Raw genomic sequence first — 175931 nt, forward strand, 5'->3', positions numbered from 1 at the left:
GAGGCGCGAATTATAGGTTTCAATCCAAAACGCGTCAATTGGCTTGAGAAAAAAATATGGATACGAATCTGATCTACGAAAAGACCGCTGCCGGCGAGGAGGCCATGCGACAGCGGACCCGTTTGGTGCAGCGCCACATTCGTATGGTGCTGATCCTGGTGGATGGGCGGACCAGTGTCAGCGAGTTGGCCACCAAGGTGGGCAATCCCGGCCTGGTGGAGTCCGCCCTGGCTGATCTGGAGCGGGATGGCTTCATCGCCCCGCTGCTCGAACAGCCCTCGGTCTGGGACAAGGGCACGGCCGTGGTGCAGAAGGTGAAGGACGTGGCCATCAGCCAGTTTTCCACCTTCGGCAATACCCCGGCCGATGCTGCCGGCGACGACTTCGCCCAGCCCCAGGACCGGGAGCCCGAGCCCATTCCCCTGCCCGGCGAAACCTCGCCGGAACCGCCCAGGGTCGAGAAAAAGGCCCCGCCCACCGTGGCCTGGCTGGCTGGCTGGAAGAACGGCGATGGCGGCGGCAAGGAAACCACCACCAATGCTACCGCTGCCCGCAAGGTGCCGGCCGGCGAAGACACCGGCATCCGCCCCATCCGCCGGCCCGGCAGCCGGCCGATGGGCAAGGGCAGCAAGCTGGCCCTGGGGGTGGCGCTCCTTCTCGGCCTGGGAGTGGCGGTGGTCGGCCTCTATCCCTACGACAGCCATCGCCCCGAGGCCGAGGCCGTGCTGACCCGCTTGCTGGGCCAGCCGGTCACCGCCAGCCACCTGGGCGTGACCTTCCTGCCCAAGCCCGGCCTGGTGCTGGAAGGGGTGCGCATCGGCAATGGCGACCCGGGTACGGTGGCCCGGCTGCAATTTGTTCCTGAGTTGGGCAATCCCGGCCACCTCAAGGAAGTGGAAATCGTCGGCGCCCGCCTGCCCCTTTCCTCCCTGGCCGCGTTGCCGGACTGGCTGCGGGGTGCCGGCGGTGCCCGTCTGCAGGTTTCCCATGTGGTCTTCCAGGATCTGGCCCTGCAGGCCGGCCCCCTGGCGGTGGAAGGACTCTCCGGCACGCTGGGGTTGGGGGAGGGCGGCACCTTGCAGCAGTTGGCCCTGCAGAACGGTGACCACAGCCTTTCCCTCGAAGTGCGGCCGACCCAGGGCGGCGTCCAGCTTGCCCTGGATGGCCAGGGCTGGGAGCCGGTGAAGGGCAGCGGCCTGCGTTTCGATGCCTTGAATGCCCAGGGGCTGGTAACCAGCGAACGGCTGGATTTCTCCAAAATCGAAGGCCGCCTGCTGGAAGGCCAGTTCAGCGCCTCCCTGGCCCTGTCCTGGGGCAACGGCATCAAGCTGGATGGCGACAGCCTGTTCAAGCATCTTTCCGCCCGCCGTCTGAGCCAGGCAGTGGGCCAACTCACCGGCCAGGGCTGGAAGCTGGAGGGCGAGGTGGACGGCCGTCTGCGCCTGACCGCCCGGGCGCCGGACTGGTCCCGCCTGGGCAGCCAGTTGCAGGGTGAAGGCAGCTTCGGCGTTGGCCGCGGCATCCTCTTCGCCGATCTGGCCGAAGCCGTGCGGCGGGCCAGCAGCGAGCCCCTGCATGGCGGCGAAACCCGCTTCGAGCAGTTGAGCGTCAACCTGCGCTTCGACGGCCAGGGCACCCGCCTCTCGGACCTGCGCATTGCCGCCGGCCTGCTCAAGGCCGCCGGCAACCTGGCGGTGACGCCCAAGGGTGAGCTTTCCGGCGGGCTGGACGTACAGATCGGCGGCCGCGGCAATCTCCTGCAAATGCCAGTGACGGTGAGCGGCAGCGTCGCCGACCCGGTCGTGCGGGGCGCGCGGCGCTGATGCCCACGGAAGTCGGTGGTTTCTCTGTCGCCTGGCTGCTCAGCAACAGCGCGGCGGCCCTGCTGCTGCCGCCGGGCAACGGTCTGGGCCTGCTCTTGCTGGCTTTTCTCGGCCGCCACCGATTTCCCCGTCTGGCCCTCAGCCTGGGCCTGGCCGGTGGTTTGTTGCTGGCAGTGCTTTCCCTGCCGGCAGTGGGCAATGCCCTGATCCGCCATCTCGAAGCGCCGCCCCTGGCCGCCGGGCCGGTCCAGGCCGGCGCCATCGTGGTGCTGGGGGGCGGCCGTTACCGGGAGGCGCCGGAATACGGCAGCGATACCGTAGCGGCGGAAACCCTGATGCGCCTGCGCTACGCCGCCCTGTTGCAGCGTCGCACCGGCCTGCCCCTGCTGGTGGCCGGCGGCGCTCCCGATGGGGGCGTAGTGAGCGAGGCCGAGGCCATGGCCCGCACCTTGAAAGAGGATTTCCGGGTGCCGGTGCGCTGGATCGAGGGGGAGTCAGTGGATACCCGGGAAAACGCCGTCAATGCCGCCCGCCTGCTGGGGGAGGCCGGCATCGGCCGGGTGCTCCTGGTGAGCCACGCCTGGCATCTGCCCCGGGCCGCAGAATCCTTTCGCCGTGCCGGCCTGCAGGTGGTGCCAGCCCCCACCGCCTTCCAGCGCGAGGCGGCTACGCCCCTCGATTACCTGCCCCAGGCCGAAGGGCTGCGCCGCTCCCGCATTGCCCTGCGGGAATGGCTGGGGCGTTTCACCTACTGGCTGCGGGGCGGCTAGGCGCACCGCAGGCGGCTTGATCTTTCCGTTTCAGGCCGGGGTTTGCCCCTGTCAGGCGCTCTGCAAAAGCCGCGGCTAATCCCGCTACAACCCGGCGATTACTCGGCGATTACTCGGCAAAACCGCCGCAGTCTTTCCGCTGTAACTTCGCAGCAAGCCCACAACAACGCCGCGATGACTTCTGCCGTCGTTTCGGCCCGCCGCCTCAGGCAGCCACCGGTAGCGTGGCCGTCTGGGGGTTGGCCAAGGCCTGGTTCAGGAATTTCAGGGTTTCATCGGCCACCCGGCGTCGTTCGTTGTCCAGGGTGATGATGTGGTAACTGTCGTCCAGCACTACCCGGCGGCGCAGTTCGGCGCTGACGTGGTGATAGACGAAATTGGCGCTGCGCAGGCTGGCCACGTCGTCTTCCCGGGAATGGATGACCAGGGTCGGGCTGCCCACTTCCGGCAACTCCCGCTTCAGGGTGCCGATCAGGCGCCGGGCCTGGTAGATGCCGTTCATGGGCAGGTGGGCGGCGCCGGCGTCAGAAATCTGCCGCGCTTCCATGTCCCGGGAAACCCGGGCCCGCATCCGCGGATTCTTCAGGCCGAAGGGGTAGCGTTCCCGGTAGGTGTAAAGGTGGCGCAGAGGCGTGTAATAGCCCAGGGGCAGGAGAAAGCGGTACCAGGGAATGCTCCAGCCGTCGTAGAACAACGTCGTGGCCAGGGCAATCACCGCCGCCACCCGGGCACCCTGGCGGGCTGCCAGGTGCAGGGCCAGGTCGGCGCCGATGCACAGGCCGCCCACCACCACCTGGCGGTAGCTGGCCTGCAGGCGGGTGAATTCCCGCTCCACCTCGGCGTACCAGGCTTCCCAGGTATGGGCGGCGTAGGGCACGCTGCCGCAGCCGCCTTCCCCCACCGAATAGCCGGAGAATTCGGGAATGCGCACGTGGTAGCCGGCCTTCTCCAAAATCTTGCCCAGGGGCGACATCTCGGCGGGGTTGCTGTACAGGCCATGGATGAGTAGCACCGCTACCTCACCCGGGGGGCTTTGCTGGAAGGTCAATTGCAGCGCTCCTTGCCGGTGGACCGGCGTTTGGGTGGCGCTATCCTAGTGGCGCGGACTGACCCACCACTGACCCTGCGCTGACCCCAAACTGACCCGCAAAACGCTGTAATTGCCTGGGTTTTGCCCCTGTCATGCCGCGGTTATGCCCCTGTCTTTTTCCCCTCGTTTCCCGCCCGTCTCCCACCCGTCTCCCGCCCGCCTCCACCATTGCGGCAGAAGCTTTTCCACCTTGGGTGCCTTCGCTCTCAGGTGGCTCCGGGCGTCTGGAAGGCGGACCAGTAATGGCGATGCCGGGCCACGCTGGCAGCCCGGTCTACCACCGCTTCGATGAGCCAGGGGCCGCCCGCTGCCAGGGCCTCGGCCAGGGCTGCCTGCAACTGGGGGCGGCTGCTTACGCGGCGGTGGGGCACGCCATAGGCGGCGGCGCCGTGGGCGAGATCGAGGCTTACTGGCGTCAGCCAGCCCTGTTCAAATTCGGGCAACTGGCGTTGCGGCAGATATTCGAAGATGCCGCCGCCGCCGTTGTTGATCACCACCAGTAGGCAATCCAGGCCCCAGGCGGCGCTCAGGGCGTTGAGGTCGTGGTGGGCGGCCAGGTCCCCGAGCAGGGCGGCGGTCCAGCGGCCTTCCCGGCGGCCGGCGGCGGCCAGGCCCAGGGCGGTGGAAAACTGCCCGTCGATGCCGCTGGCACCCCGGTTGCCGTGGCTTTCCAGGGGCCGGGGGCACAGGCCGGAGAAAGCATCGCCGTCCCGCACTGCCATGGAATTGCCCCACAGCAGGCGGCTGTCGGGGGGCAGGGCGGCCAGGGTGTCGCTGACCACGGCGGCTTCCCACAGGGTGTCGCCCGCTTCCGCCAGACAGCTGCCGGCCCGGGCGGCGGCGGCCTGTTCCGCCGCCTGCCAGGGGGGCAGCCAGTCGGCGGGGGCCGGCGCGCTGACGGCGTCGGCCAGGGCGGTGGCCGTGGCGGCGGCGCTGCCCCGCAGCAACTGGCTGGTGCGGCGTTCCGGGTCGGGCCAGCGGCCCTGGCCCTCCACCAGCAACAGCTCCGTGCCGGCGGCCAGGCAGCGGCCCAGCCAGGTTTGTACGACCCGGCTCAGGGGGGCGCTGCCGAAGCGCAGCACCCAGGCCGGGGCCATGGCGGCAAAGTCCGGGCGGCGCAGCAGGGCTTCGCCGTGGGCCAGCAGATGCTCCGGGGCGGGGGCCGTGGCAGCGCCGTAGCGCAGGTCCGAGAGGGGCTCCACCAGCACCGGGCAGGCCAGGCCCTTGGCCAGGGAGGCCAGGGTCTGGGCGAAGATTTGGGACTGGCCCCGCTGTCGCTCCAGGGGGGGCAGGGCGCCGGCAATGATGACCCCGGGTCGCCCGGAGAGGTGCGCCGCTGCTTGTTCTATGGCATGGGGGTCGGGGAGAACCAAGGGGGGCGCCACTTCCAGGCCGGTGGGCAGGGAGAATGGCGTCCCTTCTGCCTCTCCAGCCAGGGTTTCTGAAGGGAGCGAAGGCAGCAACGGCTCGCGGAAGGGCACATTGACGTGCACCGGCCCCGGGCAGGGCCAGCCGCAATCGGCCACCAGGCGGGCAGCCAGGGTGTGCACCTGGGGGGGCTGAAAATCCGCTTCCGGCGTGCCCAGGGCGTGGGCGGCGCGGACGAAGCCGCCGAACAGCCGCAGCTGGTCCACCGTCTGGTTGGCGCCCCAGCCGTGCAGTTCCGGGGGCCGGTCGGCAGAAAGGAGCAGCAGGGGCACCTGGCCGGCGTCGGCCTCGATCACCGCCGGCAGCCAGTGGGCCGGGGCGGAGCCGGAGGTGCACAGCAGGGCCACCGGCCTGCCGCTGGCCTTGGCCAGGCCCAGGGCGAAAAAGGCCGCGGAGCGTTCATCCACCAGCACATGGCAGCGCACCTCAGGCTGGCGCAGCAGGGCCAGGGTCAGGGGGCTGGAACGGGCGCCGGGGGAAATCACGGCATCGCTGAGGCCAGCCGCCGCCAGCCCGGCGACGAAGTGGCGGGACCACTGCAGATTGAGCAGGCCGGTGTCGGTCATGGGGTGTTTCCACGGGAGGATCGGGGCGCGGGGCGGCAGGCGGCAGCGGCAGGGTGGGGCGTTGCCGTGCCGGGGCTGGCGGCGAAACCTGCCGTGTGCAGCGCATCGAGCATGGCGGCCAGCTTGGCTTCGGTTTCGGCCAGTTCCTGGGCTGGGTCGGAACCGGCGACGATGCCGGCGCCGGCCTGCAATTCCGCCTCCCGGCCCTGCAGGTTGGCACAGCGCAGGGGCACCGCCAGGGTGCCGTTGCCGGCCGGGTCGATCCAGCCCAGGCCGCCGCTGTACCAGCAGGGGCGGGCCTCCCGGTGGGCTTGCAGCCATTCCCGGGCGGTCTGGGCCGGCCAGCCGCCGACGGCAGGGGTGGGATGCAGGCGGGCGGCCAGGTCGAGCAGGCCCACGCCCTCGGCTGCCCGGCCGCGAAAGGCGGTGCGCAGGTGGGAGAGCCCCCGGCTGCCCGGCAGTTGCAGCACATCCGCCGGGGCCATGGATAGCTCGGCGCAGAGGGGCGCCAGGGTGCGGTGGATGGCCTCGGCCACCCAGCCGTGTTCCCGCTGGTTCTTTTCGGTGCCGAGGGGGGCGTCGGCGCCCCAGCTGGTGCCGGCCAGGGCTTCCGTTTCCAGTTGGCCGCCGCGCAGGGTGAGCAGGCGTTCCGGCGTGGCGCCGAGGAAAGTGCCACGGCCATGGCCCACGGCAAACACCGTGCAGCCGGGCTGCTGCCGGGCCAGGGTGGCGAAAAGGGACGCAAAAAGGGAGGCAAAAAGGCTGGCAGGACAAGGCAGGGCGGGGCCGGCAGTGCGGTGGATGGCGCCGCGGATCGCCGCTTCTGGATTTGCCTGCCCAGCGTCGGGGGATGCCGGCGATGCCTGGGCCAGCAGGCGCACGCGGCGGGAGAGCACCACTTTATCCACCGTGCCGGCTGCGATGGCGGCCAGGGCGGCCCGGGTGCGGGCGAGAAAGGCCCGGTCGGTGACCGGCGCCGGTGGCCGATGCCAGCGGGGGGCGTCAGAGGCAACGTCGCCGTGGGCCGCGCTATGGGCTGCGTTATGGATGCCAGCAGAGGCACCGGCAGGGGCCGATTCTTGGGCAAGCATTTGCCCTAGGCTTGCCCAGAGGCTCTGCCACTCCGCCAGGGCCTGGGGGGCGGCGCTGGCGCTGGTGGAAAGGATCAGCCGCTGGGCGTCTCCCTGCCGCCGCAGCAGCAGGGCCGGCACCCGCAGGCGGGCATTGGGCAGGGGGTCGGCGCTGTCGGGCCGGTCGTAAAAAGCGAAGCCCAGGTGGGCCAGGGGGCCGGGCGGGGTACTGCGTGTCGCCGGGGGCGCGCTGTCGTGGGCGCGGCCCGGGACCGGCGCTGAATTCGGCGAGCGGCTGGCCTGCTTTTCAGGGGCGATGCTTGATTCCCCGTCAGCAGGGCACAGGTCGCGCTGCTGCCAGCGGGCGGCCAGCCCCTGCCAGCCGGCGTTGAGGGCGGCAAAGCGGCCAGGGCCGGCGCTTTCCACGGTGAAGGCGCTGCCCAGGGCCAGCCAGGCGTCGCCCGGCCGCTGCCAGGCCAGGCTTTCCGGCCCTGCCAGATAGGCAGGGGGTGGCAGGTCGTCGGCGGGCAGGCTGAAACTGAGCAGGTCCGTGGGCCGGGCGGTGGCGGCCAGGGCCTCCAACTCTTGGGCCAGGTTCGGGTAGCGGCACAGCAGGGGCGGCAGGAAACTCATGGGGTGTTTCCTGCGGCTGGGGTGGGACGGACAGCCGTGGATGTGTTGGAGGCAGTGCTGGCCACGGTGACCACGGTGGCGCTGGAATTGGCCGGCGTGGCGGCCTCGAGCCGCTGGGCCAGTTCCCGCAGGGCCGGGCGTTGCAGTTTGCCCATGGGGTTGCGGGGCAGGGATTCCACCCGGTGCAGACGGCGGGGGCGGCGGGAGGAGGGCAGGTGTTCCCGGCACCATTGCAGCAGGGCATCCGGCGCGATGGTGCCCGCCACCAGGGCCACCAGTCGGTCGCCCCAGACTGGGTCGGGCAGGGCGGTGACCCCCGCATCGGCTATGCCGGGGCAGGCCAGCAGCAGGCTTTCCACCTCGGCCGGGTGTACGTTGATGCCGCCGCTGATAAGCATGTCGTCGGCCCGCCCCAGGATCGTCAGGCGGCCCGCTTCATCCTGTGCGGCCAGATCGCCTGTGACGAAGGCGGGGGTGCCGTTGGAATCCTCCGGCATTTCCAGCCCCTGGCCTGGCTGGCCCTGGGGGTTGAGGTAGCCCCACATGACTTGCGGGCCTTGCAGCACCAGGCGGCCATCTTCCCGCACGGTGGCGCGACAGCCGGGGAGGGGGCTGCCCACCTGGCCTTCCTGCCAGTCGGGGCCGGGATTCACCCAGGTCGCCACCTGGGCGGCGCATTCGGAAAGGCCGTAGCTGACGGCGAGGGGCCAGCCGGCTTCCCTCGCCCGGTTAAAGAGGGTGCGGGAGAGGGCGGCGCCGCCGATCAGCACGTGGCGCAGGGGGCCGGGGGCCACGCCGGCCGCCAGCAGGCGGTCGAGCATGGCCGGCACCAGGGAAAGGTGGGTGATGGGGGCGGTGGGGGAGTGGCTTCCCCCCGCCAGGGCATCGGCCACCGCTTCCACCGAGAAGGCATCCAGCACCCGGGCGGTGGCGCCGGCCTGGGCGCAGCGGGTCAGAATGGATTGGCCGCCCACATGGTGCAGCGGCAGGCAGGCCAGCCAGGTGTCGCCGGGGCCCAGGGGCAGGCGCTGGGACGAGGCAGCCGCGGCGGCGGCCAGGTTGCCATGGCTCAGCACCACGCCCTTGGGGTCGCCCTCGCTGCCGCTGGTGGCGATGACCAGGGCGGGTTGATCCGGCAGGGGCAGAAGCGGCAAGGATGCGGAAATTACCTTCTGCCCGTCGCCCATCTGGACCTGCATCTCGGACGCAACCCCGGACGAAAATTCGGGCAAAGCCTCCAGCAGGCGGCCCCGGGGGCCGGCCAGGGCCAGCAGGTGCTGACGGCGCTGGGGAGGCGCGGCCGGGTCCAGGGGGAAGAGGGTCAGGCCGGTGGCGGCGCAGGCGAAGAAGAGCCGGGCCAGGGCCCAGGCAGGGAGCGGTGCGAGGACAATGTCCCCCGGCCGGGCGCCACCCGCCAGGAGCGCCGCGCCCAGTGCCCGGGCATCCGCCGCCAGGGCTGCTCGGGACCAGGTGCCGGCGGAGGTCACCAGCTGGCGCGGGGTGTCGGCCTGGGGCAGGGGCGCGAGCCAATCCATGGGGGCGTGGGGCATAGGGGCAATAATCGGCGGGGCGGAAGGCTGTAGGGGAGGCTGTATCAGCGGTCGATTATACGCAGAGCAGGGGCCGCCCATCTTGGATGCAAGTCAAGATTCGCGCGCCTCGGCAGGCTATTATGGGCTGCCGGGTGCGCCCGGCGGGGCGATGCCTTGGGGCGCTGTCGCTGGCTGCCCCGGCCCGGCTTGTTGGCGATGGTGAGCCACGTTGTTGCCCGGGGTGCCGCCAGAGTTGTGGCCTTGGTTGTGGCGCTGCTGCCCGGCCATCGCCCGATGTTTCCGGTGTGCTTTCCGCCCCTTGGATGTTGCCGTTGGTTGTCGTTGATTCGCCCTTTTTCTTCTTTGCCGGTGTTGCCCATGCTGTCACTCGCCTTTCGACTCCTGCGCCGCGACTTTCGCGCTGGCGAACTGAAACTCCTGGCGCTGGCCCTGGTGGTGGCCGTAGCCAGCATCAGCTCCGTCGGCTTCTTCACCGACCGGGTAAAGCGGGCCCTGGAGCGGGAATCCCGCCAACTGCTGGGGGCCGACCTGCTGCTCACCAGCGACCATCCCCTGGCCGCCGACACCCTGGCCGAAGCCCGGCGCCTGGGCTTGCAGACCGCCGAAACCCGGGTCTTCCCCAGCATGGTGACGGCGGGGGAAGGCGAGGCCATGGTGGCCCAGCTGGCCGATATCAAGGCCGTTTCCGCTGCCTATCCCCTGCGCGGCAAGCTGCGCCTGGCTCCCCAGCCGGGGCAGGCCGACACTGAATTCCAGGGCGGCCCCCCAGCCGGCAGCGTGTGGCTGGATGAACGGCTGGCCACCCAGTTCGAGGCCCGCCCGGGCCAGCCAGTCCAACATATTCAGCTGGGCCAGGCCCGCTTGAACGTGGCCGGGGTGCTGACCCTGGAGCCTGACCGGGGCGTCAATTTCTTCAGCGTCGCCCCCCGGCTGATGATGAACCTGGCGGACCTGCCCGCCACCCAGTTGATCCAGCCCGGCAGCCGGGTGGCCTACCGCCTGCTGCTGGCCGGCCCGGACGAGGCCGTGGCCGCCTACCGCCGCTGGGTGGAGCCCCGCCTGGGGCGGGGCGAGCGGCTCGAAGACGCGAGCAACGCCCGGCCCGAAATCCGTACCGCGGTGGAGCGGGCCCAGCAGTTCCTCGGCCTCTCTTCCCTGCTGGCGGTGGTGCTGGCGGCAGCCGGGGTGGCCCTGGCCATTCGCCGCTACCTGCAGCGCCATCTCGATCCCTGTGCCGTGATGCGCTGCCTGGGCGCCCCCCAGGGCCAGGTGCTGGGGCTCTACCTGGGCCAGTTCCTGATCCTCGGCGTGGCGGCTTCCGCCGCCGGCCTGTTGATCGGCTTTGGCGCCCACTTCGTGCTGCACGCCTGGCTGGCCAACCTGCTCGCCTCGCCCCTGCCGTCGCCCGGGCCATGGCCGGCCCTGCAAGGGCTGGCGGCCGGTCTGGTGCTGCTCTTCGGCTTTGCCCTGCCGCCCCTCCTGCAACTGCGCCAGGTGCCCACCCTGCGGGTGCTGCGGCGGGAGTTGGGGGACCCGGATGCCTCCATCCTCGCCACCTACGGCATTGGCCTGGCGGCCCTGGCCGGCCTGCTTTTCTGGGCCGCGGGCGACCCCAAGCTGGGGGCCTACGCGGCGGGCGGCTTCACCGCTGCCCTGGGCCTCACTGCCCTCATCGCCCGCCTGGCCCTGGCGGCCCTCAAGCCCCTGCGCCACGGCGCCGCCGCCGTGGGCTTTGGCTGGCGCTACGGTTTGGCCGGCCTGGAGCGGCGGCCTCTGTCGGCGGTGGCCCAGATCGTCGCCCTTTCCCTGGGCCTGATGGCCCTCTTGTTGCTCACCGTCACCCGGGGCGACCTGATGCAATCCTGGCGCCAGGCCTCGCCGCCCGATGCCCCCAACCGCTTCGCCATCAACATCCAGCCCGAGCAGCGCCAGGACGTGGGGGAGGCCCTGGGCCGGCTGGGCATTCGTGCCGAGCTATCGCCCATGGTGCGGGGCCGCCTCACCGGCATCGGTGGCCGCCCCGTGACCCCGGCGGACTATGAAGATGACCGGGCCAAGCGCCTGGTGGAACGGGAATTCAACCTTTCCTGGGCCGCCGACCTGCCCCCCGGCAACAGCATCACCCAGGGCCGCTGGTTCGCCCCCGGCGAACAGGGGAAGGATGGCAAAGGCAGCGCCTCGGTGGAAAAGGGCCTGGCCGAAACCCTGGGCGTGAAAGTGGGGGACGAACTGACCTTCACCGTGGCCGGCGAGCCGGTGCAACTCACCGTCACCAGCCTGCGCAAGCTCAACTGGGATTCCATGCGGGTCAATTTCTTCGTCCTCACCCCGCCCGGCGTGCTGGAACCGTACCCGGCCAGCTACATCACCAGCTTCCACCTGCCCGACGACGCCGCCAACCGGGTGGGGGAACTGGTCAAACGCTTCCCCAACCTGACGGTGGTGGATGTGGCCGCCATCGTGCGCCAGCTGCAATCAGTGCTAGATCAGGTCTCCCGGGCGGTGCAGTTCGTCTTCCTGTTCACCCTGGCCGCCGGCGTCATCGTTCTCTACGGCGCCCTGGCCGCCTCCCACGACGAGCGGCGCTACGAACTCTCGGTGCTGCGCGCCCTGGGCGCCGGCCGCCAGCAACTGCGGGGCGCCCTCCTGGCCGAATTCGCCGCCGTCGGCGCACTCTCCGGCCTCATCGCCGCCGCCGGCAGCCAGGGCGTCGGCTGGCTCCTGGCCGCCAAGGTCTTCAATCTGGAGTACCAGTTCGCACCGTGGATTTTCCCGGTGGCCATCGTCGGCGCGGCCCTGGCGGTGACGTTGGCCGGCTGGCTGGCTGCTTCCCGCCTGCTGCGGGTGCCGCCGATGGAGGCGTTAAGAGCGGGGGGATGAGGTGGCTTGGGCAGTGTGCCGAGTATGACGTATGATTGTTCGTCAGGAATGTCCGGTTTGTAGGCGGGGAGAATTATGCAAATAAGTAATAAGGAAGTGGAATGCCGCATGGTTGCTGGCTTGTGGCCTGTCCGGTATTCCAGCTTATTGGACACGTCCCCGTTTTATTGGACGTTTTTGTCGTCTACTACTAGTTAGATGCCAGATTTGGCGTTGCGTATGCTCACAGAAAATCGATAGCCGCAAGACTGTTTTTGGCAACTCATAGCCACTACAATTTCTCCTTCATACCGTAGAGGAGATTGCGCGTGAAGAACTGGATATTTCTGGCTGTTGCAATCTTTGGCGAGGTCATCGCAACTTCCGCACTGAAGTCTAGCCATGGATTCACTAGGTTAGTTCCTTCCGTTGTAGTTGTGGCTGGCTACGGGCTTGCGTTCTATTTCTTGTCTCTCTCGCTCAAGTCCATTCCGGTCGGTATTGCTTACGCTGTATGGGCTGGGCTTGGCATCGTGCTTGTGGCAGCTATTGCTTGGATTTTCCATGGCCAAAAACTAGACTTCTGGGCGTTCATTGGCATGGGACTTATCGTCAGTGGCGTCGCCGTTCTAAACCTGCTATCCAAGGTCAGCGCACATTGACCGGGTTGGCATCTAACAATTCATTCAAGCCGACGCCGCTTCGCGGCGCGGCTTAATTCAGGCGTTAGAGTGCTTATGGTTCTTCGCTACGCCTTCGCGGGTGCAATCGTCGGCTACCAGCGGGTTCTCTCTCCCCGTAAAGGCTTTCGTTGCGCACACCGCGTATTACACGGTGGTTGGTCTTGCTCTGAGTTTGGGCGTCGAGCCGTCCTCCGACTCGGCGTCCTCCGATTTTTCGTCCTACAGAGTCGCCGATTTGCGCGTTGCGCAAAGTCAGCAGCAATATTGCAGGCCCGACCTGATCCCGAGTACAAAGAGTTTCCGTGGAAGCAGTGCCTTACCAACAAGAAGGTTGATGCAGCCGCCAGTGGATGCTGTTGTTGCGTTCCCTTTCCCTTGCCATGACCCCGCGCTCTAACACTCCGCTCGAGGCGCGGCTTCGCCGCTGGGACGCCGTGCCGGCGGGGCCGGCCCTGCGCCCCTCATCTTCACGTTAGCCATCAGTGACGACCACACCAAACTGCGACTATTGCGGCTCTGCTCTCCAGCAAGTCGAGCGGTCGCGCCCCAACCCCCTGGACGTCGTCGGTGTCGTGATTGTCGGTGTCTGCGTATTCGGCTTCCTGAGTCTTTTTCTCTTCACGGGCCGAGGTCTTCGATTCGTTGCCATCGTCGGTGGGCTGGTTGCATTCGGGCTCTTCCATATGATTGGTTTGTCAAAGAAAACCGTCCTTCGGTGCGCTCAGTGTGGCCGTACCAAGGACGGGGTGGCCCAGCCCTAGCCTGGCACCCTGGTCTCGCTCCTGCCTGTCTCCCCCTCAGTGGTACAATCCTGCCCCTTGACCAGCCGGTCGGGGGCGTTTTCGTTTGCCGCCGGCCTCGCGCAGTTACCTTCGCAGTTACGTTGATTCCCCTGAAAGTTTTTCCATGAGCGCAGAACTCCAGGCCATTGCCGCGGAAGCCCAGCGGCGGCGGACCTTTGCCATCATTTCGCACCCGGATGCGGGTAAGACCACCCTGACCGAAAAGCTGCTGCTGTTCGGCGGCGCCATTCAGGCCGCCGGTACGGTGAAGGCCCGCAAGAGCGGCCGCCATGCCACCTCGGACTGGATGGAGATCGAAAAGCAGCGGGGCATTTCCGTGGCCAGCTCGGTGATGCAGTTCGACTATCGGGACTGCGTCATCAACCTGCTCGATACCCCGGGCCACCAGGATTTCTCGGAAGATACCTACCGAGTGCTTTCCGCCGTGGACTCGGCCCTCATGGTGATCGACGGGGCCAAGGGCGTGGAGCCCCAGACCATCAAGCTGCTGGACGTGTGCCGTATGCGCGACACGCCCATTCTCACCTTCATCAACAAGCTGGACCGGGAAGTGCGCGACCCCTTCGAGCTGCTGGACGAGGTGGAATCGGTGCTGAAAATCCAGTGCGCGCCGGTGACCTGGCCCATCGGCATGGGCAAGACTTTCCGCGGCGTGTATCACCTGGCCAGCGATTCCGTGGCCCTGTTCACTCCCGGTGAAGGCAAGGACGCGGAAGTGGTGAAGGGCCTGGATCACCCCTCCCTGGCCGGCTTCTCCATGGAAATCGCCAAGCTCAAGGAAGACCTGGAGCTGCTGGCGGCCGCCCATCAGTTCGAGGCCGAGCCTTTCCTCTCCGGCAAGCTGACGCCGGTGTTCTTCGGCTCCGCCATCAACAACTTCGGCGTGCGGGAAATCCTCGATGCCCTGGTGGCCAATGCGCCGCCGCCCAAGACCCGGGAATCGGCCGAGCGGGCCGTAGCGCCGGAAGAGGGCAAGTTCTCCGGCTTCATCTTCAAGATCCAGGCCAATATGGACCCGGCCCACCGGGACCGGGTGGCCTTCCTGCGGGTCTGTTCCGGCCGTTTCGAGCGGGGCATGAAGCTGTGGCAAGTGCGCACCGGCAAGGAAATCCGGGCGACCCAGGTGGTGGCCTTCCTTTCCCAGCGCCGCGCCACCATTGACGATGCCTACCCGGGCGACATCATCGGCATGTTCAACCACGGCAGCATCGAAATCGGTGATTCCTTCACCGAGGGCGAGAACCTGCACTTCACCGGCATTCCTTACTTTGCGCCGGAAATGTTCCGCGCCGCCCGGCCCAAGAACCCATCCAAGATCAAGCAGTTCCAGAAGGGCCTGGAGCAGCTGGGGGAGGAGGGCGCCATCCAGGTGTTCAAGCCCCTTTCCGGCTACGAAGTGGTACTGGGGGCCGTGGGCGTGCTGCAGTTCGAAGTGGTGGCCCACCGACTGGCGGCCGAATACGGGGTGGAAATCCTGCTGGAGAACAAGTCCCTCTTCGGCGCCCGCTGGGTGACCTGCGACAAGGCCGAGGACTTCAACCGCTTCGAGCGGGAGAACATGGGCAACCTGGCCACGGATGCCTCCGGCAGCCTGGCCTATCTGGCGCCGACCCGGGTCAATCTGGACCTGACCCAGGAGCGCTACCCCAGCGTGCAGTTCCACGCCACCCGGGAGCACACGGTGACCCTGGGCAACCGGGGCTAACCCAAGGTTGGCCGGGCTGGTCTTAATGGCGCCCGCCTGTCAGGCCCCGGCAATGCCGGGGCCTTTGTCTTTTCTGGCTCGAACGGGGCCCGAGGCATACAATTTCGCCTTTCACCCGTTTTCCCTTCCACCCCTTACCTGATTTGAAGGACGTGCGGATGCCCTTGCGGCGGTCCACCTATCTGCTGGGAACGCTTGTCGGACTGCTCTGGCTGGGTCTGGCCGTCTGGATTTCCCTGGACGTGCTGCAGTCCCGGGAGCGGGACCTGCAAGCCGCACAACGCCAGGGTGAGGCCTTGGCCCGGGTGCTGGAAAGCAGCCTGCAAGGCTCCATCCAGAAGATCGACCTGCGTCTGCAGGAATTCATCAGCCGCTACCAGGAAGCGGTGATCGCCGGGCGCCCCCGCAGCGAACTGGAGCCCGAGCTGGGCCGTTCCCTGCACATGTTCCCCGAAACCAGCAGCTTCCGCGTGGCGGATGCGGAGGGCAATTACGCCTACGACGGCTCGGGCACCCTGGGCAACGGCGTCAATATCGCTGACCGCTCCTACTTCAAGCTGCTCAGGGATCAGCCCCAGGCCGGGCTGGTGGTGTCCGAGCCCATGGTCTCCCGCATCACCGGGGACTGGGTGGTGGTGGCCGCCCGCCGCCTGTCGGACAAGCAGGGCCGCTTCGGCGGCATCGTTACCGCTGCCATCAAGGTGCGCCACTTCGAATATCTGTTCAGTACCCTCAATCTGGGCCCTCGGGATGTGATCGCCGTATGGACCCGGGACATGCATCTGGTGGCCCGCTGGCCCCGGCTGGACGCCCAGATGGGTCAGCGCCTGGACGACAGCGCCATCCTTCCCCGGCTCGCCGCCGGGGAAGAAAGCGGCAGCTTCTCCCGGGGCGGCGCCCTGGATGGGGTGGCGCGACAATTCGTCTTCCGCGCCTTGCCGGGCACGCCCTTCATCATCACCGTGGGCTACGCCGAGGATGACATTCTCGCCCCCTGGCGGCATCGTGCCCTGATCTACGCCCTGCTGGGGGCCGTGCTGACGGCAGCCCTGCTGTTCGGCACCGTGGTCTGGTCCCGCCGCTTCCGCGCCGCCAGCACCCTCGCCGAGCGCATGAGCCAGGCCTTCCAGGATAAGGACCGGGAAAGCTGCGCCCTGCTCGATGCCATTCCCGACCCAGCCTGGCTGCTGACGCCGGAGGGCAATTACCTGTCGGTGAATTCGGCCTTCTGCCGCTATGCGGGCCGCCCGCTGGAAGAGATCATCGGCCGCAACGTGGCCGACCTTTTTTCCCCCGAAGAAACTGAGCGCATGGAGGCCGGCCGCCGGCAGGTGGTGGAAAGCCGCCAGCCCCTGCGCGAAGAGGTGTGGCTGAGCCTGCCTGGAGGCCGCAAGCCCTTTGAATTCCTGCGGGTGCCGGTGTTCGACGACAACGGCGCCGTTCGTGCCCTGGCCGGCGTGGCCTGGGATATTTCCGCCCGCTACAAGGCGGAGGAGCGGCAGCGCCTCATCACCCACGTTTTCGACCACAGCACCGAGGCCATCCTCATCCTCGATGACCAGGGCCTCATCGTCACCTTCAACAATGCCTTCGCTGCCCTGACCGGCTATGCCGTGGCCGAGGTGAAGGGCCAGAACCCGGCCTTTCTCGCTTCGCCCCATAACGATCCGGGTTTCCGGGAGCGCATCCGCGCCACCCTGGAGCGGGGCGAGAACTGGCTCGGCGAGGCCGTCACCCTGCGCAAGGACGGCAGCGACTGCCCGGTGTGGTGCAACTTCGGCATCATCCACGACGACCGCGGCGCGGTCATCAACAAGGTGGCCTTCGTCACCGACCTGTCGGAAAAGAAGGCCGCCCAGGCCCAGATCGAATCCCTCTCCAATGTGGATCAGCTGACGGCCCTGCCCAACCGCCAGTGGTTCTCTCGCATTCTCGGTGACTGGCTGGCGGAAGGCCGCCCCGGCGCCCTGGTGATGCTGGACCTGGACCACCTCAGCCGCATCAACGATGCCTTCGGCCATGCCGCCGGGGATGAACTGCTGCGCCGCATCGGCGAGCGTCTGCGCAAGGGCCTGCGGCCCTGCGACATCCTGGGCCGCCTGGGGGGCGACCAGTTCGGCATGTTGGTGGATCTGAGCGATGAAAGCCGCTCCGTGGCCACGGTGGCCCGCCATCTGCTGGATATCCTCTCCCACCCGGTGAAGATGCAGGGTAGCGACGTGGTGACCACGGCCTGCGCCGGCATCACCCTGTTCCCCCAGGATGCCAGCGATACCGCCATTCTCCTGCGCAATGTGGATACGGCCATGCACCACGCCAAGCGGGGCGGGCAGAATGCCTACCACTTCTTCTCCCCCGAGCTGAACGAGCGCATGGTGGCGCGCCTGCGCCTGGAGAGCGAGTTGCGGCTGGCCCTACAACTGCGCCAGCTGGAACTGCACTACCAGCCCCAGGTGGAGATCGGTGGCGGCATCATCGGTTTCGAGGCCCTGCTGCGCTGGAATCACCCCCGCCTGGGCATGGTGTCGCCAGCCGAGTTCATTCCCCTGGCGGAAGAGAGCCGCCTGATTCTGCCCATCGGCGCCTGGGTGCTCACCGAAGCCTGCCGCCAAGCCCGCCAGTGGCAGGATGCGGGCCTGCCGCCGACGGTGGTGGCGGTGAATCTTTCCGCCGTGCAGTTCCAGGAGCGGGATCTGGTGGCCCAGGTGTCCGCCGCCCTGATGTCCTCCGGCCTAGCGCCGCGCTGGCTGGAGCTGGAAATCACCGAGAGCGTCATCATGCAGGAGCCCGAGCGCACCGCCGGCATCCTCGAAGAGTTGAAGTGCCTCGGGGTGCGTCTTTCCATCGACGACTTTGGCACCGGCTATTCCAGCCTGGCCTACCTCAAGCGTTTCCCCATCGACAAGATCAAGATCGACCGTTCCTTCATCCGCGACGTGGTGCAGAGCCCGGGCGATGCGGCCATCGTGCGCATGGTCATTGCCATGGCCGGGGAACTCGAGCGCAAGGTCATTGCCGAAGGCGTGGAAACCACGGAGCAGCTGGATTTCCTGCGGCTCCACCAGTGCCACGAATTCCAGGGCTTCCTGTGCAGCCGGCCGGTGCCGGCGGGCCGGGTGCCCGAGCTGCTGGCGGCCGGTGCCGCGATCCACTGAGGGGCCGGATGTTCTGCCGAATGCCCGGTTGGCGCTGCCTTTGGCGCCACCTCTCCACCCTGATGCCTGCCTTGGCCTGTAGTTTTTCCGTTTTCCCGTCGTGACCGGTTGTTGCCCGTCCCCCCTCCGTCTTTGAAGCGTTGCTGCCATGGAATCCCCCAAGCTCCTCACCTCCTACCGTAAATTCTGGGCCCACCGCTTTGGCAATGCCCCTTTCCTGCCCATGTCCCGGGAGGAAATGGACAAGCTGGGCTGGGATTCCTGCGACATCATCCTGGTGACCGGCGACGCCTACATCGACCACCCCAGCTTTGGCATGGCCCTTATCGGCCGCCTGCTGGAGGCCCAGGGCTTCCGGGTCGGCATCATCAGCCAGCCGGATTGGCACTCGGCGGAAGACTTCAAGCGCCTGGGCAAGCCCAACCTGTTCTACGGCATCACCGCGGGGAACATGGATTCCATGGTGAACCGCTACACCTCGGACCGGAAAATCCGCTCCGACGATGCCTACACCCCCGACGCGGCCCCCAACAAGCGGCCGGACCGGGCCGTCACCGTCTACGCTCAGCGGGCCCGGGAGGCCTATCCGGGCACCCCGGTGATCATCGGCTCCATCGAAGCCTCCCTGCGCCGTATCGCCCATTACGATTACTGGAGCGACAAGGTGCGCCGCTCCGTGCTGCCCGATTCCAAGGCCGACATGCTGATTTTCGGCAATGCCGAGCGGGCCCTGGTGGACCTGGCACACCGTCTGGCCAAGGGCGAACCCATTTCGGAAATCCGCGACCTGCGCGGCACCGCCTTCATGGTGCCGAAGGGCTGGCTGCCGGACGAGGAGTGGTCGGCGGTGGATTCCTCCAGCGTGGACCTGCCGGGCAAGATCGACGCCCATCCGGACCCCTACGCCATGGGTGAAGCTGCCGGCAGCCCCCGCGGCGGCGCTCCGGTTGCCCAGGCCGCCGGGGAGGGGAGCGACGTCGCGGTACTGCCGATGAAGTTCGTGCCCGCCGCCGAGCGGGTGGCAGCGCGCAAGCTGCAGCGGGCCAAGACCGTGGTGCGGCTGCCGGCTTACGAACAGGTGGTGGAAGACCCGGTGCTCTACGCCCACGCCTCCCGCACCTTCCACCTGGAATCCAACCCCGGCAATGCCCGGGCCATGGTCCAGGCCCATGGTGAGCGGGATGTGTGGCTCAATCCGCCGCCTTTCCCTCTGACTACGCCGGAGATGGACCACGTCTACGGCCGCCCCTATGCCCGGGCGCCGCACCCGTCTTACGGCGACGCCAAAATCCCGGCCTGGGAGATGATCCGCTTCTCCATCAACATCATGCGGGGCTGTTTCGGCGGCTGCACCTTCTGCTCCATCACCGAGCACGAGGGGCGCATCATCCAGAGCCGTTCGGAAGAATCCATCCTGCACGAGATCGAGGAAATCCGGGATAAAACCCCCGGCTTCACCGGCACCATCTCGGACCTGGGCGGCCCTACCGCCAACATGTACCGGCTGGCCTGCAAGGACAAGAAAATCGAGTCCTCCTGTCGCCGCCTTTCCTGCGTCTATCCGGGCATCTGCGAGAACCTGGGCACCGACCATTCTCATCTGGTCAGCCTCTACCGCAAGGCCCGGGCCATTCCCGGGGTCAAAAGGGTGCTCATCGGCTCCGGCCTGCGCTACGACCTGGCAGTACAGTCTCCCGAATATGTGAAGGAGCTGGTGACCCACCACGTCGGCGGCTATCTGAAGATCGCCCCGGAGCACACCGAGGAAGGGGTGCTCAGCAAGATGATGAAACCGGGCATCGGTACCTACGACCGCTTCAAGCAGATGTTCGAGAAGTTTTCGCGGGAGGCGGGCAAGGAGCAGTATCTGATTCCCTACTTCATCGCTGCCCACCCGGGCACCACCGATGAAGACATGCTCAACCTGGCCCTGTGGCTCAAGCACAACAACTTCCGCCTGGATCAGGTGCAGACTTTCCTGCCGACACCCATGGCCCTGGCCACCACCATGTGGCACAGCCGTAGGAATCCGCTGAAGAAGGTGGGGCGCGGCTCGGAAGTGGTGGAGACGGCCCGGGCCGGGCGCCAGCGCAAGCTGCACAAGGCTTTCCTGCGCTACCACGATCCGGAGAACTGGCCTCTGCTGCGGGAGGCTTTGAAGGAAATGGGCCGGGCCGATCTCATCGGCAACGGCAAGAAGCATCTGATCCCCATTTTCCAGCCCGCCGGCACCGGCATGAAGATGGAGGCCATGCTGCGGCGCGATGCCAAGGAAGCCCGGGAAGGGGGCGGCGAGCGGCCCCAGGGCGGCCCCCGCAAGCCGGGTGGCAACGGGGGGCGGAATGGTGCCGGGAGTGGTGCCGGGAATGGCGGTGGCAAGGCTGGCGCCCAGGCAGGGCGCGGTTCTCCGTGCCAGGCCCGCCGTCAGGCAAGCGGGGCGGGGCCTCGCAGCACCCCGAGCCCGGCAGGCAAGCCTAGCGTTGGTCCCAGCGGACGTCGCCGCAAATAACCTGCAGCTCGCCGTTCACCTTGAAGCTGCAGGAGAGGGTGACGCACAGGCTGGCGCTGGAGATGGAGAGGTAAGGCCGGGTGACCTGGACCTTGCCGAAGTTTTCCACGGCGCGGCGGAAATAGGGCCGGCGAGCCCAGCGGGCGCCCTGGGTGTTGGTCAGGGGCGAAAAACGCTGGTCTTCGCTGGGGGCGGAATCGGCGCTCCAGATGTTCTTGCCGATCTGCTGCCCCTGGGCGTCCAGCAGGTAGCTGAAGGCGGAGTTGGGCAGCTGCAGGAAGGAGGCGCAGGCCTCCTCCAGGGAGCGGCCGGCGGAGAGCAGCACCGAGGCATAGCCCAGGGCGTTGAAGTAGGGCGCAATGTTCTCGTGGTAGTTGCGCTTGTCCCGCAGCCAGCGGGCGTCGAAGTCGTGCCACAGGTCATTGACCGCCTGGCCGGCGGTGGCATCGGTGGCGACCCGGGGGCCGGGACGGCCGAAGTAGTAGCCCTGAACGAAGTCCACGTCCGATTCCAGGGCGATGTAGGCTTCCTCCGCCGTTTCCACGCCTTCCATCAGCACCAAAGCGCCGGCCTCGTGCAGCAGGGAGGCGATCTGGGGCAGGGTGCGGCGGATCTTCGGGTCGGCGGCGGCCTGGACGATGAGGGAACGGTCCAGCTTGACGATCTCTGGGCGGATGCTCCAGACCCGGTCGAAGTTGGAATGGCCGGCGCCGAAGTCGTCCAGGGCAATGAGGAAACCCAGGCTGCGGAAGAATTCCACGGCAGCGATGAAGCGGGAGTTGTCCTGCACCGCTTCTTCCAGCACCTCGATGACCAGGCGGCGGGGCGAGAGGCCGGTGGCCTGCATCAGGGCGCTGACCAGCTGGCCCGCCTGCAGGGAGGGGCCCTGGAGAAAGACTTCTGGCGACATGTTGATGAACAGCCAGCCATCCGCTTCGGGTTGGGCCGCGAAATTGTGCAGGTGGGTGGCCCGGGCCAGGCGGTCCAGGTGCAGCAACGTGGGATAATCGCCATTCACCCGGTTGAGCAGCTCCAGGGGTGAAATCGGTGTGCCGTCCGGGCCGCGGCCGCGCATCAGGGCTTCATGGCCGACGATGCGCCGGTGGGAGAGGCTGAAGATGGGCTGGAAGTGGCTGGAGATGACGGCATCGCCGAAGCGGCCAATCCTGCTGCCAGCCGGTTCGCTGGGCGGAGCCGGATCAAGGGCTGCTGCAATCTGGTCGTACCCCGACTCGCCGGAAATGGCCGGGATGCTGAAACTGTTCAAAATGAGCTTCCTGGGCAAAGTGCCCGATATTCTAGACCAAATAGACCAAAAGACTATGCAAGAACAAACCGCCTACGAGATGCTGGGTGGCCCCCAGTCCCTGCGGGAACTGGTGGACCGCTTCTACGACCTGATGGATCTGGAGCCGGAATTCGCCGAATTGCGGGCCATGCATCCGCCCACCCTGGAGGGTTCCCGGGACAAGCTGTTCATGTTCCTTTCCGGCTGGCTGGGCGGACCGGACCTCTTTGTCGAACAGTTTGGCCACCCGCGTCTGCGGGCCCGGCACATGCCCTTTTCCATCGGCACCGAATCCCGGGACCAGTGGGTGAAGTGCATGGTGCGGGCCATGGATGAAGTCGGGGTGGATGAAGCCCTGCGCCTGCGGCTGGGGGTGAATTTCTTCAATACCGCCGACTTCATGCGCAACCGGGAGGGCGCCTGAACAGGCCCCGGCTGCCGGTAGTCAAGGGACGGGTGGCGCCGCGGGGCATGGCCGTGGCTGCCCTCCCTGGAATTGGCTGCAGCCGGTTCTCGGCTGACTTTGGCAGGGTGATGCTACTTGGTGATGGGGGCGTTGCGGCCGGAGAACTGGTCGGCCAGGCGCAGCACGGCCTCGCCGAAATCCCCCTTGGGTTTTTCGCTGCAATAGCGATTGACGAAATTTTCCAGGGTACCGCTGGAGATGGCCGAAACCTGCTGGGCGGGCCGGGCGTAATTGTGGCCGGTGAGCACGCCCCGCATCCAGGCCAGGTAGAGGGTGCGCTGTTCGCTGTCGTCCCGGGAGGCGATCCAGGCCTGGCAACTCATGTCGTCGAATCCCAGCACCTTGAAGGTGGGGGCGCCGTGAGCACCGGGCGTGGCAAGTCCCGCCACCAGGCAGAAGGTGACGGGGAGCAGCGAGCGGGAAGCGTGCAAGCGAAAAGAAGGCAGGTGAAAAGAGGGCAAGGACATGCCGGACTCCAGAATGGGTGATGGGCATGCCCCTGGGCGGGGCTGCCGGTTATGGCCCGAACATAAACCGAAGCCGGCCCCCTGTGCAATTCCCGGACAGGATGAGGCGGCTGCCACAGCCTTGGAATCCCCGCCCTTGAGTGCAACGCTCCGCCGTGCTGCTGCCGTAATGGCGTGGCGCTTAAGCGTGCTGAAAAGCAGGCTCCGGAGGCCGGCAGCCGCTTTCCTGGCGTTGCTGGCGCTGAGCGGTGGGGTACGTGCCGGTGAGCGGAATGAAGCCCTGCCGGAGCATCTCTGCCTGGCGGAAGAAAAGGTGCTGTTTGCCTGCCAGGAGGGCAAGCGCCGCATTTCAGTCTGTGGCTCCCCTGACTTGTCCCGTCAGGCCGGCTATGTACAGTTCCGCTACGGCCTGCCCGGCAGCGAGGAGATGATCGCCTGGCCGGAAGCCAGCTTTCCGCGCCGGCATGTGATCAAGGGCAATGTCTTGATGGCCGGCAGAATGGGCGTCTATTTCCGCTTCCGCATGGAAGACACCAGCTTTGTGGTGTACCACGTGCGGGATGTCCAGGCCGGCCTGGTGATTTCCTCTGGCGGGCTGCCGGTCAGCAAGCGCCGCTGCGACCGGGTGAGCACGGTGGCCTGGTCCGATGTCCCGGTCCCCGTGGGGGACGGTATCGCGGTCAGCGGGGTCCCAGCCCGGAAAGTACCTTGAAGTCGCCCTGAAGGCACCCAAATCGTGGCGCTGACACCGCCCACCGTACCTTGTGTCGTCCTTACAGGCGCTCGGCAATCAGGCTGGTGTAGCCGATGTGGCCGAAGAACTCGTGGGCGGCAGCCCGGCGGCGGGCTTCGGCCTTCAGGGCCTCGGCCAGGGGGCGGCCGATCTGGCCGGTTTCCGCCAGGGCGTCGGCACCCCGGTCCACCACCGTGTAGAGGTAGCTGGGGTCGCTGCTTTCCGTGTAGCCGTGGCTGTGGAAGGCATGCACGCGAAAGCCCGTTTCCTTGGCCAGCAGGGGCGTGCGGCGGGCGATCCAGCTGTCGTCGATGAAATGCTCGCGGAAGGCGTCGGCGCAGATATCCAGCGGGTCCAGGTCGCCGGTGCCGAAGGTGGTGGAGGCGTAGTCGCCGTCGAAAATGGCCAGGCGGCCGCCGGGTTGCAGAACCCGGTGGGCTTCCCGCAGGGCGTTGCGGGGCTTGGAGAGATGGCAGAGGGTGGTGTGGAAGATCACCACGTCGAAACTGGCATCCTTGAAGGGCAGGCCGTGGGCGCCGCCTTCCTGGAAGGTAAGGTTAGGTAGGTGGGCCGCCAGCTCCCGGGCTTTGGCGAGGAAAATGGGGGAGGGGTCCAGCCCCACCACTTCCGCCACGCCGGGCCAGCCAGCCAGGCGACGGGCCACTGCCCCGGTACCGCAACCCACTTCCAGCACCCGCGCATCGGCGGGAAAGGGAATTTCGCTCAGATAGGTTTCCAGCATGCGCTTCTGTTGGGGCTCGGCGGCACGGATTTCGAGCACTTCGGCAATACGGGCGGTGACGGCGGCATCCGCTTCGGTGATGGTGTTGTAGATGTCGGGCATGGCGGACAGTGGGCAGGTAGAGGGAATAGGGCCGGTGGCGGCATGGAGGCCCACTTTAGACGGCCGCGCTCCGGGCCGCGAAATAGCCGTTTTTTCTTTTCATATGCAGCCTGCCACCTTGCCAGGGGGAGCTGGGCCGGGCCGGTGGACAGGTCTTGCGCCCTGGCGTAGCATCCCCGCCCCTTTCCGCCTTTCCCCGCCCCCATTCCCATGTCCGCCCCTCGCCCCGCTTCTGCCCTGACGACGCCTGCCCAGGCTTGCGGCATCGACTTCGGCACCTCCAATTCCACCGTCGGGTGGCTGCGGCCGGGCCGGGAAACGCTGCTCCCCCTGGAAGAGGGCAAGGTGACCCTGCCTTCCGTGGTCTTCTTCAATGCCGAAGAGGATTGCACCCGTTTCGGCCGGGCCGGCCTGGCGGATTACCTGGCGGGCTACGAGGGGCGCTTGATGCGTTCCATGAAGAGCCTGCTGGGCAGCAACCTGATGGATGGCCGCACCGAGGTTCAGGGCCGCTCCCTGGCCTTCCGTGACCTGCTGGCCCGCTTCATCGGCGAACTCAAGGCCCGGGCCGATGCCCATGGCGAGCAGCCTTTCGCCCAGGCCGTGCTGGGTCGGCCGGTCTTCTTCGTCGATGACGATGCGGCAGCGGACCAGCGGGCCGAGGACACCCTGGCGGAGATCGCCCGGGCCGTGGGGTTCCGCGAGGTCAGCTTCCAGTACGAGCCCATCGCTGCCGCCTTTCATTACGAAACCAGCCTGAGCCGGGAGGAGCTGGTGCTGGTGGCCGACATCGGCGGCGGTACGTCGGATTTTTCCCTCGTCCGCCTTTCTCCCGAACGGGCCCGGACGGCCGATCGGCAGGACGATCTGCTGGCCAACGGCGGCGTGCATATCGGCGGTACCGATTTCGACCGCCTCCTCAGCCTGGCCGGCGTCATGCCCCTGCTGGGCTACCAGAGCCAGTTGAAGAACGGGCGGGAGATGCCCTCCGGCATCTATTTCAACCTGGCTACCTGGCACACCATCAATTTTGCCTACACCCGGCAGGTGGCCAGCGAACAGCAGCGCCTGGCCCTGGATGCCCGCACGCCGGAGCCCCTGGCCCGTCTGCGTGCCCTGCTGGAGCAGCGGGCCGGCCACTGGCTGGCCAATGGAGTGGAGCAGGCCAAGATTGCCCTCTCGGACCAGGAATCCACCACTCTCTCCCTGGACCGCCTGGAGCCGGGTCTGGAGCTTTGCCTGGATCGCCTCTCCTTCGAGGCGGCCACCGCCGCTCTGGTGGCACGGGTGGAGGCCACGGTGGCCGAACTGCTGGCCCGGGCCGGCATCGCGGCGGAGAAGGTGGATACGGTGTTCTTTACCGGCGGCTCCAGCGGCATTCCGTTGCTGCGCCGGCACATTGCCGCCCTGCTGCCCCAGGCCCGGGCGGTGGAAGGCGATCTGTTCGGCAGCATCGGCGCCGGCCTGGCGGTGGAGGCCGCCCGGCGTTACGGCTGAGCGGCGGGGTAGCTGAGGGCCGGCCTTAGGTTTCAGGGGCAGCCGGAGAGGGTGGGGTAGCCGAGTTGCCCGGGGACTGCAGGCGGGGGTCGGTGGTCATCACGGCCTCGATATCCGCCAGGGCTGCAGGTAGCTGCTCGACGATGGCTGCCGCCTGGGGCGTCTGCGGGTTGCAGTGTTCCAGCGCCTCGAAAAGACTGCCGAGCGCCAGGGCCCCCAGGCTGCGGGAAGTGGATTTATGGCGATGCCCGATCTTTTGCAAGGGCAGGGGGTCGCCCTCGGCAATGGCCGCCTGTAACAGCCCCAGATCTTCCCGAACACCCCGGACCAGCTTGCCGAGCAGTTCCAGGGTCTTGGCGCTGTCCAGGCGCAAGGTGCGCAGGGGAATATCCAGGTCGATGCAGGGGGGCTGGCCCGCTGCCGGTGTCGCTGCGTCTGCGGTTACTGGGCTGCCCGCCGGGCTGGTGCGACTGCGGGCGAGCCACTGGAACAGGGTGGCGAACAGCTGATCCGGGTCCACCGGTTTGGCGATGAAGCCATTCATGCCGGCGGCCAGGCAGCGCCGGCGGTCCTCGTCGAACGCATTGGCGGTCATGGCGAGAATGGGAATGGTGGCGCAGGCCGGGTGCTGGCGGATGGTGGCGGCGGCTTCCAGGCCGTCTATTTTCGGCATCTGCATGTCCATGAGGATCAGGTCGTAGCTGCCGCGGGGGGCCAGATCCACCGCCTGCTCGCCGTCATCGGCCACATCCACGATCAGCCCGGTATCGGCCAGCAGGGTCAGGGCCACGTCCTGGTTGATGGGGTCGTCTTCTGCCAGCAGCAGGCGGGCACCGGAGAAGCGGGCCCGCAGGTCGGCCTCGGTATTCTTGAACACCTTCGATTCGGCAGCGGAGACCGGCTGGCCTCTTTCCAGCCAGGCGGTGAACCAGAAGGTGCTGCCCTGGCCCGGTGTGCTTTCCACGCCTACCTCGCCGTCCATGAGATGGGCCAGGCGCTGGGTAATGGTGAGGCCCAGGCCGGTGCCACCGTGCTTGCGGGTGGTGGAGGCATCCACCTGCTGGAAGGCCTGGTAGAGGTGGTCCAGCTTGTCGGCGGGAATGCCGACGCCGGTATCTTTCACCGCAAAACGGATGAGCAGCCGGTTGCCGTCTTCCTGCAATGTCTGGGCGGAGAGGGTGACGCTGCCGCTGTCGGTGAATTTGACGGCATTGCCGGCGAAGTTGAGCAGGGCCTGGCGCACCCGGGTGGGGTCGCCGCGCAGCCAGGTGGGGACGCCGCTCAGTTCCAGCCCCAGCTTGAGGCCCTTGGCCTGGGCCTGTTCGCCGACCAGGGAGCGCACCCCGTCGAGGATGGAAATGAGGGGGAAGTCGATGTGCTCCAGGACCATTTTGCCGGCTTCGATCTTGGAGAAATCGAGAATGTCGTTGATGATCATCAGCAGGTGCTCTCCAGCGGTGCCCAGCTTGTCCAGCCATTCCCGCTGCTCCCCATTGACCGGGGAGCGCTTGAGCAGATGGGCGAAGCCAAGGATGGCGTTCATGGGGGTGCGGATTTCGTGGCTCATGTTGGCGAGGAAGCTGCTCTTGGCCAGGCTGTTGGCCTCGGCCTGGGTCTTCTCATGGGCCAACAGGTCGGCGGCCTGGCGCTCCAGGGAGGCATCTTCGATGATGGTCAGCAGGCGCCCGGCCAGAGGGTCGTCATCCAGGGCCTGGGCCGAGATCTTGGCCCAGAAGGGCTCGCCGTTCTTGCGCACGAAGGTCTGTTCTCGCCGGTGCAGCCGGTTTTCTTTCAGGCTGGAATAGAGCTTTTGTCCCTGGGCTTCAAAGTCTTCATCGCTGGGATACATGAGGCGGGTGGAACGGCCGATCATTTCGCCGGGGCCATAACCGAAGACCGCTTCCAGCTTGGGGTTGCAGTCGATGATGGTGCGCTGGCAGAGAATGGCGATGCCCACCGGGGCATCCATGAAAATGGCTTGCAGCTCGATGCTTCGGGCTTCCAGTTCGGCGGTGCGCTTGACCACCAGGTTTTCCAGGTCGTCCCGTTCCCTGCGGATGATGTCGTTCTGCTCGGCGATGCGGGCCTGCAGGCGATTGAAGTTGTCCAGCATCAGCCGGATTTCCCCGCTGCCCTTGACTGCCAGGGGCCGGGGCGGGTGCTCTTCGACGTTGCTCTGGCCGATCTGCCGGGCGGCATCCTCCAGGGGGGCCAGGGCGCGGCGCAGGAACAGCCAGGTGAGCAGGGCTACCACCAGAATCGCCAGCAGGGTGCCGCGGTAGATGCGCTGGTTGGCTTTGGCCAACGGTGCCAGGGCCTCTTCGGCCGGTAGGTAGGCGGTGACCATCCAGTTGGCCGTTTCCACCATGGCCGCGGCGGAGAAGATGTCCAGGCCCCGGGAATCGACGACCCGTCCGGGACCCATGTAGCCCTTGAGGCGCCGGTCAAACAGCGGGTTCACCCCGGGGGCCGGCAGCTTTTGCAGTACCCGCACGGCATCGGTGCTGGCCGCAAAGACGCCCTGGTCCAGGGCGTAGACGTGGAAGCCGCCGGTCTTGCCGTTGCGCACATCGTTGGTGAGGTGGAAATGGCTGCCCGGCTCAATCAATTCCGTGCCGCAAAGCAGGCCCAGGAGCGTACCCTGTTCATCCCGGATGGGCACGGCCACCAGGAGTACCGGCTTCTTGGCAAAGCGGCCGAACCAGACCCGGATCAGGGGCTGCCCCGATGCCATGCCATCCTTGAAGTAGGAGGAGTCGTTGTAGCGCGTGCCAACGGTGCCCCGCATGGGGCTTTCGGCAATGCGCACGCCGTCTTTCCAGAGCACATAAATGTCGCGGGTGAACAGCTTGTTGGCCAGGGGTTTGTCCTGGAGGTAAGCCTGGATCACCTTGGGAGACTTGTCCGGCATGGTGGAAATGGCGCTGGCCAGGATGATCAGGGCTTCCTGGCGCAGCTTCAGTTCCCGTTCCAGGGTACGGGCAACGAAGGAGGCTGAGGTTTCCTGCTCATGGCCGATGAGGGTCTCGAAGTCCTGCCGCAGGGCGTCCGTGACGTAGAGGGACAAGGCACTGATCCCCACGGCGAAAACCATGGCGGAAACCAGGGCTACCTTGAATTTCAGGGGGAGCGCCAGTAGGCGTTCCTGGAGTTGCAAAGCCATTTGCCCCATGGCGCGCGGCCTCATTCGATGCGTCATGGCCTGGAGTGGCCGACGGCAGAGAAGGGAAAGTGCGGGGAAACGCGGGCCAAACTCAACGGCAAAAATACCGGAAAAACCACAGCCCCCCGCTACCTGCCATCCTATGACACCAGGGAAGAGTAACTCCGTTCCCGATGTCATGTCATCTTGCTAAAAAAATATGGAAATCCGCGTTTTTATTATGTTTTTTTGAACCCTGGGTACGTGACCGGGGGCGGGGTTGATGCCGCAGGGCAGCATTTTTTGCCATGGCCCGTCCGGGAGGCGTGGAGCGGAGCCGGGAGGAGTGTTATGGTCCTGCTCTTTCCCTGAATCGGCCTGTGGAGGGCCGCCCACCATGGTTGTCCAGCTTGACGAAGCCGAAGTCGTATTTTTGCCCATCCGGGCCCAGGGGGCAGGCGGACAGAACGTCAACAAGGTTTCCAGCGCCGTCCATCTGCGCTTTGACATTCTCGCCTCGAGCCTGCCGGAGGAGGTCAAACAGCGCCTGCTGGCCCTGGGGGACCAGCGTATCAATGCCGACGGTGTCATCGTCATCAAGGCCCAGACCCAGCGCAGCATGGCCCGTAACCGGGAGGAGGGCCTGGCCCGCTTGCGGGAGCTGATTGACGCCGCCTCCCGGGTGCCCAAAGTGCGACGTCCCACGCGTCCGACTCGCAGTTCCCAGATGCGGCGGGTGGAGGGCAAGGTCAAACGGGGAGCGTTGAAAGCCGGGCGTAGGCGAGTTGATGGCGGCGATTAGGCCGGGGGGAAGAACAGAATGAGGGATAGTGGGACGGAGGGGCGTGGAGAGGCAAAAAGGCGGGGAGCGTTGGTGGGAGGAGAAAGATGCTCCGCTGTGGAGAAGCCCCGCCGGTGAGGCGCCGATGGCGCCCGGGGCGCCATCGGCCAGAGATCAGCGCATGATCTTGAGCAGCTCGACTTCAAAGGTCAGGGTGGCGTTGGGGGGCACGGCGGCACCGGCACCCCGGGCACCGTAGGCGATTTCCGGTGGGCAGGTGAGCTTGGCCTTGCCGCCTTCGCGCATCTTGGCGACGCCTTCGGTCCAGCAGGGAATGACCCGGTTGAGGGGGAAGGTGGCCGGCTGGCCGCGCTTGTAGGAGCTGTCGAATTCGTTGCCGTTGGCCAGGGTGCCGCGGTAATGGACCTGCACGCTGGATTCCCGGGTGGGCTTTTCGCCGCTGCCTTCCTTCAGTGATTCATAGATCAGGCCGGAGGCGGTCTTTTCCGGGGCCTCGGCGTGGGCGGCGGTGGCGGTGCCGAGGGCGAAGGCCAGGGTGGACAGGCCGGTCAGGGCAAGCTTGTGCCAGGACTGCATTGGATTCTCCATGGGGGACAGTGAAAGAGGCCGTCAAACTACCGGGAAGCCACCCGCCAGGCAAGCGCCATGACCCTTGTGGCCTCTTTCTGCATCGCCTGGTGGTGGGTGGGATAGAAGTGGGGCGAGAAGCGGTGCCAGAAGCAGCGTTAGAGGCGGTGTTAGAAGCGAGCCCAGCCGTGCGCTTGGCCGCATGGCCAGACCTTCCCGAAGCATGGCGCGGTCATCGACGATGAGTACTTTGGCCCGAGCTTTGGGGGTGGTGTCGGACGAGTTGTCCGCAGCGGGGCGGTTCGCATGGAGGGTCTGGTTATGGAGGATTGTCCATCGTAAAAACAAAAGGTTATGTCACGCCCTAGTCCTTTTGTAACATATCCGCCGGGTTAGTTATCCTGCATAATCCGCCGGATCTGAATGTCCAGGCTGCCATGTCCAGCCTGGAACGACACCACACCATCGGAGACCCGGGGAAACCATGAAAATTTACGCTGCCCAGACTGCTGGGACGATTTCGAGCCTGTCCACCACGCCTGGCGCCGCTTCCCGGCCTGGCCAGACGGCGGAGGCTGCGGGGGCCGAGGCGCTGGCCCAGTCCCCCGGCCAGGCCGGTCAGCCCGAGCAGGCCGCCCCTGAGCCTTCCATCGAAGACCTGAAAAGCGCCGTGGGCGACATCAACAACACCATCCAGTCCCTGGTCAGCCATCTCGAATTCAGTGTGGATACCGATACCGGGCGGAATGTGGTGAAGGTGGTGGATATGCGGACCGACGAGATCATCCGCCAGTTTCCTTCCCACGAAGCCCTGGCCATTGCCAAGGCCCTGGACAGCTTCCAGGGGCTGTTGCTGCGGGATAAGGCCTGACCAGCAATGCAGGCCGACCGGGCATGGCTGGGCCTGCCCGGGCCGGCTCGGGCAGGCTCCGGGTTTCTCCGGAGGCCTGGGGTCGTCTCAGGCCCGAGCAATCACAATCGTTTTTTGCGCCACACCAACCGATCTTGGCCGGTCAATCCACCTGACCTGACCTGACCTGGCCGGTGCCGGTCTGACGCCCGATTTGGGCGGCACCAGGGTACTGGGGCGGCGGGGCTAGGGCAGGGCCGACAGCAGGTCCCCGATCCCCGAGCGGGGCAGGGTCAGGATGAAGGTGGCCCCGGGCGCGTCGCCGCTCTCGGCCAGTTCCACATCTCCGCCGTGGCGGCGGGCCAGCAGGCGGGCCAGATGCAGGCCCAGGCCAGTGCCCGGTTTTCCTGCGGGACTACTGCCGCGGACGAAGCGCTCGAAGATGCGTTCCCGGTCTTCCGGCGGAATGCCGGGCCCCTGATCCCGGATTTCGATACAGACTTTTTCCGTGCCGCCATTTTCTGGCAGGCCGATTCCCGTTCCGCTTCCCATCTTGTTTCCCGAGCCGCTGCCCCCCGAGGGCAGCAGGCGGATGTCCACGGTACTGCCGGCGGGGGAATACTTGAGGGCATTACTGACCAGATTGCCCAGGGCAATGCCGAAAAGGTGGTGGTCGCAGTGCAGCGTCACCTGCTCTGACGGCAGGGTCAGCCGGATGCGGCGCAGCTCCTCGACCGCCGTGTCGCCGTAGTTCTGCTGCAGGTGGGCGTTGACGTTCAGTGCTTCCAGACGCAGTTCCGTTCCCGTGCCATTGAGGCGCTCGTCGGCCAGGCAGTTTTCCAGAAGATCGAGCAGGCGGGCTACGGCGTGGCGGATCTTGCCGATGCGCTTGGGTAGCTCCCGGGGTGGCGGAAGGGTGCCCATTTCCAGGCGTTGGGCCACCGTGTCGATGATGGAGAGGGGCGTCCGGAATTCGTGGGAGAGCATGGCGACCAGCTGGCGTTGGTTGTCCAGGGTTGCCTGTTCCATGGCCAGGGCTTCCTGGAGTTGCTGCTGCAGCCGTCCCCGGGTCTTGATTTCCTCCTGCAGGGCGGCGGTGCGCTCACTCACCCGGCCTTCCAGCTCCCGTTCGACGCGGTGGGCTTCCTGCAGCTCCCGGGCCAGGGCCCGGTCCTTTTCCCGCTCGGCCTTGCGGGTGCGGTTGATGATGAGGATGGGCAGCAGGATGAGATGGAAGAGCCCGGTGATCTCGCTGCTGTAGTTGATGAGAAAGTGCTCGCTGATGCTCCCCATGCGGAGGATGGCATTGGCCAGCAGGCCAAGAACCCAGGGGGTGAAGGCGAAGATGTAGGCCCGCCGTTCCTTGTCCTTGAAGCCGATGAAAACCAGTAGGCTGACCCAGGTCATGGCGGTGGGGATAGCCATGAACTGAATCAGGACCCCTACGTTGCGCCAGTCGGTGAACAGGCTCAGGGGGGCCAGGGCAGCGTAGCCGAAGGCCAGTATCCACATGAACGGATAGAGCCGGGGCAGATGCTGGCGGATGGCGAACAGGTGGGTGAAGAAGAGCACGTGGATGCTCAGGATGGGGCCGGTCAGCCAGGCGATACCGTAGTCGTTGGCGCCTGCCGTTTCGGGGTAGATGAACTGGCTGCCGAAGCCTGCGTTGAGCAGCAGCAGGATGCCACCGGTCAGCACGTTGATGCCGTAGTAGAGGTATTGGGGTTCCTTCAGCCAGCGCCAGGAAATGAGACTGAAGATGACCAGGAGCACCAGGGTTCCGGCGAGGCCGCCGTAGAAGGCGGATTCGAGCACGATCAGGCGCTGGAATTCCCTGTTGCCCCACAAATCCAGTCGCAGGTTGAGGGAACTGGTGCTGTGGATACGGACGTAGATGGGCTGGCTGATGTCCAGATCAGCCGGAATGGCGGCGGTGAACAGGCGGTAATTCCATTCCCGTGTGGCGAAGGGGTAGTGGTCGCCGGTGATTTCCTCCTGCCAGCCCCCTTCCCGGGGAATGTAGATCCGGATGTCGTCCAGCATGGGGGGGAAGAAGCGCAGCCAGCGGGTTTCCCCGGCAATGGTAGCTGGCGGCAGGCAGAGGCGCAGCCACACCGCATCCCGGGTATAGCCGTCGGCCAGTTGCCCTGCAATCGGCTGGAAGGACTTTTCGTGGAAGGCGGCGGCGACGTCGGTAACCGTCAGCCGGGTGCTTGGGTCGTGGAAGTAGGCCTGTTCCGGTAGGCTGGTCGCAACCGTGGCACCCGGCGCGCAGGTATAGGCCTGGGCCGGGAATGCCGACAACAGGAGCAAAAGGAAGCACAGAAACGTCAGGAATGTCTGGAACTGCTGGAATGAGGGCAAGAGCCATTGGTGACCCGGTGCCCACGGGAACTGCCGTACCTGGTTCATCAAATGGCAGCAGGGTGCGGCGTGGGGCGGTGTGGGTAATGACAATTCCATGGGCTGGATTCTGCCAGAAGCTTCCATTCCTTTCCTCACGGCCATGACGCCAAATGTCGGCAAAAAAAAACCGCGGACTGGCCGCGGCTTTTCGGGTGAGGCAAGGCGGGCCGCCTGGTGGCGTCCGCCAGCAGCATCAACCACCCAGGTAAGCTTCTTCCACCTTGGGGTTGGCCAGCAGATTGGCGCCGGAATCGGCCAGGACGATCTTGCCGGTTTCGATGACATAGCCGTGGCGGGCGATCTTCAACGCCTGGCGCACGTTCTGCTCCACCAGCAGGATGGTCAGGCCGCGGCGGTTGATCTCCACCAGGATGCGGAAGATTTCCTGCACCACGATGGGGGCCAGGCCCATGGAGGGCTCGTCCAGCAGCAGCAGCTTGGGCTTGGCCATGAGGGCCCGGCCGATGGCCAGCATCTGCTGTTCGCCGCCGGAAAGGTTGCCGGCGAACTGCTGGGACCGTTCCTTGAGGCGGGGGAAGAGCTGGTACACCTCTTCCATGGAGGCAGGGATGCCCTCCTTGTCCTGCCGGGTGTAGGCGCCCAGCAGCAGGTTCTCTTCCACTGTCAGGGTAGTGAGGATGGCCCGGCCTTCGGCTACCTGCACCAGGCCCTGCTCGACGATCTGGTGGGCGGGCAGGCGGGTGATGTCCTCGCCCTGGAACTCGATCTTGCCCCGGGAGGCCTTGATCAGGCCGGAGAGGGCCAGCAGGGTGGTGCTCTTGCCGGCACCGTTGGCCCCCACCAAGGCGGTGATCTCGCCCTCGTTGAGGTGGAAATCCAGACCCTTGACGGCCTCGATGTGGCCGTAGGCCACGGCCAGGTCGTGTACGCGAAGGAGCACACTCATTATTCGTCCTCCTTGCCTAGGTAAGCCTCAATCACATCCGGGTTGTTGCGCACTTCGTCCGGCGTGCCTTCGGCGATGATGCGGCCGAAGTTGAGCACGGCGATGCGGTCGCACAGGCCCATGACGAAGCGCATGTCGTGCTCGATCATGAAGACGCCGTAGCCCCGGTTGCGGATGTTGTTGATCTCTTCCATGAGGATGGTCTTTTCCGACGGGTTCATGCCGGCCACCGGCTCGTCCAGCAGCAGCAGCTTGGGCTCCGTGGCCAGGGCCCGGGCGAATTCCAGCTTGCGCTGGTCGCCGTAGGAAAGGTTGTCAGCCAGCATGTCGGCCTTGTGGTCCAGCCCCACCCAGGAGAGCAGCTCCAGGGCCCGTTCCCGGGCCTTCTTCTCGGCAGCGCGGCAGGCCGGGCTGTTGAGGAAGATGCCGAAACCGCCGTAGTTGAGGTGGTCATGCATGCCCACCATGACGTTTTCCAGCAGGTCCATTTCCTTGAAGATGCGGATGTTCTGGAAGGTGCGGGCGATGCCCTGGTGGGTGATGCGGTGGGGCTCCAGGCCGATCAGGGATTGGCCCTGGAAGTCGATGTGGCCGGCGCTGGGGGTGAGCAGGCCAGTGATGAGGTTGAACACCGTGGTCTTGCCGGCGCCGTTGGGGCCGATGAGGCCGTAGATGCTGCCGGCGGGCACTTCGAAGCTGACGTCCTGCAGCACGTGCAGGCCGCCGAAATGCTTGCCGACGTTACGGATGGAAAGCAGATTGGGTTGCTGGGGGGCGTTCATGCCTGACCTCCCTTGAGACGCTTGAAGAAGGCCTTGATGCGGCGGGATTCCCACAGGCCCTTGGGCAGGAACAGCACCACCAGCACCAGCACGGCGCCGTTCACCAGGGAACGGAAGTCCTGCAGGGAGCGCAGCAGTTCCGGCAGCAGGGTGAGGATGGAGGAGCCGAGCATGGGGCCGATGAGGCTGGAGGTACCACCCAGCACCGCCATGGTGAGGATGTCCACGGCGTTTTCGAAGCCGTATTCCCGGGGGCTGATGAAGAAGGTGAAGTGGGCGTTCAGCGCCCCGGCCACGCCGGCGATGAAGGCGCCGAGGGAGAAGGCCAGCAGCTTGTAGCGGTCCACATTGATGCCCATCAGGCGGGCGGCCACCTCATCTTCCTTGATGGCCTCAAAGGCGCGACCCACCTTGGAGCGGCGCAGCCGGGCCAGGCCATAGACGGTGATGGCCAGGATCAGGGCGATGTGCCAGCCTTCGGTGGCCAGGGGAATGCCGTTGAGGCCTTCGGGGCCGCCGGTGATCTCCAGGTTGAGCACGGTGATGCGCACCACTTCGCCGAAGGCCAGGGTGGCCATGGCCAGATAGACGCCGGAGAGCCGCAGCACTGGCGCACCGATAATCAGGGCCACCAGGGCGGGAGCGATGCCGCCAGCCAGCAGCACGGTACCGAAGGACCAGTCCAGATTCACCGTCAGCAGGGCCGCCACATAGGCACCGATGCCCATGAAGGCGGCGTTGGCCAGGGACAACAGGCCGCAGGAAAGGGTCAGCCAGATGGACAGGGCCAACAGGGCATGAACGCCCACCGAAAACACCAGGGTGCTGTAGGTGGACCAGAAGTCATTGAACCATTCCATGATCAGGCCTTCCTTTCCAGCTTACGCCCGAACAGCCCGGAAGGCCGCACCAGCAGGATCAGGAAGAGCAGGCCGAAGGCCACGGCATCGCCCATCTGGCTCGACAGGTAGGCCTTGCTGATGACTTCGGCGAAGCCCAGGAAGAGGCCGCCGATGAGGGCACCGCGGATATCGCCCATGCCGCCGAGAATGATCACGGCAATACCCTTGTGCAGCATGGGCTGGCCCATGAAGGGGGTGATGGCATTGAAGTTGAGGCCGATCAGCACCCCGGCGATACCACCCAGGGCGGCAGCGGCGAAGGAGGTGATGTGGAACAGGCCTTCCACGTTGATGCCCAGCAGATAGGCAGCCTTGGGGGATTCGGCAATGGCCCGCAGGGCGCGGCCCAGCTGGGTGCGCTTGAGCAGGGTGAACAGCACGGCCATGAGCACGAAGGCGATGGCGACGATGGCGATTTCCAGGGCCCGCACGTGCACTTCGCCCACCATGAAATCGCCCATGGGCATAATTTCTTCCGGGAAGCGCAGCACCTCGGCACCGAAGATGCCCTGGGCCGCGCTGGTCAGCATGATGCCGACACCGATGGTGGCGATCATGGGAATCAGGTGGGGGGCGTTGCGGGCGCGCAGGGGTTTGAGGACGAGGACGTCCACCAGCAGGCCGATGGTGCCGCTGACCACCATGGCGCCGATCATGGCCACCCACAGGGGAGCGTTGAGGTGGCTGACCATGGCCAGGGCGGCATAGCTGCCCACCATGAACACCGCTCCGTGGGAGAGGTTGATGACCGCCAGCACGCCGAACACCAGGGTGAAGCCCAGGGCGAACAGCGCGTAGACGCTGCCAAGCGTCAGGGCGTTGAGGAGTTGTTGTTCAAGCATCGGGAAATTCCAGTACCAAATGCAATGCGGGGCTGACTTTCATCGGCCCCGCATTGAAGGGTAAGACGGGCTTACTCGGATTGCGTGTGCTTACTTGCCTTCAAAGGCGGTGAACTTGCCACCCTTGACTACGTAGATAAAGGGCTTCTGGTCCGCATCCCAGCCACCGGGCTTGCCGGTCTTGGTGACGGCGGCGCGGAACTTGAAGGGGCCGGTGGCGCCGTTGATGGTGGCCTTGGGCAGGGCATTCTTCAGGGCTTCGCGGTCAGCGGCGAGGTCGCCGGAGAGCTTCACTTCGTGCAGGGCAGCGGCGGCCACGTGCAGGGCGTCGAAGGCCTGGGCGGCGAACTGGTTCGGTTCGGCGTTGTACTTCTTCACGTAGGCAGCGACGAAGGCCTTGTTGGCGGGCGCCGGGTTGGTGTTGGACCAGGGGCTGCCGACGAAGGTGCCTTCACCGGCCAGCTTGGAAATCTCGAACAGCTTCGGCGAATTGAAGCCGTTGCCGCCGATGAAGGGCGCCTTGATGCCCAGACCACGGGCCTGCAGCATGATGTTGGCAGCTTCTTCGGCCAGGCAGGAACAGATCACCGCATCCGGATTGGTGGCCTTGATCTTGGTCAGCTGGGCCTTGAAGTCCACATCGCCCTTGACGTAGGTCTCGGTGGTGGTGACCGGCAGCTTCTGGTCTTCCAGCACCTTCTTGAAGACGTCGTAGCCGCTCTTGGTGAAGGCGTCGTCGTTACCGTAGATCACGGCGACCTGCTTCAGCTTGTAGTGCTTGGTGGCGGTGGCCACGGTCACCGGCAGCACGTCGGATTCCATGACGGAGTTACGGAAGACGTAGGGGCCGATGTCGGTGATGCCGGAGGCAGTGACGGAGGTGCCGAAAACCACGGTCTTGGCACCGTTGGCCACGGGGCCGGCAGCGAACATGGAGTTGGACAGGGTGGGGCCGAAGACCATCAGCACCTTGTCCTGGAAAATCAGCTTCTTGAAGACGTTGATGCCTTCTTCCTTCTTGCCCTGTTCGTCTTCGACGACGAGCTGGATTTTGTTGCCATTCACGCCGCCCTGGGCGTTGATTTCGTCGGCTGCCAGCTGGAAGCCGTTACGGATGGCAACGCCGTACTGGGCGGCACCGCCGGTCAGGGCAGCGGCGACGCCGATCTTGATGTCGGCGGCCTGGGCCAGGCCGGCGGCAGCGAGGGCGCTGACCAGGACGAGGGATTTGGGCAGGGAAGGCAGGAAGCGCATAGTTTCTCCAGTGAATTCTGTTTTGATTCGTACCAATGCGTCGGGCCGGGTGCGCACACCACGGCGGAACGCCAGTCGATATCGGCGCCGGTTCGGCATCGCCTGCCTTTTGGGCGTGGCGGTGTGCCTGGCCGGCACAGGTCTCTCGCAACCTGCGCCCAGGTGCCGGCTGGGAAGCTTGTGGTTCCAGCCCGTCCTGGCATGACCGGGTTCCCGTTGCGGAAAAGGGGCCAGGGCGGGATGCCGATACTGCGGCCCCGGGCAGCGATTCCGGAAGGGGAAAAACGAAGATTATACCGGCTCCCGGGCGTCTGGCGTCAGTACGTGGAAACCCTCGGGGCCGGGTGCGGCCAGTAGTGACCGGGGGCGAGCAGTAGCGACCAGCCTTACCGGCAAACAAAAATCCGTAAAAAAAAACGGGCCGCCCGAAGGCGACCCGTCCATGGGCGGCGGAGGCCGCTAGGGATTTACTGCAGGTAGGCGGGGCGGGCGTAGCCCTGGAAGTGCTTGTCCAGCACGGCCTTGTACTCGGGGGACTTGAAGGCGGCGACCAGGTCCTGGGTCCAGGCCTTGTTCTGATCGTCGGTCTTCACCGCCACCACGTTGAGGTAATGGTCGGGGGTCTTTTCCAGAACGATGGCTTCGGTCAGCTTCAAGCCGGAAGCGATGGCGAAGTTGCCGGGCACCACCACCAGGCCGGCGTCATCCAGGGTACGGGGCAGCTGGGCGGCCTCGATGGGGGTCAGCTGCAGCTTGTGGGGGTTTTCCGCCACATCCTTCTCGGTGGCCTTGAGGGCGTCAATGCCCGGCTTCACCTTGATCAGGCCGTTCTGCTCGAGGAAGTGCAGGGCACGGGCCAGGTTGGAGGGATCGTTGGGCAGGGTGACACGATCACCGTCCTTCACGTCCTTCAGGCTCTTGGCCTTCTTGGAGTAGAGGCCCATGGGGGCCACCGGCACCTTGACCACGTCAGTCAGGTTGAGGCCCTTGTCGGCGGAAAACTTCTTCAGGTAGATCACGTGCTGGAAGACGTTGGCGTCCAGGGAGCCCTGGGCCAGGGCCAGGTTGGGCTGCACGTAGTCGTTGAATTCCACCAGCTTCACGGTATAGCCCTTCTTTTCCAGGATGGGCTTGATGCCCAGCTTGACCTGGTCGAAGTTGGGGCCGGCGGTGGCGCCGATGGTCAGGTTCTTCTTCTCTTGCGCGAAGGCGGGCGCCGCCGCCAGGCCCAGGGCCAGACCAGCGATGACGAGGGAACGGATCAGTTTCATGTGTTTGGACTCCGTAGTTGGGGGGTAAATCAAAAAGCGTTTGCCACAGAGGGCACAGAGATCACAGAGGGTATTCATTCTCCGTGGGGTAGGGCGAGGGGCCTGGAAGGGTTCCTGCCCTGGCAGCCAATAGGGACGGGCCTCTCGACCATGCCATGATGAAGAATGGCGTCCCTATTGCCTCCCAGGCCTATCGCCTTTTCGCTTTATCTCTGAGCGCTCTGTGTCCTCTGTGGCTAAAAAGAGGTTTTCATACCGTCAGCGCTTATCCACTCGCCGCGCCAGCCATTGGCCGAAGAACTGGATGCTCTGCACCAGGATCACCAGCAGCACGATGGTGATCAGCATCACATCGGTCTGAAAACGATAGTAGCCGTAGCGGATGGCCAGGTCGCCGATGCCGCCGCCACCCACCACGCCGGCCACGGCGGAGTAGGAGAGGAAGCTGACGGCGGTGATGGTCACCGCCAGGATCAGGCCGGAACGGGCCTCCACCAGCAGCACCTGGCTGACCACCTGCAGGGGCGAAGCGCCCATGGCCTCGGCGGCCTCGATGACGCCCCGGGGCACGTCGCGCAGGGTCTGCTCGATGAGGCGGGCGAAATAGAAGATGGCAGCGAGGGACAAGGGCACGCTGGCGGCCAGGGGGCCGATGGAGGTGCCGACGATGTGCCGGGTGAAGGGCGACACCGCCACCAGCAGGATGATGAAGGGGAAGGAGCGGAAGACGTTGATGAAGCCGTTGGCCACCAGGTTGAAGCGGCGGTAACGGCCCAGCACCTGGCCTTGGGAGGTGAGGAAGACCAGGATGCCCAGGGCGCCGCCGACGATGATGGCGGCGGTGAGGCAGATCACCATCATCAGGCCGGTCTCGCCGGCCGCCTTGCCGATTTCCGGCAGCAGTTCGATGAAGGTATCGAGGATGGTGGGTTCGGCAACCGCAATTTCATCAGCCATGGGCGGCCTCGCTCAGCAGGTGTTGGGGGGCGGCCTCGGTGTCGTCCGTGCCCGCTTCGTCGCCTTCGGCATCGCCAAAGTCGCGCAGCCACTGGGCCAGCTGGGAATCAGGCGGGATGCGGCCGTTGGCGATGGTCAGGCGTTCCACGATCTGTCCCGCCTCCATGACGGAAACCCGGTGGCAGAGGCGGCGAATGACGCCCATCTCGTGGCTCACCAGCAGGATGGTGACGCCCAGGCGGCGGTTCACGTCCGCCAGCACTTCCAGCAGGGATTGGGTGGTGCGGGGGTCCAGGGCCGAGGTGGGCTCGTCCGCCAGCAGCACGTGGGGTTCCGGGGCCAGCGCCCGGGCGATGGCGACGCGCTGCTTCTGGCCGCCGGAAAGCTGGGCCGGATAGACCCCGGCCTTCTCGGAAAGGCCGACGAATTCCAGGCAGGTCTTCACCCGCTCGGCAATGCGGGCCTCGTCGGCCCCGGCGATGCGCAGGGGGAAGGCCACGTTGTCGGCCACGGTGCGGTTATGCAGCAGGTTGAAGTGCTGGAAGATCATGCCGATGCGCTGGCGGGCAGTGCGCAGGGCGGCGGGGGAGAGAGTCATCAGGTCCTGGCCGTGTACGATCACCTGGCCGGCGTCAGGCCGCTCCAACAGGTTGGCGATGCGCAGCAGGGTGGATTTGCCGGCACCGGAGAAGCCGATGATGCCGTGGATCTCGCCCGGGGCCACGTCCAGATGGGTGGGCTGCACGCCCACCTGCTGGCCGTCCGGGGTGCGGAAACTTTTGCTGACGCCGCGCAGCGCAATGGCCGGGGCGTCGCTGGTTTGAGTTGTCATTCTGGGAAAAGCGCTGTTCTGGGTGTTATGGGCGGTTTGGACCGGCCGAATCATCGAAAGTGCCGAAAGTGCCAAATGCGTCGAGCGCAAAACAATCGTCGGGTCGGGGCCGCCAGGGAGGGGAAAACGGCAAAGGCGGAACTTTAGCCCTCGAACCCAGGGCTGACAAGCTGATGAATGCTATGGATTTCCCGTAGCCGGACCGGGGGAGGAGGCATTTTTCTGCCGTCGTCATTTTCCGGACGCCGGACCAGGCGAGCCCCGCCAATGTAGCGCCTGTTCCGGTCCGGGGGAAAGACCGCTTCTTTCTTTCCTTATAACGCCAGGCGCGGCTATTGGCGTACTTCGGCGGCGGGGAAGGCGTCCACCAGGGTGCGAATGTGCTGCTGGATGACCGGCACCAGGTCTCGGCAATGCGCTGAGTCGCCATGGCGCGCCGCATGCTCCAGCTGCCGGGCTTCCTCGACAAAGCCATGGGCGGCCAGCGTGCCGAACAGCCCTTTCACGGTGTGGGCGCTGCGATTGAGAGTGGGCCAGTCCTCCGCATCCAGGGCTGCGTCGAGGGCCTGGATGAGGGCCGGGGCATCCGCGGCGAAAATGCCTTCCAGTTCGGCGAACAGGTCTTCATCCCCCACCATGTCGATGCCCTGAGCCCGGTTGTAAGCCGGCAGAGGGGCGGCCGATGCCTCTGGCAAGGTGGTCGGGAAAGGGGCTTTCTCCTCCAGCGGCGCAGTGCTCCGGGCCGGCTGGTGGTTGGCCATGGTGCTGAGTACGCGGCGGAACTCGTCCACCATGGCGGCAAAGTGGATGGGCTTGGAAATGTAGCCATCCATGCCCGCCTCCAGGCAGCGGGCCCTGTCTTCGGCCAGGGCGTTCGCGGTCATGGCGATGATGGGCAGGGCGCTTCGCGCTTGCGCGCTCTCCCGCCGGCGAATTTCCCGGGTGGTGGTGACGCCGTCCATCTCCGGCATTTCCATGTCCATCAGGACCAGGCGGTAGTCCCGCTGTTCCAGCTGTACCAGACAGTGGCGGCCGTTGTCCGCCACGTCGTAGTCCAGGCCGAGACGGGCCAGCATGGCGGCTCCCAATTGCTGGTTGATGCTGTTGTCGTCCACCAGCAGCACGGGCCCGCCCACCAGGGCGGCCATGTCCTCCACGCCGCTTGCCACACGGCTCTGCTGGCTCGAAGGTTCCGGTGCCGCCGCCACCTGCAGGGGGAGATGAACCCAGAAACAGGTGCCCACCCCTACGGCGCTGTCCACCTGGATATGCCCCCCCATGGCTTCCACCAGTTCCCGGGAAATGAGCAGCCCCAGCCCGGTACCGCCGTATTTGCGGGTAATCGATTCGTCGGCCTGGGCAAAGGGGTGGAAGAGGCGCTGCAAGGTGTTGTCGTCCATGCCGATGCCGGTATCCCGGATGCTGATGACCAGGCTGCCTTCATCTACCCCGGCCCGCAGTTCCACCGAGCCGGCTTCGGTGAATTTCACCGCATTGTTGAGCAGGTTGATGAGGACCTGGCGCAGGCGGGTGGGGTCGCCCTCGATGTAGCGGGGTAGGTCTGGAGTAATGTCGGCCATGAAGGCCAGCCCCTTGCTGCGGGCCTTGTCGTGGACGATGCTGGCCACCGCCCCGATGGCTTCGGGCAGATCGAAGGCGATCCTTTCCAGCACCAGGCTGCCGGACTCGATCTTGGCATGGTCCAGCACGGCGTTGATGAGCTCCATCAGATGATTGCCGGAGCCGTTGATCAGGGCCACGTAGTGCTTCTGTTCCGGCGGTAGGGCCGCATCTTCCAGCAGTTGGGCAAAGCCGAGAATGGCATTGAGCGGAGTGCGCAGCTCGTGGCTCATGCGGGAGACAAACTCGGACTTGCTGCGGCTGGCCCGCTCCGCCTCGTCCCGCGCTTCCCGGGCTGTGGCCAGGGCGTGTTCCCGGGCCAGGTTCATGCGCTGGATGCGGCGGATGAACAGGATGCCCACCAGCCCGGCCAGCGCCACCACCAGCACCAGCAGGCCCAGTTCGGCCAGGGCCAGGCGTTCCTTCTGCACGGCAATCTGGGCTTCGAGCAGGCGCAGGTGCTCGTTGCTGTCGAAGAACAGGCGATTGGCGTTCTCGTCCAGGCGGTGAAAGAGGGGCGGAACATGCTTGAGGAAAGTGGCGATCTGCTCCTCCTGACGCAGGATGCCATCCCGGTTGCCCTGGTCCTGGGCATCCCAGCGCCGGACCAGCAATTGCTGCAGTTCCTGGCTTTTTTCACGGATCAGGTCGAGGAGCGGCGCCAGTTCGATCAACTCCATGACATAGCCCCGGGTGCCCGGGTCCGGGTGGTAGGTGCTTTCCCGGACCATCTCGTCCCGTCCCTCCAGGTTCAGCAATACCTCCTGACGGACGGTTCCCCCCTCCTGCAGCACCTGGAGATCGTGCTGCAGCTTGCGCAACTGGTTGTCGATATTGCGCCTGACCAGATTGCCGCCGGCCGGATTGACCGTCACCGCCATCTTGTAGAGGTCCCGCTCGATGCCGTGGATGCTGCGGATGATTTCCTCGCCGACGAAAATCCGGGCCCGTTCGTTGCTGCTGCGTTGGCTCAGTTCATCCTGAAGACTGCTGAAGAACATGCGCAGGCCAATGACGACCAAGAGGCCGCTGAGGAAGATGATCACCAGCCAGCGCAGGGAGGTGTCGATGGCGACCCGGCTGCTGGCAGTCTTGCGCGGGAAGATGGAAAACGGGGACAGGAAGGAAAAGCGCATACCGAAAGCTGAAGTACCTTTATTTGCGATCCACAGGGGTCTTGTTATCCAGGAAACCATACTTGCGGAAGATGGCTTGTCCTTCCTCGCTGGCGGTAAAAGCCATGAAGCGCTTGCCCAACTCCTTCTGCCGGGAGAAGGTCAGCTGGTTGAGCAGCAGAGCCTGGGGCTTGGCCAGCTTGGGGGCCAGGTCGATTACCTCCACCTTGCCCAGGTTGTCGGGGAAAAATGCGGTGGCCCGCCAGTTCAGGGTCAGGTCGGCCTCCCCTTTTTTCATGGCGTTGGTAAGGCTGCGGGAATCCGGCACCAGATAGGCCGCCTGGCGGATGACCTTGGGGTAGATGCCCAGATCGTCCAGGATGTCCTTGGCCTCCTTGCCGACGCTGCCGGATTCGGCGTTGCCGATGATGGCAATGAGGTCCTTGCGCAGCATTTCCCGCGGGTCGGCCGTTACCTTCTTGGGGTTGCCCTTTTGCACCATCAGGGCCATCTGGTTGTAGCCCACCGTGAGGTAATCCCCCAGCAGTCCTTCAGCCAGGTGCTTGCTCCGGTAGGTGGGTTCCCCAGGCAGATAGACGTCGCCCTGGCCGCTTTTCTTGGCGGACTGGTACAAATCCTCCGAACCACCCTGGGCGATGGTGATTTTGACGTTCTCCCGCTTTTCAAAGAGGGTGGCGATTTCGGTCATCGGCCGGACCATGGTGATGCCGCAGTAAAGCAGCAACTCCGGCTTGCCGGTTTGCGCCAGACCGAGCACGGGAAGCAGCAGGAACAGGGCGAAGCAGCCGCCAAGACGGCGAAGCAAGGTGAGACAGGACATAAGTTCTCTCTGAGAAATGCGAGCATTGGTAAAACAGCTTTCACTGATTTTCATCCTATGCCCACTCCTGGTGCATCTCAACTGGGGTAATGCCGGGGGCAAGCCCAGGGCAGCGCTGGGGAGGTTCAGCCCAGGGTTCTTTTGAGCATGTCGATGAAGGCCTGGGTGCGGGTGGGCAGCAGGCGTCGGCCTGGGGTGATGCACCACACCGTGACGCAGGGCAGCTCCCATTCGGGCAGCACCCGTTGCAGCCGGCCGCTATCGAGATAGGTTTGAACAAAGCGATCGGTCAGGGCGACGATGCCCATGCCGTGGGCCGCCAGGGTGCGCTGCATGCCGACGGAGTTGGCGGCCAGGGGGCCGCTGGGCATGCCTTCCCAGCGTTCATTGCCCCGGTTGAGGCGCCAGGGCTGGGCCTCGCCGCTGCTGGTGATGAGCCGCAGGCAGGTGTGGTCGAGCAGCTCCGCCGGGGTCTGGGGGGCGCCGTGGCGGGCAATATAGGCGGGGCTGGCATAGAGGTTGGTCTGGAACTGGGTGAGGCGGCGGGCCACCAGGGTGGCATCGTCCGGCAACTGGCTGGCGACCCGCACGGCCAGGTCGAAACGTTCGGCCACCAGGTCCACCCGGCGCGGCGAGAGGTCCAGCTCCAGCCGCACGGCGGGGTAATGGGCGGCAAAGTCGATGAGGGCCGGGGCCAGGTCCAGTTCACCGAAATCCGGCGGCATGGAGACCCGCAGTACGCCCTGGGGCGTAGCCTGGCGATGCAGGGCCAGGGCGGCGGTGGCTTCGGTTTCTTCCAGCAGGCGGCGGGCATGATCGAGAATGCCTTCGCCGAATTCGGTGATGGTGAGGCGACGGGTGCTGCGGGTCAGCAGCCGTTCTCCCAGGGTGGTCTCCAGGGCAGTGATGCGGCGGGAGAGGGTGGATTTGGGCAAGCCCACCCGCTCGGCGGCCTTGGAGAAGCTGCCGGCCTCCATGATGCGGGCGAACAGCACCAGATCGTTGGCATCCAGGTTCAGGTCGGGGGTCATGGGGGCTCCGGCAGGGGAAGGTCTATCGTTGCATTAATGGAACAATGATATCCATATCGATGGCTTCCGGAGCGTTATTGAGGGTAATAAAGTGCACTCAATGGTTCGCTAGCCTCCGCCCCGCGGGAGCGGAACCCCAACTTCAACGGAGAAACGATCATGAAAATCCTGCAAATCAACGCCAGCGCCCGTTCCGCCGGTGCCAATTCCACCCGTCTGGCCGATGCCATTACCGCCCGCCTGGTGGCTGCCCATCCTGGCGCCGAGGTGCAACTGCGCGACCTGGCAGCGAATCCCCACCCGGTTCTCGACGAACCGGCGCTTGCCGCCCTGTTCACTCCTGCCGACCAGCGTACGCCTGAGCAGGCCGCCCGCGTGGCCCTGGATGATGCCCTGATTGCCCAGGTGCAATCCGTCGATGCCATCGTCCTCGGCGTGCCCATGTACAACTTCGGTGTGCCGGTGCAGTTGAAGGCCTGGATCGATGCCATTGCCCGGGCCGGCGTGACCTTCCGCTACACCGAGAAAGGACCGGAGGGCCTGATCAAGGGCAAGAAGGTGTACGTGGCGCTGGCTCGCGGTGGTCTCTACCGGGGCACTCCGGACGATTCCCAGGTGCCCTTCCTGCAGAGCGTGCTGGCCTTCCTCGGTATGACCGAGGTGGAATTCATCTACGCCGAAGGCTTGGCCATGGGCGCCGAGTCTGCCTCCAAGGCTTTTGCAGAGGCCCAGGCCCAGATCGACGCCATCCATACCGTCGCCGCCTGATGGCTTGGCCTGCCGCTCCCGGCCCCATGGCACGGAGCGGCATGGCCGGCTGTCGAAGCTTTACCAGCCCTTGATTGGTCGCCGGGCCGCGGCCGGCGCTCAGCCGCCGGCATTGTGCGCACCATCCAGTCACAGCCAGCCGCCGTGCGGCAGGAGAACCCTCATGAGTACGATCATCACAGATGCCCCCCGAGCCGCCAGTACGGTGACAACGTCCGCCGCCGGACGCGCCGTGGAGCGTCTGGTGCGCGGCATGGCCACCGCCGACGGGGCCGGCGTGCGCCTCACCCGGGTGCTGACCCAGGACCTGCAACGCCGCCTCGACCCGTTTCTCATGCTCGATGCCTTCCGTAACGAAAATCCGGAGGACTACATCGGCGGCTTTCCCGATCATCCCCACCGGGGCTTCGAGACGGTGACCTACATGATTGCCGGCCGCATGCGCCACCACGACAGCGCCGGCAACAGCGGCCTGCTCGGGCCGGGAGGCGCTCAATGGATGAGTGCCGGCAGTGGCCTCGTGCATTCGGAATTGCCGGAGCAGGAGCAGGGCCTGATGGAAGGCTTTCAGCTTTGGCTGAATCTGCCGGCCGCCCGCAAGATGGGGCCGCCGGCCTATCGCGACATTCCGCCCCAGTCCATCCCGGAGTACACCGATGCCTCGGGCCTGCGGGTGCGGGTCATCGCCGGCAGTAGTGCCGGTATCCCCGGAGCGGTGCAGCGCCCGGATACCGATCCCCTCTACCTGGATGTACACCTGCCGGCAGGGCTGCGTTTCTTCCAGCCCCTGCCCCTGGGCCACAATGCCTTTGCCTACGTCTATCGCGGCGAGGTGGACATCGCCGGAACCTTGGTGCCGGCCCAGCATATGGCCATTCTCGCCAACGATGGCGCGCCGGGGGCGAGCATTTATGCCGCCAGCGAGGCCCGTCTGCTGCTCATTGCCGGGCAGCCCCTGGGGGAGCCCATCGCCCAGTACGGGCCCTTTGTCATGAACCGCCACGAAGAAATTCGCCAGGCCATTCGCGACTATGAGGCCGGGCTGTTTCATCATCCGGCGGTTCAGTCCCTGGCCTGACTTCGCCGTTGCTGCGGACGCTTCCCCTGCGGCGCGTGGGGCGGCGGCGCGTGGCGTTTTGGATTGGCCGGCAGGGTGCCGGGCGGGCCTGGTGATGCTAGGCTGGTCGTCTGGAGGTCGGATGGTGCTGACAGGAGGCCGTCTTCCTTGGGGAAGGCGGCCTTTTTTTGTTCCTTGCCCCGGGGTAAGCGCTCCGCCGTAAAATGGACTCAGGCGATAGCGGCCCCTCCACGCCGGTGACAACGCCATCTCAACCGCAATGACAAGGCAGGGAGATAACAATGAAACGTCATGGTCTTTGGCTGCTTCCCTTTATCGTGGCCGCTTGTGGCGGCCCGGGCAGTTATGCGGAGCGGGAGGATTTTCAGTCCGACCCGCGCTTTCGCCGGGATTTCAGCGTGGCGGCGGCCCCCCTGTGTGAAGCGGCGCGGCGGGTGCTGCTGGGGGATGGTTACGTGGTGGCGGTGGACGGGCGCAATGTCAGCGGCGGCAAGGAGTTTCGCGGTGAAGACAAAGCCCATGCTGTGCTGCGAGTGTATGCCAGCTGCGCTGAGCGCGCCGGAGGCGCCACCCTGTTCCTGACCGCTACTGAAGAGCATTTCGACGTCAAGACCACTCGCCAGAGCACCTCGGTCGGCGTGCCGGTGATTGCCCCCATTTCCTTCAGCAGCCGCAGCGAAAGCGACGGACAGGTCAAGACCCGGGGCGAAACCGTGAGTCAGCGGGATTTCTACGAGCGCTTCTACCGGGCCGTGACCCGGGAGCTGGGGAGTGTGGGGCGCTGATTGGCCGGGGGCTGGTGACCAAAGGCTAATGGGGGAGCGCTAGCGGGGAAGGGGGGAGTCAGCCTGGAAAAGGAGGCTGGGGCGCCCCGGGCTGCCCGGAGGCCTAGAAGGGGCGCGGACATCCTCGGAGATCCCTGTCCAGATTGGCTTGCGCTGGTGGGGGCTGGAAGAATGGCGTCCCTATTAGGCTTCCAGGCATTCTCATGGGGTTGCCGTGAAATTTCCTGGCATGGCTGAAGGTTCGGCCAGTCTCCCCGGGGAATGGTTCAGGAAAGCTTGCCGAAGTGCGACCCATGCTGGCGGGGATGGCCGTCGTGGCCGGCGAGGCTGTTGAATGGGCGCGCATCGACAGCGAATCAGCAGCGAATCAGCAGCAAATCACCCCCCCCGAAAAGCACAAACCCCGTCACAGGGACGGGGTTTGCGAGGCTGTCCGGCGCAGGGCACGAATGCCCTGACACTCCGGCTGTCGGGTCAGCTTACTTGCCGGTTTCCACCTGAACCAGGGGCTCGTTGCTCACGGCCACCGGGGCGGGGCGAGGGCGGCGGGGGCGGGGCGCAGCCTGCTCTGCCACCACTGCCTGGGCCTGGCGGGCTTGCTGGGCCTGTTCCTGACTGGTTTCCACCATGACCAGACCGCTGGCTTCGAGGGCCTGGTCGATATCCACCGCCGCAGCTTGAACCGGGGCGACAGGAGATACCGGAGCGATAGGCTCGGCAGCGACAGGAGGCTGGGGCGCAGCAACCGGTGCCACCGGCGCTTCCACCACAGGTGCTGCCACCGTTTCAACTGCGGTAACCGCAGCAACGACCACCGGAGCGGCCGCTTCGGGCTGGGCCACTGCTGCAGCTTCCACGACTACCGGAGCCGCGACGCTTTCCACGGCAACGATCGGTGCCGGCGCAGCTTCCACCACCGCAACAGCGGCCTCGGGGGCGGCGACGACTGCGTCGGCAGGAGCCGCAACCACCGGCTCGATGACTGCCTGAACCGGAGCTGCGACGGGTGCGGGAGCCGCTGCCTGTTGCTGCACGGCTTCGGTGCCGGCCTGCTGGCCTTCCCCATTGCCGGTGGCAACTTCGATGGCGGCATCAGGAGCAGTGTCGACACCTGCTTCCACGGCGGCGTCCGGACGGCGTTCGCCTCGTTCGCGGCGGCCATTGCGACGGCCACGGCCGCGGCGGCCGCCTTCTTCTTCACCCTGGGGCGCCACGTTCTGCTCGGCAGCACCTTCACCGGCTGCCAGCGTCACGGCCTCAACGGTTGCGGCAGCCTGCAGGGCCTTTTCCTCAGTATTTCGTTCGCCGCGGGGCTGACGCTCGCGACGTTCCTTGCGCTGCTCGTTGCGTTGTTCGCCGTTCTCGGCAGTCGCATTGGCGTTGGCATTGCGTTCGCCCCGCTCGCCGCGTTCACCCCGCTGGCGACGGCCTTCCCGCGGTTGCTGCTCGCGGCCGGCATTGTCGTTCTGGGCTTCGGCATTACGCGGCTGGCGTTCGCTGCGCTCGCCACGGCCTTCATTGCGGCCTTCGCTGCGACCTTCAGATTCGGCGCGTTCACCGCGGCCACGGCCACGTTGCTCGCCACGGCCACGACCACGCTGTTCGCCACGACCCTGACCTTCGCTACGCTGGCCACGGCCCTTGCGGGGGGCGGCTGCGGGCTCGGGGGCTGCTTCGGGCGTCTTTTCGCTGCGGAACCAGGAAAGAATCTTGCCGAGCAGACCGCTTTCCGCCTTGGCGGGGGCTGCTGCGGGCTTTTCAGCCACCACGGGAGCGGGCTGCTCCGGGGCGATGTGCTTGATGGCCGCTTCCTGGCGGGGCTGGCGGGCCTCGCTCTGGGCATTGGCCAACTGCTTCACTTCTTCAGCCGGCATTTCCATCATGCGGTAGGAGGGCTGCTGGGTGTCCTCGCTGTTCAGATCATCGTGGCGCAGGCGCTGGATGGTGTGGGCCGGGGTTTCCAGGTGCACATTGGGAATGAGCAGGATGGTGACCTTGTGGCGCAGCTCAATGGCCTGGATGTCCGGACGCTTCTCGTTGAGCAGGAAGGTGGCCACGTCCACCGGCACCTGGGTGTGCACGGCGGCGGTGTTGTCCTTCATGGCCTCTTCTTCGAGGATGCGCAGGATGTGCAGGGCAGCCGATTCGGTGGAACGAATGTGGCCGGTGCCGGTACAGCGCGGACAGGGGATATAGCTGGTTTCTGCCAGGGCAGGACGCAGGCGCTGGCGGGACAGTTCCATCAGGCCGAAGCGGCTGATCTTGCCCATCTGTACCCGGGCGCGGTCATGGCGAAGCGCGTCGCGCAGGCGGTTTTCCACCTCACGCTGGTTCTTCTGGTTCTCCATGTCGATGAAGTCGATGACGATCAGGCCACCGAGGTCGCGCAAGCGCAGCTGGCGGGCGATTTCATCGGCCGCTTCCTGGTTGGTCTTGAGGGCGGTTTCCTCGATATCCTGGCCACGGGTGGCGCGGCCAGAGTTCACGTCCACGGAGACCAGGGCCTCGGTGTGGTCGATGACGATGGCGCCGCCGGAAGGCAGGTTTACCTGGCGGGAATAAGCCGACTCGATCTGGTGTTCGATCTGGAAGCGGGAGAAGAGGGGAACGTCATCCCGGTAGAGCTTGACCCGGTTCTCGTTGGCCGGCATGACCGTGCCCATGAAGGACCGGGCCTGCTCGAAAATCTCGTCGGTATCGATGAGGATTTCACCGATATCGGGCTGGAAGTAGTCGCGGATGGCGCGAATGACCAGGCTGCCTTCCAGATAGATGAGGAAGGGGCCGGACTGGCTGCTGGCAGCGCCTTCAATGGCTTCCCACAGCTTTAGCAGGTAGTTGAGGTCCCACTGCAGTTCTTCGGCGTTGCGGCCGATGGCAGCAGTACGGGCGATCAGGCTCATGCCGCCAGGCACCTGCAGCTGGTCCATGACTTCGCGCAGCTCAGCCCGTTCGTCACCCTCGACGCGACGGGAAACGCCACCGCCGCGGGGGTTGTTGGGCATCAGCACCAGATAGCGGCCGGCCAGGGAAACGAAGGTGGTGAGGGCAGCGCCCTTGTTGCCGCGCTCGTCCTTTTCGACCTGGACGATGACTTCCTGGCCTTCCTTCAGGGCTTCCTTGATGCTGGCGCGATTGTCCACGCCGGGCTGGAAGTAGGCGCGGGAAACTTCCTTGAACGGGAGAAAGCCGTGACGCTCTTCGCCGTAGTTGACGAAACAGGCCTCGAGGCTGGGTTCGATGCGGGTGATGACACCCTTGTAGATGTTGCTCTTGCGTTGTTCCTTGGCGGCTGACTCAATGTCGAGGTCAATCAGTTTCTGGCCATCGACAATGGCGACACGGAGTTCTTCAGCCTGTGTCGCATTGAAAAGCATGCGTTTCATTTATTGGGCTCCCGCACTTTTCGCACGAACGGAGTCCCGGCGCAGGCAGCGACACGATTAGTTGGATTTTGCTTGGTAAGTCCGCATGAATGGCGTGCAACTAATGGTGAAAAGAGGAAGTGTTCCTGAATTCGCTGGAAAACTTTCGGCGGGCCCGGAAATGACCGGGGCCGGGAAATCTGCTCGGGGATCCGACGCGTGCTTAGGGCGCGCAAATCAAGTAGTATCGCTACTTTTGGTGAGCGAACTTAACCAGTTCCGATTTGCGTTGGCTTGATCCCGCACAAGTTGGCACGGGTTGAGGCCGCTCAAGGCCTGCCGGATTTCATGGTTTCCCGCTTCAGTGTCATGCCGCGCACACACAGTGATGCACATGATGCGGCAGGGGAAAAACCTTCTGGTCTCACGGCGCAGCGCCTCTTTCAGGCCGCACGTAAATCCGTTTCAGTATATTCAAAATGCCCGACGTTAGCAAAAATTCCGTAACACGGGCCACCATCAGCGACGACGAACAGGGCCAGCGCCTGGATAACTACCTCCTGCGAGTGTGCAAGGGGGTTCCCAAGAGCCATATTTACCGCATCCTGCGTAGCGGCGAAGTGCGGGTCAATAGCAAGCGGGTCGATGCCGCCTATCGCCTCCTGGCGGGGGATGTGTTGCGTATTCCACCCATCCGGGTAGCCAGTCGTCCCGATGAAGTGGCTGCCGCTGAAGTGGCTGGGCAGGCCGTCAAGGCCGAGCTTCCCTTGCTCTATGAGGATGAGGCTCTCCTGGCGGTAAATAAGCCGGCTGGTATTGCCGTTCATGGTGGCAGCGGGGTGTCCTTTGGCGTCATCGAAGCCCTGCGCCATCAGCGTCCCCAGGCCAAGCTGCTGGAATTGGCCCACCGGCTGGACCGGGAGACCTCCGGCATCCTGCTGGTGGCCAAGAAGCGCTCCGCCCTGACGGCGTTGCACGACATGTTCCGTGAAGGTGGTGCGGGCCGAGGGGCTGACAAGCGTTATCTGGTGGCTGTGCAGGGGCGCTGGATGGATCCGCTGCGCCACTGCCGCCAACCGTTGTTCAAGTACCTGCAAGAGAATGGTGAACGCCGGGTGCGAGTGGCTCCGGAAGGCAAGCCTTCTCATACCATTTTCCGTCTGGTGGCTCGTTGGGAGCGTTTCAGCTTGCTTGAGGCGGAACTTCGTACCGGCCGGACTCATCAGATTCGCGTGCATCTGGCCCATCTGGGCTACCCCATCCTGGGGGATGACAAGTATGGGGATTTCGCCCTCAACAAGGAATTGCAGCGGGAGGGCTTGAAGCGCATGTTCCTCCATGCTTGGCGGATGCGGCTTCCCCATCCCTTGAGCAAGGAACCGCTCAGTTTGGAGGCGCCCCTGCCCGAGGCTCTGGCGGGTTTTCTGCATCACCTGAGTGAAAGTGAACGACAGGACTATGGCGAAGCGTTTTGACCTTATCGTTTTTGACTGGGATGGCACCTTGCTCGACTCGGCGGCCGCCATCGTTGCGGCCATTCAGGCTGCCAGTCGGGATTTGGGTGTTGCCGAGCCCACAGATGCCCAGGCTCGCCACGTCATCGGCCTGGGCTTGTCGGATGCCTTGCGCTCCGCCGTGCCGGGGTTGGCTGCAGACGCTTATCCGCAAATGGTGGAGCGTTATCGTTACCACTACCTTGCCCGGGATCACGAACTGGCATTGTTTGCCGGTGCAACCGAGTTGGTGCAGGAACTGGCGGAGGCAGGGCATCTGCTTGCAGTCGCCACCGGTAAGAGCCGCATGGGGCTGGATCGGGCTTTCAAGGTAAGCGGGCTGGGTGCGAGCTTCCATGCCAGTCGTTGTGCCGACGAGTGTTTTTCCAAGCCCCATCCCCAAATGCTTGAGGAACTGATGGACGAGTTGGGGGCATCGCCGGAGCGTACGGTGATGATCGGTGATACCACTCACGATCTGCTCATGGCCCGTAATGCAGGAGTCCCTGCCTTGGCTGTCAGCTATGGCGCCCATCCGGCGGCAACCCTCGAGGCCCACGAGCCGCTGGCCAGTTTCTCCCAGCTGGCAGACCTGGCGGCATGGCTGCGTCAGCACGCCTGATCTGCGCCAGCGCTGACCTGGAAGAAGGTGGGCGTGGGGTGCGTTTTACCGTCACCCGTCGGGGACGGGAAGAATCGGCGTTTGCCGTGCGCTTTTCCGGGCAGGTTCGCGCCTATCTCAATCGCTGTGCCCATGTGCCCATAGAACTCGATTGGCAGCATGGAGAGTTTTTTGATCACTCCAAGCTATACTTGGTTTGTGCCACCCATGGCGCCCTCTATGCTCCCGAATCCGGCCAATGCCTGGGGGGACGCTGCCACGGCAAGGGCTTGACCCCCCTTGACGTGGAAGAGCGGGACGGCGCTGTTTACTACTTAGATTCGGACTGACCCAACGTGGATATACCGACCCTGCCCCCTCCCGATTATTCTGGCAAGCCCGGCAGCGACCCTTCCTGGGAACGCAAGACGCTGGAAAAGCTGGCCTTCGCCTCCCTCGCGGAGCAGAAGGCCCGGCGGCGCTGGGGAATTTTCTTCAAGCTGCTGGCCTTTGTTTATGTTTCCGTGGTGCTGGTGCTAGCAGTGGACTGGGGCGATACGGAAAAGCTGGCCGATGGACGACATACGGCCCTGGTGCAATTGAAGGGGGTAATTGATTCCGGTGGTGAGGCAAGTGCCGACAAGATCAATTCTGCCCTGCGCTCCGCCTTTGCCGACAAGGGTACCGCTGGTGTGGTCCTGCGGATCAACAGCCCTGGCGGCAGCCCGGTGCAGTCCGGCATTATCAACGATGAAATCCGACGGTTGCGGGCCAAGCATCCGGAGACGCCCCTCTATGTGGTGGTGGAGGATGTCTGCGCTTCTGGCGGTTATTACGTGGCCGCCGCTGCGGACAAGATCTTTGTAGACAAGGCCAGCCTGGTGGGCTCCATCGGCGTACTCATGGATGGTTTTGGCTTTACCGGCACCATGGACAAGCTGGGCGTGGAGCGCCGCCTGCTGACCGCTGGCGAGAACAAGGGCTTTCTGGATCCCTTTTCGCCTCAGGATCCGAAGCAGAAACTGATGGCCCAGACCATGCTGGGAGAAATCCACAAGCAGTTCATCGACGTGGTCAAGCAGGGGCGCGGCCAGCGCCTCAAGGAAACACCGGAAATGTTCACTGGTCTGGTATGGACGGGGGCCCGCAGCATCGAACTGGGTCTGGCTGATGGCTACGGCACCGTCAGCAGCGTGGCGCGGGATGTGATCAAAGCCGAAAAGGTGATCGATTACACCCAGAAGGAAAATATTGCCGAGCGTTTTGCCAAGCGTTTCGGAGCCGACATGATGCAGGGAGCCGTTAAGGCCCTGGGGCAGGCAGCCGAGCCCCAGGCCCGGTAATGCCCTAGGGGGCCAGGAAGAGGAAGACCGTCGGTTCCTTGGCGGTTGCCTCTTCCTCTTTGCGCCATTGGGCGATGGTTCGAGTGCGTAGTCGTTGTTGCGGCAGGGTCAGGCTGCTGGCCAGGCAGAGCAGGGTGTCCGGAGTCAGGTGACGGGTCAGGCTCTCCATCATCTGGGTATTGCGGTACGGGGTTTCGATAAACATCTGGGTTTGATTCAGGCGCCGGGATTCCTGCTCCAGAGCCTTTAACCGCTTGCTTCGTTCATCCTCCTTGGCCGGCAGGTAGCCGTGAAAGGCAAAGCGCTGGCCGCACAGGCCGGAGCCCATGAGGGCCAATAGCAGGGAAGAGGGGCCTACCAGAGGAGAGACTGGAATCGACTCCCGCTGGGCTAGTCGTACCAGATCGGCGCCGGGGTCGGCCACACCAGGGCAGCCGGCTTCGGACACCAGTCCCACATCGTTGCCCTGGCGCAAGTCTTCCAACAGGGCGGGCAATTCGTTGCTGCGGGTGTGCTCGTTGAGTTCCCGGATTTGAATTTCCTGCAGCGCCACCGGCATGCCGATGGTTTTGAGAAACGCTCGAGCGCTCTTCGCATTTTCGGCGATGAAATGGCGCAGTTGCCGCGTCTGCTCACAGACTGCTGCCGGGAGAACAGAATCCGGCGGTGTTGGCCCCAGGGGGACGGGGATTAAAAAAAGCGTACCGGCAGCGGGTGAGGGGGAGGGGGTGGTGTTCATGGGGGATTTACAGAATTTGGACAGACTCCGCCCGCAGCATGTCGCATAGGGCGATGAGGGGGAGACCGATAAGAGCGTTGGGATCCGGGCCTTCCATGCGGGCGATGAGTGCAATGCCCAGGCCTTCACATTTGGCGCTGCCGGCGCAGTTATAGGGTGTTTCAGCCTTAAGGTAGCGTTCGATTTCGTCGTCGCTGACATGGCGGAAAGTGACCAGGGTGGGGATGCCCTGCAAATGGCTGGCCCCGGTGCGGCTGTTGTAGAGGCACAGCCCAGTATAAAAATTGACCGTCTTTCCCCGCATGCGCTGCAATTGGGCTGCGGCCCGGGGGTGATCTCCGGGTTTGCCGAAAATTTCTCCCTCCAGACTGGCGACCTGGTCGCTGCCAATGATCAGCGCATTGGGGTGCAGGGCCGCCACGGCCCTGGCCTTTTTTTCGGAGAGGCGTAGCGCTGTTTGCTCGGGCAGTTCCCCGGGAAGAGGGGATTCATCCACGTCCGGGGCTACTGCCGTAAACGGAAGGTTCAGCCGGGCCAGGAGTTCCCGACGAAAAGGGGAGGTAGACGCAAGAACGAGAGGAGGGTGGGGCATGGGGATATGTAGAATGCGATTCCCGCCACCAGATGGTCGCAGGGGCCGTAACTTGGGTTGGGGGAAGGTGGTCAATGAAGTCTGTGCGAAGTGTGTATAAGTCTTTGCCTTTGCGGCCTAAAGCCTGATTTCCCAGGTGTGTTTTTCTTTGACATGGCAAGCCGAAAATAATATCATCCGCGCCTTATGTCGCAACAGGTTGTGATCGATAGTCAGGCTTTTGCACGGGATGCCGGTATTTTAGAGGGCGATCTCGCAATGGCCGACATGCCCCGGGTGCATGACTTGCTGACGGAAGTTAGCGGTGGTGTGCATTATCGGCTCAAGGGCCGGGTCGGCGCGCTGGGCAAAGCCCAGTTGCAGCTGCAGCTGGATGGTTTCATCCCGTTGCGGTGCCAGCGGTGCATGGAACGTCTGGATTTTCCGTTGCATGTCGAGAGCACTCTCGAATTGCTGGAAAGCGAGGCCGATCTCACCCAGGAGGACCTGGAAGACGATTCCAGGGACTTTCTCCCGGCGGAAAAGAAACTCGATGTGCTGGCGCTGATCGAGGACGAGGTGATCCTCGGCCTGCCGGTGGTGCCGCGTCACGATGGTTGCAGCCTCCCTGCAGGCGGTGAGCAGTCGGTGAAGGAATCTCCCTTTGCCGTGCTGGCCGGCCTCAAGGGTAAGGCTTAACGTTTTTTTAGGAGCTAGTTATGGCCGTTCAACAGAACAAAAAGTCCCCGTCCAAGCGTGGCATGCATCGTTCCCACGATTTCCTGACCACCCCTGCTCTGGCCGTGGAATCCACCACCGGTGAAGTGCACCTGCGTCACCACATCAGCCCGAACGGTTTCTACCGCGGCAAGAAGGTCACCAAGGCCAAGGGCGAGTAAGCCTTTCAGACGAGGCAGGCAGTTCCCCGAACGGGGTGAACTGCCTGCCTTTTCTTTTACCCAATTCGAGTCCTCGGATGGGAATCACCATTGCTATCGACTGCATGGGCGGGGATCACGGTCCTAACGTCACCGTGCCGGCTGCGCTCGAGTTTTTGAGTCGCAACGCGGACGCTCGTGTCATTCTGGTCGGCCTGGAGGAAAAACTCCGGGCGATCCTGCCTATTCCCCTGTCTGATCGGATTGTCCTGCGCCACGCCACCGAGGTGGTCGCCATGGATGAGCCGCCTGCCCAGGCCTTGCGCAGCAAGAAAGACTCTTCCATGCGGGTTGCCATCAACCTGGTCAAGGAAGGGGAGGCCGACGCCTGTATTTCTGCCGGCAACACGGGCGCGCTCATGGCCATATCCCGGTTCGTACTGAAAATGTTGCCGGGCATTGATCGCCCTGCCATCTGTGCGGTGCTGCCGACGGTCAAGGGGCATGTCCATGTCCTGGATATGGGGGCCAACGTGGATTGCACCCCCGAGCATCTGCTGCATTTCGGCATCATGGGTGCAATGCTGGTGGCGGCTGTGGATCACCGTGAGCAACCGACGGTGGGCATCCTCAATATCGGCGAGGAAGACATCAAGGGTAATGAGGTGGTCAAGCGGGCAGCCGAGCTGTTGCGCACCTCCGGTCTCAACTTCATCGGCAATGTTGAGGGTGACGGGGTTTATAAGGGTGAGGCCGAAGTCGTCGTATGTGACGGCTTTGTCGGCAACGTCGCCCTGAAGACCTCCGAAGGCCTGGCCCAGATGCTGTCCACGTTCCTCAAGGAAGCCTTTAGCCGCAATCTGCTGACCAAACTGATCGCCCTGCTTGCCATGCCCGTGCTGAAAGGCTTCAAGGACAGGGTCGATCATCGTCGCTACAACGGCGCCAGCCTCCTCGGCCTCAAGGGCATCGTAGTGAAGAGCCACGGTTCTGCCGATGCCTTTGCTTTCCGGCATGCCATTGAACGGGCTGCCGAAGAGGCTCGCGGCCGTGTGCTGGATCGCATCGCCGACCAGGTTGCCCGTTATGTTTCCGCTTCTCCCCAAGACACCGCGATTGCGGTTCAGGAGCCAGCCTAATATGTACGCTAAGATTACCGGGGTGGGTAGCTACTTGCCGCCCCAGGCCGTGAGCAACGATGATCTGGTCGCTCGCGGCGTGGATACCAGTGACGAGTGGATAGCCACCCGTACCGGCATCCGCAACCGTCACTTGGCCGAGCCTGGCCAGACTTCCAGTGAGCTCGGCTTCGAAGCTGCCCGCCGCGCTTTGGAGATGGCTGGTGTCGATGCTGCCGAGCTGGATCTGATCATCGTTGCCACTTCCACGCCCGACTTCATTTTCCCCAGTACCGCCTGCCTGCTGCAGAGCAAGCTGGGCAACAAGGGGGCTACCTGCTTTGATGTTCAGGCGGTCTGTGCCGGTTTCGTCTATGCCTTGACGGTAGCGGAGAAATTTGTCCGCTCCGGCAGTCATAAAAAGGCGTTGGTGGTCGGGGCTGAAGTCTTCTCCCGCATTCTGGATTGGAACGACCGGGGCACCTGTGTTCTGTTCGGCGACGGGGCTGGCGCTGTCGTGCTGGAGGCTTCCGAGGAACCGGGTATTCTGGCTACTGCCCTGCACGCCGACGGTAGCCACCACGGCATTCTCTCTGTGCCTGGCAATGTTGCTGGTGGTGCCATTGTCGGCGACCCCTTCCTGCGCATGGACGGCCAGGCTGTTTTCAAGTTTGCTGTCCGGGTACTCTCCGATGTGGCAACCGAGACCTGTAACGCGGCTGGAATTTCCAGCAGCGATGTTGACTGGCTCATTCCCCACCAGGCCAACCTGCGCATCATTGAATCCACTGGAAAGAAACTGGGCATCAGTCCGGACAAAGTGGTGGTGACCGTGGATCGCCATGGCAATACCTCCGCCGCTTCCGTCCCCCTGGCCCTGGATGCCGCGGTGCGGGACGGCCGTGTTCAGCGGGGCCAGAAAGTCCTGCTGGAGGGCGTCGGTGGTGGCTTCACCTGGGGCGCCGTGCTGCTCCAGTTCTAAGAACATTCGCGGAAGATCGACATCATGGCATTTGCATTTGTATTCCCCGGTCAGGGTTCCCAGTCCGTCGGCATGATGGGCGCTTACGGCGATTCCGCTGTGGTGCGTGCCACCTTCGGCGAGGCTTCTGCAGCCCTGGGGCAGGACCTGTGGCAGATGGTGGCCGAAGGCCCGGCCGAAGTGCTGGCTCAGACGGTAAACACCCAGCCGGTCATGCTTACTGCAGGCATTGCTGCCTGGCGCCTGTGGCAGGAAAAGGGCGGCAAGCTTCCCGCCGTGCTCGCCGGGCATAGCCTTGGTGAATATTCCGCCCTGGTGGCCGCCGGTGTGCTGCAGTTCAAGGATGCCGTACCTCTGGTGCGCCTGCGCGCCGCCGCCATGCAGGAGGCCGTGCCCCTGGGTACCGGCGCCATGGCCGCCATTCTCGGCCTGGACGACGATGGCATTCGTGCTGCCTGTGCCGAAGCGGCCCAGGGCGAAGTGGTAGAACCGGTCAATTTCAATGCTGCTGGCCAGACCGTCATTGCCGGCCACAAGGCTGCTGTGGAGCGGGCCATGGAAGTGTGCAAGGCCAAAGGCGCAAAGCGTGCCGTCGCCTTACCGGTTTCCGCGCCGTTCCATTCTTCCCTGATCCGCCCAGCCGCCGACAAGCTCGCTGCCCGTCTGGCTGAACTGGAACTGAAGGCTCCGGCCATTCCCGTGGTCAATAACGTCGATGTGGCCGTGGAGTCCGATCCGGACCGCATTCGCGATGCGCTGGTCCGCCAGGCCTATAATCCGGTGCGCTGGGTCGAGACTATTCAAAAGATGGCGGCCCTGGGTGTGACCCATGTCGCCGAATGTGGTCCCGGCAAGGTCTTGGCCGGCCTCACCAAGCGTTGCGCCGATGGCGTCAATGGCTTGGCTCTGGCCGACCTGGCAGCAATCGAAGCCAATCTCAACCTGGAGTGAAACCCATGCTGCAAGGACAAATCGCCCTCGTGACCGGGGCTTCCCGGGGTATCGGCAAGGCTGTTGCCCTCGAACTGGCCCGTTTGGGTGCCACGGTGGTGGGGACTGCCACCAGCGCTGATGGCGCTGCCAAGATTTCGGCCTACCTGGCTGAGGCCGGCGCCAAGGGCAAGGGAGCGGTGCTGGAAGTGCGCGACCAGGCCCAGGTGGACGCCCTGATGGGCGACATTGAGAAGGAGGCCGGTCCAGTTTCCATCCTGGTGAACAACGCCGGCATCACCCGTGACAACCTGGCCATGCGCATGAAGGACGACGAATGGGATGCGGTGATCGACACCAATCTCAAGGCCGTTTTCCGCCTTTCCAAGGCTGTCATGCGGGGCATGATGAAGGCTCGCACCGGCCGTATCATCAACATCACCTCTGTGGTGGGGCATGCCGGCAACCCTGGCCAGGCCAACTACTGTGCTGCCAAGGCCGGTGTTTCCGGCATGACCCGCTCCCTGGCGCGGGAACTGGGCAGCCGCAACATCACCGTCAATTGTGTCGCTCCCGGGTTCATTGATACCGACATGACCAAAGCCCTGGACGACAAGCAGAAGGACGGTCTACTGAGCAATATTCCCCTGGGTCGCCTCGGCAGCCCGGAGGACATCGCCGCCGCCGTAGCTTTCCTGGCCTCCCCGGCTGCACGCTACGTGACCGGTAGCACCATCCATGTCAACGGCGGTATGTATATGGATTAATGGCGGTTTTCCGCTTTCGTGCCTCGCGTTTTGTAAGCGCGGGGCGTTTTGGTAAAATAAGCAAGTTTGTCTGATACCCGATAACAGGGAAGGAGTCCTTAATGGAAAACCTGGAACAGCGCGTCAAGAAGATCGTTGCCGAGCAACTCGGCGTTAACGAAGCCGACATCAAGAACGAGTCCTCCTTCGTGGATGACCTCGGTGCCGATTCTCTGGACACCGTCGAACTGGTGATGGCCCTCGAAGAAGAATTCGAGACCGAGATTCCCGACGAAGATGCCGAGAAGATCACCACCGTGCAGCAAGCCATCGACTACGTCCTGGCTCACAAGAAGTAATTTCCCGGGCACGGGACTTCCCCTGCAGCCGGCGCCCTAGTGGCGCCGGTCCAGCATTGGCATAGGGGGTACGAAAGGCCGGTCCTGTTCGTCTCCCGTCGTTTTCGTACTCCGCAGCACCCCTCCCTTCTTTTTTTCCGGAGCATAAGTTGGCACGTCGTCGCGTCGTCATCACTGGCCTGGGTCTCGTCTCCCCGGTCGGCAATAGCGTTGAAGAAGCTTGGCAAAACCTTCTGGCCGGTCGCTCCGGTATTGCAGCCGTCACCAAATTCGATGCTTCCACCTTCCCCACCCGCATCGCCGGTGAGGTGAAGAATTTCGACATTGGTACCTACATTTCCGCCAAGGACGCCCGCCGCATGGATACTTTCATCCATTACGGCATGGCAGCCGGCATCCAGGCCATCAAGGACGCCGGGCTCGAAGCCAATCCGGTGGATGCCGAGCGTATCGGCGTAGCCATCGGCTCCGGCATCGGTGGCCTGCCGCTGATTGAAAACACCAAGGACGATTACATCGCCGGCGGTGTGCGGAAGGTTTCTCCCTTCTTCGTTCCCGGCTCCATCATCAACATGATTTCCGGCAACCTGTCGATCATGTATGGCTACAAGGGCCCCAATATTGCCGTTGTGACTGCCTGTACTACCGGCACCCACAACATCGGCGAAGCTGCCCGCATCATCGAATACGGCGATGCCGACGTGATGGTGGCCGGCGGTGCCGAATCCACTGTGACGCCCCTGGGCATGGGCGGCTTCTGCGCAGCTCGCGCCCTGTCCACCCGCAATGATGATCCCGAGACCGCTAGCCGGCCCTGGGACAAGGATCGGGATGGTTTCGTGCTGGGCGAAGGCGGTGGTGTGCTGGTGCTCGAGGAATACGAGCACGCCAAGGCCCGTGGCGCCCGCATTTATGCGGAGCTGGCTGGCTATGGCATGAGTGGTGACGCCTATCACATGACCGCCCCGAGCACGGATGGTCCCAAGCGTTCCATGCTCAACGCCCTGCGCAATGCCGGCATCAATCCGGACCAGGTGCAGTATCTGAACGCCCACGGCACTTCCACCCCGCTGGGTGACAAGAACGAAACCGATGCGATCAAGCTGGCCTTCGGCGATGCCGCCAAGGGGCTGGTGGTGAACTCCACCAAGTCCATGACCGGCCACCTTCTCGGTGGTGCTGGCGGTATCGAATCCATCTTCTCCGTGTTGGCCGTACATCACCAGGTGTCGCCCCCCACCATCAACATCTTCAACCAGGATCCCGAATGCGACCTGGATTACTGTGCCAACACGGCCCGGGATATGAAGATCGATGTGGCACTGAAGAACAACTTCGGTTTCGGCGGGACCAACGGTTCCCTGGTATTCAAGCGCATCTGACGGAAAAAAGGGATGGGGCTGCCGCTGCGTTTGCAATTGCGCCCCTCCCGCCGACTGGCAAGGTTGTCTTTTGCCATGCACGCCGCCGCTTTAGGCGGCGTTTTTATTGCCGCCATGCCGCTGCTGGCAAAGGGCGTGCTAGGTGCCGGAATACTGCTGTCCCTGTTGGTTCAGCAACGGAGTTTGCACAGTAGCAGGGGCTTGCAGTGGCTGCGTCTGGGGAAGAAAGGGGAGGTGGCTTGTGGCCTCGTCGATGGCGCGTCGCCCGGCATTCTGCTGCTGCCGGGAGCCGTCTGGCCGGGTGCAGTAGTGTTGCGCTATCGCCTGGACGACGAGCCCGATGCCTGGCGCTTGCCCAGGGGGCGGGTCATTCTGGGGGATTCGCTGGACTCCCCGGAGTCTTTTCGACGACTCCGGGTGTGGTTGAAATGGCGAGCCCGCTTCAGCGGCGACGCGCCTTCCTGAGCAGCGTATTGCGGGGCTTGGGCAGAAGATCCGGATAGTCGCGGCTGAAGTGCAGGCCGCGGCTTTCCTTGCGCTGTAGGGCGCAGCGGACGATGAGATCGGCGGTGGCCACCAGATTGCGCAGTTCAATCAGATCATTGCTGACCCGGAAGTTGACATAGAACTCGTCAATCTCCCGCATCAGCAGGCGAATCCGGTGTTGAGCCCGCTGTAGGCGTTTGTTGGTGCGCACGATGCCCACGTAGTCCCACATGAAGCGGCGCAGTTCGTCCCAATTGTGGGAAATGACGATTTCCTCGTCCGGGTCGGAAACGCGGCTGGCATCCCACTGGGGCAGGCTGGGAATCGTCACCCCCGGCTGGGCCTTGATATCGGCCACGGCCGCTTCGGAAAACACCACGCACTCCAGCAGGGAGTTGGAGGCCAGGCGGTTGGCGCCGTGCAGGCCGGAGCATGAGGCTTCCCCGGCGGCATAGAGCCCTGGAATATCGGTCCGGGCCTTGAGATCGGTAACGATGCCGCCACAGGTGTAGTGAGCGGCTGGCACCACGGGGATAGGGTCCTTGGTGATGTCGATGCCGAGTTCCAGGCAACGGGCATGGATGTTGGGGAAGTGCTCCAGCAGGAATTCCTTGGGCTTGTGGGAAATATCCAGGAAGACGCAATCCAGGCCTCGCTTTTTCATCTCGAAGTCGATGGCCCGGGCCACCACGTCCCGCGGCGCCAGTTCCGCCCGCGGGTCATGGTCGGGCATGAAGCGGGTGCCGTCTGGCAGGCGCAGGATGCCGCCCTCACCGCGTACGGCTTCGGAAATGAGGAAGGACTTGGCCTGGGGGTGGTAGAGGCAGGTGGGGTGGAACTGGATGAATTCCATATTGGCCACCCGGCAGCCTGCCCGCCAGGCCATGGCGATGCCGTCGCCGGTGGAAGTATCCGGATTGGTGGTGTAGAGATAGACCTTGCCGGCACCGCCGGTGGCAATCATGGTGGCCTGGGCGCCGATGGTGCCGATTTCGCCGCTGCGGGTATCCAGGGCATAAGCGCCATAGCAGCGCTGCTCGGCCAGTCCCAGCTTGGCACCGGTAATCAGGTCGATGGCGATGTGCTGCTCCAGCACCGTGATGTTGGGGTGTCGGCGCACCTTGCGGGTCAGTGTGTCCTGCACGGCCAGACCGGTGGCATCGGCCACGTGGATAACCCGGCGGGTACTATGGCCGCCTTCCCGGGTCAGGTGATAGCCCTTTTCATCCTTGGTGAAAGGAACGCCCTGTTCGATCAGCCAGTCGATGGCTCGCCGGCCGTTTTCCACCACATAGCGGGTGGCCTTGGCGTCGTTGAGGTGGGCCCCTGCTTCAAAAGTGTCCCGGATGTGGGCTTCGATGGAATCCTGGCTATCCAGGACTGCGGCAATGCCGCCCTGGGCCCAGGAACTGGCGCTGTCCTCCAGGGACCGCTTGCTGATCAGGGCGACCCGGTGGGTGTCTGCCAGGCGAAGGGCGGCGGACTGTCCTGCCAGACCGCTGCCAATGATGAGTACGTCGAATTGCTGGGCCACGATGCGCCTTCTTGTTGTGCCGCTGTTGCATCCACGACCAGACGGGATCGTGGGAACCGTAGGGCTTGAAACTATAGCACGAGCGGACGAGGGCGTTTTTTGAGGTGCGCTGGCGAACGGGAAACTTTGTCTGGCGGCGCCGGTCTGAATTGCCAGTTCGTGCTGTCGGGGTTTGTCGTTGGGCAGACGGCTTGCGTTATACTGCGCCTGATCAAGGAGGCGCCGCCGCGCGCCATCGACCACCCCAAAAAAGGTATCCATACAGCATGAGCGAACGCGAGATTGACCAAAAACTGGTCGAGCGGGCGCAATCCGGTGAGAAGCGGGCTTTCGAGTTGCTGGTTGCCAAGTACCAGCGCAAGCTGGGCCGTCTTCTATCCCGATTCATCCGTGATCCGGCGGAAGTGGAGGATGTGGCCCAGGAGGCCTTCATCAAGGCCTATCGTGCCTTGCCATCTTTCCGCGGCGACAGCGCGTTCTACACTTGGCTATACCGTATCGGCATCAACACGGCCAAGAATTACCTGGTGGCCCAGGGTCGGCGGGCGCCTACTTCTACCGAGTTCGATTCGGAGGAGGCCGAAACTTTTGATGATGGCGAGCAATTACGGGATATCAACACCCCGGAAAACCTGCTGTTGTCGAAGCAGATCGGTGAAACGGTGAATGCGGCGATGGATGCGCTGCCCGAGGAACTCCGCACCGCCATCATGTTGCGGGAGCTGGAGGGCTTGAGCTACGAGGAAATTGCCAAGATCATGGATTGTCCCATCGGCACGGTCCGCTCCCGTATTTTCCGGGCGCGGGAAGCGGTGGCAACCAAACTGAGGCCACTGCTGGATACCGCCCCTGATCGAAGGTGGTGAGATCATGAGATTGCTGCTTTCCGCCCTGGTGGACGGGGAGTTGGAACAGCCCCTGGCCGAACGGGCCATCTCCCGGCTGCTTCGTTCTGCCCCGTGGCGCCGCCAGTGGGGTGTGTATCACCTGATTGGCGATTGCCTGCGGCAAGGTGGTGGCGTCGTTGTTCCCCGGGTTTTTTTGCCGGTTCCCCGCGTATCCGGCCAGCCGTTTCGCATTGGCAGGCAGGGCGCCGGGATGCGTCACTATTGCCACCATTGATTGCCTTTTCGTCTGATCTTCTTCCTGTTCCATGATTGAAACCCAAGCGACCGTTACCGGGCTGGATGGTGCCTACGCCCTGGTGGAGGCTAGTCAGGGGGGGTGTGGCCGCTGCCACGAAAAAGGCGGCTGTGGCGGCAACAATGCGGCCCAGTTGTTCTGCCACGGGCCCCGTCATTTCCGGGTCCTCAACCCGCTGAATGCCCAGGTGGGCGACAGGGTGGCCATTGGTGTGCCCGATGGGGCTGTCTCGCGCAGCGTCTTGTTGCTCTATGTCCTGCCGCTTCTGTTGCTGATTTTCGGTGCCATGCTTGGCGGATGGATATCCGCTTTTTCCGGTAGCCGGGATGCAGGGGCGTTGCTAGGGGCGCTATGCGGCGGCGGGACCGCCTGGTTTCTGGTTCGTTACCTGCAGCACCGAAGCGCTGCATCTCCCCGTTTTCAGCCGGTAATCCGGCAACGTCTCTGATATCTCAAACTCAACGCTTCAACGAAAGGATGCGCTTCGTCATGAAACGTCTTGCCACGTTGTTTGCCCTGGTTGCCTTGTCTTTCTCCCTGCATGGGGCTGATGCCCGCAGCCTGCCGGACTTTGCCGATCTGGTGGAGAAGTACGGCAATACGGTCGTCAATATCAGCACCACCCAGGTGGTACGCCAGAAGCGTGGCGGGGCGCCATTCCCCTTTGACGAGGATGATCCGCTATTCGATTTTTTCCGCCGTTTCGGGCCGAATACCCCGTTTGGCCAGGGGGCGCCCGGTAATGGCTGGGGGCGGGAATCCGAAAGCAAGTCCCTGGGCTCTGGCTTCATCACTAGTCCTGAAGGCTACATTCTGACCAACGCCCATGTGGTGGATCAGGCCGATGAAATCACCGTTCGCTTGACGGACAAGCGGGAGTTCCGCGCCAAGGTCATCGGTGCCGACAAGCGTACCGATGTGGCCCTGATCAAGATCGACGCCAGCGGTTTGCCCGTGGCTCGCTTGGGCGATCCTGCCGCCCTGCGGGTGGGGGAGTGGGTGGTGGCCATTGGCTCGCCCTTCGGCTTTGACAATTCGGTGACGGCAGGCATTGTCAGTGCCAAGGGGCGTTCCTTGCCCCAGGAAAACTACGTGCCCTTCATTCAGACCGATGTGGCAATTAACCCCGGCAACTCGGGTGGCCCCCTGTTCAACATGAAGGGCGAGGTGGTGGGTATCAACTCCCAGATCTATAGCCGTTCCGGTGGCTATCAGGGCATTGCCTTCGCCATTCCCATCGATGTGGCCATGGATATCCAGGGGCAACTGCGCAGCAACGGCAAGGTCAGCCGGGGCCGTATAGGCGTGGTGATCCAGGAGGTGACCAAGGAGCTGGCGGAGTCCTTCGGACTGGCCCGGGTCGGCGGCGCCATCGTCAATTCCGTGGAGCCTGGTGGCCCGGCAGACAAGGCCGGCGTGGAGGCCGGGGACGTCATTCTCAAATTCGATGGCAAACCTGTCGGTGCTTCCAGTGACCTACCGCGCATGGTGGGGGGCGTGCGGCCGGGGACCCGGGCTTCCCTGCAGGTCTGGCGCAAGGGGGTATCCCGAGAGCTGACCCTGACCGTTGGCGAAATGCCTTCTGACGACAAGGCGGAAGGGCGTGCTGCCCGCAAGGGCAAGTCTGCGGAGCCTCAGGCCAACCGGCTGGGGCTCGTTGTTTCCGAACTGACGGCGGAACAGAAGCGGGAGCTAAAGATTAGTGGCGGCCTGTTGGTGGAGGATGTGCGCGGTACGGCGGCCCGTTCTGACCTGCGGCCAGGGGATGTGGTGCTGGCCATCATCAACAAGGGGGCCAACATCGAGGTGCGCACGGTGGAGCAGTTCAACCGGCAGCTGGCAGCCTTTGAGAAGGGGAGCAACGTCACCCTGCTCATCCGCCGGGGCGAGATGCAAACCTTTGTTACGGTGAAGGGGATCAATGGTGGCAACTGAAATGAATCCCGTGGCGCCTGTCGTCCTGCAATTGCTGGGACGGGTTTATTGCCATCTCTGTCATGACATGGAAGCGGCCCTGGCGCCGATTGCAGCCGAATTTTCGGCTCAGGTCGAAGTGGTGGACGTGGACGAGGACCCGGCTCTGGAGGAACGCTGGGGCGAGTTGGTGCCCGTTCTCCTGTATCAGGGCGAGGAGATTTGCCATTACTTTCTGGATGCGCCTGCCGTCCGTGAAGTTTTGGCCAAAATCCGCTAGAATCCGCGCTTTCCGGCCAAATTCAAAAGGGTGCTGCACAGCACCCTTTTTCTCATATGCAACACATCCGCAACTTCTCCATCATCGCCCACATCGACCACGGTAAATCCACCCTGGCGGACCGTATCATCCATCTCTGCGGCGGCCTTTCCGACCGGGAAATGGAAGCTCAGGTGCTCGACTCCATGGATTTGGAGCGGGAGCGGGGCATCACCATCAAGGCCCAGACGGCCGCTCTCAGCTACAAGGCGCGGGACGGCAAGGTCTACAACCTGAATCTCATCGACACCCCGGGGCACGTGGACTTCTCCTATGAAGTCTCCCGTTCCCTCTCGGCCTGCGAAGGCGCACTGCTGGTGGTGGATGCCTCCCAAGGGGTGGAAGCCCAGACCGTGGCCAACTGCTATACCGCCCTTGAACTGGGGGTGGAAGTGGTGCCGGTGCTGAACAAGATTGACTTGCCGTCTGCCAACCCGGATGGCGCACGGCAGGAAATCGAAGACGTCATCGGCATCGACGCCACCGATGCGGTGCTGGCTTCCGCCAAGACCGGCCTGGGGGTGGAAGACATTCTCGAATCCGTCATTGCCAACATCCCCCCGCCCAAGGGTGATCCCGAAGCGCCGCTGAAGGCCCTGCTGGTGGATTCCTGGTTCGACAACTACGTCGGCGTGGTGATGCTGGTGCGGGTGGTGGATGGGGTGCTGAAGCCCAAGGACAAGATCCGCCTGATGTCCACCGGTGCGGTGCACCTGTGCGAGCAGGTCGGGGTGTTCACGCCCAAGTCCGTTTCCCGCAGCGAACTGCGGGCCGGCGAGGTGGGCTTCATCATTTCCGGCATCAAGGAACTGAATGCCGCCAAGGTGGGCGATACCGTCACCCTGGTGGATCGGCCGGCCCAGGAAGCCCTGCCCGGCTTCAAGGAAATCAAGCCCCAGGTGTTCGCCGGGCTCTATCCGGTGGAATCCAACCAGTACGACCAGCTGCGGGACTCCCTGGAGAAACTGCGCCTCAACGACGCCTCCCTGCAGTTCGAGCCGGAAGTCTCCCAGGCCCTGGGTTTCGGCTTCCGCTGCGGCTTCCTCGGCCTGCTGCACATGGAAATCGTGCAGGAGCGCCTGGAGCGGGAATTCGATCAGGACCTGATCACCACCGCCCCCACCGTGGTTTATGAAGTGGTGATGCGCGACGGCTCCGTTATCCAGGTGGAGAACCCCTCCAAGCTGCCCGATGGCGGCAAGGTGGAGGAAATCCGCGAGCCCATGATCACGGCCACCATTTTTGTGCCCCAGGACTACCTGGGCAGCGTTATCACCTTGTGCAACGCTAAGCGCGGCAACCAGGTGGACATGCACTACCACGGTCGTCAGGTGAAGCTGGTCTATGAGATGCCCATGGCCGAAGTGGTGATGGACTTCTTCGACAAACTGAAGTCCGTTTCCCGGGGTTATGCCTCCCTGGACTATGAGTTCAAGGAATACCGGGCGGCCGATGTGGTGAAGGTGGACATTCTCATCAACAGCGAGAAGGTGGATGCCCTGTCCATCATCGTGCACCGGGCCAACGCGCCTTATCGCGGCCGCGAACTTGCGGCCAAGATGCGCGAACTGATTCCGCGCCAGATGTACGAAGTGGCCATCCAGGCAGCCATCGGCTCCAACATCATCGCCCGGGAAAACGTGCGGGCTATGCGCAAGGACGTGCTGGCCAAATGCTACGGCGGCGACATTTCCCGGAAGAAGAAGCTGCTGGAAAAGCAGAAGGCCGGCAAGAAGCGCATGAAGCAGGTGGGCAGCGTGGAAATTCCCCAGGAAGCCTTCCTCGCCGTACTGCGCGTCGATAGCAAGTAAAGGACATTGTCTTGAATTTCGCTCTGATCCTCCTGCTGCTGCTAGTCGCCAGCGGCGCCATCTGGGCCCTGGATTCCCTGTGGTTGGCCAAGCAGCGGCTTGCCGGGGCCAAAGACCCTTGGTGGGTGGAATACGGTGCCGGTTTCTTTCCGGTGATCCTGGTGGTATTCGGCCTGCGTTCCTTCGTTGTCGAGCCTTTCAAGATTCCTTCCGGCTCCATGATTCCCACCCTGCTGATCGGTGATTTCATCCTGGTAAACAAGTTCACCTACGGCATCCGCCTGCCGGTGATCAACAAGAAAATCATTGATATCAACCAGCCTCAGCGCGGCGAGGTGATGGTCTTCCGTTATCCGGAGGATCCCTCCCTCGATTACATCAAGCGGGTGGTGGGCCTGCCGGGCGACAAGGTTGCCTATCAGAACAAGCGGCTGACCATCAACGGCCAGCCTCTGGAGGCCCAGCCACAGGACGATTATTTGCACTCCGAGCGGCTTTACTATTCGAAGCAGTACACCGAAACCCTGGGGGAGGTAAGCCACCGCTTCCTCAATGATGTGGATGCGCCGGCCTTCATCATGGATGCGGCGCACTTTCCGGGCCGCGAGAATTGTCTCTACAATAACGCAGGCGTCATCTGCACTGTTCCTCCCGGCCATTACTTCGTCATGGGGGATAACCGGGACAACAGCCGGGACAGCCGCGCCTGGGGCTTTGTGCCCGACGAGAACATTGTCGGCAAGGCCTTCTTTGTCTGGTTCAATTTCAACGACCTGAGCCGTATTGGCCGGTTCAAGTAAGCCACGGGGGAACGACATGTCGCGTAAGCCGCAAGCAGGGGTGGCCCTTTCCAGTTTTTTGATGTGGGTGTTCATCGTCGTCTTTGGCGGCATTCTGGGCATGAAGGTGGTGCCAGCCGTCATTGAGTACTTCACCATCGTGAAGACGGTCAAGGCCGTTGCTGCAGAAAGTCCCGCTGGTGGAATAACGGTGGGGGATGTTCGCAAGTCTTTTGATCGCCGGGCAACCATCGACGCTATTTCATCTATTAGCGGAGCCGATCTGGATGTGACCAAGGATGGTGGTAACGTCGTGATTAGTTTCTCCTATGCCAAGAAAATCCATCTGGTTGGTCCGGTGAGCCTGTTCATCGACTTCCAGGGCAGCGCTTCAGGTAACAAGGGTGACTGACACCGTTCGCCTGACCGCTTTCGAGGCGGCCTTTGCCCGCCGCCTCGGCCACGAATTTGCCGACCCCAGCCTGCTGCGCACGGCCTTGACCCACCGCAGCCACAGCACGCCGCACAACGAGCGCCTGGAGTTTCTGGGCGATAGCATTCTCAACTGCGTTGTCGCCCACCTGCTGTTTTCCCGCTTCCCCGCGCTGCCGGAGGGTGACTTGTCCCGTCTGCGCGCCAATCTGGTAAAGAAAGACACCCTTTATGAGCTGGCCCAGGGCCTTGCCGTGGGCGACCATTTGCGCCTGGGGGAAGGGGAGCTGAAAAGCGGCGGCCATACCCGTCCCTCCATCCTGGCGGACACCCTGGAAGCCCTCTTCGGTGCCGTCTATCTGGATGCCGGTTTTGAGCAGGCCAAAGCCGTGGTGGGCAATCTGTTCACAGCCAAGCTGGCAGCCATTTCCCCGGATCAGCCCATCAAGGATCCGAAGACCCGGCTGCAGGAATACCTGCAGGCTCGACGTCAGCCCCTGCCCACCTATACCCTGGCGGGTACCGACGGTCAGGCTCATCTACAGCAATTCCGGGTCCTGTGCGATGTGGTCTCTGCCAATCTGCAGACCGAAGGCCAGGGTGCCAGCCGCCGTGCGGCCGAACAGGAGGCCGCCCAGCGGGCTCTGGAGAAACTCAAAGCATGACTACCGAAAACACCGAAAAGCAAATCCGTTCCGGCTACGTGGCCATCGTCGGCCGCCCCAATGTGGGCAAGTCCACCCTGCTCAACCGCCTGGTGGGAGAGAAGATTTCCATCGTTTCCCGCAAGGCCCAGACGACCCGCCACCGCATCACCGGCATCCTCACCAACGACGATGCCCAGTATGTCTTCGTCGATACCCCCGGCTTCCAGACTGAACACACCAACGCCCTCAACCGAGCCATGAACCGGGGTGTCACCCAGACCCTGGCCGATGTGGACGTGGTGCTCTTCGTCATCGAGGCCGGCCGCTTCGACGCCAAGGATAAGGCCGTGCTCAAGCTGTTGCCGGAAGACCGGCCGGTGATCCTGGTGGTGAACAAGGTGGACAAGATCGCCGAGAAGGAAAAGCTGCTGCCTTTCCTGGCCGAAGTCACCGCCGAGCGCAGCTTCACCGCCGTGGTGCCGGTTTCCGCCACCAAGGGCAAGCAGCTGGAGCAACTGCTGGCCGAAGCCCGCCAGTACCTGCCCCATGAGGAACTGCTCTACGCCGAGGACGAACTGACCGACCGCAGCGAGCGCTTCCTGGCTTCCGAATACATCCGGGAAAAGCTCTTCCGCCTGCTGGGGGATGAACTGCCCTACGCCACCACCGTGGAAATCGAGAAATTCGAGGTGGAAGGCAATTTGCGTCGCATCTACGCCGCCATCGTCGTGGACCGGGATGGCCACAAGGCCATCGTCATCGGCAAGGGTGGCGAGACCATCAAACGCATCGCCACCGAGGCCCGCCAGGACATGGAAAAGCTCTTCGACGGCAAGGTCTATCTGGAAGTCTGGGTCAAGGTGAAGTCCGGCTGGAACGACGACGAGCGTCTGCTGCGCAGCCTGGGCTACGAGTAAGCACCCAGGCCGTTCTTGCAGTTCTTTCCCGTCCGTTAATTTCCCATGCAACGGCAAAAGGTCGACGGCCAGCCCGCCTACGTCCTCCATACCTATCCCTTCCGGGAAACCAGCCTCATCGTCGAAGCCTTCACCCGGGATTTCGGCCGGGTGGCCTTGCTGGCCCGGGGCGCACGGCGCCCCCGTTCTGCCATCCGCGGCTTGTTGCTGGGTTTTCAGCCCCTGGAGTTGGGTTGGGCCGGCAAGGGTGAGGTGCTGACCCTGATGAAGGCCGAGTGGCAGGGCGGCCAGCCCCTGCTTTCCGGCCATGCGCTCTTTTGCGGCTACTATCTGAATGAGCTGCTGCTGCACCTGCTGCCCCGGGAAGATGCCCACGAAGCCCTGTTTGCTGCCTATGCCGCGACCCTGCAACGCTTTGCTGACGGGGTACGGGAGCCGGACCTGCGCCGTTTCGAAAAATCCCTGCTGCAGGAACTGGGCTACGGCTTGACCCTGGCGACGGATGCAGAGGGCAGGGCGGTGGAGGCCGCCGGCCACTACGCTTACGAAGTGGAGCGGGGCCCCGTGCGGCTAGCCCGACCCGGCAACTCGGCCTTGTCTGTCTCCGGCAAGGCCTTGCTGGACCTGGCCCACGAGGATTTTTCCGATACCCGCTCCCTGGCCGAGGCCAAGCAGCTGATGCGAGCCCTGATGGCCCATTATCTGGACGGCAAGCAACTGGAGACCCGCAAGATTTTCCGGGAATTGCAGGAGCTCTGAGGCAAGCGCTTTTAGGCAAACTCCCTGAAGTCGACACTTTGCAGCAGGAATTTTTGAGGTTAACACCATGAGTATCGAACTCGGCGTCAATATCGACCACGTGGCCACCATCCGCCAGGCCCGTCGCACCTACGAGCCGGACCCGGTATGGGCCGCCGTGGAAGCCCAGTTGGGCGGGGCCGACGGTATCACCGTGCACCTGCGGGAAGACCGTCGCCACATCTGCGACCAGGACGTGGAGCGCCTCAAGCTCACCACCCAGATCAAGCTCAACCTGGAAATGGCGGCCACCGACGAAATGGTGGGCATCGCCTGCCGCCTCAAGCCCGAAATGGCCATGCTGGTGCCCGAAGGCCGCCACGAGGTGACCACCGAAGGCGGGCTCGATGTGGCCGGCCAGGAAGCCCGCCTGAAGGACGTGGTGGCCCGCCTGGCCGATGCCGGCATCGTCACCAGTGTCTTCATTGACGCCGAACTGCCTCAGGTCGAAGCTGCCGCCCGCATCGGCGCCAAGGTCTGCGAAATCCACACCGGCCCCTACGCCCACGCCTTCTATAACCAGGGGCGGGACGAAGAAAGCCCGGCCGTGCTGGCCGAACTGGCCAAAGTGCGAGCTGCCGGCGAGGCCATCCGGGGGCTCGGCATGCGCTTCAACGCCGGCCACGCCCTCAACTACTACAACGTCCAGCCTGTCGCCGCCCTGGCGGGTATCAAGGAACTGCACATCGGCCACGCCATCGTCAGCCGCGCCGTCTTCGTCGGCCTGCGGGAAGCGGTGCGGGAAATGAAGCAACTGCTGCTCGGTGCGGCGGGTCGGTAAAGGCTCAGCCACAGAGGGCACAGAGAACACAGAGGGTGAACCGTTCTCAGCGGAAATGAGGCGGACATGCCCATAGGTCGGATCGCTAGTTCAGGTTTAAGGGTCTGTGGGCTTCTCTCTGTGGTCTCTGTGTCCTCTGTGGCTAAAAATGGACTCCTCAGTGGCTAAGAAAACATGATCCACGGCATCGGCACCGACATCGTCGCTGTCTCCCGTCTCGGCGAGTTCTACGCCCGCCACGGAGAGCGCAGCCTGGACAAGCTGCTGACCCCGGCGGAGCGGGAGGAATTCGCCCGCCTGCCCGAGACCGGCCAGACCCGCTTCCTGGCCAAGCGCTTTGCTGCCAAGGAAGCCTTCGGCAAGGCCCTGGGGACCGGCATCCGGGCCCCGGTGCTGCTGCCGGCCATCGGCGTTGGCCACGATGCCCTGGGCAAGCCGGTCCTTGAACTGGCCCCGCCCGTTGCTGCCCTGCTGGCCGAGCGTCAGCTGGTCGCCCATCTTTCCCTGAGCGATGAGCAGGACTACGCCGTCGCCTTCGTCATCCTGGAACAGACCCAGCCATGAACGCTCCTCGACAACTGCCCCTGGGCCCGGTAATGATCGACATTCAGGGTTTTGCCCTGACCGAACTGGACCGGGAGCGCCTCTCCCATCCCCTGGTGGGCGGCCTCATCCTGTTCACCCGCAACTACGAAAGCCCGGAACAGCTCAGTGCCCTCTGCGCCGAGGTCAAGGCCCTGCGTCAGCCGCAACTGCTGATCGCCATCGACCATGAAGGCGGCCGGGTGCAGCGCTGTCGGCCAGGATTCACGGCCATCCCCGCCATGGGCAAGCTGGGCGCCTTGTGGGATGCGGCCCCTGGCGATGCCATCGCTGCGGCCCAGGATCTGGGCTATGTCCTGGCCACCGAGTTGCGGGCCCGGGGCGTGGATTTTTCCTTCACTCCGGTGCTTGACCTGGACTATGGCCGCAGCACGGTCATCGGCAGCCGCTCCTTCCACCGCCAGCCGGAAGCCGTCGTGCAGCTGGCCGGCGCATTGATTCAGGGTCTCCAACTGGCCGGCATGGGTTGCTGCGGCAAGCACTTCCCCGGCCACGGCTGGGTGGAGGCCGATTCCCACGTGGCAATCCCCGTGGATGAGCGGGAGTGGCCGGCCCTGGAGGCCGATATGGCGCCGTTCCGCCAGCTCCCCCTGGATGCGGTGATGCCGGCCCATGTCATCTATCCCCGGGCAGATGACCGACCGGCAGGTTTTTCACCGTTTTGGCACCAGACCTTGCGGCAAGGCCTGAACTTCCAGGGCGTGGTCTTCAGCGACGACCTCTCCATGGAAGGTGCCGCCGTGGCCGGAGACGTGGTGGCGCGGGCCGAGGCCGCCTGGCAGGCGGGTTGCGACATGCTGCTGGTGTGTAACGCGCCGGATGCCGTGGGCGATCTCCTGCAACGCTGGCATCCGCCGACGGATGCCACGCGCAGTGCCCGGGTGGCGCGCCTGCTGCCCGCCACGCCGGCCATTGGCTGGGAGGCGCTGCAGGCCGATCCCCGTTACCGTCGGGGCGTGGCCCTGGCGGCGCAACTCCTGGCCTGACGCGGTCGCGTCCAGCTATCGGCCCCTTGCCAATGTTACCGAGTCGTCTGGAAACCCTGACCCTGCGTGGCCGACAGCAGGCCGTCCGCCGCTGGGGGCCGGAGTCCGGGGTGCCTCTGGTGCTGCTGCATGGCTGGATGGATGTCTCGGCTTCCTTCCAGTTTTTGGTGGATGCCCTGGCCGGCGACTGGCAGATTCTGGCACCGGACTGGCGGGGCTTTGGTGCCAGCCAATGGAACGCCGGGCCCTACTGGTTTGCCGATTACCTGGCGGATCTGGATGGCCTGCTTGACCATTATTTTGGCGAGCGGCCGGTGCCCCTGGTGGGCCACAGCATGGGCGGCAACATCGCCTGCCTCTATGCCGGCTTGCGGCCCCGGCGCATCAGCCATCTGGTGTCCCTGGAAGGCTTCGGCATCAATAACATGCCACCCGAACAAGCGCCTGAGCGCCTGGTGCAATGGCTCGATCAGTGGTCGCACCCGCCATCCTGTCATGTTTATGCGGATCGCCAGGCCCTGGCTGCACGCCTGCGGCGGGATAACCCCCGCCTGAGCGCCGCCCGGGCTGATTTCCTCGCCCAGCATCTGGGGCAGCCGGCACCACAGGATGCGGCGGGGGAGGGCAGGGAGGCCGTGGTGTGGGCGGGCGACCCCTGGCACAAGGTGGCCAGCCCCCTGTTGTACCGTCTGGAAGAAGCGAAGGCCTGCTGGCGGCAGGTGGAGGCGCCGACCCTGTGGCTGCGGGGAGCTGAAACTACTTTCCTGCGGCGCTTTCAAATCGATGAGGCGGATTACCAGGCACGGCTCAACTGTTTTGCCCAGGGCCGGGAGGGAGTGATTCCCGCCGCCGGCCACATGCTCCACCACGATGCTCCCGAAGTAGTTGCAGCTTGGCTGAAGGCTTTCCTGCCAGGGCCGGAGGCCGGGGAGGGCTAGGCCCTGTGCTATGATGCCCCGCTTTGTTTCTGCCCCTCCACGCCCCTTGCGCCGCCGCCAATGTCTGATCTGAACTGGGATTTTCACTGCCACTCCACCGCTTCCGACGGCTTGCTGCCGGCGGCAGAAGTGGCGCGGCGGGCGGCCGGCAATGGCGTTCAGCTGCTGGCCCTGACGGATCACGACGATCTGGCCGGCCTGGCGCCGGCCCGCGCCGTGGCGGATGAGCTGGGCATGGGCTTCGTCAACGGAGTGGAAGTCTCCATCGAGTGGGAGGGCACCTCCTTTCACGTGGTGGGGCTGGGCTTCGATGCCGAGCATCCGGTCCTCAACGAGGGGCTGGCCTCCATCCGTGCCGGTCGCATGGACCGGGCCCGGCGCATGGCTGAAGCCCTCGACGCCATCGCCATCCGCGGCGCCCTGGAGGGTGCCATGGCCTTCGCTGAGAATCCCCACCTGATTTCCCGGGCCCATTTCGCCCGTTACCTTGTGCAGATCGGCCTTTGCAAGGATGTCCATAGCGTCTTTGAAAATTACCTGACGCCGGGCAAGCCTGGTTATGTGGATCACCGCTGGGCCACGCTGGAAGATGCCGTGGCCTGGATTCGTGCCGCAGGCGGCGTGGCCGTGGTGGCCCACCCTGGCCGCTACAAGATTTCCAATGGCGCCCTGCGGCGCTTTCTCGGCGAGTTCAAGGACGTAGGCGGTGAGGGCATCGAAGTGGTGACCGGCAGCCATAGTCCCGACCAGGTGCATCATTTTGCCCGCCTGGCCCGCCATTACGGCTTTCTGGCTTCCCGTGGCTCTGACTTCCACGGTCCCCAGGAGAGCTATACCGACCTCGGGCGCCTGGCCGCCCTGCCGGACGATCTGACGCCCCTCTGCGCGCGCTTCGTCTGACGTCTTTTTCGAAAACATCATGGCCCAGTATTTTTCCCTGCATCCCGACAATCCCCAGCCCCGCATGTTGGCCAAGGCCGCCGAAGTGGTGCGGGAGGGCGGGCTCATCGCCTTTCCCACGGATTCCTGCTACTCCCTGGGTTGCCACCTGGGGGACAAGGAGGCTCTGGACCGCCTTCGGGCCATCCGCGGCGTCGATGACCGCCACCACATGACCCTGATGTGCCGCGACCTGTCGGACATCGCCCACTTTGCCCGGGTAGACAACGCCCAGTATCGCCTGCTCAAGGCAGCCACCCCCGGCAGCTATGTCTTCATTCTGGAAGGCACCAAGGAATTGCCCCGCCGGGTGATGCACCCCAAGCGCAAGACCATCGGACTGCGCATTCCCGACCATGCCGGCGCCCTGGCCCTGCTGGAGGAGCTGGGGGAGCCCATGCTGACGGCCACCCTGCAGTTGCCCGGCGACGAGGCTCCCCTCACCGAAGGCTGGGAAATCCAGGAACGTCTGGACGACCATCTGGCCCTGATCCTCGATGGCGGCCATTGCGGTACCGAACCCACCACGGTGATCGACCTGAGCGGTGGCCAGCCCGAACTGGTGCGCGCCGGGCGCGGTTCCTTGGCGCCTTTCGGCCTTTGATCCCATTGCTTCGCGGGGCCGGCCGGCCCGTTTGCTAGAATCCACCCTTTTGACGCGCGCCGCCCCATGGATAACCTGATCCAGACTCTTGCCATTGCTGCCCTGCCGGTGATCTTTGCCATCACCCTGCACGAGGCCGCCCACGGCTATGTGGCGCGCCACTTTGGCGATTTCACCGCCCATGCGGCGGGGCGCATCAGCCTCAACCCGCTGCGCCATATCGATCCTGTCGGCACCATCCTGATTCCGGTGCTGATCCTGTTGTTCTCCGGCGGCAGCCTGCTGTTCGGCTATGCCAAGCCGGTGCCCGTGGATTTTGGCCGCCTGCGTCGGCCCAAGCAGGACATGCTGTGGGTTGCCGCTGCTGGCCCCCTCTCCAATCTGGCCATGGCCCTGGGCTGGGGCCTGCTGTTCAAGTTCGGGGAAATCCTGCCGGAAAATGCCTACACCCTGCCGCTGCTGCGCATGGCCGATCTGGGCATGGACGTGAATATCGGCCTGATGCTGCTCAACCTGCTACCCATTCCGCCCCTGGATGGTGGCCGTATCGCCGTCAGCCTCTTGCCCTACCGCCAGGCGGTGGCCTTTTCCCGGGTCGAGCCCTGGGGCTTCCCCATCCTCATCGCCTTGCTCTTTACCGGCGTGCTGGCCAGTATCCTTTATCCGCTGATGGGTATCATGCGTTACCTGTTGGCCCTGATTTTCAATTTCCAAGCCTGAGAACAACATCACCATGTACGCGGAACGAGTCCTTTCCGGCATGCGCCCCACGGGCAGCCTGCACCTTGGCCACTATCACGGCGTCCTGAAGAACTGGGTCAAGCTACAGCACGAACATCCCTGCCTCTTTTTTGTGGCCGACTGGCATGCCCTGACTACCAGCTACGACCAGCCCGAGATCATCGAAAAGGCTGCCTGGGACATGGTGATCGACTGGTTGGCCGCTGGTGTGGACCCTAACCAGGCCACCATCTTCATCCAGTCCCGGGTGCCTGAGCACGCCGAACTGCACCTGCTGATGTCCATGATGACGCCCCTGGGCTGGCTGGAGCGGGTGCCGACCTACAAGGACCAGATCGAAAAGCTCTCCCACAAGGACCTGACCACCTACGGTTTTCTCGGCTACCCCCTGCTGATGTCTGCCGACATTCTGGTGTATCGCGCCAACCGGGTGCCGGTGGGCGAAGACCAGATTCCCCACCTGGAGTTTTCCCGGGAAATCGCCCGCCGCTTCAACCACCTCTACGGCCGGGAGCCCGGCTTCGAGGAGAAGGCCCTGGCCGCGGTGAAGAAGCTGGGTGGCAAGGCCGGCAAGCGTTTCAACGAGCTGCGTACCCGCTTCCAGCAGGACGGCGATGGCGCTGCAGTGGAAGAGGGCAAGCGGCTGGTGAACGAGGCCCAGAGCCTCTCCCTGGCCGATCGGGAGCGCCTGCTGGGTCACCTGGAAGGCACCGGCAAGATGATTCTGGTGGAGCCCGATGCCCTGCTCACCGAGGCCTCCCGCATGCCGGGCCTGGACGGTCAGAAGATGTCCAAGTCCTACGGCAATACCATCACCCTGCGGGAAGATGAGGCCTCCGTCACCCAGAAGGTCAAGCGCATGCCCACCGATCCCTCCCGGGTGCGTCGCACCGATGCTGGCAACCCGGACAAGTGCCCGGTATGGCAACTGCACCAGGTGTATTCCGGTGCCGAAACCAAGGAATGGGTACGCCAGGGCTGCACCTCCGCCGGCATTGGCTGTCTCGAGTGCAAGCAGCCGGTGATTGACGGCATCCTCCAGGAACAAGCCCCCATGCGGGAGCGGGCCCAGATCTATCTGGATAACCCGGCCCTGGTGCGGGACATCGTCAACGACGGTTGCGCCAAGGCGCGCAAGCTGGCCCAGGAAACCATGACCGACGTGCGTGCGGCCATGGGCCTGAATTACGCCTGAGGCCGCGGCTGCGTCCGGCTGACGACATGAGCGATACCCCGGTCCTCGACACGGCTCCCCTTCAGGAGACAGCTGCTCCGGATGCCCTGGCCCGCATCTACGGCCAGCCCCTGGAGCAGTTGCCCCTGGATCTCTACATCCCGCCCGATGCCATGGCGGTGATGCTGGATGCCTTCGAGGGCCCGCTGGACCTGCTGCTCTACCTGATCCGCAAGGCCAACATCAATGTGCTCGACATTCCCATGGCGCCCCTCACGGTTCAGTACCTGGAATACGTGGAGGCCATGCGTTCCCAGAACCTGGAGCTGGCCGCTGACTACCTGGTGATGGCCGCCATGCTGATCGAGATCAAGTCCCGTATGCTGCTGCCCCGGGCCAAGCAGGCCGATGAGGAGGAGGTGGACGATCCCCGGGCCGAGCTGGTGCGCCGCCTCATCGAGTACGAGCAGATGAAGCTGGCAGCGGTGGCGCTGAACGAGCATCCCCAGGCTGAGCGGGATTTCCACTGGGTCGAGACCTGGGTCGAGAAATCCGGTGGGCAACGCTATCCCGACGTTTCCCTGGATGACCTGCAGCAGGCCTGGAAAGCCATCCTGCGCCAGGCCCAGTTGCATACTTCCCACAAGGTGCAGCGGGAAGAGCTGTCGGTGCGCGAGCACATGGGGCTGATCCTGCGGCAGTTGAAGGAGGCCGAGGGCTTCGTCGAATTCGGCGCCATGTTCGACCCGGAACTGGGGGCCCCCAGCGTGGTGGTGCACTTCCTCGCCATGCTGGAGTTGGCCCGGGAACGGCTGATCCGCATTACCCAGGCTGACGCTTTCATGCCCATCTACGTACGCCTGGCCATCGCCGACGATGCGGAAACGCCTCTCAGCGACGAAGAGGCCGGACAGATCATCGAAGTCCCTGCCGAAGAAGGAGAAGGTGATGCCCCGGTTACCGTCTAACCCGGCCGAGATCAAGCGTATCCTGGAGGCCGCCTTGCTGGCGACCCAGGAGCCCCTCTCCGTCTCTGAGTTGCGGCATATGTTTGACGATGAGCTGGCGGCCGATACCGTCCGCAAATTGCTCGATGAACTGCGGGAAGAATGGCAGGAGCGGCCGGTAGAACTGCTGCAGATGGCCACCGGCTGGCGCTTCCGCACCCGGCCCGAGTACGCGCCCTACATCGAGGCCCTGAATCCGGAAAAGCCGCCGCGCTACTCCCGGGCTGTCATGGAAACCCTGGCCATCATCGCCTACCGCCAGCCCGTTACCCGGGGCGACATCGAAGATATTCGCGGTGTCACCGTGGCCACTCAGGTGGTCAAGGCCCTGGAAGAGCGGGGCTGGGTCGATGTGGTGGGCTACCGGGATACCCCGGGCCGTCCGGCCCTTTTTGCCACCACCAAGAAATTTCTCGACGACCTGGGGCTGCGCAGCCTGAGCGAGCTGCCGCCCCTGGAACAGATCAACCAAACCCTGGAACTGAATGATGCCCTCTAAACCTCCCCGCAAACCCGCCGCGCCGAAGGCCGGCCAGGGTCCCCGCCGCAGCCCCGCCGGGCGTTCCCGTGGGGATGGTGCCGAATGGGTGGAAGATTCCCGTTCGACCCCCAAGGCCCGGCGCAGTGGCGCTGCCGGCGGCCCGCCGAGCAAGCCTTCCCGTCCTGCCGCCAAGCGCACGCCTTTCCGCGCTCCCACCCGTGCCGAGGTGGTGCCGGAAGTTGATGAGGAGGTCGTCGTCGAGGAGGCGCCGCGCCCCCGCCGTGGCGCCGGCCGTGTTGCCCCTGCTCCCCGCCAGATGGGCCGTAGCGGCCGCAATGCCCCGGTGGAAGCCAAGCCCGAACGCCTGCACAAGATTCTGGCCCAGAGCGGTGTCGGTTCCCGGCGTGAAATGGAAGAGTGGATCGCCGCTGGCCGGGTCACTGTCAACAGCAAGCCGGCAGAAGTGGGCCAGCTGGTGGGGCCCAACGACAAGGTCAAGGTTAGCGGCCGTCTGGTGCACCTGCGTTTCGGCGCCCTGCGTCTGCCCCGGGTGGTGCTCTACCACAAGCCGGAAGGCCAGATTGTTTCCCGGGATGACCCGGAAGGTCGTGACAGCGTCTTCGATTTCCTGCCGCGCATGCGGGGCAGCCGCTGGGTGGCTGTGGGGCGCCTGGACTACAACACCAGCGGCCTGCTGCTGTTCACCAACTCCGGCGATCTGGCCAACCGGCTGATGCATCCTCGCTACAACCTGGAACGGGAATACGCCGTGCGGGTGCTGGGTGATCTGGACGATGCCACGCTGAAGCAGCTGGCTACCGGCATCGAGCTGGAGGATGGTCCGGCCCGCTTCACGACGCTTCTGGATGCGGGCGGGGAGGGGGCCAACCATTGGTATCGGGTTACCCTTTCCGAAGGTCGTAATCGGGAGGTAAGGCGCATGTTCGAGGCCGTTGGGGCGACGGTCAGCCGCCTGATCCGGGTGCGCTATGGCCCATTCCAGCTGCCGGCCCGCCTGAAGCGCGGCAGCACCCATGAGCTGGAAGATATGGAAGTGGCCAAGCTGATGCAGGAATTCGGCCTGCCGGCTCCGGAAGTCATTCAAAAGCGGGACAAGCGTACCCGTAAGTAAAGGGCCGGTACTTGCCGATCCCTGTCCGGCCCGAACTGTAGGGGAAGCGAAAGAGATGGGCAGAAGGAGGGCTGGGCCGCCAGAGGCGTTTCAGCCCTGGACAACGACTTTCCCGTGGGAAAGCCGTTGTCCGGTCCGTTGTTTTCCTATATAATTCAAAAGTTATCATCGTCCTGCCCGGTTTTTGGGCGGGTAACTTATTTTGATGGGCGTTTCGCCCATTTTTTATTTGTAGCGCATGGATCTGCACCAATTAGTGGAAAAAACGGTCACCGGCCTCGGTTATGAGCTGGTGGACCTTGAGCTGACGCCCCGGGCCCGGGTTATTCGCGTCTTCATCGACCAGCTGGCCAAGGCCGGCGGCATTGGCGTGGAGGACTGTGTTGCCGTGAGCAACCAGCTTTCCCGCGTCCTGATGGTTGAAGAAGTGGACTATGACCGCTTGGAGGTGTCCTCTCCCGGTCTTGATCGCCCCCTGAAAAAGCTGGCCGATTTCGATCGTTTTGCCGGCCAGGAGGCGCATATCCGCTTGCGCGTGGCGCTGAACAACCGGCGCAATTTCAACGGAATTCTCATGGGGGTGCGCGACGGCAAGGTCTGCGTACGCCTGATCGACAAGAACAGCGGCAAGGAAGAGGGCGAAGTAGCCCTCGAGCCGGGCAATATCGACAAGGCCCGGCTGGAGCCGAAGTTCGATTGATGGCAGAAACGAGGAGGGAAAAGCAATGAGCCGCGAGATTTTGCTGCTGGTGGATGCACTGGCGCGGGAAAAGAACGTTGCCAAGGATGTGGTCTTCGGTGCCCTGGAGTCTGCCCTGGCCTCTGCTACCAAGAAGCGCATCAACGACGAGGCCGAAGTGCGCGTCGTGATCGACCGTAATACCGGCGAGTACGAGTCTTTCCGTCGCTGGAATGTGGTGGCCGATGAAGCCTACGTAAACGAGTTTCTTGAGTTGCCCCTGTCCGAAGCTGCCAAGCAGGACGATAGCGTGGAAGTTGGCGATATCATTGAGGAATCCTTGGAGCCGATCGATTTTGGTCGTATCGGCGCCCAAGCCGCCAAGCAGGTCATCCTGCAGCGTATTCGTGATGCTGAGCGGGAGCAGATTCTGTCCGATTTCCTGGAGCGCAAGGAACATATCGTTTCCGGCACCATCAAGCGCATGGAGCGGGGCAATGCCATCATCGAGGCTGGCAAGATCGAAGCCCTGCTGCCCCGGGATCAGATGATTCCCAAGGAAAACCTGCGTGTTGGCGATCGGGCCAAGGCCTATCTGCTGCGCATCGACCGCAATGCCCGGGGTCCCCAGATCATCCTCTCCCGCACTGCACCCGAATTCATCATCAAACTGTTTGACCTGGAAGTGCCGGAAATCGAAGACGGCCTCATGGAAATCAAAGCGGCTGCGCGGGACCCCGGCATGCGCGCCAAGATTGCCGTGAAGTCCAACGATCCCCGCGTCGACCCGATCGGTACTTGTGTCGGTATGCGTGGTACCCGCGTGACTGCCGTCACTAACGAGTTGGCCGGTGAGCGTGTGGACATCGTGTTGTGGTCTCAGGATCCCGCCCAGTTCGTGATCGGCGCCCTGGCACCGGCCGAGGTCAGCTCCATCGTGGTGGACGAAGAAAAACACAGCATGGATGTGGTGGTGGACGAAGCCAACTTGGCCATCGCCATCGGCCGTGGCGGCCAGAACGTGCGCCTGGCGTCCGAGCTGACCGGCTGGAACATCAACCTGATGACCCAGGAAGAGTCCGAGAAAAAGGTGGAAGCCGAAACTGCTGCCACCCGCGTGCTCTTCATGGAAAAACTGGATGTGGACGAGGAAGTCGCCAACATCCTGATCGACGAAGGCTTCTCCACCCTGGAAGAAGTGGCTTACGTGCCCCTGGCGGAAATGCTGGAAATCGAGGCTTTCGACGAAGACACGGTGAACGAACTGCGCAACCGCGCACGTAATGTGCTTCTGACCGAAGCCATCGTCACTGAAGAGCAACTCGAAGGCGTGGAAGAGTCCCTCCTGGGCCTGGACGGCATGGATAAGTCCTTGGCCGCCAAGCTGGCTTCCGGCGGTGTCAAGACCCTGGATGACCTGGCCGACCTGGCTGTGGATGAACTCACCGAAATGACCGGCATTGACGCGGACCGCGCCAAGCAACTGATTACCAACGCCCGCTCGCACTGGTTCGAGTGAGAGTTGGGAAGGGAGTGAAGTAAATATGGCGCAAACAACCGTCTCTCAATTTGCCACCGAGCTGAAAATGCCGGCAGCTGCCCTGCTGGAACAGCTACAGAAGGCCGGCGTCAGCAAGCAGCTGGCTGAAGATGAACTGTCCGAACAGGACAAGACCCGTCTGCTCGATTACCTGCGCAGTAGCCACGGCGAGTCCCAGGGCAAGAACAAGATCACGCTGACCCGTAAGCAGACCAGCGAGATCAAGGCTCAGGATTCCAGCGGCAAAACCCGTACCGTCCAGGTGGAAGTACGTAAGAAGCGCGTCCTGGTGAAGCGCGAAGCTGGCGATGCCGCCGTTGAAGCTGTGGCCGAAGAAGCGCTGCAGGCTGCTGTGCCGGCCGAGCCGCTGGTCGCACCCGAGCCCGTCGTTGAAGCTGCTCCCGAGCCGGTGCCCGAACCCGTGGCAGAAGTGGTTCCCGAGCCGGAAATCGAAGTCGTGCCCGAGCCGGTGCTTGTTGCTGCTCCCGAGCCGATTCCGGAACCGGTGCCCGAGCCTGCCCCTGCCCCCGCTGTCGTTGCCGCTCCCGCCGCCGAAGCCACGGCACCGAGCCGTGCCAAGGTAGTCAAGCGCAGCATGGTTTCTGTCATCGGCGAGGCCGAAATGAAGGCCCGGGAAGACGAAGCGCGCCGTCACCAAGCCCTGCTCGAACATCAGCAGCGTGAATATCTGGAAAAGCAGGCTCGCGCAGCCGAACTGGTGCGTCTGCGTCGTGAAGCCGAAGAAAAGGCGGCCGCCGCCAAGGTTGCAGCTGCTGCGAAGCAAGCTGCTGCTGCACAGCAGACAGCCCAGTCTCCCGAAGAGAAGCCTGCCGATCGTACGCTGCACAAGCCCGCTGGAAAGCCCGGTGAAGCCAAGCCTGGTGCCAAGAAAGAGCCCTGGAACGACGGCAACAAGAAGCGCCCCGGTATCAAAACCCGCGGTGGTGACTCCGGTAGCGGCTGGCGTAGCGGCGGCAAGCATGGCAAGCGCCATGGTGGCAGCAGCGACGAGGCCCATGCCTTCCAGGCGCCGACCGAACCGATCGTGCGTGAAGTCCACGTTCCTGAAACCATTTCTGTAGCCGACCTGGCCCACAAGATGGCCGTTAAGGCCACGGAAGTGATCAAAACCCTGATGAAGATGGGGTCCATGGTCACCATTAACCAGGTGCTGGACCAGGAAACCGCCATGATTCTGGTGGAGGAGATGGGCCACAAAGCCGTTGCCGCCAAACTGGACGACCCGGACGCCTTCCTGGACGACGTTGCTGAGCATGTGGATGTGAAGCTGGAGCCCCGGGCTCCGGTGGTGACCGTGATGGGTCACGTCGACCACGGCAAGACCTCCCTGCTTGACTACATCCGCCGCACCCGCGTGGCCTCCGGTGAAGCCGGCGGCATTACCCAGCACATCGGCGCTTACCACGTGGAAACGCCCCGTGGCATGGTGACTTTCCTCGACACCCCGGGTCACGAGGCCTTCACGGCCATGCGGGCCCGCGGTGCCAAGGCCACCGACTTGGTGATTCTGGTGGTCGCGGCTGACGACGGCGTCATGCCCCAGACCAAGGAAGCTATCCACCACGCCAAGGCGGCCAATGTGCCCCTGGTGGTGGCGGTGAACAAGATCGACAAGCCCGAAGCCAATCCGGATCGCGTCAAGCAGGAACTGATTGCCGAAGGCGTGGTGCCGGAAGAATACGGTGGCGATTCTCCCTTCGTCCCGGTTTCCGCCAAGAAGGGCACCGGCATCGACGACCTGCTGGAGCACGTGCTGCTGCAGGCCGAAGTGCTGGAACTGACTGCGGCCAAGGAAGCACCGGCCAAGGGCATCATCATCGAAGCTCGCCTGGACAAGGGCAAGGGCCCCGTGGCGACCATCCTGGTGCAGTCCGGCACCCTGAAGCGCGGCGACATCGTACTGGTGGGCCAGGTCTTCGGTAAGGTCCGGGCCATGCTGGACGAGAACGGCAAGCCTATCGACGAGGCTGGTCCTTCCATTCCGGTGGAAATCCAGGGTCTCTCCGACGTGCCGGCGGCCGGTGAAGAAGCCATGGTCTTGGCCGACGAGCGCAAGGCACGGGAAATTGCCCTGTTCCGTCAAGGCAAGTTCCGCGAAGTGAAGCTGGCCAAGCAACAGGCCGCCAAGCTCGAATCCATGTTCGAGAACATGGGTGAGGGCGCTGCCAAGTTCCTGCCGTTGATCGTCAAGTCCGACGTGCAGGGTTCCCAGGAAGCGCTGGTGCAGTCCTTGAACAAGCTTTCCACCGAGGAAGTGCGCGTCAATGTGATTCATGCCGCGGTCGGTGCCATCACCGAAACCGACGTGAATCTGGCATCCGCCTCCAAGGCGGTCATCATCGGCTTCAACACCCGTGCCGATGCTGGCGCCCGTAAGGCTGCCGACAACTTTGGCGTTGATATCCGCTACTACAACATCATTTATGACGCTGTAGATGAAGTGAAGGCAGCCCTGTCCGGCATGCTCTCCCCGGAGAAGCGCGAGCAGATCACCGGTCTCGTGGAAATCCGCCAGGTCTTCAAGGTTTCCAAGGTTGGTTCCATTGCCGGTTGCCTGGTGCTGGAAGGCGTGGTCAAGCGTGCTTCCCGCATCCGCCTGCTGCGCAACAACGTGGTGCAGTGGGATGGTGAACTGGATTCCCTGAAGCGCTACAAGGATGACGTCAAGGAAGTGAAGGGCGGCTTCGAGTGCGGCCTCTCCCTCAAGGGCTACAACGAGATCGAGGAAGGCGACCAACTGGAAGTGTACGAAATCCAGGAAATCGCCCGGAGCCTGTAAGGCACGATGGCTACCAAGAGCTTTTCCCGCAAGGACCGGGTGAATGAGCAGATCCGCCGCGAGTTGGCGGAGCTCATTCGCACGGAGTTGAAGGATCCCCGCGTCGGCATGGTCAGCCTGACCGACGTGGAGGTGACTCCCGACTATGCCCACGCCCGAGTATTTTTCACCACTCTGGCCACTGCCGAGCAGCTGCCGGAAATCCAGAAGGGGCTGGTCAAGGCCTCGGGTTTTCTGCGGCGTGAACTGGGGCGTCGCGTGCGTATCCACACCACGCCCCAGCTGCACTTCATCTACGACAATTCCATCGAGCACGGCACCAGCCTCTCTCGTCTCATCGACGAGGCCGCTGCCGCCAGCCGCCAGACTTCGCCCGAAGCAGGCGAGGCGCCTGACGCAGATACTCCCACCGAAAGCTGAGCTCATGTCCAAACCCAGACGCACCTGGAAACAGGTGGATGGGGTGTTGTTGCTGGACAAGCCCCTGCACCTCTCCTCCAACGACGCGCTGCAAAAGGCGCGTCGTCTCTTTTCAGCCGCCAAAGCAGGCCATACCGGGACCCTGGATCCCCTGGCCACCGGTCTGCTGCCTGTTTGTTTCGGCGAAGCCACCAAGTTTTCTGCCGATCTCCTGGATGCGGACAAAGCCTATGTCGCCGATGTTCGCCTCGGCGAAACCACGGCCACCGGCGATGCTGAAGGGGAAATCCTGCAGACTCGCCCCGTTCAGGTGTCGCCCGAGCAGTTGCAGGCGGTTGTGGCCCGTTTTCTCGGCCCCATTGCACAAATTCCGCCCATGTATTCTGCCCTCAAGCGGGATGGCAAGCCCCTCTACGAACTGGCCCGCCAGGGCATTGAAGTGGAACGGGAGGCCCGCCAGGTGGTTATCCACCAACTGGCTGCCACGGATTTCGACGGTGTCCATTTTCGCCTTCACGTCGATTGCAGCAAGGGCACCTATATCCGCACCCTGGCCGAAGACATCGGCGAGGCCCTGGGGTGTGGCGCTCACCTGCGCGCCCTGCGACGCACCCGGGTCGGCCCCCTGACCCTGGAAGGCGCGGTATCCCTAGAGGCCCTCGAAAATTTGGAGGAGGACGGGCGTACCGTCCACCTGCTCCCGTTGGATGCCCTGCTACACAGCCTGCCCGCTGTGGCGCTGGAGGCGGAGGCCGAGGCCCGTTTTGCCCACGGCAACCCGGTTCCCACCGAACTGCTTGCCGGTAAGGCCCGGGTGTACGACGGTGCTGGCAAGCTGCTGGGGGTTGGCGAAGTTCGTTCCGGTGCCCTATGGCCCTTCCGTCTGCTGCGCCAGGAGCAGACAGCAGCGTAATGGCCGGCACCGGGGCCGGCGCCGGGCCGCGTACCTGCCGGGCGCATTAATCCTTGCTTCCCCGGGGCTCGCTGCGTATAATCCGCCCCTTCGTTCCGTTCCCGGAGCGAAGTTTTTTTAACAGTCGGGCGCTGGCTCTATCAAACTGGGGCGGCGTCGTAACACTCAAGAGAGTTTGACTCATGGCTATTAACACCACGCAAAAGGCCCAGATCGTTGGCGATTTCCAACGTGCCCAGGGCGACACCGGTTCCTCCGAAGTGCAGATCGCGCTGCTGACCGCACGCATCAACGACCTGACCGGTCACTTCAAGGAACACATGAAGGATCACCACTCCCGTCGCGGCCTGCTGCGCATGGTTTCCCGCCGTCGCAAGCTGCTGGACTACCTGAAGCGCACCGACGTGGACAAGTACCGCAGCGTTATCGAACGCCTGGGCCTGCGCAAGTAATCTTGCACCAAGCCCAGAACCGTCCGCTCATGCGGTCGGGAGTATAGAAAGAGCGGCGTGGCCTGACGGGCTGCGCCGCTCTTTTTTTATTCTGCCCCCATGGCAGCATGACTCCCGGGTAGAATCGGCCGGTTAAACAGAATCTAGCGAAGACACAAGTGAAAGAGAGAAAGGAAGATATGTTCAATATTGCAAAGAAAACCTTCACCTACGGTGCCCATCAGGTCACTCTGGAAACCGGCGAGATTGCTCGCCAGGCCTCCGGCGCCGTACTGGTCACCGTTGATGACACCGTGGTCCTGGTGACCGTGGTCGGTGCCAAGCAAGCCAAGCCCGGCCAAGATTTCTTCCCCCTGACCGTCGATTACGTTGAAAAGACCTACGCTGCCGGCAAGATCCCCGGTGGCTTCTTCAAGCGCGAAGGCCGTCCTTCCGAAAAGGAAACCCTGACCTCCCGCCTGATCGACCGTCCGATCCGCCCCCTGTTCCCCGAAGGCTTCTACAACGAAGTCCAGGTCGTGGCCACCGTCATGTCCCTGAATCCTGAAGTGGATTCCGACATTCCCGCCCTGATCGGTGCTTCCGCCGCTCTGGCCATTTCCGGCATCCCCTTCATGGGCCCCATCGGTGCCGCCCGTGTCGGTTACATCAACGGCCAGTACGTCATCAACCCCTCCGCCACCCAGCTCAAGGATAGCCAGCTGGACCTGGTGGTTGCCGGTACCCAGTCCGCCGTGCTGATGGTGGAATCCGAAGCCAAGGAACTCTCCGAAGAAGTCATGCTGGGCGCCGTGGTCTTCGGCCACGAGCAGATGCAGGTCGTCATCAACGCCATCAACGAACTGGTGGAAGAAGCCGGCAAGCCCGAATGGGATTGGCAGCCTCCCGCCAAGGACGAGGCCCTGATCGCCAAGCTCACCGCTCTGGTCAATACCCAGCTCGAAGAAGCCTACAACATCACCGTGAAGCAGACCCGCAGCCAGCGCGTCAAGGAAATCCGCAACGAAGCCGTGGCCGCCCTGTGCCAAGGTGAAGGTGCTCCCGACGAAGCCACCGTGGCCGACCTGTTCTTTGCCCTGGAAGCCGCCATCGTGCGTGGCCGCATCCTCTCCGGCGCTCCCCGTATCGACGGTCGCGACACCCGCACCGTGCGCCCCATCACCGTGCGCGCTGGCGTGCTGCCCCGTACCCACGGTTCCGCCCTGTTCACCCGTGGCGAAACCCAGGGCCTGGTGGTCGCCACCCTCGGCACCAGCCGCGACGAACAGATCATCGACGCCCTGGCCGGTGAGTACAAAGACCGCTTCATGCTGCACTACAACATGCCCCCCTACGCCACCGGCGAAACGGGTCGTGTCGGCTCCCCCAAGCGTCGCGAAATCGGCCACGGCCGTCTGGCCAAGCGCGCCCTGCTGGCCGTGCTGCCCCCCGCCGATGAGTTCTCCTACTCCATGCGCGTGGTTTCCGAGATCACCGAATCCAACGGCTCCTCCTCCATGGCCTCCGTCTGCGGCGGCTCCCTGGCGCTGATGGATGCTGGCGTGCCCCTCAAGGCCCACGTGGCCGGCATCGCCATGGGCCTGATCAAGGAAGGCAACCGCTTCGCTGTGCTGACCGACATCCTGGGTGACGAAGACCACCTGGGTGACATGGACTTCAAGGTGGCCGGTACCGATTCCGGCATCACCGCCCTGCAGATGGACATCAAGATTCAGGGCATCACCAAGGAAATCATGGCCGTGGCGCTGGATCAGGCCAAGGCCGGTCGTCTGCACATCCTGACCATCATGCAGGACGCTCAGGATGCGCCCCGCACCGAAATGTCCGCCTACGCTCCCCGTCTGTACACCATGAAGATCAATCCGGAAAAAATCCGTGACGTGATCGGCAAGGGCGGCGCTGTCATCCGCGCCCTGACGGAAGAAACCGGCACCTCCATCGACATCCAGGACGACGGCACCATCACCATCGCCTCCACCGACGGCGCCGCCGCCGAGCTGGCCAAGAAGCGTATCGAAGCCATCACCGCCGAAGTGGAAGTGGGCCGCATCTACGAAGGCCCCGTGCTGAAGATCCTCGACTTCGGCGCCATCGTCAGCGTCCTGCCGGGCAAAGATGGTCTGCTGCACATCTCCCAGATCGCCAACGAGCGCGTCAACGCCGTGGGCGACTACCTCAAGGAAGGCCAGGTCGTGCGCGTCAAGGTCCTGGAAACCGACGAGAAGGGCCGCATCCGCCTGTCCATGAAGGCCGTGGCCGCCGAAGAAGGTGCCGCTGCCCCCCAGGCCCAGCAGTAATCACCGACAGCCCTGGCCGTTCTCCGGTCGAGGCTGATTCGTTGCACCAAAAAAGCCCGCTAGCCATAGCGGGCTTTTTTATGTCCACTTGATTTTCCCCGACCCCCGGGTGACCCTTTTTTTGGGGTGTTTTCAAAGTCTTTTAAATTCAATAGGTTGCGGATATTGTGAAAATTTGGGTAGGGAAGGGGAAATGGCGCTATATTCCCGGTGTTTCATGGGGATAGCGTGAATTTCCTCTACTTCACTGCCGTATAGGCAGCTCAGAAAACCAGGGCCCGTGGCGTCCTGGCCATGGAAGACTTCACTGCCGTATAGGCAGCTCAGAAAAGCTGCGGCAAGACATCACCAATAGTGCAGACCTTCACTGCCGTATAGGCAGCTCAGAAATTCAGGTGGCCGCCCAGGCCCCACACCAGCGGCTTCACTGCCGTATAGGCAGCTCAGAAAAGGCCAGGGTGATGCGGTTCAGGGGGTTGGGGCTTCACTGCCGTATAGGCAGCTCAGAAAGCACCGCGATCCAGCTTATCTCGCCTGACCGCCCTTCACTGCCGTATAGGCAGCTCAGAAAAGGTGGCCTATACCTTCAGCGCGGCGCCCGTCCTTCACTGCCGTATAGGCAGCTCAGAAAATCATCAAGCGCCTGGAGCGGAGCATCGGCTTCTTCACTGCCGTATAGGCAGCTCAGAAAAGCAGCCTGTCTGGCATCACCCCCGGGGCGCTCTTCACTGCCGTATAGGCAGCTCAGAAATCGGCCACGAAGGCTTCGGCGTTGATGTGTGCCTTCACTGCCGTATAGGCAGCTCAGAAAATGCACACGCGTGACGCCGGGATGACCCCATGCTTCACTGCCGTATAGGCAGCTCAGAAATGGAACGGGATGCCCGTAACGGTGTTCGCCTGCTTCACTGCCGTATAGGCAGCATCAGAATGCGCTCCCGATGTACAGCTGGCTCTCCCCCCTCTTTCCCTGCCTCACCGGCTGCACTCCTCCCCGTTCATGGGGTGGCGACAACTTGCAGGCCCAGGGCTTCGATGCGGTGGGCGATGGTGGTCAGGGCGTCGCTGGGGAGGCGGCCCAGGTGTTCGGCGCCGGGTTGGAGGGAGGGGCGGGCGAGGCCGTAGAGGTGGATGCCCTGGAGACGGTCCCGGGCCTGGGCGAGGAGGTCCAGATAGGCCTGGATTTCCGCTTCTGCCGGTGCCTGTCCGTCCTGCAGGAAGAGGCAGGTCTGTACCCAGGTGGGGGCCAGCTCGCCGCAGCGGCGCAGGTTGGCGAGGACCCGGGCGGGTTCCAGCCGAGTGCCGTTGACGGCCTCCATGCCGGCCGGGGTGGCCCGGTCCACCTTGAACCAGACTTCGCCGTTGAGGCGGCCCAGGTGGGCAATGGCGGCCTGCACTTCTGCCCGGTGCAGCAGGCTGCCGTTGGTGATGAGGCGCACCTTGATCTTTCCCGCCAGTTGCCGGGCAGCGAGCAGGTCGCCCACCAGGGCCACGGCCTGGGGGAATTCTGCTGCGCTGGTGGGTTCGCCGTTGCCGGAGAAGGCAATGTCCATGATCTGCCGGGCCTCTGGCGGGGCGGCGTGGGCCATGAATTCGCCACTCTGGATGTCGTCCAGCAGGGCATTCAGTTCCGCTGCCAGCTGGGCCAGATCAATGGGAGGCGGGCCGCCCCGGGTCAGGTCGGGCACCTGGCAATAGACGCAGGCCCAGTTGCAGGCGTTGTTGGGATTGAGGTTGATACCCACCGAGATGCCGCCGGCCCGGCGGGAAAGCACCGGATACACGTAGGTCATGCCGGCGCTGTCGCGGCGGTGGTCGGTGACGCTGAGGGGCTGGGCGGGATACTTCATGGCAATACCTTCATGGCGGTGCGGCAAAAGGGGGAAGGCCGGGGCCCAATGATATAATCCGCGGCTCCCAAAGACACCTTCCCAGCATGCTAATTACCCGCCGCCTGGAATTCGATGCCGGCCATCGCATTCCCGATCACCGCAGCCAGTGCCGTCATCTGCACGGGCACCGCTACGTGCTGGAAATCACCTTGGCTGGCGACATCATCAGCAAGGATGGGGACCCGGCCAACGGCATGGTGATGGATTTTTCCGACGTCAAAGCCCTGGCCAAGGCCCATGTGGTGGATGTGTGGGATCACGCCTTCCTTGTCTATGCCGGCGACCGGGCGGTGGTGGATTTCCTGCAGACCCTGCCGGGCCACAAGACGGTGGTGCTCGATTGCATTCCCACGGCGGAGAATCTCTCCCAGACCGCCTTCCGCATTCTCGATGCGGTCTATCGGGATACCTACGGCAACCATCTGCGTCTGGAGCAGGTACGCCTCTACGAAACGCCCAACTGCTGGGCCGACGCCCTGCGCCAGGAAGTTTCCGCCTGATTATTGCCGGGCTGTCAGCGGTTTTTCGCCTGGCTTGCCGGTGGATTGCCGTCTGCTGGCTGCCAGGTTCTCGTTTGCTTCCCACCTGAGTTTTCCCGGCCCTGTCCTTTCAAGAGGATGGCCGGAGAGGCAAGCAGGACGCCACTTTCCCTAATATCATCGCCAGGATTCAAGCAGGGCGCGCCTCTCCAGGCATGTCCGCGTCCTGCCAGGGTTCCAGGGCAGTTCTGCCTGATTGGCAGTGCCGGGGAACACCATGTGGTGCGGGGGAGGGCCGCATGTCTGATGCGGCAAATCGTCTGACACCGACTTTCCTGCCAGCCGTTCTTCAGACCATTGCTTCAGCGCCATTGCGGCGCATCTGCTTCCTTGCTGCCGCCTGCCGTCGGTTGCCGGGCGTGGGGCATGGTGAGCAGAGGAGAGCGTTTTCGCATCAAGGCCTGCCAAAACCAGTCATCGCTGCGGGCCCCCCTTTGCCTGGCCCTCTGCTCAGCCCTGTTTCCAGGCCCATTTCCCAGGCTCATTTCCCAGGCCCATCGCCTGGCGCGGTCTTCCGCAGCCAGCTATTCCCCCTCCTGGGCCTCCAGCAGGGCCACGCACTGGGCCATCATCAGTAGCCCCGTATCCGAGTGATAGTTCGGGTCCAGGGCCTCCATCATTTCGTGGGTGGTGTGCAGCCCCGCCTCTCGGGAGAGGCTGGCGGCGATGCCCTGGGCCAGGTCCCCGCTCAGGCTGGAGAGGCGCTTGCGCTCCGCCAGGGGCAGGCTGCGCTTCGAGCGGCCCAGCCACTCCGCCGCCAGGGTTGCCCCCTGGGCGTCCGTCAGCCAGACCCCATGCTCGTAGAAGCCGTTGAGGCGCTCCGCCACCAGGGCGAAGACCAGCGCCGCCGCCAATCCCCGTTCGCCGTGGCTGGAGAGGTGTTGAGAAAGATCCAGGTTCATCTGCGTATTTTCCCTGTCTTTGCCGTGTCGCGGGGCGATATTCCGCTGCGCTGTTTTCCTGGGTCGGGACGACGAATATCGAACTACTGTACAAAACAACAGTAGTTCGATATTCTGCTCCTCAAGGCCAAGCCATCGCCGCCAAAAAGCGGAAGGGTTTGGCGAGACAGCAACGTTTATGAGGAGTCAGCTGCCATGAATCGCCTTCAGAAATGGTTCGATCACATCGCCGGTGTCACCCAGGAAGAACGGGAGCGGCGCGCCTTCGCCCGCCAGATTTTCGGCAGCAAGCCGGTGGATGTGCTGGCCCTGCAAACCCCCGCCTGCTGGCGCCGCAAGGCCCGCCGGGCCGCCATTCAGTCCTGAGGGTTGGGCTTCGGTTTGAAGTAGAGACAGATCTGCCCTGAGGCCGATTGCACCTCCTGGCCGGGCAGCCGCTGGCTCTTGAAATCCAGGGCCCGGCAACCGTAGGGAAAGCTCGGGTCGTGGGTGATGTAGTAGAAGCGGCAGCGATTGCAGGGCGGCCGGCCAGAAGAAGCGTCGGTCATGGTGAAAAGCTGGCTATCCAAAGGTTCCCGGTTGCAGCCTGGCAGCTTCCATCTGCATGGTGAGCAGGAAGAACCGGCGCCGCACAGGCATTGCCAGATGGCAGGCCGGGGCAGTATCAAGGCGGGCCACGGTGGCGCCGGGATGCCGCGGTTGAGGTTCCAGCGTCGGGAAAAGCGACGTTTGAGGAAAAGGCGGAACGTCCGAGTCGTTGTGCCCACGCAACTGGGCAGGACTCCCGGGCCAATGCGTCCGCCGGTCGTTACAGACTGCCGCTGCCATGGGAGAGCAGACCCGGTTAGTCTTTCTTGCCCCCTTGCAGCAAGGCCTTGAGATCGGCAAAGGGGTTGTGGCTGGCCGCGGCGATGCCGCCTGGGCCGGTGGACTTGTTGCCCTGGGCAAATTCCAGCTGCTTCTGGTGCTCGTTGTCGTGGCAATAGAGGCACAACAGCTCCCAGTTGCTGCCGTCGGCCGGGTTGTTGTCGTGGTTGTGGTCCCGATGGTGCACCGTCAGTTCCCGCAGGTTGCGGGAGGTGAATTCCCGGCCACAGCGGCCGCAGATCCACGGGTAAATCTTCAGGGCCTTTTCCCGGTAGCCACTTTCCCGGGCTTCCTTGTCCCGACGGGCGGCCTGCATGACCGGGTCGTTGTGATGATCGAATGTGCTCATGGAAAAGTCTCCGGCGCGAAAGGTTGGGGCGGTTCTAGGTGATGCCGGATTGTAGCGGCTCTACCGCGCCGTGGCGCGTGGTGAGCCGTGTTCCCGTGGCCATCCGCCATTGCTGGTTCGCCGGTTACCGCTCGTACTCGGTTAGCTTCCTTTGTGACCGTCCAGGCCCAGATCATGGCGTTGCTGCAGGAACTCCAGGCTCGCTACGGCATGGCCTTGATCCTCATCTCCCACAACCTGGCGGTGGTTTCCCAGGTGGCGGACCGGGTGGCGGTGATGTACGCCGGAGAGGTGGTGGAGGCTGCCCCGACGGCGGCGCTTTTCCGTGCTCCGGCCCATCCCTATACCCAGGCGCTGCTGGCGGCCATTCCCGAAAACAATGAGCTGGGCGTTCCCCTCTACAGCCTGCCGGGCCTGGTGCCCGGCGCCGCGGTGCGACGGGCCGAAGCCTGTCTCCTCGCCGACCGTTGCCCCGGGGCCAGGGCGGCTTGCCGCCAGACCCGCCCCAACCTGCACAGCCCGGAGGCGGGGAGGGCAGTGCGCTGCGTTGCGCCCCTGATCCTCAGTCGGGAGGGGCGGCCATGAGACCTGTACTCGTCGCGCGGGAGCTGGTTCGCCGCTATCCCGTGGGGCGGCGCTGGTTTGGCCGCCAGCAATGGCTGCCGGCCCTCAACGGTGTCAGCCTGAGCCTGGATGCCGGCCGTACCCTGGCCGTGGTGGGGGAATCCGGCAGCGGCAAATCCACCCTGGCGCGGCTCCTGGCCCTGGTGGACGATGCCGATGGCGGCAGCCTGGAAATTGCCGGCACGCCGGTCAATGACGCTACCCGGCGACAGTTGCGGCCCCGGGTGCAGATGGTCTTCCAGAATCCCTACGGTTCACTCAATCCCCGCCAATCCATTGGCGCCGTGCTGGAAGAGCCCCTCATCATCCACACCGACCTGGGCCGTGCCCAGCGCCGTCATCGGGTGGCCGACATGCTGGAGCAGGTGGGCCTGCGGCCCGAGTTCGCCGCCCGCTATCCCCACATGTTCTCCGGCGGCCAGCGGCAGCGGGTCGCCATCGCCCGGGCCATGATCCTGCAACCCCAGGTGGTCATCGCCGACGAGCCCACCAGCGCCCTCGACGTTTCCATCCAGGCCCAGATCCTCAATCTGTTCACCGAACTGCAAAAGCGCCACGGCACCAGCTTCGTCTTCATCTCCCACGATCTCTCCGTCGTCCGCCACATCGCCGACGAGGTCATGGTCATGTACCGCGGCAGCGTGGTTGAACAAGCGCCTGCTGCCACGCTGTTTGATAGCCCTCAGCATTCCTACACGCAGGCGCTATTGGCGGCTACACCGACCTTGGTTGGGCAGCGGAGGAGGGGAGAAGGCGATAATTTGAGGCAGCTGCTTACTGGCTAAGGTTGCGGATGACTTCCCAAATAAAAAAAGGCCGCTTCTGATTCCAGAGCGGCTTTTTTATTTTGTGTGGGTGAACTGTCTACGAAAGCCGGAGCAATTCGCAGAGGCCTCAGTCTGGGGTCTGAAAATCAGCAGCCATTTGCGCCTTAATCATCTCTCGGACGATGTCTTCCACTTCCAGTTTGTGATGCCAACCCAGTATTTTATGGGCTCTACTGGGGTCTCCCCTGCTTTCCAGAATATCCGCTGGTCGAAACTGTGATGGGTTACTTCTTACATGCTCTCGCCAGTCTAGATTTAATTCAGAGAAGACGCACTCAATAAAGTAAGACAAGGATACGGTGCGACCGGTAGCAACCACATAGTCGCTCGCCTGGTCCTGTTTCATCATGGCCCACATTGCCTCTACGTAATCGGGAGCCCATCCCCAGTCACGGTGGATGTCAATGTTTCCCAAGGCCAGTACTTCATCTGAACCTCGAGCGATTCGACAAGCAGAGGACACTATCTTGCGAGTGACAAACCTTTCTGGGCGCATGGGAGATTCATGGTTGAAAAGAATCCCAGTGCTTGCATGTAATTTATAGGCCTCTCTATAGTTTGCAACTTGCCAAAATGAACTTGCTTTAGCCACGGCATACGGACTGCGCGGTTTGAAAGCTGTATTTTCATTGGCCGAGTTTTTAAAGGTGTCGCCATAGCATTCGCAAGAGCCGGCATTGTAAAAGCGAATATTTTTGTTTAAGAAGCGTATTGATTCCAGTAAATTAAGGGTTCCAATTGTGATGCTTTCCATCGTTTCAATCGGCTGTTCGAAAGACAAGCCAACTGAGCTTTGACCCGCCAAGTTATAAACTTCGTCGGGCTTCACTTCTGAAAGTACGGTGAGAACACTCCGGAAATCACTTATTGCCATGGAGCGCAAATTGACTTTGTTTTCAATTTGCAGGCTGCGTAGCCCAATTTTGGACATTAAGTGAATGTCGCGTGAAGTTCCATACAATTCATAGCCCTTGTCCAGCAAGAGTTTTGCGAGATAACCACCGTCTTGCCCGCCAATTCCACAAATTAATGCCCGCATTGTTTTTCTCTCTTTTATGTTTTCTTTTGTTAAATTTATTATTTAAAGTGGGGAAGTAAAAGATTGGCTTGAATGGCTGTATTTATAAAAATGTTTACTTCAATTTTGCCATGGCTTTGCTGAATAAGTGCCAAGCCCTGCATACAACTTACCAAGTGGATTTGCCCGGTAGGTCCCATCTGATATGTTGGCGAGCGTCTTCATGTCAAGAATCCATATGGTATATCAGGGCGAAGGCAATTTCATTCTTTGGCTGATTCGTGCAACAAAGCCTTTTGCCATGGGAGTTGGACATGGTAAATTTTGTGCCTAATCCCAATAAATGGACTGATATACCGTGTCGCTTTTTGAAGCTGATCTTCAGCTTGCTGTAGTCAAACACCTTAAATGGATGCCGGATCGCATCACCATTGAAGCTGAGAGCTTGGTAATGGAAGGTTGGGTGGTCGGTTTGTGGGATACGCAGGATGAATGTCGCTTTCTGATCAATGGCATTGATTTTGATGACGTGGCGTGGCCGTTGCCTTCTCCTGACTTGCTCGATTGCTTTCCTGATATTCCTCAGGCGGCTGCCTCGCGATTTCGTTGCACCCATCATTTCCTCGATAAGCGTGAGCTGTTTCCCGGTGGTGTGGCTCGTTTCAATATCACTGATCGCTTTGGTGAGCATGCCTGGTCGTATCGCACGGCATGGTTTCTGGCTGATCGCACGGATGAGCCGCCAGTTCCGCCTGTAGCCCAGATTGCGAAGGTGATCGGCTCTGGTGACGAAAATGCGTTTCTTTGGGGTGGGGCCACGATTGTGTCGCGTTTTGCCTGCCTGCTTGCCGAGCGCTTCGGTCGCCCCATCGCCTCATTCAACTCCATCCTGGATTGGGGATGCGGCGTCGGGCGTCTGACCCGCCATCTGTTGCCTTTTGGTCCCCGGGTTACCGGAATGGACATGGATCTGGAGGCGATCCAGTCTTGCACCGCCGCGCTGCCGAACGCAGATTTCATGCAAGTGGGGCTGTTGCCGCCTGTGCCGGTGGATGACTCGAGTTTTGATCTGGTGCTCGGGCTGTCCGTCATGCCGCATTTGACTGAAGCGGCACAGGATGCCTGGTTGGCGGAGCTTCAGCGGATTACTGTTCCTGGCGGGTTGTTATTGCTTTCAGTTCAGGGCTTGACGCAGATGGCCCTGTATCGCATGCCGAAAGAGCGCAAGCTGGCAGCTCAGCGTGAAGGGGTCCATGACGCTTGTGGTGTTGTCCCTGCAGCGGGGGCAAGCGATGCGGAAATGTATCCACGAGACATTCTGCATTCCCCCAGTTACATCCTCTCCCATTGGGGAAAGTATTTCGAGGTACTGGACATCATCGAGGCGATTGCCGGGAATCAGGATGTGGTGGTGATGCGTCGCCGCGCTGACTGAGTTTCCCCTGCCTTACCAGCGGGTGTCGTAGTCGAGGTAGCGGGTCATGTATTCGTCGAATGTCCAGGACTGCTCATACCAGCGGAAGCGCTTGTCTGGCTGACAGAATTTCAGGCCAAGCCCGTCGGCCACCACCGGGTCGATAGGCTCTTCCATGGTGTCCATGTCCGACATCTGTGCGAGTGCAGCAAGCAGTTGTTGTCGGGTGGTTTCGGGTTCGCCACCCAGATGGGGCTGGATCACATCATGGATGCGCTCCGCCAGCACGCCGATGGCTTCTTTCCGGATATGTCCCCATGACAGGAAGAGGTGGCGCTTACGGAAATTGGCCCAGACATAATCGGCAATCTTGATGTCGCAATGGGCGTCACGGGTTTTCAGCTCGTTTTTTGCTTTTTTCAGAACCTTCCTGAAATTCGGCATGTGCTTCCTGGACAGACGCTTGTAGGCGTCCAGTGCCTCTTCGCCCTTGAGTCCCCGGGCTGCAATCTTCATCGCCACTTTGTTGGCATACGGATAGCGTCCCCAGACATAACCCGGCTCCGGTTTGTTGCGGGGATCTCCCGTGCTCGCAAAGGGCCACATGCAGGTCATCAGAAAGCTGGGGAAGATGAGCTTCGGGCAAGACTTCGGACGATGCTCGCGCAGGTAACGCCGTAGCGGGATGCCGTAGCGTTTGGTTTCAGGCAGTTCTTCCTGGTTCGACAGGTCGGGCTGGCTGTCATATTGTTCGAGGTACAGGCAGCAACGCTGTAGTTGCTCAAGCGATGGCTTGTCTGCCTCCTCTCCTGGTGGTGCGTGATTGAGTACGCACAGATATCCCTTATCGCCATGTGCTGCAGCCAGTAAGGTGGCCAGAAATGGGGTCTGGCAGTTGCCATACAGGATGACCAGTTCTGCATCTGGTGCGGGATTGCCGAAAAATAACATTATTGCAGTAACCTCTTTGGGAATGGCAGCAGAGCAGGGGAATTGTCATGCATCTCAGCGCATTGAATCATGGGCGGCTATTTTTTGATACGTACCTTGGGTCGTCGTCAGCACGAACGATTCTGGATATTGGCTCGCAGGATATTAACGGTAGTCTGCGCCACTGCGCACCTGCCGCTTCCCGCTACATCGGTGTTGATTTTGTACCGGGGAGTGGTGTGGATGTGGTTCTGGATGACCCCTACCGTTTGCCATTTGCAGATGCCAGCATTGATGTGGTTGTAAGCAGCTCCTGTTTTGAACATATCGAGTTCTTCTGGTTGATGTTCAATGAAGTCCTACGGGTGTTGGCACCGGATGGCTTGTTGTATCTGAATGCACCGGCCAACGGTGATTTTCACCGTTATCCCGTCGATTGCTGGCGATTCTATCCCGACTCGGGGGTGGCCCTGACTCGCTGGGGACAGCGCAGCGGTTTCCCCTGCGTCCTGCTTGAATCCTTTTCAGCCTATCAGGATCAGGACATCTGGAATGATCAGGTGGCGGTCTTCCTCAAGGACGAAGCTCATGTATCGAGATTCCCCACCAGAATGCTTGATAGGCTCGAAAAGTACATGAACGGCAGGGTGTATGGCAGCGACGCTTTGCTTGCCTGGCAGACGGTCAGTGAGGACAGAATGAGGTACATTACCGGGGCCAAAATTTAGTCATTCTTGGGCTTGTTCTTGGGCTGTTTAGCGGTAATGAAGCCGCTTCTGACGGATGCGTCCAACACCGATATTTCAGCTCGTTGGGCATTCGCTTCACGGGTGAGCGCGAGTTTTCTTCGATCCACGATTTTGCCTACCTAAGGGTATCTAATGAGTCTTCCATCCTCCTATGCCACAACCTCCGACGGTACGTTGGGGCCGATCGATAGTGGCTTGGCTGATCAGCTGGATATTACCTGGGGCGATCCGGATACCTGGACAGCACAGGGGCTGCACTGGACTCATCTCAGCAAGGTCAGGGAAAGAATCAACTACATGGTCAGCGGCGATCCGATGGTTTCGCCCCTGGCCTGGTTTTTCCGTACCGTATCCGCCGGGCAGTCATTGCCATTGGGGCGTGTGCTGGTGCTCGGATGCGGCAGTGGCTCCCTCGAGCGCGAGCTTGCTCAGGCCGGATGGGGCCGCGAGATTGTGGCGATTGACCTCTCTGCCAAGGTACTGGAAGTCGCTCGCAAAGCGGCGCAAGCGGAAGGGCTGGATGCCATTCACTACCTTCAGGCGGACATGAATTGCCTGCCCGTGGGGAGAGCACCTTTTCTGCCGGGGAGTTTTGACGCCGTATTGGGGGTTGCCAGTGTGCATCACTGTGCCAACCTTGAGCAGTTGTATCGGGATATCGCTGTTCTGCTGGCACCTGATGGCTGGTTTTTCATGAACGAGTATGTGGGCCCGGACCAGTTTCAATGGCCGGATGAGCAGATGCGCCACCTCAACCAGATTTCCGATTTGTTGCCCGACCATTTGATGACAGTGCTCGATGGGGGCCGGAAGCGGAATTTCCGCAGCCCAACCGTTGCCGAAGTGGTGGCTATCGACCCCAGCGAGGCCATCTGTTCCTCCAGGCTATTGCCACTAATTCCGGCATATTTTTCTTCCCCGTTGGTGAAGCCTTATGGCGGGGGCATTCTGCACATGTTGCTGGCCGGGGTCGCCCAGAATTTCCTATGCGAGGAAGCAGAACCGTATTTGCGCAGCGTGATGGCGGCCGAGGACGAGCTCTATCAGACAGGGCAGTTGAACCACGACTTTGCTTGTGTCATTGCGCGTTCGCCAGCCAGGCTGCCAGCCACGTCGGATCGTTTTGTCCCAAGCTGAACAAGGCGTGTGGGTTGGCAACTGCGTGGGCGCTGGGCAAGTGGGCATAAGCTGAGTGGATCAAGGCGCGACGCGTTTCAAGCAGGCGCGAGGATCGATTCAGGCCGGTAACCAGTGTCAGCCCGGTAGGTGCTGTCGGTAGGGTGGTCAGACGAAGATCTGGGCGTAATGCGCGCAGGCAAGGCACAACTTTCCAGGCATCACCGCTGTAAAAGCCGGTGTGGCGGGCCCCTCCTGACGTGGATTCGGTCAGCGGCAGGGTGTCGTGCAGGAGTATCACTGCACCGGGATTGGCATAACGTTCCAGTGCAATGAAATCATCGAGAACGCTTTCAAAGCGGTGATCGCCATCGATGAATGCGAGGTCAAAACCCTTTGTTGCCAAGCCGCTGGCTGCTGGCACATCGGCAAAAAAAGCGGCACTGGTTTGTTCGAAGAGCTGGCCGGAAGCCACACAGGATTGCAACGGGTCGCCTATCGGTGCGGGATCAATCGCAATAACCTCGGTACCCGGTTGGGCCAGGGCCAGCGATTTTCCAGCCTCAACCCCGATTTCCACATAGACCTTGGGGGCAAGCTGCTTGTGCAGCCAGGCCAGCCAATGGCGGTAATCAGGCCCGGGCCAGCGCAGCTTGGCCAAGGCCAGATGGGCTGCTGGCAGGTTGCTATCGCGGCTGAGCATACGGCGCAGCCCGGCTTCTGCATGGGGGATGTTGCCGTTTGCCATCGAACGCCGGGCCTGGCGCATGGCGGTGGTGTTCAGTGGTTGAGACATCAGTGATTATCCTGGGGAGCGTGCAGCAGGAGCGCACGGATTTGTCTGGCAAAGTCGTCGGGGTGATAGTCCGCTTCACAACGAGCCCAGGCGGCAGCCTGCTGGCGACGCCAGAGGTCTTCGTCGCTTAGTAGCCGGACAATCGCATTAGCAAAAGCTTCTGCATCATGGGCCCCCTGAATTTCCACACCATTGAGCCAGCCGAGTTGCCGTTGCAGAATGGCCGATGCGACGATTGGGATGCCGTGCGCAGCCGCTTCGATGACTTTGATAGGAACCCCCCCGGCAAAGCGCGCCGGGGCAATGAATATTCTGGCGCGATCATAATGGGGGCGCAGATCCGGTTGTGCGCCGAGAATGCGAAAGGTGTCGCTGGGTAATGCAGCGATTTTGACCGATCGGCACTCGCCAACGATTTCAATGTTTGGCAGCTCCGGTAGCTTTGTTCGCAGTCGGGGGAGGACGTGCTCGGCAAACCAAAGCAAACCGTCCTCATTTGGGGTGTCCGGGTGCAGTGCCCCAACGAAAACCAGCCCGGCACGCCGCTTGGGGCCAGCAACGGTGCGACGTACAGGTATCGCATGACTGAGGATGGAAACAGGATGACCCCGTTCCCGGAAAGGTTGTGCGTCGCGTTCCGACACCACGACAACTGTTTCAACGTGCTCGGCGAGCACCAGTTCGTCGGACAGACGCTGCCGGGCATCCCGTGGCGATAGGGGGTTCCCTTTGACGGCAAGCTCCCCAATTTCGCGCAAGGCAAACAAGGCTTCCGAATCATAGATGAGGCGCATGCCAGCAAATAGGTCCGGACGGCGTTTCAGGAGCGGAGTCAGGGCCTTCAGATTCGGGGGGCGGCTGATCCAGAGAACGTCGTAAAGACCTTGGCGCGATTCGAGGAATTTTTCCAATTGACCAATGCCGTAGCCCATCATGACTTCGATGTTGTCCGGGATGGAGCCATAGACCTGTCCCCAGTCATCATCGAACCACCAAAGCGGAAATAGCGTTACCGGCCAATCCTGCAAGGCCTTCAGCATCAGTCGCGCACGGGGCAAGCCGCCGCCACGCGCCATGTGGGGTACTTCATTGTCGATGATCAGTACCCTCGGTTTACGGGGGGTGTCGGCCGGGTTGCGCCAGCGGTCATCATCGAGTGAGACTCGCCGAGGGGAGGGCTGGCGGCTCAGCCAGTCGCGGTGTTTGTCGACAAAGCGCTGGCGGTTTGTCTGCATGCGCTGCTGGGCTTCGTTGTTGCCGGCACTGCCCCATTCAAGGTGTTCCACCAGAATGTCGGGGGCATAGACTACCCGGAACCCGGCTTGCCAGACGCGCAGGCAGAAATCCGTATCTTCGTAATAGGCAGGGACGTAGTCCAGATCGAAGCCGTCCAGCATGCGCCAGAGTGGCATGGGGATGGCGAGGTAAACTCCGGAGCAATAGTCGGCGTTGCGTTGTGTCAGTGCAGCCGGGGAAAACGGATCGCTGCCTCGGCCAATACCGGCAGTGGAGCCATCCTGAAAGATGGTGTTGCCCGCTTCCTGAAGGCCGCCGGACATCAAGACGACACGCCCTCCCAGCGCACCAATGGTCGGATCGGCATCGAGTCGCCGGCAGGTGGCGACGAGCGCCCCCTGTTGAATAATCGCATCATTGTTGAGCAGCAGCAGGTGACGTCCACGTGCCAGTGCCGCCCCCTGGTTAGCGGCCAGTACAAAGCCACGATTTTCCTGATTGCGGACGATATGGGCACCACGTACCCGTGCCAGGAGTTCGCCGGTCTGATCGCTGGAGCCATTGTCAATGATGATCGTCTCGAAAGACACATCACGTTGATCGGCCAATGCTTGCAGGGTACGGCGGGTGAGTCCCGCCTGGTTGTAGAGAATGACCACCACGGACAAGTCCGGGGTTACGCTGGCGGCTGGCGCGGGCAGGTTGATACAGGCAGCCGGTTTGTCCAGCCAGTCGCTTAGGCCGCGCTGGGCATGGGCGCGAACCATTTGTTTGAGGTCGTTTCCTGCCACATCCGTGACCAGGCGATCCGTATATTCGGCACAGTATTTTTCTATTTGCCGGGCAATTCGTCTGCCGTCCAGCAAGGGGGAGTTCTGCATGAGCTGCCGCATTCCTTCGCGGATGCGCTGCAATGCAGGCAAGTCTTGGGCAAGCGCTATGGCAGTGCTGATGAAGTCGGCTTCGTTATCAACCGACCACGTTTCTGCGCCCAGGCTGTGCAAAATGGAGGCGCCCTGTCGCGCACCTAGCCAGCTGCCGCGTTGGCTTACCACCGGGACTCCCATCCACAAGGCATCCAGCAGACTGAGTCCGCCGTTGCCAGGAAAACTGTCCAGTACAACATCAATTTTCTGGAACCAGGCGAGCCATTCCTCATAGTTGCAAGGGGTATGGAACTTCACCCGCTCGGGGCCAATGCCGTATTGCGCCAGGGATTCGAGAATTTCGGCGCGTTGGGGCCAGTCCTGGCTGACTGTGCCGATGAAGCACAAGCAAGAGCCGGGCGTTGCCGTCACAATGGCCGCCCAGGCCCGCAGGCTATCCTGGTTGATGCGTAGGCCGCGTGCCGTAACACCAAAGTTGATCCAGCCCAGCGCAATGGCTGGCGGGGGCTGGAGGGGCGGGGCGTGCAAGGGGGGCGTCCAGCACCATTGGCCACCATCCAGCGACCAGATGGCTTCTTCGTAATGCACGTCAGCACCGTCGGGTACGGCTACCGTGTCAGTCAGTAGTGCGTCAAACAGACCGCCTGCCGTACTCAGGCAGCCCAGCCAGCCAACCTGAAGCGGTGCCAGTCTTCTGGCGTAACACTCTAGCAGTGCAAACTGCCCTTCAAATGGGTGCAGCCCCCCGGTATCGATTACTGCGTCTATGCGATTGGCGGTGATTGTCTGGGCAAGGGTTTCTAGATCCAACGGCAGGCAATGGACTGATGTCGGCAGACCAGAAAGGGCTTGCGCACTGAACAAGAACACCTCTACACGCAAGGGGTCGTGATTACTCAGCACTCCTGTCAGGAGGCGTTCATGTTGCTGGCTGGCGACATAGGCGATGCGCAGCCTATTTCCTTGCGGCCGAGGGAGACGGTTGCCCCAGTCAGGGGACAAGCCGCTGCGCAGTTTCAACATCCGGTAGGCATTACGTGCATCCCAGGCCTGCTTTTCGAGGCATGCAGCGCTATCGAGAGCGTCTGCGTACAAGCGGGCAAATGCCAACCAAGGCTCATCCGGAAAGCTATCCTTGGAGATTGTGGCCAAACGCCTGAGATAGGTATGCCCATTGCGGGTGACCGCCTTGTTGAGTGCCTGCTGGCAGGTCAGCCGCCACAACGTGTGTGGCAACATTGCCGCCAAGGAGTGGGCGGGATTGAAACCCAGGCCACACAGTCGCACCAGCAACTCCGCCAAATCGGCGTGTTGTGCATGATCGGCAAGCAACGTGCGACAGATATTCAGGGCTTTTTCGTGCCAGCCCGGTTGTTTTAGGGCCTGCCCACCTTCAATCAGCAAGCGGGCCTGAGTGAGTCGGGTTTTTGTCGATAGCGGCCCGATCTTTTCCAGGGCATCCACGGCTGAGAGTCCGGCGAAGAAATGGCCGGTACACAGGTGAAGCTCTGCCAGTCCCTGTAGGGGAACTGGGTTTTCCGGTGCCTGGTTGCGTGCTCTTAGAAAGGCCAGTTCGGCATGGCCAAAGCGGTGCTGGGCAATGAAAATCCAGCCCAGCAGGCGCAAGCTGTCGATCCGGTTTGGCTCGATTTGCAAGGCAACATCCACGGCCTCTTCAGCTTCGCGCCACCGTTGCTGGCGATAGCGTGCTTGTGAGAGTGCGCGCCAGCATTCGGCGTTGGTTGGTGCCTGGGTAACGGCATTTTCGGCACAACGGCTAGCCAGAGCAGGATCTCCGGCAATTGCATGAATGAAGGCTGCCTGAATCTGGGTGTGGAGATCCTCAGGGCGCCTGGTCAGTAACTGATTGGCCATATTGACCGCTTGGGTGCGGTCATCTTCCGCCAAGGCAATCCAGCCCAGCAGGCGCATGGATTCAATATTCCCGGGGTCGCAGCGCAGTGATCGCAGGATGGCCCTGCGCGCCAGGGCCGGGAATTGACGTTGCTGGTGTGCGACGGCAAGCAAGCGCCAGCGCTCGCTATGCTGGCGAGTTGTGCGCAACAGGTCGAGTAGCAACCGGCGGGCTTCGTCAGCCCGTCCCATGTCGAGCAGGACTTGCGCCATCAGCGTCAGAGCCGGTTGGGCTGACGGTTGATGATGGAGCACTTGTTGCAGTAACCACTCGGCATCCTGAGGGCGTCCGGCGCGGGCCTGAATCTGGGCGCGGCGGAACAGCGCGTCGCTCTGGCTGAGATCGCGGCGTTGTACCTGATCAAAACATGGATCAGCAGCCAGCCAGTCGCCCGAGTCCTGCAGGAATGCGCCGAGCAGGTGCCAGTTAGCCACTTGCTCCGGGTCTTGTTCCGTTAACTTTCGGGCCATCGCGATTGCCGCCAGCCGATCACCACGCAGCCATTGGAAATGAGCCAGTGCTGTCTGCAACCTGGCATCGTCAGGGAATTGGCTCAGCCCCTTGTTGAGGGTGATCCCTGCCTCAACCATTCTGGTCAGTTGTACCTGGCATTCTGCCAATTGCAGGTGTAGCTGGCGTTGCTCCACCACTTCGGCCGGGTATTGGGCGATGGCGTTTTCGTATAAATCTGCAGCGTCGCGGTACTGTTGTGTTTGGTGCAGCAACCAGGCTGTTTGCAGAAGGCGAGGTGCGCTACGTTCGGCACCCAGTGCTTGTAGTGCCCAATAAAGGGCTTCATCAAGTTCGCCCTGATCATGCAGTTGCCAGGCCAAGGTGAAGGCCGCTTCGTGCAGCGATGGATCGACCGTGCAGGCCCAGCGCAGCAGTTCGACCGCCATGTCGCCATGCCCTAATTGCTGTGCAGCCAGTCCCGCATACCACTGCAATGTGGCGGATTGTGGCCAATGCTGAGCCGCTGGCAGCAGCAGGTCGTAGGCGGACTGATATTGACCGCCAGCAATCAGGAAATAGCCCAGCGCAGCAGCACTCTGATGCGTTGGGGAGAAACTATGCGCTTCCTGCGCCAGGCGTAGCCCGTTATTCAGGTCTCCATTTGCGTTGCTGTGCCAGGCTTGTTCGAGCAGGACTTCTGGTGAAATTGCTTCATGCATGGTCGGCGGTGAGGTCAACGAGACTAGGGGCGCTCACAGACGACCGTGAAGAGTGTGACTTCCCGATTTTCTGCAGGTTGTTGTTGGGTATGAATGCTGACACGGGGTTTGGTAAAACCAAGAATGCCAAGTGCAGAGATGAAGAACTGCGGGGTGAAGTGCCACCACGTATGCACCTGGCGCATCCCCTGGTGTGGCAGCAGCATGCAGACGGGACCATCGCCCAACGTGGGATTCCATATCTCGGTGATGACCATCGCATGTTCGGTTCGCTTGGCCACGCTTTCGAGCAGATCAAAGGGGCGTCGGCAGTGGAGTAGTACCGAGGCCAGCAGGCCGATGTCGAACTGGCCCGCTGCTGCCGGAATATTGCAGGGGTCTGTTTCCATCAGGCGGACACGCGAGTTTTTTTCATGGTGGACGTACCAGAATGAGTTTCTGACCCGCTTGATTTCTTCCGTAAACTCGCGTCTCCAGGTGGCGAAATCGTAGTTCTCAAAAGGCACCGTATCCCAAAGATAGGCGAGGGGCGGTTCCACGCAGGTGACGTTTGCCCCCCGGCTTTCCATGTAATAAGAAAGAAAGCCGCTGGCCGGGCCCACTTCAAGGACTGAACGGTTGGTCAGGTCAACGCCGCCCAGGTACTGGGCTGCATTTTTGCGCAGATCCCATTGGCCAATGATTTCGCCATCGGCCGTATCAAAGGAGTGGTAAAAGCTGCAATCTTGAAGTTGAGGCTTGGGATATTGGGCGAACAAGGAATCCGGATTCTTCGTTTGGGGCATGGGAAAGTCTATTAAGGGGGCTGTCGTAGTCAGCCGACAAGAAAGGGGCACGCCTATTGCCGTGCTTGCGCGGCACAAATATGCAGCGCTAATTCGGTCAGCAATTGCCCGACAATGAGCGGAGTGGCTGCAACGTGGCTGACGCCGAGTTGGCGAGCTTGGTGACTGCGTTGCGCTGCGGTGGTGTAGATCTCTCGCAATGCCTGCGCCCAGTCGGCGATTGGCGCGTGGGGGTCAAGGGTCATGCCACCGTTGCCAACTAATGCCGGTAGTGCGCCCCGGTTGCTGGCCAGTACGGGAAGGCCGTTGAGCTGGGCTTCAATGACGGTTCGACCAAACGACTCCTCCCAGATGGAGGGCATGAGAAGCACCTTGGCCTGGGAATAGGCTTCCCGCATGTCCGATGTGGGTGGGCACCAGTGGATATTGCCCAATGATCGGGCCCGGGCGCGGCAGTATTCTCGCCAAGTGGGGGCCAGGTTCCAGCTTTCATAAACCAGAAAGGGGAGTTCCGGGCAGGCCGCCGCCAGGGCGAACATGATCTCCACACCCTTGATCGGGGTCGGATTGACAAATAGCACCTGTTCCCCGGTGCCGTCCGCCAGATATTGCGCAGGATCGACAATCGGCGGGATGACACAGCAATCAATATTGCTCAGGGAATGCCAGCGCTGGGCAGTAAAGTCCGAGTTGGCAAAGTAGCGTAGCGCGGGGTCGGCAACCAGCGTACCCGCAAGTTGGTGGGTCTCAACGTTATGCAGATAGACCGCCGTGGGCCGACCGGTAGACAGGCTGCGAATGACCATCGGCAGCAGGCTGGTTCCGGTTTGAACCACAATTACGTCGGCGCGCCAGTTGCTCGCAATCTCCGGCAGGAGCTCTTCAGGGTCGGCTGCGCGAGTGACCGGGTAACCCAGGTCGTAGTCCGTTCTCAAGGGGGGAGCAGTGGCTCCTGCATCAAGGGACTGTCCGCACAGTACACTTGCTTCGCCACCCATGGTCTTGATCGTCAGGCAGAGATCATGGGTGGTTGTCTGCAAGCCACCGTGAATTTCAGGCAGGTGCGGGTAGTTGGATACAAAAAGGATGCGCATGAACCCGCAGGACCTGATATCCGTAATCTGGTGGCGACTCCTGTGGAGTCAGGAGGCGATTTTGTTGGACCCAGTGGCCAGCAAGTTATTCAGTGTCAAATTCGGGTTGGCTTGCTGAGTATTGTCTGTGTTCACGGTTATACGATCTGGGGCCAATCGTTGATTCGGCAGATTCTGGCCGCTTTGTCGATCACTGGTACTCAATAGGGGAGTGACAGGGGTGGGGGACGTCGGGGCTGGAGTACCTGTCGGGGTCCGGGTTTGCTCCAATTGGCTTAACTGGGAGGTTAGTTGCTGTGGCGACATCCGTGTAGGGGCGCTTGGGCCATTTTGATTGCTATTAACCGAGAATCCCGGACGGGTGACCGATTGTGTCCCTGAGGGATTTGATACCCGCATCTGCTGTCCGAACAAGAACGTGGCCTGTGTCTCATTGCCTCGCACAGAAACCAACGAGATGCCCCCCAGAACTTCAACCGTGGAGAACGGGGTGGTAATGACGGCAGCTTCGTTTTTGCTGATGAATCCGCCGACGATACGCAAGGAGCCCCGAATCAAATTCAGGCGAACCTTTCCCTTTTGGGTTTCGGCGTCATAGGTGAATTCATCAATCGTCAATTCCGAATCCGGCCCGAGGGTCAGCGCAGACTGATCCAGAAAAAGTGCGTGCAACGAGTCGTTGTTACCAGTCTGCAGGCGCTGGCCGGGAATCACGTTAACGCCAACATGTGCCGTATTGCCCGTATCGCCACTGGCGCTGCTCTGGGCTGAGGTGGTGACAATACCAACGGGCAAAATTGCCGCGTGTGCGGCCCCGGTGGGCAGTGCCGCACTGCTGGTGAGTGCAGCAGCTAACCACAGGTCACGATAGAAGGGGGGGCTCATGGCAGACTCCTTGTGCAAGCATCAACTGTAAACGCAGGTCGTAAGACTCGATTCCATCAGAATCGGTAAACCAGGGCGCCCAGCGATGAGGTGTTTTTGCTTTGGTAATTTGGAATGTTCGAGTGGGTACGGGCTTGTTCCAATTGCATCAGCAATGACCAATCGCTGGAAATGGGAATTGATAAACTAGCCCCCACGCGCCAGTCATCGTCCTTGCGGGTAATACCCGAATGAATGCTCGGATCCGGCCCACCGTATTTTCGTGATGCAACACCCGTCCATAGGGCGCTGTGCCAATAGCTGCCAACGGTACCGGAAATCGGGCTGGCAAAGCTGGTCGAGTAGGTGACTCTCAGCTCTTGCCCATCGTAGTCATAGTAATCGCGCCCGGTTTGATGTTTCCGCAAACCCAAGGTGGCGCTGATAAAGTGACCAGCAGCCAGTTCATGGGCCAACTGGAAGCGCAGATGGTTGTCAGGGCCAGCGAGCTGAGCTGCATTTGGAATGTCGATGCGCTCACTGTATTTGTAGTCTCGATATTCGTAGATGGCGCTGGTCAGCGTTTTTTCGCTTATCCGATATTCGGATTCCAGGCCCAGGCCCTGGTTGCTGAGGTAGCGATGCCCTTGGGCAGCAAGCTCGGTGAGGATCAGATAGGGGCGAATGTACCAACCCGGAAGCGAGGCTGCCGAGGGCTTGAAGCGTACCCCTGTGGTGAATTCGGCCCAGGCGAGATTGTAGGGCTGCTCCTGATTGGCCCGCAGTTGGCGGCCACTGGAGGACTGAAAATTGACGATCTGCCCCGTAAAGGAGCTGACCAGGGTTGCTTCGTTTTGCCAGCCGAGGTCGTAGCGATGATCCAGGCGGGCGGTCAGCTGTAAGTCGTTATCTGCTTTGGGCTTGAATCCCGGAAGCAACGGAACGAGGGCGCCCGCGGAATAGACCTGGTCCGCCTCACTGCGTGCGCTCGGATTGGTCTGCCGACGCAGGCCAACCATGATGCTGCCGCTCAGTTGCGATGGCTGGTTACGTGCGCTGACATCGCGCAGCAATCTTTCTGCCACGGCGCGTTGTTCGTCAGAGAGGCGGGTATCAGACAATGCCTGCTGGAGCAGGCTTTCAGACATCTGGTAAGAGCCGAGCCGATAGTAAAGCACCGCGAGTTCCAAACGAATCGAGGGGTGTGGGTCGGGACTCAGAAGTTGTCTTTCCAGTGCAGCAATGCCCCCTTCGTAATTACCAGCTGATATCAGCAGACGGGCATATCTTTGGCCGGCATCCTGATCGCTCGGATCCTTGAGAACCTGCCGAAAGGCTTCGTTTACTTGGCTGTCAATAGCGTGAATGACTGGCGCCTCTTGGGCAATAGCTAGCGTGCTTGCACATACCAAGGCACTAGCTACGAACCATTGCCGTAGCTCGGAACTCGGTTGATCCGGCGATTTTGCCAATTTTTCGACTCCTTGATGGATTGGTGCGACAGCGCTTGATGACGGGAATAATGCGAATTATTCCATAAATATAATGCTAACAGGTTTTATGCAAGAATTCTTAGCGAGTCTGGTTAAAGTCGATAGCCAGTATTCACGCGTGGAGTTCTGGCTGAAAATGGATCGGGAAACAGGGCCGGCACCAAGCCGTGTGATGACTTGGCCCTCCCTGCGTTTGAGGAAATTCATGGGAACGTCGCATCAAAAGTGGAAATAACAAGCCACAGCAGCAATTTCAACGCAGATGGCAAGGCTAATGCGCCATTTTTCGGGTGCGCAAGACATGTTCCGTCGTTTTTCCCCAGTTCATAAGTAATAAATGGCTGCGGCATTGCATCAGTAGCCCATTTCCTCACCAACATGCGAAAGCCCTGCGTTCTTGGGCGTGTCGATGTGATTGTTCGAGAGGTTTGGGCCGCTGCCTGCAACTGAACGGGGGGGGATGTCATTGGGCGGCATCTGGCTAGGCCACCTGCTGGGCTACAGGGCATCCGCGCGTATTGCAGTAGATCCCCTCAATGCCATTTGTCGCGCAACCCAAGGAAAGGCCCCCGAGTTCAGACGAAATCGGGGGCCTTTTTGTCGCTGGCGTCCCCACCCGGAATCGAACCAGGAACTGCTCCTTAGGAGGGAGCCGTTATATCCATTTAACTATGGAGACTCGTGCTGCCGGTGCCCGGTACTGCCCGCTGTCACAGGGGCGCCGGGGCTGGCGCAGAAGGGCGACAAGTCTATCAGCTAGGCTGCGGGAGTGAAAGGCGAAAGCAGGAGGGCAGGCGCTGGGAATGGTACGCCTGCCCCGGGTTGGCTTACTGGTAGCGTAAGGCTTCGATGGGGTCGAGGCGGGCGGCTTTACGTGCCGGGTAGAAGCCGAAGAAGATGCCCACGGCGGCGGCAACGCTGAAGGCGATGATGACCGCCGTGCCGGAGATGATGACCGCCGTACCGGTGAGCAGATTAACCAGGACGGCGCCGCCGACGCCCAGCACCAGGCCGATCAGGCAGCCGGCAATGGAGATGACGATGGCCTCGAGCAGGAACTGGGTGAGGATGTCCTTCTCCCGGGCGCCGATGGCCATGCGGATGCCAATTTCCCGGGTCCGCTCGGTGACCGAGACGAGCATGATGTTCATGATGCCGATGCCACCCACCAGCAGGGAAACGGAGGCGATGGCGCCGAGCAGCAGGGACATCACCCGGGTGGTTTCCGCCGCCGAGTCCGCCACCGCGGTGAGGTTGCGCACGTTGAAGTCGTCCTCCTGGCCGGCGCGGATGCGGTGGCGTTGGCGCAGCAGGGCGTTCATGCTGGCTTCGACGCTGGGCATGACTTCGGGCATGGTGGCCTTGACCATGATGGAGCGTACGGAGCCCTGGAAGGGCGTGCCGAAGAGCTTGCGCTGGGCGGTGGTGAGGGGAACGATGAGCAGGTCGTCCTGGTCCCGGCCGTCCAGGCTCTGGCCCTTGGGCGCCAGTACGCCGAGGATGAGGAAGGGCGCCTGGCCGATGCGCAGGGTCTTGCCGGTGGGGTTCTCGTCGCCGAAGAGGTTCTGGGCGGCAGTCTTGCCGATCAGGGCGACCCGGGTGGACGCCCGGATGTCCGAATCGGTGAAGGGGGCGCCATCCACCAGGGCCCAGGAACGCACGTCGAGAAAGGCCGGGGTGGTGCCGATGACGTAGGAGTTCCAGTTGTTGGAGCCATAGACCAGCTGGGCCGAGCCCTGGTGCACCGGGGCCGCACCCACCACGCCATCGAGTTCGGCAACGGCTTCCGCATCCGCCACCGTGAGGGTGGGGGCGTTGCCGCTGCCACTGCGTACGCCGCCGGCATTGGTGAAACCGGAGAGGACGATGAACAGGTTGCTGCCCATGGAGTTGATGGATTGAGCCACGGCGTACTGGGCGCCTTGGCCGATGGCCAACATCAGCACCACGGCACCGACACCGATGACCATGCCGAGCATGGTGAGGAAGGTGCGCAGCCGGTTGGCGCCCATGGCGCGCCAGGCTTCGCCGAGCATGGGGATCAGCATGGCAGGGCCTCTCCGAGAGGGGCTGCGGGGTGGGTGGGGGCGTCGTGCACGATCTGGCCGTCGAGAAAGCGCACCTGGCGCTTGGCATGGTGGGCGATGTCCGGCTCGTGGGTGACCAGGACGATGGTGATGCCTTCCCGGTTCAACTCTTCGAACAGGGCCATGATTTCCTCGCTGGTATGGCTGTCCAGATTGCCCGTGGGTTCGTCGGCGAGGATCAGCCGGGGCCGGTTCACCAGGGCCCGGGCGATGGCCACCCGCTGCTGCTGGCCGCCGGAAATGCGGTTGGGCAGGGATTTGCCGTACTTGCCCAGGCCCACCTTGGCGAGCATCTCCCGGGCCCGGGCCAGACGCTCTTCTTTCTCCACGCCGTAGTAGACCAGGGGCAGGGCCACGTTGTCTTCCAGGTTCATGCGGGGCAGCAGATTGAAACCCTGGAAGACGAAGCCGATGGTGCGGTTGCGCAACAGAGCAGTCTGGTCCTTGTCCAGCTCGGCGACGCTCTTGCCGTCGAGCACGTAGCGACCGGCAGTGGGCCGATCCAGGCAGCCGAGGATGTTCATGAAGGTGGATTTGCCGGAACCGGAGGGGCCCATGATGGCCACGAATTCCCCCGGAGTAATGGTCAGGCTGACGCCCTTGAGTACCGGGAAGGGCCCCATGGGCGTGTCGTAGGCCTTGTCCAGGTTCTCCACCTGGATGACCGCCATATTGCTGCCCCCGGGGTGGGCGGAGAGGACGGAATGGGGCGTCAGGCCCATCAGAACATCCTCATGCGCAGGTTGCCGGAACCGGCGGAGCCATTGGCATCGGGCAGGTTTTCGCCCAGCACCACCTGATCGCCCACCTTGAGCTCGCTGGAGGTGATTTCGGTGTTGCGGTTGTCGGTAATGCCCAGGGTGACGCTGATGGGGACCACTTCGCCGCCCCGCAGCACGTACACCGTGCCGCTGGCACTGTCCTTCTTGCGCTGGCGGTCGCCGGACTTGGCGTTGTTGCCGGGGCCGGGGGGCGGGCCCATGCCCATCATGCCGGGGCCGCCCAGGGGTGAGGCACTGCTGGCCTTCTTCGGCTCCGCCGGCTTGTAGCGCAGGGCAGCGTTGGGCACGGTGAGTACGTCATCATGCTTGGCCACGGCGATATTCACGTAGGCAGTCATGCCGGGCAGAAGAATCTGTTCCGGGTTTTCCACCGCCACCACCACGTTATAGGTGACCACGTTCTGCTGGGTGGTGGGGTTGAGGCGCATCTGCTTCACCTCGCCCTTGAAACTGCGGTTGGGGAAGGCGTCCACGTTGAATTTCACCGGTTGCCCCACCTTGATGTTGCCGATGTCGGCTTCGGCGAAGCTGGTGTAAATCTGCATGGCTGTCAGATCCTGGGCGATCTTGAACAGGGTGGGAGTCTGGAAGCTGGCGGCCACGGTCTGGCCCACGTCGATCTGCCGGTCCACCACCACGCCGGAAACCGGGGAGCGGATTACCGAATAACCCAGGTTGGCCCGGTCTTTCTGGTTGGCGGCCTGGCTCTGCTGGAACTGGGCCTGGGCGGCGCGGCGGGCCTGCACCGCCTGGTCCAGCTCCTGGCGGCTGACGTATTCCTGGGCGAAGAGGGCCTTCATACGCTCCTCGCTGGCAATGGCCAGGTCCAGGGACGCTTTGGCGCTGGCGATATTGGCGTCGCTCTGGTGCACCTGGGCGGCGTAGAGGGAATCGTCCAGCTCGGCGAGAATCTGGCCCTGCTTCACCTGATCGTTGAAATCCACGTAGAGCTTGCGCACGGTGCCGGAAACCTGGGTACCCACGTTGACCAGGGTCACCGGGTTGAGGGTGCCGTTGGCGGAAACGCTCTGGGTGATGCTGCCCTTTTCCAGGGCCTGCAGCTTGTAGCGCTGCTCCACGGTAGGAGCGGTGGCCTTCTGGTAGGCCACGTAGCCGCCGCCGGCCAGGAGGGGAATGGCCAGGGCGAGGACGATGGTTTTCTTGTTCGGGCGTTTCATGTCAGTTCGTGCCTTGGGGAGTGCCGGAGGAAACCGGCTGGCTGGCCCCGTTCAGGGGTTGGCTGGCGGAAGAGGGGAGGGTTGTGGTGGCAGAGCTGCGGGCGTCGGGCAAGCTCTGCAGCAGGGAAATATCCAGGTTGCCCATGGCCTGGGCCAGGGTGGCGCGGGAGACGTTCCAGTCGAAGGTGGCCTGTACCCGCTGCTGCCGGGCCAGGGCCAGGGCGCTCTGGGCGTTGAGGACATCGAGAATGCTGCCGACGCCAGCCTTGTAGCGGCCCAGGGCCACCTTCTCGGCGGCCTCGGCGGAGTTGAGCAGGTCGGCCGTGGTCTGCAGGGATTGGCCCGCCGTCAGCAGATTCTGGTAGGACTGCCAGACATCCAGGGCCACCTGCTGGCGGATGCGCTCCCGCTGGGCTTCCCGGGCTTCCTTCAGGGCTTCCGCGTTACGTACCTTGTACGTGGTGGAAAAACCGGTAAACAGGGGCACGTTGAGGGTGACACCGATGCTGGAGGTGTGACTGCTGCTGCCGCCAATATCCTGGAAGGCGGGCGCGGCGGCGAGGGAGACAGTGGGCAGGCCGGCGGCTCGGGCGGCGTCCACGCTGGCCTGGGCGGCCTTGACCTGGGCTTCGGCGGCATTCAGGTCGGGGCGGCGTCGGCGAGCCTCTTCCACCAGGGCGGCGACATCCTGTTGGAATGCCTTGTCTGGTGCGGCCAGGGGGGCGGCCGGCACCAGGGCTGGAGGACGATGGGCATCGCCACCGATGACGGTGGCCAGGCTGCCCTGGGCGTTCTTCAGATCGCGCTCCGCCTGGATGCGCTTCAGGGTGGCCTGGGAATAGGCGGTCTGGGCTTGCAGGCGGTCGGCAGGAGTGGCGGTACCCACCTTGTAGCGGGCTTCGGCGGCGTTGAAACTTTCCTGGGCGGCCCGCTCCGACTCCCGGGCAGCGGCCTGGGCGGCATCGCCGGCCTGGACCTGGTAGTAGCCCTGGAGGGCGGCAAGGAAGACGCTCTGCACCGTGCTGTCCTGGGTGGCCGCCGCTGCCGCCAGCAACTGGCGGGCGTTTTCCAGGGTGGCGGCCCGGGTACCGAAGTCGAACAGCAGGTAGGAGAGGGTCAGGCTGGCGTTTTTCTGCGTATAGCTCTCCGGGTTGCGCGCATCGTTGCGGTTGCGGCTCTGGCCGGCAGCCAGGTTGAGGCTGGGCAGGTAGGCGGCCTGGGCCACGCCCACCAGGGCGGCCTGGGCCCGGGCATTGGCCCAGATTTCCCGGGTCTGGGGATTGTGGCAAAGGGCCCGGTTCACTACTTCCACCAGATCCAGGGGCGCAGCAGCCGGCCTTTCGGGGCAGGGGCGGGCGCTTTCGGGGCCGCCCAGCAGGGGCCGGGGCGGAGTCAGGGCTTCGGTATCGAAAGGGTCCAGGGCCCGGGCCGGGGCGCTGCCAAGCAGGGCCAGCAGCGGGAGGGCAAGAGCAAGTGTATGGACGGAACGGCGGGGTCGGGGCAGGGTTCCCCGGGCGGGCTTCAAAGCGGGTTTCATGAAGGGGTGGCCGGAGCCATGGATGATTTTTGCCAAAGTATAACGGCCCCGGGAAAGGGGCCGTGGGAACAAGTTGTTACGGGATGTTGCAATTGCAAAATCCCGTTTGGTCTGGTGGTTTTGTCGTCGCTTTTGCGCGGCTTTTGCGCGAAATTCACTTGAATTTCGCGTGGACTCCGGGTGGATTTTTCCCCGCGTTCAGTCCGCCAGTTCGATCTGACCGGAGATGTTCACCATGACGCTGGATTCGCCGCCTTCCATGGGCATGGGGCTGGCCTCCGCTGCCATGAGGGCCGCCTTCATGCGGGGGGCGAAGGGCGGGCGGCCACCGCTGCTGCCGATGGAAAGCTGCTTGACCCGCCAGGCCTTGCCCAGGGTATCGCCTACCAGCTTGGCCCGGGCATTGAAGGCGGCCAGGGCGTCCACCATGGCCTCATCCTCGATCTTCTTCTGGGTTTCCGGGGCCGGCAGGAAATGCACGCCGGCTACGCCGAGCGTGGCTTGCAGCTTGCCCAGCAGCTCGGAGAGGGCGGCGGCGTCCCGGGCTTCCAGGGTGATGTCGGAGCGCATGCGCCAGGATTCGATACGGCCGCTCTTGCCATAGATCGGGTAGGTGGTGGTGCCGCCGCTCTGGGCCTTGACGCCCTTGTAGCCCTTGGCGGTGCGCAGGCCTTCGGCGACTGCGCTGTTCACCTTCTGGGCCAGGTCGCCGGTACCGCTGCCGCTGGCTTCGGCGAATACCACCGCCTGTACCAGATCGTTGGGGGCCGGGCGGCTGGCGGAGGCGGAGAGGTCCACCAGGGTGCCAGCCTGGGCACCGGTGGCAAGGCCGAGGGCGGCGACGGCGAGAAGGCTGCAGAAGCGGGGGGCGGGGGAGCGGCGCAGGAACATGGTCTTTCCTTTCAGCGATGCAGGGCAAAGGCACATTGTAGCGCCGGCACGGCGGGTGGCACCGGCCGGCAAGCTCGGCTAGAATCGGCTCACCTCAGGCAAGGTCCATGAGGCGTCTTTGAGGAGACTGCGATGCTCAAGCCCGGCCAGGCTGCACCAGAATTCACGCTTCCGGATGCGGACATGGAACTGGTGTCGCTTGCCGCTTACCAGGGTAGGCAGCACGTCATTCTCTTCTTCTATCCCAAGGACGACACCCCGGGCTGCACCCTGGAGGCCACGGATTTTTCCGATCACGAGGAAGAGTTCGGGCGCCAGGACTGCACCCTTCTCGGCATCAGCCGGGACGACTGCCTGCGCCATGCCGAATTCCGCGACAAGCACGGTATTTCCGTGCGCCTGTTGTCGGACGAGGAAGGCCAGGTGTGCCGCCGCTACGGGGTGTGGCAGGCGAAGGAGGTGGATGGTGTGAAAAAGCACGGCATCCTCCGCTCCACCTTCGTCATCGACAAACAGGGCCTTGTGCGCCACGCCTTCTACGGCGTCAATGCCAAGGGTCATGCGCTGGAAATGCTGCGCCTGGCCAAGGAACTTTAGGAATTTCCCCATGCAAGTTGCAAAGAACACCGTTGTCACCCTGGACTACAACGTCACCGATCCCGATGGCGTCCTGGTGGATGCGGGCGAAGATCCGCTGGTGTACCTCCACGGCGGTTACGACGACATCTTCCCGAAAATCGAAGAGGCCATCCAGGGCAAGAGCGTGGGCGAAACCGTCAAGGTCAAGCTGCAGCCCGATGATGCCTTCGGCGAATACGATTCCGAACTGGTGCAGATGGAGCCCCGGGAGAATTTCCCCGAAACCCTGGAAGTCGGCATGCAGTTTGAAGGCGCGCCGGAAGGCAGTGGCGAAGACGACTTCGTACTCTACCGGGTGACTGACATTGCCGACGGCAAGGTGGTGCTGGACGGCAACCATCCTCTGGCCGGTACCGCCCTGGTCTTCACCTGCACGGTCACCGCTGTGCGCCCGGCCAGCGCCGAGGAACTGGCCCACGGCCACGTGCACGACGGCGAGTGTGACGACGAGTAATCGGCTTCTGCAGCCGCTGTTTGCGGTCACCAAAAGGCCCCGCTTCGGCGGGGCTTTTTTCATGCCGTTTGCTTAGCCTTGCCGCTCTGGTCTATAGTTTCCGACCATTGTCACAAAGGGCGCCAGTGCCCGTTTCCCGGAGAATTTTATGCATGATTCCGCCGCTGCCGAAGCCATGATGGGCTTTGGTTTCATGGTCATAGGCGTGGGCCTGCTGATGGTCCTGGGCGTCATTGCGGCCATGGTGGTCTATCTGCTGAACCTGCAGCGCTGCCTTAATGCCACTCGCCCCGAATTCCGCCCCGATCTGCCCACCGGCCTGGTCTGGCTGATCCTGATTCCCTTCCTCGGCTTCCTGTTCTGGATTGCCGCCGTGGTCATCCTCTCCACCGCCCTGAAAAAGGAAGGGGAGGCCCGGCAGACAACGGCCTTTGGTGACGGCGGCCTGGCCCTGGGCCTGGCTTCCTCCATCCTCGGCCTGCTCTCGGCCATTCCCTTGCTGGGCATCCTGCTCGGGCTGGCCAGTCTGGTGTGCTGGATTCTGCACTGGCTCAAGGTCTCTGCCTTCCGCCGCTTGTTGACTGGTGAAACGGCGCCGGTGCCGGCCTTCGGCGCCGTCAGGACCGCGCCCCAGAATCCGGCGGCCACCGCCACCAAGCCCCGGGAAGCGGATCCTTTTCCCGCCACCGTGCCGGCCGCTAGCCTGGATGGTGAGGCTACCCTACTGTCCCGGCCGGAGCCCCTGGCCTATTTGCGGGCCATCGCCGGGCCGCTGCAAGGCCAGGAATTTGCTGTCGGTTCCGGTGTCATGCTGGGGCGCTCCCTGGAGAGCGACATTGTGGTGGGCGATCCCCACGTCTCCAACCGCCATGCCTGGGTCGGCCCCCTGGGCGATCGGATCGTCCTGCGGGACAACAGCTCGACCAACGGCACCTTCCACAACGACAACATGACCCAGCGGATCAGCGAGGTGGGCTTGCAGGAAGGGGATGTGGTAATTCTCGGCGACCAAGGCAAGGTCAAGTTCCAGCTGGCCTATCGCTGAGGCCTACCCGGCGGCTAACGTTTGGCGCGAACGGAAGTTTTGCGCCGAACGGTGCTCCGCCCTGAGGAGCGGAAGCTGGAGTGTGGAATGGGGAATGCAAAAGAAAAAAGGGCAGTGCTTGCGCACTGCCCTTTTTATCTGGAGCGGGAGAAGAGTCTCGAACTCTCGACCTCAACCTTGGCAAGGTTGCGCTCTACCAACTGAGCTACTCCCGCAAAAACCTTATTTCTGCCAATCCCTTGCCAGAGGGAGTGGAGGCGCGGGGCGGAGTCGAACCGCCCTGGAAGGATTTGCAGTCCTCTGCATAACCGCTTTGCTACCGCGCCATCGAAAGAGCGCGCATTATCCACGAAGCCATCATTTGTGCAAATAGAAGAATTGCTTTCTTAAATAAAGTTTTTCTTTTAATCTTCGCCGGCCTGATAAAGGCACTGAAAAACAATCTGTTGAAGAAACGGCTATGGAATTGCACGAGCGTATCAGGATTGCCCGGGAGGCCCGGGGATTGTCGAGAAAAGAGCTGGCGGCGGCTGTTGGTAAGTCGGAACAGGCGGTGCGCTGGTGGGAATCCGGCACCAATCGCCCGCGCCACGAGGTGTTGTTGAAACTGGGCGAAGTGCTGGCGTGCTCGTTTGACGGCGGGGGCGCTGCGGTCGACTGGGGCCCGCTATCGGCTGAGGATGTGGCCCTGGCCCTGGCCATCTCCCGCCTGCCTCGGGAATACCGGGAGGCGATTGCCACTCTGGTACGCCTGGGGGGCGAGACAGCCCGGCTCACGGTTGAGCCGGGCTAGGGGCGCAGCCGGGAGTGACTGCGTGGGAGGGGCGGCTGGAGTACCTCTGCCGCGATTCCACTGCCCGGTGGCAGTGTTAGGCAGGTACCGCGTCAAGCCCCTCGGAAATGCCGAAATTGTGTCGGTGCGCGCTCCATCCGGGAGGCTCAGGTGCTGCTTGTCATTCGGGCCGGAGGGAGTGCGCGGATGCTGCCGCTTTTCCCTGGTGTCGCCCGATCCCGGCTCATTCCCCATCCCGCTCGCTGCGCCCCGGGCGCACGGGTTTGAGCAGGAAACGCCCGGGATCCAGGGCATCGGCCAGGTCGCCTTCCACCGGTAAGGGCTCGCCGGCCATCTGGCTGGCCAGGAACTCCCCGGCCCAGGCGGACCAGACAAAGCCCCGGGCGCCGAAGCCGCTGGCCAGCCACAGGCCGGGGCGGCGGGGCAGGGTGAGAAGCCGGCTGCCAGCAGCCGGCGGCGCGTTTTCCGGCAGGGCACCGAGCATGGGCAGGCGGTCTGGGGAAATCGGACGGAAACCGACCCGCCCATTCAGGTCTTCTGCCGGCAAGCCTTTGGCGAAGCCGGGCAGGATGAAATTGAGCTTGGCCAGGTTGTCACGGTGTTCTTCCAGGCGTTCCGCCTCCTCCTCGTCGCCGGCCAGGAAGGAGGCGCCGCATACCCGCAAACCATCCACCGCCGGGGTGACGTAGCCCAGCCGGCAGACCACCAGATCAAGTGGAGGCGTGGCCGCTTCCGGCAGCAGGGTGGTCTGGCCCCGGGCGCTGCGCAGCGGTAGCCAGTCGGCGCCGGCCAGGCGTTTGGCGTCGGCGGCATTGGCCAGCACCACCTGCTCCGCTTGCAGCAGCAGGCGGCCGCCGGCCCCATAGGCAGCCCAGCCGTCGGCCGTGGGCTCCAGGCGCTCCACCCGCTGGCCATAATGCTGGCGGGTGGTGGGAAAGGCCTGGAGATTGGCCTGGCACAGGCTGGGCGGCATACCCCAGCCACCGCTGGGGAAATGCCAGCCCCCCACCAGCACGCTCCAGCCGATGAGCCGGGAAGCCTCCTCCGCATCCACAAAACGAAACAGCTCAGGGGCGGCGAAAGTTTCCGCCACCTGGCGCTGGGTGGCTTCGTGGGTCTTGTCCCGGGCCAGGTGGAGGACGCCGCTGGCGCCCCAGCGTACCGGCAGCCCGGCCTCACTGAGGCTCAGCAGATGTTGCCGGGTATAGAGAAAGGCGGTGCGGGTGAGGCGGGAGAGTCGATTGTCGTCCATGCTGGGCAAGGGCCGCAGGACCCCGACCCGGTTGCCGGAGGCGCCGCAGCCGGGGCCGGGCGCCTGATCCAGCAGGCTTACCTCGAAACCCCGGGCGGCCAGCCGGTGGGCGACGGATGTGCCGGCGAAGCCGGCGCCGATGACCAACACCCGCTTGCCGCGCCGGGTGGGCTGGCGTACGCCGGGGCCCCGGTAGGCACCCTGCAGCATGTCCCGTTTGCCGGCAAAGCCCGGCATTTTTTCGCTGACGAAACCGACGGATTGCAGGCCTTCCCGCACTGCCGCAGCCACCGTCCAGGTGGCCAGGGTGGCGCCGGCAGCGGCACAGCGGGCCAGGCCGCGGAAAATGTAAGGCGTCCACAACTCGGGGTTCTTGGCCGGGGAAAAACCGTCCAGATAGAAGGCATCCGCCGCCAGTCGCAACTGGGGCAGCAAGTCCTGGGCGTCCCCCAGGCCGAGGGTCAGGGTCAGGCGCCCGCCGGCCAGATGCAGGCGGTGGATGCCCGGCGTCAGGACGGGCCATTGGGCCTGCAGCTCCGCCGCCAGGGGCGCCAGCTCGGGGTAGTCCCGCTGCAGGGCGGCCAGGTCTTCGCGGCAGAAAGGGTGTTTTTCCAGGGAGACGAAATGCAGCTGCCGGCAGGCCTGGGGATCGGCCGCCCAGGCGGCCCAGGTGGCGAGGAAATTGAGGCCGACGCCGAAGCCGGTTTCCAGGATGGTGAAGCACTCGCGCCCCTGCCAGCGTCCGGGCAGGCCGTTGCCGGCGAGGAAGACGTACCGGGCCTGGCCCAGGGCACTGGCAGCGCTGTGATAGACATCGCCGTAGGTTTCGCAAAATGGCAGGCCCACCTCGTTACGGCAGAGGCGGGCGGGGACGATGGGGCGGTAGGCGGTGGCGTGTTCGGGCGGGCTCATGGGGGTGGATTGTCGCATGGCCCCCCTGGCCCGTTAAGCCCGGACTCAGTTGGCGCCGGTGATGAGGCCGCCGCTGACCTTGACCCGGTCACCGTTGCGCCAGACCGGCGGATTGGTTTCGGTGATGAGCTGGGTAGTGCCGTCTTCAAAACGCACGGTGATCTGGTATTCCGTGTTGCTGCGGGCGTTCCGTTCCACCTGGTTGCCGGCGTAGGCACCACCGGCGGCGCCGAGGACGGCCATGGCGGTGCGGCCCTTGCCGCCGCCGATCTGGTTGCCCAGGATGCCGCCGAGCACGCCGCCGGCCACTGCGCCCAGGCCGGTGCCGGCACCGGGTTTCTTCACTTCCATGATGCTCTCGATGACGCCGCATTCGCGGCAGATGGCGGGCGCGGCCGGGGCCTTGGTCACCGCCTCCTCGGTGTTGGCGGGCTTGCCTGCCTCGTCCTTGGCCGGCGCCGGGTGGGCAGTCTTGGCATTTTCCTTGGCCTTGGTGCCGACCGGCGTGGCCCGACGGGCAGGTGCCGCGGGGTGGGTGGCGGCCGGGGTGGCCGGTGCGGTGGCGACGGGGGCGGCCGGGAGCGGCGCGGCGGTTGCGGGAGGTGCCAGTGTCGCTGCCGGAACGGCTGGGGCTGTGGGGGTGGGGGCACTGGCCAGTTCCGTCGGGGCCGGGCTGCGGGACGACTGGCCAGGCATCGGCAGGAGGCCGGTGAGAACGCCAACGCCGCTCAGGCAGACGGCAATGACCGAAACGGCAGCGATTTTGATGAGGGGCTGGGTGGTATCCATGATGGGACTCCGGAACGGGATGCGTGGCTACGGTGGGACAATGTCTGCTGATGGCAAGCATAACGCCGGGCCGGCGGGGGCGCTGACGCGGGAAACAGATTGTTACCGATTGCCGCCAATAGGCTACTGCTGGTTGTCGCCGGTTGCCTTCGGTTGTCTGCCGCCCCTGCGGGCATCCCCGGCTTTCCCCGGGGGCGCCAAGCCGATAAAATCCTGCCTTCATAAAAGGCGTTGCTCCGGGAACGGGGGGCGCCGCCATAATTCCATCATTGCTCAGGGGATCTCATGCCTTTCCAGGCCTGTCGGTGGGCGTTGCTGTGCGTAGCCGTGGCCGGTGCTGCTGGAGTCGCCTGGGCGGATGAGGGCGAGCCCGGTTTTTCCGGGCTGGCCACCTTGTCCATCGAGGAACTCCTGCGCACCGAAGTCAGCACTGTGCTCAAGCACTCTTCGGAGTTGCTGCAGGCCCCGGCTGCCACCACGGTGCTGCGGCGGGAGGATATCCAGCGCCTCGGGGCAACGACCCTGCCCGATCTTCTGCGTACCGTGCCTGGCCTCCACGTGGCCCAGATCGACGGCAACAAGTGGGGGGTATCTTCCCGGGGCTTCAACGGCTTCTTTGGCGGCAAGCTGCTGGTGCTGATCGACGGCCGTAGCATCTACAACTCCATCTATTCTGGCGTTTTCTGGGACGCCAACGACATTTCCCTCGACGACATCGCCCGTATCGAAGTGGTGCGGGGTCCCGGTGCTGCCCTTTGGGGGGCCAATGCGGTCAATGGCGTAATCAACATCGTCACCCGCTCCGCCCATGAAACCCAGGGTGGCCAGGCCACCGTGGCGGCGGGTAACGTCGAGCGGGGTCTCGTCAATCTGCGCTGGGGCGCCACCTCGGAGCAGGGCACGGCCTGGCGGATGTACGCCCGCAGCCGCAACCGGGACGATCAGCAGGCCCTGGCCGGGCGAGGTACTGCAGACGATGCCTGGCGGGCCGACCGTATCGGCTTCCGGGCAGATAGTGCCCCCGGCAGCGAGACCTGGATGCTCAACGGTGAGGCCTACCAGGGCCATAGCGGCGGTGCTGCCAATCCCCTGTCCACCGCCAACGACATTGCTGGCCAGCATCTCCTCGGGCGCCTCAGCCAGCGTCTGGAAGGCGGCTCCCAGTTGCAGGTCCAGGGCTATATCGACCATTCCTGGCGGCGCGAAGGCTCGTCGGGCAGCGTGCTGGAGGAGACCGTGGCCGATGTGGATCTGCAGCACTCCCTCTTTCTCACTCCGGCCCACCGTCTGACTTGGGGGGGCGGCTGGCGGCAGTACCGTTTTGACTCCGTCGGTTCGGCCAAGCTGTCCTTCAGCCCGGCTGCCTCCCAGCGCACGGTGACCAATCTCTTCGTCCAGGACGAATGGACGGTCGTGCCCGATGCCCTGCAGGTCATTGCCGGCGCCAAGCTGGAAAAGGTGCCGGGCCATGGCGTCGCCTGGCAACCCAATCTGCGGGCGGTGTGGAACGTGGCCCCCGGCCACGCCCTGTGGGCCGGTACGGCCCGGGCAGTGCGTTCGCCCAACCAGGTGGATACGGCCATCCGCTTCACCGGCCCGGGGGTCGGGCCCCTGCCGGCCATCGGCGACCCCGGCTTCCGCCCCGAACGCCTGCACAGCCTGGAGGCGGGCTGGCGGGGCCAGTTGGCGCCGACCCTGAGCAGCGATCTGTCCCTCTACCGTAACCAGTATCGGGAACTGCAGACCATCCAGTACGACGGGGCCAGCGCCATGGTCTATGTCAATAACGCCCGGGGCCATACCCAGGGCCTGGAATGGGCCCTGGACTGGCAGGCGGCCGCCAGCTGGCAATTGCGGGGCGGCCTGACCCTGTACCGGGAGAATCTGGAATACGTGACGCCGCCCCAGGGCCCGGCCTTCATTTCCTTCCGCGGCGGCTTTCCCCAGCGCCAGCTCTTCCTGCGTTCTCTCTGGAACCTATCCCGGGACCAGCGCCTGGACCTGACCTGGCGCGCCGTGGGGGCCATGGAGGAGCGGGGCATTCCCGGCTACGGCGCCTTCGACCTGCGCTGGGCCCGCCGCCTGGACCGTCGGACCGAGGTGTCCCTGATCGGGCGCAACCTGTTCGGCCCCCGGCACCGGGAATTCGGCGACCAGCCCTTCTTCCTGGAAACGGTGATGCGACGCGAACTCTTTGCCATGCTGAGCTGGGGCTTCTGAAGTGGGCCGGCCGGCTTTCTGCCTGTTGCTCTGGCTGTCGCTACTGGCGACGCCTGGACAGGCGGCGCCGCCTTCCGAAGCCGCGGTGAAAGCCGCCCTCGTGGCCAATCTGGCCCATTACACCGAATGGCCTGAAGCCACCTGGTCCGTCAAACACACCCTGGTTTGCGTGGCCGGCCGCGGGCCGGTGGTGGAAACCTTGCAGGGGTTCGACAGCCAGGTGCTGCTGGGCCGCCGCATCGGCGTGTCGCCCCGCAGCCGGCCGGCGGATGCCCGGGATTGCCAGGTGCTATTTCTTGGCGAAGGCAGCGGCCGGCCCCAGGGCGAATGGCTGCTGGAATGGACCCTGGGCCTGGCCGCGGCGCCCGTATTGACGGTCTGTGAGGGCGAGGACTTCGTTGCCAACGGCTGCATGGTCGGCCTGCAGCGGGAGGGCACCCAGGTGGCCTTCGACATCAATTTCAACGCCCTGCGCCGGGCCAGTCTGCGTTTGTCCTCCCACCTGCTGCGGCTGGCCCGCAACCTTTACGGGAAGCCTTGAGAATGCGTCGGAAATTCCATTCCCTGCCCATTGGCGACAAGCTGCGCCTGGTCCTCATGACCGTGGCCGCCGCCGCCCTGCTGGTGTATGCCACTTTGACCCTGATCCACGGCCTGCGGGAAGTGGAGCAGCTGAACCGGGAAAACCTGCGGGCCCTGCTTGATGTCACCGCCCGTAACCTGGAGGCGCCCCTGGTCTTCAACGATGGCCGCGCCGCCCAGGACACCCTGCGGGCCCTTTCGGCCGACCCGGCGGTGATCGAGGTCCGGGTCACCGACGAGGAAGGCCGCCTCTTCGCCCGCTTCCTGCGGGGCAAGCCCTTGGCCCAGGATCATCTGGCCTGGGTGCCGGATACCTGGAACCGCCTGCGGGAAACCCGTGAAATCCGCTTCCGCAATGCCGTGGTCGGCCACATCGAACTGCTGGCCAGCCGCGAAGGCTATTGGGATGCGGTGGGCCGGGGCGCCCTGATCTGGCTGGTGGTGACCCTCCTCGCCCTGCTGGCGGCGGCCCTGGTGGCGCGGCGCCTGCAGCACACCATCACCGCCCCCATCGTTCGCCTCGAACAGGCCACCCGTGACATCACCCGGCGCAAGCGTTTTTCCGTGCGGGTGGTGCGGGAGGACATGGCGGGGGACGACGAAGTGGCTCGCCTCATCGACAGCTTCAACGCCATGCTGGTGGAGGTGGAGCAGCGGGACGAGCGCCTGCGCCGTTACCGGGAATCCCTGGAGGAAATGGTGGCGGCCCGCACCGAGGAGCTGACCCATTCCCGGGATGCGGCGGAAGAGGCGAGCCGGGTGAAGAGCCGCTTCCTGGCCACCATGAGCCACGAGATCCGCACCCCTCTCAACGGCGTGCTGGGCATGATCCGTCTGTTGCAGACCACTTCCCTGACCGGCGACCAGCAGCGCATGACCGAAGCCGCCCTGCGTTCCGGGGAGACCCTGCTCAACGTACTCAACGACGTGCTCGATTTCTCCAAGATCGAGGCCGGCAAGCTGACGGTGGATGCGGTGCCCTTCGACCTGGCTGAAACCGTGGAAAGTGCCGTGCTCCTGCTGGCCTCCAACGCCCGGGAAAAGGGGCTGGAGCTTTCCGTCTATCTCAAGGGGGAACTGCCGGTGACCCTGGCCGGCGACCCCAACCGGCTCAAGCAGGTGCTGTTCAACCTCCTCGGCAACGCCGTCAAATTCACCGAAACCGGCGAGGTCTGCCTGGAAGTGGAGCGCCAGGGCGAGGGCGGTGTGCCGGAGGCCGGGGAGGAGGGGGCTCGCCTCCGCTTCACCGTGCGGGATACGGGGCCCGGTATTCCCGAAGCCGAGCAATGCAAGCTCTTTCAAGCCTATTCCCAGGCCCATCCCCATCCCGACAGCCCGATGGACGACCCCCACGGGCGCCGGGCCGAGGGCACCGGCCTGGGGCTGGCCATCAGCCGGGAACTGGTGCGCCTCATGGGCGGTAGCGACCTGACCGTCTCCAGCCAACTGGGCCAGGGCTGCGAATTCAGTTTCGACCTGCCCTTCCACGTGGTGCGGGAGCATCCCACCGGGGTTCATTACCCGGGCTTCCGCCTGCTGATCATTGAGCCCCAGGCCACCCTGGGCGCCATTCTTCAAGGCTACGCCCGCTCCCTCGGCCTTGATTGTCGCCTGGCCCGCAGCGAGGCCGAGGCCGCCGACGCCTTGGCCGATGGCGCCGTCCAGACGGTCATGGCGGACCTCTGCCATCTGCAACTGCCCAGCACCACCTGGCGTGAATGGCAGCGCCGGCATGGCGGCATCTGGATCGCCCTCTCCGATTTCGGCAACAGCAATGGTGCGGCAGAACTGACCGACGTTTTCGGCCTGCGCATGTCCAAACCCGTTTCACGCCGGGAATTCACCCGCAGCATCGGCCAGGCCTTCATGGCGGCGCCCCGCAACCGGAGCGGCACCGCGGTGGGGCAGCCGGCAGTGGCCCGGGCGCCGGTGCCGCCCCGGCCTCGCTTCAACGGCCGCATCCTGTTGGTGGAAGACAACCTGACCAACCAGGAAGTGACCCGAGGCCTGCTGCAGGTCTTTGGCTGCCAGGTGGAAGTGGCCGGCAATGGCCGGGAAGCCCTGGAGAAATGGGCGGCTGCAGATTTCGACCTGATCCTCATGGATTGCCAGATGCCGGTGATGGATGGCCTTTCCGCCTCCCGGGAGCTGCGCCAGGCCGAAATCCGCAGCGGGCGCCTGCCCACGGCGGTGATTGCCCTGACGGCCAATTCTTTTACCGAAGACCGGCAGCGCTGTCTGGCGGCGGGCATGAACGGCTTCCTGCCCAAACCCTTCGACGAAATGGCCCTGGTGGCCCTGCTGACGGACTGGCTGGGGCCGCCGGAAGGGGGGGGCGGGGTACGGGCCCAGGCCCTGCCGGAAAAGGCCTCCGGTGCCCTGCTCGATACCGGCATCCTGGAGTCCATCGTTGCCCGCCAGGAAGAGGCGGGGGATTCCCGGGACAACTTCCTGCGCCGCTTCATCGCCACCTTCCTCGACCAGGCCGGCACCTCCCTGGCCCAGATTCGCGAAGGTTCCCTGACGGAGGCCCGGGAAGCCGCCCACAGCCTCAAGTCGGCTGCGGGCAGCATCGGTGCCTGGCCGGTTTCTGAACTGGCCGCCCGGGTCGAAGCGGCTGCCCGGGCCGGGGAAGAGGCGGAAGTGCGACATCAGGGCCAGCTCCTGGCCGGCTTGCTGGCCGATACCCGCCAGGCCCTGGAGCGCTATATGGGCAGTGCCCGGGTGGCCGGCCTAGTGGATGGCGCACCGCTTTAGTTGCCCGCTTTCGCCCGTCGTTGCTGATGGAGTTCTCTAGGGCCGCCACGTACAGACTGTGGTCGGGGGGGCGGGCTCGATGCCAGCCCCAGCACTGATGAGGCTCATGCGGTTTGTTGCTGGGGGATCAGTGCTGCCGAGGGTGCTTGCCGAGGACGCTTTCCCTGGCTGGAAAATGGGCGAGAGCAAGTGGTTGGCGGTGGCGTTTTGCCTGCTGGCCTCAGGTATCCTCCAGGTCTTGGCAAGTTTTTGATCTTCCGGATGTTTTCTTGATGAGTCGGCGGTGTTTTTCGTGTAGATGCAGCAATGTTGGAAACATGGAATCCCCCTTTCATCCATTTTGGATCGTTGGCGCTAAAATCACATCCCATGACTGCCCTTCATTCTGACCGCCACCGTGAAATTCAGGCCTTGTTCGAGAACTACATCGAAATGTATGCCTCGCGGGATGACCGCCTGACGACGCACTTCAGTGAGAACTTCAGCGGCTACACCGGCAGCGGAAACTTTCTGGTCAGGAGCCGGGAAGAGTGGATCAGGATCACCCGGCAGGATTTTGCCCAGGTCACCGGGCGCATCCGCATCGAAATGCTGGATCTCGAGTTGCAGGATATCAGCGACGACGTGGTGGTCAGCACCGCCTTCTTCCACATTCACCTACCCACCGAGAACCAGGTGCTGTCGAGCGAGGTGGCCCGCCTGGTCCTGATCTTCCGCCGCGAAGGCGAGGGCTGGAAGATCGTGCATAGCGGCATCTCCATTCCCTATCACCCGACCCAGGATGGCGAGGTCTATCCGCTGAAAAGCCTGCGGGAGCAGAATGCTGCACTGATGGCGCTGGTCGAGGAGCGCACCCGGGCCCTGAATGAAAGCGAATCGCTCTATCGTCAGTTGACCGAGGATACCCAGGATGTCATCTGGAAGGCGGATGCCAATCTGTGCATTGCCTACATCAGCCCTGCGGATGAGCGCCTGCGCGGCTTCAAGGCTGAGGAAGTGATCGGGCGCCACGTATTCGAGATGTTCAACGATGAAGGTATTGCCGCCGTCAAGGCGTTGATGCAGCAGCGGGCGGTTGCGGAACAATCAGGCCCGCTCCTCGGCTGCCTGACCTTCGAAGCCGAGCATCGCTGCAAGGATGGGAGCTGGCTCTGGGGGGAGGTGCAGTCGAACCCCGTTCGTGATGCGCATGGGGTGATTATTGGCTACCACGGGATTACCCGGGAGATTACACAGCGCAAGCGTCTGGAAGAGCAGGTTCAACAGCTGGCCTTTCATGATCCGCTGACCGGGCTGGCCAATCGCCGCCTGCTGCTTGATCGTCTGACGCAAAACATCTTCTCGACCCAGCGTACCCGGCGCTATAGCGCACTGGCCTTTCTCGACCTCGATCATGTCTTATGTAATCCAATTCAGTGTTGCGTATAGCCAAGTTGCTTCTGCTGAGCGGGATTACATCAGGGGATACGGTTTTCTAGTAGCCTAAAGAGAAAAACGAACAAACCGAAAAATTCTGACTATTGTCAGCTGACACTATCGGAATGATGTGGTTATGTGGCGCCCTTCTAATAAGGCCCTGCATAGCCAATGGCACATGATACCAATCCTACGTTGCGTGAAGCCCTTTTCATGTACTGCGAGCGCATCAGTATCCATAAGAAGGGCCACGCACAAGAGAAATATCGAATTAACCTATATTGTCGTTATTCCATTGCTGATCTTCCGATTCGCAATATAACGTCAGTCGATGTGGCGACATTTAGGGATGAGCGATTAGCTGATCGTAATAAATAAAGTCTGTCGGAGTGTAATAAAGTCTGTCGGACGAAATTGAAAAAGCCCCGCCTTGTACGGGGCTTTTGCTTGTTGGGCAGAAACTATGCGCATTAATCGGCTTATGAGTTTGATAACCAGAACTTTATGCCGCTCAAACCAGTAGGCCCCTGTGAGTTGCCGCGACAGTCAGCGGAACATTTAGCGCGGCCTGAAGTGCATGATATATGCATTGGTGAATATGGGCCTTCAGCCACCGAACCCGGCATTGTGGTTTGGCAAATAAAAAAATAGTACGACGTACCTTGACATTGGTTTGTCGTGTGCCTATAGTTCGTTCCATGACGACGGAGGACACAATGCAATTCACTCGACATGCACACCAACGAATGACGCAACGCGGGATTACCCGCTCGATGATCGATTTGGTTCTGGAGTTCGGCGAAGTTGAGCAAGACAAGGCCATCCTGGACAAGAAGCACGCACAGCAGCTGATCCGTGAATTGGAGGAGAAGCTGCGCACCGCTAAGAAAATTTTGGACAAAGGCGGATGTGTGGTTGTCGAGGCGGATAACGCCATCCTGACGACTTACAACTACCAGTCGAAGCACTAAGGGAGTAAGCCATGTACGAAAAACTAATTCACCAGCTGGCTCAGCTCCTGCGGGGCAATATGGTGCCGGATGAGTTTTATCCAGTCGCCTTGCAACTCTTGGCGTGGGTACGGCTCTCCAAGCTTGGGCGTCTAATGGGTGGGCTGGCTTTTAATCCTGTCGAGCCTCCGAGGGATGCCAAACATCTAGTTTCTATCTTCAACCAGATCGGGAGTTACGAGGCGCTAGGGCCTGATAGTAGTGCTTACGTGTATGTCAGCCCAGCCCTTCAGCATTTGTCGCCGGGGCAAGTGCTCCAAGCGCTAGAGCTGCTAGCTGACGCCAATTTGGACTTGCCGTGGGCTCCCGATAACCTGACGGCAGCGATGAGCAGTGCGGCGGGTAAATCGTTTGCGAGTCTGCCTAACGAGCTGACTGGCCTGATGGCTAAGCTCGCCCGAGTAGAACCTTCCATGAAGGTATATCTACCCTTCGAGCAAAGTTTTCAACTGACAGCAGTGGTTCAGGCGCTCAGTGCCGCGACCTTTTCTGAAACCAAGATGGCTTGGCCGTTTCCTTGGTTGGTCAATCTGCTTTCGGATACGTCAGCGAGTGTTTACGTGGGCGATAGTCTGGAGCGTCCGGGCTTCCTGGAGGAAGGCCGGCTGACACAATTCGATATCAGCCTGTGCTTCCCGCCTTTCGGGGTGAAGTATGACCCGATGCTTGCTGAACGGGATCTGTTCGGGCGTTTTCCGGAGCAAACCGCGTCAATCGCGGTACTGGCGGTACGCCACATCCTCGCCCGTACTAAAGGGCGTGCGGTTGTGGCTGTACCCAACGGTTTGCTGTTCAGTCCCGGTGCGGAACGATCACTGCGTGAAGATTTGCTGGCGAAGAAGCAGATTGAAGCAGTTGTCGCATTACCTGCCGCGCTACTACCGAACACGGCGTTGGCTTTCTCGTTGCTTATTCTGAATCGAGAAAACACGAGCGATAAGATCGTGTTTGTTGATGGCACAAACGATGCCCTGTTCAAGAAGGATGGCCGTGGGCGTGCGGTCTTGACGGCGTGGGAGCAAATTGCTGACCTCGTACTCTCTCGCATTGAAAACGACATATCCAGGATCGTTTCAGTCGAGGATGTCCTTGGTAAGGATGCTCAGCTTCAAGTAAATCGCTACTGCAAATCCTCGGACGGCGAGGCTGTGGAAGCGTTGCTCGAAAAATACCCCAATCGTGCCTTGGACGAGTTGGTCAGCATTGTGCGTCCGCTACCGATTTCTAATAGCGATGAGGGAATCTCTGTACAGGAAGTCGGGCCTGCCGACTTCCCTGAGTATGGCTACGCTCAGATTCCCGGTCGCGAAGTATTCATCACCGAGGCTGCTTTTGCGAAAGGACGTAAACAGTTCCTACGCCCTTTCGATATCGCCATCACGATTAAAGGAAGCGTAGGGAAGGTGGCGATTTTCCCGCCTGAAATCGATGTCGGCGTGAGCGCTGGCTGGGTTGCAGGACAGTCATGCTTAGTGCTTCGAGTTGATGACAAAGGTATCATCGACCCCCGTGTTCTTTTCAGTTTCCTAAAGTCGGAAATCGGCCAAGCCCTGCTGAAGCAGATTGTCTCGGGGGCTTCGGTTCCGCTGATTCAGCTCCGGGAACTGGAAAAGATCAGGATTCCCGTTCCAGATCGACTTGAGCAAGAAAAGACGATCGAGGCGTTTGAAAAGATCGTTGAAATCGAGCGGCTGGTTGCGAACTCTCGTGACGAGCAACGAAAACTCAGCAATGCAATCTGGACAATTTAAAAAAGAAAAATATGGATCACTCAGTACACAACAAGATCGTCAGCTTCATCTGGTCAATCGCTGACGACTGCCTCAGGGATGTTTTCGTGCGCGGCAAGTACCGCGATGTCATCCTGCCGATGTTCGTCCTGCGCCGTCTGGACTGCCTGCTGGAGCCCAGCAAGGAAACGGTGCTCGAAGAGGTTCGCTTCCAGCGTGAAGACGCGGAAATGGCTGACCTCGATCCTCACGGCCTGCGCGAGGCATCGGGCTACGTGTTCTACAACACATCCCGCTTCACGTTGAAATCGTTGCTGGGCAACCCGTCTCAGTTAGAGGCCAACCTCAAGAACTACCTTGACGGCTTCTCGGACAACGTGAAGGAGATCGTTGAGAAGTTCGATCTGCGCAACCAGATCCGCAAGATGGCGCAGTCGGACGTGCTGCACGACGTGATTGAGAAGTTCGTTTCCGACGAGATCAACCTCAGCCCCAACGACCGCAAAGGCCCGGATGGGCGCACCCAGCCGGGACTGTCCAACTTGGGCATGGGCTACGTCTTCGAGGAACTGATCCGCAAGTTCAACGAAGAAAACAACGAAGAAGCCGGTGAGCACTTCACGCCCCGTGAAGTGATCAAGCTCATGACCAATTTGGTCTTCATTCCGGTCAAGGATCAACTGCCCAACCCGCTGACCATCTACGACCCGGCTTGCGGTAGTGGCGGCATGCTGACCGAGTCGCAAGACTTCATCACCGATCCCGAAGGCGAGATCAAGGCCAAGGTGGGCGTTTTCCTCTATGGCAAGGAAGTGAACCCGGAGACCTACGCCATCTGCAAGTCCGACATGATGATCAAGGGCAACGACCCGGAGAACATCAAGTTCGGTTCCACACTGGCGACCGACGATTTCTCGGGCACCCGTTTCGATTTCATGCTCACGAACCCGCCCTACGGCAAGAGTTGGAAGAGCGACCAGAAGAGCATCGTTGAAGGCAAGGATGTGATCGACCATCGCTTCCAGGTCAATCTATCCGACTACACCGAGGAAGACTTCGACTTTTACCCGGCCATTCCGCGCTCGTCGGACGGCCAGCTCCTTTTCATGATGGAGATGGTGGGCAAGATGAAGCGACGCAGCGACAGCCCGATGGGCTCGCGCATCGCTTCCGTCCACAACGGTTCGGCTTTGTTCACTGGCGATGCAGGCAGCGGCGAGAGCAACATCCGCCGCCACATCATCGAGAATGACTATCTGGAAGCTATCATCCAGCTGCCGAACAACCTGTTCTACAATACCGGTATCACTACCTACGTCTGGGTTCTGTCCAACAACAAGGTCGACCAGCGTAAAGGCAAGGTGCAGTTGATCGACGCCAGCAACCTGTACCAGAAGCTGCGCAAGAACCTCGGTGAGAAGAACTGCGAACTCACCGACGAGCACATCCACCAGATCACCCAGCTGTACTTGGAAATGCCGAATGACGGCATTTCCAAAGTCTTCAACAACCGTGATTTCGGCTACTACAAGGTCACGGTGGAGCGCCCGCTGCGGCTGGCAGCCCAATTCAGCCCCGAGCGCATCGCCACACTGCGTTTCACACCGGGCATGCAGGACATCATGGAATGGGTGTATGGCAAGTACGGCGATGAGGTTTACACCGGCCTGAAGGCGCATGCCGAAGCCATCGAAGCCCACCTTGAGCGCGAAGAAATCGCTCTTTCTCCCAAGAACCGCAAGGAACTGCTGTCCGAAGCCACATGGCGCGAGCAACGCGACATCATGCAGGGCGCACAGCAACTGGCCGAGAAAATCGGTGGCGGCGAATTCCTTGACTTCAATCACTTTGAGGGCGTCGTCGATGACACCCTCAAAGTGCTGGGCCTGAAGCTGGCCGCACCCGCCCGCAAGCAAATCCTCAACGCCGTCAGCTGGCGTGACGAACGGGCCGAGAAGGTTATCAAGAAGGTTCACAAGCTCAATGCAGCCAAGCTGAATGACTTGCTAAACCAACTGGACACCACCCGCGACAAGCTTGGCGACTATGGCTACATGGCGACACCGACCGGCGAGTACATCGAGTACGAGCCGGACAGCGAGCTGCGCGACACCGAGAACGTACCGCTGGCGCTCGATACCAGCCTGTCCGCATCCAGGGTGATCCACGACTACTTCATCCGTGAAGTGCGCCCGCATGTGGACGAGGCCTGGATCGCTATCGACAAGACCGTGATCGGCTACGAGATCAGCTTCAACAAGTATTTTTACCAGCACAAGCCACTGCGTAGCCTGGAGGAAGTCACGGCGGAAATCCTGGCGCTGGAGGCTGAAACCGATGGCCTGCTCAAGCAGCTGGTGAGCTTTGTCGGGAGCTCAAAGTAATGCAGCGCTACGAGAGCTACAAACCGAGTGACGCTGCTTGGCTAGGCAATGTTCCCTCTCACTGGGACGTTCAGCCTCTCCGTGCTGTGACCTCGCTCAAGTCCGACAAGAACAGGCCTGATCTGCCTGTTCTGTCGGTCTATCGAGAGTATGGAGTCATTCTGAAAGACTCCCGAGACGATAACCACAACGCCACCTCACTCGACACGAGCACCTACAAGGTCGTAAAGCCTGGCGATCTGGTCGTCAACAAGATGAAGGCATGGCAAGGCTCGATGGGCGTGAGTTCCCATCACGGAATTGTTAGCCCTGCGTACATCACCTGCACTACAAAGGCGGATCGGGTCAGCCCCGCATACCTTCATTACCTCCTGCGGTCGTCACCGTTGATCGGCGTTTACAACTCTTTGTCTTACGGCGTTCGCGTTGGGCAATGGGACATGCACTACGAGGATTTCAAACGAATTCCGATTCCCTTGCCGCCCAAAGATGAGCAAGACCGCATCGTTGCCTTCCTCGACCAAAAAACCGCTGAGATCGATGCTGCGATTGCGAAGAAAGAGCGGCTGATAGAGTTGCTAGAAGAGGAAAAGCTAGCGCTGGTCAATGAGGCCGTAACTTATGGTCTCAACCGCGCAGTTTCCTTCAAACACAGCGGGATTGAGTGGATAGAAAAAATTCCATCACATTGGGTTGTCAGAAAAATATCGCATTTGTTTAGGCTCATAGGATCAGGCACCACACCTGCAAGCGGGAATCCTGCTTACTATGAAAACGGTACATCTGACTGGGTAAACACTGGGGATTTGAATGATGGAGTGATGGTTGGGGAAGTAAAAAAAGTCTCCAATCTTGCACTGAAGGCCTATTCGTCCCTTAAGGCCTATCCGGAAGGGACATTGATTGTTGCAATGTATGGAGCAACGATCGGCAAAACAGGAATTACGTCGCGAGTAGCCACTGTCAATCAAGCGTGCTGCTGTTTGCATGGTGCTGAGAAAATATCTACAAGGTATGCACAGCTTTGGTTCTACGGAAACAAAAATAATATTGTCGCAATGGGGTATGGCGGCGGCCAACCAAATATCAGTCAAGACTTGATTCGCTCTCTTCGTATTCCTACGCCACCTCTGCCTGAACAGGCTGCCATCGTCGAATTTGTCGATGCTCAGACAAGAATCATTGATCAATTAATCCAATCAACAAGGATAGGATTGATTAAGTTGCATCAACTGAAGCAGACATTGATCGCCTCTATGGTGACAGGAAAATTCAATGTTTCTGGGGGAGAGCAATGGTAAGCCAAACCAACGAAGCAGCGCTCGAAACGCACATCGAAAACGCCCTTGCCAAGGACGGCTACTACATTGGCAATCCAGCTGACTTCGACAGAGAGTTTGCCATCGACGGCAAACTCTTCTGGCAATTCCTCGAAGCCACGCAGCCCAAGGAGCTGGCAAAGCTGAAGGATCGCCCAAACTGGCAGCGCCTGCTGCTGGAGCGGCTAAACAAGAAGATCAAGAAGGACAGCGTGCTGGCTGTTCTGAAGAAGGGGTTGGACATCGATGATGCCCATTTCGATCTGCTCTACCGGCTGCCCTACAACGACCTAAACCCGGAAGTTGTCGCCAACTTTGCGGCCAACATCTTCAGCGTCACCCGGCAGGTGCATTACAGCGAGTCTGACACTTTCAAGTCGGTGGACATGGTGCTCTTCGTCAATGGCTTGGCGATTGCCACCCTGGAGCTGAAAAATCCTTGGACCGGCCAGAACGTCCACAACGCCATCAAGCAGTACCGCACCGATCGCGACCCGCGTGAACCGCTGTTCGAATTTGGCCGCTGTCTGGTCCACTTTGCGGTGGACCCAGACGAGGCCTACATGTGTGCCCAGCTGGCTGGAAATGACAGCAATTTCTTGCCGTTCAACAAGGGTTTCAATTTCGGTAAGGGCAACCCGGTCAACCCGAAAGGCCACAAAACAGCCTACCTCTGGGACGACATCCTGCCGCGCCGCAGCCTGACCAACATTATCGAGCAGTTCGCCAAGTTCACCGTCGAGAAGGACAAGAAGACCGGCAAGGAGCGCAAGGCGCTGTTCTTCCCCCGTTACCACCAGCTGGACGTGGTGCGCGGCATCCTGGCTGATGCCAAACAGAATGGCATCGGCCAGACCTACCTGATCCAGCATTCGGCGGGCTCGGGCAAGTCCAACTCGATCACCTGGCTGGCCTACCAACTAGTCGAGCTGTACGACACGGCAGGCACTGCCAACGTGTTCGATTCCGTGGTCGTCGTGACCGACCGCAGGGTGCTGGACACCCAGCTCAAGGACAACATCAAGCTCTTCTCCGAGACGAAGAACATCGTCGCCCACGCCGAGAGCGCCGCCGAACTGAAGGCGCATCTGGAGTTGGGTAAGAAGATCATCATCACCACGGTGCAGAAATTCCCGTTCATCGTGGATGCTATCGACGATCTGACAGACCGTAACTTCGCCGTCATCATCGACGAAGCCCATTCTTCGCAATCTGGCAGCGCTTCCGACAAGCTGAACATGACGCTGGGGGCGGAAGACGAGGACGTGCCGGAAGACCTCCAGGACAAGATTCTTGCGGCCATGAAGGGCCGCAAGATGAGCCAGAACGCCAGCTACTTTGCCTTCACTGCCACCCCGAAACCGGCCACGCTGGAGAAGTTCGGGCGGCAAGGTCCGGACGGGAGGTTCTATCCCTTCCACCTGTACTCCATGAAGCAGGCCATCGAGGAGAAATTCATCCTCGACGTGCTGGAGAAGTACACGACCTACAAGAGCTACTACGAGGTCCAGAAATCGGTCGAAGATAACCCGCTGTTCGACACTGCCAAGGCGCAGAAGAAGCTCAAGGCCTTTGTGGAGGCCAGCCCCCGCACCATCGAAGTGAAGGCCAAGATCATGGTAGATCACTTCATGAGCAACGTCTGGCAGGCCAAGAAGCTCAAGGGCAAAGCCAAGGCGATGGTCGTTACGCGCAACATCGAATGCGCGATCCGCTACTTCTTCGCCATCCGCAGCGCATTGCAAGAGGCCAACGCGCCATTCAAGGCGCTGGTGGCCTTTTCGGGCGAGAAAACCGTCGATGGCATCAAGTACACCGAGGACGGACTCAACGGCATTCCCGCCCGTGACTTGCCCGAGGAATTCGAGAAGGACGATTTCAAGATTCTGGTTGTCGCCAACAAGTACCTGACCGGCTTCGACGAGCCCATGCTGCACACCATGTACGTGGACAAGAAGCTGCAAGGGGTACTCGCGGTGCAGGCGCTCTCACGCCTGAACCGCTGCAACTGGAAGCTGGGCAAAACCGATACCTTCGTGCTCGACTTCTACAACTCCGTGGACGACGTCAAAGGGGCATTCGACCCGTTCTACACGGCCACGAGCTTGAGCGAGCCCACCGACGTCAACGTGCTTCACGACCTCAAGGATGTGCTGGATAACTTCGGTATTTACGACTGGTCGGAGGTAACGACCTTCAACGAGAAATTCTTTGCCAGCGCAGAAGCCGAAGAACTGCACCCGATCATCGATACCGTGGTGGCCCGCTTCGAGGCTGACCTCGACGACGAGCAACGCATCGACTTCAAGATCAAGGCCAAACAGTTCGTCAAAATCTACGCGCAGGTGGCGGCCATCATCCCGTTCAACAACGTGGGCTGGGAAATGCTGCACTGGTTCCTGAAATTCCTGATCCCCAAGCTGAAGGTGAAGGACCCGGATCAGGACAAGCTGGACGAGTTACTGAACAGCATTGATCTTTCCACCTACGGGCTGGAAAGGTCACGCCTTGAGGTGAAGATTGGCCTCGATGCTTCGGAAACGGAACTGGAGCCCCAGAACCCGAACGTCCGTGGCGGCCACTTCGGCGACGGCGACAAAGACCCGCTCGACGAGATCGTGCGGGCCTTCAACGAGCGCCACTTTGCAGGCTGGGAAGCTACACCGGAAGAGCAGCGGGTGAAGTTCATCAACATCGCCAAGCATGTGATGAACCACGCCGACTACAAGGCTCAGGTCGAAGACAACCCGGATACCCAGAACCGGCAGTTGGCGCTGGAGCGCCTGATCCAACAGGCGATCAGCGTCGAGCGGCGGCGGGAACTCGACCTCTACAAGCGGTATGCGTCCGACCCGGATTTCAAGCGAGCTTTTGATGCGAGTGTGTCGAGATTGCTGACGTCTGCAGCCAGCGCAGCCATTTTGGCTTAACGAGTAGGGAGGACTTATGGCAGAAACCGAGAATATCTCCAAAATGGCGGAGCTGTTGGCATCCGCCATTTTCAAGGAACTCAAGTGGCAGCAGGAAGCACCACTGAATACCAATTATTCGTGCGTGCTTACCGAGTCTCATGGGAAGAAAACCCATCCCGCCGATGTTGTCTATTGGTACAAGGACCCGTACAAGGGGAGTCGGATTTATGTTTTAACTGACTTGAAAAGCTACGCTCGCGGATCAATTACAGCAGATACTGTAAAAGGTAGCGTCACCAACTTGGCGCTATCTGTCGAATGCGCAAAGATTAGCGATGAGTGGCGGCGGAGATTCATATCTGGCTCCGACAATACAGATCTGGTCGGGATGCTCTTCATATTCAACCATGATCAGGGCTGGGATGCTGAGTTTCCAACCTTTTTAGGCAAGATGTTTGACGAGTATCCGAGAATACCGTCAGGGGTGAGGCTGTACATTTTTGGCCCTCAAGACATCTGGTACTTGAACAACATTATTTTCGACATGAAGGCGCTGCGGGGCGATGGAGAACTGCCTCAACTCAGCGATTGCAGCTTCCTCTACCCTGACCTGTCTCGTTCGAAAGTTGTTCAAGATGACTGGGGGTGTGCTGCAACGTTGGAGTGCCTAAAAGCCCCATGGCAGATAATTAAGTATCGGATGAATGATGGCAGCATTCATTTGCTTATTTACTACCGAGGAGCGGGCGAAACCGTTCAGGAGTTCATCTACCTCATCGACAAGCTGGTTCACTTTCAATGGGTGGCAATGTGCGCGACGATTCGCCTGCGTGCTCCCTATGCCTCCCAGAACGCTGCCGCAACATTTGCACTAGCAGTCAAAGAGTATGCAGACCCCTTGGGGGAATCGACCAAAGACAGCGAGAAGCTTAAGAAAATACGGCTGGAGACAATCCAAAAGGTCACGCCGAATTTTTCGGAAATCGAGATCGGAATGGAGGCAAGATGATCGCTACTGGCTCTACGTTCTACGCAACCTATCGTGACATCCGCGACGCTCTTCTTTCCTCCAAGCAAAGAATATCAAAAGAGTTTCTTTTTGATTTCTTGAGCTGCAGAGGGGTTTTGATTTCAGGTTCTTCGTCGCGCGAGGACCTTATCGAAACCCTTGCAAGCCTCACGCATGGGTATTCTGACTTTGAAGAAATCTACAATCAGTTGGAGGTCGTTCCGCGCCCCGAGCGGACGACCTCTAGGGCCATTGAAACGTCAGTTGACAGCACAAAGTTGCAAGCTGCCGTCGAGGCAATAAGAACAGCGCGCCGCGATCACCATGAAGCAATAAATCTAATCGTCGCTGAAGGCGGCGCAACAAAGATTAAGGTTGAGTACACCGAACTAGATCATGGAAAGACCTTGCTGCGCCAACGACGAGCAAAAGAGGCAGAGGTTGAGGTTTACAAGGTCGGCAAGCAAATCAGACTTCGGTACCCGGCCAATGAGCGCCTTGAGAACATCGTAGACTCGTTGATCGAATCGATACAAAAAAATGAGAAAGATCCGATCAAGCAGGAAGTCGTTGATCTTAGTTCTTTTGACAAGGAACGCAGAACGCTCTTCTTTAAATCGCTAATTACGAGCCTAAACGGGTACGAGTTCGCTGATGTGATTAAAGTTGCTGTAGACAACGAGATCGATGCGGTTGAATTCTCGGAAGAGACCGACTTCTCTGAGGACGATTCCGAAGATGAGCAAGCGGCAAGTGATGATACGGCTGATGTTGCCGAGCTTCGTGCTGAGGTGGCAGCAGGCGTAAAGAGTTTCCTTAAAAGTGCCGCTTTGGACGGCACTGGGGTACTCCACTCCAAAGAATTGCAACAGTTTTTGGAGTCTGGTTTCTTCATCTCACGCGTGATTTGGCAATCGACGCAAAATGCCAAGAATGGCTTCAAAGTCGAGATTGAGGCAATGCTGGAAAATCCCTCAAAAGGGACTGGCTTTCGCTACTCGGTTAAAGGCTACTACCCCTGCAAAAAGGATGGTTCGCATGCTTTGACCAGAAGGCAAGCAAGCGATGTTGTTAAAAAGCCGGTGCTTGCCGCAGTGGAGGATGCGGCGATGAAAGCTTTTCGTGAGCTATCTGTAGTTCAGGCACCAGACGATGACGGAGGCTCATCATGAGGCGCATTAGATGGTTCAAACTAACTTCAAAGAGTGAGCTAGGAAAAATCGAGCGCCAGATACGCGCACAGAAATTTTCCCTGAGCGAGCCTGTCAGTTCGGGTTTTAGAGTTGAAAGCAAAGACTCTTCTTGGCTAAAAGGACAGTTCGTTCACAAACGCACTGTAGATCAGAAGATAACGCTACCTTCTGGGGAAGAGTTTTCTCAAGAAATCGCCACCATCGATGTTACAAAATTTGGAATCGACTATTCGTCGGATGGAGGCCTGCTTTATTTAGAGGACCCACCAAGGACAACAACGCCATTTTTCAGTGCCCTATCACAGGCCACCATGTTTGATTGCACCATTGACCCCATTGAAGTCAATGTTGAGAAATGGATCGAGCATCTTCTATCCTGGAATGAAGGAATTTCTGTCACTTATATGGATGTCGCGGGTATTGCCTTATCTCAAGGTGTAATAGCGAGGGTGGCAGTTGCGGGGGAGAAAGATGTGGCAGCTGTTTTTCGCGAGGCGATGCCACTAGGTCAACGCGGAAGAATTGAAAGCGCAAAGATACGATATCCATTCCAGGATGGATCCAGTCTCGTTGTAGAACTTAGTTGTCGTGCATCCCTCAAAGCCCCTACAAGCTTTCCTGCTGAGGAAATTCAGGCACTACGAGATGCAATGCTGCTGTCGATTAAAGAGGTGAAATAGAAACGAACGAGCCAACCCCCAAAGGTTGGCTTTTTCAATTTTGGTGGGCCCTCAGTCGAACTCGGTACCGACGGATTATGAGTCCCGTGGCCGACTCCAAATCGCTGGCAGCACAGAGCGAAGCCACTCCAGGTCGTTGATGTACAACCACTGAAAGCCGTTGGCAGGAATGCGCCTGATCGCCTTGATAGGCAACCCGGGATTGTCGGAAAGCACTTTCAGAAATTGCTCTCTGTATCGAGCCCGAAGCTTTGCGAGGTGGTTTGTCGCCCATTCGCTTGCCAGCTCGGGATGAGTAGCGAGATAGTCTTTAATAAAACCAGGACGGATTGAAAGTTCTTCGGCGATTTTCCCTCGCTCAACGCCCTCTGTGAGCAGTTTTCGAAGCCTTGCTTCTCTCTCAGTCCCGACGATACGAGGCCGCTTCTCGCGATTTACGCCGACACTATCGAGGTATTTGATAGCCTGTCCTGTGGGAACGCCGAGTTCCTGCGCGGCCTTGTTCACGGACATTGCTTGCGTGCGAATCCAGGCTTCCAGCTTGCTTCTTGAGTCCGTGAGGGTTTTCAGCAAAGCAGTTACGCCAGCGTCAGCTTTTACAGCCAGATGATCGGCGTACGCCTTCTGAAAATCCTCCGGCCCATCGAACAGGAAATTCAGCAGCAGAAGATGCTTCAGCGGGTGGCGTTGCCCAACCACTTTTCGGAACATGCCGCCCAGAAACCCTGAATTCGGTCCATCAGTTTCGGCCGCAATTGAGAATCCAGGTAAGGTCGCGATTTCACGGTACGCGGAGTCAAACGAATCTTTCAATTTATGGAGTCGCAGCGTTCCATCAAAAGCGATCCAGGATCGCTGTTTAGCTCTGAGCAAATAAGCCCAGCGGAGTATCTCTTCGTCGAGATGTAGTTCGTTGTCGCCAACTAGCTGTCTAGACCACGATAGCAATTTCATGAGGGATTGGAGGGCTTCTGCCGAGGCTGCAGGCCGAATCCAACCCGAGGGGACGATGCCTTTCGGCTGGTAAAAAATTCGTCCTGAATTTCCTGCGCTGTTCGGATCAAAGCACCAAAGCAATACGTGGTGCCGCCCACAAAGCGCACATGAAGGCCATTGGTGTTCTGTATGCCAATAGGCATAGCCGAGGCGTTTGAACTCCTCCTCCATGCACTCGGGGCAGACCCTAAAGGTTTGCGAGCTAACAATGCCGCTTCGACTGAGCCCCAGTTCTGCTTTTATCGCTCCAGGGCGTTCGCCTCTCATGGCCGTGATCAGCTTCTGATATTTTTCCTCCGGAAAAAAAGGGCGGTAAAAGCCGGCCAAGGTGCGAGTCCTCGCAACCGTTTCAGCATCCCCAAGATGGGCACGGGTAGCCGTCTGCAGAAAGTCGAGTCGGCTAGGCAAGTCAGGAGTGAACGCGGCATCTGACTGGCCAAACAACTGGCGACTAGTGGTTCCGGCATCAACGTTTCCGGATGCTTTGTGATAAACCGCGGACCAGCTGTAGAGCGTTTGGTCGTTTTGAGCTCCCGGGAGAACCCAGGAGTCACTCCCCAACAGATTGTTTTGGTGAGCTGGCATCTCGTTCATCATCGCCAGCCGCTCTCAGACCTTGGAAAAGCCTGCATGTTTTTGATCAAACTGACCCGGCATCGAACAGTGGCTGCCGCGCCAGAACATCAGTGCGTCATCGACTTCGTCAAAAATCAGTTTCAGAGTGGTTGCTAACTGGATGGGGGAAAGCCCTGTCGGGTAACTGGCGCGGAGTGATTTAATCATTTGCATTTTGTCGATCTTGCCGACAAAGGCGTGATGTACCCACGTGTCCGGTATTTTTCGTTGTGCGGCCGCCGCCAGAAAATTACGTACTTGCAGAAGCGTGGTTCCGCCGGAGCGCTCCTCGAGTAAGGCGTGTAACCGAACTAGGAATTGATAGTGGTTGTCTGGTGCAGCTTCCTCAAGCATGCTCACGGCCAGCACGCTATATTGCTGGCCGAATGTAGAACGATCCCCGACGGGAAGCCCGATTGAGCGAGCTGCATATGGGGAGTGGCTCGTAAAACAGAGGTATGGGGTGAAATGCAATTCCACATCGTGTTTCAAACACCGAGTAACACCGGGAGTCTGGTGGCTACGTCGCCAGTAGTTCCAGCCCCAGAATGCGCGATCCTCTTCAATACAGCTTGGACATAGCCCAGAGCGATGGCCTTTGACACGGATCGCCCGCCGGTCGGCCTGGTTGATTTCCTGTTTGCCTTGCTGCCCGCTGCCACTGAGTTGAGTCCATGGGACAAGTGTGTGGAGTCGCTCCAGCTCTGAGTTAGGTATTCCCGTGTAGTCAGAGACTAGTGAGGAGGTCTGGTAGATGCTCGCGGCTCTTTCGGCAACTACCTTCTGCTCATCCCGAATACTCTTTATGAACCGCCAGGTGTCGGTGCAGCAGTTTGCGACAGCAAAACGCTTCAGCCATCCCAAAATAAATTCATCTGGTAATAGTTTGGGAACTACCGCGTCGGCCCAACGTAGTAGCGCTGTTGCGCTTCGTTTAGGCTGACAGCTCAACGGGGTTAGGCTCTGCAGAGGTCATCCGGTAACAGGTATCACTTCGAAGACTTATCTTTTCGGAGAGTTCTGAATCCGGGGTGCGCGTTGAGCGAGAGAACCTTTGCCTGCGCGGCCTTTTCTGGGTTTGCGCTGAGTAAATTCGCCGCGGCAAGCGGGCGGCTTGTGTAAAGCTCGAATACGTAAGCACCACAAATCAACAGGGCAAATATCACCAAAAAAGCCAAGAGCTTCATGGGCAAAGGCATTGGGGCCAGTGCTAGTAAGGCGGAAAACATGATGCCTCCTGCCAAGCAAACAGCGTATGCCAGGTAGGTGATGGCTTTTAGCCAATATCCATTACGGTATTGAAGTTTCCCATTACGGACGGATGCATCTCTGTTCGTTACGACGAGACCTAACGCGCCTACGTCCTTCCCCTCTATCTCTGCTTCAAGAACAGCAGAGGCAATATCACGGTCTGTCGTTCTGCCAAATCGGCAGGCAAATTCGTAATGCTTCCACTCCTGGTAGGCCTCATCGATTAGATCTGCTTGCTCAGTCGCCTCGGTGATTTTTTTCGCGGCCAAGGTTCGGCGTATTTTCCACCACCACAGCCCTGCGATAACGTGGTCCAACCCATTGAATCGAGAAGCAATACTCACGCACACCTCTCCAATCGCTCAGTCCCTTGCCGCAATTCGATCAGCGCTGCCTCGTCGTTTCGCCCGGAATACACCGTGCAGAATGCCTTGAAGGCAGCAAGGCTGGCATCAGCAGAGGCCGCAGACGCCTCGGGCAAACCAATTTTGAGTGCTGCGGAAAAACTCGCCCAAAGTATTTCATTCTTGAAGTGGAGCCATTCCGCATCGTTGTACATCGATCGGGTGCGTTGCCCGGTTAGCAGGTAATCGACATCAACCCCGTGTTGTCGCAGCTTCTCGAAGTACTTGGTATCCGGTTGTCGGTCATTGTTCTCATAAAAAATTTGAGTGGCGCGCCCAAGTCCAGCAAGTTCAGCGAATGCAGCCTGAGTCATGTCTAGCCGTTCTCGCTCGAGGCGGATTCTTTCACCGATCTCTTCGCAGTAAGTTTTTTTTCGTGAGCTTGTCATGTTCTAAAATGTGCATTATCGTGAACTCATTCTAACGGATTTCACGTGCTGTGTCTGAACAAGAACAACTGCAAAAGGTGCGCGACGAATTCCTCTCAAGGGGAGTTTCAATCGCCGAGTGGGCTCGACAACGAGGCTATTCGCGTGCCTTGGTGTATCAAGTGCTACGCGGCAACAAGAAATGTTTGCGTGGGCAGAGTCATCGCATTGCCCTGGCTCTGGGCCTTAAGCCGGGGATTCCTGGTGGAATCGAGAGCATGCCGTTTTGAGTGCGGCGAAATGCAATAAAGGGGAGCAGAGAGGGAAAAGTACCTAAGCCAAAAACAACGTGGGCCCACGAGGGGCCCACTTTTCGAATCGAAGAGAGACGGATCTCACTACGACCTAGCAATCACAGTGTCCTCCAGATCTCTTTGAGTGTCAACACGCGTGCACACGAAATGAAACATTTTCGTTTTTCTCGCATTGGAGGACCTATGCCTACCAATTTCCCTTAGTAGCGTCATAGCTGCGAGTTAAGTCTCGCGACCTTTCTGCGCCTGTTTCGGCGCATTCATCGTTTAGCGCGCCACAGGTCCGTGTGTGCAACGGGGGTGCTATGACCAGAAAACTCATTACAGGCAATCGCCTGCGTACCGTATTCAAACGACAAAAATCTCCCACATGGGACAAAAATTACCTGCCTAGCATCCTCGCGACACGGGAAGAGGCTCCGGATATTTCTCGTGCATCCATCTTGACGCCAGGGATGCTCGAAAGGCGCTTTCACTGTCTGTCTGAGCCCGAGAAATATTTGTCAATTTTTGGGTTCTACAGCCAAAGGTTTGCTGGCGCGCAAGAGCAACGGATGATGCCGGCGCATCCGACCCCGCATCCGTTGTGCACCATGCCTACCGTTATCGACAAGCGACTGCCTGTCTTGCCCGGCACGCTGGCAATCGCCGAAAAAATTGGCGCAACGAACATTCTGAGTACGGGCAGTCTTCCTGCAGAAAATGAGGGGGAGGAGTCTCTAAAAATCATTCTTCCGTTCTTCTCGGACATCTTGTGGGCCATCAGGGAGCCAGACGGCTCCGTGAATAAGTGCATCAACTGGAATATCAAGGACGAGCAAGACGCATTTTCCCTGCCCGCGCCGCAAAGACGTCGAGGAAAGGCGTCGGCGGAAAGCGACACAGATAGGACGATTGCTCGCCATACCTTGGAGCGCCTCTATCACGAAGAGGCTGGCATTCGTACCGTTCAACTTGGGTTGGATCAACTCGATGAAACCTTCCGAGAAAATCTCCGGCGGTTATTCGGACAGCATCGGAGGAAGATCGGTCTTGATGAACAACTACAGGGAGCATTGAAAGAGCGTTTCGCCACTACTTTGCAGGCTGGGGTTCCCCCATTTGAAGTCATTCTCGACCTTAAGCGCCGGCATCAATTTGACATTCACGATGCACGGACATTCCTGTGGCAATTGATTTGGCGAAGGGAACTGAGGGTGGATTTGTTTTCCACATTGCTGATTGATCGGCCCCTGAAGCCGGAAACCATCGATCCCTTGAAAAAGTACGCAGACTGGTTCAGGGGGTAAGCATGCAATGCGGTTCTCTTCTCAATGTGCCGGACGGATTCGGTGCTCTGCGTAAAGATCTGGACTACGTTTTTCTGGCAAGTCGCAAAGACAGAGTCTTACTTGCGCAACTCGGTACGCCCAACTCGAAAGGAAAAATAAAGCCCGGTGCTCATCTGATTGCTTTGGTGCGTGATGATTTTGAGGAAGCGCTCGATGCTGGCTTATTGCTCGACACCGAGGAAATAATCACCCTCCCGCCATGGCTGGATGAGGTTAGTGAGAATGACCTCGAGTTGTGTGATGCTCGCCGCCCCAGAGCAATAATCCTCCATAAGGATCGTGTCGAAGGCCGATTACTGAAAATTGCGGAAGCCGTCTCGGATCCTCGAACATGGATGTTTTCTGAAGATCCTGAGCGCGCACTTAACCACATGGCAAGAGCAGCGGGGTGCAACGAAACTCGTTATCGAATGTGGGCAGTTACCTATGTGGCGTGCGGCCGAAATATATGGTCACTTCATTCCCCCTGGCACAACATTGGGCGATGGGCGCGCAAACTTCATCAGAAAAAATTTGGTAGGCCTTCGCTAAGGTTTGGTACTCGCTATGGCAGTGCCGAGGATCCCAAACTGACGAGGGAATACCTGGCTGGCTACGGAGAGCACGCAAGGTTGGGACGGACACTGCAAGAAGTCTATGACCTGATAATGGTCAAAAACCTCAAATGCAAAATCGGCTCCCACGGGAAGCAAAAATTCAAGGTGTTCATTCCACCTCCGGGTCAAGGCTTTTACACCTACGACCAGTTTCGCTACAGGCTGATTCAGGAATTTGGACTTGAACAGATACAGATGGATCTCTATGGAGAGATCCGGGTGCGTACCAAAATGTCTCCCTCAAGGGGGAAGTACGCCGAGCATTTGGTCAATCTCATGGAGGAGGTCGAGGCTGATGCCTTTAGCTGCGCCGAGCTACCTCGTGGATATCTGGAAGGCAGCACACTCCCTCCATTAAAAGTTGCCGTAGGCGTCGATGTCCTCTCTTCCATGGGCCTGGGCATTGGCTTTTCGCTGGGCAGCGAGCGCCGCGAGGCATATCGCATGATGCTCTTCTGTATGGCGGTTCCGAAGGTGTACTTCTGTAAGCTATTTGGCCTAAAAATTGGACCAGAAGACTGGCCCAGCCAAGGTCTGCCTTCATCCTACATTACCGATCGAGGGCCTGGTGCTGCATTAAAACTGATTGAGAAGTTCGACGATGAGTTTCCAATCCGAGAGCTGACATTGGCCTATTCAGGACAGTCCAAGGCAACGGTTGAGAGTACCAATCCCAGAAAGCGAAAAATTGAGGGTAGGCCAGGCTATTACAAAAGCAAATTCACGCCGATCAAACTCGCCAGAAAGCTGATCTGGGAGTTCATCAAGCGAAATCGCACACGCTGGATCGAAAGCAAAATTGAAGCGATTCCAGAGATGGCGTTTGTCTCCCCTGACCCACTTTCTTTCTGGAATGCCTATAACGTCCGTGGGCGAAATGACGCCCAAATGATGAGTATTGACGATGCGGTGCGTACTTTCCTCACACCCAAAAAGCTCTCGCTGAAGGAGGACGCTGTTTACCTTGCAGGACAGCGGTTTAACTCCGACAAGTTCAAGGCAACAGGCATATTTCAGAGGCTCAAACGATCAACCGTGGATGTCATGGAGATCAATGGCTATGTGCTGGATTTGTGTGTGCGGCATCTGTGGGTTGAGTTGGACGGTCAGCTATACCAACTTGATGCGCAGTTAAAGGTTGGCGGAGATGCCGATGATCTGTACGTAAGCCTCAGTGAACTTGAACAATTTGCAGAGGCTCGGGCCGAGATGAATTCGGCATTTCGCCAGCATCAACGAGCTGCTTCGGCCGAGGGAATTAGTCGTTTTGAGGAAGATACCGGGGACGACTGGGATTCAATCCAACGAAAAACGGGGCGGCCTAAAAAGACAGCGCTAGCCAAGCGCGAAGAAAAGGAAGCCAAGCAACAGGGCTCGCGAGGGCAGAAAGCATGAGTCCCCACCCAAATATGTGGGCCCAGCGCTTCGAAGCCTTGCTAGAACGGGAAGCCTTGAAGCGAGCAGCAGAGTATTACCCCGAACCGCTGTATGAATTGGGGCGACACCCGATCACCTTGGCGACGAAAATGCTCAAGAAGTCCCTTGCGTCGATTTTTTATCCATCAGAACAGTGCCTGGAGATACTCGAGGTCTGGGTCGGTGAGGCGTATGCACATGCCTGTTTGATCTACACAGATCCACTGGGATTTTGCGCCGCCATCCAATCAGAATTTGAGACGTTACCCCTTCCTGAGTGGCAAGCCCCCACCATATTGACGGGGCTACCAGGGCTCGGAAAAACAGCTTTATCAGAAGCGTACCAGCGTGCTGTGGCACGTAATGTATCAATCACAACGCCTGACGGAACGGTGTGGCCACTGCGATCCAGTTGGTACGTCAAATTTCGCGACATCAAGACAGAGAATGGCTTCTGGCAGCGTTTGGGATCAGCTTATACAGCCACTCACGATAACGTTTCTTACTGCCGGAGAATGGCCTACCGATCCGGGATTTGTTACTTAGGCTTGGATGAACTGCAGTTCTACACCTTATCAAAAGAGGCAAATACCAACATTGCCAGGTTGATGATGGTGGCCGGGAATTTGGGATTGCCGATAACCGCCGTTGGTAACTACAGCTTGGTTCGTCGTTTGATGAAGCGCCCCTCTCCCGAGCGGCAACGCTTGCTAAGCAATGTCAAGGTGATGATGCCCGACGATCCTGAAGGGCCTGACTGGGAAGCGTTTTTAGTGCACCAGAAAAATGCACTCCCCGAGATTTTGGCAATTGATCCGAAAACAGATGGGCCGAGAATCAATTTGCTTTCCGGAGGCCAAAAGCGCGCCGAAAGCCGACTGATTGAAATCGCTTATGAAAACAAGCGAAGTGCCAGTAGCAATTCCGACGTCAAGGTGACTCTTGCAGACCTCGAAGTCGCCTACAGATCGCGTGAATTTCAGTTTGATAGAAGGGATATTGAGGACGTCTCTCGTCGAACTCTTATGAATGAGACGAAGGAAGATGATCTGTCATGCCCCATCGAGTTGCCTGAAACACTGGTGCAGCAATTTAAGCGACGGGCGGAGCAGGAGCGAGCCAGTCGTGTGGCACGCAGAGAGCTAGAGGATGCCTTGACTGCAGAAGACAAGCAGCATCTGAAAGAGGCATCACGTGCCGCACCAAAGCATCGGGTGACTGCAACCGTGAGATCCATCAATGCAAAAAAATCGCCGAAACCAACCCTGGCAGATATGGCCAGGAATTCGGCCACCTTTTCTGAAAACGTTTAATGAAAGGAAGTGAAGGTGTCTTTATCTGATTCTGAATTGCTCAATGCGGTCAAAGAAAAATTGGGCAAGCGCCGTGATGTCGAGTTGGCTGAACTGTTGCGTGTTTCCAAGAGCGTGGTTTCGGAAGTGAGAGCTAATCGAAGGAAACTTCCGGACTACAGCCGCGTTGTTGCGTTCGACCTACTGGGCTACGAGTGGGCCAAGATGGTTTTGAAGTATGCCTTCTACGACGATTTAAAAGTGAATGGCCGGGAGTCATGAGGCGTTGCGTTTAACGAAGTTTCCCGTCAGATCTCATGTGATTTTCAACCGAAGGAAGGCGCAGGCGTTTGGAGGTTCCAACTCTCGATCAGGACCAGGCGCCACCAATATAGAGGATGGCTGGGCGGGCTTTTTCAACCGCACGCCCTGTGGTGCGCTGCTCATTACCCTTTGTCAAACGAATTTTCCATTTGCATATTTTGCGCGATAGAATGGAGTTTATGTACGCATAAATTTTTTTGTCGAATGTCCACTCTTTTTGCTTGGCTTGGTAATTCAGATATCCGTGCCTCAGAGGATGCAGGGGGTGCGGACTTTGGCCCCATTTTGATGGCGCTGGATACGGGGGGGTACGAGCGCCTGGTGCTCCTGTCAGACCATGGGCAGCAGAGAACGCAGAACTACGCGGCATGGCTGGGCAGGAAATTTGCCGGCGCAATAGATGTACGATACGCAACACTGCGGGGCCCCACCGATTTCGAAGACATTTACAAAGCAGCGAGCGGGGTGGTATCCGCAGCGCTAGCTTCTTCGCCGGGTCTGAAAGTTACCTTTCATGTGAGCCCGGGAACCCCTGCCATGGCTGCTGTGTGGGTCCTGCTGGCCAAAGCAAAGTACGGCGCCGATCTTATAGAGTCATCTCGTGAGCACGGCGTGCGTCCTGTTGTCGTTCCATTTGATCTGGCTGCTGAGTTCGTTCCGGTTGGAACCAAAGAAGCCGATGAGGCGCTTGCACGTCTCGCACAAGGATTGCCCCCTGCTGCGCCAGAGTTTGCCAACATCATCTATCGCTGCGGAGCAATGAAGCGTGTAGTCGCGATGGCGCAGAGATTGGCTCAACGAGATTTGCCGGTGTTGATCCAAGGGGAGTCTGGGACCGGCAAGGAACTCTTCGCGCGCGCCATCCATGCCTCCAGCAAACGAAAAGACGCGCCCTTCATCGCGGTCAACTGCGGAGCAATACCTCTCGAACTGATCGACTCTGAACTGTTTGGTCATGAAAAGGGTGCGTTCACCGGTGCCCATACAACCCGTGTCGGCCACTTTGAGGCGGCTGACCGCGGGACGCTTTTTTTGGACGAAATCGGTGAGCTGCCGCTGTCATCGCAAGTTCGACTGTTGCGCGCACTTCAAGAGCACGAAGTGACACGTCTAGGGGCTAGTAAATCTCGAAAAATCGATGTGCGCATCGTCGCAGCTACTAATCGAGTTTTGCCGGAAGAAGTTCGGGTAGGGCGATTCAGAGAGGATGTGTTTCATCGAATAGCGGTTGGCATCTTGGTGCTGCCACCCCTGCGGGCTCGAGAAGGAGATCTCAATTTACTGATCGACACTTTGCTTGAGCAGATCAATCGCGAAGCAACTTCGCAGCCAGGCTTTATGCATAAGAATCTATCTGTTGGCGCAAGAAATCTTCTTCTTCGTCATGCCTGGCCGGGCAATGTGAGGGAGTTGCACAACGCTCTTTTGAGGGCATCGATCTGGGCGCCAGGAGAGGAAATAGGAACCGAGGATGTCGCTGAGGTGCTCTCGCTTACATCCTCTAGCACGGACGATACGATTCTCGGAGCCGCACTTGGCGATGGCTTCTCCCTGCCGGATTTGATGGCAGAAGTGGCTCGCCACTACCTTGATAGAGCCATGGATCAGAGTCATGGCAATAAGACTGAGGCGGCGAAGCTGTTGGGTCTCGGTAGCTATCAAACGTTGACGAATTGGCTGCTCAAGTACCAGCCAAAGAAGCCTGGCACGGATGGTGCTAAGTAATAAGAAATTTTATGAATTGGAGGCTGGGTCATGGGGTTTGCCAAATACCACGAAGACATCGTGAGCCGGTACGTCGGCGATTTCGCGCTGCGTTCCACTAAGTCGCCAGTTTCGCCACCCAAAGTCCCAACCCCGAATACTAAAAAGCAATCTGATCAAAGGACAAAGAAAATGAGTAGTCTCAAGAAATTTGCTGTTGCCACCCCTCGGCCCCTACCCGTAATCGTTTTGGCTGATACGAGCGGCAGCATGGGGGAAAACGGCAAGATCGAAGCGCTAAATGCTGCGATGAAGGACATGGTCTCGACTTTCGCCAAGGAAAGTCGTTTGCGCGCCGAGATCCAGGTGGGCCTGATCACCTTTGGTGGCAAGGCGCAGATGCACTTGCCATTGGTTGCGGCGCATGGCGTCGCAGGGTTCTCGGAGTTTCAGGCTGGTGGTGTTACTCCGATGGGTGCCGCATTTGACCTCGCTCGTCTGTTGCTGGAAGACAAGGATCGCATCCCCTCCCGAGCCTATCGCCCCGTTCTGATTCTTTTGTCTGATGGGCAACCAACCGACGACTGGGAGGCTCCTTTCAAGGCTCTTTGCGACTCCGAGCGGGCACAGAAGGCGACCCGGCTAGCAATGGCGATTGGGCCGGATGCCGATGAAGCAATGCTGAAGGATTTTGCAAACGACGCAGAGGCTCCCATTTTTAAGGCCCACAACGCCCGGGACATCCACCGCTTCTTCCGCGCAGTGACCATGAGTGTGACCACTCGCACTGCAAGCCAAAATCCAGACATTTCAACCGCATTCGTTGTTCCGCCCCCGGATGACGATGCACTGGATCTCGACTTCCAATGAGGTTTATTGCCTGCGGCGCGAGCGTCATTGGCCCCCGACACCGGGATCTGGGCGAGCCTAATCAGGACGCGATGGTTCTGGCGGGTTGCCGAGGTGGCTGGATTGCGGCTGTGGCAGACGGATTGGGATCGAGAGCACGTAGTGATCTGGGGGCACGTAGTGCCTGCCAAGTTACCCGGCGGATCTTGCGCGCTACATCGAGCAGCTTAGATCTACCCGCAACCCTGCCCTTGATTCATCAGCAATGGCTTGAAGCGATCGTTCCGACAACTCCCCGAGACGCCGCGACCACGCTGCTGTTCGGCCGCGTGACAGATCAAGGCGAGGTCCATGCAGCCCAATTGGGTGATGGTCTTCTGCTGGTGAAATGCGCTGGCGAGTTCCGTCGCATCACGCCAGAGCGCACAGCCTATGGCAATCAGACTTGGGCACTTGAGTCCACGCACCTGCAGGACAAATGGAGCTGTACGAAAGGCCGATTCACCGAGCCGGGTGATGGTGTTGTCTTGATGACAGATGGCGTGGCCGATGACCTCGAACCTGCACATCTTGCCGGCTTCTTTGATGCGCTTTACCAAGACTTAAGCGCTAGAAATCGGCGCAGAGGCAGACGCTGGTTGCAGTCTGAACTGAATGACTGGGCGACACCCTTACACAGCGACGACAAAACACTCGTGGCAATTTTTAGGACGTCTGAATGAGCACTGCAACACCAGAGGCACCAAAGAAAAACAGGACGGTGCTAGACCAACACGGTCAGTCCTATGAACTGACAGGGCGTATCGGCGAAGGCGGTCAGGGGATCGTTTGCACGACCAACTACCCCAATGTACTCGTCAAAGTCTCTCGCGCAACCACAGAAGAAAAGCGAAACAGTTGGACGAGCAAGATTCGCGCACTTATGCGTCAGCCACTTGAGGGCCTTCCCATCGCACATCCGCAAGCCCTCATCACGCAGCCGCAGCCCGGTTACGTCATGGAACTGATGGATGGACTGGTCCCAATGACTGAACTGATGCAGGTCGCGACGGACGCCTTGATGTCAGATGAAGGCCTCTCGGGCTATGTGAAGACAGGCGGTCTGTTGCGCCGGTTGAAGTTGCTCGCGCGACTGGCTCGGGTCCTGGCTGAGTTGCATGGCCGAGGACTCGCTTATGGCGATCTTTCTCCTGCAAATGTCTTCGTATCGCAGTCACTAGAGTACGCCGAAGTCTGGTTGATCGACGCCGACAACGTTGCGAGTCAGTCGCGTGACGGTCAGCAAGGTGTATTCACCCCCGATTACGGGGCTCCAGAGATTCTGAGGGGAGAGTCCGGCATCAATACACTGACCGACAGCTGGAGTTTTGCGGTCATGGCGTATCGCATCCTCACGCTGGTTCACCCCCTCAAGGGGAACGTTGTGCTTGAAGGTGAACCCGAGCGTGAAGAGGCGGCCCTCCGAGGCGAACTCCCTTGGGTAGATCACCCAGTTGATCGCAGCAACGCCTTGTCGATAGGACTTCCCCGCGAAATCACGCTCAATGCGCCACTGCGTGCGCTGTTTGAACGATGCTTCAATGCTGGGCTGAACAATCCGGGTGAGCGGCCAAGTCTGAATGAGTGGGCAGATGCATTCGAGGCTGCCACAGGCCATTGCGATCAATGCGAGTCTTGCGGCAGCACGTTTTTCTACACCTCGAAGCACATCTGTCCATTTTGCGATCACGCCCAGGACACGAATCGCACGATCCTCTTGCAGGAATATCGCTATATGCCTCCGGATCTGCTCCGGGAGGGCTTGCCGGAAGATGTTCCAGAGTCGTTGATTCGAAAAGAGTGCTGGACTCGCACAGGCAAAGCGATGGTTTTGAGTATGAGCCCTACCGAGTTAAAGACTTTGCCTTTGGGGACGTCCCTGTACGCGGATGCCCGTCCGCTATGCACTGTCGAACTTGCTAAGGATGGGTTGTGGATAGAGCCATCAGTCGGTACGCAAGTTTCCTTGCAGAGAGCATCTGATGACAAAGTCGTCGCTGTTGTGCGTCGTCAGCGGCTCAAGTCAGACAGTCGTTCAGGAGTGTCTTTTTGGCTCCACCTAGGCGCAGTAGAAGAAGAGCACGTCGTTTGGCGTTTCAACTGGTGAGGCAACGATGAAACTCTGCGACTTTCCTCTTCTGTCGGGTGAACTTGCCCAGTTCACATGTGACGACCTGGGAGCCGATTGGCAAATCGGTGAGGCCGTGTCAGTACAGGCACACGGCCATGACTATCTCCTCCGCCAGGGCGATTCCGTCTGCGTTGGCAAAGCAGACGGACGCCAAGATCGAACTGCGCTTCAGGTCCAACGAGGCCTGACGTTGTGGGTGTTAAGGCATCGACATGGAGATGTTCTCCAACTTCAATCGCTGGATTTGGTCGAGCAGATCCAGTTGGATATTGCGATTTCTGTTGATGAGGCCATTGCGGAGCAATTGGCCAGCAGGGATGAGATTTCTGCTCCAGACGTACCCACTGCAGTTGGTTGGTTGAATGAGCAATTCATCTCAGCTGAAAAAGCACCGACCGCAGAAATGGATCGTGTTTTTCTTGGCCGCTTCGACAACGCTTCCGATGAGAGTTTCGTTCTGTTTGGTGCAGGCTGGCGCGGCAACGTCAAACGAGATTCTGGCGTGCTGAAACTGATGAGCGTCACTCGTCTCAAGGGGGCTACAGCACGTGTAGCGATGGCCGTTGGCAAGATCTCTTTCCAAGATGCCAGTGTCGCCGTGCGTCTCCAGAGTACAGAGCAACGCGCACTTTTGGATGCTGCGCTGCGCGACAACGGCAGCTACCTACGTTTATGGCAAGAGTATGGTGCGCTCGAATGGGAGCAGGCTCGAGATTGTGCGAGGGAACTGGGTTCTCTTCGCTTCAAGAGTGCGGAGCTCGTCGAAGGTGAACTGTGGGCCTGGTTTCTAAAAGTTGATGCGGATCACCTAAGGGATTTCCGGAAACGATGGAAAGCTTTGGGGCTGGCGAACACGACGCAAGTGGAGCTTGGGGATCGGGAGCTTGATCTTGATTCCGAGGTTGATGACGTGCCGGGCAGAGCTGACCGAGCACGCTGTCGCCCGGTTCGCGGTGTATTGCGGTTCGAGCGGGATGGCGTGGTCTTGGTTCCGAGCCAGGACCGGCGCTCAGAACGCCCCCCAACCAAGGGGTTCATCTACTACTCACTATCGGGTGATGAAGCCGTACAGACCCGTCGTGCACGCGCAAGGCAATCTATCAATGAAGGACGGCGACTGCCGCAACTGAGCTACTTGCTGGAAGGGGTGGCTCCGCCAAGCGCCCGGCGACGTCAGCTCGACGGCTTATCCGCCTACGCCAAATCTTGCTTCAAGGGTGTTCCGACCAAGCGGCAGATTGAGGCGCTGGAGAAGGCGATCAATACACCTGATATCGCACTTATCGTTGGCCCACCAGGAACAGGTAAGACTCAGGTCATTGCAGCTTTGCAGCGGCGCCTTGCCGAAACACTCGGTGAAAACTCGCTGCAGCACCAAGTGTTGATCAGCAGTTACCAGCACGATGCGGTCGATAACGCCCTGAATCGTGCAGAAGTCTTTGGCTTGCCTGCCGTTCGAATTGGCGGTCGAGGGCGCCGTGACGAAGGCGGTGTCGACCCTGTTGGTGTTTGGTGTGAACGCAAACGGAAAGAAATCTCTGTTCGACTCGACACGATTCGGCTGAATGAGCCGCTGACTCAACCATTGGAAGAGCTAGATCGACGTATCACAGCATTGAGACTCGCGAGCATGTCGGCACAGGAACGCCAAACACAGTTCGAGCAAATTGATGTCCTTTTGCGTCAGCTGTTCGATCTAGACGTTCGTCTCCCGGCCCAAATTAAGGACCGATGGGATGAGTTTCTTGCCCAGCAGAAGAGAGTCGAAACCCAGCGTCAGGCCAATGAGCCTGCTGGGCTTGTGCGCTTGCTGAGGGCTCTGCGCACCAGTTCTATCGGGTTCGCCGACGACGGGCCGGACAGAGCTCACCAGCTTGAGCGCACGCTGCGGCGCAGCAACGTCAAACTTCAAGATTCGGAATGGGGCTTGCTCCAGCGACTCTCAACGGTTGCCGATGCCACTGAAGCAGATCTTGCTGAATTGGCTGCGTTTAAGCGGTCCATGCTGGATCGGTTGAGCCCCGATTACAGGCCCCCACAGCTAAAGCAAGCGTTGAGCGGCGAAGCACTTGGTCTCTTGGCCAACATCGAGCACGCAATCGACGCGCCTTTGCGTCAATCTCGCCGTGGCATCTCTGCGGTGGTGGCCTCGTACCACGCGGCACTTTCCCAAGCCCCCAATGAGGCAGTGAGAGCGGTCCGCGAGTACGCCAGCATTGTCGGTGCGACCTGCCAGCAGTCAGCTGGTAAGGCGATGAGCAGTTTGAAAGAGTTGAGCGACCTAGATGCATCAGAAGGAATTGAGTTCGACACGGTTGTCATCGACGAAGCCGCCAGGGCAAACCCTCTAGACCTTTTCGTTCCTATGGCGATGGCGCGGCGTCGCATCATCCTGGTCGGCGACCATCGACAACTACCTCACCTTGTTCAACGAGAGTTGGAAGACGAACTCATTTCGAGACAAAGCCTGACAGAGGCTCAAGCGAAGGCGTATGAGCAGAGTCTTTTTGAGCGGCTGGTGAAGCAGCTTAGGGAGCAAGAGAAAGTCGACAACATCAAGCGCGTCGTGATGCTCGATACGCAGTACAGAATGCATCCGACACTAGGTGACTTCATCAGCAAGCAGTTCTATGAATCTGAGGGATTGGACGTCCTGCACTCAGGTCGGCCTGCGCAGGATTTCGTTCACACGATTCCCGGCTACCAAGGCCAATGTGCGGCTTGGTTGGATGTGCCTCTGCAGGACGGGAAAGAAAAATTCCTAAAACCCGGTTATGAAAGACGGGCGGAGGCAATTTCTATTGCAAAAGAGGTTAAGCGGATTGCAGATTCTTGTGGGCCGTCGCTGAGCATTGGGGTCATCAGTTTCTACCGCGCCCAGTGTGACCTGATACTTGATGCACTGGCTGACGAGGGCTTGGCAGAGGAAGAGGATGGGGAAATCCGGATCGCGCGCTCCTACCGGCAGACTGAATCAGGTGATGAGCGACTGCGCGTCGGCACGGTTGACGCGTTTCAAGGCAAAGAGTTTGACGCCGTCTTCCTGTCCGTAGTGCGAGCTAACGACGTGGTGATTCCCGATCACAAGGAAGGGGAAGAGCGCGAACGATTGCTAAACAGCAAGTATGGGCACTTGCGGTTGGCAAATCGCATGAACGTGGCGATGAGTCGCCAGAGGAAGCTCCTCGTTGCCGTCGGTGCCAAACACATGGCTGAAGGGCCCGAGTCCGAGGAAGGGGTCCCAGCTCTGGCTGCATTCCTCAAGCTTTGCAGAGAGGAGATGGCGCATGGCCGCTGACCGCTATCTTCGCTTTGATGTCCGTCGCCCCCCGGGTGGGCGGCCGCTTTTGTGGCCTGTCCGCGTTTGGAAGGTCCTTTATCCAACAAATCGTGTCCTCAAGTTGAACCTGTTCCAGCAGGCGATCCTTGGACTGGCAAGGGCCAGATGCCAGGACAGTTCGGAAATGGCTGAGTTGCTGGGGCTGGACCGAGAACTGGTGGCATTCATCATTGCAACCCAACTGATCCCGAACGGCTGGATGACCACCGCGGGATCAGTCACCTCTCAAGGTGAGCGTGTCCTCGAAGAGGCTCAGGATGCCAGCGAGGAAGTCCGCATGGGGTACGCATATCAGGACGCGATTTCGGGGAACTGGCTGCCGCGATTCACTGAAGAGCTTCCAGAGATCGAAGCGAAGCGAGTCGATGAACGTGGTTACCCAGTGTTCCTGCGAGACCTCGATTCCGGAAAGGAGGATCGCCCCTTCCGCCTCAATCACTTCCGAGAGGGCGCACTGGATACCGCGGCCCTCTTTGATGCGTTTCAGCGCTATCGGACGGATCACGACCACGCCAAACAGCGTGATGACGAGCTTTCGGCACGTGTCCGCATTGACAGCCTGAGCTTCGTCGAAGATTCGGCGCAGCCGATGTGGTTGTGGACATGGATCTTTCCAGACGAGGCAGGGCCACAACCCTGGTTGGTTGCCGATCCGTTCGGGTTGCAGCAGGCTGCGTCGTGGTTACGCAAACCCCTGCAGGAAGTCTTGCCGCGAAACGATGGACTTGCAAAATACATCGCTGACGCGGTGGGTGAGACAAGATCGAACGATTTATCGGCAGAGGAGTGGCTCCGATCCCTGGAGAACCAGATCGACTTGACACTGCTTGCAGACTACAACTGGTCGCGGAAGGTGCCGATTGTTGAGGGATACCTCGCCAGCGTTCTGAGACGAAGATCCGTGCTGGCCAGTCAGGAGAGGTCTTGGCAGGAGGATGTGACTAGCCTTCTCATTGAGACCCACAACCTGGCAGAAAGCGTGCTGCAGTGGCTGTTGAAAGCGTACCCGTCGGACATTCGTAGATTGCCGCACTGGAAAGACCAGAGGGATTGGAAAGATGGGGAAGCCCAATATTACCTCCAGTTCTTCAACCTTCCTTGCCTGACCGATGACGTAATCAAGCGTTTGTCTGAGCAGCGCCTGGATCAGGTGCGCACAGCGGTGAAGCGCGGTAGCAGTTCGCTCAAGGCGTTGTTGTTTGCAGGACTTCTAGGGACCGTGGATCAAGCATCACATCCCTTCCTCAAGTTATCCGCCGATGAGCTTCAACTGACTCGTCTGCTTGATATGGCTGATGCTCGCAACAAAAAAGCCGGGCATTCAGGTAGCGAGAGAATCGATAGAGAAGAAGCTATGAAACACGCTGACTTTGTCATCGAATGGATTCAAATTTTTAAGGGCTGGTATTGAAATGGCAAAACACAATAAGGGGAACAAAACCCCAGCCGCGCAAAACGCAAATACTGCACAAAGTGCGGTCGCATCGGCATGGCAGAAAGCAACTGCTGGAATTGGCTCCCTTGCATCGCTGGTGCAAGGCGATGCTTCCGCTGTGGCACTCCCCGACTTGGAGAAAGATCAGGTCAGCGAGTTGGATAAGGCAGAGCCCGAGAAAAAAATCGAGCTCGAGAGGTTGTTGGCGGATATCTCTGATGTCGCAAAGAGAGTTCGTGATCTACATGAAGACGCACAGAAGCGCACCGATGACCTGGCTCGCAAGGAGGAGGCATTCTCCCGCCGAAGTGATGAGAACAAGAAGCGAACCGAAGAGATCAACAAACTCGACGAAGAGTTGAAGCAAAGACAAGTTGAGATAAAAAAGTCCGAATCAAGTTTGGCCGATAAGGAGCGTGAACTTGAGAAGCGAGAACTGGATGCGCGTTCCGGTTTTGCCGCCCAAAACGTGGCCGCACTCAGTGATCTCAAGAAAGAAATCGTGGAGCTCGAGTCTAGGAAGACTGAGATTCAATTCGGCATCCTTCAAGCGGAGCAGAAAGCACGTGACGATGAGTCCGCGCGCGCATCCGAAGTGATGGAACGTGAAGCGGAGATTGCAAACAAGGAGAGAGCTCTACAGCAGCAGCAACGGCGACTAGATGCAGAGTGGAAAGAGCTTGAGCGTGAACGGGTACAGATCCGCGAAGATGCACTTCGCGAGGCCAGTCAGGAAATTGCCAGATTGACCGATGCTCGACTACGCGCAGAGGCACGCCTTGAAAAGGTTTACCGCGATTGGACATTGACTGAACAGAAACTAGAGCAATACCGGGAGTTCTCAGAGGCATTGGCTGGTCGGTCTGCCCGCGAGATACTTGACGAGTTGGCTGCTCAGAAACGTCGAGTCACTCAATTGGAAAACCAAATTGCAAACAGTCAGGATGATCAGTTGCAATTTGAGAACGAGGCGCTGCGAAAACTTCGTGATGAGCAAAAGGCTCAACTCGACGAGGTTCATTTTGATTTGGCTGATGCAAAAGCTCAGCTTCATCGCCTCCGCCTCGGCGTGAGTGACAAAGAGAACCTCGAAAGAGAAAAGCGTGCCCTGGAAAAGAACAATCAGATCTTGAGTGCAAGGCTCAATGACTTGGGCAAAACGGTAGATGACCTAACCCAGTCACAGCAATCTGAGAAGCCGTTCCCTCAAATGGCATGGATGGATTCCGCATCCACTGCCGATTGGATCAAGGATCGCAAGGCCAAGGAGTTGAGCCTGCCGGAGCAAGATGTTCCTGATCTGAAAAAATTCTCGATTGAGTTGCAGCACCGGATCGCTCAAGCGGAGGAAGGCGCGATGCTGCATTTCCGTCTTGAAGATATTCAGTTGCTCGTTGCTGGGTTGGCTATGAGTCAGCTTCACATCTTTCAGGGAATCAGCGGCACAGGCAAAACGAGCTTGGCGAAGGCATTCGCAAAGGCGGTGGGGGGACATTGCACTGACATTGCCGTCCAGGCTGGCTGGCGAGATCGTGATGATCTACTTGGGCACTACAACGCTTTCGAAAAGCGCTTCTATGAGCGCGACTGCCTGCAAGGTCTCTACCGTGCGCAAACTGCCGCTTACAAGGATCGGTGCAACATCATCTTGCTTGATGAGATGAACCTATCGCGCCCGGAGCAGTATTTTGCTGAATTCCTCTCGGCGCTCGAAAAGAATGATCCAAGAGACCGACTTATCAGTTTGTCGGAGAGCCAGTTGCCGAACGCACCAGCGCTGCTGGTCGAGGGGCGGAGGATTCGAGTTCCCCATAACGTCTGGTTTGTAGGCACTGCTAACCACGATGAAACCACGAATGAGTTCGCTGACAAAACCTACGATCGTGCTCATGTAATGACACTTCCCCGCCACGAAGCGGGATTCAAGGTGGATCCAAAGCCGAAGGCCAGCTTTAGCTATGGATCGTTGATGGAGCGTTTCGATGCTGCTGTGACACAAAACGCTGATGAGGTTTCAGAGTTGTTGGCGGAGTTGACCACGGGCCCGCTCACGAGCATCTTGCAGGATCGCTTTGACCTAGGTTGGGGTAATCGACTTGAACGTCAGGCCATGCGATTTGTTCCCGTTTACATGGCGGCGGGCGGTCGCAAAGAAGATGCTATGGATCATTTGCTTGCCAGCAGAGTATTCAGACGCGGTAAGGTGACTGGCAGATACGATGCGACCATTGATGATCTAGCCGCGATCGAACAAGCGCTTACTACAGTTTGGAAGGGGTGGAAATCAGAGCCTCGCCGTTCCAAGGCCTTGTTGGCTGAAGACCGTCGCCGTAAGGAACGCGGGGCATGATATTTCTGGACCGCTTTACGGGTGGCAAAGTCAGTCAGCTACCCGACGCGTTTCTGCCGGGACGGTATTGCTTGCTCGAGCCGCTAGTTGTCAATGGACACAGCCACTTGCCGGCTGGTGATCTGCTCTCGGATGACGGCTCAGGTGTCATCCGGATAGAAGACACAGAATCCCAAGTGCTCTCCATCGATCAGACTGACGACGTTCAGGCGGACTCCGAACTTTCTGCGGAGGCGATTATTTCAATCGCCGGAAAAATAGCTCACTCACATGATGCAAATGTCTCGCCCATGCTACCCGCTGAGATGGCCGCACAATGCACGCTCGAAGAGCTCGAGCGAGACTTGGCGGCGGTACTCAGAGATGGCCATCTGTATTCGATATCTGATCGCCCCCGCAGGGACCTTCGGTATGACAATTTTGTTGCTCCTGTGGCGAGAGCTCGACGCCTCGCGAGTTCGGCACTAAGTCACCTGGCATCGCACTCAGATTGCTGGCAGCAGCGTACGCTCAGCGGAGTTCAACCGCGTAAGGTTCTTGCTCGTTTCAGTGAGGACGACTATGCGATCTATGAGAACAGGCTCTACAAGCGATTGCTAGATCGTCTTGATCGACACCTTGCCAGGAGACTGGCTCGCATCCGAGGAGTCAATTCGAGACTGGAACGAGCTTTGGAGTTTCAAGGGTCAGAGCAGACGCATTTTCGACTCCGCCAGGATATTTGTCGCCTTTGGGGGGAGTCATACCTTGATGACAAGACTGGGATGCAGTTAGAGGCAGGAAAGCGCGCTCTCAGCGAGTTGGAGTCTCAGTTACGTGCAATCAGAGGATTGAAGCAACGGGGTCTTTATTCGCTGGTGCCCGCTTCATCTGTAGTCCCGGCCCAAATTCATCGGACAAACATTCTGAATCACGACCCTCACTATCGTCATCTACCCCCTCTATGGGAAAAACTGAAAGACGATCGAGAGGCGCGATTATTGCCCCCAGAAGAGCGCTTGGCACGACAACTGCAACTTCAGCATGCTTACGTCGGTTACATCGGTCTCGTGATCAAGCGAGCGCTGGAGCGCTATGGTCTGCGTAGAGCAAATGGAAACTTTATGTTCAGTTGGGCAGGGAGGGATTTCGTACTCAAGCATGATGTGCATGATTGGGTCCTAACCCAGTCTGACGGGGCTACACTGAGGATCGTACCGATTGCCTGGTTCGGGGCCTCCATAAATTGCAGCGAGAGTCTGGAGGGTGGCCGCATCGTGTGCTGGCCAGGTACTCTAACCAGTGTTGCATCGCCACAGAGTCTTCCCGTTTCACCTCTCGATCTTTATGTCGTGGAGAGGATGGGAAAATTGATCGATGAATGGATGTTGCGGCAATTGCTCCACGAGCATGGCCGAAAACTGGGGCCGTTGCCAACTCCGACCAAGAAACTGACCGAGGCATGGCCGGGACAGTTTGAATCCATTTCTCCAACGCACGTTAGGCTTCTCGCGCCAATCGATGCACAGAGAGCAGCCGAACTGAAGGCATTGCTCAGAGGTTCGGCTAATCCGCAAGTTGAGGAGGCCGTAAGGCTTGCCATAGACCAGATTGCCGCGCTTGCTAAGCTTTGTGGTCATCCGGCCAGATTCGAGCGCGGGCAGGAGCAAGACTTTTACTGTCAGTGCGGCACTTGCCAAACAACTTGGTCGCTCAAGACAATAGGAAAAAGGCGACACTTCTCCTTGCGGCCGAAGGGTGCCTCAAACGTATCAGAGTTGGATAGTTTTATTTGGTCTGGTAGGGATTGGCTGGAGTTCGACCTGGATGTGGCTGGTTGATGATGGACAAATCTCATGAAAATCGAAACGTCTTGGCTCTCGCCGCTGACAGTTACCCTGCCAACTATCTACGATTCGACATTTCTTCTAATGCCAGATCAATGTATTTGTTTGGGCTGATGTGATAAACACCGGTGTCTAGGCGTATCAACTATCCAGGAAGCTCACAATCGTTTTCCCATCACATACATATTGTGTCACGGTCTTCTTGAAGCCGCGGGCGCAAAATGGGCATTCACGCCACCCAAGATGAGTGTTCAAGTCTTCACGTGGGCTGAGTTTTGCTGCGTTATGGTAAACGTATGAATTCAATCCTCGCCATTCCCAGAAGTCGTCCTGTACGACGCCTGGCTTTCCGGGTTTCTGAAATTTGTAAGCCTTGAATCCGTACAAAAGAATATTGTATTCATCATCCGTCAACTCTGACGGCGGTACAGAAAAGTCGAACAATCCCTCCTTTGCAAAATGCGATATTGTGGCTTTCGGCATTACTCTATTTAGGCCAAACGGGGTCATTCTTGCATCAAATGGAGAGAAGCGCTTATCGATCCATTTTTCAAACGGATAAGACTTGAAGTGACCGTAGCCTTTGCAGTAGATGCACGCGTTCCTATACAGATTGAAAGCGTATTTGTCAGGTTGAATACCATCGACTATACGCTCAGCTAAATTAAACAATCTTATCCCATAATAATTAATTGTGGCGGGTCCGGGAAAGTCGCCGTTAGGCAGTGCTACAACGCCTGCTCCTTTCAAAAAAGCTTCATCAAAAGATACCGCCTTCACTAGCATTCTCCAAGGGTCTTCACTTAGATATAGCTCTCGCCCTTTGTACTCTGCAGTAACGGCTTTAAAAACCGATACAGGAACTTTTGGAAATTTTTCAAGATGACTTACTAAAGGGTTAAATAACAGTGGGCACGCTTCGCCAACTGCCTTCTGCAACTCATCGCGAGATTTAAAAAGCCTGAAATTTCCGTCATTTTTCTGAATACTGAAGCGGTTAGAAAATTGCCGCTCAACGTCGAAATTGTTTTGTTTGATATATAGGTGTGGCAAAAATTGAAAATATCGTCCTTCGGAGGCAGCATCCGGTACTCCTGGTTTGGCTGCGTTAAATGCTATTGGCTGTAAGCTGTCTTTGGATGCTTTTATTTCATCAGAAAGCAAAGAATAATTTAGGCTTGGAAAATCTTTGTCGCCCAAGTAGCCTGCAACGATATTGTCTTGATTCTTTTCGCCAATGGCACGACCAAGATCAATAATATAAGTGCTGCGGTAAATAAATTCCGGATTATGTTCTATTGCAATAACCGTTAAGCCGGCCAGGTACTCCAGTAATACCTCGTAAAGTTGTGAAACGCCAGTGCTATCCAAGCCGCGACTAGGCTCATCTAACATCACCACTGCTCGCTCTTTACCAAGGGTGCGTTTGTGCCTCAAAATGAATTTGGCGAGTTTCAGTCTTTGGAGTTCTCCACCACTTAACGATGAGGTAGCACGACCTAAGGTAATGTGAGCCAATGAAAGGGCATCTAAGATCCGACGCACATTGGATAAGAAGCCAAAGGCTTTACTCGTATTAATGTCGAGGATATTGAGCTGAAGGACATCAACGATACTAAGGCCTTCTACTTTGGTAAGTAGAACGTCTGGCTTGTAGCGAGACCCAAAGCATACTCCGCAGGGCTTACCGCCTTCGTTGCCTGAACCGTTGCATACAGGACATGCTCCGCGTGCGTTAAAACTGAAGTCGCTTTCGGTCAGATATGGCGTCGCTTCCCTAGAAAATTCTTTCCGAATATCGTCAAATACCTCAAGGTAGGTGGCAACAATGGATGCGGTTGATTTCCCTGGTGGTTTGCTGTCGAGTTTAACGACAGGCACTTTTGACTCGATAAGCGAGGAATACATCATCTCTAACACTAGGGTACTTTTACCTGCTCCGCTGGAACCTACAACAGCAGTGAAGCATTCACCTGGTATCTTGATGCTCTCCAGTCGGACATTACGTTTAGGCTTTAGGGTCAATGTAGTGAACGACGCGTTCACTTTTGCGGTCGGGCGCTTTACGTGAAACGCGAGTTGCTGCGTCGGCAGGAAAGTAGGGAATGACTCTTTAACGTACCCCCCTTCTGCGCCTGCACCCGGCCCTACGTGTAAAATTCGATCAGAAATATTGTGATAAAGAGGGTTATGTTCAACTACGATCACACAGTTATCGCGTGCCTTTAGCTTGAGGATGGCATCAAGTATTGCGAGATTGTCATGATATTGTAGATTTGCGGATGGCTCATCGAGGACGATAATTTTGCCCGAATGATTGGACATCAACACATCAAGTAGTTTTAGTCGCTGTGCCTCACCTGAGCTTATTGACGATGTTGGTCTATTTAAACCAATGTGGCCGATTGCCAATTTATCGATAACGCTTAGAAAATCATTTAGGCGAGCCAACTCATCCTTTTCCAGCCCCATGCCCGATAGCTCAGAGCGAAGCTCATTAGCTGTCAGATTAAGGAAGTAGTCGATGGACTTGCCGTTCACAAGCACCGCACGCGTTTGATAGCTATAGCCGGACCCTTCACAGGCAGAGCAGTTTGTTTCCTTTAAATACTGCCTCGTATTTTCATCAGTATGGTTCGATAGTAGCTTGTTGGTAAGAATACCAAGTAGCATTTCACGAGCATCTGCGCTCAGGCCGTTAAATGTTTTTGAAGTGTCGATTCCCTGTTTCTTAATCAGTGAAGACAACCCGGTTGGCAAAAATTTGAAGCCAACATACCGACCGGATTTTGTGAGGGGAACGTCCAAGAAGCCATCGTGTAAGGGAGTATTTTTTTTAATTATCTCGTCGAAGTCTGCGGCGATCTTCTTTCCAATTCCACCGCATGCCTTACAGCAGCCTGATCGCGAGGAGGCTTGAGACCTTGAGAACAGGAGAGCCGATGGCTTACGAAAGACGACCCCATCAGGCAAATAGAAGTAGTGCTCGTCAAAATTCAGTTCGACTTCGTCACCTAGGAGCATTACTCCTTCCTTGGCCAGCTTTAAGACGGTGGAATCGTCTGCGCAAGCGTCGAGTGGTACGGATATTTCATAGTTCGACAAGCCGGCCCTTGGTAACTTTGTAAGTGGAATTTCTCGGCGCGCCCCTTTCTTTTCATCGCGGAGAAATACGGCTCGAATTCCATGTTTTCCAAGCGCTTGCTGAACGGTACTAAAATCGATAGGTGAGTAGGCCCATACGACAGCGTAAAGTTTGGCTGTAGGATGAAATCGTCGAGCAAACTGGCGTATCTCGGGAAGTGAAGGTTGTTCAATACGTACTCCCCGATAGACGATTTGGCCTTTCTCAATGAAAATCTTTTGTATTGTTCCTTTTAGCCGACTACGTGTGCCGAACGTCGATCCCTCTGTCTGTGTTAGAGCGCGTTGAGACACAGAAATGCACTCTGGCAATGTAGTCGAGGAAAGGAAGCTCGGCCGAACCGCATATACATATAGTTCGTCGCTCCTCCTCCTTATTGCTTCTTGCCGCCTCGCTTCAGCAGCAATCACTTCGAATACCAGAGTCGATTTTCCGGATCCACTGACGCCTGTGACCAAAACCACTTCGCCAAGTTTTCCAGAGACAGCAACGCCCTTGAGGTTATTTTGCGTTATACCGTCCATGGAAAAGCTAGACATTTTGGCCTTCCTTGCCATATAAATCGAATATTTTTGGGATTATCCGCTTATAGGCAGAGCACATTGGACTTTTGCCGTTGACTCGATATAGCGGACACCCGCCTGCACATATAAAACGATACTCACATGCCTTACATTCGGAGCTCAGCCCCAAGTGCCTAGAATGTCCCCGTCGAATAATAGTAACCAGGTTTTCATCTTCATCAATGGTTCCAAGTGGCGTCCCGTCGTTGAACTCCGTATGACAGAAGTAAATCGACCCATCTAGATACAGCGCGCCTCCTGATACCCCCATCGAACATGGCGTTGCTTGGGGTGAAAGAGTTCTCAAATCGGAAACCACCATTCGGTCGCTAACAGGATATCCAACCCTGGAGGGGGCACTCAGTATCTTGTCCACTTCCACAAAGGAATTTTCAAACTCGTCCGGTCTAATATAGCCACCTTTGGCATCGGAGATACGAAAAACCAGGTCGTTGTTAACAAGCCATTCCACCAATTCTGCCATTCCGTCTGCATTTTCCGATGTTGCCGTAACCATCACCGCGGGCTTAATGCCATTTGCACGGAGGATCTCAAGGTTTCTCATTACTACCTGGAAGGATCCGCGGTTGCTGGTAGGAAAAATGCGGCTTTTATCGTTATAGGTGGCCAATCCATCGATTGACACAGATATGCCGAAGTTGTTTTCCTTAATGTATTCGACGATTTCTTTATTTAGGAATGTAAGGTTAGTAATAATCCTGACATTTAGAGTGATCCCAGCATCGGCTAAGGTTAGTTTAAGTTTTATAACATCACCGCTCCAGTCTCTAAATGAAAGGAGTGGTTCGCCACCAGCAAGCTTAATAGATATTGTCTTGAGTCCCCTGACCGCCAAAAGCTTTTTGCTAAATAGGGAAAAAAGATCGTGGCGACGAGTCCTTTTGCTGTTTAGAGATGGGATGTAGCAGTAAGTGCACGCAAGATTACACCGGTCACTAGTTTGAATCCAAAACTGGAGACTTTCAGCAGAAGGCTGATGCCAATTTTCCTTTGCATCACCTTTGGAAACCACCCCATCCTCTTCCAAACGAGATAGTATTTCACGATCACTGTCGCTAGGAAAATATGGCTTGCCAAGGATCAGTTTCTCAATGATTGGAAGTGCTCTGTCATCTATTACCAGGGGCTGATCGCCTACACCGTCACGTGTAATAAAGTTAATGGTTCCATACCCGTGTACAGACCGCTTATGTAATTTGACAGCAGGATTTAGGAAATAGGTCATAGATCAAATCGAATCGTTGCCATTTCTCTAGATCTAAATGAGTTGCAGGTAGAGTCAAAGGTTAAGGTGCACTCTGAACGCCGGTGCAGAGCAGAATGGTTAGATATGATTAGCAAATCGCCCCTGTCTAATACCAGGTTTTCTGCGATTTCACCACAAACTGCCTCTATTGCAGCTTTGAGCGGCAAGTTATCAAATGCACTGAGTTTTCCGTCTGCCATAAGCGTGGTGTGCAATTTTAAAATGGATTTGCCGTCAAGCTGATTTAGGATAGGCACGCTTATTGGTAATTTGCCGGTAAATGTGTAATCGACACCGATTGTCATCAGGTCGGTTTCCGAGACGCCAAATATTGTGTTAAGCCGCTCAACGAATGCATGAAGAGGAACTACTTGATTTCGTCCAAACAATGGGTGCCTTGGATCCGGGTGTAAGCACAATAAGGCAACAAACTCTGGCGGTCGAGCTTGAAACATGAAATCTGTGTGGTATCCGCCGCATGTTGGCTGTTCCGACAGATTTTCACTGTATGGTAAAACGCGGAACTGATGAACGAAACTTCCGATGCGGTCCGAGTAAAAGAGTTTTCCGCCAGAAATACTGCTTAATTCGTATTCGAGATGAACTAGATCGGTGCCGAACCCTCTTATAATTTGAAATCCATCGCGTCGAATTTTTGAAAAATCAACTCTAAGCGGCCCAGCCGGTGCTGATTTTTTCACCAGGGCAACTACATTCGTTTCGGGAATTTGATCGTGCATAAGTTCAGGGATCGAGGGGCAACCACACATGAAAATGTGCTCCCGGCAGTTGGTACGGGAAGTTTCGGGATTAAGTATTGCCTACTCACGTAGCTGCAGTGAGTCACAACGTGCCCGGATACTGCCGGGTTAAGAACGAATCAAGCGGCCTTATGGTCGGTAAGACTTGAAGCTCCAACCTCTGTAAGGTCTATATGGCATGGGCATACCTGAGGGCACTTTTGTGCTTCGCGATTTGGACCATACAGTGCCTCGCCAAAGAGTTCCTGCCACAGAGTCTCAGACTCCGTTTGCACTTCAATCCATTGCCGTTTGTTGTCTTCGCCAAGCATTCCGAAGTACGGAAAGTGATGCAGATATTCGCCGAAAAGCTCGTCGCAGTCTCGCATATAAGCTCGGGTATCGAGTATATGCATATGCCAAATTTCGTCGATATCACCGTTTGGCACTAACTGAGTCCCCCCAAGTGCTTTCGTTACCGCCATGTAGCGTCTGTAATTGAGTACAGCGACTTCAGCTCTACACAAGTCCCATGTGCTGCTCTTCGTTTCAATGATTTTCTTGATTGCAAGGTCAAAATTCCAGGCTTTGGTGGCCTCGAACGCCTGCATAAAGACATCTCTATCAAATTTTCCCGCCTTCATCACATCTCCAAATCGAAATTGTCAGACAACACACAGAAGCATCAAACTTCCGCATCCGTGATACCCGCGCGGAATACTTTAACTTACATTTCAATTTCTCACACTTGCGATGCGTAATGTTCCCTTCACTGTGCGTCGATCCGAGGCATCCGGAATGACGGCAATGTCGAAGGTCGGTAAGGATGAGGGCTCATAGGCCTGATTCGAAACATTTCCATCCAGTTGCTGCGGGATTCCACGAGCGGGTGTGCAGAATGTAAGGGGCTGTTCTGCTGGTGGCGCCATAGCCACCGCATTATTCAGTGATTTCCGTACTCGCTCGATAACTGCCCCTATGAGTAGCGCCAGTGATACTACGAGCGGCAACGCCGTCGTTGATCAGGTCAGGGAATGGCTCGGGAAGCTAAGCCCTGAGATCTGTCCTGGCGGCATGCTTCCACTATCTCAGAAGATAAGCCAAATGATGGCTTTACTGTCAATAGTGAAGGAATTGGCGAATCGTAGCCATCTGCGGGAGGGGGAAATCGGATCTGTGATGACTTTGATCTAGAGATACAGGTACTCCCCGCTAACGAGACCGCAAGGTCGAAGATCAGTGGGTCTCCTGGGAGCCTGGGGCGACCTTCGTCGCACTGTTTTAAACTTTCTTGTTGTGATCTACCGACGGATCGTGGTTGATCAGTGGCTGTTACAGACCGCCTAGACTTTTAAAGTGAATCTGTGCCCCGTGGTTGCTAGTGCGGTTGTTACAGACTTTCTTGTTGGGATCAGTGCCCGCCGAAACCTAGGACAAAGCTAAGTCCGACAGACTATATTCCAAGACGTGCAATGACGAATGCAAATCTTCGTCGCCCCGACAGACTTTGCGTCACTGTTACTAAGACTCCTCCCCTATACGACACAAAGGCTTACGGGCAACAGTTCCGACAGACTTTATTTGTTGCGATCATAGCGGAGATTAACGCACGAACGGGTAGGGCACTTTCCCCTGCTACGGTTCGGCTGGATCTGGCGCTGCTTTCCGACCTGTTTCGCATTGCGAAGAACGAATGGGGTATATGCAACGATAACCCTGTCGCCAACGTCCGTAAGCCAAAACTTCCGCCTGGCCGTGATCGACGCTTGGCTCCTCGTGAAGAACGGATGATCATGAGGCATTGTTCCCAGCGGGGCGCGCATGAGATGAAGGCCATTGTCCAATTGGCATTAGAAACTGCTATGCGTCAGGGGGAGATTCTGGGGGTGTGCTGGGAGCACATCAATCTGAAATCCAGAATTGTTCATCTGCCCGACACCAAGAATGGTTCCAAACGTGATATCCCGTTAAGCATGGAGGCTAGGGATATCCTGGCGGCCCAGAGGGTGAAGCTGTCGGGGCGAGTCTTTAGCTATACGAACAACGTACGGATAAGTTTTAGCTGTTTGAACGATACCTGCAAGTTATCTAGGATGGACAGGAAATTGTTCAGTAGGAATCGTCATG

147 protein-coding genes, 3 tRNA genes, 1 pseudogene and 1 CRISPR repeat array are annotated in these 175931 nt (G+C 60.8%); of the genes and pseudogenes, 95 read left to right on the plus strand and 56 right to left on the minus strand.

The features are described 5' to 3' along the window. Positions 1-56 precede the first annotated feature (56 nt). Positions 57-1823 carry an AsmA-like C-terminal region-containing protein gene (locus AZSI13_RS04005; protein WP_109039877.1) on the plus strand — a complete coding sequence of 589 codons (1767 nt, stop codon included), beginning with the start codon at positions 57-59 and terminating at the stop codon, positions 1821-1823. After that, the gene (locus AZSI13_RS04010) at positions 1823-2593 is read left to right on the plus strand and encodes a YdcF family protein (protein WP_109039878.1); all 771 of its coding nucleotides are present in this window, start codon (positions 1823-1825) and stop codon (positions 2591-2593) included. The genes AZSI13_RS04005 and AZSI13_RS04010 overlap by 1 nt, the downstream gene beginning before the upstream one ends. A 205-nt stretch (positions 2594-2798) precedes the next feature. Here the strand turns inward: AZSI13_RS04010 and AZSI13_RS04015 are convergent, their stop codons facing one another. The 4 genes from AZSI13_RS04015 to AZSI13_RS04030 form a co-directional block, all read right to left on the minus strand. Then, complete coding sequence (locus tag AZSI13_RS04015) at positions 2799-3641, minus strand: carboxylesterase (RefSeq protein WP_109039879.1); 843 nt, start codon at positions 3639-3641, stop codon at positions 2799-2801. Between the two features lie 248 nt (positions 3642-3889). Continuing rightward, the gene (menD, locus tag AZSI13_RS04020) at positions 3890-5677 is read right to left on the minus strand and encodes a 2-succinyl-5-enolpyruvyl-6-hydroxy-3-cyclohexene-1-carboxylic-acid synthase (RefSeq protein ID WP_109039880.1); all 1788 of its coding nucleotides are present in this window, start codon (positions 5675-5677) and stop codon (positions 3890-3892) included. Then, complete coding sequence (locus AZSI13_RS04025) at positions 5674-7380, minus strand: isochorismate synthase MenF (RefSeq protein WP_109039881.1); 1707 nt, start codon at positions 7378-7380, stop codon at positions 5674-5676. The genes menD and AZSI13_RS04025 overlap by 4 nt, the downstream gene beginning before the upstream one ends. After that, positions 7377-8930 carry a class I adenylate-forming enzyme family protein gene (locus AZSI13_RS04030; RefSeq protein ID WP_165833293.1) on the minus strand — a complete coding sequence of 518 codons (1554 nt, stop codon included), beginning with the start codon at positions 8928-8930 and terminating at the stop codon, positions 7377-7379. The genes AZSI13_RS04025 and AZSI13_RS04030 overlap by 4 nt, the downstream gene beginning before the upstream one ends. 360 nt (positions 8931-9290) lie before the next feature. On the opposite strand from AZSI13_RS04030, the gene AZSI13_RS04035 reads away from it, so the two are divergent. From AZSI13_RS04035 to yidD, 3 genes are all read left to right on the plus strand, one after another. Continuing rightward, positions 9291-11813, plus strand: a complete 2523-nt coding sequence (locus tag AZSI13_RS04035; protein WP_109039883.1) for an ABC transporter permease — start codon at positions 9291-9293, stop codon at positions 11811-11813. 308 nt (positions 11814-12121) lie between these two features. Next, the gene (gene qac / locus AZSI13_RS04040) at positions 12122-12454 is read left to right on the plus strand and encodes a quaternary ammonium compound efflux SMR transporter QacL (RefSeq protein WP_109039884.1); all 333 of its coding nucleotides are present in this window, start codon (positions 12122-12124) and stop codon (positions 12452-12454) included. A gap of 75 nt (positions 12455-12529) precedes the next feature. After that, positions 12530-12859: a membrane protein insertion efficiency factor YidD gene (gene yidD / locus AZSI13_RS18345; RefSeq protein WP_109039885.1), complete on the plus strand. Its 330-nt coding sequence runs from the start codon at positions 12530-12532 to the stop codon at positions 12857-12859. Between the two features lie 95 nt (positions 12860-12954). Here yidD and AZSI13_RS04050 read toward each other — a convergent pair whose 3' ends face one another. Beyond that, complete coding sequence (locus AZSI13_RS04050; protein WP_109039886.1) at positions 12955-13158, minus strand: hypothetical protein; 204 nt, start codon at positions 13156-13158, stop codon at positions 12955-12957. A 223-nt stretch (positions 13159-13381) separates the two neighbouring features. On the opposite strand from AZSI13_RS04050, the gene AZSI13_RS04055 reads away from it, so the two are divergent. From AZSI13_RS04055 to AZSI13_RS04065, 3 genes are all read left to right on the plus strand, one after another. After that, complete coding sequence (locus AZSI13_RS04055) at positions 13382-14983, plus strand: peptide chain release factor 3 (RefSeq protein WP_014237472.1); 1602 nt, start codon at positions 13382-13384, stop codon at positions 14981-14983. Between the two features lie 158 nt (positions 14984-15141). Beyond that, positions 15142-18138, plus strand: a complete 2997-nt coding sequence (locus AZSI13_RS04060; RefSeq protein WP_109039887.1) for an EAL domain-containing protein — start codon at positions 15142-15144, stop codon at positions 18136-18138. 148 nt (positions 18139-18286) lie between these two features. Further along, a complete protein-coding gene (locus tag AZSI13_RS04065; RefSeq protein WP_109039888.1) occupies positions 18287-20647 on the plus strand; it encodes a YgiQ family radical SAM protein in 2361 nt (786 codons plus the stop codon). On the opposite strand, the gene AZSI13_RS04070 is transcribed toward AZSI13_RS04065, so the two are convergent. Continuing rightward, a complete protein-coding gene (locus tag AZSI13_RS04070; RefSeq protein WP_133247257.1) occupies positions 20613-21914 on the minus strand; it encodes an EAL domain-containing protein in 1302 nt (433 codons plus the stop codon). The two genes, AZSI13_RS04065 and AZSI13_RS04070, sit on opposite strands and share 35 nt — an antisense overlap. A 55-nt stretch (positions 21915-21969) precedes the next feature. Here AZSI13_RS04070 and AZSI13_RS04075 point away from each other — a divergent pair, with 55 nt between their 5' ends. Beyond that, positions 21970-22359, plus strand: coding sequence for a group II truncated hemoglobin (locus AZSI13_RS04075; protein ID WP_109039890.1), 390 nt, complete (start codon positions 21970-21972; stop codon positions 22357-22359). Positions 22360-22472: 113 nt separating this feature from the next. On the opposite strand, the gene AZSI13_RS04080 is transcribed toward AZSI13_RS04075, so the two are convergent. Continuing rightward, complete coding sequence (locus AZSI13_RS04080; protein ID WP_235609649.1) at positions 22473-22868, minus strand: hypothetical protein; 396 nt, start codon at positions 22866-22868, stop codon at positions 22473-22475. A gap of 187 nt (positions 22869-23055) precedes the next feature. On the opposite strand from AZSI13_RS04080, the gene AZSI13_RS04085 reads away from it, so the two are divergent. Then, positions 23056-23580, plus strand: a complete 525-nt coding sequence (locus AZSI13_RS04085; RefSeq protein WP_133247258.1) for a hypothetical protein — start codon at positions 23056-23058, stop codon at positions 23578-23580. Positions 23581-23641: 61 nt separating this feature from the next. Here the strand turns inward: AZSI13_RS04085 and AZSI13_RS04090 are convergent, their stop codons facing one another. Beyond that, positions 23642-24445, minus strand: coding sequence for a methyltransferase domain-containing protein (locus tag AZSI13_RS04090; RefSeq protein WP_109039892.1), 804 nt, complete (start codon positions 24443-24445; stop codon positions 23642-23644). A gap of 210 nt (positions 24446-24655) precedes the next feature. Here AZSI13_RS04090 and AZSI13_RS04095 point away from each other — a divergent pair, with 210 nt between their 5' ends. Further along, entirely contained in the window at positions 24656-25942 is a 1287-nt protein-coding gene (locus AZSI13_RS04095) for an Hsp70 family protein (RefSeq protein WP_235609650.1), read from the plus strand. Positions 25943-25967: 25 nt separating this feature from the next. Here the strand turns inward: AZSI13_RS04095 and AZSI13_RS04100 are convergent, their stop codons facing one another. Continuing rightward, complete coding sequence (locus AZSI13_RS04100) at positions 25968-29105, minus strand: response regulator (protein ID WP_165833295.1); 3138 nt, start codon at positions 29103-29105, stop codon at positions 25968-25970. Positions 29106-29481: 376 nt separating this feature from the next. Here AZSI13_RS04100 and arfB point away from each other — a divergent pair, with 376 nt between their 5' ends. Continuing rightward, positions 29482-29886, plus strand: a complete 405-nt coding sequence (arfB, locus tag AZSI13_RS04105; protein ID WP_109039894.1) for an alternative ribosome rescue aminoacyl-tRNA hydrolase ArfB — start codon at positions 29482-29484, stop codon at positions 29884-29886. Positions 29887-30039: 153 nt separating this feature from the next. On the opposite strand, the gene AZSI13_RS04110 is transcribed toward arfB, so the two are convergent. Further along, positions 30040-30462 (minus strand): FKBP-type peptidyl-prolyl cis-trans isomerase, encoded by a 423-nt coding sequence (locus tag AZSI13_RS04110; protein ID WP_109039895.1) that lies wholly within the window; start codon positions 30460-30462, stop codon positions 30040-30042. Positions 30463-30937: 475 nt separating this feature from the next. On the opposite strand from AZSI13_RS04110, the gene AZSI13_RS04115 reads away from it, so the two are divergent. Next, positions 30938-31324 (plus strand): flagellar protein FlaG, encoded by a 387-nt coding sequence (locus AZSI13_RS04115; RefSeq protein WP_109039896.1) that lies wholly within the window; start codon positions 30938-30940, stop codon positions 31322-31324. 225 nt (positions 31325-31549) lie between these two features. Here the strand turns inward: AZSI13_RS04115 and AZSI13_RS04120 are convergent, their stop codons facing one another. The 12 genes from AZSI13_RS04120 to AZSI13_RS04175 all read right to left on the minus strand — a co-directional run bounded on the left by AZSI13_RS04120 (position 31550) and on the right by AZSI13_RS04175 (position 46063). Continuing rightward, on the minus strand, positions 31550-33607 hold the full coding sequence (locus AZSI13_RS04120) for a sensor histidine kinase (protein ID WP_165833297.1): 2058 nt from the start codon (positions 33605-33607) through the stop codon (positions 31550-31552). A gap of 295 nt (positions 33608-33902) precedes the next feature. After that, positions 33903-34616 carry an ABC transporter ATP-binding protein gene (locus tag AZSI13_RS04125; RefSeq protein WP_109039898.1) on the minus strand — a complete coding sequence of 238 codons (714 nt, stop codon included), beginning with the start codon at positions 34614-34616 and terminating at the stop codon, positions 33903-33905. Next, entirely contained in the window at positions 34616-35398 is a 783-nt protein-coding gene (locus AZSI13_RS04130) for an ABC transporter ATP-binding protein (RefSeq protein WP_201262297.1), read from the minus strand. The genes AZSI13_RS04125 and AZSI13_RS04130 overlap by 1 nt, the downstream gene beginning before the upstream one ends. After that, the gene (locus tag AZSI13_RS04135) at positions 35395-36258 is read right to left on the minus strand and encodes a branched-chain amino acid ABC transporter permease (protein WP_109039899.1); all 864 of its coding nucleotides are present in this window, start codon (positions 36256-36258) and stop codon (positions 35395-35397) included. The genes AZSI13_RS04130 and AZSI13_RS04135 overlap by 4 nt, the downstream gene beginning before the upstream one ends. Positions 36259-36260: 2 nt before the next feature. Then, positions 36261-37142: a branched-chain amino acid ABC transporter permease gene (locus AZSI13_RS04140; protein WP_109039900.1), complete on the minus strand. Its 882-nt coding sequence runs from the start codon at positions 37140-37142 to the stop codon at positions 36261-36263. A 90-nt stretch (positions 37143-37232) separates the two neighbouring features. Further along, on the minus strand, positions 37233-38396 hold the full coding sequence (locus tag AZSI13_RS04145; RefSeq protein ID WP_109039901.1) for an ABC transporter substrate-binding protein: 1164 nt from the start codon (positions 38394-38396) through the stop codon (positions 37233-37235). Between the two features lie 467 nt (positions 38397-38863). Continuing rightward, positions 38864-39667, minus strand: coding sequence for a MetQ/NlpA family ABC transporter substrate-binding protein (locus AZSI13_RS04150; RefSeq protein WP_109039902.1), 804 nt, complete (start codon positions 39665-39667; stop codon positions 38864-38866). 258 nt (positions 39668-39925) lie between these two features. After that, positions 39926-40624 carry a methionine ABC transporter permease gene (locus tag AZSI13_RS04155; RefSeq protein WP_109039903.1) on the minus strand — a complete coding sequence of 233 codons (699 nt, stop codon included), beginning with the start codon at positions 40622-40624 and terminating at the stop codon, positions 39926-39928. Continuing rightward, entirely contained in the window at positions 40617-41456 is an 840-nt protein-coding gene (locus tag AZSI13_RS04160; protein ID WP_109040034.1) for a methionine ABC transporter ATP-binding protein, read from the minus strand. Before AZSI13_RS04160 ends, AZSI13_RS04155 begins: the two co-directional genes overlap by 8 nt. 332 nt (positions 41457-41788) lie before the next feature. Beyond that, complete coding sequence (locus AZSI13_RS04165) at positions 41789-44212, minus strand: ATP-binding protein (protein ID WP_109039904.1); 2424 nt, start codon at positions 44210-44212, stop codon at positions 41789-41791. A gap of 19 nt (positions 44213-44231) precedes the next feature. Then, the gene (gene modA / locus AZSI13_RS04170; protein ID WP_109039905.1) at positions 44232-45032 is read right to left on the minus strand and encodes a molybdate ABC transporter substrate-binding protein; all 801 of its coding nucleotides are present in this window, start codon (positions 45030-45032) and stop codon (positions 44232-44234) included. 125 nt (positions 45033-45157) lie between these two features. Beyond that, positions 45158-46063 (minus strand): LysR family transcriptional regulator, encoded by a 906-nt coding sequence (locus AZSI13_RS04175; protein ID WP_109039906.1) that lies wholly within the window; start codon positions 46061-46063, stop codon positions 45158-45160. Between the two features lie 159 nt (positions 46064-46222). Between AZSI13_RS04175 and AZSI13_RS04180 the strand changes: the two genes are divergently transcribed. The 3 genes from AZSI13_RS04180 (at position 46223) to AZSI13_RS04190 (ending at position 48694) form a co-directional block, all read left to right on the plus strand. Next, the gene (locus AZSI13_RS04180) at positions 46223-46831 is read left to right on the plus strand and encodes an FMN-dependent NADH-azoreductase (RefSeq protein WP_109039907.1); all 609 of its coding nucleotides are present in this window, start codon (positions 46223-46225) and stop codon (positions 46829-46831) included. Between the two features lie 163 nt (positions 46832-46994). Further along, positions 46995-47909, plus strand: a complete 915-nt coding sequence (locus AZSI13_RS04185) for a pirin family protein (protein WP_109039908.1) — start codon at positions 46995-46997, stop codon at positions 47907-47909. 281 nt (positions 47910-48190) lie between these two features. Continuing rightward, positions 48191-48694: a DUF2242 domain-containing protein gene (locus AZSI13_RS04190; RefSeq protein WP_109039909.1), complete on the plus strand. Its 504-nt coding sequence runs from the start codon at positions 48191-48193 to the stop codon at positions 48692-48694. A gap of 479 nt (positions 48695-49173) precedes the next feature. Here AZSI13_RS04190 and AZSI13_RS04195 read toward each other — a convergent pair whose 3' ends face one another. Further along, positions 49174-52080 carry an Rne/Rng family ribonuclease gene (locus AZSI13_RS04195; RefSeq protein WP_109039910.1) on the minus strand — a complete coding sequence of 969 codons (2907 nt, stop codon included), beginning with the start codon at positions 52078-52080 and terminating at the stop codon, positions 49174-49176. Between the two features lie 458 nt (positions 52081-52538). Between AZSI13_RS04195 and AZSI13_RS04200 the strand changes: the two genes are divergently transcribed. Genes AZSI13_RS04200 through AZSI13_RS04215 form a run of 4 tightly spaced genes read left to right on the plus strand, consistent with a single transcriptional unit; the run spans position 52539 to position 55496 of the window. Continuing rightward, positions 52539-53534, plus strand: a complete 996-nt coding sequence (locus tag AZSI13_RS04200) for an RluA family pseudouridine synthase (protein WP_109039911.1) — start codon at positions 52539-52541, stop codon at positions 53532-53534. Beyond that, entirely contained in the window at positions 53518-54174 is a 657-nt protein-coding gene (locus tag AZSI13_RS04205; RefSeq protein WP_109039912.1) for an HAD family hydrolase, read from the plus strand. The genes AZSI13_RS04200 and AZSI13_RS04205 overlap by 17 nt, the downstream gene beginning before the upstream one ends. Next, the gene (locus AZSI13_RS04210) at positions 54153-54503 is read left to right on the plus strand and encodes a Rieske 2Fe-2S domain-containing protein (RefSeq protein ID WP_109039913.1); all 351 of its coding nucleotides are present in this window, start codon (positions 54153-54155) and stop codon (positions 54501-54503) included. The genes AZSI13_RS04205 and AZSI13_RS04210 overlap by 22 nt, the downstream gene beginning before the upstream one ends. 6 nt (positions 54504-54509) lie before the next feature. Beyond that, the gene (locus AZSI13_RS04215; RefSeq protein ID WP_109039914.1) at positions 54510-55496 is read left to right on the plus strand and encodes a S49 family peptidase; all 987 of its coding nucleotides are present in this window, start codon (positions 54510-54512) and stop codon (positions 55494-55496) included. 4 nt (positions 55497-55500) lie between these two features. Here AZSI13_RS04215 and AZSI13_RS04220 read toward each other — a convergent pair whose 3' ends face one another. Further along, positions 55501-56235 (minus strand): SAM-dependent methyltransferase, encoded by a 735-nt coding sequence (locus AZSI13_RS04220; RefSeq protein WP_109039915.1) that lies wholly within the window; start codon positions 56233-56235, stop codon positions 55501-55503. A 7-nt stretch (positions 56236-56242) separates the two neighbouring features. Then, positions 56243-56827 (minus strand): nucleoside triphosphate pyrophosphatase, encoded by a 585-nt coding sequence (locus tag AZSI13_RS04225; RefSeq protein WP_109039916.1) that lies wholly within the window; start codon positions 56825-56827, stop codon positions 56243-56245. A gap of 186 nt (positions 56828-57013) precedes the next feature. Between AZSI13_RS04225 and AZSI13_RS04230 the strand changes: the two genes are divergently transcribed. The 9 genes from AZSI13_RS04230 (at position 57014) to AZSI13_RS04270 (ending at position 63666) form a co-directional block, all read left to right on the plus strand. Further along, positions 57014-57505: a DUF177 domain-containing protein gene (locus AZSI13_RS04230; protein WP_109039917.1), complete on the plus strand. Its 492-nt coding sequence runs from the start codon at positions 57014-57016 to the stop codon at positions 57503-57505. Positions 57506-57525: 20 nt separating this feature from the next. Continuing rightward, on the plus strand, positions 57526-57705 hold the full coding sequence (rpmF, locus tag AZSI13_RS04235) for a 50S ribosomal protein L32 (RefSeq protein ID WP_109039918.1): 180 nt from the start codon (positions 57526-57528) through the stop codon (positions 57703-57705). 77 nt (positions 57706-57782) lie between these two features. Continuing rightward, positions 57783-58823: a phosphate acyltransferase PlsX gene (gene plsX, locus AZSI13_RS04240; protein WP_109039919.1), complete on the plus strand. Its 1041-nt coding sequence runs from the start codon at positions 57783-57785 to the stop codon at positions 58821-58823. A gap of 1 nt (position 58824) precedes the next feature. Beyond that, positions 58825-59784 (plus strand): beta-ketoacyl-ACP synthase III, encoded by a 960-nt coding sequence (locus AZSI13_RS04245; RefSeq protein ID WP_109039920.1) that lies wholly within the window; start codon positions 58825-58827, stop codon positions 59782-59784. A 24-nt stretch (positions 59785-59808) separates the two neighbouring features. Beyond that, positions 59809-60735, plus strand: a complete 927-nt coding sequence (gene fabD / locus AZSI13_RS04250; RefSeq protein WP_109039921.1) for an ACP S-malonyltransferase — start codon at positions 59809-59811, stop codon at positions 60733-60735. 5 nt (positions 60736-60740) lie between these two features. Beyond that, positions 60741-61481, plus strand: a complete 741-nt coding sequence (gene fabG, locus AZSI13_RS04255; protein ID WP_235609651.1) for a 3-oxoacyl-ACP reductase FabG — start codon at positions 60741-60743, stop codon at positions 61479-61481. 101 nt (positions 61482-61582) lie between these two features. Further along, on the plus strand, positions 61583-61819 hold the full coding sequence (acpP, locus tag AZSI13_RS04260) for an acyl carrier protein (protein ID WP_109039923.1): 237 nt from the start codon (positions 61583-61585) through the stop codon (positions 61817-61819). Between the two features lie 149 nt (positions 61820-61968). After that, positions 61969-63201 (plus strand): beta-ketoacyl-ACP synthase II, encoded by a 1233-nt coding sequence (fabF, locus tag AZSI13_RS04265; protein WP_109039924.1) that lies wholly within the window; start codon positions 61969-61971, stop codon positions 63199-63201. 12 nt (positions 63202-63213) lie between these two features. Continuing rightward, positions 63214-63666, plus strand: a complete 453-nt coding sequence (locus AZSI13_RS04270; RefSeq protein ID WP_109039925.1) for a protein YgfX — start codon at positions 63214-63216, stop codon at positions 63664-63666. Here AZSI13_RS04270 and nadB read toward each other — a convergent pair. Next, positions 63644-65221, minus strand: a complete 1578-nt coding sequence (gene nadB / locus AZSI13_RS04275) for an L-aspartate oxidase (protein ID WP_109039926.1) — start codon at positions 65219-65221, stop codon at positions 63644-63646. The genes AZSI13_RS04270 and nadB overlap by 23 nt on opposite strands. Before the next feature lie 266 nt (positions 65222-65487). Between nadB and rpoE the strand changes: the two genes are divergently transcribed. From rpoE to pnp, 29 genes are all read left to right on the plus strand, one after another. Then, a complete protein-coding gene (gene rpoE / locus AZSI13_RS04280; protein WP_109039927.1) occupies positions 65488-66087 on the plus strand; it encodes an RNA polymerase sigma factor RpoE in 600 nt (199 codons plus the stop codon). Positions 66088-66091: 4 nt separating this feature from the next. Beyond that, positions 66092-66343 (plus strand): sigma-E factor negative regulatory protein, encoded by a 252-nt coding sequence (locus AZSI13_RS18350; RefSeq protein WP_109039928.1) that lies wholly within the window; start codon positions 66092-66094, stop codon positions 66341-66343. A 31-nt stretch (positions 66344-66374) separates the two neighbouring features. After that, complete coding sequence (locus tag AZSI13_RS04290) at positions 66375-66812, plus strand: SoxR reducing system RseC family protein (protein ID WP_109039929.1); 438 nt, start codon at positions 66375-66377, stop codon at positions 66810-66812. Positions 66813-66853: 41 nt separating this feature from the next. Then, positions 66854-68299, plus strand: coding sequence for a DegQ family serine endoprotease (locus AZSI13_RS04295; RefSeq protein ID WP_109039930.1), 1446 nt, complete (start codon positions 66854-66856; stop codon positions 68297-68299). A 10-nt stretch (positions 68300-68309) separates the two neighbouring features. Beyond that, positions 68310-68558 (plus strand): glutaredoxin family protein, encoded by a 249-nt coding sequence (locus tag AZSI13_RS04300; protein WP_268807501.1) that lies wholly within the window; start codon positions 68310-68312, stop codon positions 68556-68558. Positions 68559-68614: 56 nt separating this feature from the next. Next, the gene (gene lepA, locus AZSI13_RS04305) at positions 68615-70408 is read left to right on the plus strand and encodes a translation elongation factor 4 (RefSeq protein WP_109039932.1); all 1794 of its coding nucleotides are present in this window, start codon (positions 68615-68617) and stop codon (positions 70406-70408) included. 11 nt (positions 70409-70419) lie between these two features. Then, positions 70420-71208, plus strand: a complete 789-nt coding sequence (gene lepB, locus AZSI13_RS04310) for a signal peptidase I (protein WP_109039933.1) — start codon at positions 70420-70422, stop codon at positions 71206-71208. A 16-nt stretch (positions 71209-71224) separates the two neighbouring features. Next, the gene (locus AZSI13_RS04315) at positions 71225-71599 is read left to right on the plus strand and encodes a DUF4845 domain-containing protein (protein WP_109039934.1); all 375 of its coding nucleotides are present in this window, start codon (positions 71225-71227) and stop codon (positions 71597-71599) included. Next, positions 71592-72284, plus strand: coding sequence for a ribonuclease III (gene rnc / locus AZSI13_RS04320; protein ID WP_109039935.1), 693 nt, complete (start codon positions 71592-71594; stop codon positions 72282-72284). The genes AZSI13_RS04315 and rnc overlap by 8 nt, the downstream gene beginning before the upstream one ends. After that, the gene (era, locus tag AZSI13_RS04325) at positions 72281-73183 is read left to right on the plus strand and encodes a GTPase Era (RefSeq protein WP_109039936.1); all 903 of its coding nucleotides are present in this window, start codon (positions 72281-72283) and stop codon (positions 73181-73183) included. The genes rnc and era overlap by 4 nt, the downstream gene beginning before the upstream one ends. Positions 73184-73228: 45 nt before the next feature. Further along, a complete protein-coding gene (recO, locus tag AZSI13_RS04330) occupies positions 73229-73942 on the plus strand; it encodes a DNA repair protein RecO (protein ID WP_109039937.1) in 714 nt (237 codons plus the stop codon). Between the two features lie 67 nt (positions 73943-74009). Then, complete coding sequence (locus tag AZSI13_RS04335) at positions 74010-74762, plus strand: pyridoxine 5'-phosphate synthase (protein WP_109039938.1); 753 nt, start codon at positions 74010-74012, stop codon at positions 74760-74762. 174 nt (positions 74763-74936) lie between these two features. Further along, entirely contained in the window at positions 74937-75326 is a 390-nt protein-coding gene (gene acpS / locus AZSI13_RS04340; RefSeq protein WP_109039939.1) for a holo-ACP synthase, read from the plus strand. Further along, a complete protein-coding gene (gene nagZ / locus AZSI13_RS04345) occupies positions 75323-76351 on the plus strand; it encodes a beta-N-acetylhexosaminidase (protein ID WP_109039940.1) in 1029 nt (342 codons plus the stop codon). The genes acpS and nagZ overlap by 4 nt, the downstream gene beginning before the upstream one ends. A gap of 32 nt (positions 76352-76383) precedes the next feature. Beyond that, positions 76384-77289, plus strand: coding sequence for an alpha/beta fold hydrolase (locus AZSI13_RS04350; RefSeq protein ID WP_109039941.1), 906 nt, complete (start codon positions 76384-76386; stop codon positions 77287-77289). 60 nt (positions 77290-77349) lie between these two features. Beyond that, positions 77350-78189 (plus strand): 3',5'-nucleoside bisphosphate phosphatase, encoded by an 840-nt coding sequence (locus AZSI13_RS04355; protein WP_109039942.1) that lies wholly within the window; start codon positions 77350-77352, stop codon positions 78187-78189. 19 nt (positions 78190-78208) lie between these two features. Continuing rightward, positions 78209-78832: an L-threonylcarbamoyladenylate synthase gene (locus AZSI13_RS04360; RefSeq protein ID WP_109039943.1), complete on the plus strand. Its 624-nt coding sequence runs from the start codon at positions 78209-78211 to the stop codon at positions 78830-78832. A gap of 66 nt (positions 78833-78898) precedes the next feature. Beyond that, positions 78899-79552 carry a site-2 protease family protein gene (locus tag AZSI13_RS04365; RefSeq protein ID WP_109039944.1) on the plus strand — a complete coding sequence of 218 codons (654 nt, stop codon included), beginning with the start codon at positions 78899-78901 and terminating at the stop codon, positions 79550-79552. Positions 79553-79565: 13 nt separating this feature from the next. Continuing rightward, complete coding sequence (locus tag AZSI13_RS04370) at positions 79566-80768, plus strand: tryptophan--tRNA ligase (protein ID WP_109039945.1); 1203 nt, start codon at positions 79566-79568, stop codon at positions 80766-80768. 26 nt (positions 80769-80794) lie between these two features. After that, on the plus strand, positions 80795-81715 hold the full coding sequence (locus AZSI13_RS04375; protein WP_109039946.1) for a ScpA family protein: 921 nt from the start codon (positions 80795-80797) through the stop codon (positions 81713-81715). Next, a complete protein-coding gene (gene scpB, locus AZSI13_RS04380; protein WP_109039947.1) occupies positions 81696-82253 on the plus strand; it encodes an SMC-Scp complex subunit ScpB in 558 nt (185 codons plus the stop codon). The genes AZSI13_RS04375 and scpB overlap by 20 nt, the downstream gene beginning before the upstream one ends. Beyond that, the gene (rluB, locus tag AZSI13_RS04385) at positions 82243-83367 is read left to right on the plus strand and encodes a 23S rRNA pseudouridine(2605) synthase RluB (protein ID WP_109039948.1); all 1125 of its coding nucleotides are present in this window, start codon (positions 82243-82245) and stop codon (positions 83365-83367) included. The genes scpB and rluB overlap by 11 nt, the downstream gene beginning before the upstream one ends. 238 nt (positions 83368-83605) lie before the next feature. After that, positions 83606-84067, plus strand: a complete 462-nt coding sequence (gene rimP, locus AZSI13_RS04390) for a ribosome maturation factor RimP (RefSeq protein WP_109039949.1) — start codon at positions 83606-83608, stop codon at positions 84065-84067. 25 nt (positions 84068-84092) lie between these two features. Continuing rightward, positions 84093-85565 carry a transcription termination factor NusA gene (gene nusA, locus AZSI13_RS04395; protein WP_109039950.1) on the plus strand — a complete coding sequence of 491 codons (1473 nt, stop codon included), beginning with the start codon at positions 84093-84095 and terminating at the stop codon, positions 85563-85565. Between the two features lie 25 nt (positions 85566-85590). Further along, positions 85591-88386 carry a translation initiation factor IF-2 gene (gene infB, locus AZSI13_RS04400; RefSeq protein WP_109039951.1) on the plus strand — a complete coding sequence of 932 codons (2796 nt, stop codon included), beginning with the start codon at positions 85591-85593 and terminating at the stop codon, positions 88384-88386. 6 nt (positions 88387-88392) lie between these two features. Further along, positions 88393-88806 carry a 30S ribosome-binding factor RbfA gene (rbfA, locus tag AZSI13_RS04405; RefSeq protein WP_109039952.1) on the plus strand — a complete coding sequence of 138 codons (414 nt, stop codon included), beginning with the start codon at positions 88393-88395 and terminating at the stop codon, positions 88804-88806. 4 nt (positions 88807-88810) lie between these two features. Continuing rightward, the gene (gene truB / locus AZSI13_RS04410) at positions 88811-89719 is read left to right on the plus strand and encodes a tRNA pseudouridine(55) synthase TruB (protein ID WP_109039953.1); all 909 of its coding nucleotides are present in this window, start codon (positions 88811-88813) and stop codon (positions 89717-89719) included. Positions 89720-89901: 182 nt separating this feature from the next. Then, entirely contained in the window at positions 89902-90171 is a 270-nt protein-coding gene (gene rpsO / locus AZSI13_RS04415; protein ID WP_014237747.1) for a 30S ribosomal protein S15, read from the plus strand. Positions 90172-90350: 179 nt separating this feature from the next. Next, positions 90351-92468, plus strand: a complete 2118-nt coding sequence (pnp, locus tag AZSI13_RS04420; protein ID WP_109039954.1) for a polyribonucleotide nucleotidyltransferase — start codon at positions 90351-90353, stop codon at positions 92466-92468. Positions 92469-92710: 242 nt separating this feature from the next. Next, a CRISPR array of direct repeats spans positions 92711-93399; the repeat unit is 28 nt; unit sequence CTTCACTGCCGTATAGGCAGCTCAGAAA. 67 nt (positions 93400-93466) lie between these two features. Here the strand turns inward: pnp and AZSI13_RS04425 are convergent. Continuing rightward, complete coding sequence (locus AZSI13_RS04425; RefSeq protein ID WP_109039955.1) at positions 93467-94318, minus strand: radical SAM protein; 852 nt, start codon at positions 94316-94318, stop codon at positions 93467-93469. An 86-nt stretch (positions 94319-94404) separates the two neighbouring features. Between AZSI13_RS04425 and queD the strand changes: the two genes are divergently transcribed. Continuing rightward, entirely contained in the window at positions 94405-94860 is a 456-nt protein-coding gene (gene queD / locus AZSI13_RS04430; protein ID WP_109039956.1) for a 6-carboxytetrahydropterin synthase QueD, read from the plus strand. A gap of 563 nt (positions 94861-95423) precedes the next feature. Here queD and AZSI13_RS04435 read toward each other — a convergent pair. Beyond that, the gene (locus AZSI13_RS04435; protein WP_109039957.1) at positions 95424-95801 is read right to left on the minus strand and encodes a hypothetical protein; all 378 of its coding nucleotides are present in this window, start codon (positions 95799-95801) and stop codon (positions 95424-95426) included. Between the two features lie 195 nt (positions 95802-95996). Here AZSI13_RS04435 and AZSI13_RS17440 point away from each other — a divergent pair, with 195 nt between their 5' ends. Then, the gene (locus tag AZSI13_RS17440) at positions 95997-96167 is read left to right on the plus strand and encodes a hypothetical protein (RefSeq protein ID WP_165833301.1); all 171 of its coding nucleotides are present in this window, start codon (positions 95997-95999) and stop codon (positions 96165-96167) included. Here the strand turns inward: AZSI13_RS17440 and AZSI13_RS04440 are convergent. After that, entirely contained in the window at positions 96158-96349 is a 192-nt protein-coding gene (locus AZSI13_RS04440) for a hypothetical protein (RefSeq protein WP_109040035.1), read from the minus strand. The two genes, AZSI13_RS17440 and AZSI13_RS04440, sit on opposite strands and share 10 nt — an antisense overlap. Before the next feature lie 296 nt (positions 96350-96645). Beyond that, positions 96646-97017: a YajD family HNH nuclease gene (locus AZSI13_RS04445; RefSeq protein WP_109039958.1), complete on the minus strand. Its 372-nt coding sequence runs from the start codon at positions 97015-97017 to the stop codon at positions 96646-96648. Positions 97018-97191: 174 nt separating this feature from the next. Here AZSI13_RS04445 and AZSI13_RS04450 point away from each other — a divergent pair, with 174 nt between their 5' ends. Continuing rightward, the gene (locus AZSI13_RS04450) at positions 97192-97602 is read left to right on the plus strand and encodes an oligopeptide/dipeptide ABC transporter ATP-binding protein (RefSeq protein ID WP_109040036.1); all 411 of its coding nucleotides are present in this window, start codon (positions 97192-97194) and stop codon (positions 97600-97602) included. After that, positions 97599-98426 (plus strand): ATP-binding cassette domain-containing protein, encoded by an 828-nt coding sequence (locus AZSI13_RS04455; protein ID WP_109039959.1) that lies wholly within the window; start codon positions 97599-97601, stop codon positions 98424-98426. The genes AZSI13_RS04450 and AZSI13_RS04455 overlap by 4 nt, the downstream gene beginning before the upstream one ends. A gap of 109 nt (positions 98427-98535) precedes the next feature. Here AZSI13_RS04455 and AZSI13_RS04460 read toward each other — a convergent pair whose 3' ends face one another. Next, on the minus strand, positions 98536-99507 hold the full coding sequence (locus AZSI13_RS04460) for a GDP-mannose 4,6-dehydratase (protein ID WP_109039960.1): 972 nt from the start codon (positions 99505-99507) through the stop codon (positions 98536-98538). Between the two features lie 337 nt (positions 99508-99844). On the opposite strand from AZSI13_RS04460, the gene AZSI13_RS04465 reads away from it, so the two are divergent. Beyond that, a complete protein-coding gene (locus AZSI13_RS04465; protein ID WP_109039961.1) occupies positions 99845-100921 on the plus strand; it encodes a bifunctional 2-polyprenyl-6-hydroxyphenol methylase/3-demethylubiquinol 3-O-methyltransferase UbiG in 1077 nt (358 codons plus the stop codon). A gap of 12 nt (positions 100922-100933) precedes the next feature. Here the strand turns inward: AZSI13_RS04465 and AZSI13_RS04470 are convergent, their stop codons facing one another. After that, positions 100934-101851 carry a WcbI family polysaccharide biosynthesis putative acetyltransferase gene (locus AZSI13_RS04470; protein ID WP_109039962.1) on the minus strand — a complete coding sequence of 306 codons (918 nt, stop codon included), beginning with the start codon at positions 101849-101851 and terminating at the stop codon, positions 100934-100936. 47 nt (positions 101852-101898) lie between these two features. On the opposite strand from AZSI13_RS04470, the gene AZSI13_RS04475 reads away from it, so the two are divergent. Both AZSI13_RS04475 and AZSI13_RS04480 read left to right on the plus strand, forming a co-directional pair. Then, entirely contained in the window at positions 101899-102558 is a 660-nt protein-coding gene (locus tag AZSI13_RS04475; RefSeq protein WP_109039963.1) for a class I SAM-dependent methyltransferase, read from the plus strand. Between the two features lie 216 nt (positions 102559-102774). Further along, positions 102775-103716, plus strand: coding sequence for a class I SAM-dependent methyltransferase (locus AZSI13_RS04480; protein ID WP_201262298.1), 942 nt, complete (start codon positions 102775-102777; stop codon positions 103714-103716). Here AZSI13_RS04480 and AZSI13_RS04485 read toward each other — a convergent pair. The 12 genes from AZSI13_RS04485 to AZSI13_RS04535 all read right to left on the minus strand — a co-directional run bounded on the left by AZSI13_RS04485 (position 103658) and on the right by AZSI13_RS04535 (position 120412). Further along, positions 103658-104491: a class I SAM-dependent methyltransferase gene (locus AZSI13_RS04485; RefSeq protein WP_109039965.1), complete on the minus strand. Its 834-nt coding sequence runs from the start codon at positions 104489-104491 to the stop codon at positions 103658-103660. The genes AZSI13_RS04480 and AZSI13_RS04485 overlap by 59 nt on opposite strands. Further along, positions 104491-109701, minus strand: coding sequence for a glycosyltransferase (locus tag AZSI13_RS04490; protein ID WP_109039966.1), 5211 nt, complete (start codon positions 109699-109701; stop codon positions 104491-104493). The genes AZSI13_RS04485 and AZSI13_RS04490 overlap by 1 nt, the downstream gene beginning before the upstream one ends. A 23-nt stretch (positions 109702-109724) precedes the next feature. Further along, the gene (locus tag AZSI13_RS17685) at positions 109725-110486 is read right to left on the minus strand and encodes a bifunctional 2-polyprenyl-6-hydroxyphenol methylase/3-demethylubiquinol 3-O-methyltransferase UbiG (RefSeq protein ID WP_201262299.1); all 762 of its coding nucleotides are present in this window, start codon (positions 110484-110486) and stop codon (positions 109725-109727) included. Between the two features lie 53 nt (positions 110487-110539). After that, positions 110540-111580, minus strand: coding sequence for a glycosyltransferase (locus AZSI13_RS17690; RefSeq protein WP_201262300.1), 1041 nt, complete (start codon positions 111578-111580; stop codon positions 110540-110542). A gap of 48 nt (positions 111581-111628) precedes the next feature. Continuing rightward, positions 111629-112465, minus strand: a complete 837-nt coding sequence (locus AZSI13_RS04500; RefSeq protein WP_109039967.1) for a FecR domain-containing protein — start codon at positions 112463-112465, stop codon at positions 111629-111631. 56 nt (positions 112466-112521) lie between these two features. Further along, positions 112522-113916, minus strand: coding sequence for a surface lipoprotein assembly modifier (locus AZSI13_RS04505; RefSeq protein ID WP_201262301.1), 1395 nt, complete (start codon positions 113914-113916; stop codon positions 112522-112524). Positions 113917-114541: 625 nt separating this feature from the next. Then, a tRNA-Arg gene (locus AZSI13_RS04510) sits at positions 114542-114616 on the minus strand. A gap of 148 nt (positions 114617-114764) precedes the next feature. Next, a complete protein-coding gene (locus AZSI13_RS04515; RefSeq protein WP_109039968.1) occupies positions 114765-115985 on the minus strand; it encodes an ABC transporter permease in 1221 nt (406 codons plus the stop codon). Next, positions 115979-116746, minus strand: a complete 768-nt coding sequence (locus AZSI13_RS04520; RefSeq protein ID WP_235609654.1) for an ABC transporter ATP-binding protein — start codon at positions 116744-116746, stop codon at positions 115979-115981. The genes AZSI13_RS04515 and AZSI13_RS04520 overlap by 7 nt, the downstream gene beginning before the upstream one ends. After that, a complete protein-coding gene (locus AZSI13_RS04525; RefSeq protein ID WP_109039969.1) occupies positions 116746-117984 on the minus strand; it encodes an efflux RND transporter periplasmic adaptor subunit in 1239 nt (412 codons plus the stop codon). Before AZSI13_RS04525 ends, AZSI13_RS04520 begins: the two co-directional genes overlap by 1 nt. A 1-nt stretch (position 117985) precedes the next feature. Further along, positions 117986-119521: a TolC family protein gene (locus AZSI13_RS04530; protein ID WP_109039970.1), complete on the minus strand. Its 1536-nt coding sequence runs from the start codon at positions 119519-119521 to the stop codon at positions 117986-117988. Between the two features lie 198 nt (positions 119522-119719). Further along, positions 119720-120412: an SIMPL domain-containing protein gene (locus tag AZSI13_RS04535; protein WP_109039971.1), complete on the minus strand. Its 693-nt coding sequence runs from the start codon at positions 120410-120412 to the stop codon at positions 119720-119722. A 132-nt stretch (positions 120413-120544) separates the two neighbouring features. On the opposite strand from AZSI13_RS04535, the gene AZSI13_RS04540 reads away from it, so the two are divergent. The 3 genes from AZSI13_RS04540 to AZSI13_RS04550 all read left to right on the plus strand — a co-directional run bounded on the left by AZSI13_RS04540 (position 120545) and on the right by AZSI13_RS04550 (position 122550). Beyond that, positions 120545-121009 (plus strand): peroxiredoxin, encoded by a 465-nt coding sequence (locus AZSI13_RS04540; RefSeq protein WP_109039972.1) that lies wholly within the window; start codon positions 120545-120547, stop codon positions 121007-121009. Positions 121010-121019: 10 nt separating this feature from the next. Next, positions 121020-121505: a peptidylprolyl isomerase gene (locus tag AZSI13_RS04545; RefSeq protein ID WP_109039973.1), complete on the plus strand. Its 486-nt coding sequence runs from the start codon at positions 121020-121022 to the stop codon at positions 121503-121505. 148 nt (positions 121506-121653) lie between these two features. Then, entirely contained in the window at positions 121654-122550 is an 897-nt protein-coding gene (locus AZSI13_RS04550; protein ID WP_109039974.1) for an FHA domain-containing protein, read from the plus strand. 139 nt (positions 122551-122689) lie between these two features. Here AZSI13_RS04550 and AZSI13_RS04555 read toward each other — a convergent pair. Further along, a tRNA-Gly gene (locus AZSI13_RS04555) sits at positions 122690-122765 on the minus strand. A 37-nt stretch (positions 122766-122802) separates the two neighbouring features. Beyond that, positions 122803-122876, minus strand: a tRNA-Cys gene (locus AZSI13_RS04560). Between the two features lie 134 nt (positions 122877-123010). Here AZSI13_RS04560 and AZSI13_RS04565 point away from each other — a divergent pair. Beyond that, the gene (locus tag AZSI13_RS04565) at positions 123011-123343 is read left to right on the plus strand and encodes a helix-turn-helix transcriptional regulator (protein WP_109039975.1); all 333 of its coding nucleotides are present in this window, start codon (positions 123011-123013) and stop codon (positions 123341-123343) included. 223 nt (positions 123344-123566) lie between these two features. Here the strand turns inward: AZSI13_RS04565 and mnmC are convergent, their stop codons facing one another. Together mnmC and AZSI13_RS18355 are read right to left on the minus strand one after the other, a co-directional pair. Then, positions 123567-125507, minus strand: a complete 1941-nt coding sequence (gene mnmC, locus AZSI13_RS04570; RefSeq protein WP_109039976.1) for a bifunctional tRNA (5-methylaminomethyl-2-thiouridine)(34)-methyltransferase MnmD/FAD-dependent 5-carboxymethylaminomethyl-2-thiouridine(34) oxidoreductase MnmC — start codon at positions 125505-125507, stop codon at positions 123567-123569. A gap of 192 nt (positions 125508-125699) precedes the next feature. Beyond that, positions 125700-125837, minus strand: a pseudogene (locus AZSI13_RS18355) (glycine zipper 2TM domain-containing protein); the annotation flags it as partial. 744 nt (positions 125838-126581) lie between these two features. Between AZSI13_RS18355 and AZSI13_RS04580 the strand changes: the two are divergent. The 12 genes from AZSI13_RS04580 to AZSI13_RS17205 all read left to right on the plus strand — a co-directional run bounded on the left by AZSI13_RS04580 (position 126582) and on the right by AZSI13_RS17205 (position 145508). Further along, positions 126582-128516, plus strand: coding sequence for a TonB-dependent siderophore receptor (locus AZSI13_RS04580; RefSeq protein ID WP_109039978.1), 1935 nt, complete (start codon positions 126582-126584; stop codon positions 128514-128516). Between the two features lie 85 nt (positions 128517-128601). Further along, complete coding sequence (locus AZSI13_RS04585) at positions 128602-129057, plus strand: YfiR family protein (protein ID WP_165833303.1); 456 nt, start codon at positions 128602-128604, stop codon at positions 129055-129057. A 2-nt stretch (positions 129058-129059) separates the two neighbouring features. Continuing rightward, a complete protein-coding gene (locus AZSI13_RS04590; RefSeq protein ID WP_109039980.1) occupies positions 129060-131855 on the plus strand; it encodes a response regulator in 2796 nt (931 codons plus the stop codon). Between the two features lie 369 nt (positions 131856-132224). Beyond that, on the plus strand, positions 132225-133283 hold the full coding sequence (locus AZSI13_RS04600) for a nuclear transport factor 2 family protein (protein WP_109039982.1): 1059 nt from the start codon (positions 132225-132227) through the stop codon (positions 133281-133283). Between the two features lie 704 nt (positions 133284-133987). Next, the gene (locus AZSI13_RS04610) at positions 133988-134242 is read left to right on the plus strand and encodes a DUF4258 domain-containing protein (protein WP_109039983.1); all 255 of its coding nucleotides are present in this window, start codon (positions 133988-133990) and stop codon (positions 134240-134242) included. A gap of 11 nt (positions 134243-134253) precedes the next feature. Then, complete coding sequence (locus tag AZSI13_RS04615) at positions 134254-136032, plus strand: N-6 DNA methylase (RefSeq protein WP_109039984.1); 1779 nt, start codon at positions 134254-134256, stop codon at positions 136030-136032. An 11-nt stretch (positions 136033-136043) separates the two neighbouring features. Further along, complete coding sequence (locus AZSI13_RS04620; RefSeq protein WP_109039985.1) at positions 136044-138395, plus strand: class I SAM-dependent DNA methyltransferase; 2352 nt, start codon at positions 136044-136046, stop codon at positions 138393-138395. Beyond that, a complete protein-coding gene (locus AZSI13_RS04625) occupies positions 138395-139696 on the plus strand; it encodes a restriction endonuclease subunit S (protein ID WP_109039986.1) in 1302 nt (433 codons plus the stop codon). Before AZSI13_RS04620 ends, AZSI13_RS04625 begins: the two co-directional genes overlap by 1 nt. Further along, on the plus strand, positions 139690-142644 hold the full coding sequence (locus AZSI13_RS04630; protein WP_109039987.1) for a type I restriction endonuclease subunit R: 2955 nt from the start codon (positions 139690-139692) through the stop codon (positions 142642-142644). Before AZSI13_RS04625 ends, AZSI13_RS04630 begins: the two co-directional genes overlap by 7 nt. A gap of 16 nt (positions 142645-142660) precedes the next feature. Then, positions 142661-143635 (plus strand): hypothetical protein, encoded by a 975-nt coding sequence (locus tag AZSI13_RS04635; RefSeq protein WP_109039988.1) that lies wholly within the window; start codon positions 142661-142663, stop codon positions 143633-143635. Then, a complete protein-coding gene (locus AZSI13_RS04640) occupies positions 143632-144807 on the plus strand; it encodes a hypothetical protein (RefSeq protein WP_109039989.1) in 1176 nt (391 codons plus the stop codon). Before AZSI13_RS04635 ends, AZSI13_RS04640 begins: the two co-directional genes overlap by 4 nt. Further along, positions 144804-145508 (plus strand): hypothetical protein, encoded by a 705-nt coding sequence (locus AZSI13_RS17205; RefSeq protein WP_133247259.1) that lies wholly within the window; start codon positions 144804-144806, stop codon positions 145506-145508. The genes AZSI13_RS04640 and AZSI13_RS17205 overlap by 4 nt, the downstream gene beginning before the upstream one ends. A gap of 75 nt (positions 145509-145583) precedes the next feature. Here AZSI13_RS17205 and AZSI13_RS04645 read toward each other — a convergent pair whose 3' ends face one another. From AZSI13_RS04645 to AZSI13_RS04660, 4 genes are read right to left on the minus strand one after another with little or no spacing between them, the layout of a single operon-like run. Next, entirely contained in the window at positions 145584-147101 is a 1518-nt protein-coding gene (locus AZSI13_RS04645; RefSeq protein WP_109039990.1) for a TnsD family Tn7-like transposition protein, read from the minus strand. Positions 147102-147113: 12 nt separating this feature from the next. Next, complete coding sequence (locus AZSI13_RS04650) at positions 147114-148070, minus strand: TniQ family protein (RefSeq protein WP_268807502.1); 957 nt, start codon at positions 148068-148070, stop codon at positions 147114-147116. A 38-nt stretch (positions 148071-148108) separates the two neighbouring features. Then, positions 148109-148714 (minus strand): hypothetical protein, encoded by a 606-nt coding sequence (locus AZSI13_RS04655; protein WP_109039992.1) that lies wholly within the window; start codon positions 148712-148714, stop codon positions 148109-148111. Next, positions 148711-149163 carry a helix-turn-helix domain-containing protein gene (locus tag AZSI13_RS04660; protein ID WP_109039993.1) on the minus strand — a complete coding sequence of 151 codons (453 nt, stop codon included), beginning with the start codon at positions 149161-149163 and terminating at the stop codon, positions 148711-148713. The genes AZSI13_RS04655 and AZSI13_RS04660 overlap by 4 nt, the downstream gene beginning before the upstream one ends. Positions 149164-149213: 50 nt before the next feature. On the opposite strand from AZSI13_RS04660, the gene AZSI13_RS04665 reads away from it, so the two are divergent. The 13 genes from AZSI13_RS04665 (at position 149214) to AZSI13_RS04725 (ending at position 168083) form a co-directional block, all read left to right on the plus strand. Next, positions 149214-149432: a DNA-binding protein gene (locus tag AZSI13_RS04665; protein WP_201262302.1), complete on the plus strand. Its 219-nt coding sequence runs from the start codon at positions 149214-149216 to the stop codon at positions 149430-149432. A 329-nt stretch (positions 149433-149761) separates the two neighbouring features. Further along, positions 149762-150745, plus strand: coding sequence for a hypothetical protein (locus AZSI13_RS04670; RefSeq protein WP_133247260.1), 984 nt, complete (start codon positions 149762-149764; stop codon positions 150743-150745). Positions 150746-150747: 2 nt separating this feature from the next. Continuing rightward, positions 150748-152778 carry a transposase gene (locus AZSI13_RS04675; RefSeq protein ID WP_133247261.1) on the plus strand — a complete coding sequence of 677 codons (2031 nt, stop codon included), beginning with the start codon at positions 150748-150750 and terminating at the stop codon, positions 152776-152778. After that, positions 152775-154112, plus strand: a complete 1338-nt coding sequence (locus AZSI13_RS17210) for a hypothetical protein (RefSeq protein WP_133247262.1) — start codon at positions 152775-152777, stop codon at positions 154110-154112. Before AZSI13_RS04675 ends, AZSI13_RS17210 begins: the two co-directional genes overlap by 4 nt. Before the next feature lie 15 nt (positions 154113-154127). Beyond that, entirely contained in the window at positions 154128-154373 is a 246-nt protein-coding gene (locus AZSI13_RS04685) for a hypothetical protein (RefSeq protein WP_133247263.1), read from the plus strand. A 246-nt stretch (positions 154374-154619) separates the two neighbouring features. Continuing rightward, the gene (locus AZSI13_RS04690) at positions 154620-156140 is read left to right on the plus strand and encodes a sigma-54-dependent Fis family transcriptional regulator (protein WP_109039998.1); all 1521 of its coding nucleotides are present in this window, start codon (positions 154620-154622) and stop codon (positions 156138-156140) included. 30 nt (positions 156141-156170) lie between these two features. Next, positions 156171-156989, plus strand: a complete 819-nt coding sequence (locus tag AZSI13_RS04695; RefSeq protein ID WP_201262303.1) for a VWA domain-containing protein — start codon at positions 156171-156173, stop codon at positions 156987-156989. Continuing rightward, positions 156986-157690 carry a PP2C family serine/threonine-protein phosphatase gene (locus tag AZSI13_RS04700; RefSeq protein ID WP_109039999.1) on the plus strand — a complete coding sequence of 235 codons (705 nt, stop codon included), beginning with the start codon at positions 156986-156988 and terminating at the stop codon, positions 157688-157690. The genes AZSI13_RS04695 and AZSI13_RS04700 overlap by 4 nt, the downstream gene beginning before the upstream one ends. Continuing rightward, positions 157687-159114: a protein kinase gene (locus tag AZSI13_RS04705; protein ID WP_109040000.1), complete on the plus strand. Its 1428-nt coding sequence runs from the start codon at positions 157687-157689 to the stop codon at positions 159112-159114. Before AZSI13_RS04700 ends, AZSI13_RS04705 begins: the two co-directional genes overlap by 4 nt. Before the next feature lie 7 nt (positions 159115-159121). After that, positions 159122-162436 (plus strand): DEAD/DEAH box helicase, encoded by a 3315-nt coding sequence (locus tag AZSI13_RS04710; protein WP_109040001.1) that lies wholly within the window; start codon positions 159122-159124, stop codon positions 162434-162436. After that, positions 162426-163889 (plus strand): hypothetical protein, encoded by a 1464-nt coding sequence (locus AZSI13_RS04715; RefSeq protein ID WP_109040002.1) that lies wholly within the window; start codon positions 162426-162428, stop codon positions 163887-163889. Before AZSI13_RS04710 ends, AZSI13_RS04715 begins: the two co-directional genes overlap by 11 nt. A 1-nt stretch (position 163890) precedes the next feature. Next, positions 163891-166263 (plus strand): AAA family ATPase, encoded by a 2373-nt coding sequence (locus tag AZSI13_RS04720; RefSeq protein ID WP_109040003.1) that lies wholly within the window; start codon positions 163891-163893, stop codon positions 166261-166263. Further along, complete coding sequence (locus AZSI13_RS04725; RefSeq protein ID WP_109040004.1) at positions 166260-168083, plus strand: DUF2357 domain-containing protein; 1824 nt, start codon at positions 166260-166262, stop codon at positions 168081-168083. The genes AZSI13_RS04720 and AZSI13_RS04725 overlap by 4 nt, the downstream gene beginning before the upstream one ends. A gap of 147 nt (positions 168084-168230) precedes the next feature. Here AZSI13_RS04725 and AZSI13_RS04730 read toward each other — a convergent pair whose 3' ends face one another. The 4 genes from AZSI13_RS04730 to AZSI13_RS04740 all read right to left on the minus strand — a co-directional run bounded on the left by AZSI13_RS04730 (position 168231) and on the right by AZSI13_RS04740 (position 174448). After that, positions 168231-171773, minus strand: a complete 3543-nt coding sequence (locus tag AZSI13_RS04730) for an ATP-binding cassette domain-containing protein (RefSeq protein ID WP_165833309.1) — start codon at positions 171771-171773, stop codon at positions 168231-168233. Then, entirely contained in the window at positions 171766-173043 is a 1278-nt protein-coding gene (locus tag AZSI13_RS04735; protein ID WP_109040006.1) for a radical SAM protein, read from the minus strand. Before AZSI13_RS04735 ends, AZSI13_RS04730 begins: the two co-directional genes overlap by 8 nt. Further along, entirely contained in the window at positions 173040-173804 is a 765-nt protein-coding gene (locus tag AZSI13_RS17215) for a taurine catabolism dioxygenase TauD (RefSeq protein ID WP_133247264.1), read from the minus strand. The genes AZSI13_RS04735 and AZSI13_RS17215 overlap by 4 nt, the downstream gene beginning before the upstream one ends. A 140-nt stretch (positions 173805-173944) precedes the next feature. Further along, positions 173945-174448, minus strand: coding sequence for a hypothetical protein (locus AZSI13_RS04740; protein ID WP_109040007.1), 504 nt, complete (start codon positions 174446-174448; stop codon positions 173945-173947). A gap of 828 nt (positions 174449-175276) precedes the next feature. On the opposite strand from AZSI13_RS04740, the gene AZSI13_RS04745 reads away from it, so the two are divergent. Continuing rightward, positions 175277-175931 (plus strand): site-specific integrase (locus AZSI13_RS04745; RefSeq protein ID WP_235609656.1); only part of this gene is annotated, 655 nt, incomplete at its 3' end.

The organism is Azospira sp. I13 (genome assembly GCF_003112695.1).
Classification (GTDB): Bacteria; Pseudomonadota; Gammaproteobacteria; order Burkholderiales; family Rhodocyclaceae; genus Azospira.

Bases quoted from the DNA above. Each gene is read 5' to 3' on its own strand.
- AZSI13_RS04005 (WP_109039877.1), top strand. From the start codon at position 57: ATGGATACGAATCTGATCTACGAAAAGACCGCTGCCGGCGAGGAGGCC.
- AZSI13_RS04010 (WP_109039878.1), top strand. From the start codon at position 1,823: ATGCCCACGGAAGTCGGTGGTTTCTCTGTCGCCTGGCTGCTCAGCAAC.
- menD (WP_109039880.1), bottom strand. From the start codon at position 5,677: ATGACCGACACCGGCCTGCTCAATCTGCAGTGGTCCCGCCACTTCGTC.
- AZSI13_RS04025 (WP_109039881.1), bottom strand. From the start codon at position 7,380: ATGAGTTTCCTGCCGCCCCTGCTGTGCCGCTACCCGAACCTGGCCCAA.
- AZSI13_RS04030 (WP_165833293.1), bottom strand. From the start codon at position 8,930: ATGCCCCACGCCCCCATGGATTGGCTCGCGCCCCTGCCCCAGGCCGAC.
- AZSI13_RS04035 (WP_109039883.1), top strand. From the start codon at position 9,291: ATGCTGTCACTCGCCTTTCGACTCCTGCGCCGCGACTTTCGCGCTGGC.
- yidD (WP_109039885.1), top strand. From the start codon at position 12,530: ATGGTTCTTCGCTACGCCTTCGCGGGTGCAATCGTCGGCTACCAGCGG.
- AZSI13_RS04050 (WP_109039886.1), bottom strand. From the start codon at position 13,158: ATGGAAGAGCCCGAATGCAACCAGCCCACCGACGATGGCAACGAATCG.
- AZSI13_RS04055 (WP_014237472.1), top strand. From the start codon at position 13,382: ATGAGCGCAGAACTCCAGGCCATTGCCGCGGAAGCCCAGCGGCGGCGG.
- AZSI13_RS04060 (WP_109039887.1), top strand. From the start codon at position 15,142: ATGCCCTTGCGGCGGTCCACCTATCTGCTGGGAACGCTTGTCGGACTG.
- AZSI13_RS04065 (WP_109039888.1), top strand. From the start codon at position 18,287: ATGGAATCCCCCAAGCTCCTCACCTCCTACCGTAAATTCTGGGCCCAC.
- AZSI13_RS04075 (WP_109039890.1), top strand. From the start codon at position 21,970: ATGCAAGAACAAACCGCCTACGAGATGCTGGGTGGCCCCCAGTCCCTG.
- AZSI13_RS04080 (WP_235609649.1), bottom strand. From the start codon at position 22,868: ATGTCCTTGCCCTCTTTTCACCTGCCTTCTTTTCGCTTGCACGCTTCC.
- AZSI13_RS04090 (WP_109039892.1), bottom strand. From the start codon at position 24,445: ATGCCCGACATCTACAACACCATCACCGAAGCGGATGCCGCCGTCACC.
- AZSI13_RS04095 (WP_235609650.1), top strand. From the start codon at position 24,656: ATGTCCGCCCCTCGCCCCGCTTCTGCCCTGACGACGCCTGCCCAGGCT.
- AZSI13_RS04100 (WP_165833295.1), bottom strand. From the start codon at position 29,105: ATGGCTTTGCAACTCCAGGAACGCCTACTGGCGCTCCCCCTGAAATTC.
- arfB (WP_109039894.1), top strand. From the start codon at position 29,482: ATGGTTGTCCAGCTTGACGAAGCCGAAGTCGTATTTTTGCCCATCCGG.
- AZSI13_RS04110 (WP_109039895.1), bottom strand. From the start codon at position 30,462: ATGCAGTCCTGGCACAAGCTTGCCCTGACCGGCCTGTCCACCCTGGCC.
- AZSI13_RS04115 (WP_109039896.1), top strand. From the start codon at position 30,938: ATGAAAATTTACGCTGCCCAGACTGCTGGGACGATTTCGAGCCTGTCC.
- AZSI13_RS04125 (WP_109039898.1), bottom strand. From the start codon at position 34,616: ATGAGTGTGCTCCTTCGCGTACACGACCTGGCCGTGGCCTACGGCCAC.
- AZSI13_RS04130 (WP_201262297.1), bottom strand. From the start codon at position 35,398: ATGAACGCCCCCCAGCAACCCAATCTGCTTTCCATCCGTAACGTCGGC.
- AZSI13_RS04135 (WP_109039899.1), bottom strand. From the start codon at position 36,258: ATGGAATGGTTCAATGACTTCTGGTCCACCTACAGCACCCTGGTGTTT.
- AZSI13_RS04140 (WP_109039900.1), bottom strand. From the start codon at position 37,142: ATGCTTGAACAACAACTCCTCAACGCCCTGACGCTTGGCAGCGTCTAC.
- AZSI13_RS04145 (WP_109039901.1), bottom strand. From the start codon at position 38,396: ATGCGCTTCCTGCCTTCCCTGCCCAAATCCCTCGTCCTGGTCAGCGCC.
- AZSI13_RS04150 (WP_109039902.1), bottom strand. From the start codon at position 39,667: ATGAAACTGATCCGTTCCCTCGTCATCGCTGGTCTGGCCCTGGGCCTG.
- AZSI13_RS04155 (WP_109039903.1), bottom strand. From the start codon at position 40,624: ATGGCTGATGAAATTGCGGTTGCCGAACCCACCATCCTCGATACCTTC.
- AZSI13_RS04160 (WP_109040034.1), bottom strand. From the start codon at position 41,456: ATGACAACTCAAACCAGCGACGCCCCGGCCATTGCGCTGCGCGGCGTC.
- AZSI13_RS04165 (WP_109039904.1), bottom strand. From the start codon at position 44,212: ATGCGCTTTTCCTTCCTGTCCCCGTTTTCCATCTTCCCGCGCAAGACT.
- modA (WP_109039905.1), bottom strand. From the start codon at position 45,032: ATGTCCTGTCTCACCTTGCTTCGCCGTCTTGGCGGCTGCTTCGCCCTG.
- AZSI13_RS04175 (WP_109039906.1), bottom strand. From the start codon at position 46,063: ATGACCCCCGACCTGAACCTGGATGCCAACGATCTGGTGCTGTTCGCC.
- AZSI13_RS04180 (WP_109039907.1), top strand. From the start codon at position 46,223: ATGAAAATCCTGCAAATCAACGCCAGCGCCCGTTCCGCCGGTGCCAAT.
- AZSI13_RS04185 (WP_109039908.1), top strand. From the start codon at position 46,995: ATGAGTACGATCATCACAGATGCCCCCCGAGCCGCCAGTACGGTGACA.
- AZSI13_RS04190 (WP_109039909.1), top strand. From the start codon at position 48,191: ATGAAACGTCATGGTCTTTGGCTGCTTCCCTTTATCGTGGCCGCTTGT.
- AZSI13_RS04195 (WP_109039910.1), bottom strand. From the start codon at position 52,080: ATGAAACGCATGCTTTTCAATGCGACACAGGCTGAAGAACTCCGTGTC.
- AZSI13_RS04200 (WP_109039911.1), top strand. From the start codon at position 52,539: ATGCCCGACGTTAGCAAAAATTCCGTAACACGGGCCACCATCAGCGAC.
- AZSI13_RS04205 (WP_109039912.1), top strand. From the start codon at position 53,518: ATGGCGAAGCGTTTTGACCTTATCGTTTTTGACTGGGATGGCACCTTG.
- AZSI13_RS04210 (WP_109039913.1), top strand. From the start codon at position 54,153: ATGGCTGCGTCAGCACGCCTGATCTGCGCCAGCGCTGACCTGGAAGAA.
- AZSI13_RS04220 (WP_109039915.1), bottom strand. From the start codon at position 56,235: ATGAACACCACCCCCTCCCCCTCACCCGCTGCCGGTACGCTTTTTTTA.
- AZSI13_RS04225 (WP_109039916.1), bottom strand. From the start codon at position 56,827: ATGCCCCACCCTCCTCTCGTTCTTGCGTCTACCTCCCCTTTTCGTCGG.
- AZSI13_RS04230 (WP_109039917.1), top strand. From the start codon at position 57,014: ATGTCGCAACAGGTTGTGATCGATAGTCAGGCTTTTGCACGGGATGCC.
- rpmF (WP_109039918.1), top strand. From the start codon at position 57,526: ATGGCCGTTCAACAGAACAAAAAGTCCCCGTCCAAGCGTGGCATGCAT.
- plsX (WP_109039919.1), top strand. From the start codon at position 57,783: ATGGGAATCACCATTGCTATCGACTGCATGGGCGGGGATCACGGTCCT.
- AZSI13_RS04245 (WP_109039920.1), top strand. From the start codon at position 58,825: ATGTACGCTAAGATTACCGGGGTGGGTAGCTACTTGCCGCCCCAGGCC.
- fabD (WP_109039921.1), top strand. From the start codon at position 59,809: ATGGCATTTGCATTTGTATTCCCCGGTCAGGGTTCCCAGTCCGTCGGC.
- fabG (WP_235609651.1), top strand. From the start codon at position 60,741: ATGCTGCAAGGACAAATCGCCCTCGTGACCGGGGCTTCCCGGGGTATC.
- acpP (WP_109039923.1), top strand. From the start codon at position 61,583: ATGGAAAACCTGGAACAGCGCGTCAAGAAGATCGTTGCCGAGCAACTC.
- AZSI13_RS04270 (WP_109039925.1), top strand. From the start codon at position 63,214: ATGGGGCTGCCGCTGCGTTTGCAATTGCGCCCCTCCCGCCGACTGGCA.
- rpoE (WP_109039927.1), top strand. From the start codon at position 65,488: ATGAGCGAACGCGAGATTGACCAAAAACTGGTCGAGCGGGCGCAATCC.
- AZSI13_RS18350 (WP_109039928.1), top strand. From the start codon at position 66,092: ATGAGATTGCTGCTTTCCGCCCTGGTGGACGGGGAGTTGGAACAGCCC.
- AZSI13_RS04290 (WP_109039929.1), top strand. From the start codon at position 66,375: ATGATTGAAACCCAAGCGACCGTTACCGGGCTGGATGGTGCCTACGCC.
- AZSI13_RS04295 (WP_109039930.1), top strand. From the start codon at position 66,854: ATGAAACGTCTTGCCACGTTGTTTGCCCTGGTTGCCTTGTCTTTCTCC.
- lepA (WP_109039932.1), top strand. From the start codon at position 68,615: ATGCAACACATCCGCAACTTCTCCATCATCGCCCACATCGACCACGGT.
- AZSI13_RS04315 (WP_109039934.1), top strand. From the start codon at position 71,225: ATGTCGCGTAAGCCGCAAGCAGGGGTGGCCCTTTCCAGTTTTTTGATG.
- era (WP_109039936.1), top strand. From the start codon at position 72,281: ATGACTACCGAAAACACCGAAAAGCAAATCCGTTCCGGCTACGTGGCC.
- recO (WP_109039937.1), top strand. From the start codon at position 73,229: ATGCAACGGCAAAAGGTCGACGGCCAGCCCGCCTACGTCCTCCATACC.
- AZSI13_RS04335 (WP_109039938.1), top strand. From the start codon at position 74,010: ATGAGTATCGAACTCGGCGTCAATATCGACCACGTGGCCACCATCCGC.
- acpS (WP_109039939.1), top strand. From the start codon at position 74,937: ATGATCCACGGCATCGGCACCGACATCGTCGCTGTCTCCCGTCTCGGC.
- nagZ (WP_109039940.1), top strand. From the start codon at position 75,323: ATGAACGCTCCTCGACAACTGCCCCTGGGCCCGGTAATGATCGACATT.
- AZSI13_RS04350 (WP_109039941.1), top strand. From the start codon at position 76,384: ATGTTACCGAGTCGTCTGGAAACCCTGACCCTGCGTGGCCGACAGCAG.
- AZSI13_RS04355 (WP_109039942.1), top strand. From the start codon at position 77,350: ATGTCTGATCTGAACTGGGATTTTCACTGCCACTCCACCGCTTCCGAC.
- AZSI13_RS04360 (WP_109039943.1), top strand. From the start codon at position 78,209: ATGGCCCAGTATTTTTCCCTGCATCCCGACAATCCCCAGCCCCGCATG.
- AZSI13_RS04365 (WP_109039944.1), top strand. From the start codon at position 78,899: ATGGATAACCTGATCCAGACTCTTGCCATTGCTGCCCTGCCGGTGATC.
- AZSI13_RS04370 (WP_109039945.1), top strand. From the start codon at position 79,566: ATGTACGCGGAACGAGTCCTTTCCGGCATGCGCCCCACGGGCAGCCTG.
- AZSI13_RS04375 (WP_109039946.1), top strand. From the start codon at position 80,795: ATGAGCGATACCCCGGTCCTCGACACGGCTCCCCTTCAGGAGACAGCT.
- scpB (WP_109039947.1), top strand. From the start codon at position 81,696: ATGCCCCGGTTACCGTCTAACCCGGCCGAGATCAAGCGTATCCTGGAG.
- rluB (WP_109039948.1), top strand. From the start codon at position 82,243: ATGCCCTCTAAACCTCCCCGCAAACCCGCCGCGCCGAAGGCCGGCCAG.
- rimP (WP_109039949.1), top strand. From the start codon at position 83,606: ATGGATCTGCACCAATTAGTGGAAAAAACGGTCACCGGCCTCGGTTAT.
- nusA (WP_109039950.1), top strand. From the start codon at position 84,093: ATGAGCCGCGAGATTTTGCTGCTGGTGGATGCACTGGCGCGGGAAAAG.
- infB (WP_109039951.1), top strand. From the start codon at position 85,591: ATGGCGCAAACAACCGTCTCTCAATTTGCCACCGAGCTGAAAATGCCG.
- rbfA (WP_109039952.1), top strand. From the start codon at position 88,393: ATGGCTACCAAGAGCTTTTCCCGCAAGGACCGGGTGAATGAGCAGATC.
- truB (WP_109039953.1), top strand. From the start codon at position 88,811: ATGTCCAAACCCAGACGCACCTGGAAACAGGTGGATGGGGTGTTGTTG.
- rpsO (WP_014237747.1), top strand. From the start codon at position 89,902: ATGGCTATTAACACCACGCAAAAGGCCCAGATCGTTGGCGATTTCCAA.
- pnp (WP_109039954.1), top strand. From the start codon at position 90,351: ATGTTCAATATTGCAAAGAAAACCTTCACCTACGGTGCCCATCAGGTC.
- AZSI13_RS04425 (WP_109039955.1), bottom strand. From the start codon at position 94,318: ATGAAGTATCCCGCCCAGCCCCTCAGCGTCACCGACCACCGCCGCGAC.
- queD (WP_109039956.1), top strand. From the start codon at position 94,405: ATGCTAATTACCCGCCGCCTGGAATTCGATGCCGGCCATCGCATTCCC.
- AZSI13_RS04435 (WP_109039957.1), bottom strand. From the start codon at position 95,801: ATGAACCTGGATCTTTCTCAACACCTCTCCAGCCACGGCGAACGGGGA.
- AZSI13_RS17440 (WP_165833301.1), top strand. From the start codon at position 95,997: ATGAATCGCCTTCAGAAATGGTTCGATCACATCGCCGGTGTCACCCAG.
- AZSI13_RS04440 (WP_109040035.1), bottom strand. From the start codon at position 96,349: ATGACCGACGCTTCTTCTGGCCGGCCGCCCTGCAATCGCTGCCGCTTC.
- AZSI13_RS04445 (WP_109039958.1), bottom strand. From the start codon at position 97,017: ATGAGCACATTCGATCATCACAACGACCCGGTCATGCAGGCCGCCCGT.
- AZSI13_RS04450 (WP_109040036.1), top strand. From the start codon at position 97,192: ATGGCGTTGCTGCAGGAACTCCAGGCTCGCTACGGCATGGCCTTGATC.
- AZSI13_RS04455 (WP_109039959.1), top strand. From the start codon at position 97,599: ATGAGACCTGTACTCGTCGCGCGGGAGCTGGTTCGCCGCTATCCCGTG.
- AZSI13_RS04460 (WP_109039960.1), bottom strand. From the start codon at position 99,507: ATGCGGGCATTAATTTGTGGAATTGGCGGGCAAGACGGTGGTTATCTC.
- AZSI13_RS04470 (WP_109039962.1), bottom strand. From the start codon at position 101,851: ATGTTATTTTTCGGCAATCCCGCACCAGATGCAGAACTGGTCATCCTG.
- AZSI13_RS04475 (WP_109039963.1), top strand. From the start codon at position 101,899: ATGCATCTCAGCGCATTGAATCATGGGCGGCTATTTTTTGATACGTAC.
- AZSI13_RS04485 (WP_109039965.1), bottom strand. From the start codon at position 104,491: ATGTCTCAACCACTGAACACCACCGCCATGCGCCAGGCCCGGCGTTCG.
- AZSI13_RS04490 (WP_109039966.1), bottom strand. From the start codon at position 109,701: ATGCATGAAGCAATTTCACCAGAAGTCCTGCTCGAACAAGCCTGGCAC.
- AZSI13_RS17685 (WP_201262299.1), bottom strand. From the start codon at position 110,486: ATGCCCCAAACGAAGAATCCGGATTCCTTGTTCGCCCAATATCCCAAG.
- AZSI13_RS17690 (WP_201262300.1), bottom strand. From the start codon at position 111,580: ATGCGCATCCTTTTTGTATCCAACTACCCGCACCTGCCTGAAATTCAC.
- AZSI13_RS04500 (WP_109039967.1), bottom strand. From the start codon at position 112,465: ATGAGCCCCCCCTTCTATCGTGACCTGTGGTTAGCTGCTGCACTCACC.
- AZSI13_RS04515 (WP_109039968.1), bottom strand. From the start codon at position 115,985: ATGCTGATCCCCATGCTCGGCGAAGCCTGGCGCGCCATGGGCGCCAAC.
- AZSI13_RS04520 (WP_235609654.1), bottom strand. From the start codon at position 116,746: ATGGGCCTGACGCCCCATTCCGTCCTCTCCGCCCACCCCGGGGGCAGC.
- AZSI13_RS04525 (WP_109039969.1), bottom strand. From the start codon at position 117,984: ATGAAACGCCCGAACAAGAAAACCATCGTCCTCGCCCTGGCCATTCCC.
- AZSI13_RS04530 (WP_109039970.1), bottom strand. From the start codon at position 119,521: ATGAAACCCGCTTTGAAGCCCGCCCGGGGAACCCTGCCCCGACCCCGC.
- AZSI13_RS04535 (WP_109039971.1), bottom strand. From the start codon at position 120,412: ATGTTCCTGCGCCGCTCCCCCGCCCCCCGCTTCTGCAGCCTTCTCGCC.
- AZSI13_RS04540 (WP_109039972.1), top strand. From the start codon at position 120,545: ATGCTCAAGCCCGGCCAGGCTGCACCAGAATTCACGCTTCCGGATGCG.
- AZSI13_RS04545 (WP_109039973.1), top strand. From the start codon at position 121,020: ATGCAAGTTGCAAAGAACACCGTTGTCACCCTGGACTACAACGTCACC.
- AZSI13_RS04550 (WP_109039974.1), top strand. From the start codon at position 121,654: ATGCATGATTCCGCCGCTGCCGAAGCCATGATGGGCTTTGGTTTCATG.
- AZSI13_RS04565 (WP_109039975.1), top strand. From the start codon at position 123,011: ATGGAATTGCACGAGCGTATCAGGATTGCCCGGGAGGCCCGGGGATTG.
- mnmC (WP_109039976.1), bottom strand. From the start codon at position 125,507: ATGAGCCCGCCCGAACACGCCACCGCCTACCGCCCCATCGTCCCCGCC.
- AZSI13_RS04580 (WP_109039978.1), top strand. From the start codon at position 126,582: ATGCCTTTCCAGGCCTGTCGGTGGGCGTTGCTGTGCGTAGCCGTGGCC.
- AZSI13_RS04590 (WP_109039980.1), top strand. From the start codon at position 129,060: ATGCGTCGGAAATTCCATTCCCTGCCCATTGGCGACAAGCTGCGCCTG.
- AZSI13_RS04600 (WP_109039982.1), top strand. From the start codon at position 132,225: ATGACTGCCCTTCATTCTGACCGCCACCGTGAAATTCAGGCCTTGTTC.
- AZSI13_RS04610 (WP_109039983.1), top strand. From the start codon at position 133,988: ATGCAATTCACTCGACATGCACACCAACGAATGACGCAACGCGGGATT.
- AZSI13_RS04615 (WP_109039984.1), top strand. From the start codon at position 134,254: ATGTACGAAAAACTAATTCACCAGCTGGCTCAGCTCCTGCGGGGCAAT.
- AZSI13_RS04620 (WP_109039985.1), top strand. From the start codon at position 136,044: ATGGATCACTCAGTACACAACAAGATCGTCAGCTTCATCTGGTCAATC.
- AZSI13_RS04625 (WP_109039986.1), top strand. From the start codon at position 138,395: ATGCAGCGCTACGAGAGCTACAAACCGAGTGACGCTGCTTGGCTAGGC.
- AZSI13_RS04630 (WP_109039987.1), top strand. From the start codon at position 139,690: ATGGTAAGCCAAACCAACGAAGCAGCGCTCGAAACGCACATCGAAAAC.
- AZSI13_RS04635 (WP_109039988.1), top strand. From the start codon at position 142,661: ATGGCAGAAACCGAGAATATCTCCAAAATGGCGGAGCTGTTGGCATCC.
- AZSI13_RS04640 (WP_109039989.1), top strand. From the start codon at position 143,632: ATGATCGCTACTGGCTCTACGTTCTACGCAACCTATCGTGACATCCGC.
- AZSI13_RS17205 (WP_133247259.1), top strand. From the start codon at position 144,804: ATGAGGCGCATTAGATGGTTCAAACTAACTTCAAAGAGTGAGCTAGGA.
- AZSI13_RS04645 (WP_109039990.1), bottom strand. From the start codon at position 147,101: ATGATGAACGAGATGCCAGCTCACCAAAACAATCTGTTGGGGAGTGAC.
- AZSI13_RS04660 (WP_109039993.1), bottom strand. From the start codon at position 149,163: ATGACAAGCTCACGAAAAAAAACTTACTGCGAAGAGATCGGTGAAAGA.
- AZSI13_RS04670 (WP_133247260.1), top strand. From the start codon at position 149,762: ATGACCAGAAAACTCATTACAGGCAATCGCCTGCGTACCGTATTCAAA.
- AZSI13_RS04675 (WP_133247261.1), top strand. From the start codon at position 150,748: ATGCAATGCGGTTCTCTTCTCAATGTGCCGGACGGATTCGGTGCTCTG.
- AZSI13_RS17210 (WP_133247262.1), top strand. From the start codon at position 152,775: ATGAGTCCCCACCCAAATATGTGGGCCCAGCGCTTCGAAGCCTTGCTA.
- AZSI13_RS04690 (WP_109039998.1), top strand. From the start codon at position 154,620: ATGTCCACTCTTTTTGCTTGGCTTGGTAATTCAGATATCCGTGCCTCA.
- AZSI13_RS04695 (WP_201262303.1), top strand. From the start codon at position 156,171: ATGGGGTTTGCCAAATACCACGAAGACATCGTGAGCCGGTACGTCGGC.
- AZSI13_RS04700 (WP_109039999.1), top strand. From the start codon at position 156,986: ATGAGGTTTATTGCCTGCGGCGCGAGCGTCATTGGCCCCCGACACCGG.
- AZSI13_RS04705 (WP_109040000.1), top strand. From the start codon at position 157,687: ATGAGCACTGCAACACCAGAGGCACCAAAGAAAAACAGGACGGTGCTA.
- AZSI13_RS04710 (WP_109040001.1), top strand. From the start codon at position 159,122: ATGAAACTCTGCGACTTTCCTCTTCTGTCGGGTGAACTTGCCCAGTTC.
- AZSI13_RS04715 (WP_109040002.1), top strand. From the start codon at position 162,426: ATGGCCGCTGACCGCTATCTTCGCTTTGATGTCCGTCGCCCCCCGGGT.
- AZSI13_RS04720 (WP_109040003.1), top strand. From the start codon at position 163,891: ATGGCAAAACACAATAAGGGGAACAAAACCCCAGCCGCGCAAAACGCA.
- AZSI13_RS04725 (WP_109040004.1), top strand. From the start codon at position 166,260: ATGATATTTCTGGACCGCTTTACGGGTGGCAAAGTCAGTCAGCTACCC.
- AZSI13_RS04730 (WP_165833309.1), bottom strand. From the start codon at position 171,773: ATGTCTAGCTTTTCCATGGACGGTATAACGCAAAATAACCTCAAGGGC.
- AZSI13_RS04735 (WP_109040006.1), bottom strand. From the start codon at position 173,043: ATGACCTATTTCCTAAATCCTGCTGTCAAATTACATAAGCGGTCTGTA.
- AZSI13_RS17215 (WP_133247264.1), bottom strand. From the start codon at position 173,804: ATGCACGATCAAATTCCCGAAACGAATGTAGTTGCCCTGGTGAAAAAA.
- AZSI13_RS04740 (WP_109040007.1), bottom strand. From the start codon at position 174,448: ATGAAGGCGGGAAAATTTGATAGAGATGTCTTTATGCAGGCGTTCGAG.